This is a genomic window from Amycolatopsis sp. FBCC-B4732 (genome assembly GCF_023008405.1).
GTDB lineage: Bacteria > Actinomycetota > Actinomycetes > Mycobacteriales > Pseudonocardiaceae > Amycolatopsis > Amycolatopsis pretoriensis_A.
In genome coordinates, this window is sequence record NZ_CP095376.1 from 5137280 (window position 1) to 5364017 (window position 226738).

Annotated in this window: 221 protein-coding genes and 2 pseudogenes (2 of these 223 cut by a window edge); 76 read left to right on the forward strand and 147 right to left on the reverse strand. The window is 72.3% G+C overall.

The window, feature by feature from the left end; genetic code table 11:
• From MUY14_RS21945 to MUY14_RS21965, 5 genes are all read right to left on the reverse strand, one after another.
• Window positions 1-96: the start of a helix-turn-helix domain-containing protein gene (locus tag MUY14_RS21945; RefSeq protein WP_003071237.1), read on the reverse strand. 114 nt of this gene lie to the left of the window's left edge; the window shows 96 of its 210 coding nt (coding positions 1-96); it begins with the start codon at window positions 94-96; its stop codon lies beyond the left edge, outside the window.
• 177 nt (window positions 97-273) lie between these two features.
• Window positions 274-1902, reverse strand: coding sequence for an ABC-F family ATP-binding cassette domain-containing protein (locus MUY14_RS21950; protein ID WP_247011426.1), 1629 nt, complete (start codon window positions 1900-1902; stop codon window positions 274-276).
• 135 nt (window positions 1903-2037) lie between these two features.
• The gene (locus tag MUY14_RS21955; RefSeq protein WP_247011428.1) at window positions 2038-2685 is read right to left on the reverse strand and encodes an acVLRF1 family peptidyl-tRNA hydrolase; all 648 of its coding nucleotides are present in this window, start codon (window positions 2683-2685) and stop codon (window positions 2038-2040) included.
• 58 nt (window positions 2686-2743) lie between these two features.
• Window positions 2744-5614, reverse strand: a complete 2871-nt coding sequence (locus MUY14_RS21960) for a S8 family serine peptidase (RefSeq protein WP_247011431.1) — start codon at window positions 5612-5614, stop codon at window positions 2744-2746.
• Window positions 5615-6288: 674 nt separating this feature from the next.
• On the reverse strand, window positions 6289-7851 hold the full coding sequence (locus tag MUY14_RS21965; RefSeq protein WP_247011432.1) for a deoxyguanosinetriphosphate triphosphohydrolase family protein: 1563 nt from the start codon (window positions 7849-7851) through the stop codon (window positions 6289-6291).
• A 62-nt stretch (window positions 7852-7913) separates the two neighbouring features.
• Here MUY14_RS21965 and MUY14_RS21970 point away from each other — a divergent pair, with 62 nt between their 5' ends.
• Window positions 7914-8261, forward strand: coding sequence for a PASTA domain-containing protein (locus tag MUY14_RS21970; RefSeq protein ID WP_247011433.1), 348 nt, complete (start codon window positions 7914-7916; stop codon window positions 8259-8261).
• On the opposite strand, the gene MUY14_RS21975 is transcribed toward MUY14_RS21970, so the two are convergent.
• Both MUY14_RS21975 and MUY14_RS21980 read right to left on the reverse strand, forming a co-directional pair.
• Complete coding sequence (locus MUY14_RS21975; protein ID WP_247011435.1) at window positions 8258-8893, reverse strand: SRPBCC family protein; 636 nt, start codon at window positions 8891-8893, stop codon at window positions 8258-8260. The two genes, MUY14_RS21970 and MUY14_RS21975, sit on opposite strands and share 4 nt — an antisense overlap.
• Window positions 8890-9240: a helix-turn-helix transcriptional regulator gene (locus MUY14_RS21980; RefSeq protein ID WP_247011437.1), complete on the reverse strand. Its 351-nt coding sequence runs from the start codon at window positions 9238-9240 to the stop codon at window positions 8890-8892. The genes MUY14_RS21975 and MUY14_RS21980 overlap by 4 nt, the downstream gene beginning before the upstream one ends.
• A 145-nt stretch (window positions 9241-9385) precedes the next feature.
• On the opposite strand from MUY14_RS21980, the gene MUY14_RS21985 reads away from it, so the two are divergent.
• Complete coding sequence (locus MUY14_RS21985) at window positions 9386-11056, forward strand: GGDEF domain-containing protein (protein ID WP_247011439.1); 1671 nt, start codon at window positions 9386-9388, stop codon at window positions 11054-11056.
• Window positions 11057-11080: 24 nt separating this feature from the next.
• Here MUY14_RS21985 and MUY14_RS21990 read toward each other — a convergent pair whose 3' ends face one another.
• Both MUY14_RS21990 and MUY14_RS21995 read right to left on the reverse strand, forming a co-directional pair.
• A complete protein-coding gene (locus MUY14_RS21990) occupies window positions 11081-11518 on the reverse strand; it encodes a DinB family protein (protein ID WP_247011441.1) in 438 nt (145 codons plus the stop codon).
• Window positions 11518-12105, reverse strand: coding sequence for a bifunctional 2-polyprenyl-6-hydroxyphenol methylase/3-demethylubiquinol 3-O-methyltransferase UbiG (locus MUY14_RS21995; protein WP_247011443.1), 588 nt, complete (start codon window positions 12103-12105; stop codon window positions 11518-11520). The genes MUY14_RS21990 and MUY14_RS21995 overlap by 1 nt, the downstream gene beginning before the upstream one ends.
• Window positions 12106-12196: 91 nt before the next feature.
• On the opposite strand from MUY14_RS21995, the gene MUY14_RS22000 reads away from it, so the two are divergent.
• Complete coding sequence (locus MUY14_RS22000) at window positions 12197-12781, forward strand: helix-turn-helix domain-containing protein (RefSeq protein WP_247011445.1); 585 nt, start codon at window positions 12197-12199, stop codon at window positions 12779-12781.
• On the opposite strand, the gene MUY14_RS22005 is transcribed toward MUY14_RS22000, so the two are convergent.
• From MUY14_RS22005 to MUY14_RS22020, 4 genes are read right to left on the reverse strand one after another with little or no spacing between them, the layout of a single operon-like run.
• Entirely contained in the window at window positions 12772-13929 is a 1158-nt protein-coding gene (locus MUY14_RS22005; protein ID WP_247011446.1) for a sulfotransferase, read from the reverse strand. The two genes, MUY14_RS22000 and MUY14_RS22005, sit on opposite strands and share 10 nt — an antisense overlap.
• Before the next feature lie 8 nt (window positions 13930-13937).
• Complete coding sequence (locus MUY14_RS22010; protein WP_247011448.1) at window positions 13938-14726, reverse strand: SDR family oxidoreductase; 789 nt, start codon at window positions 14724-14726, stop codon at window positions 13938-13940.
• Entirely contained in the window at window positions 14723-15913 is a 1191-nt protein-coding gene (locus MUY14_RS22015; RefSeq protein ID WP_247011450.1) for a hypothetical protein, read from the reverse strand. The genes MUY14_RS22010 and MUY14_RS22015 overlap by 4 nt, the downstream gene beginning before the upstream one ends.
• Window positions 15910-16389: a nuclear transport factor 2 family protein gene (locus MUY14_RS22020; protein ID WP_247011453.1), complete on the reverse strand. Its 480-nt coding sequence runs from the start codon at window positions 16387-16389 to the stop codon at window positions 15910-15912. Before MUY14_RS22020 ends, MUY14_RS22015 begins: the two co-directional genes overlap by 4 nt.
• Before the next feature lie 39 nt (window positions 16390-16428).
• Between MUY14_RS22020 and cysD the strand changes: the two genes are divergently transcribed.
• Complete coding sequence (gene cysD / locus MUY14_RS22025) at window positions 16429-17361, forward strand: sulfate adenylyltransferase subunit CysD (protein ID WP_247011455.1); 933 nt, start codon at window positions 16429-16431, stop codon at window positions 17359-17361.
• Window positions 17361-19169, forward strand: a complete 1809-nt coding sequence (gene cysC, locus MUY14_RS22030; RefSeq protein ID WP_247011457.1) for an adenylyl-sulfate kinase — start codon at window positions 17361-17363, stop codon at window positions 19167-19169. Before cysD ends, cysC begins: the two co-directional genes overlap by 1 nt.
• On the opposite strand, the gene MUY14_RS22035 is transcribed toward cysC, so the two are convergent.
• From MUY14_RS22035 to MUY14_RS22045, 3 genes are read right to left on the reverse strand one after another with little or no spacing between them, the layout of a single operon-like run.
• On the reverse strand, window positions 19166-19870 hold the full coding sequence (locus MUY14_RS22035; RefSeq protein ID WP_247011459.1) for a methyltransferase domain-containing protein: 705 nt from the start codon (window positions 19868-19870) through the stop codon (window positions 19166-19168). The genes cysC and MUY14_RS22035 overlap by 4 nt on opposite strands.
• Before the next feature lie 4 nt (window positions 19871-19874).
• Window positions 19875-20519 carry a response regulator transcription factor gene (locus MUY14_RS22040; RefSeq protein WP_247011461.1) on the reverse strand — a complete coding sequence of 215 codons (645 nt, stop codon included), beginning with the start codon at window positions 20517-20519 and terminating at the stop codon, window positions 19875-19877.
• On the reverse strand, window positions 20516-21739 hold the full coding sequence (locus MUY14_RS22045; protein ID WP_247025198.1) for a sensor histidine kinase: 1224 nt from the start codon (window positions 21737-21739) through the stop codon (window positions 20516-20518). Before MUY14_RS22045 ends, MUY14_RS22040 begins: the two co-directional genes overlap by 4 nt.
• 146 nt (window positions 21740-21885) lie before the next feature.
• Here MUY14_RS22045 and MUY14_RS47350 point away from each other — a divergent pair.
• Window positions 21886-22044: pseudogene (locus MUY14_RS47350) on the forward strand (DUF2000 family protein); the annotation flags it as partial.
• Between the two features lie 9 nt (window positions 22045-22053).
• Here MUY14_RS47350 and MUY14_RS22050 read toward each other — a convergent pair.
• Window positions 22054-22587, reverse strand: a complete 534-nt coding sequence (locus tag MUY14_RS22050; RefSeq protein WP_247011463.1) for a snapalysin family zinc-dependent metalloprotease — start codon at window positions 22585-22587, stop codon at window positions 22054-22056.
• A 169-nt stretch (window positions 22588-22756) separates the two neighbouring features.
• Between MUY14_RS22050 and MUY14_RS22055 the strand changes: the two genes are divergently transcribed.
• A complete protein-coding gene (locus MUY14_RS22055; RefSeq protein ID WP_247011465.1) occupies window positions 22757-24679 on the forward strand; it encodes an AarF/ABC1/UbiB kinase family protein in 1923 nt (640 codons plus the stop codon).
• A 311-nt stretch (window positions 24680-24990) separates the two neighbouring features.
• On the opposite strand, the gene MUY14_RS22060 is transcribed toward MUY14_RS22055, so the two are convergent.
• Entirely contained in the window at window positions 24991-25323 is a 333-nt protein-coding gene (locus MUY14_RS22060) for a YnfA family protein (RefSeq protein ID WP_247011467.1), read from the reverse strand.
• A gap of 17 nt (window positions 25324-25340) precedes the next feature.
• Here MUY14_RS22060 and MUY14_RS22065 point away from each other — a divergent pair, with 17 nt between their 5' ends.
• Window positions 25341-26123 carry a DUF4184 family protein gene (locus tag MUY14_RS22065; RefSeq protein WP_247011469.1) on the forward strand — a complete coding sequence of 261 codons (783 nt, stop codon included), beginning with the start codon at window positions 25341-25343 and terminating at the stop codon, window positions 26121-26123.
• Here the strand turns inward: MUY14_RS22065 and MUY14_RS22070 are convergent.
• Genes MUY14_RS22070 through MUY14_RS22100 form a run of 7 tightly spaced genes read right to left on the reverse strand, consistent with a single transcriptional unit; the run spans window position 26113 to window position 32503 of the window.
• Entirely contained in the window at window positions 26113-26508 is a 396-nt protein-coding gene (locus tag MUY14_RS22070; RefSeq protein ID WP_191314206.1) for a metal-sulfur cluster assembly factor, read from the reverse strand. The two genes, MUY14_RS22065 and MUY14_RS22070, sit on opposite strands and share 11 nt — an antisense overlap.
• Window positions 26505-26954, reverse strand: coding sequence for a Fe-S cluster assembly sulfur transfer protein SufU (sufU, locus tag MUY14_RS22075; protein ID WP_247011471.1), 450 nt, complete (start codon window positions 26952-26954; stop codon window positions 26505-26507). Before sufU ends, MUY14_RS22070 begins: the two co-directional genes overlap by 4 nt.
• On the reverse strand, window positions 26951-28240 hold the full coding sequence (locus MUY14_RS22080) for a cysteine desulfurase (RefSeq protein ID WP_247011473.1): 1290 nt from the start codon (window positions 28238-28240) through the stop codon (window positions 26951-26953). The genes sufU and MUY14_RS22080 overlap by 4 nt, the downstream gene beginning before the upstream one ends.
• 40 nt (window positions 28241-28280) lie before the next feature.
• On the reverse strand, window positions 28281-29051 hold the full coding sequence (gene sufC / locus MUY14_RS22085) for a Fe-S cluster assembly ATPase SufC (protein ID WP_247011474.1): 771 nt from the start codon (window positions 29049-29051) through the stop codon (window positions 28281-28283).
• A 34-nt stretch (window positions 29052-29085) separates the two neighbouring features.
• Window positions 29086-30258, reverse strand: coding sequence for a Fe-S cluster assembly protein SufD (gene sufD / locus MUY14_RS22090; RefSeq protein WP_247011475.1), 1173 nt, complete (start codon window positions 30256-30258; stop codon window positions 29086-29088).
• A gap of 2 nt (window positions 30259-30260) precedes the next feature.
• Complete coding sequence (gene sufB / locus MUY14_RS22095; RefSeq protein ID WP_247011476.1) at window positions 30261-31709, reverse strand: Fe-S cluster assembly protein SufB; 1449 nt, start codon at window positions 31707-31709, stop codon at window positions 30261-30263.
• Entirely contained in the window at window positions 31706-32503 is a 798-nt protein-coding gene (locus MUY14_RS22100; protein WP_247025199.1) for a metalloregulator ArsR/SmtB family transcription factor, read from the reverse strand. The genes sufB and MUY14_RS22100 overlap by 4 nt, the downstream gene beginning before the upstream one ends.
• 138 nt (window positions 32504-32641) lie before the next feature.
• On the opposite strand from MUY14_RS22100, the gene mptB reads away from it, so the two are divergent.
• From mptB to MUY14_RS22130, 6 genes are all read left to right on the forward strand, one after another.
• On the forward strand, window positions 32642-34294 hold the full coding sequence (gene mptB / locus MUY14_RS22105) for a polyprenol phosphomannose-dependent alpha 1,6 mannosyltransferase MptB (RefSeq protein ID WP_247025200.1): 1653 nt from the start codon (window positions 32642-32644) through the stop codon (window positions 34292-34294).
• Window positions 34295-34300: 6 nt separating this feature from the next.
• Window positions 34301-35227 carry an ABC transporter ATP-binding protein gene (locus tag MUY14_RS22110; RefSeq protein WP_247011477.1) on the forward strand — a complete coding sequence of 309 codons (927 nt, stop codon included), beginning with the start codon at window positions 34301-34303 and terminating at the stop codon, window positions 35225-35227.
• Window positions 35224-36006 carry an ABC transporter permease gene (locus MUY14_RS22115; protein ID WP_247011478.1) on the forward strand — a complete coding sequence of 261 codons (783 nt, stop codon included), beginning with the start codon at window positions 35224-35226 and terminating at the stop codon, window positions 36004-36006. The genes MUY14_RS22110 and MUY14_RS22115 overlap by 4 nt, the downstream gene beginning before the upstream one ends.
• Window positions 36007-36097: 91 nt before the next feature.
• Window positions 36098-36292 (forward strand): hypothetical protein, encoded by a 195-nt coding sequence (locus MUY14_RS22120; protein WP_086856735.1) that lies wholly within the window; start codon window positions 36098-36100, stop codon window positions 36290-36292.
• An 83-nt stretch (window positions 36293-36375) separates the two neighbouring features.
• Window positions 36376-37341, forward strand: coding sequence for a heme A synthase (locus MUY14_RS22125; protein WP_247011480.1), 966 nt, complete (start codon window positions 36376-36378; stop codon window positions 37339-37341).
• Between the two features lie 64 nt (window positions 37342-37405).
• Window positions 37406-38323, forward strand: a complete 918-nt coding sequence (locus MUY14_RS22130; RefSeq protein ID WP_247011482.1) for an acyl-CoA desaturase — start codon at window positions 37406-37408, stop codon at window positions 38321-38323.
• 217 nt (window positions 38324-38540) lie between these two features.
• On the opposite strand, the gene MUY14_RS22135 is transcribed toward MUY14_RS22130, so the two are convergent.
• Window positions 38541-39674 (reverse strand): hypothetical protein, encoded by a 1134-nt coding sequence (locus MUY14_RS22135; protein ID WP_247011484.1) that lies wholly within the window; start codon window positions 39672-39674, stop codon window positions 38541-38543.
• Window positions 39675-39806: 132 nt separating this feature from the next.
• On the opposite strand from MUY14_RS22135, the gene MUY14_RS22140 reads away from it, so the two are divergent.
• Window positions 39807-39992, forward strand: a complete 186-nt coding sequence (locus MUY14_RS22140) for a hypothetical protein (RefSeq protein ID WP_247011486.1) — start codon at window positions 39807-39809, stop codon at window positions 39990-39992.
• Here MUY14_RS22140 and MUY14_RS22145 read toward each other — a convergent pair whose 3' ends face one another.
• Together MUY14_RS22145 and MUY14_RS22150 are read right to left on the reverse strand one after the other, a co-directional pair.
• Window positions 39993-40853 (reverse strand): RimK family alpha-L-glutamate ligase, encoded by an 861-nt coding sequence (locus MUY14_RS22145; RefSeq protein WP_247011488.1) that lies wholly within the window; start codon window positions 40851-40853, stop codon window positions 39993-39995. It lies immediately after the preceding gene.
• The gene (locus tag MUY14_RS22150; protein WP_396126585.1) at window positions 40850-41152 is read right to left on the reverse strand and encodes a hypothetical protein; all 303 of its coding nucleotides are present in this window, start codon (window positions 41150-41152) and stop codon (window positions 40850-40852) included. Before MUY14_RS22150 ends, MUY14_RS22145 begins: the two co-directional genes overlap by 4 nt.
• Before the next feature lie 91 nt (window positions 41153-41243).
• Between MUY14_RS22150 and MUY14_RS22155 the strand changes: the two genes are divergently transcribed.
• Entirely contained in the window at window positions 41244-42212 is a 969-nt protein-coding gene (locus tag MUY14_RS22155) for a quinone oxidoreductase (RefSeq protein WP_247011493.1), read from the forward strand.
• Between the two features lie 62 nt (window positions 42213-42274).
• On the opposite strand, the gene MUY14_RS22160 is transcribed toward MUY14_RS22155, so the two are convergent.
• From MUY14_RS22160 to MUY14_RS22175, 4 genes are read right to left on the reverse strand one after another with little or no spacing between them, the layout of a single operon-like run.
• Window positions 42275-42844: an FKBP-type peptidyl-prolyl cis-trans isomerase gene (locus tag MUY14_RS22160; protein ID WP_247011495.1), complete on the reverse strand. Its 570-nt coding sequence runs from the start codon at window positions 42842-42844 to the stop codon at window positions 42275-42277.
• A 10-nt stretch (window positions 42845-42854) separates the two neighbouring features.
• Window positions 42855-45092 carry an ATP-binding domain-containing protein gene (locus MUY14_RS22165; protein ID WP_247011497.1) on the reverse strand — a complete coding sequence of 746 codons (2238 nt, stop codon included), beginning with the start codon at window positions 45090-45092 and terminating at the stop codon, window positions 42855-42857.
• Between the two features lie 60 nt (window positions 45093-45152).
• Entirely contained in the window at window positions 45153-45740 is a 588-nt protein-coding gene (locus tag MUY14_RS22170; RefSeq protein ID WP_247011499.1) for a hypothetical protein, read from the reverse strand.
• Between the two features lie 17 nt (window positions 45741-45757).
• Window positions 45758-46738 carry a heme o synthase gene (locus tag MUY14_RS22175; RefSeq protein ID WP_247011501.1) on the reverse strand — a complete coding sequence of 327 codons (981 nt, stop codon included), beginning with the start codon at window positions 46736-46738 and terminating at the stop codon, window positions 45758-45760.
• Between the two features lie 283 nt (window positions 46739-47021).
• Between MUY14_RS22175 and tkt the strand changes: the two genes are divergently transcribed.
• From tkt to pgl, 6 genes are read left to right on the forward strand one after another with little or no spacing between them, the layout of a single operon-like run.
• A complete protein-coding gene (gene tkt / locus MUY14_RS22180) occupies window positions 47022-49124 on the forward strand; it encodes a transketolase (RefSeq protein ID WP_247011503.1) in 2103 nt (700 codons plus the stop codon).
• A 14-nt stretch (window positions 49125-49138) separates the two neighbouring features.
• Window positions 49139-50251: a transaldolase gene (gene tal / locus MUY14_RS22185; RefSeq protein WP_247011505.1), complete on the forward strand. Its 1113-nt coding sequence runs from the start codon at window positions 49139-49141 to the stop codon at window positions 50249-50251.
• An 8-nt stretch (window positions 50252-50259) separates the two neighbouring features.
• Entirely contained in the window at window positions 50260-51882 is a 1623-nt protein-coding gene (locus MUY14_RS22190) for a glucose-6-phosphate isomerase (protein WP_247011507.1), read from the forward strand.
• Window positions 51879-53402 carry a glucose-6-phosphate dehydrogenase gene (gene zwf / locus MUY14_RS22195; protein ID WP_247011509.1) on the forward strand — a complete coding sequence of 508 codons (1524 nt, stop codon included), beginning with the start codon at window positions 51879-51881 and terminating at the stop codon, window positions 53400-53402. Before MUY14_RS22190 ends, zwf begins: the two co-directional genes overlap by 4 nt.
• On the forward strand, window positions 53399-54394 hold the full coding sequence (opcA, locus tag MUY14_RS22200) for a glucose-6-phosphate dehydrogenase assembly protein OpcA (RefSeq protein WP_247011511.1): 996 nt from the start codon (window positions 53399-53401) through the stop codon (window positions 54392-54394). The genes zwf and opcA overlap by 4 nt, the downstream gene beginning before the upstream one ends.
• Window positions 54391-55170, forward strand: coding sequence for a 6-phosphogluconolactonase (pgl, locus tag MUY14_RS22205; protein ID WP_247011513.1), 780 nt, complete (start codon window positions 54391-54393; stop codon window positions 55168-55170). Before opcA ends, pgl begins: the two co-directional genes overlap by 4 nt.
• Window positions 55171-55468: 298 nt before the next feature.
• On the opposite strand, the gene MUY14_RS22210 is transcribed toward pgl, so the two are convergent.
• The gene (locus MUY14_RS22210) at window positions 55469-56047 is read right to left on the reverse strand and encodes a TetR/AcrR family transcriptional regulator (RefSeq protein ID WP_247011515.1); all 579 of its coding nucleotides are present in this window, start codon (window positions 56045-56047) and stop codon (window positions 55469-55471) included.
• Between the two features lie 125 nt (window positions 56048-56172).
• Between MUY14_RS22210 and MUY14_RS22215 the strand changes: the two genes are divergently transcribed.
• On the forward strand, window positions 56173-57243 hold the full coding sequence (locus MUY14_RS22215) for an NAD(P)/FAD-dependent oxidoreductase (protein WP_247011517.1): 1071 nt from the start codon (window positions 56173-56175) through the stop codon (window positions 57241-57243).
• 291 nt (window positions 57244-57534) lie between these two features.
• Window positions 57535-58734: a sensor histidine kinase gene (locus MUY14_RS22220; RefSeq protein ID WP_247011520.1), complete on the forward strand. Its 1200-nt coding sequence runs from the start codon at window positions 57535-57537 to the stop codon at window positions 58732-58734.
• Between the two features lie 183 nt (window positions 58735-58917).
• Here MUY14_RS22220 and MUY14_RS22225 read toward each other — a convergent pair whose 3' ends face one another.
• From MUY14_RS22225 to MUY14_RS22250, 6 genes are all read right to left on the reverse strand, one after another.
• A complete protein-coding gene (locus MUY14_RS22225; protein ID WP_247011523.1) occupies window positions 58918-59262 on the reverse strand; it encodes an RNA polymerase-binding protein RbpA in 345 nt (114 codons plus the stop codon).
• 107 nt (window positions 59263-59369) lie between these two features.
• A complete protein-coding gene (gene secG / locus MUY14_RS22230) occupies window positions 59370-59600 on the reverse strand; it encodes a preprotein translocase subunit SecG (RefSeq protein WP_003071471.1) in 231 nt (76 codons plus the stop codon).
• Between the two features lie 127 nt (window positions 59601-59727).
• Window positions 59728-60513, reverse strand: a complete 786-nt coding sequence (gene tpiA, locus MUY14_RS22235; protein WP_247011525.1) for a triose-phosphate isomerase — start codon at window positions 60511-60513, stop codon at window positions 59728-59730.
• Window positions 60513-61727 (reverse strand): phosphoglycerate kinase, encoded by a 1215-nt coding sequence (locus tag MUY14_RS22240; protein ID WP_247011527.1) that lies wholly within the window; start codon window positions 61725-61727, stop codon window positions 60513-60515. The genes tpiA and MUY14_RS22240 overlap by 1 nt, the downstream gene beginning before the upstream one ends.
• 5 nt (window positions 61728-61732) lie before the next feature.
• Window positions 61733-62734 carry a type I glyceraldehyde-3-phosphate dehydrogenase gene (gap, locus tag MUY14_RS22245; RefSeq protein WP_247011529.1) on the reverse strand — a complete coding sequence of 334 codons (1002 nt, stop codon included), beginning with the start codon at window positions 62732-62734 and terminating at the stop codon, window positions 61733-61735.
• 1272 nt (window positions 62735-64006) lie between these two features.
• Entirely contained in the window at window positions 64007-65185 is a 1179-nt protein-coding gene (locus tag MUY14_RS22250; RefSeq protein WP_247011531.1) for a winged helix DNA-binding domain-containing protein, read from the reverse strand.
• Window positions 65186-65257: 72 nt separating this feature from the next.
• Here MUY14_RS22250 and MUY14_RS22255 point away from each other — a divergent pair, with 72 nt between their 5' ends.
• Entirely contained in the window at window positions 65258-65902 is a 645-nt protein-coding gene (locus MUY14_RS22255) for a LysE family translocator (protein ID WP_247011533.1), read from the forward strand.
• On the opposite strand, the gene MUY14_RS22260 is transcribed toward MUY14_RS22255, so the two are convergent.
• From MUY14_RS22260 to MUY14_RS22280, 5 genes are read right to left on the reverse strand one after another with little or no spacing between them, the layout of a single operon-like run.
• Window positions 65883-66209, reverse strand: coding sequence for a helix-turn-helix transcriptional regulator (locus MUY14_RS22260; RefSeq protein WP_247011535.1), 327 nt, complete (start codon window positions 66207-66209; stop codon window positions 65883-65885). The genes MUY14_RS22255 and MUY14_RS22260 overlap by 20 nt on opposite strands.
• Entirely contained in the window at window positions 66206-66997 is a 792-nt protein-coding gene (locus MUY14_RS22265) for a TIGR03620 family F420-dependent LLM class oxidoreductase (protein ID WP_247011537.1), read from the reverse strand. Before MUY14_RS22265 ends, MUY14_RS22260 begins: the two co-directional genes overlap by 4 nt.
• 37 nt (window positions 66998-67034) lie before the next feature.
• Window positions 67035-71495, reverse strand: a complete 4461-nt coding sequence (locus tag MUY14_RS22270; protein WP_247011538.1) for a hypothetical protein — start codon at window positions 71493-71495, stop codon at window positions 67035-67037.
• Window positions 71496-71505: 10 nt separating this feature from the next.
• Complete coding sequence (locus MUY14_RS22275; protein WP_247011539.1) at window positions 71506-72306, reverse strand: hypothetical protein; 801 nt, start codon at window positions 72304-72306, stop codon at window positions 71506-71508.
• Window positions 72306-73757, reverse strand: a complete 1452-nt coding sequence (locus tag MUY14_RS22280; RefSeq protein ID WP_247025201.1) for a hypothetical protein — start codon at window positions 73755-73757, stop codon at window positions 72306-72308. Before MUY14_RS22280 ends, MUY14_RS22275 begins: the two co-directional genes overlap by 1 nt.
• 85 nt (window positions 73758-73842) lie before the next feature.
• Between MUY14_RS22280 and MUY14_RS22285 the strand changes: the two genes are divergently transcribed.
• From MUY14_RS22285 to MUY14_RS22295, 3 genes are all read left to right on the forward strand, one after another.
• Window positions 73843-74280, forward strand: a complete 438-nt coding sequence (locus tag MUY14_RS22285) for a PPOX class F420-dependent oxidoreductase (RefSeq protein WP_247011540.1) — start codon at window positions 73843-73845, stop codon at window positions 74278-74280.
• Between the two features lie 38 nt (window positions 74281-74318).
• Window positions 74319-75137, forward strand: coding sequence for a coproporphyrinogen III oxidase (locus MUY14_RS22290; RefSeq protein ID WP_247011543.1), 819 nt, complete (start codon window positions 74319-74321; stop codon window positions 75135-75137).
• Between the two features lie 280 nt (window positions 75138-75417).
• Window positions 75418-77982, forward strand: a complete 2565-nt coding sequence (locus MUY14_RS22295; protein ID WP_247011545.1) for a PQQ-dependent sugar dehydrogenase — start codon at window positions 75418-75420, stop codon at window positions 77980-77982.
• Between the two features lie 48 nt (window positions 77983-78030).
• On the opposite strand, the gene MUY14_RS22300 is transcribed toward MUY14_RS22295, so the two are convergent.
• Both MUY14_RS22300 and MUY14_RS22305 read right to left on the reverse strand, forming a co-directional pair.
• Window positions 78031-78399, reverse strand: a complete 369-nt coding sequence (locus MUY14_RS22300; protein WP_247011547.1) for a hypothetical protein — start codon at window positions 78397-78399, stop codon at window positions 78031-78033.
• Between the two features lie 340 nt (window positions 78400-78739).
• On the reverse strand, window positions 78740-79348 hold the full coding sequence (locus tag MUY14_RS22305) for a TetR/AcrR family transcriptional regulator (RefSeq protein ID WP_247011548.1): 609 nt from the start codon (window positions 79346-79348) through the stop codon (window positions 78740-78742).
• Window positions 79349-79418: 70 nt separating this feature from the next.
• Here MUY14_RS22305 and MUY14_RS22310 point away from each other — a divergent pair, with 70 nt between their 5' ends.
• The gene (locus MUY14_RS22310) at window positions 79419-80279 is read left to right on the forward strand and encodes a sterol desaturase family protein (RefSeq protein WP_247011549.1); all 861 of its coding nucleotides are present in this window, start codon (window positions 79419-79421) and stop codon (window positions 80277-80279) included.
• 3 nt (window positions 80280-80282) lie between these two features.
• Here MUY14_RS22310 and MUY14_RS22315 read toward each other — a convergent pair whose 3' ends face one another.
• Window positions 80283-81257 (reverse strand): glucosyl-3-phosphoglycerate synthase, encoded by a 975-nt coding sequence (locus tag MUY14_RS22315; protein WP_247011550.1) that lies wholly within the window; start codon window positions 81255-81257, stop codon window positions 80283-80285.
• Window positions 81258-81394: 137 nt separating this feature from the next.
• Here MUY14_RS22315 and MUY14_RS22320 point away from each other — a divergent pair, with 137 nt between their 5' ends.
• Window positions 81395-81913 (forward strand): hypothetical protein, encoded by a 519-nt coding sequence (locus MUY14_RS22320; protein ID WP_247011551.1) that lies wholly within the window; start codon window positions 81395-81397, stop codon window positions 81911-81913.
• A 70-nt stretch (window positions 81914-81983) separates the two neighbouring features.
• Here the strand turns inward: MUY14_RS22320 and whiA are convergent, their stop codons facing one another.
• Genes whiA through uvrC form a run of 4 tightly spaced genes read right to left on the reverse strand, consistent with a single transcriptional unit; the run spans window position 81984 to window position 86825 of the window.
• Window positions 81984-82976 carry a DNA-binding protein WhiA gene (gene whiA, locus MUY14_RS22325; RefSeq protein WP_247011552.1) on the reverse strand — a complete coding sequence of 331 codons (993 nt, stop codon included), beginning with the start codon at window positions 82974-82976 and terminating at the stop codon, window positions 81984-81986.
• On the reverse strand, window positions 82976-83968 hold the full coding sequence (yvcK, locus tag MUY14_RS22330) for a uridine diphosphate-N-acetylglucosamine-binding protein YvcK (RefSeq protein ID WP_247025202.1): 993 nt from the start codon (window positions 83966-83968) through the stop codon (window positions 82976-82978). Before yvcK ends, whiA begins: the two co-directional genes overlap by 1 nt.
• A 1-nt stretch (window position 83969) precedes the next feature.
• A complete protein-coding gene (gene rapZ / locus MUY14_RS22335; RefSeq protein WP_003101350.1) occupies window positions 83970-84827 on the reverse strand; it encodes an RNase adapter RapZ in 858 nt (285 codons plus the stop codon).
• A 42-nt stretch (window positions 84828-84869) separates the two neighbouring features.
• On the reverse strand, window positions 84870-86825 hold the full coding sequence (gene uvrC, locus MUY14_RS22340; protein ID WP_247011553.1) for an excinuclease ABC subunit UvrC: 1956 nt from the start codon (window positions 86823-86825) through the stop codon (window positions 84870-84872).
• 215 nt (window positions 86826-87040) lie between these two features.
• On the opposite strand from uvrC, the gene MUY14_RS22345 reads away from it, so the two are divergent.
• The 3 genes from MUY14_RS22345 (at window position 87041) to MUY14_RS22355 (ending at window position 89291) form a co-directional block, all read left to right on the forward strand.
• A complete protein-coding gene (locus tag MUY14_RS22345; RefSeq protein WP_247011554.1) occupies window positions 87041-87763 on the forward strand; it encodes a trypsin-like serine protease in 723 nt (240 codons plus the stop codon).
• 67 nt (window positions 87764-87830) lie between these two features.
• Complete coding sequence (locus MUY14_RS22350; RefSeq protein WP_247011557.1) at window positions 87831-88607, forward strand: exodeoxyribonuclease III; 777 nt, start codon at window positions 87831-87833, stop codon at window positions 88605-88607.
• A 42-nt stretch (window positions 88608-88649) separates the two neighbouring features.
• A complete protein-coding gene (locus MUY14_RS22355) occupies window positions 88650-89291 on the forward strand; it encodes a SecDF P1 head subdomain-containing protein (protein WP_247011559.1) in 642 nt (213 codons plus the stop codon).
• Here MUY14_RS22355 and MUY14_RS22360 read toward each other — a convergent pair.
• The 5 genes from MUY14_RS22360 to rpe form a co-directional block, all read right to left on the reverse strand.
• Window positions 89288-89731: a PH domain-containing protein gene (locus MUY14_RS22360; protein WP_247011561.1), complete on the reverse strand. Its 444-nt coding sequence runs from the start codon at window positions 89729-89731 to the stop codon at window positions 89288-89290. The genes MUY14_RS22355 and MUY14_RS22360 overlap by 4 nt on opposite strands.
• Window positions 89728-90234 (reverse strand): 6,7-dimethyl-8-ribityllumazine synthase, encoded by a 507-nt coding sequence (gene ribH / locus MUY14_RS22365; protein ID WP_247011563.1) that lies wholly within the window; start codon window positions 90232-90234, stop codon window positions 89728-89730. Before ribH ends, MUY14_RS22360 begins: the two co-directional genes overlap by 4 nt.
• Window positions 90231-91559, reverse strand: coding sequence for a bifunctional 3,4-dihydroxy-2-butanone-4-phosphate synthase/GTP cyclohydrolase II (locus tag MUY14_RS22370; RefSeq protein WP_247011565.1), 1329 nt, complete (start codon window positions 91557-91559; stop codon window positions 90231-90233). The genes ribH and MUY14_RS22370 overlap by 4 nt, the downstream gene beginning before the upstream one ends.
• Window positions 91556-92188 (reverse strand): riboflavin synthase, encoded by a 633-nt coding sequence (locus MUY14_RS22375; protein WP_247011567.1) that lies wholly within the window; start codon window positions 92186-92188, stop codon window positions 91556-91558. Before MUY14_RS22375 ends, MUY14_RS22370 begins: the two co-directional genes overlap by 4 nt.
• Window positions 92189-92268: 80 nt before the next feature.
• Window positions 92269-92940, reverse strand: a complete 672-nt coding sequence (gene rpe / locus MUY14_RS22380; RefSeq protein WP_247025203.1) for a ribulose-phosphate 3-epimerase — start codon at window positions 92938-92940, stop codon at window positions 92269-92271.
• Window positions 92941-93062: 122 nt separating this feature from the next.
• On the opposite strand from rpe, the gene MUY14_RS22385 reads away from it, so the two are divergent.
• From MUY14_RS22385 to MUY14_RS22405, 5 genes and pseudogenes are all read left to right on the forward strand, one after another.
• Entirely contained in the window at window positions 93063-94025 is a 963-nt protein-coding gene (locus tag MUY14_RS22385; RefSeq protein ID WP_247011569.1) for a histidine kinase, read from the forward strand.
• The gene (locus tag MUY14_RS22390) at window positions 93986-94261 is read left to right on the forward strand and encodes an ATP-binding protein (protein ID WP_247011571.1); all 276 of its coding nucleotides are present in this window, start codon (window positions 93986-93988) and stop codon (window positions 94259-94261) included. Before MUY14_RS22385 ends, MUY14_RS22390 begins: the two co-directional genes overlap by 40 nt.
• A pseudogene (locus MUY14_RS22395) lies at window positions 94258-94778 on the forward strand (response regulator transcription factor). The gene MUY14_RS22390 and the pseudogene MUY14_RS22395 overlap by 4 nt, the downstream one beginning before the upstream one ends.
• Before the next feature lie 157 nt (window positions 94779-94935).
• Window positions 94936-96330: an alkaline phosphatase gene (gene phoA, locus MUY14_RS22400; protein ID WP_247011573.1), complete on the forward strand. Its 1395-nt coding sequence runs from the start codon at window positions 94936-94938 to the stop codon at window positions 96328-96330.
• Between the two features lie 104 nt (window positions 96331-96434).
• Window positions 96435-97559, forward strand: a complete 1125-nt coding sequence (locus tag MUY14_RS22405; protein WP_247011574.1) for a serine hydrolase — start codon at window positions 96435-96437, stop codon at window positions 97557-97559.
• Between the two features lie 153 nt (window positions 97560-97712).
• On the opposite strand, the gene MUY14_RS22410 is transcribed toward MUY14_RS22405, so the two are convergent.
• From MUY14_RS22410 to ggt, 4 genes are all read right to left on the reverse strand, one after another.
• The gene (locus tag MUY14_RS22410; RefSeq protein ID WP_247011575.1) at window positions 97713-98210 is read right to left on the reverse strand and encodes a flavoprotein; all 498 of its coding nucleotides are present in this window, start codon (window positions 98208-98210) and stop codon (window positions 97713-97715) included.
• On the reverse strand, window positions 98207-99631 hold the full coding sequence (locus MUY14_RS22415; RefSeq protein WP_247011577.1) for an RsmB/NOP family class I SAM-dependent RNA methyltransferase: 1425 nt from the start codon (window positions 99629-99631) through the stop codon (window positions 98207-98209). Before MUY14_RS22415 ends, MUY14_RS22410 begins: the two co-directional genes overlap by 4 nt.
• Entirely contained in the window at window positions 99628-100554 is a 927-nt protein-coding gene (fmt, locus tag MUY14_RS22420) for a methionyl-tRNA formyltransferase (protein WP_247011580.1), read from the reverse strand. The genes MUY14_RS22415 and fmt overlap by 4 nt, the downstream gene beginning before the upstream one ends.
• A gap of 90 nt (window positions 100555-100644) precedes the next feature.
• A complete protein-coding gene (gene ggt, locus MUY14_RS22425; RefSeq protein WP_247011582.1) occupies window positions 100645-102444 on the reverse strand; it encodes a gamma-glutamyltransferase in 1800 nt (599 codons plus the stop codon).
• Window positions 102445-102648: 204 nt separating this feature from the next.
• On the opposite strand from ggt, the gene MUY14_RS22430 reads away from it, so the two are divergent.
• Both MUY14_RS22430 and MUY14_RS22435 read left to right on the forward strand, forming a co-directional pair.
• Entirely contained in the window at window positions 102649-103464 is an 816-nt protein-coding gene (locus MUY14_RS22430; RefSeq protein WP_247011584.1) for a lysozyme, read from the forward strand.
• Between the two features lie 78 nt (window positions 103465-103542).
• Entirely contained in the window at window positions 103543-104880 is a 1338-nt protein-coding gene (locus tag MUY14_RS22435; protein ID WP_247011587.1) for a hypothetical protein, read from the forward strand.
• 47 nt (window positions 104881-104927) lie between these two features.
• Here the strand turns inward: MUY14_RS22435 and MUY14_RS22440 are convergent, their stop codons facing one another.
• The 5 genes from MUY14_RS22440 to MUY14_RS22460 all read right to left on the reverse strand — a co-directional run bounded on the left by MUY14_RS22440 (window position 104928) and on the right by MUY14_RS22460 (window position 111082).
• Window positions 104928-106316: a trehalose-6-phosphate synthase gene (locus MUY14_RS22440; protein WP_247011589.1), complete on the reverse strand. Its 1389-nt coding sequence runs from the start codon at window positions 106314-106316 to the stop codon at window positions 104928-104930.
• A complete protein-coding gene (locus MUY14_RS22445; protein WP_247011591.1) occupies window positions 106313-107548 on the reverse strand; it encodes an MFS transporter in 1236 nt (411 codons plus the stop codon). The genes MUY14_RS22440 and MUY14_RS22445 overlap by 4 nt, the downstream gene beginning before the upstream one ends.
• 710 nt (window positions 107549-108258) lie before the next feature.
• Window positions 108259-109029: a HisA/HisF-related TIM barrel protein gene (locus MUY14_RS22450; protein ID WP_247011594.1), complete on the reverse strand. Its 771-nt coding sequence runs from the start codon at window positions 109027-109029 to the stop codon at window positions 108259-108261.
• On the reverse strand, window positions 109026-110474 hold the full coding sequence (locus tag MUY14_RS22455) for a DHA2 family efflux MFS transporter permease subunit (protein WP_247011596.1): 1449 nt from the start codon (window positions 110472-110474) through the stop codon (window positions 109026-109028). Before MUY14_RS22455 ends, MUY14_RS22450 begins: the two co-directional genes overlap by 4 nt.
• A complete protein-coding gene (locus MUY14_RS22460) occupies window positions 110471-111082 on the reverse strand; it encodes an NADPH-dependent FMN reductase (RefSeq protein WP_247011598.1) in 612 nt (203 codons plus the stop codon). The genes MUY14_RS22455 and MUY14_RS22460 overlap by 4 nt, the downstream gene beginning before the upstream one ends.
• 102 nt (window positions 111083-111184) lie before the next feature.
• Between MUY14_RS22460 and MUY14_RS22465 the strand changes: the two genes are divergently transcribed.
• A complete protein-coding gene (locus MUY14_RS22465) occupies window positions 111185-111829 on the forward strand; it encodes a TetR family transcriptional regulator (RefSeq protein ID WP_247011600.1) in 645 nt (214 codons plus the stop codon).
• Between the two features lie 3 nt (window positions 111830-111832).
• Here MUY14_RS22465 and MUY14_RS22470 read toward each other — a convergent pair whose 3' ends face one another.
• The 22 genes from MUY14_RS22470 to MUY14_RS22580 all read right to left on the reverse strand — a co-directional run bounded on the left by MUY14_RS22470 (window position 111833) and on the right by MUY14_RS22580 (window position 133951).
• Window positions 111833-113152, reverse strand: a complete 1320-nt coding sequence (locus MUY14_RS22470; RefSeq protein ID WP_247011602.1) for an NDP-hexose 2,3-dehydratase family protein — start codon at window positions 113150-113152, stop codon at window positions 111833-111835.
• 11 nt (window positions 113153-113163) lie between these two features.
• The gene (gene rfbA / locus MUY14_RS22475) at window positions 113164-114051 is read right to left on the reverse strand and encodes a glucose-1-phosphate thymidylyltransferase RfbA (protein WP_247011604.1); all 888 of its coding nucleotides are present in this window, start codon (window positions 114049-114051) and stop codon (window positions 113164-113166) included.
• Window positions 114048-115361: a lipopolysaccharide biosynthesis protein RfbH gene (gene rfbH, locus MUY14_RS22480; protein ID WP_247011605.1), complete on the reverse strand. Its 1314-nt coding sequence runs from the start codon at window positions 115359-115361 to the stop codon at window positions 114048-114050. The genes rfbA and rfbH overlap by 4 nt, the downstream gene beginning before the upstream one ends.
• A 9-nt stretch (window positions 115362-115370) precedes the next feature.
• A complete protein-coding gene (gene rfbB, locus MUY14_RS22485; RefSeq protein ID WP_247011606.1) occupies window positions 115371-116351 on the reverse strand; it encodes a dTDP-glucose 4,6-dehydratase in 981 nt (326 codons plus the stop codon).
• On the reverse strand, window positions 116351-117331 hold the full coding sequence (locus MUY14_RS22490; RefSeq protein ID WP_247011607.1) for a Gfo/Idh/MocA family protein: 981 nt from the start codon (window positions 117329-117331) through the stop codon (window positions 116351-116353). Before MUY14_RS22490 ends, rfbB begins: the two co-directional genes overlap by 1 nt.
• Window positions 117328-118611: a nucleotide disphospho-sugar-binding domain-containing protein gene (locus tag MUY14_RS22495; RefSeq protein WP_247011608.1), complete on the reverse strand. Its 1284-nt coding sequence runs from the start codon at window positions 118609-118611 to the stop codon at window positions 117328-117330. The genes MUY14_RS22490 and MUY14_RS22495 overlap by 4 nt, the downstream gene beginning before the upstream one ends.
• Entirely contained in the window at window positions 118608-119369 is a 762-nt protein-coding gene (locus tag MUY14_RS22500) for a methyltransferase domain-containing protein (RefSeq protein WP_247011609.1), read from the reverse strand. The genes MUY14_RS22495 and MUY14_RS22500 overlap by 4 nt, the downstream gene beginning before the upstream one ends.
• A complete protein-coding gene (locus tag MUY14_RS22505) occupies window positions 119366-119587 on the reverse strand; it encodes a ferredoxin (protein ID WP_247011610.1) in 222 nt (73 codons plus the stop codon). Before MUY14_RS22505 ends, MUY14_RS22500 begins: the two co-directional genes overlap by 4 nt.
• Window positions 119584-120804 carry a cytochrome P450 gene (locus tag MUY14_RS22510; RefSeq protein WP_247011611.1) on the reverse strand — a complete coding sequence of 407 codons (1221 nt, stop codon included), beginning with the start codon at window positions 120802-120804 and terminating at the stop codon, window positions 119584-119586. Before MUY14_RS22510 ends, MUY14_RS22505 begins: the two co-directional genes overlap by 4 nt.
• Before the next feature lies 1 nt (window position 120805).
• The gene (locus tag MUY14_RS22515; RefSeq protein ID WP_247011613.1) at window positions 120806-121453 is read right to left on the reverse strand and encodes a putative quinol monooxygenase; all 648 of its coding nucleotides are present in this window, start codon (window positions 121451-121453) and stop codon (window positions 120806-120808) included.
• The gene (locus tag MUY14_RS22520; protein ID WP_247011615.1) at window positions 121450-122328 is read right to left on the reverse strand and encodes an SDR family oxidoreductase; all 879 of its coding nucleotides are present in this window, start codon (window positions 122326-122328) and stop codon (window positions 121450-121452) included. The genes MUY14_RS22515 and MUY14_RS22520 overlap by 4 nt, the downstream gene beginning before the upstream one ends.
• A gap of 35 nt (window positions 122329-122363) precedes the next feature.
• On the reverse strand, window positions 122364-123464 hold the full coding sequence (locus tag MUY14_RS22525) for a carboxyl transferase domain-containing protein (protein WP_247011616.1): 1101 nt from the start codon (window positions 123462-123464) through the stop codon (window positions 122364-122366).
• Entirely contained in the window at window positions 123461-124654 is a 1194-nt protein-coding gene (locus MUY14_RS22530) for an MFS transporter (protein ID WP_247011617.1), read from the reverse strand. Before MUY14_RS22530 ends, MUY14_RS22525 begins: the two co-directional genes overlap by 4 nt.
• 5 nt (window positions 124655-124659) lie before the next feature.
• Window positions 124660-126618 (reverse strand): SDR family oxidoreductase, encoded by a 1959-nt coding sequence (locus MUY14_RS47140; RefSeq protein ID WP_315863231.1) that lies wholly within the window; start codon window positions 126616-126618, stop codon window positions 124660-124662.
• The gene (locus MUY14_RS22545) at window positions 126615-127544 is read right to left on the reverse strand and encodes an aromatase/cyclase (protein WP_247011618.1); all 930 of its coding nucleotides are present in this window, start codon (window positions 127542-127544) and stop codon (window positions 126615-126617) included. Before MUY14_RS22545 ends, MUY14_RS47140 begins: the two co-directional genes overlap by 4 nt.
• Before the next feature lie 27 nt (window positions 127545-127571).
• Entirely contained in the window at window positions 127572-128357 is a 786-nt protein-coding gene (locus MUY14_RS22550) for an SDR family NAD(P)-dependent oxidoreductase (protein WP_247011619.1), read from the reverse strand.
• A 31-nt stretch (window positions 128358-128388) separates the two neighbouring features.
• Window positions 128389-128649 (reverse strand): acyl carrier protein, encoded by a 261-nt coding sequence (locus MUY14_RS22555; RefSeq protein WP_247011620.1) that lies wholly within the window; start codon window positions 128647-128649, stop codon window positions 128389-128391.
• A 2-nt stretch (window positions 128650-128651) separates the two neighbouring features.
• Window positions 128652-129923 (reverse strand): ketosynthase chain-length factor, encoded by a 1272-nt coding sequence (locus MUY14_RS22560; RefSeq protein WP_396126586.1) that lies wholly within the window; start codon window positions 129921-129923, stop codon window positions 128652-128654.
• Window positions 129920-131188 carry a beta-ketoacyl synthase gene (locus tag MUY14_RS22565; protein ID WP_247011621.1) on the reverse strand — a complete coding sequence of 423 codons (1269 nt, stop codon included), beginning with the start codon at window positions 131186-131188 and terminating at the stop codon, window positions 129920-129922. Before MUY14_RS22565 ends, MUY14_RS22560 begins: the two co-directional genes overlap by 4 nt.
• Entirely contained in the window at window positions 131185-131511 is a 327-nt protein-coding gene (locus MUY14_RS22570; protein ID WP_247011622.1) for a TcmI family type II polyketide cyclase, read from the reverse strand. Before MUY14_RS22570 ends, MUY14_RS22565 begins: the two co-directional genes overlap by 4 nt.
• 24 nt (window positions 131512-131535) lie before the next feature.
• Window positions 131536-132999, reverse strand: coding sequence for an FAD-dependent monooxygenase (locus MUY14_RS22575; protein WP_247011624.1), 1464 nt, complete (start codon window positions 132997-132999; stop codon window positions 131536-131538).
• A gap of 274 nt (window positions 133000-133273) precedes the next feature.
• Complete coding sequence (locus MUY14_RS22580) at window positions 133274-133951, reverse strand: response regulator transcription factor (RefSeq protein WP_247011626.1); 678 nt, start codon at window positions 133949-133951, stop codon at window positions 133274-133276.
• Between the two features lie 200 nt (window positions 133952-134151).
• Here MUY14_RS22580 and MUY14_RS22585 point away from each other — a divergent pair, with 200 nt between their 5' ends.
• Window positions 134152-134370: a hypothetical protein gene (locus tag MUY14_RS22585; protein WP_247011628.1), complete on the forward strand. Its 219-nt coding sequence runs from the start codon at window positions 134152-134154 to the stop codon at window positions 134368-134370.
• 232 nt (window positions 134371-134602) lie between these two features.
• Here the strand turns inward: MUY14_RS22585 and MUY14_RS22590 are convergent, their stop codons facing one another.
• From MUY14_RS22590 to pyrR, 15 genes are all read right to left on the reverse strand, one after another.
• Window positions 134603-136699 (reverse strand): primosomal protein N', encoded by a 2097-nt coding sequence (locus tag MUY14_RS22590; protein ID WP_247011629.1) that lies wholly within the window; start codon window positions 136697-136699, stop codon window positions 134603-134605.
• 104 nt (window positions 136700-136803) lie between these two features.
• On the reverse strand, window positions 136804-138006 hold the full coding sequence (gene metK, locus MUY14_RS22595) for a methionine adenosyltransferase (protein WP_247025206.1): 1203 nt from the start codon (window positions 138004-138006) through the stop codon (window positions 136804-136806).
• Window positions 138007-138099: 93 nt separating this feature from the next.
• Window positions 138100-139320: a bifunctional phosphopantothenoylcysteine decarboxylase/phosphopantothenate--cysteine ligase CoaBC gene (coaBC, locus tag MUY14_RS22600; protein WP_247011631.1), complete on the reverse strand. Its 1221-nt coding sequence runs from the start codon at window positions 139318-139320 to the stop codon at window positions 138100-138102.
• On the reverse strand, window positions 139313-139582 hold the full coding sequence (rpoZ, locus tag MUY14_RS22605) for a DNA-directed RNA polymerase subunit omega (RefSeq protein ID WP_072480291.1): 270 nt from the start codon (window positions 139580-139582) through the stop codon (window positions 139313-139315). Before rpoZ ends, coaBC begins: the two co-directional genes overlap by 8 nt.
• Window positions 139579-140232, reverse strand: coding sequence for a guanylate kinase (gmk, locus tag MUY14_RS22610; RefSeq protein WP_247011633.1), 654 nt, complete (start codon window positions 140230-140232; stop codon window positions 139579-139581). The genes rpoZ and gmk overlap by 4 nt, the downstream gene beginning before the upstream one ends.
• The gene (mihF, locus tag MUY14_RS22615; protein WP_013224622.1) at window positions 140229-140546 is read right to left on the reverse strand and encodes an integration host factor, actinobacterial type; all 318 of its coding nucleotides are present in this window, start codon (window positions 140544-140546) and stop codon (window positions 140229-140231) included. The genes gmk and mihF overlap by 4 nt, the downstream gene beginning before the upstream one ends.
• A 107-nt stretch (window positions 140547-140653) precedes the next feature.
• Window positions 140654-141502: an orotidine-5'-phosphate decarboxylase gene (gene pyrF / locus MUY14_RS22620; protein ID WP_247011635.1), complete on the reverse strand. Its 849-nt coding sequence runs from the start codon at window positions 141500-141502 to the stop codon at window positions 140654-140656.
• Window positions 141499-144813 carry a carbamoyl-phosphate synthase large subunit gene (gene carB / locus MUY14_RS22625; protein ID WP_247011637.1) on the reverse strand — a complete coding sequence of 1105 codons (3315 nt, stop codon included), beginning with the start codon at window positions 144811-144813 and terminating at the stop codon, window positions 141499-141501. Before carB ends, pyrF begins: the two co-directional genes overlap by 4 nt.
• Complete coding sequence (locus MUY14_RS22630; protein WP_247011639.1) at window positions 144813-145424, reverse strand: DUF4276 family protein; 612 nt, start codon at window positions 145422-145424, stop codon at window positions 144813-144815. Before MUY14_RS22630 ends, carB begins: the two co-directional genes overlap by 1 nt.
• Window positions 145421-146578: an AAA family ATPase gene (locus tag MUY14_RS22635; protein WP_247011641.1), complete on the reverse strand. Its 1158-nt coding sequence runs from the start codon at window positions 146576-146578 to the stop codon at window positions 145421-145423. Before MUY14_RS22635 ends, MUY14_RS22630 begins: the two co-directional genes overlap by 4 nt.
• Complete coding sequence (gene carA, locus MUY14_RS22640; RefSeq protein ID WP_247011644.1) at window positions 146575-147696, reverse strand: glutamine-hydrolyzing carbamoyl-phosphate synthase small subunit; 1122 nt, start codon at window positions 147694-147696, stop codon at window positions 146575-146577. The genes MUY14_RS22635 and carA overlap by 4 nt, the downstream gene beginning before the upstream one ends.
• Entirely contained in the window at window positions 147693-148187 is a 495-nt protein-coding gene (locus tag MUY14_RS22645) for a transporter (RefSeq protein WP_247011646.1), read from the reverse strand. The genes carA and MUY14_RS22645 overlap by 4 nt, the downstream gene beginning before the upstream one ends.
• A complete protein-coding gene (locus MUY14_RS22650) occupies window positions 148187-149473 on the reverse strand; it encodes a dihydroorotase (RefSeq protein ID WP_247011648.1) in 1287 nt (428 codons plus the stop codon). Before MUY14_RS22650 ends, MUY14_RS22645 begins: the two co-directional genes overlap by 1 nt.
• Complete coding sequence (locus tag MUY14_RS22655; protein ID WP_086671159.1) at window positions 149470-150402, reverse strand: aspartate carbamoyltransferase catalytic subunit; 933 nt, start codon at window positions 150400-150402, stop codon at window positions 149470-149472. The genes MUY14_RS22650 and MUY14_RS22655 overlap by 4 nt, the downstream gene beginning before the upstream one ends.
• A complete protein-coding gene (gene pyrR / locus MUY14_RS22660) occupies window positions 150399-151001 on the reverse strand; it encodes a bifunctional pyr operon transcriptional regulator/uracil phosphoribosyltransferase PyrR (RefSeq protein ID WP_247011650.1) in 603 nt (200 codons plus the stop codon). The genes MUY14_RS22655 and pyrR overlap by 4 nt, the downstream gene beginning before the upstream one ends.
• Window positions 151002-151250: 249 nt before the next feature.
• Between pyrR and MUY14_RS22665 the strand changes: the two genes are divergently transcribed.
• On the forward strand, window positions 151251-151739 hold the full coding sequence (locus tag MUY14_RS22665; protein ID WP_003096372.1) for a transcriptional regulator: 489 nt from the start codon (window positions 151251-151253) through the stop codon (window positions 151737-151739).
• Window positions 151740-151831: 92 nt separating this feature from the next.
• On the opposite strand, the gene nusB is transcribed toward MUY14_RS22665, so the two are convergent.
• From nusB to MUY14_RS22680, 3 genes are read right to left on the reverse strand one after another with little or no spacing between them, the layout of a single operon-like run.
• Complete coding sequence (nusB, locus tag MUY14_RS22670; protein WP_247011652.1) at window positions 151832-152287, reverse strand: transcription antitermination factor NusB; 456 nt, start codon at window positions 152285-152287, stop codon at window positions 151832-151834.
• Window positions 152287-152850: an elongation factor P gene (gene efp, locus MUY14_RS22675; RefSeq protein ID WP_155542394.1), complete on the reverse strand. Its 564-nt coding sequence runs from the start codon at window positions 152848-152850 to the stop codon at window positions 152287-152289. The genes nusB and efp overlap by 1 nt, the downstream gene beginning before the upstream one ends.
• Before the next feature lie 40 nt (window positions 152851-152890).
• Window positions 152891-153979, reverse strand: coding sequence for a Xaa-Pro peptidase family protein (locus MUY14_RS22680; protein WP_247011654.1), 1089 nt, complete (start codon window positions 153977-153979; stop codon window positions 152891-152893).
• A 93-nt stretch (window positions 153980-154072) separates the two neighbouring features.
• Here MUY14_RS22680 and MUY14_RS22685 point away from each other — a divergent pair, with 93 nt between their 5' ends.
• The gene (locus tag MUY14_RS22685; RefSeq protein ID WP_247025207.1) at window positions 154073-154465 is read left to right on the forward strand and encodes a B-4DMT family transporter; all 393 of its coding nucleotides are present in this window, start codon (window positions 154073-154075) and stop codon (window positions 154463-154465) included.
• Here MUY14_RS22685 and MUY14_RS22690 read toward each other — a convergent pair.
• The 10 genes from MUY14_RS22690 to MUY14_RS22735 all read right to left on the reverse strand — a co-directional run bounded on the left by MUY14_RS22690 (window position 154462) and on the right by MUY14_RS22735 (window position 163441).
• Window positions 154462-155931 carry a beta-xylosidase gene (locus MUY14_RS22690; protein WP_247011656.1) on the reverse strand — a complete coding sequence of 490 codons (1470 nt, stop codon included), beginning with the start codon at window positions 155929-155931 and terminating at the stop codon, window positions 154462-154464. The two genes, MUY14_RS22685 and MUY14_RS22690, sit on opposite strands and share 4 nt — an antisense overlap.
• 424 nt (window positions 155932-156355) lie before the next feature.
• Window positions 156356-157270, reverse strand: a complete 915-nt coding sequence (locus MUY14_RS22695; RefSeq protein WP_247011658.1) for a GNAT family N-acetyltransferase — start codon at window positions 157268-157270, stop codon at window positions 156356-156358.
• Entirely contained in the window at window positions 157267-157698 is a 432-nt protein-coding gene (gene aroQ / locus MUY14_RS22700) for a type II 3-dehydroquinate dehydratase (RefSeq protein ID WP_247011660.1), read from the reverse strand. The genes MUY14_RS22695 and aroQ overlap by 4 nt, the downstream gene beginning before the upstream one ends.
• Window positions 157695-158804: a 3-dehydroquinate synthase gene (aroB, locus tag MUY14_RS22705; protein ID WP_247011661.1), complete on the reverse strand. Its 1110-nt coding sequence runs from the start codon at window positions 158802-158804 to the stop codon at window positions 157695-157697. The genes aroQ and aroB overlap by 4 nt, the downstream gene beginning before the upstream one ends.
• 8 nt (window positions 158805-158812) lie before the next feature.
• The gene (locus tag MUY14_RS22710; RefSeq protein WP_247011663.1) at window positions 158813-159334 is read right to left on the reverse strand and encodes a shikimate kinase; all 522 of its coding nucleotides are present in this window, start codon (window positions 159332-159334) and stop codon (window positions 158813-158815) included.
• Window positions 159331-160518, reverse strand: coding sequence for a chorismate synthase (gene aroC / locus MUY14_RS22715; protein WP_247011665.1), 1188 nt, complete (start codon window positions 160516-160518; stop codon window positions 159331-159333). Before aroC ends, MUY14_RS22710 begins: the two co-directional genes overlap by 4 nt.
• Before the next feature lie 48 nt (window positions 160519-160566).
• Entirely contained in the window at window positions 160567-161181 is a 615-nt protein-coding gene (locus tag MUY14_RS22720; RefSeq protein ID WP_247011667.1) for a prepilin peptidase, read from the reverse strand.
• 735 nt (window positions 161182-161916) lie between these two features.
• A complete protein-coding gene (locus tag MUY14_RS22725; RefSeq protein WP_247011669.1) occupies window positions 161917-162558 on the reverse strand; it encodes a zf-HC2 domain-containing protein in 642 nt (213 codons plus the stop codon).
• The gene (locus tag MUY14_RS22730; protein WP_281506174.1) at window positions 162555-163067 is read right to left on the reverse strand and encodes a sigma-70 family RNA polymerase sigma factor; all 513 of its coding nucleotides are present in this window, start codon (window positions 163065-163067) and stop codon (window positions 162555-162557) included. The genes MUY14_RS22725 and MUY14_RS22730 overlap by 4 nt, the downstream gene beginning before the upstream one ends.
• A 5-nt stretch (window positions 163068-163072) precedes the next feature.
• Window positions 163073-163441 carry a hypothetical protein gene (locus MUY14_RS22735; RefSeq protein ID WP_247011670.1) on the reverse strand — a complete coding sequence of 123 codons (369 nt, stop codon included), beginning with the start codon at window positions 163439-163441 and terminating at the stop codon, window positions 163073-163075.
• A gap of 105 nt (window positions 163442-163546) precedes the next feature.
• On the opposite strand from MUY14_RS22735, the gene MUY14_RS22740 reads away from it, so the two are divergent.
• Window positions 163547-163981, forward strand: a complete 435-nt coding sequence (locus MUY14_RS22740) for a ubiquinol-cytochrome c reductase iron-sulfur subunit (protein WP_247011671.1) — start codon at window positions 163547-163549, stop codon at window positions 163979-163981.
• Between the two features lie 72 nt (window positions 163982-164053).
• Here MUY14_RS22740 and MUY14_RS22745 read toward each other — a convergent pair whose 3' ends face one another.
• Window positions 164054-164509, reverse strand: coding sequence for a PTS glucose transporter subunit IIA (locus tag MUY14_RS22745; RefSeq protein WP_160702981.1), 456 nt, complete (start codon window positions 164507-164509; stop codon window positions 164054-164056).
• Entirely contained in the window at window positions 164506-164745 is a 240-nt protein-coding gene (locus MUY14_RS22750; protein ID WP_247011672.1) for a glucose PTS transporter subunit EIIB, read from the reverse strand. Before MUY14_RS22750 ends, MUY14_RS22745 begins: the two co-directional genes overlap by 4 nt.
• A gap of 244 nt (window positions 164746-164989) precedes the next feature.
• On the opposite strand from MUY14_RS22750, the gene MUY14_RS22755 reads away from it, so the two are divergent.
• The 5 genes from MUY14_RS22755 to MUY14_RS22775 all read left to right on the forward strand — a co-directional run bounded on the left by MUY14_RS22755 (window position 164990) and on the right by MUY14_RS22775 (window position 169683).
• The gene (locus tag MUY14_RS22755; RefSeq protein ID WP_247011673.1) at window positions 164990-165778 is read left to right on the forward strand and encodes a GntR family transcriptional regulator; all 789 of its coding nucleotides are present in this window, start codon (window positions 164990-164992) and stop codon (window positions 165776-165778) included.
• Window positions 165775-167010 carry a PTS transporter subunit EIIC gene (locus MUY14_RS22760; protein WP_247011674.1) on the forward strand — a complete coding sequence of 412 codons (1236 nt, stop codon included), beginning with the start codon at window positions 165775-165777 and terminating at the stop codon, window positions 167008-167010. The genes MUY14_RS22755 and MUY14_RS22760 overlap by 4 nt, the downstream gene beginning before the upstream one ends.
• Before the next feature lie 39 nt (window positions 167011-167049).
• Window positions 167050-167316: an HPr family phosphocarrier protein gene (locus tag MUY14_RS22765; RefSeq protein ID WP_013224593.1), complete on the forward strand. Its 267-nt coding sequence runs from the start codon at window positions 167050-167052 to the stop codon at window positions 167314-167316.
• A 76-nt stretch (window positions 167317-167392) separates the two neighbouring features.
• Window positions 167393-168208, forward strand: a complete 816-nt coding sequence (locus MUY14_RS22770; protein WP_247011675.1) for a serine hydrolase — start codon at window positions 167393-167395, stop codon at window positions 168206-168208.
• Window positions 168205-169683, forward strand: coding sequence for an alpha/beta hydrolase (locus MUY14_RS22775; protein ID WP_247011676.1), 1479 nt, complete (start codon window positions 168205-168207; stop codon window positions 169681-169683). Before MUY14_RS22770 ends, MUY14_RS22775 begins: the two co-directional genes overlap by 4 nt.
• A 306-nt stretch (window positions 169684-169989) precedes the next feature.
• Here the strand turns inward: MUY14_RS22775 and MUY14_RS22780 are convergent, their stop codons facing one another.
• A complete protein-coding gene (locus MUY14_RS22780) occupies window positions 169990-170922 on the reverse strand; it encodes a D-2-hydroxyacid dehydrogenase family protein (protein WP_247011677.1) in 933 nt (310 codons plus the stop codon).
• A 183-nt stretch (window positions 170923-171105) separates the two neighbouring features.
• On the opposite strand from MUY14_RS22780, the gene MUY14_RS22785 reads away from it, so the two are divergent.
• The 3 genes from MUY14_RS22785 (at window position 171106) to MUY14_RS22795 (ending at window position 174939) form a co-directional block, all read left to right on the forward strand.
• Window positions 171106-171510, forward strand: a complete 405-nt coding sequence (locus MUY14_RS22785; protein ID WP_247011678.1) for a hypothetical protein — start codon at window positions 171106-171108, stop codon at window positions 171508-171510.
• A gap of 25 nt (window positions 171511-171535) precedes the next feature.
• Window positions 171536-172195: a TetR/AcrR family transcriptional regulator gene (locus MUY14_RS22790; RefSeq protein ID WP_247011679.1), complete on the forward strand. Its 660-nt coding sequence runs from the start codon at window positions 171536-171538 to the stop codon at window positions 172193-172195.
• A gap of 62 nt (window positions 172196-172257) precedes the next feature.
• Entirely contained in the window at window positions 172258-174939 is a 2682-nt protein-coding gene (locus MUY14_RS22795) for an NACHT domain-containing NTPase (RefSeq protein WP_247011680.1), read from the forward strand.
• Here MUY14_RS22795 and MUY14_RS22800 read toward each other — a convergent pair.
• The 7 genes from MUY14_RS22800 to MUY14_RS22830 all read right to left on the reverse strand — a co-directional run bounded on the left by MUY14_RS22800 (window position 174884) and on the right by MUY14_RS22830 (window position 183357).
• Window positions 174884-176170, reverse strand: coding sequence for a GrpB family protein (locus MUY14_RS22800; RefSeq protein ID WP_247011681.1), 1287 nt, complete (start codon window positions 176168-176170; stop codon window positions 174884-174886). The two genes, MUY14_RS22795 and MUY14_RS22800, sit on opposite strands and share 56 nt — an antisense overlap.
• 42 nt (window positions 176171-176212) lie before the next feature.
• Window positions 176213-177067 (reverse strand): shikimate dehydrogenase, encoded by an 855-nt coding sequence (locus tag MUY14_RS22805; RefSeq protein ID WP_247011683.1) that lies wholly within the window; start codon window positions 177065-177067, stop codon window positions 176213-176215.
• Window positions 177057-179444, reverse strand: a complete 2388-nt coding sequence (gene mltG / locus MUY14_RS22810) for an endolytic transglycosylase MltG (protein WP_247011685.1) — start codon at window positions 179442-179444, stop codon at window positions 177057-177059. The genes MUY14_RS22805 and mltG overlap by 11 nt, the downstream gene beginning before the upstream one ends.
• Window positions 179441-179869 (reverse strand): Holliday junction resolvase RuvX, encoded by a 429-nt coding sequence (ruvX, locus tag MUY14_RS22815; protein ID WP_315863291.1) that lies wholly within the window; start codon window positions 179867-179869, stop codon window positions 179441-179443. The genes mltG and ruvX overlap by 4 nt, the downstream gene beginning before the upstream one ends.
• Window positions 179870-179933: 64 nt before the next feature.
• Window positions 179934-182594 carry an alanine--tRNA ligase gene (gene alaS, locus MUY14_RS22820; RefSeq protein ID WP_247011687.1) on the reverse strand — a complete coding sequence of 887 codons (2661 nt, stop codon included), beginning with the start codon at window positions 182592-182594 and terminating at the stop codon, window positions 179934-179936.
• Between the two features lie 74 nt (window positions 182595-182668).
• The gene (locus MUY14_RS22825; RefSeq protein ID WP_247011688.1) at window positions 182669-182974 is read right to left on the reverse strand and encodes a hypothetical protein; all 306 of its coding nucleotides are present in this window, start codon (window positions 182972-182974) and stop codon (window positions 182669-182671) included.
• On the reverse strand, window positions 182971-183357 hold the full coding sequence (locus MUY14_RS22830) for a DUF948 domain-containing protein (protein ID WP_247011689.1): 387 nt from the start codon (window positions 183355-183357) through the stop codon (window positions 182971-182973). Before MUY14_RS22830 ends, MUY14_RS22825 begins: the two co-directional genes overlap by 4 nt.
• Before the next feature lie 129 nt (window positions 183358-183486).
• On the opposite strand from MUY14_RS22830, the gene MUY14_RS22835 reads away from it, so the two are divergent.
• Window positions 183487-184251, forward strand: coding sequence for a hypothetical protein (locus MUY14_RS22835; RefSeq protein WP_247011690.1), 765 nt, complete (start codon window positions 183487-183489; stop codon window positions 184249-184251).
• A gap of 40 nt (window positions 184252-184291) precedes the next feature.
• Here MUY14_RS22835 and MUY14_RS22840 read toward each other — a convergent pair whose 3' ends face one another.
• From MUY14_RS22840 to MUY14_RS22850, 3 genes are all read right to left on the reverse strand, one after another.
• On the reverse strand, window positions 184292-185137 hold the full coding sequence (locus MUY14_RS22840; RefSeq protein ID WP_247011691.1) for an NAD(P)-dependent oxidoreductase: 846 nt from the start codon (window positions 185135-185137) through the stop codon (window positions 184292-184294).
• A 26-nt stretch (window positions 185138-185163) separates the two neighbouring features.
• A complete protein-coding gene (locus MUY14_RS22845) occupies window positions 185164-185541 on the reverse strand; it encodes a VOC family protein (protein WP_247011692.1) in 378 nt (125 codons plus the stop codon).
• 129 nt (window positions 185542-185670) lie between these two features.
• Window positions 185671-187047 carry a replication-associated recombination protein A gene (locus MUY14_RS22850; protein ID WP_247011693.1) on the reverse strand — a complete coding sequence of 459 codons (1377 nt, stop codon included), beginning with the start codon at window positions 187045-187047 and terminating at the stop codon, window positions 185671-185673.
• Window positions 187048-187188: 141 nt separating this feature from the next.
• Here MUY14_RS22850 and MUY14_RS22855 point away from each other — a divergent pair, with 141 nt between their 5' ends.
• From MUY14_RS22855 to MUY14_RS22865, 3 genes are all read left to right on the forward strand, one after another.
• The gene (locus MUY14_RS22855) at window positions 187189-187923 is read left to right on the forward strand and encodes a TetR/AcrR family transcriptional regulator (protein ID WP_247011694.1); all 735 of its coding nucleotides are present in this window, start codon (window positions 187189-187191) and stop codon (window positions 187921-187923) included.
• The gene (locus tag MUY14_RS22860; RefSeq protein WP_247011696.1) at window positions 187920-189131 is read left to right on the forward strand and encodes a cytochrome P450; all 1212 of its coding nucleotides are present in this window, start codon (window positions 187920-187922) and stop codon (window positions 189129-189131) included. The genes MUY14_RS22855 and MUY14_RS22860 overlap by 4 nt, the downstream gene beginning before the upstream one ends.
• Before the next feature lie 63 nt (window positions 189132-189194).
• Window positions 189195-189923 carry a metallophosphoesterase gene (locus MUY14_RS22865; protein WP_247011697.1) on the forward strand — a complete coding sequence of 243 codons (729 nt, stop codon included), beginning with the start codon at window positions 189195-189197 and terminating at the stop codon, window positions 189921-189923.
• On the opposite strand, the gene MUY14_RS22870 is transcribed toward MUY14_RS22865, so the two are convergent.
• The 7 genes from MUY14_RS22870 to sthA form a co-directional block, all read right to left on the reverse strand.
• Window positions 189895-190749 carry an SGNH/GDSL hydrolase family protein gene (locus tag MUY14_RS22870; RefSeq protein WP_247025210.1) on the reverse strand — a complete coding sequence of 285 codons (855 nt, stop codon included), beginning with the start codon at window positions 190747-190749 and terminating at the stop codon, window positions 189895-189897. The genes MUY14_RS22865 and MUY14_RS22870 overlap by 29 nt on opposite strands.
• A gap of 143 nt (window positions 190750-190892) precedes the next feature.
• Complete coding sequence (locus MUY14_RS22875) at window positions 190893-192077, reverse strand: phosphotransferase (protein WP_247011698.1); 1185 nt, start codon at window positions 192075-192077, stop codon at window positions 190893-190895.
• Window positions 192078-192156: 79 nt separating this feature from the next.
• The gene (locus MUY14_RS22880) at window positions 192157-193104 is read right to left on the reverse strand and encodes a DUF389 domain-containing protein (protein WP_247011699.1); all 948 of its coding nucleotides are present in this window, start codon (window positions 193102-193104) and stop codon (window positions 192157-192159) included.
• Window positions 193104-194879, reverse strand: a complete 1776-nt coding sequence (aspS, locus tag MUY14_RS22885; protein ID WP_247011700.1) for an aspartate--tRNA ligase — start codon at window positions 194877-194879, stop codon at window positions 193104-193106. The genes MUY14_RS22880 and aspS overlap by 1 nt, the downstream gene beginning before the upstream one ends.
• 120 nt (window positions 194880-194999) lie before the next feature.
• On the reverse strand, window positions 195000-195602 hold the full coding sequence (gene merB / locus MUY14_RS22890) for an organomercurial lyase (RefSeq protein ID WP_247011701.1): 603 nt from the start codon (window positions 195600-195602) through the stop codon (window positions 195000-195002).
• Between the two features lie 166 nt (window positions 195603-195768).
• On the reverse strand, window positions 195769-197664 hold the full coding sequence (locus MUY14_RS22895) for an intein-containing Rv2578c family radical SAM protein (RefSeq protein ID WP_247011703.1): 1896 nt from the start codon (window positions 197662-197664) through the stop codon (window positions 195769-195771).
• A gap of 316 nt (window positions 197665-197980) precedes the next feature.
• Entirely contained in the window at window positions 197981-199429 is a 1449-nt protein-coding gene (gene sthA, locus MUY14_RS22900; protein WP_247025211.1) for a Si-specific NAD(P)(+) transhydrogenase, read from the reverse strand.
• Window positions 199430-199773: 344 nt separating this feature from the next.
• On the opposite strand from sthA, the gene MUY14_RS22905 reads away from it, so the two are divergent.
• The gene (locus MUY14_RS22905) at window positions 199774-200262 is read left to right on the forward strand and encodes a hypothetical protein (RefSeq protein ID WP_247011704.1); all 489 of its coding nucleotides are present in this window, start codon (window positions 199774-199776) and stop codon (window positions 200260-200262) included.
• A gap of 250 nt (window positions 200263-200512) precedes the next feature.
• Here MUY14_RS22905 and MUY14_RS22910 read toward each other — a convergent pair whose 3' ends face one another.
• Genes MUY14_RS22910 through MUY14_RS22925 form a run of 4 tightly spaced genes read right to left on the reverse strand, consistent with a single transcriptional unit; the run spans window position 200513 to window position 206551 of the window.
• On the reverse strand, window positions 200513-201817 hold the full coding sequence (locus MUY14_RS22910; protein ID WP_247025212.1) for a glutamine synthetase: 1305 nt from the start codon (window positions 201815-201817) through the stop codon (window positions 200513-200515).
• Complete coding sequence (locus tag MUY14_RS22915) at window positions 201814-203544, reverse strand: IucA/IucC family siderophore biosynthesis protein (RefSeq protein WP_247011705.1); 1731 nt, start codon at window positions 203542-203544, stop codon at window positions 201814-201816. Before MUY14_RS22915 ends, MUY14_RS22910 begins: the two co-directional genes overlap by 4 nt.
• Entirely contained in the window at window positions 203541-204818 is a 1278-nt protein-coding gene (locus tag MUY14_RS22920) for a lysine N(6)-hydroxylase/L-ornithine N(5)-oxygenase family protein (protein ID WP_247011706.1), read from the reverse strand. Before MUY14_RS22920 ends, MUY14_RS22915 begins: the two co-directional genes overlap by 4 nt.
• Window positions 204815-206551: an aminotransferase class V-fold PLP-dependent enzyme gene (locus MUY14_RS22925; protein ID WP_247011707.1), complete on the reverse strand. Its 1737-nt coding sequence runs from the start codon at window positions 206549-206551 to the stop codon at window positions 204815-204817. The genes MUY14_RS22920 and MUY14_RS22925 overlap by 4 nt, the downstream gene beginning before the upstream one ends.
• A gap of 143 nt (window positions 206552-206694) precedes the next feature.
• Between MUY14_RS22925 and MUY14_RS22930 the strand changes: the two genes are divergently transcribed.
• The 3 genes from MUY14_RS22930 to crcB are packed head-to-tail and all read left to right on the forward strand — an operon-like array spanning window position 206695 to window position 207805.
• Window positions 206695-207102, forward strand: coding sequence for a CrcB family protein (locus MUY14_RS22930; protein WP_247011708.1), 408 nt, complete (start codon window positions 206695-206697; stop codon window positions 207100-207102).
• Window positions 207102-207434 (forward strand): DUF190 domain-containing protein, encoded by a 333-nt coding sequence (locus MUY14_RS22935; protein WP_247011709.1) that lies wholly within the window; start codon window positions 207102-207104, stop codon window positions 207432-207434. Before MUY14_RS22930 ends, MUY14_RS22935 begins: the two co-directional genes overlap by 1 nt.
• Window positions 207431-207805 (forward strand): fluoride efflux transporter CrcB, encoded by a 375-nt coding sequence (crcB, locus tag MUY14_RS22940; protein WP_247011710.1) that lies wholly within the window; start codon window positions 207431-207433, stop codon window positions 207803-207805. The genes MUY14_RS22935 and crcB overlap by 4 nt, the downstream gene beginning before the upstream one ends.
• Before the next feature lie 42 nt (window positions 207806-207847).
• On the opposite strand, the gene MUY14_RS22945 is transcribed toward crcB, so the two are convergent.
• Genes MUY14_RS22945 through MUY14_RS22955 form a run of 3 tightly spaced genes read right to left on the reverse strand, consistent with a single transcriptional unit; the run spans window position 207848 to window position 211772 of the window.
• The gene (locus tag MUY14_RS22945) at window positions 207848-208798 is read right to left on the reverse strand and encodes an LLM class F420-dependent oxidoreductase (protein WP_247011712.1); all 951 of its coding nucleotides are present in this window, start codon (window positions 208796-208798) and stop codon (window positions 207848-207850) included.
• Window positions 208795-210900 carry an alpha/beta fold hydrolase gene (locus tag MUY14_RS22950; protein WP_247011714.1) on the reverse strand — a complete coding sequence of 702 codons (2106 nt, stop codon included), beginning with the start codon at window positions 210898-210900 and terminating at the stop codon, window positions 208795-208797. Before MUY14_RS22950 ends, MUY14_RS22945 begins: the two co-directional genes overlap by 4 nt.
• 20 nt (window positions 210901-210920) lie before the next feature.
• Entirely contained in the window at window positions 210921-211772 is an 852-nt protein-coding gene (locus MUY14_RS22955) for a PPK2 family polyphosphate kinase (RefSeq protein WP_247011716.1), read from the reverse strand.
• 161 nt (window positions 211773-211933) lie between these two features.
• Here MUY14_RS22955 and rocD point away from each other — a divergent pair, with 161 nt between their 5' ends.
• Window positions 211934-213166, forward strand: a complete 1233-nt coding sequence (gene rocD, locus MUY14_RS22960; RefSeq protein WP_247011718.1) for an ornithine--oxo-acid transaminase — start codon at window positions 211934-211936, stop codon at window positions 213164-213166.
• Window positions 213167-213247: 81 nt separating this feature from the next.
• Window positions 213248-214606, forward strand: a complete 1359-nt coding sequence (locus tag MUY14_RS22965; protein ID WP_247011720.1) for a DUF2252 domain-containing protein — start codon at window positions 213248-213250, stop codon at window positions 214604-214606.
• Here MUY14_RS22965 and MUY14_RS22970 read toward each other — a convergent pair.
• Window positions 214595-215473: an FAD-dependent oxidoreductase gene (locus tag MUY14_RS22970; RefSeq protein ID WP_247011722.1), complete on the reverse strand. Its 879-nt coding sequence runs from the start codon at window positions 215471-215473 to the stop codon at window positions 214595-214597. The two genes, MUY14_RS22965 and MUY14_RS22970, sit on opposite strands and share 12 nt — an antisense overlap.
• 148 nt (window positions 215474-215621) lie before the next feature.
• Here MUY14_RS22970 and MUY14_RS22975 point away from each other — a divergent pair, with 148 nt between their 5' ends.
• A complete protein-coding gene (locus tag MUY14_RS22975) occupies window positions 215622-216173 on the forward strand; it encodes a phosphatase PAP2 family protein (protein ID WP_396126864.1) in 552 nt (183 codons plus the stop codon).
• On the opposite strand, the gene zapE is transcribed toward MUY14_RS22975, so the two are convergent.
• On the reverse strand, window positions 216127-217146 hold the full coding sequence (zapE, locus tag MUY14_RS22980; RefSeq protein WP_247011724.1) for a cell division protein ZapE: 1020 nt from the start codon (window positions 217144-217146) through the stop codon (window positions 216127-216129). The two genes, MUY14_RS22975 and zapE, sit on opposite strands and share 47 nt — an antisense overlap.
• A gap of 89 nt (window positions 217147-217235) precedes the next feature.
• Between zapE and MUY14_RS22985 the strand changes: the two genes are divergently transcribed.
• From MUY14_RS22985 to MUY14_RS23035, 11 genes are all read left to right on the forward strand, one after another.
• A complete protein-coding gene (locus tag MUY14_RS22985) occupies window positions 217236-217973 on the forward strand; it encodes a pyrimidine reductase family protein (protein ID WP_247011725.1) in 738 nt (245 codons plus the stop codon).
• Window positions 217970-218518: an RNA polymerase sigma factor gene (locus MUY14_RS22990; protein ID WP_247011726.1), complete on the forward strand. Its 549-nt coding sequence runs from the start codon at window positions 217970-217972 to the stop codon at window positions 218516-218518. Before MUY14_RS22985 ends, MUY14_RS22990 begins: the two co-directional genes overlap by 4 nt.
• Window positions 218518-218931 carry an Asp23/Gls24 family envelope stress response protein gene (locus tag MUY14_RS22995; protein ID WP_247011727.1) on the forward strand — a complete coding sequence of 138 codons (414 nt, stop codon included), beginning with the start codon at window positions 218518-218520 and terminating at the stop codon, window positions 218929-218931. Before MUY14_RS22990 ends, MUY14_RS22995 begins: the two co-directional genes overlap by 1 nt.
• A gap of 90 nt (window positions 218932-219021) precedes the next feature.
• On the forward strand, window positions 219022-219459 hold the full coding sequence (locus tag MUY14_RS23000) for an Asp23/Gls24 family envelope stress response protein (protein ID WP_125315829.1): 438 nt from the start codon (window positions 219022-219024) through the stop codon (window positions 219457-219459).
• Window positions 219456-219689: a hypothetical protein gene (locus MUY14_RS23005; RefSeq protein WP_247011729.1), complete on the forward strand. Its 234-nt coding sequence runs from the start codon at window positions 219456-219458 to the stop codon at window positions 219687-219689. The genes MUY14_RS23000 and MUY14_RS23005 overlap by 4 nt, the downstream gene beginning before the upstream one ends.
• 49 nt (window positions 219690-219738) lie before the next feature.
• Window positions 219739-219915 carry a hypothetical protein gene (locus MUY14_RS23010; RefSeq protein ID WP_247011731.1) on the forward strand — a complete coding sequence of 59 codons (177 nt, stop codon included), beginning with the start codon at window positions 219739-219741 and terminating at the stop codon, window positions 219913-219915.
• Window positions 219912-220262, forward strand: coding sequence for an Asp23/Gls24 family envelope stress response protein (locus MUY14_RS23015; protein ID WP_247011733.1), 351 nt, complete (start codon window positions 219912-219914; stop codon window positions 220260-220262). The genes MUY14_RS23010 and MUY14_RS23015 overlap by 4 nt, the downstream gene beginning before the upstream one ends.
• Before the next feature lie 2 nt (window positions 220263-220264).
• On the forward strand, window positions 220265-220801 hold the full coding sequence (locus MUY14_RS23020; protein ID WP_247011735.1) for a DUF6286 domain-containing protein: 537 nt from the start codon (window positions 220265-220267) through the stop codon (window positions 220799-220801).
• Window positions 220798-221397: an alkaline shock response membrane anchor protein AmaP gene (locus MUY14_RS23025; RefSeq protein WP_247011736.1), complete on the forward strand. Its 600-nt coding sequence runs from the start codon at window positions 220798-220800 to the stop codon at window positions 221395-221397. Before MUY14_RS23020 ends, MUY14_RS23025 begins: the two co-directional genes overlap by 4 nt.
• Before the next feature lie 26 nt (window positions 221398-221423).
• Window positions 221424-222503 (forward strand): ATP-dependent DNA ligase, encoded by a 1080-nt coding sequence (locus MUY14_RS23030; RefSeq protein ID WP_247011737.1) that lies wholly within the window; start codon window positions 221424-221426, stop codon window positions 222501-222503.
• Window positions 222504-222577: 74 nt separating this feature from the next.
• A complete protein-coding gene (locus MUY14_RS23035; protein WP_247025213.1) occupies window positions 222578-224125 on the forward strand; it encodes an alpha/beta hydrolase in 1548 nt (515 codons plus the stop codon).
• 81 nt (window positions 224126-224206) lie between these two features.
• Here the strand turns inward: MUY14_RS23035 and MUY14_RS23040 are convergent, their stop codons facing one another.
• From MUY14_RS23040 to MUY14_RS23050, 3 genes are all read right to left on the reverse strand, one after another.
• Window positions 224207-225355 (reverse strand): RNA polymerase sigma factor, encoded by a 1149-nt coding sequence (locus MUY14_RS23040; protein WP_247025214.1) that lies wholly within the window; start codon window positions 225353-225355, stop codon window positions 224207-224209.
• An 8-nt stretch (window positions 225356-225363) separates the two neighbouring features.
• The gene (locus MUY14_RS23045) at window positions 225364-225771 is read right to left on the reverse strand and encodes a YciI family protein (RefSeq protein ID WP_247011738.1); all 408 of its coding nucleotides are present in this window, start codon (window positions 225769-225771) and stop codon (window positions 225364-225366) included.
• Window positions 225772-226177: 406 nt separating this feature from the next.
• Window positions 226178-226420 (reverse strand): DUF2630 family protein, encoded by a 243-nt coding sequence (locus MUY14_RS23050; RefSeq protein ID WP_247011739.1) that lies wholly within the window; start codon window positions 226418-226420, stop codon window positions 226178-226180.
• An 85-nt stretch (window positions 226421-226505) separates the two neighbouring features.
• Here MUY14_RS23050 and MUY14_RS23055 point away from each other — a divergent pair, with 85 nt between their 5' ends.
• Window positions 226506-226738: the 5' portion of a co-chaperone YbbN gene (locus MUY14_RS23055; RefSeq protein ID WP_093951826.1), read on the forward strand. It continues 139 nt past the right edge of the window; 233 of the gene's 372 nt are visible here — the first part of the coding sequence; it begins with the start codon at window positions 226506-226508; its stop codon lies off the right edge, out of view.

The following is a 226738-nucleotide window of genomic DNA, read 5'->3' on the forward strand; positions in this document are numbered from 1 at the left end:
GATGCTCGAGCCCTTCTCGTATTTCTTCTTCAGGTCAGCGGCCAGCTTGTCGCGCGTGTTGCCGGTGATCCGCGCGCCTTTCTTGAGATCAGCCACGTCGATCGCCTTCCCGCCGAGAGTGTTCTGGGCCACATATCGGCCCCTGCCGGGGCAATGATCGAACACTGAGCGCCGGATTGCCAGACGACAGCCGTAAAACGACCGAAATTGCGATCACATTGGGCCATTCCAGTGCCTCACCGGGAGTGATCTTGCACCCGAATGGACGCACCCTCAGGCGAGCTGGACAAGTTCCAGGTAGTCGGCCGACCAGTGGTCCTCGGTCCCGTCGGGCAGCAGGATGACCCGCTCCGGCTCCAGCGCCTCGACCGCGCCCGGGTCGTGGGTCACCAGGACGACGGCGCCGGAGAAGCTGCGCAAGGCGTCCAGGACCTGCGCGCGGCTGGCCGGGTCGAGGTTGTTCGTCGGCTCGTCGAGCAGCAAGACGTTGGCAGCGCTGGAGACCAGGCCGGCCAGCGCGAGCCGGGTCTTCTCGCCGCCGGAAAGCGTGCCGGCGGGCTGGTCGAGTTGTTCGCCGGTGAAGAGGAACGAACCCAGCAGGTTCCGCAACTCCTGCGCTCCGGTGTCCGGAGAGAGATGTCGGATGTTTTCCCACACCGACGCATCATGATCAAGAGTTTCGTGTTCCTGTGCGTAATAGCCCAAACGCATTCCGTGACCCGGCAGGATCTCGCCGGTGTCCGGGGTTTCCATTCCGCCGAGCAGCCGGAGCAAAGTGGTCTTTCCCGCACCGTTCAGGCCGAGCACGACCACCTTCGAACCGCGGTCGATCGCGAGGTCGACACCGGTGAAGATTTCCAGTGAGCCGTACGACTTCGACAGGCCCTCGGCGGTCAGCGGCGTGCGGCCGCAGGGCGCCGGGTCCGGGAACTTGATCCGGGCGACCTTGTCGGCCACCCGGGTCTCGTCGAGCGAGGACAGCATCTGCTCGGCGCGGCGCGCCATGTTCTTGGCCGCCACGGCCTTCGTCGCTTTCGCGCCGAGCTTCGCGGCCTGCTGCTGCAGCGCCGACGCCTTCTTCTCGGCGTTGGCGCGCTCGCGGCGGCGGCGCTTCTCGTCGGTGGCGCGCGCGTCGAGGTAGCGCTGCCAGCCCATGTTGTACAGGTCGAGCTCGGCGCGGGTGGCGTCGAGGAACCAGACCTTGTTGACGACGTCGCCGAGCAGCTCGACGTCGTGGCTGATCACGACCAGGCCGCCGTCGTGCTGCTTGAGGAAGCCGCGCAGCCAGTTGATGGAGTCGGCGTCGAGGTGGTTGGTCGGCTCGTCGAGCAGCAGGATCGTCTCGGACTTGCCACCCGCGCCCGCTTCGGCCGCGGCGAACAGGATCCGGGCCAGCTCGACGCGGCGGCGCTGACCACCGGAGAGCGTCTGCAGGGTCTGCGCGAGGATCCGGTCGGCGAGCCCGAGGTTCGAGCAGATCCGCGCGGCTTCGCTCTCCGCCGCGTACCCGCCGAGGGACGCGAAGCGCTCTTCGAGCCGGGCGTAGCGGTTGATGGCCTTGTCGCGCGCGGCTTCGTCGACGAGCTCGGCCATGGAGGCCTGTGCCTTCTCCATGTCGCGCATCAGCTTGTCGAGGCCGCGCGCGGAGAGCACGCGGTCCTTCGCGGTGACCGAAAGATCACCTTCGCGCGGGTCCTGCGGCAGGTAGCCGAGCTCGCCGCTGCGGCGGACCTCGCCCGCGTGCGGCTCGCCCTCGCCGGCGAGGACCTTCAGCGAGGTGGTCTTGCCCGCGCCGTTGCGGCCGACGAGGCCGATGCGGTCGCCGGACTGGATGCGGACGGTGACGCCGTTGAGCAGGATGCGCGAACCCGCGCGCAGCTCAAGGCCGGTGGCCGTGATCAAGGGAACTCCCGTGGACGGGGGTGAACGGAGGACAGCGACAGGCGGCCACTCGGGCCGCGGCGTCACTCCAGCTGGATATCCACGGAGACCAGTGTACGGGGCGGGGCCCGCGGGTTTTTCCGGACGTGTGCGGTCTCACCCGTCGCGGAGCGTGACCTGCACCGACGTCGCGCGCACGGCCGCCTCTTGGAGAACGGCGAAGCTCGGCTCGCCGACCTCCAGCACGCGGGGCTCCGCGCGGGCGAACAGCGGCGCCAGCCGGCGGTCCGCGCGGAGTTGGTCGAGGGCGCGGCGGTCGCCGCCGAGCACCACGGCGTCCACTTCGGACAACCGCGGCACGAGCACCTCGAAGGCGTCCTTCGCCGCGTCCTGGAGCGCGTGGCGCGCCTGTCCCGCGCGACGCCGGGCGAAGCGCTGCTGGGACCAGCCGCCCGCGGCCGAGCGGCCCTGCACGAGGTGCCGGTCGGTGCGCGAGACCTCGATCCGCCCGGCCCGCGCGATCCCGGCGCTGTGGCTGCCGAGCCGCACGAGCAGCAGCGCGATCCGCCGCGGCAGGAGCACGTGCGCGAGCAGCGCGTCGAGGGAGGGTTCGTCGAGCGGTCCGAAAGGGACGGTCGCGGTGGCGGTGGACCCGTCGGCCGCGGTCACCCGGACCTCGTCCGGCCCGGCCGCGGTGGCGGCGATCCCGCCGTGCCGTTCCGCGAACCGCGCGAAGAAGCCCTCGAGCCGCCCGGCCGGTACCTCGACCGCGCGGCCGCCGCCCGCGACTTCCTGGGGTTTCACGGGGAAAACGGTACGGGGCCGCCGCGAACTTCGCGACGGCCCCGCATCGGGAAACTGCTTACAGCGGGTGCACCGGGCCGTTGTTCGTCACGCCCCGCACGTTCGACGGCGCGCCGGCCGCCGGGGGCTGCACGAACCCGTTGATGTGCAGCGCGACCGAGCGGATGAAGCCGGCGTCGCCGCCCGCCGCGTCCACCACGCCGAACGTCCACGTGCCGTCCGCGGCCGCGCCGGTCAGGCCGCCGGTCAGGGACTGCGTCGGCCGCCAGGTGCCGGTGAACGGCGCGTTCGCCGAGGTCACCGTGCTGAACGCGGCCGCCGCGTTGTCGGCGAAGACGACCTTGCACAGGTTCTTGCCCGAGCTGCCGTTGCGCTGGAACACCGTCGCCTTCGCACCCGAGGGCGCGGTCAGCGTGCCGACCAGGTCACCGACGTAGGAGTGGTTCAGCCCCACCGTCGTCGAGGCCGGGTCGGTGCTGCACGTGGTGCCGTCCACGGAGAACGTCACCTTGGACGCGCGGCCGACCCCGGTGACCGGGATGGTCACCGACGCGCCGACCGGGCTGTTGTCCGGGATCGCCACCGGCGCGCCGGTGTAGGCGAAGTCCTGCGCGACCGGCGACGGGGTGCCGACCGGGAGCGAGAACGTCTGCGTCGTCGGCGAGTGCGCGCCGGCGAAGGTGACGCGGGCGTTCAGCACCACCGGCACGCCGAGCTGCTGGCTCGCCGGGACGGTGATGGTGAAGTCGTTGACGCCGGTCTGTCCCGGGCTGATGGTGCCGTAGGACTTGGACCGCGGCGCGATCGTGACACCCGGGGTCGGGCTGGTGAGCACGACGCTGGTGGACACCGCGGTGCCGTCACCGTCGTTGGTCACCGGCAGCGTCACCTTGGCGGTGTCGCCCGGGTCGAGCGCCGAGCCGCCGTCGGCCGGGGTGACCGTCGGCTGCTTGGCCACCGCGAGCGGCTGCGGGCTGGCGCCGGTGTAGGCCAGCACCTTGTCCGCGAGGATGACGCCGGACCCGGTGAAGTTGTCGCGGCCCGGGGTTTCGATGTCGATCGCGGTGTTGATCAGCGCTTCGCGGACCTCGGACGGGGGCAGCCCGGGGTTGCCGGACAGCACGAGCGAGGCGATGGCGGCCGCGTGCGGTGCGGCGGCCGAAGTGCCGAAGAACGGGTTGAAGCCGGTCACGCTGGTGGTGACGCCGTCGGCCGCGGTGATCTCCGGCTTGTTCCGGACCTCGCCGCCGGTCGAAGACACGTTGCCCGGGGTGATGGGCGTGCCGTCGGCTTCGTAGAACACGCGGCGCGGGCCGTCGGAGGTGAACCGCTCGGCCTTGGTGGCGCCGCTGAACGCGCCCGGGTACGGGCCGGCCGGGTTGGCCGGGTCACCGGGCTCCAGGAGCCGGCCGAACGCCTTGGCCGCCGGGGCCGCCGCGACGCTGAAGGCGTCCCGAGCGGCCGAGTGGCCGACCGTCACGCCCGGGGTGTTGAAGGCCTTGAGGCCGTCCGCCGAGTCGGAGAACCGGCCGCGCAGCGCGGACAGCGACAGGTAGCGGTTCGCCCCGGAGAACTTCACGACGGCCAGGCGCAGCCCGGTGCCGCCGAAGGCCGGCGTCTGCAGGATCTCGAACGGGTCCTGGGTGCCGTCCTGGACGTTCTGGCTGAAGCTGACCACGGCACCCGCGGAGTTGAGCAGGTAGAGGTCGTAGTCGTTGGCCGAGTGCCCGATCGGGTCGGACCAGTGCAGCGTCACCGGGACGCCCGCCGAAGAGGCGTCCGAGATCGGCTCGAAGATCTGGTTGCCCGCCGCGCCGGCGAAGTTGTGCGCGGTGCCGGCGAACTTGCCGACCGACTTGCCCGAGTCGACGAAGTCGCCTTCCCAGTGCCCGGCGGTGCCGCTGGCGACGTTGCCCTCGTTGCCGGCCGAGGAGAAGTACAGCGCGCCGTCGGCGGTCACGTCGTTCACGGCCTGGGCGATGATCCAGTCCTGGAACGGCGATTCCTTGAAGTAGATGACGTCGTCGACGATGACGTCGCAGTGCGACTCGAAGCGCAGCTTGCGGATGTTGTCCGCGAAGCTGGCGTCGGAGTTGAACGCGGAGGCGAAGCCCAGCTTCGCGTTGGGCGCGAGGTCGTGGATGATCTCGAGCATCGCGGTGCCCTCGTCGCCGTCGCCCTCCTGGCCGGCGATGACGTCGACGTCGGGCGGCAGTTCGCCCTTGGCCACCGAAGCGGCCAGGGAGTCGACGCCGTCGGACAGGGCGCACGCCTTGACGCCGACGCCGGTGACGCCGAACTGCTGGCGCGCGATGTCGGCGTTGTGCGCGCGGTCGCCCTCGCTGGTGAGGGTCGCGGCCGCGGCGGCGCTGCGCTGGGACTTGGCGCTGACGGCCTTCTGCAGCTCGCCGGCGATGCGGTCGGCCTTCTGCTGCTTGGTTTCCGCCTTGCCGGGGGTGGTCGCGGGGGTGGCCAGCTCGCGGGCGGTCATCGCCCCGTCGGCCTGCTCGACGCGCTGGACGTCGCCGCGGGCGGCGATCTCGCTGACCTTCGCCACCGGGACTTCGGCCCGGACGCTGCCGTAGCGGTCGGACACCGCGCGGATGCCCGCGCCGGCCTTGGTGAGCCCGGCGATCAGGTCCGGCGAGACCTTGCTCGCGCGGACGTCGACCAAGACGGTCCCGGCCGCGGAGACGCCGGACTGGAGCGCGTTCAGCTGCTTGGTGACGCCCTTTTCGGCGACGAGCAGCTTGCTGTCCACTTTGGACTCGACGGCGGTGCGGCCCGCCTTGACCGCCTGCAGCGCGGCGATCTGCTGCTGGGCGGTCTCGGTGAAGGCGTCCGGTGTGGACGCGGCGGCGGCCCCCGCCGCGGGTGGGGAAACCAAGCCGAGCGCGGCGAGCAGGGCCGCGGCTCCGGCGGTGAGCACAGTGGATCTCGATCTGTTGGAACGGGTACGACGCACGGGCGCCCTCCGAATCTCCAGGCGCGTGCCCCGACTCACGCTGACCGACCGCCGGTGATCACCGGCAGGATCAAGCTAAGTACGGTGTGTACTACGTAAGAACCCGCCGTTCGAGTGACAAAGGACGGGTAATTTCCGGAACCGGCCGGATGTCGTAGGCCGTTCAGCGCAACGGTGAACTTCCCACCGGACAAGGGCGGGACATCGACCCCACCGCAAGGGGCGACCACCGGCTGGGACGTCCACAATCACCACCGCCGGCGCGTGCACCCGCGCGGCCGGCGGGGGAAAGCCGTTACCGCGCTCAGCGCACGAACGAGTCCTGCCGCCACGGCACGCCGGTGCGCCGCCGGCCACCGCTCACCCTTACCTCGCGAGCGAACAGCCGTCCGGCACCGCGGCGACCCGCCCGGCACGCACCGCGGGCGCGGGCAGCAGGCGGCCCGCTGCAGACAGCCCGTCTCCGCGCGCTCAGAGCACGAACGAGTCCTGCCGCCACGGCACGCCGGTGCGCCACCGGCCACCGCTCACCCTTACCTCGCGAGCGAACAGCCGTCCGGCACCGCGGCGACCCGCCCGGCACGCACCGCGGGCGCGGGCAGCAGGCGGCCCGCTGCAGACAGCCCGTCTCCGCGCGCTCAGAGCACGAACGAATCCGACCACGGTTGCGAAGCCCGCCCCGACAGCGCGTCCAAAAGGGTCACCGCCTGCTTGTCCGTCAGCGAAGCCACGAAGTCCACCACCGCACGGCCCCGCGCCAGCCCCCGCACCGCGTCCGCGCCGGTCACCGGCTCGCCCGTCGCGCCGACCAGCAGCTCCGGCGCCGTCCGCGCCAGGCCGTCGTACTCGGCTCGAGCCAGCTCGACCAGGTCGTGCAGGCGGCGCGGGAGGCGCGACACCTCGTCGCGGTCGAGCAGCCACGCGTCGAGCGCGTCGACCAGGCTCGTCACCAGCCCGGCCTGGCCGCGCTGGTGCAGCGCCAGGTCGGGGCGCAGCAGCACGAACCGGCGGTGCACGAACTTGAGCACCTGGACCTCGTGCCACTGGGCGGGCCGCAGCGAGACGTGCCCGGTGCGGGTGGACGGCGACGCGAGCACGACCACGCCGTCGACCAGCCGGGCCGTCCAGTTCGCCGAGAACGCCGCCGTCGCCTGCTCGGCCTCGATCGAGCCGTCGAACTCCCCGGCCAAGAGCCCGTCGACCAGCTCCGCGCGCACCCGCGCGACGGCCGCGGCGAACGCGTCGTCGTCGACGATCCACGCGTCCTTGGCCTGCATGCGGCGGCGCAGCCGTTCCAGCGAGCGGCCCGGGCGGCGCAGGTCCGCGTGCAGCGCCTCGTCGTCCAGCGCCGCCAGTTCGGCCGCGTGCTCGAGCCACTCCCCCAGCTCCGCGGCGACCGGCGCGTGCTGCAGCACCCCGATGCGGTGGAAGTCCTGGAGGTCGTGGATGGCGTAGGCGATGTCGTCGGCGGTGTCCATCACGGACGCCTCGACGGTCTGCTGCCAGCCTTCGACGCGGCCCGCGAACGCCGCGCGCGCGTGCTCGAAGTCGTCGAGTTCGGTGGCGTAGGCGGAGAACTTGGCCGCGCCGGTGCCCGGCAGGTCGCCGGGCTCGCCGGCCCCGCGCGGCGGCACGGCCATCGCGGACGGGTGCGGCGCGGGGTGGTGCAGCCGCAGCCACGGGTACTTGAGGACGGCGGCGCGCACCGCCGTGGTCAGGTCGAGCCCGACCGCCGACGGCCCGCGCACGTCGGTCGTGGTGATGATCCGGAACGTCTGCGCGTTGCCTTCGAAGCCGTCGGCGAGGCCGAAGCGGTGCCGGGCGATCCGGTCGAGCGTCTGCTCGCCGAGGTGCCCGAACGGCGGGTGCCCGAGGTCGTGGGCGAGCGCGGCGGCCTCGGCGACGTCGGGGTCGCAGCCCCCCAGCTTGTCGGCGAGGCCGGCGTCGGGCCCGGCGGTGATGCGCTCGGCGATGGCGCGGGCGACCTGCGCGACCTTCAGGCTGTGCGTGAGCCGGTTGTGCAGCAGCCCGGCCCCGCCGGCGCTGACCACCTGCGTCACCCCGCCGAGGCGCGCGAAGAACGGCGACGCGGCGATCCGGTCGCGGTCGATCCGGAACGGGCTGGTCGCCAGGTCGGTGAACCCGCCGGCGCCGGCCGCGGGGTCGCGCCGGGCCGTCCGCGGGTCGGTCTCCTGATCCATGCGCCCGACCCTATCCGGCGATTCACCTGAACGGCGGGCAGGCGCGTGGGTACCCCGGTGGCATGTCCCGACGGATGGTCACGGCACTCGCGGTCCTCGCCTTCACCCCGGCCGCCTGCGGCGTCACACCCGGCGCACCCGGCCCGCCGACGGTCGTCAAGACCGCGACCTCGGCGCCCGCGCCGCTGGTCAAGGTCCCGGACGTCTCCGGGATGAACCACCAGGACGCCCAGGACGCGATGCAGCGCGCCGGGCTCTACAACCTGCGCGAGGTCGACGGCTCCGGGCAGGGCCGGATGCTGGTGATCGACCGCAACTGGGTGCAGACCGGCCAGGACCCCGCGCCCGGCACCGAGGTCCGGGCGGACGCGGTGATCACCCTGACCGCGGTGAAGTACACCGACCGCTAGGCCTCCGGCGGGGTCGTGTACGCCTTCAGCGTGCGGTCGGCGGCCGCGCGTGCCTTCGCCGGGTCCGCGCCCGCCGCGACGTCCGCCTCGTACCAGGCCTCGTTCGACGCCGTCATGAAGCGGATGCCCTCGGGCGACATCATCCAGGCCATCGCCGCTTCCGGGTCGACCGCCGAACCGCGGTTGGCCAGGTGCAGGACCAGGCCGACCAGCGCGCCGTCCCAGCCGATGCCGACGGCGCCCGGGCCGAACTCGTCCCAGCGCTCGTCGACGTGGGCGACGTGCTCCAGCTCGAACCGCGTGCCCTCGCCCTCCGCGGTCAGCCGTACCTCGATCCAGCTCACCTGGCCACCGAACTCCCAGGTGGCCGCGAAGCTCTTCGGCGGGTCGCAGCGCTGGACCGTGCCGCCCGCGTTGCCCTCCAGCTGGTAGCTGCCGCCGACCTTCAGCTCGCCCTTCACCGGCAGGAACCAGCGCGGGATGCGCTCGGGGTTCGTGCAGGCGTCCCACAGGTCGTCGACGTCGGTGTCGTAGACCTGGCTGATCGTGAGCACCCGGGCCTGCTTCCCCTCGAGCACCCGGTCGCCGAGGGTCCGGCGCACGGCGCTGATCTGGTGGCTGACTTCGATCACGGGGAGTCTCCTTGTTCGGTGAGGCGCCGGGCGCGCTTGCCGCGGGCGATTTCGGTGGCCAGTGCGTCCAGGGGCGGTGTCCAGTACCGGCGGAACCGGTCGAGCCAGACGTCGACGTCGCGCAGCGGCGCGTGCCCGACCGCGTAGAGCCGCTTCGTCCCGTCCTGGCGGACGACCGCGAAGCCGCTCTCCCGCAGGACCTTCAGGTGCTGCGACACGGCGGGTTGCGAGATGCCGAACTCGGCCCGGATCACCTCGGTGACCGCGCCGGCCGCCCGCTCGCCGTCGGCCAGCAGCTCGAGGATCCGGCGGCGGACCGGGTCGCCGAGGACGTCGAACGCGTGCACCCGGCCAAGCTACAAGCTCGTACTTATATAAGTCAAGGCTGAACTAGTGGCGGTTGTCACGCGCAGTTGCTCCGATGTGGGTAACGCCGGTGAACATCAGACGACATCCGTTTCGCTCGCGCGGCCCAGCCGCGAGGATCGGATCGTGAAGTCGCCACGCGCGGTCCGCTTCGCCTTCCAGCCGCTGTACAGCCTCCAGACCGGGGGTGTCGTGGCGCACGAAGCGCTGGCCAGGCCCGGCCACGGAACGGTCCCCGACCTCCTCGCGCAGGCCCGTCGCGAAGGCCGGCTCGCCGAAGCCGACCTCGGGCTCGCCATCGCCGCCGTCCGCCAGGATGCCGAAGAGCCGACCTCGCTCCCCCTGCACCTGAACCTCTCCGCCCGCACGCTGGCCGCGCCCGCGGCGATGTTCGACGACCTGCTGGCCGAGCTCGGCGACGCCGGCCGCCGCACCCGGGACGTCGTGCTCGAGATCGGGCCGCCGTTCGCGGCGGTGCCCGGCGAGCGCGCGCTGTCCGGGATGCGGGCGCTGACCGAGCTGGGCTTCCGGCTCGCCCTCGACGGGCTCGGCCGCGGTGACCTGCCGCTGGGCCTGCTCGTCGACGCGCCGGTCGACGTCGTCAAGCTCGACCGCACGGTGCTGCGCGGCCTGCCGGACGACCCGGCCGCGGTCGCCGTCGTCGAGGCGCTGCTGCACTTCACGAACCGCACCGGCACGCGGCTGGTCGCGACCGGGCTGGAGACCGACGCCCAGCTCGAGGCCGTCCGCGGGCTCGGCGTCCGGATCGCGCAGGGCAACCTGCTGGCCCCGCCCACGGCGGAAGGCCCGGCCCCGGCCCTGCTGACGCGGCCGCGCGCGGCCGTCGCACCGGGTCCGGCGAAGTGCGTCGGCGACTTCCTGCGCCCGGCGACGACGTTGCCGGAGTCCGCGACGTGCGACCAGGTCCGCGAGGTGCTTGCGGCGGCCGACGCGCCTTCGGGCGTGGTCGGGGTGGACGAGCTGAACCGGCCGCGCTGGTCGGTCGACCGGACGCGGTTCCTGGTCGCCGTGACCGGCCCGTACGGGCACGCGCTGCACGCGAAGCGCCCGGCGGCCCGGCTCGCCGACACCCCGCACACGATCGAGGCCCGCGCCGGCGCGATGGAGTTCCTCGAGCTGGTCACCGACGCCGACTGGGGCCGCACCGGCGACGACGTCGTCGTGGTCGACGAGGTCGGCCGCTGCCTCGGCGTCGTGCTGGTGACCGAGGTGGTGCGCGGGGTGGCCGAGGCGAAGGTCGAGGCCGCGGCGGCGTTGAACCCGCTGACCCGGCTGCCGGGCAGCGACACGGTCGCCCGCGACGTCACCCGCCGCATCACCATCGGCGAGCCGTTCGTGGCGGCGTGGCTCGACATCGACAGCTTCAAGGCGGTCAACGACACAGCGGGGTTCGCCGCGGGCGACAACCTGATCCGCGAGCTGGGCCGCGCCCTCACCGACCTGAGCGGCGGCCTGCGCCGCATGCGGGTGAGCCACGTCGGCGGCGACGACTTCCTGGTGGTCTGCGACGTCGACGAGATCGCCACGGTGGCCGGCGCCCTGCTGGACCGCCACTGGTCGGCCGACGGCCTCCCGGTGACGGTGTCGCTGGCGACGCTGGTCTGCGCGAGCGACGCGATCCGTTCGTACCAGGAGGTTTCGCGGCTGCTGGCGCCGTTGAAGAAGCGCGCGAAGGCGGTCCCCGGGTCGAGCTGGGTCCTCGGCCGCCCGGGCGCGGAGCGCGTCGAAGTTTTGCGCGGCATCGGCACCCGCGGCTTGCAGGCCGCCGCGGGTTGACACCCACCGGCGAACCTTCGCGGGTCAACGGCCCGTCGCGCCGTCGATCAGCTCGCGCAGGATGTCCATGTGGCCGGCGTGGCGGCCGGTCTCCTCGATCAGGTGGGTCAGCGTCCACCGCAGGCCCGCCACGTCGCCGGCCGGCACCGCCGCGTCCACCCTCGCCGCCGTCTCTCGGTACGCGCCGACGATGTCCTCCACGCTTTCGCCCGGCTTGGCGTGGAAGGTCGCCGCCCAGCGAGTGGTCCGCTCGCCCAGGACCCAATGGCGCTCGACGTGCGTCAGGTGCTTCACCAGCCCGAGCAGGTTCGTCCCGGACGGCACCCCCGGCGTCCGCACCGCGGGCTCCGCGACGCCGTCGACCTTCGCGATCACCGCGGCACGCAGGTAACCGAGGAAGCCCAGCAGCACCTCCCGCTCCCCCGGGCCGGTCCGCGGCGGGCCGGCGTCCCGGCGCGCCATCAGGCGGCCCGCCGGACGACCAGCACGTGGTCGGTCACCGTCGCCGTCTGCCCGCCCGGGCCGGTCGCCACCCGCCGCGGCGCGTCCGCGCGCTCGGCCCGCCAGCCGGCGTCCAGCTCCAGCTCGGCGAACACCGCGTCCGGCGTGGGGAAATCGCCCTCGGTGTTCCACGACCAGGGTGCGGCCGACCCGTGGTCGACGACCACCAGCCGGCCGCCGGGACGCAGTGCGTGCGCCGCGGTGCGCAGGACCCGGGCCCGCGGCAGCTCGAACGGCGTGTGGAAGTACTGCGCGGACACCAGGTCGAACTCCCCCGCCGGGAACTCCTCCGCCAGGTCCACGCGGACCGCGGACACCCGCAGGCCACGCGCGTTCTCCGCCAGGCGGGCCACGGCGTTGGCCGAGATGTCGGCCGCGGTGACCCGCCAGCCGCGCGCGGCCAGCCAAAGCGCGTCACCGCCGGCGCCGCAGCCCAGGTCCAGCGCCGTGCCCGGCGGCAGTTCGGCGGCGATCTCGGCGAGCAGGGGGTTCACCCGGGTGGTGCGGGGCTCGCGGTAGTGGTCGTCCCAGAAGCGGACGGCGTCCATGACTCTCCTTCGTGCGGGGTAACGGCGTTCACCGTGCCCCGTGGGCCCTCGGCGGCGCACGAAAACTTGCCGGACCGGCAAGACTGGGGGCATGAGCGACGAGATCGACACCGTCCTGGACGCGGTCGGGCCGCGGTTGCGCGCGCTGCGGCGGCAGCGCGGCGGCACCCTGGCCGGGGTCTCGGCCGAGACCGGGATCTCGGAAAGCACCCTGTCGCGGCTGGAAAGCGGGCTGCGGCGGCCGAATCTGGAACTGCTGCTGCCGCTGTCACGCGCCTACGACGTCCCGCTCGACGACCTCGTCGGCGCCCCGCGCACCGGCGACCCGCGCGTCCACCTGCACCCGGTGCACCGGTACGGCATGACGTTCGTGCCGCTCACCCGCCGCCCCGGCGGCGTGCACGCGTACAAGATGCTGATCCCCGCGACTGGCGAGCCCGCCGAGCCGACGCCGCAGACGCACAGTGGCTACGAGTGGCTCTACGTCCTCAACGGGACGCTGCGGCTGGTCGTCGGCGACCGCGACCTCGACCTGCCGCCGGGCGAGGCCGCGGAGTTCGACACGACCGCGCCGCACTGGCTGGGCTCCGCCGACGGCCGTGCGGTCGAGCTGCTGATCCTGTTCGGCCTGCAGGGCGAGCGCGTGCACGTCCGGCCGCGCGACGATCAGCCGTGAGCCGCCCGGTAGCCCGCGAACCGTTCGTCGACTTCCTCGGGCGTCAAGCCGAAGTCCGCGAGGCTGTACCGGTGCACGGGCTTCCGTTCCCCCGTCCGGCTTTGCCCGTGCACCGCGGTCATGGCCGCCCGCGCCTCGCCGGTGAGATCGAGTCCGAAGTGGTCGTACACAGTGGACACCGTGCCGATCGGGTCGGCGACGAAGTCTTCGTAGGCCACGTCGCAGAACTGCGCCGGGTCGTAGCGCCCTCGGGCCAGCAGGAAGTCGTCGGCGCCGCGGGCCCACAGGTCGAGCTGGCCGCGGCCGATCACCTCGCCGCGGAACTTCGCCGACCAGCCGTCCGCGGCCTTTTCGGCGAGGCTGCACATCGAGCCCATGATCGTCCGCGGCGCCCGGTGCGTCTGGATCACCAGCGCGTCCGGGTAGTTCGCCATCAGCGCGTCCAGCGCGAACAGGTGGCTCGGGTTCTTGAGTACCCAGCGCTTGCCCGCGTCCGGCAGCCCGATCAGCTGCAGGTTGCGCCGGTGCCGGGCGTAGGCGTCCGTCCAGTCCTCTTTGGCCAGCCAGCGCGAGTAGCGCGGGAGGTGCGCGAGGCACTCGAACGAAACCGAGCGCATCGACTGGCGCAGCAGCTGCCAGCACTCCTCCACCTGGTCGGCGGACATGTGGTGCACGCCCATGAACTCCGGGTGCTCGACGTGGTGGCGTTCGTACCCGGCCTGGATCCCTTGGAAGATCGGGTTTTCCGCCCACGTCTCCCGCGGCGGCCGCGGCTGCGGGACCTCCGCGAGCCACACCTCGAGACCCTGGTGCGCGGGGTCCTCGACGAGCAGCCGGTGCAGCGCGGTGGTGCCGGTGCGGGGCAGGCCGGTGACGAAGATCGGCCGTTCGACGCGGACGTCCGCGTAATCCGGGTTCTGCTTCCAGGACGCCTCGCTCAGCAGCCGCGCCACGAGCGCGCCGCGCAGCATCGCCCGGTGCACCTTGTTGCCGAACGGCGTGAGGTCCTCGTCGGCCTCGTACGACTCCAGCAGCACGCGCAGGCCCTCGAGGTATTCGCCGGTGCCGAAGTCGTCGAGCCCGGTGAGCTTCGAGGCCGATGCGTGCAGGTCTTCGACGGTGCCGACGTCTTCGCGGCCGGGGAGCATCGAACCTCCTAGTGGTGGTACTCGCCGCCGTTGACGTCGAGGCACTGCCCGGTGATCGCGCGCGCCATCGGCGAGGCGAGGAACACGACGGCGTCGGCGATCTCGTCGGGCTCGGGCAGCTTGCGCAGGTCTATCGTGGACGCGGTTTCGGCGTAGACCTCTTCGGGCGTGATCCCGCGTTCCTTGGCCAGGTAAGTGAAGTACCACTTGAGGTTCGGCGCCCAGATATAGCCGGGCGCGACGGTGTTGACGCGGACGCCGTCCGGGCCGACCTCGCTGGCGAGGCTCTGTGACAGCGACAGCAGCGCGGACTTCGCCATCTTGTACGCGCCGAACGTGCGCCGGGAATGCCGCAGCACGGCCGAATTGATCATCACCAGCGAGCCCTTGCTCTCCTTGAGCGCGGGCAGGAACAGCCGGGTCAGCCGGAGCACCGAGATCGCCGCGGTTTCGAAGCCCTTCCGGACGGCGTCGAGGTCCACAGTGGCCAGATCGGTCAGCGGCGGGACAGCGAAGGCGTTGTGCACCACCGCGTCGACGCGGCCGAACGCCTCCAGTGCCTCGTTGGCGAGGTTCTCGGCGGAGCCGGCGTCGTCGATGTCGGTCCGGATCGCGACGGCGCGGCGCCCGAGGTCGGTGACCTCCTTGGCGACCTCGGTGAGCCGCGACTCGGTGCGCGCGGCGAGCACGACGTCCGCGCCCGCCGCCGCGCTCCGCACGGCGATCGACCGGCCGAGTCCCGGGCCGATGCCCGAGACCACGACGACCTTGCCCTGCAACAGATCCGCCACGCTCACCCCAGCATCCGGGCGGCGACGGCGTCCTGCCGCGCCGCGATCCGCGCCGTCCACTCGGCCGGCGTCACGCGTGCTTCCTCGTGGTAGGGCAGCCGGTCCGGCAGCTCGTCCACCTTGACCACCTCGACCACCGGGCCGTCGGCCGCGCCGAGGTCCCGGTCGAGCCGCTGCCAGCGGATCTGGACGTACCCGCGGTCGTGCCCGGTGCGCTCCAGCCAGTTCGCCAGCCCCGGGTCGCGCTCGCTGATCACGAACCGGATCTTGCCGTCGGGGTCGACGCGCGCCTGGTCGGCGGTGAGGCTCGTCTGGTGGTTGATGTAGTCGAGCGAGACGTACCAGAGGCTGCCGAGCTGGATGCCCTGGTAGGGCGCGTCCGCGCAGCGCGGCACGGTGACGATCAGCGCCTCTTCGTCGCCGAGCTCGTAGTGGCCGGCGGAGGAGAACTGCGTGGTCAGGCCGCCGGGGGTCGACCGCGGCTCGGTCATCGTGTTGACCGGCAGGTCGTCGTAGAACCACTTCGGGAAGGCGAGGAACGTCTTGAGCCGGCTCAGCAGCATCTTGCCGGTGACGCCGTAGCGCTTGGCCAACGCCGTCCGGTCGGGCACCGGTGGCGCCTGCCCGGCGGTGTCGACGCACCGGATCCGGATCTCGCCGCGCCGCTCGGTCGCCCAGTCGCTGTGGACCTCGCGGACCACGAGCATCGAGGAGCCCTTGCCGAGGGTGAAGTAGTTCGGGCCCGGGTTCTCGCGGGCCGGGCCGAAGCGCAGTTCGAACCGGCCGTCTTCGCCGATTTCGATGGCGCGGTCGTCGAACGCGGTCAGGCTGTCGGGCACCACGACGGGCGAGTAATCGCCGTTGAGGACCTGGAAGCTCAGGTCGGCGGTCGTCCCGCGGACGCCGGTGACCAGGTACTCGCGGTCGTCGCGGATGTTCGCGTTGAAGTAGAGGGTGTCCGGGTTGTCCAGGCCCATCTTCGTGTACGGCCCGGTGGACGCGGTGAAGTACGGGAAGTCGCGCTGGTAGGCCCAGGCCATCTGCACCGACGCTCGGATGCTGCCGGCGAGGTAGTCGTAACCCTCGAGGAGGTCCTGCTCGGTCTTCACGTGCGGCGCTCCGGCGATCAGCTTCTCGGCCTCGGCGATGGCGTCGGCGAACGGCCGGGTCAACGAGAACTCGTTCTCGATCATGCCGGCACGGCCCAGCGGTTCGCGAGCAGCCGGAAGCCCGGGGTGTCCGCCCAGGAGAGCATCGACTCGTACGTCCGGACGTAGCCGATGTGCGTCATGCGCCAGGCGCCGTCGGCTTCGCGGCGGTAGGTGTCCTCGTAGAACGCGGCACCTTCGATGATCACCTTGTGCTCGGGCACGATGACCTTGTCGGTGAACGACCACCGCCCGGTCGCGGTGTCGCCGTCGACTTCGATCTCGGGCTGACCTGCGTGGTGCACGGTGATGATGCCGTTGCCGAGGCTCTCGGTGAGGAACGCGACGATGGCGTCGCGCCCTTCGAAGTGCTTCCCGTCCTCGCCGGTCGCGCGGGTCCCGTAGTCGGCCGTGGCGTCGGCGGTGAAGGTGTCGGCCACCTCGTCCCACTGCTTCAGGTCGACCGCGCGGAGGTAGCGGTACTTCAGCCGGCGGATCTCTTCGAGTACGACCAGGTCCATCGTCCCAGGGTCCCGCACCGCTTGACCGATGACAAGAACATGTTCTACTTTTTTCCGGTGTCCGTGACCTCGTACGAGCTCTCGCACCTGGCCGCGCTCGAAGCGGAGGCAGTGCACGTCTTCCGCGAGGTCGCGGCGACCTTCGAGCGCCCGGTCCTGCTGTTCTCCGGCGGCAAGGACTCCGTGGTGATGCTCCACGCCGCCGCCAAGGCGTTCTGGCCGGCGCCACTCCCCTTCCCGGTGCTGCACGTCGACACCGGCCACAACTTCGACGAGGTGCTGCGCTTCCGCGACGAGACCGTCGCCGCGCTGAACCTGCGCCTCGAGGTCGCGAGCGTGCAGGACGACATCGACGCCGGCCGCGTCGTCGAGGAGACCGGCCCGGGCACCAGCCGCAACCGGCTGCAGACCGTGACGCTCCTGCGCGCGATCCGCGAGGGCGGGTTCGACGCCGTGTTCGGCGGGGCCCGCCGCGACGAGGAGAAGGCCCGCGCGAAGGAACGCGTGTTCAGCTTCCGCGACGAGCACGGCCAGTGGGACCCGCGGGCGCAGCGCCCGGAGCTGTGGAACCTCTACAACGGGCGGCACCGCCGCGGTGAGCACATCCGCGTCTTCCCGCTGTCGAACTGGACCGAGCTCGACATCTGGCAGTACGTCCGGGACGAACGGATCGCGCTGCCGCCGCTGTACTACGCGCACCAGCGTTCCGTGGTGCAGCGCGACGGCATGCTGCTGGCGGCCACCCGGTTCCTGTCCCTGGTGGACGGCGAGACGCCGTACGAGGCGACCGTGCGCTTCCGGACCGTCGGCGACGCCACCTGCACGGGCTGCGTCGAATCGTCGGCGTCGACACCGTCCGAAGTGGTCGCCGAGGTGGCCGCCACCCGCGTCACCGAGCGCGGCGCGACGCGGGCGGACGACCGGATTTCCGAGGCAGGCATGGAAGACCGCAAGCGGGAGGGCTACTTCTGATGCAGCTGCTGAGGATCGCCACGGCGGGCAGCGTGGACGACGGGAAGTCCACGCTGATCGGCAGGCTGCTGTTCGACTCGAAGGCGATCTTCACCGATCAGCTCGCCGCCGTCGAACGCGCCAGCCGTGAACGCGGCGAGGACTACCCGGACCTCGCGCTGCTCACCGACGGCCTGCGCGCCGAGCGCGAGCAGGGCATCACGATCGACGTCGCGCACCGCTACTTCGCCACGCCCAAGCGGAAGTTCATCATCGCCGACACCCCGGGGCACCTGCAGTACACGCGGAACATGGTGACCGGCGCGTCGACGGCGGACCTGGCGCTGGTCCTGGTGGACGCGCGCAAGGGCGTGCTGGAGCAGTCGCGGCGGCACGCGTTCCTCGCCTCGCTGCTCGGGATCGGGCACCTCGTGGTGTGCGTGAACAAGATGGACCTCGTCGGGTGGTCGGCGGCGCGCTTCGAGGAGATCCGCGAGGAGTTCCGGCGGTTCGCGATGAAGCTCGACGTCGCCGACCTGACGTTCGTGCCGGTTTCGGCGCTGCACGGCGACAACGTCGTCCACCGCAGCGCGAGCATGCCCTGGTACGAGGGGACTTCGCTGCTGCACCAGCTCGAAGAGGTGCACGTCGCCTCCGACCGCAACCTGATCGACGCCCGGTTCCCGGTGCAGTACGTCATCCGCCGGCCGGACTTCCGCGGCTACGCGGGCACCATCGCGGGCGGGGTGTTCAAGCCGGGCGACGAGGTGGTGGCGCTGCCGTCGGGGTTCACCTCCCGCGTCCGCGCGGTGTGGGGCCCCGGCGGGACCCCGCTCGCGGAAGCCTTCACCGGCCAGGCGGTGACGGTCGAGCTGGCCGACGACCTGGACCTAGGGCGCGGCGCGATGCTCTGCCGCCCGGGCAACCGCGCGGAGACCGCGCGCGAGGTCGACGCGCTGGTGTGCTGGTTCTCCTCGCGGTCGTCGCTGACGCCGGGCGCCACGTTCGCGGTGCGGCACACGACGTCCGAGACGCGGGGCACGGTGGAGAAGCTGGAGTACCGCCTCGACGTGACGACGCTGCACCGCGACTCCGCGGAATCGTTGTCCTTGAACGACATCGGCCGCATCCGGCTGCGCACGCGGGCGCCGCTGCTGTTCGACCCGTACCGCCGCAACCGCGCCACGGGCGGGTTCCTGCTGGTCGACGAGCACACCGGCGACACGGTCGCGGGGGGCATGATCACCGGCGCCCCGGCGTCCCCGGTCGTCTGGCACACCGCGGCGGTCCGCCGCGAGGACCGCCCGACCCGCGGCGCGACGGTGTGGCTCACCGGCCTTTCGGCATCGGGCAAGTCGTCGGTGGCGGTGGAGCTCGAACGCCGGCTGGTCGCGGCCGGCCGCCCGGCGTACCTCCTCGACGGCGACAACCTGCGCCACGGACTGAACGCGGGCCTCGGTTTCAGCCCGGAGGACCGCGCGGAGAACGTCCGGCGGGTGGCCGAGGTGGCCCGCCTGTTCGCGGACGCGGGCGTGGTGGCGATCGCGTCCCTGATCAGCCCTTATGCGTCGGACCGGGCTCGCGCGCGGGAGGTGCACGCGGACCTGCCGTTCGTGGAGGTCTTCGTGGACACGCCCCTGGAGGTGTGCGAGGCACGCGACCCGAAGGGGATGTACGCGAAGGCGCGTGCCGGGGAGATCAAGGGGTTCACCGGCGTCGACGCGCCGTACGAGCGGCCGTCCTCGCCGGACCTGATCCTCCACCCGGCCGACGGCGACCCGGCGACCATGGCCGCCGCCGTCCAGGCCCTCCTCGACGACCTCGGCTAACCGGCTTCGAGCACGAAGAACAGGAAGCTCGGGAAGGTGTCGAGGATCGGGAAGTCGTCCGGGAACAGCTCGCGGGCCGCCGCCGTGGGCCGGGGTTCGTGGACGACGGCGATCCGGAACCCCGCCGCGGTGAACGCGTCGGTCATCGCGTGCAGCGGCTTGTTCCAGAAGGTCATCCGGGCGACCTGTCCGTGCATCGGGAATTCGTCGGTCCAGGTGTAGTGCGCGAAGTAGTCGGGCCGGGGGCCTTCCTGGCGGTGCGTGAGGTTGACCATGAGCGGGTGGTTGACCGAGGCGATCAGCCGGCCACCGGGTTTGAGCACCCGGCGCAGCTCCCCGAGCGGTGGCGCCCAATCGCGCAGGTAGTGCAGCACGAGCGAGGCGGTGACGAGGTCGAACTCCCCGTCGGGGAAGGGCAGCGGCTCGGCGAGATCGGCGACGCGCAGATCGGCGTCTTCACCGAGCCGCTTCCGCGCCAGGTCGACCATGCCACCGCTCTGGTCGAACCCGGACACCTTGGCACCCCGGTCCCGCAACGCGGCGAAGAGCGGACCGGACCCGCACCCGGCGTCGAGCACGCGCTGTCCGGCCACGTCCCCGGCGAGCGCGATGGCCGCGGGCCGTTCGTAGTGGGCGTTCATCAGGCTGGACTCGTTCTCGGCCGCGTAGGCCTCGGCGAAGCTGTCGTAATCGGCAGTCATCCGTTCATCCTGCCGGAAGCACGAACCCCGAGTCGTAGGCCCGGATCACGGCCTGGGTCCGGTCGCGGGCGCCCAGCTTCGCCAGTACGTTGCCCACGTGGGTCTTCACCGTCTGAACACCCAGGTACAGCTCGCCCGCGATCTCCACATTGGACAGTCCGAGGGCCATCAGGCGCAGGACTTCGCGTTCCCGATCGGTCAGGTTGACGCTCGCCAGCCCGTCGCCGGCCGGGGCGTGGCCGGCCGCCAGGCGGCGGATCGCCGCCGGGAACAGCAGGGACTCCCCCGCCGCCACGGTCCGGATCGCCGTCACGATCTCCTCCGGCCGGGCCCGCTTGAGCAGGAACCCGCTGGCGCCGGCGCGCAAGGCGTCGTAGACGTAGTCGTCGTTCTCGAAGGTGGTCACCACGACCACCTTCGGCGGGTCCACAGTGGACATCAGGTGCGTGGTGGCGGCGATCCCGTCGACGGCGGGCATCCGCACGTCCATCAGCACGACGTCCGGCCGCAACCGCGCCACGAGCCCGGGCACCTCGGCCCCGTCGGTGGCCTCGCCGACCACGGAGAGGCCGTCCTCGCTGTCGACGATCGCCCGCAACCCGGCCCGGATCAGCGGCTCGTCGTCGACCAGCAGCACCCCGACGCTCACCGCCCGCTCCCCCACGGCACCCGCACCACGACCTCCCACCGCTCGTCCACCCGTCCCGCCGACAGCTCGCCGCCCAGCACCGCCGCCCGCTCGGCCATCCCCCGCAGTCCCCGGCCCCCGCCGGCGCGGCCGACGGAAACCGACAGCGGGTTCGCCACCCGCGCCACCAGCTCGTGCGCCGCGATCTCGACGGCCACCGCCACCGGGACCCTACCGGCGTGCCGCACCGCGTTCGTCAGGCATTCCTGCAGGATCCGGTACACCTCCCGCGACACGACCGCCGGCACCGCGGCCGGCTCGCCGGTGATCTCGGCCGTGACCGGGGTGCCCGCCAGCCGGGTCGTCTCCAGCAACGCCGGCAGCTCGGTCAATGTCGGCTGCGGCGCCCGCCCCGCCGCCTCCTCGCGCAGCAGGCCGAGCACGTGGTCGAGGTCCTCGAGCGCCGTCCGGGCGGAGTCCTCGATCGCGCCCAGCGCCCGCTCGGTGAAGTCCGGGTCGGTGCGCAGCGTCCGCCGGGCCGCGCCCGCCTGCAGCGTGACGACGCTCAGCGCGTGCCCCACCGAATCGTGCAGCTCCCTGGCCAGGCGATTGCGCTCGGCGAGCTGCTCGGTCCGCCGTTCCAGCCGGGCGATGCGGTCGGCGGCGCTCATCCCGAGCAGCGCCGTCGCGGCCCGGCGCAGCAGGCCGCCGATCGCCCAGACCGCGTACACCAGCAGCACCCCGCCGAGCACGAACACGGCGGGCAGCCACGCCGACGCCCAGCCCACCGGCACCGTCAGCTCGCCGTCGCTGGTTTCGACGAGCTGACCGGTGAACACCGCGCTGACCGAAAGCCCGATCGCGACCGGCGCGAGCAGGCTGAAGAGGCTGACGACGAACCCGGCGACGACGTGCAGCACGAACATCCCCGCGGCCTGCCGCTTGCCGCGCCGGGTGTGCGGTTTCGCGGGGGCGTCCGGCACCGGGTCGTCCAGCAGCTCGCGGACCGCGGTGGATTCGAGCACGTGCACCGCGGGCAGGAACGCCGTGCCGGCCAGGACGAGCAGCGTGAGCCCGCCGCCGAGCACGGTGGCCCGCTCGATCGTGGTGACGAACGGCAGCACCGACGGCACGGCGATCGCGGAGAACAGCAGGTAGGGCACGCTGATCGCGCCACCGAGCACGAGGTACACCCAGCGGCGGTAGGTCGCCTTGCCCGTCAGGGGGCGGAGTACGCGCACCGGCCGATCTTCGCAGCCGGCCGCGGCGCGCGCCTCCCCCTCGCGATGGAGCAGTTCGTCGTTGTCGGCGGCCGCGATGTGCAGCAAGTCGTTCTCGACCTGACGGTGGCACTGCACGCGGCGAACGCCGCCGGCGTCCTCTGTCGGTGACCTGGGGTCACCGCGTCGACGGCCTGGCCGGGGCCGACATCGAGGACGCCGACGGCGTCGCCCACCCGGGAATCATCGCGACGCCGCTGCCGATCCTGACGGCACCGCGCGCGCAGGTCGCCGCCCTCGTGCGGGCCGCGCTCCCTTCCCCTGGTGCGCTGACCTCAGCGCACCGTCACGCGGGTCCCCGTGCGGGCGGCCGCGAAGCCGTTCACCCACAGGGACTGGACCTTCGCCGTCTCGGTCGCGTCCGGCTTGGCGTTCTTGCACGCCGTGCCCGGGCCGTGGCCGGACATCAGCTCGGTGCACGGGCCGCTGTAGTGGTCGGGCAGGCCGAGGTTGTGGCCGAGCTCGTGCGCGGCGATCCGGGTCGGGTCGTAGCCCTCGGCGACCTGGCTCGTGTCGAGGTAGATGTCGCCGCGGCCGTGGCCGTTCGTGTTGGTGTACGAGCCGCCGCTGTGGATCTCGTGGAACTTGATCGTCGCGCTCGTGGTGCGCTTGACCAGCTTCACGTCGGTGACGGCGGCGTTCCAGTTCGCCGCGCCCTGGTCGATCTGGGCGAGGTAGTCCGGCGCGCCCGACGAGCTGTAGTAGAGCGTCGTGACTGCGGCCGCCGAAGCGGGCGCGGCCGCGAGCCCCAAGGCCAGCGGGGCCGCCAGGGCCAGCGCCGCGATCCGGCCGATCACGCGTGCTTCCATCGTGTCTCCTTCGTCCGATTCAGAGAACACTTGACCGTCGTTCGAGCGATCAGGTTAGAAGTCCACCGACCGGGCGGGCCACGGCCGAAAGTAGTTCCCTCGCGGGAGGGAGCCGGGTCCCGCCGCCGCGTGAGCCGTCCGGGCCCGCCGCCGTGGTCTGCTCTCCGGCGTGGACATCCTGGTGGGCCTGCTGACCCTTCCCCTGTACGCGCTGGTGCTGTGGCCGCTCGTCGTGGCGTCGCGGCGGGTGCTCGGCGTCCGGATCGGCGCCGTGCGGGCGTTGTGCGGTGCCGCGTTCGGCTGGCTCGTCGCGGGCGGGATCGCGCAGGCGTTCCCGGTTTCCCTGCTGCGCAACGGCGGCGCGGCGCTCGGGCTGGTGATCCCGTTGGCGGGCAGCGCTTTCCTCGCGACGCTGATCTTCCTCCTCGTCGCCGAGGTGGCCCTGCCGGACGGGCTCCGGGTGCGCGCGCTGGGCGCCAAGCTCACGCGCGCCCGCCGGTACTCGCAGATCAGCCGGATCGCCGTCAAGCACGGCCTCGGCCGCTACCTCGCGGGCCGGCGCGACCCCGATCTCGCGCCGGGACGGCACGCCAAGCTCGCCCGGTCCCTGCGCCGGGCACTGGAAGAGGGCGGCGTGACGTTCGTGAAGCTCGGCCAGCTGCTCTCGACCCGCGCGGACCTGCTGCCACCGGCGTTCGTCGACGAGCTCGCGAAGCTGCAGGACCGGGTCGCACCCGCTCGCGCCGAAGCGGTGTGGGCCCTGCTGGCCGCCGAACTCGGGGGCTCGCCCGACGACGTCTTCGCCGAGTTCGACCCCGAACCCCTGGCGGCGGCGTCGGTCGCGCAGGTCTACCGGGCGAAGCTGCGCGGCGGCGCGGACGTCGTCGTGAAGGTCCAGCGCCCCGGGGTGCGGGAGCAGGCCGAACGCGACATCGACATCGTCCGGCGCGTCGCCGCGGCCCTCGAGGAACGCGCGGACTGGGCACGCTCGCTCGGCGTCGCCGAACTGGCCGAGGGGTTCGCCGCGGCGCTGGCCGAGGAACTCGACTTCACCATCGAAGCCCGCAACATCGCCGCCGTGGCCGCCACTTCCGGCTCGGACGTCGTGCTGCCGACCGTCCACAAAGCACTGTCCACCGAGCGCGTCCTCGTCATGTCCCGGCTGACCGGCCGTCCGGTGGAGACGGCACCGCCGGCGGACCGCAAGCGGCTCGCGCGGTCGTTGCTGCGCTGCCTGCTGGACCAGGTGATGATCGGCGGCGTCTTCCACGCCGACCCGCACCCGGGCAACCTCATGCTCCTGCCCGACGGCCGCCTCGGCCTGCTCGACTTCGGCTCGGTCGGCCGCCTCGACGCGAGCCTGCGCGGCGGCCTCCAGAACCTGGTGCTCGCCCTCGACCGTGGCGACCCCGCGGCCCTGCGCGACGGGCTGCTGGAGATCGTCGACCGCACCGACGACATCGACGAACAGCGCCTCGAACGCGCGCTCGGCGCCCTGGTCGCCCGCCACTTCGGCCCCGGCCGCTCCCCGGGCCTCGACCTCTTCACCGGCCTGTTCCGGGTGGTCGCGGACTTCCGGCTGAGCGTGCCCCCGCCGGTGGCCGCGGTGTTCCGCGCACTGGCGACGGTGGAGGGCACGCTCGCCGCCCTCGACCCCGCGTTCGACGTGGTGGCGGAGTCCCGCGCGTTCGCCGTCGAGCAGGTCGGCGCCGGCTTGCGCCCGGAGTCCCTGCGCCGCACGGCGGTCAACGAAGTCATGGCCCTGCTCCCGGTGCTGCGCCGCCTCCCCCGCCGCATCGACCGCATCGGCGCGGCCCTGGAGGAGGGCAGGCTGTCGGTCAACATCCGCCTGTTTTCGGACGAGCGCGACCGCGACGTGGTGACGGGCCTGGTCCACGAGGTTCTGCTGGCCTTCGTGGGCGCGGCAACGGGCTTGATGGCGGTGTTCCTGCTGGCCGGCAACGGCGGGCCGAGGATCCTGCCGGACCTGACGCTGCACCAGGTGTTCGGCTACAACCTGCTGGTGATCAGCGCGTTGGTGGGGTTGAGGTTGCTGTTCGTGGTCTTCCGGCGCTCCGGACGGCGGTCATGATGCCTTCCAACGCCACCGTCAGAGACTCCGGAAAGACCGCGCGCACGCAGGCGAAACACCTGTTCAGCTCTGGGAAGTAACGATCGAATCGGCCTCGGTTTCCGTACCTGCGACTGTAGCGATGAGGTCTCCAAGAACTCACGCTTGGCGCGAGCTTGCACCAGCAGCCGGTCTTTACGAACCCCTAGAGACGGCTTGGCAAAGTATTCGATCAGCAAGGCGACGAGCGCCGACGTCACAGCACTGATCAATGCGGTGTACACAGAGATTTCTATCACGGCCGCCGATCATCATCGAGTCGGCGTAAGTTGTCACGCCGTCCGCGGCGCGTACATGATCACCGCGACCCCCGCCAGGCACAGCAGTGCGCCGATGACGTCGTAGCGGTCCGGCCGGTAGCCGTCCGCCAGTACTCCCCACGTCAGTGAGCCCGCCACGAACACGCCGCCGTACGCGGCGAGGATGCGGCCGAAGTGGGCGTCCGGCTGGAGCGTCGCCACGAAGCCGTACACGCCCAACGCCACGATTCCGCCGCCGATCCACAGCCAGCCGCGGTTTTCGCGGACGCCCTGCCAGATCAGCCACGCGCCGCCGATTTCGCAGATCGCCGCGGCGAGGAACAGGAGGATCGAGCGCAGGAGCACCCCGGGATACTAGCCGCGTGCCGTTCACGTTGAGTCATCCCGCCGCTGTGCTGCCGCTGGCGAGACGGCCGCTGGTGGCCTCCGCGCTCGTGGCCGGGTCGGTCGCGCCCGACGTCTTCTGGTTCGTGCCGCGGCTGCCCGGGATCGGGCTGACGAAGACCCACGAGTTCGCCTCGGTCCTCTGGCTCGACCCGCTCCTCGCCCTGGTGGTCCTGGCCGTCTTCCACGGCTTCCTGAAGCGGCCTCTGCTCGCGCTGGCTCCACGATCGCTGGCCGAACGGGTGCCCCGGCACTTCAGCTGGAAGCGGCCGGGGTGGATCGCCCTCTCCCTGGTGCTCGGCGCCGCCACGCACGTCGGGTGGGACGCCTTCACCCACGAAAGCGGCGGTTTCCCGTTCCTCCGGATCCCGCTGGTCACCGGGGTCGACGTCGGCCGGCTGATCCAGCTGGTCAGCACGATCGCGGGTGCCGGGGTGCTCGCCTGGTGGCTGCGGAACTGGTACCGCACCGCGCCCACCACACCGGCACCGAACGCCTCCCGCCACCGCAAGCCCGTGCTCGCGTTCCTGGCCGCCGGCGCGCTGGCCGGCGTCGCCGCCGAAGTCCTGCCGTTCCTCGCCCACCACGACCCGATGACCGGTGCGGGCGTCGCCGGCAACGCGACCTACCTCGCGGTCACCGGCGCCGGCAGCGGGTTCCTGATCGCGCTCGGACTCCACGCCGCCTGGTATAGGGCGTTATACACAAAGCGGGCCACCCCGGAGGGTGACCCGCTCGGTGAACCGGAACTCAGACGGTGAAGCCGAGGGCGCGCAGCTGCTCGCGGCCGTCCTCGGTGATCTTCTCCGGGCCCCACGGCGGCATCCAGACCCAGTTGATGCGGAAGTCCTTGACCAGCCCACCGGACGTCAGCGCGGCCGACGTCTGGTCCTCGATCACGTCGGTCAGCGGGCAGGCCGCGGACGTCAGCGTCATGTCGATCGTCGCCGTGTTGTCCGGCTCGACGCGGATGTCGTACACCAGGCCGAGGTCGACGACGTTGATGCCGAGCTCCGGGTCGACGACGTCGCGCATGGCTTCCTCGACGTCCTCGAGCTTGGCGAGGTCGAGGTCCTGCGTCGCGGTGGTCTCGGCGTCGAGGTCGGCGGCGGTGCGCCCCTCACGAGTGGCGGTCTCTTCGGTCATGCTTTATCAACTCCACTGGTGGTCCGGGCGACGGCGTCCTTGAAAGCCATCCAGCCGAGGAGGGCGCACTTGACGCGGGCCGGGTACTTCGCGACACCCGCGAAGGCGACCCCGTCCTCCAGCACGTCCTCGTCCGGCTCGATCTTTCCCTTGCCCTGCATCAGTTCGACGAAGGCGTCCATGGTGGTGAACGCCTCCTCAAGCGTGTGGCCGACGACGAGATCCGTCAAGACCGACGTCGAGGCCTGGCTGATCGAGCAGCCCTGGCCGTCGTAGGAGACGTCGGCGACCTTCCCGTCGTCGAGCTTCACCCGCAGCGTCACCTCGTCGCCGCAGGTCGGGTTGACCTGGAACGACTCGGCGTCGAACGGGTCGCGCAGACCGCGCCCGTGCGGGTTCTTGTAGTGGTCCAGGATGATCTCCTGGTACATGCTCTCCAGGTTCACTGCGCCACCCCGAAGAACTTCTGCGCCTCGCGGACCCCCGCGACCAAGGCGTCGACCTCGGAGAGCGTGTTGTAGAGATAGAACGACGCGCGCACGGTCGCCTGGGCGCCGCACGCCCGGTGCAGCGGCCACGCGCAGTGGTGGCCGACGCGCACGGCGATGCCGAGGCTGTCCAGCACCTGGCCGGCGTCGTGCGGGTGCACGCCGTCGATCACGAACGACACCGTGGCGCCGCGGTCCTTGGAGTCGGTCGGCCCGATGATCCGGACCCCCGGGATCGCGCCGATGCCTTCCAGGGCCGCCGCGGCGAGCTCGTGCTCGTGGGCCGCGATGCGGTCCATGCCGATGGCCGAGAGGTAGTCGACGGCCGCGCCGAGGCCGATGGCCTGCGACGTCATCGGGACGCCCGCCTCGAACCGCTGCGGCGGCGGCGCGAAGGTGGAGCCCTCCATGCGGACCATCTCGATCATCGACCCGCCGGTCAGGAACGGCGGCATGGCCGACAGCAGCTCGGTGCGCCCGTAGAGGACACCGATGCCGGACGGGCCGAGCATCTTGTGGCCCGAGAACACGGCGAAGTCGACACCCAGCGCGTGGAAGTCGACCGGGAAGTGCGGCACCGACTGGCAGGCGTCCAGCACGGTGAACGCGCCGACGGCCTTGGCCTTCTCGACCAGCAGCGAGACCGGGTTGACCGTGCCGAGCACATTGGACTGGTGCGCGAACGCGACCACCTTGGTGCGCTCGGTGATCAGTTCGTCCACATCGGACAGGTCGAGGCGGCCGTCCGCGGTCACCTTGAACCACTTCAGCGTCGCCCCGGTGCGCTGGCACAACTGCTGCCACGGCACGAGGTTCGCGTGGTGCTCCATCTCGGTGATGACGATCTCGTCGCCCGGCCCGACCACGAAACGCGAAGCTTCGGGACCGGCCGTGGCGGCGTTGCTCATCGAGTACGCGACGAGGTTGATGCCCTCGGTCGCGTTCTTGGTGAACACCAGTTCTTCGGGGTCGGCACCGACGAACTCGGCGATCTTCGCCCGCGCGGACTCGTAGGCGTCCGTCGCTTCTTCGGACAGCTGGTGGGCGCCGCGGTGGACGGCGGCGTTCGACGTGAAGACGTAGTCGCGCTCCGCGTCGAACACCTGCGTCGGGCGTTGCGACGTCGCTCCGGAGTCCAGGTACACCAAGGGTTTCCCGTCGCGAACCGTGCGCGACAGGATGGGGAAGTCGGCCCTCAGGGCCGCCACGTCGAGTGGCACAGAGCTGGCCGAGGTGGTGGTCATCGGGCCGACTCCTCTCATTCTCGGTGTGTACTGGCGAAAGTCAGAGCGCGGCGGGCTCGGGCTTGCCGACGTACTTGACGTAGCCGTGCTCCTCCAGCTCGTCCGCCAGCTCCTTGCCGCCCGACTCGACGATCTTGCCGCCGGCGAAGACGTGCACGAAGTCCGGCGTGATGTGCCGCAGGATCCGGGTGTAGTGCGTGATCAGCATGACGCCGACCTCGCTCGACGCCTTGTAGTTGTTCACGCCCTCGGACACGACGCGCAGGGCGTCGACGTCGAGGCCGGAGTCGGTCTCGTCGAGGATGGCGAACTTCGGCTTGAGCAGCGCCAGCTGCAGGATCTCGTGGCGCTTCTTCTCGCCGCCGGAGAAGCCCTCGTTGACCGAGCGCTCGGCGAACTCCTGCGAGATCTCGAGCTTGCCCATCTCCTCCTTGACCTCCTTGACCCAGTGGCGCAGCTTGGGGGCCTCGCCACGGACCGCGGTGGCCGCGGTGCGGAGGAAGTTGGACATCGAGACGCCGGGCACCTCGACCGGGTACTGCATCGCGAGGAACAGGCCCGCGCGGGCGCGCTCGTCGACGCTCATCTCGAGGACGTTCTCGCCGTCGAGCAGCACCTCGCCGGAGGTCACCTGGTACTTCGGGTGGCCGGCGATCGCGTAGGACAGGGTGGACTTGCCGGAGCCGTTGGGGCCCATGATCGCGTGCGTCTCGCCCGACTTGATGGTCAGGTTGACGCCCTTGAGGATCTCCTTGGCGCCCTCGTCGGTCGTGACCGAGGCGTGGAGGTCCTTGATTTCCAGGGTAGCCATGTCTTTTCTTTCCTGAAGTCTGTGGTGGACGGCGTCAGGCGCCAACGGCTTCGAGCTCGGCCTCGATCGCGGCTTCGAGGCGCTCGCGCACCTCGGGGACGTCGATCTTCACCAGGATCTCGTGGAAGAACCCGCGCACGACCAGCCGCCGCGCGGCCTCTTCGCCGATCCCGCGCGACTGGAGGTAGAACAACTGCTCGTCGTCGAACCTTCCCGTCGCGCTCGCGTGGCCGGCGCCTTCGATCTCGCCGGTCTCGATCTCGAGGTTCGGCACCGAGTCCGCGCGCGCGCCGGGCGTGAGCACCAGGTTGCGGTTGAGCTCGTAGGTGTCGGTGGCCTCGGCCGCGGCGCGGATCAGGACGTCGCCGATCCAGACCGTGTGCGCGTCGTCGCCCTGCAGCGCGCCCTTGTACATCACGCGCGACTTGCAGTTCGGGACCGCGTGGTCGACGAACAGCCGGTGCTCCTGGTGCTGGCCCTTGTCCGCGAAGTAGACGCCGAGCATCTCGACGTCGCCGCCCTTGTCCGCGAAGGTCGCGGTCGGCGAGATCCGGACGAGGTCGCCGCCCAGCGTGATCACGGTGTGCCGCAGCGCGGCGTCGCGGCCCAGCTTCAGGTGCTGCTCGGAGACGTGCACCGCGTCGTCGGCCCAGTCCTGGACGCTGACCACGGTGACCTTGGCGCCGTCGCCGATGACGAACTCGACGTTGTCGGCGTAGGTGCCGGAGCCGACGTGGTCGAGCACGATCACGGCTTCGGCGAACGCCTCGGCGCGGACCTGCAGGTGCCCGTAGGCGACCTGGCCTTCGCCCGGGCCGTGGATCCGCAGCACCGACGGCTTCGACGCCTTCGTCTCCTTGGGCACCGTGACGACGGTGGCCTTGGTGAACGTCGAGTACGCCTGCGCGGCGATCCGGTCGCTCGGGACGCCGGCCTCGCCGAGGCGCGAGTCGTCGCGGCCGACCGACTCGATCTTCAGCTCGTCCGCCGCGTCGGCGTCCAGGGTGATCTCGCCCGTGGGCTGCGCGCTGCCGTCGTGCAGGCCGCGGAGGCGCTTCATCGGCGTGAAGCGCCAGTTCTCCTCACGGCCGCGCGGGACCTCGAAGGCCTCGACGTCGTAGGAGGTGAAGCGCTCCGCGCGGGAGGCGGCCGGAATGACCGCCCCCTCGCGAAGAGCCTCGGAAACGTTGTTCTCGGTAACCGACATGACTAGCCGACGGACCCTTCCATCTGGAGCTCGATCAGGCGGTTCAGCTCGAGCGCGTACTCCATCGGCAGCTCACGGGCGATCGGCTCCACGAAGCCGCGCACGATCATCGCCATCGCCTCGGCCTCGTCGAGACCGCGCGACATCAGGTAGAACAGCTGGTCCTCGCTGACCTTGGACACCGTGGCCTCGTGGCCCATCGACACCTCGTCGTTGCGGATGTCCACGTACGGGTACGTGTCCGACCGCGAGATGGTGTCGACGAGCAGCGCGTCGCAGACCACGCTGGAGCGCGAGTGGTGCGCCCGCTTCGCCACGCGGACCAGGCCGCGGTACGACGTCCGGCCGCCGCCGCGCGCCACCGACTTCGACACGATCGTCGAGGAGGTGTGCGGCGCGAGGTGCTCCATCTTGGCGCCCGCGTCCTGGTGCTGACCCTCGCCCGCGAACGCGACCGAGAGGACCTCACCCTTGGCGTGCTCGCCCATGAGGAAGACCGACGGGTACTTCATCGTCACCTTGGAACCGATGTTGCCGTCGATCCATTCCATGGTCGCGCCCGCTTCGCACTTGGCGCGCTTGGTGACCAGGTTGTAGACGTTGTTCGACCAGTTCTGGATGGTCGTGTAGCGGCAGCGGGCGCCCTTCTTGACGATGATCTCCACGACCGCCGAGTGCAGCGAGTCGGACTGGTAGATCGGCGCCGTGCACCCCTCGACGTAGTGCACGTAGGCGTCTTCGTCGACGATGATCAGGGTGCGCTCGAACTGGCCCATGTTCTCGGTGTTGATCCGGAAGTAGGCCTGCAGCGGGATGTCCACGTGCACGCCCTTCGGCACGTAGATGAACGAGCCGCCGGACCAGACCGCCGTGTTCAGCGCGGAGAACTTGTTGTCGCCGGCCGGGATGACCGAGCCGAAGTACTCCTCGAACAGCTCCGGCTGCTCCCGGAGCGCCGTGTCGGTGTCCAGGAAGAGGACGCCCTGGGCCTCGAGGTCCTCGCGGATCGAGTGGTAGACGACCTCGGACTCGTACTGCGCCGCGACACCGGCGACGAGGCGCTGCTTCTCCGCCTCGGGGATGCCGAGCTTGTCGTAGGTGTTCTTGATGTCCTCGGGAAGGTCTTCCCAGCTCGCAGCCTGCTTCTCGCTGGAGCGGACGAAGTACTTGATGTTGTCGAAGTCGATCCCGGAGAGGTCGGCCCCCCAGTTGGGCATGGGCTTCTTTTCGAAGAGCTTGAGCGCCTTCAGTCGCGCTTCGCGCATCCACTCCGGCTCGGACTTCTTCCCGGAGATGTCGGTGACGACATCTTCGTTAAGCCCGCGACGGGCGCTGGCGCCCGCCTCGTCGGAGTCGGCCCAGCCGAACGCGTACTTGCCAAGGGACTCGATGGTCTCTTCCTGGCTCAGTGGCGCGGTGGTGGGAGTGCGCTGCTCGGCAGCGGCAGTCATGCGGGTTTCCCTCCATTCGGGATCCGTGCTTCGCGCCCAGTGGGCACCGTGCTTCCCGGCTCGGGATGGGCCGGGTTACCCGTCGTGACGGGCACGTGTGTGGTGCACGCGGAGTCACCGCGTGCGATGGTCGCCAGCCGCTGGACGTGGGTGCCCAGCAGCCGCGCGAACGCCTCGGTCTCGGCCTCGCACAGCTGCGGGAACTCCGCGGCGACGTGGGCGACCGGACAGTGGTGCTGGCAAAGCTGCGCTCCGACGTTGTGGCTGGTGCCGGAGACGTTCTGACCGGGTGCCGGAGCACCCACCTGACGGGTCGACGCAGCGTAGCCCTCCCTGCTCAACGCGGTGGCCAAGGCCTCCGCGCGCGCCGCCGGATCACTCGAACCGGTGATCGCCGGGCGGTGCGGGCCGACCAGCTTCTCGACGCGCTGTTCGGCGAAGGCGCGTACGGCGTCTTCGCCGGCGTGCTCGGCGAGGAAGCGGATGGCGGAGACGGCGAGGTCGTCGTAGGCGTGGCCGAACCGGGCGCGGCCGGGCTCGGTGAGCAGGAACAGCTTCGCCGGACGGCCCCGGCCCCGGGGTCCGCGGCGCGGCGCGTCCCGGGTCTCGGCTTCGCCGTCGGCGAGCAGCGCGTCCAGGTGGCGGCGGACCGCCGCCGGGCTGATCCCGAGCTGCTCGGCGACCACGACCGCGGTCATGGGACCCTGTTCCAGCAGCAGCCGGGCGACCTCTTGCCGGGTCTTGCCCTCGGCGCTGACCTGCGACGGGACGTGCGGGAGCGTGGCGCGGGGCATGTCGCCGCCCGCCTGGTCACCCGCCTCCGTCTTTTTCACAACACAAGTGTGTCTTATTTCCCCGCGGTCGGCAAAGGCGGGGTGTCCGGCAGTGACCCGACTCACTCCGGGGCGGACCGATACCCTGCACCCGTGGCAGTGGGTGAGCAGGACCAGCAGGCGGCGGTGATCGCGACCGAAAGCACGCACCCGGTGACGCTTTCGCCCGTCCGCCCCCTCGAACCGCTGCCCCTCGAGGCCGACGAGCGGCGCGGGCTGAACGTCGTGCGCCGGTTCGGCACGGTCGGGTCGCTCTTCCTCGCGCTCGGCTCGCTCGGCGCCGGTGCCGCCCCGGTGATCAACCCGGTGCAGGAGATCCCGGTGCTGCGGCTGTTCACCCGGATCCCGACGGTGTCGCTGGCCATCGCCATCTCCGGGATGGGCATCCTGGTGCTCAGCTGGCTGATGCTCGGCCGCTTCGCCCGGCCCGACCGCGCGCGGCTCGCGTCGCAGGGCCAGCTCTCCCGCACCATCGCGCTGTGGGTGCTGCCGCTGCTGGTGATCCCGCCGCTGTTCTCCCGCGACGTCTACAGCTACCTCGCGCAGAGCGAGATCGTGCACCGCGGCATGGACCCGTACGTGCTGGGTCCGGCGCAGGCCCTCGGCGTCGCCGACCCGTACACCGCGGGCGTGTCGAACATGTGGCGCGAGACGCCGGCGCCGTACGGGCCGCTGGTGCTGCGCCTCGGCGGCTGGCTGGCGCCCTTGGCGGGCAACAGCATCGCGGTCGGCGTGCTGCTGCAGCGCGTGCTCGCGCTGGCCGGTGTGGTCCTCATCGTCTGGGCGCTGCCGCGGCTGGCGCGCCGCTTCGGCGTGCAGCCCGCGACCGCGCTGTGGCTCGGCGCGCTGAACCCGCTGCTGATCTTCCACTTCGTCGCCGGCGCCCACAACGACGCGCTCGCCGTCGGCCTGATGCTCGCCGGGCTGGAGGTGGGCATCCGGAAGCTGCCGATCCGGGTGAAGGGCGACACACCCCCGCCACTGGCGCGAGGCGAACTGCTCTACATCGGGCTCGGCGTGGCCATCATCACGCTCGGGGTGGCGGTGAAGCTGCCCGCGGTGTTCGCGTTGCCGTTCTTCGCCGTGATGGTGGCGCGGCGCTGGCACGGCCGGCTCAAGGACCTGTTCCTGGCGGGCGCGCCGATGGCGGCGTGGTTCGGCGTCGTGCTGGTCGCCGTCTGCTTCGGCACCGGGCTCGGCTTCGGCTGGTTCGGGGCGACGTTCAACACCCCCGGCCTGGTCCGCTCCTGGATCTCCCCCACCGCGGAGCTGGCCAACCTGTCCGGCGTCCTGGGCATCGCGCTCGGGCTCGGCAACCACACCGACGGCCTGGTGCCGATCCTCGGCGCCCTGGGCTACCTCGTCGCCGTGGCCATCACCTTCAAGTTCCTGTGGGACAGCTTCAAGTGGCGCTACCGGCCGATCATCGGGCTGGGCGTGTCGCTGGGCGCGGTGATGATCCTGCAGATCAACCTGCAGCCCTGGTACGTGCTGTGGGCGGTGATCCCGCTGGCCGCCGCGGCCGGGACGTCCCGCTTCCGGGTGGCCGCGACGGTGCTGTCGGCGGCCCTGCCGTTCCTGCTCCCGCCGACCGGCAGCACGTTCGACGGCCGCCCGTACGTGCTGCCGTTCGCCTACGTCGCGGCGATCGTCGTCTGCGGCGGCGGGATGCTGATCGTCCGGCGGCTGGCGCCCGTGCTGCTGTCCAGGCCGTCCCCGCGGCTGCCCGCGCGGGCCGACGCCGTATCGTGACCCGACGTGAGTGCCCCCGCCGTCGAGATCACCGGGCTGGTCAAAAGCTACGGCTCCACCCGCGCGGTCGACGGTCTCGACCTGCGGATGGAGCGCGGCAGCCTGCTCGCCCTGCTCGGCCCGAACGGGGCCGGCAAGACCACCACCGTCGAGCTCTGCGAAGGCTTCCTCAAGCCTGACGCGGGCACTGTCCGGGTGCTGGGGCTCGACCCGGTCCGCGAATCGGCGGCCCTGCGCCCCCGCGTCGGGATCATGCCCCAGGGCGGCGGCGCGTACCCCGGCGTCCGCGCCGACGAGATGCTGCGGCTGGTGGCGTCCTGCGCGGCCTCGCCGCTGGACCCGGCCTGGCTCCTGGAGACCCTCGGGCTGACGTCGGTGCGCCGGACGCCGTTCAAGCGCCTCTCCGGCGGCCAGCAGCAGCGGCTGTCACTGGCGTGCGCGCTGATCGGCCGCCCCGAGCTGGTGTTCCTCGACGAGCCGACGGCGGGCATGGACCCCCAGGCCCGCCGCCTGGTGTGGGACCTGCTGGCGGCCCTGCGCCGCGACGGCGTCTCGGTGCTGCTGACCACGCACCTGATGGAGGAGGCGGAGGCGCTGGCCGACACGGTGGTGATCGTCGACCACGGCAAGGTCGTCGTCTCGGGAGCGCCCCAGTCGTTGACGATGGACGAGACGGGCGCGGCGGGCCTGCGCTTCAAGGCCCGCACCCGCCTCGACACGGAGCTGCTGGCGGCGGCGCTGCCGGAGGGTTACGCGGTCCGCGAGTCGGCTCCGGGCACGTACGTGGTGGCCGGTTCGATCGACCCGCAGGTGGTCTCGACGGTCACGGCGTGGTGCGCTCAGCAGGGCGTGCTGCCCGACGACCTGCAGGTGGGCAGGCGGACGCTCGAAGAGGTCTTCCTGGAGCTGACCGGACGGGAGCTGCGGGCATGACTTTCGCCCCGGGAACCTTCACCCCCGCGCCGGGCCGCGGGTCGCTGGGCCGGATGCTGCGCACGCACGCGCGGGTCGAAGCCAGTCTGACCCTGCGCCACGGCGAGCAGGTGCTGCTGACGCTGCTCATCCCGCTGGCGCTGCTGATCGGGTTGTCGCTGCTGGACATCCTGCCCGCGTCGTCGCTGGGTTCGACGTCCAAAGTGGACTGGATCACGCCCAGGATCCTGGCGCTGGCGGTGATGTCGTCGGCGTTCACGGGCCAGGCGATCGCTCTCGGCTTCGACCGGCGCTACGGAGTGCTGAAGCGGCTTTCGGCGACGGCGTTGCCCCGGTGGCTGCTGGTGGCCGGGCGCCTCGCGGCCGCTCTTCTGGTGGTGGCGCTGCAGTCGGTGATCATCGGCGTGGTGGCGGCTTTCCTGGGGTGGGCGCCGTCGTTGTCGGGCCTGTTCTCGGCGGTGCTGCTGCTGGTGCTGGGGACGTTGGCGTTCGGGGCCCTCGGGGTTCTGCTGGGCGGCGCTTTGCGGGCGGAAGCCGTGCTGGCGCTGGCGAACGTGGTGTGGTTCGTGCTCCTGCTGGCGGGCGGCATCCTGCTGGCGCCTTCTTCGCTGCCTTCGGGGCTGGCTTTCGTCGTCCAGCTGCTGCCGTCGGGGGCGCTGGCGGAGGGCATGCGGGCCGCGCTGGTCGACGGGGCGTTCGCACCCGGCCCGATGGCGGTGCTGGCCGTGTGGGCGGTGCTTGCGGGCGGGCTGGCTTCGCGGACGACGAAACTCACCTGAGTCCCGGGGCGCGGGTAGAACTGACGTCACGAATCTGCCGCCGCCGCGCCAAGGTCATCCGGATACATCCGGTACCGAGGGGGCACTTCACATGGTTTCGAAAACCCGCGTCTTCCTGATCCTGCTCCTCCTGCTCGTGGTGGCGATCGGCGTGCTCGTCCTCCTTCTCAAGCTGGACGCGGGCGCCTTCTGGATCAAGACCGCGCCGATCGCCGTCCTCGGGTTCGGCGCCGTCTTCGCGCAATCGATGGGCTTCTTCCAGAAGAAGGCCAAGAAGACCGAGTGACCTTGGTCCCTTGTGGCCACGCCGCCGTTCTGGGCGCCGGGACCTGCCGAAAGCCGCGTTTTCGCGCGCTCTACCATCGATGGGTGCCGTTCACCAGCCTCGTCGCCCGCTTGCCGTTTCCGTCCGCCGCCGTGCAGCGGGCCGTCGGGATCGCCGCGGTCCTCGCGCAGGCGCTGATCGGCGTCACCGGCTCCATCGTGCGCGTCACCGGGTCCGGGCTCGGCTGCCCGACCTGGCCGCAGTGCGTCGCCGGCAGCCTCGTGCCGAAGCACGACTCCGGCATCGACGCGCTCAACCAGTGGATCGAGTTCGGCAACCGGCTGCTCACCGGCGTCGTCATCGCCGTGGCCGCGGTCGCCGTCATCACCGCGTGGCGCGTGCAGATCGACCACCCGGGCCGCAAGCGCCTGGTGAAGCTGGCCTGGACGATGCCCGGCGGCGTCGTGCTGCAGGCCGTCGTCGGCGGCCTCACCGTGCTCGCGAAGCTGGAGTGGTGGACGGTCGCGATCCACTTCCTCGCCACGACCCCGCTCGTCTGGCTCGCCGTCCTGCTGCTGCGCGCGTTCCGCGAAGGCGACGAACCCGCGCGGTCGCTGGTCCCCGCGTCCGGCCGGGGCATCCTGGTCGCGCTGGCCGTCGTGATGTGGCTGGTCCTCGCGGCGGGCACCACGGTCACCGGCGCCGGCCCGCACAGCGGCGACATCAACACCCACCGCCTCGACGCCCCGGTGGAGGCGCTCGCTCAGGTCCACGGCGGGCTCCTGGTGCTCTACCTGCTGCTGCTCGCGGTGTTCGGCCTCCAGCTGATGCGCGTCGGCGCGCCGAAGAGCCTGTGGCAGCGCTACACGGCGGTCTGGGTGGTCGCGCTGGCGCAGGGCGGCCTCGGCTCGCTGCAGTACGCGCTGGGCGTGCCGGAGGCGATGGTGTCGTTCCACGTCCTCGGCGCGATGGCGGTCATCATCGCGACGGCGACCCTGTGGACCGGCAGCCGCGACCGCGGCCCGGCGGTCTCGCTGGCACCGGCCCCGCGCGAACTCGCGGCCGCCTGACGGCAACGCGGGCTTAACTCGGCATCGGCGTGCCCGTTCACGGCCGTGGGTTACTGTTCGCGCCATGACCTCGCGCGCCGCCCCCAAGCCGCTGATCTCCCATCGCCGCGGCACGGGCGAGATGATCGTGCTCAAGTCGTTCCTGCTGGTGCCCTTCGCGGCGCTGCTCATCGCGGTCCCGCTGGTCTGGGGCTGGGGCATGACCTGGGTCGACCTGATCCTCGCGGCGGTGTTCTACGTCTTCGCGACGCTGGGCGTGACGGTCGGCTACCACCGCTACTTCACGCACGGCGCGTTCAAGGCCTCGCGGCCCCTGCGGGTGGCGCTGGCCATCGCGGGCAGCATGGCGGTCCAGGGTTCGGTGATCTTCTGGGTGGCCAGCCACCGCCGCCACCACGCGTTCGCCGACCGCGAGGGCGACCCGCACTCCCCCTGGCTGTTCGGCACATCGCCGTCGGCGCTGCTGCGCGGCTTCTGGCACGCGCACATGGGCTGGATGTTCGGCCGCGAGGTGACCAACGCGGACCGCTTCGCCCCGGACCTGGTGGCGGACAACGATCTTCGCTGGGTGAACCGCTACTTCTGGCTGTGGATCACGCTGAGCCTGGCGTTGCCGGCGGTGCTCGGCGGGCTGATCACGTGGTCGTGGTGGGGTTTCGTGACGGCGTTCTTCTGGGCGGGTTTGGTGCGCATCGCGTTCCTGCACCACGTTTCGTGGTCGGTCAACTCGGTGTGCCACCTGATCGGCGAGCGCCCGTTCGCGAGCCGCGACAAGGCGGCGAACTTCTGGCCGCTGGCGGTGCTGTCGATGGGCGAGTCCTGGCACAACTCGCACCACGCGGACCCGACCTGCGCGCGGCACGGGGTGCTGCGGGGGCAGGTGGATATCTCGGCGCGGGTGATCCGGACGTTCGAGCAACTGGGCTGGGCGACGGATGTGCGCTGGCCGCGAGCGGATCGGCTGGCCGCCAAGCGAGCCTGAGTTCACCCACGGTAACCTTCTCTCGCGGACAGTGATCCGCGCATCGAACAAGTACACAGAGGAGAGCGCGTGGTGCACGACCACGCCGGTGGCGGCGGCGAAGGCGGCGGCAACACCGGCAACTGATCTGGCCCGGTGCCAGCTCTCCTCGGCAGGGAAAGCCTTTTCGAAGATCGAGCGAAGCCACACATTGGCGCGAGTTGTGGCTTCGTTCCGATCACCCTTGCGGCCACCTGAAGGCGATCCCGTACTCCTCCCGCGGCTGACATCCCCCGGCGAACGTGTGCTGCACGAACCCGTCGCCGACGTCGAGCAAGCGGGGATCACCCGCTGCCGGCCGCCGCAGTCTCTCCACCTCGAGCTGCTCCGCGAACCACCAGCACGCTTGCGGCAAGCAGGTTTCGTCGAAGTTCACCCGGATCGTCAGCCCGCCCGGCGCCACCCCGTGGTGATCGACCTTGACGCTGATCCAGCTGCGTTCCTCGTCGAGTTTCCCGTCCACCGCCTCGGAAACGAACCCGTAGGGCTCGTCGAGCCGCAGCTTCCGCCGGAAGCGCAGCCGGGCCAGCACGGGGTCGCCCGGGTCCTCGCCGGGCACCGCGATCAGGCGGCAGTTCCACAGGGCTTTCACGGGCAGCTCGGCGAGGTTCCCGGTCCACCCCGTCTCCGCGTGGACGTCGTAGCCGTCGACACCGTCCTTCCGCGCGACGACGACCCGCTCGGTGATGCGGCGCAGCGCGGTCCGCCGGTGCATCAGGACGGTGACGAGCATCCGGTCCACGAACACCGGCTGCGCGCCCTCCGACGGAGCGCGGAACCCCTCCGGGCTCCGGTCGCCGGGCACTGTCCCCGCCGCGGCCGATCGCCCGATCTCCACGTACGGCAGCCAGTCCGCGCCTTCGAGGTGTCCGAGCCGGCCCGCGACGGCGACGGCGAGCATCTCGAGCGCACCGGCCCAGGCTTTGTTCATCGGGGTGTTCGACAGCGGTTTCCGGGCCCCGAAAAGGCCACGCACTTCGGCCAGCTGGCCGAACCGTTCACCGAGTGTCGACGCCCAGCCGCCGTCCGGAACCGGCGGGAGCCGAAATGCCGCCAGCAGGACGAAATGCTCCCGCGGTTCCACCACCGAGCCCAGCTTGCCGATTTCGTCGACGACGAGGCCCCAGAGCGCGCACGCGCGCGATTCCGGCGTGGCCGACGGCAGTGAAGCGGTCGGGCCGACGAGACAGCCGAGTGCGGTCGCGGAACCGCTCGACGACGATTCGGCCGCCCGTTGGAGCGCCCCGAGCAGGTCTTCGTCCCGGCGCCGGGCCAGCGATCCCAGCGCGGCCTTTTCGGGAAGGTCCGGCAAAGATCGACAATCCGCAGAAAATTCCGGCAAGCAGAAACACCTCCGCACCACCAAAGATCATTTCCGATCGCAGCCCCCGAGCGGCACCCTGAAATCGAGGCGTACTAGTACACCATAGAGAGGGGTAGTACAGTGGGCAATGGTGAGCACGGCAAGCCTGCAGCCGGCCAAGACGATTCCCACGGCCTGCCGAAATTGATCAAAGCCGGGCTGACCGGAATCGGCGGGCTCTACGTCGTCACCGGCTCGATTGCCGTGACGACGATCGGGGCGGTCGTCGCCCTGGTGCTCGCCGCCGTGCAGCGAGCCGCCAGGTGACTACGCCAGCTGCTGCCGCACCGCCGATGCGAAGCGCATCGGCGCGGCCGGGTCGGTCTGGCGGAAGCCCAATGACGGCTCCGTCAGCTCCAGCTCCAGCAGCAGCGGCATCCCGTCCGCCCCGTTCACCAGGTCCACCCGGGCGTACAGCAGCTCCGCGCGCAGGATCCCCAGCAACGCCGAAGCCGCGTCGAGGACGTCCTCGGCCAGGGCCACCGCTTCCGCCGGCGGTGAAGCCGGAGCCAGCTCCTCCGAGAGGTACAACCCCGAAGCGTCCAATGTGGACCCCAGCATCGCACCCTTCGAGAAGGCGTGCGAGTAGATGCCGCCCAGGTACACCAAGGCCAGTTCGCCCGAAGTGTCCACACTGGACTGATAAGGCTGGATCAGCGCCGTGTGCCCCTCGGAGTGCAGCGAAGCCACGTGTGACGAGGCGTCGGCACCGCCGGCGAACCGGGCCGCGCCGCGTGAACCCGCTCCCACCGAAGGCTTCACCACGAAGTCCGACGCGGGGAACCGGGCCGGGTCACCGGGCTGGACCAGCGCGGTGGGCACCACCGCCAAGCCCGCGTCGAGCAGCTCCGCCAGGTACGACTTGTCCGTGTTCCAGCGGACCACGTCCGCGGAATTGAGCAGGGCCGGGACCGACTCGCACCAGGCGAGGAACTCCGGGCGCCGGGACGCGTAGTCCCAGGGCGCGCGCAGGATCACCGCGTCCGCCGAGGAAAAGTCGAACGACGAGTCCCACGGGGCCCAGGCCACCGAAAAGCCCAGCGCCGACAAAGCGGGCACCACGGCGTCGTCGTCGCCGTCACCCGTGGGGAGCTCCGAGCAGCTGACCAGGACCGCGGTGGGGCTCACCGGCCCGCCATCTTGCGGCGGTGGGCCGGGCCGATCTTCGTCTGGTTGACCGTCTCCGCGTCCCACGTCGCCGGCGAGAGGTCCTCGACGGCCTCGACCAGCGCCTCACCCGTCGCCACCGAGGGGACCACGACGTCGCCGAGGGCACCGTCGGCGCCGACCAGCACGACACGGGCGCCCGCCCGGCCGATGTTCTCCACCACCGCGCGGGACGGCTTGCCGTGCGCCTTCACGAACTTGCGCGCCGCGGCCAGCTGCGCGCTGGTCGGCGAAACGACTGTCTCAGATGATTCGGACACGTCCCGAACCATAACCAACCCGGCGCCGGAACGCGGAACAGCGTGGCGTCGGCCATAGTTGCACCGGGAGAACCCGACCCGAGGAGGACCCATGCCCACCGCAGTGCAGGTGACGAAGACCGGCGGCCCGGAAGTGCTCGAAGCGGCCGAAGTGGACGTCCGGGCCCCGCAGGCCGGCGAGCTGCTGGTCGACGTCGCCGCGGCCGGGGTGAACTACATCGACACCTACCAGCGCCAGGGCATCTACCCGATGGAGCTGCCGTTCGTCCTCGGGCTCGAGGGCGCCGGCACGGTCGTGGAGGCGGGCGCCGACACCGGCTTCGCGGCCGGTGACCGCGTCGCGTGGCAGGGCTCGATCGGCAGCTACGCGGCCCGCAAGATCGTGCCGGCTTCGGTGGCCGTGCGGGTGCCCGAGGGCGTCTCCCTCGAGACCGCCGCCGCGACGATGCTGCAGGGCATCACCGCGCACTACCTGGTCGCCTCGACCTTCGAGGTCAAGGCGGGCCACGACGTGCTGGTGCACGCGGCCGCCGGCGGCGTCGGGCTGCTCCTGGTCCAGCTGGCGAAGGCGCGCGGCGCCCGCGTCATCGGCACGGTGTCGACCGAGGAGAAGGGGAAGCTCGCCCGGGAGGCCGGCGCCGACGAGGTGATCCGCTACGACCGCGACGACTTCGCCAAGCTCACCCGCGAGCTGACCGGCGGCGACGGTGTCGACGTCGTCTACGACGGCGTGGGCAAGGACACCGTCGACGGCAGCCTCGCCAGCCTCAAGGTCCGCGGCCTGCTCGCGCTGTTCGGCGCCTCGAGCGGCCCGGTCCCGCCGCTCGACCCGCAGCGCCTCAACTCCGGCGGCTCGCTGTACCTGACCCGCCCGACGTCGGTGCACTACACGCGCACGCGCGAGGAGCTCGACTGGCGCTCGAAGGAGCTGTTCGACGCCATCCAGGCGGGCGACCTGACCATCCGCATCGGCGGGAAGTACCCCCTGGCCGACGCGCGCAAGGCCCACGAAGACCTCCAGGGCCGCCGCACCACCGGCAAGCTCCTGCTCATCCCCTGACCGTACCTTTCACGTGAAAGTGCCGCCCCGAGGTGGGCACTTTCACGTGAAAGTGCAGCCGGTCAGCCCTGGGTGCCGGGCACCGTGACGGCGTCGGTGACGAACACCAGCGTCTCGTTCGGCTTGATGCCCCGGCCGCCCTCGCCGTACGCGAGGTCCGGCGGGATGATCAGGAGGCGGCGGCCGCCCTGCTTGATGCCCGCCAGGCCCTGATCCCAGCCCGGGATGACCTCGCCCGCGCCCAGGTTCAGGTCGAACGTCTCGCCGCGGTCGTAGGAGTTGTCCAGCACCTTCTTGTCCGACCACGTCACCAGCAGGTAGTTCATCTTCAGCTGCTGGCCCGTCTTGGCCGGGTTGCCGGTGCCCTCGGACAGGTCCTTCGTGATCAGCTTCTTCGGCGGGTCACAGTCGGCCGGGATGGTGATTTCGGGCTTCTCGCCGAACTTCCCCGTCGTCTTGATGTCGTCCGCCGTGCACTCGCGGCCCTTGCTCTGGGTCGCCGGGGCGGCGGCGTCCGACGTCGGCGCCGCGGTGGGGGGCGCCGAGGCCGGCTCGGTCTTGGCGTCCTGGCCGCATGCGGCCAGCGACAGCGCCGCCGCGGCGACGACCACGATCTTCCCGATCTTCTGCATGCGAGGCACCCTAGCCAAGCACGGAGAGTGCCGGTACCTCGTCACCGGTCCGGACCACGCCGAGCCGCCGGGTCGCACGCGTCAGGGCCACGTACAGGTCGTTGAGCCCGCGCGGCGAGCCCGCGACGACCTCGTCCGGCGCCACCAGCACCACCGAGTCGAACTCCAGGCCCTTGGACCGCTCGACCGTCAGCACGCTCAGCCGTTCGTCCGACGCCCCGAGCAGCGCCGAAACCGCGTCGAGCCGGGCCGCGGGCACCAGCACCGCCACCGTCCCGCCGTCCACTTCGGACAGTTCGCGGGCCACCAGCTCCGGCAACGCCGACTCCAGCGACGCCGGGCGCTCCGACCACGGCGCGACCCCGGTCTCCCGCACCGAAGACGGCGCCGACAACGACGGGTCGACCTCGCGCAGCACCCGCGCGGCCACCGCCATGATCTCCGCGGGCGTGCGGTAGTTCACGGTCAGCTCCTCCAGCCGCCACCGGTCCGCGACGTACGGCGAGAGCACCTCGCCCCACGACCGCGCCCCGCCCGCCGCGCCGGTCTGGGCGACGTCGCCGACCAGCGTCATCGAGCGGTTGGGCGAGCGGCGCATGAGCAGCCGCCAGTCCATCGCCGAGAGCTCCTGGGCCTCGTCGACGATCACGTGCCCGAACGTCCAGGTCCGGTCCTGCGCCGCCCGCTGGGCCGCGGTCAGCTCGCTGCGCGCGACCTGGCGCTCGGCGAACAGCTCGGCGTCGAGGACGTCGGAGACGCGCAGCAGCTCCTCGTCGATGATCTCCTCGTCCTGTTCGAGGATGTCGAGCACGCCCTCGGCGTACGCGCGGTCCTCGCGCTCACGGCGTTTGCGCTCGACGCGGGCCTCGGTGTCGTCGACGCCGATCAGCTCGGCCAGCTCGTCGAGCAGGGGCACGTCGGCCGGGGTCCAGCGCGCGTCGCGCCCGCTCTCCAGCAGGGCGCGCTCCTCGGGCGACAGCAGCTTCCGGACCGCGCTCGAGAGCCGTTCGCGGTCGGCGAACAGGTCGTCGAGCACCCCTTCCGGGGTCAGCACCGGCCACAGCGAGTCCAACGCCGCCGCGACGTTCTCGTCCGCCGCCAGCTCGGCCCGGATGTCGGCCACGTCCTGCCCGTCGAGGAGGTCGTCCCCCAGCTTCCGCGCGGCCTGGCGGGTCAGCGCGTCGAGGACGTCGGAGACGAACAGGCGCCGCGCCGGGTTGTGCGGGCGCCGCGAGCGGCGGGCGCGGGTCCGGGCGTCGGTGCACGTCTTGCGGTCCAGCCGCAGCACGTCGTGCTCGTACTCGATCTCCAGCACCGGCTCGGGCACGCGCTGGCGGTCCCGGACGGCGTTGGCGAGCACGTCGGCCAGCACCAGCCGGCCCTTGACCTCGGCGGCTTCGCGGGATTCGACGCCGTCGGCGTCCAGGCCCGGGTAGAGCTGCCCGATGGTGGCCAGCAGCACGCCGGTCTCGCCGAGCGAGGGCAGCACCTGGCCGATGTAGCGCAGGAACGTGCTGTTCGGCCCGACGACCAGCACGCCGCGGGTCGTGAGCTGCTGGCGGTGCGTGTAGAGGAGGTAGGCCGCGCGGTGCAGGGCGACGGCGGTCTTGCCGGTGCCCGGCCCGCCCTGCACGACCATGACGCCGCCCAGCGGGGCGCGGATGATCCGGTCCTGCTCGGCCTGGATGGTCGCGACGATGTCGCTCATCTCACCCGTGCGCCGCTGCTCCAGCGCCGCCAGCAGCGCCGCCTCGCCGGCCAGCCCGAGGTCCTGGCCCTGGTCGGCGGCGGTGAGGTCGAGGACCTCGTCGTCGAAGCCGGTGACCTTGCGGGTCAGCGACCGCAGGTGCCGCCGCCGGCGCACCCCTTCGGGTGACGCCGCGGTGGCGAGGTAGAACGGCCGCGCGACCGGCGCCCGCCAGTCGACGAGCAGCGGCTTGTAGTCGTCGTCTTCGTCGAACAGCCCGAGCCGGCCGATGTAGGTGGTTTCCTCGGCGCTGTCGGGGACGAAGTCGAGCCGGCCGAAGGCCAGCCCCTGTTCGACGGAGCCGAGCTGGGCCAGCCGGTCGGTGTACAGCGTCGTGGCGACGTCGCGCTCGGTGCGGGCCTGCGGGGTCCCGCCGGTCTGGCGCAGCGTCTCGTCGAGGCGGCGCTGGGCTTCGACGCGTTCGGCGTCGAGCTTCGCGTAAAGGGTGGTGACGTACGCCTGCTCGCGGGCGAGCTCGGCGGAGAAGTCGTCCGAAGACAAAGATCCTGCTTTCGCCTCAAGGAAAAGAGCCGGTCAAGTCTAACGACCCCGGCTCCGCGATCATTCCGGCCCGAGGCCGCAGCGGGGGAAGACCTCGCTGCCGGGCGCGAGCACGGCCGGCAGCACCTTCTCCCCCGGCGCGCACGACACGCTCGCGGCGGGCAGCTCCCCGCTCTCCACGATCCGGCCGGTCCCGGTGCGGCGCAGCACGACGGCGCCGCGGCTGGTCAGCGCACGGCAGTTCGACGACGTGTACCGGACCCCGCCCGGGACCGGGGTGGCGGTGACCGGGGTGTAGCCGCCGAGCGACTCCGGGGCCAGCCAGACGACCGGGCCGAACGTCACCGGCCCGGCGCCCGCGACAGCGGTGCGCTGCCCGGGCGCGAGCAGCGGGACCTCGGCGCGCGTCGAGCCGGCCGCCACCGGGATCCGGTACGCGAACTGGGTACTGGTGTTTTCGACCACGGTGCCGGCGCCCTGCTCGGCCACGCGGAGGCCGCCGCCACCGGGAGCGGCGCCGGGCGCTCCCGGGATCGCGGTGATCCGGGACGGGATGGCGCAGGCGGTGCCGAGCAGCTGGTTCGTGTCGAGCGGCACCTTGCCCCGGCCGAGCAGGACCAGCAGGCCCAGGACGACGACCGCGGCCACCGCGATCCCGGCCCGTCTCAGAACGGCAGGCCGAGGGTGGGCAGGCCGATCGCCGAGTCGACGGCCAGCGCGACGAACACGATCATCAGGTACGTGTTCGAGCGGTGGAACAGCGCCATCGGCTTGGTCTCTTCACCACGCCGCACCGCCGCCTGCAGGCTGTGCGCGTAGAAGAGGAACCAGCCGCCGGCGAGGATCGCGAAGGTGCCGTACAGCCACGAAGTCACCGGGAGCAGCAGCAGCGTCCACGCCACCATCACCCACGAGTAGATGACGATCTGGCGGGCGACGTGCTGGGCGGTGGCGACCACCGGCAGCATCGGGACGCCGGCGCGCTCGTAGTCGTCGCGGTACTTCATGCCCAGCGCCCAGGTGTGCGGCGGCGTCCAGAAGAAGATGACGCCGAACATCACGAACGCCGGCCACTGCACGGTGCCGGTGACCGCGGCCCAGCCGATGACGACCGGCATGCAGCCCGCCGCACCGCCCCAGACCACGTTCTGCGACGTGCGCCGCTTCAGGCCGAGCGTGTAGACGAAGATGTAGAAGAGGATCGTCGCGACCGCGAGGATCGCCGACAGCAGGTTGACCGTGAGGTAGAGCACCACGGCCGACGCGACGCCCATGACCAGGCCGAAGACCAGCGCGCCCCGGCGGGGCACCGAGTCCTTGACCAGCGGACGGCGCTTCGTGCGGTTCATCACCTTGTCGATGTCCGCGTCGATCACGCAGTTGAGCGCGTTCGCGCTGCCCGCGGCCATCGTCCCGCCGACCAGCGTGGCCAGCACCAGCCACGGCGAGGGGATCTGACGGCCGGCGAGGAACATCGCCGGGATGGTGGTCACCAGAAGGAGCTCGATGACCCGCGGCTTCGCCAGCGCGGCGTAGGCGCCGACGACCCGGCGGATGCTTCGCCGGTCACCGTGCGGTCGCTCACCGGTCGGGTGCACGGCGCTGGTGTCTTCACTGCGTCCGTGCGCAGCGTTCACCAACGACATTTCACTCCCTGCGTCAGGTTCGGGCGGGTCCGTGCCGAAGGCCGTGGTGGAACGCCGGTCTGAACCCTCGACCGATGTTAGACGTGGTGAATCCCGTGGGTGATCGCGGGTCCTCGACGGGCCTAAGCACTAGGCTGACCGCGACGGGCCGCGATTGCCCCTGCGCAGGGTCGCGAGCAGGAATATCGTCCCTTCGGGATCGATTGAGATAGATGACCCCGCGCACGGGTAACCGGAACGAGGAAGACCAGCCGCAACCATCATGACCGGGAGTTGGAGTTCAGTGTCCGAAACTGCCCCTACCAGCGAGAACAACCCACTCCTCCGGCGTAACGTCCCCGCCGACTGGACCGACACCGACACCCGCGCCGTGGACACCGTCCGGGTGCTCGCCGCGGACGCGGTCGAGAACTGTGGCAGTGGCCACCCCGGCACCGCGATGAGCCTGGCGCCGCTGGCCTACACGCTCTTCCAGCGCACGCTGCGTCACGACCCGAACGACCAGAACTGGCCGGGCCGCGACCGGTTCGTGCTTTCGGCGGGCCACTCGAGCCTGACCCTCTACATCCAGCTGTTCCTCGCCGGCTACGGCCTCGAGCTCGAGGACCTCAAGCAGCTGCGCAAGTGGGGCTCCAAGACCCCGGGGCACCCGGAGTACCGGCACACCGACGGCGTCGAGACCACCACCGGGCCGCTCGGCCAGGGCCTGGCCAACGCCGTGGGCATGGCGATGGCCGCCCGCCGCGAGCGCGGCCTGCTGGACCCGGACGCCGCGCCCGGCGAGAGCATCTTCGACCACTACATCTACGCCATCGCGTCCGACGGTGACATCGAAGAGGGCGTCACCTCCGAGGCCTCGTCCATCGCGGGCCGCCAGGAGCTGGGCAACCTCATCGTCTTCTGGGACGACAACAAGATCTCGATCGAGGACGACACCAACATCGCGCTGTCCGAGGACACCGTCGCGCGCTACGAGGCCTACGGGTGGCACACCCAGGTCGTCGAGGGCGGCGAGGACGTCGTGGCGATCGAGGAGGCCATCAAGGCCGCCAAGGCCGAGACCGGCCGCCCGTCGTTCATCGCGCTGCGGACCGTCATCGGCTACCCGGCCCCGAAGAAGATGGGCACCGGCAAGGCGCACGGCGCCGCGCTGGGCGCCGAAGAGGTCGCCGCGGTCAAGGAGATCCTCGGCTTCGACCCGGAGCAGTCCTTCCAGGTCGACGACGACGTGCTCAAGCACACCCGCCAGGCGCTCGAGCGCGGCAAGACCGCGCACGCCGAGTGGACGCAGAAGTTCGAGGCGTGGGGCCAGGCCAACCCGGAGCGCAAGAAGCTGGCGGACCGCATGTCCACCCGCACGCTGCCCGAGGGCTTCGCCGACAACCTGCCGAAGTGGGAGCCGGACGCCAAGGGCATCGCGACCCGCAAGGCCTCCGGTGAGGTGCTCAACGCCCTCGCCGACCCGCTGCCGGAGCTGTGGGGCGGCTCGGCCGACCTGGCCGAGAGCAACAACACCACGATGAAGGGCGCCGACTCGTTCGGTCCCGAGAAGGCCGCCACCGACATGTGGCAGGCCAACCCGTACGGCCGGACGCTGCACTTCGGCATCCGCGAGCACGCCATGGGCTCGATCCTCAACGGGATCGCGCTGCACGGCGGCACCCGCCCGTACGGCGCGACGTTCCTCATCTTCTCCGACTACATGCGCCCGCCGGTCCGGCTGGCCGCGCTGATGAAGGCGCCGGTCACCTACGTCTGGACGCACGACTCGATCGGCCTCGGCGAAGACGGGCCGACGCACCAGCCGATCGAGCAGCTCTCCGCGCTGCGCGCGATCCCGGGCCTCAACGTCGTCCGCCCGGCGGACGCCAACGAGACCGCGTACGCGTGGAAGGCCGTGCTGGAGGACGTCCACCACCCGTCCGGCCTGGCGCTCACCCGCCAGAACGTGCCGGTGCTCGAAGGCACCAGCGCCGAGGGCGTCGCCAAGGGCGGGTACGTCCTGGCCGACTCCGACGGCACCCCGGACGTGGTGCTCATCGCCACCGGCTCCGAGGTCCAGCTCGCCGTCGAGGCGAAGAAGACCCTCGAGGCCGACGGCGTCAAGGCGCGCGTCGTCTCGATGCCGTGCGTCGAGTGGTTCGACGCGCAGGACGCGGCCTACCGCGAATCCGTCATCCCGGCCGGTGTGAAGGCCCGCGTGTCCGTCGAGGCGGGCATCGCCCAGTCGTGGCACCGCTTCACCGGTGACGCCGGGGTGAACGTTTCGATCGAGCACTTCGGCGCCTCCGCCGATGCCGCCACACTGTTCCGTGAGTTCGGTTTCACCACGGAGGCAGTCGTCGACGCGGCCCGCCGCTCGATCGCCAACACCAAGAATTCCTGAAGGGGATGACAGTAATGAGCAACGACAAGCTCGCGCAGCTGTCCGAGGCCGGTGTATCGATCTGGCTCGACGACCTCTCGCGTGAACGCCTCAACACCGGCAACCTCGCGGACCTGATCCGCGACAAGCACGTCGTCGGCGTCACGACCAACCCGACGATCTTCGCCAACGCGATGTCGAAGGGTGACGCCTACGACGAGCGCACGAAGGAGCTCGCCGCCCAGGGCGCCGACGTCGAGGCGACCATCCGGGACCTGACGACGACCGACGTGCGCAACGCCGCCGACCTGTTCCGCGACGTCTACACCGCCACGAACGGCGTCGACGGCCGCGTTTCGATCGAGGTCGACCCGCGCCTGGCCAAGGACACCGACAAGACGGTGGCCGAGGCGAAGGACCTGTGGAAGACCGTCGACCGGCCGAACGTGCTGATCAAGATCCCGGCCACCGAAGAGGGCCTGCCGGCGATCACCGCGACGCTGGCCGAGGGCATCAGCGTCAACGTCACGCTGATCTTCTCCGTCGAGCGCTACAAGAAGGTCATCGAGGCCTACTTCGCCGGTCTCGAGCAGGCGAAGGCCAACGGCCACGACCTGCGCGGCATCCACTCGGTCGCGTCGTTCTTCGTCTCCCGCGTGGACACCGAGATCGACAAGCGCCTGGACGCCATCGGCACCGACGAGGCCAAGGCCCTGCGCGGCAAGGCGGCCGTCGCCAACGCGCGGCTTGCCTACGCGGCCTTCGAGGAGCTCTTCGCGACCGACCGCTGGAAGGCCCTCGCGGCCGACGGCGCCCACGCGCAGCGCCCGCTGTGGGCCTCGACCGGCGTGAAGAACCCGGACTACTCGCCGACGCTCTACGTCGACGACCTGGTCGTCAAGGACACCGTCAACACCATGCCGGAGAAGACCCTTGACGCGGTCGCGGAGCATGCTGACCTCAAGGGCGACCGGGTCACCGGGCACGGCAAGGACGCGCAGCAGGTCTTCGACCAGCTCGAGGCCGTCGGCATCGACATCACCGACGTCTTCCTGGTGCTGGAGAACGAGGGCGTCGAGAAGTTCGAGAAGTCGTGGACCGAGCTTCTGGACACCGTGAACGGGCAGCTCGAGAAGGCGAAGGGCTGAAGCACGACATGACGACAGGTGAGAAGACCGGCGTCGAGATCGTGGACGCCGCACTGGCGGAGCGCGCCGCCCCGCTGGCCGACCGGCTGGTCGCCGACCAGGCCGCGTCGAAGCTGGCGGCGAAGGACGCGACGCTCTGGGGGCCGGAGGCCGAACCCGAGGCGTCGATCCGGCTGTCGTGGACGACGCTGCACAAGTCGTCGCGGCCGCTGATCGGCGAGATCGAGGCGCTGCGGACCGAGCTGCGCAGTGAGGGCGTCGACCGCGTCGTGCTGGCCGGCATGGGCGGCTCGTCGCTCGCGCCCGAAGTGATCACCGCGACCGACGGCGTCCCGCTGACCGTCCTCGACACGACCGACCCGGGCCAGGTCGCCGACGCGCTCGCCGGCGACCTCGACCGCACGGTCATCGTGGTGTCGTCGAAGTCGGGCGGCACCGTCGAGACCGACAGCCACCGGCGGATCTTCGCGAAGGCGTTCGCCGACGCGGGGATCGACGCGGCGCGGCGGATCGTGGTCGTCACCGACCCGGGCTCGCCGTTCCAGGAACTGTCCGAAAAGGAGGGCTACCGCAAGGTCTTCCTCGCCGACCCGCACGTCGGCGGCCGCTACTCGGCGCTGACCGCGTTCGGGCTCGTCCCGGCCGGCCTGGCCGGCGCGGACGTCGCCCGGCTGCTCGACCAGGCCGCTTCGGTGGCCGAAGAGCTCGCCGCGGACTCGGCCGACAACCCGGCGGTCAAGCTGGCCGCCGCCTGGGCCGCCGCGCACGAGGCCGGCGCCGAGAAGGTCGTGCTGGCCGACTCCGGCTCCGGCATCAAGGGCTTCCCGGACTGGGCCGAGCAGCTGATCGCGGAGTCCACCGGCAAGCAGGGCACCGGGCTGCTGCCCGTCGCGGTCGAAAGCCCGGCGGCGCCCGGCTTCGACGACGCGAAGGCCGACGCCACGGCGGTCGCGGTCGGGAGCCCGCAGGGGGCGGCGAAGATCGCCGTCACCGGCTCGCTCGGCGCGCAGTTCCTGCTGTGGGAGTTCGCCACGGCGCTGGCCGGCCGGCTGCTCGGGATCAACCCGTTCGACCAGCCCGACGTCGAAACCGCGAAGAAGGCGGCCCGTGCGCTGCTGGACGACCCGGAGAAGCTGAAGGGCGGCGAAACGGCGTCCACTGTGGACGGACCGGTCGAGATCTTCGGCAGCGACGGGGTTTCCACCGAAGGCAGCCTCACCGACGTGCTGCGCGCGTTCTTCGCTTCGGCGCCGGACGCGGGCTACCTCGCCGTGCAGGCCTACCTCGACCGCCTCGACGACGCCTCGACCGAGCTGCTGCGCGGCGAGATCGCCAAGGCCACCGGGAAGCAGACGACGTTCGGCTGGGGACCGCGGTTCCTGCACTCCACCGGGCAGTACCACAAGGGCGGGCACCAGAACGGCGTGTTCCTGCAGCTCACCGGCGTCGTCGAGCAGGACCTCGACGTGCCGGACCGGCCCTACACGCTGGGTCAGCTGCAGCACGCGCAGGCACTGGGCGACGGGCAGGTGCTCGCCGAGCACGGCCGCCCGGTGCTGCGCCTGCACCTGACCGACCGGGCCGCCGGGCTCGCGGCGGTCGTCCGCGCGGTACAGGAGGTCGGCGCATGACCTGGAGCAATCCCCTTCGCGATGAGCGGGACAAGCGGCTCCCGCGCATCGCCGGGCCGTCCAGCCTGGTGATCTTCGGGGTCACCGGCGACCTGGCCCGCAAGAAGCTGATGCCCGCCATCTACGACCTGGCCAACCGCGGGCTGCTGCCCGCCGGCTTCTCGCTCGTCGGGTTCGCCCGGCGCGACTGGGAGCACCAGGACTTCGGCGAGCTCGTGCACGACTCGGTCAAGGAGCACGCGCGGACGCCGTTCAAGGAGTCGGTGTGGAACCGGCTCGCCGAAGGCATCCGGTTCGTGCAGGGCACCTTCGACGACGACGACGCCTTCGACCGGCTCGCGCAGACGGTCAAGGACCTCGACAAGGAACGCGGCACGGGCGGCAACACCGCGTTCTACCTGTCGATCCCGCCCGGCGCCTTCCCGGTGGTGACCAAGCAGCTGGCCCGCTCCGGGCTGGCGAACGCCGACGAGAAGACGTGGCGGCGCGTGGTCATCGAGAAGCCCTTCGGGCACGACCTGAAGAGCGCCGAAGAGCTGAACGCGATCGTCAACGACGTCTTCCCCGAGGAGTCGGTGTTCCGCATCGACCACTACCTCGGCAAGGAGACGGTGCAGAACATCCTGGCGCTGCGCTTCGCCAACCAGCTGTTCGAGCCGATCTGGAACGCCAACTACGTCGACCACGTGCAGATCACCATGGCCGAGGACATCGGCCTCGGCGGCCGCGCGGGGTACTACGACGGCATCGGCGCCGCCCGGGACGTCATCCAGAACCACCTGCTGCAGCTGCTGGCCTTCACCGCGATGGAGGAGCCGCTGTCGTTCGACCCGCGGGCCCTGCGCGCGGAGAAGATCAAGGTGCTCTCGGGCACCAAGCCGCTGGGGCCGCTGAACAAGACCACCGCGCGCGGCCAGTACGCGGGCGGCTGGCAGGGTGGCACGAAGGTGCCCGGCCTGCTGCAGGAAGAGGGCTTCGCGAAGGACTCGAAGACCGAGACCTACGCCGCGGTGACCCTCGAGGTGCAGAGCCGCCGCTGGGCCGGGGTGCCGTTCTACCTGCGCACCGGCAAGCGGCTCGGCCGCCGCGTCACCGAGATCGCCGTGGTGTTCAAGCGGGCGCCGCACCTGCCGTTCGACTCGACGTCGACCGAGGAGCTGGGGCAGAACGCCCTGGTCATCCGGGTCCAGCCGGACGAGGGCATCACGCTGCGGTTCGGCTCGAAGGTGCCGGGGACCACGATGGAGGTCCGCGACGTCACGATGGACTTCGGTTACGGGCACGCGTTCACCGAGTCCTCCCCCGAGGCCTACGAGCGCCTGATCCTCGACGTCCTGCTGGGCGAGCCGTCGCTGTTCCCGGTGAACGAAGAGGTCGAGCTGTCCTGGAAGATCCTGGACCCGATCCTCGAGCACTGGGCCAAGGAAGGGTCGCCGGAGCAGTACCCGCCGGGTACCTGGGGCCCGCCGTCCGCCGACGAAATGCTGGAGCGCACCGGCCGGAAATGGAGGCGCCCGTGATCATCGACCTGCCGTCCACCACGACTTCGGCGTTGAACAAGAAGCTGGTGGAGATCCGCGAACAGGGCGGGCAAGTCGCGCTCGGGCGGGTGCTGACGCTGGTCATCGTGGCCGACGACGACGCCAGGCTCGAAGAGGCCATCGAGGCGGCCAACGGCGCGAGCCGCGAACACCCGTCGCGGGTGATCGTGGTGGCCAAGGGCGCCCGCACGGCGGCTCCGCGCATCGACGGCCAGATCCGCGTCGGCGGCGACGCCGGCGCGAGCGAGGTCATCGTGCTGCGGCTCTACGGGCCGCTGGCCGCGCAGGGCCAGAGCGCGGTGGTGCCGCTGCTGCTGCCGGACGCGCCGATCGTCTGCTGGTGGCCGGGTGCCGGCCCGAAGGACCCGGCGAACGACCCGCTGGGCCAGCTGGCGCAGCGCCGGATCACCGACTCCGCCGCGGAGAAGAGCCCGGTCCGGGCCCTGCTGACGCGCGCCAAGGCGTACACCGCGGGCGACACCGATCTGGCGTGGACCAGGCTGACCCGCTGGCGGGCGCAGCTGGTGTCGGCGCTGGACCTGCCGCCGTTCGAGAAGATCACCGGCGCGACGGTGACCGGCGAGGCCGACTCGCCGTCCACCGAGCTGCTCGCCGGCTGGCTGGCGGAGTACCTGAAGGCGCCGGTGAAGCGGGTGAAGAGCGCGGGTGCCGCCGGGATCATCTCGGTGACGCTGGACCGCCGGTCCGGCCCGGTGGAGCTGCACCGCCCGGACGGCCGCGTCGGCACGCTGACCCAGCCCGGCCAGCCGACCCGCCGCATCGCGCTGCAGCGCCGCAACAACCAGGACTGCCTGATCGAGGAGCTCCGCCGGCTCGACCCGGACGAGATCTACGAGGCCGCCCTGCACGGCCTCGGCAAGATCGCGCCGGGCACGAACGGCAAGACGGGGGCCCCGCCGAAGGCCGACGTCACCTCGCCCGCCGCCGCGGCGGCCGGTGCCAAGAAATGAGCAAGACGGAAGTAGTCGTCTACGCGAACCAGGACATCCTGGCGGCCGCCGCGGCCGCCAGGCTGGTCACGCGGCTGGTCGACGTCCAGGCGGCCAAGGGCACGGCGTCGCTCGTGCTGACCGGCGGCGGCACGGGCATCGCGGTGCTCTCGGAGCTGCAGGCTTCCTCGGCCCGCGACGCGATCGACTGGTCCCGCCTGGACATCTACTGGGGCGACGAGCGGTTCGTCCCGGCGGATTCGGACGAGCGGAACGAGAAGCAGGCCCGCGAGGCCCTGCTGGACCACGTCCCGCTGGACCCGAAGCGCGTCCACGCGATCGCCCCGTCGGACGGCGAGTTCGGCGACGACCCGGACGCGGCGGCGGCGTCCTACGCGTCGGTGCTGGCGGACAACGCGGGCCCGGAGGACCACGGCGACGTCCCGACGTTCGACATCATGCTCCTGGGCCTCGGCGGCGAGGGCCACACGGCATCGGTGTTCCCGGAGTCGCCGGCGGTGTACGAGACCGAGCGTTCGGTGGTGGCGGTGCGTAACTGCCCGAAGCCGCCGCCCACGCGGGTTTCGCTGACCCTGCCGGCCATCCGCCGGGCCCGCGACGTGTGGCTGCTGACGGCGGGCGAGGCGAAGGCGGACGCGGTGGCGTTGGCGCTGTCGGGGGCCGGCGAGGTCCAGCTGCCGGTGGCGGGGGCCCGAGGGCACCGGCGCACACTGTGGCTGCTGGACCGCGCCGCGGCGGGCAAGCTGACGAAGGTCTACCAACCGCCCACGGCTTAGCTTCCGGTGGTTCGTGAAGGCCGCCTTGGGGAACTTCGAGTTCCTCAAGGCGGCCTTCACCGTTTTCGGCGCACGGAACCCAGGCCGCGGCGGTCGGCGCCTGCTCGGCGGCGGTCCGAGCCGTCCGATCCGGCCCTCGGCCGCGACCACACAAGACTCGGCCACCGCACGCGGCTGAGCCAGCCACCCGAGACGGCCGCGCCCGACCAAGCCTTGCGCGGGCGTCGCCGAACCAGTGCCCAACGGTCCGGAGCCGCCAGGAAGACCGCGGCCGACTTCGCGTTCCTCAAGGTGGCCTTCACCGTTTTCCGGGCTCTTCCGTGGGCCAGCCGCGCGCCAGGCAGCCGAAGATCTCCTCCGCCGCCGCGCGCGGGTCCTCGTGGGCCGTGATCAAGTCGCGGGACGCCAGTGCGAACCTCGCCAGCGCCGCCGCCCGTACGTCGCCCGGTGGGGCGCCCGACTCCTGCGCGATCGCCCGTGCCAGTGCCGTCTCGTGGCGCATCCACATGCGCCTGCCGTACTCGCGCAGGGCCGGGGTGCTCTCGATCAGGCGCAGGAACTCCTCGTCCGGGCCGCCGTCGGAGACGTCGCGGAGGATGTGCGCGTGCAGGGCTTCCACGATCGGGCTGCCCGGCGGGCGGTCGTGGACCGCGGCGACCAGGGCCGCCTCGATGTCGTCGTCCTGGTCGAACAGCAGGGCTTCCTTGCTGGGGAAGTACTTGAACAACGTCGTCACCGAGACGTCGGCGGCGTCCGCCACCTCCTTCACCCCGACCTCGTCGTAGCCGCGTTCGAGGAACAGCTTCAGCGCGGCGTCGGCCAGGGCCTGCCGCGTCTGCGCCTTCTTGCGCTCGCGGCGCCCGATCACTTCGGTCATGCACCCCAGCCTACGTGATGGTGAACTCACTTCAAAAGTTGAGTCGTTGCACTTTTTGAGTCACTGTGCTTTTCTGGGTTCAGGCCACCGGATCAGCCGGGGCCCCGAACTCCCAGGGGGAAGTCATGAACTCCATCGCGATCGTCGGCGCCGGCCTCGGCGGCCTGGCCTGTGCCCGCGTCCTGCAGCAGCACGGCGTCGACGTCACCGTCTTCGAACAAGAAGCCTCCGCCGAGGCCCGCCCCCAGGGCGGCACGCTCGACATGCACGGCGACACCGGCCAGGTCGCCCTCCGCACCGCCGGCCTGTACGACCGGTTCCGCGAACTGGCCCGGCCCGAGGGCCAGCAGATGCGCGCCCTCGACCCGTACACCGCCGAAGTCGTCATCGACGAAACCCCCGACGACGACTTCCGCCCCGAAATCGACCGCGGCCAGCTCCGCGGCATCCTCCTGGACTCGCTCGCGCCGGGCACCGTCCGGTGGGGGCGGGCGATCACCGGCGTCGCCGGCGCCCGGCTGACCTTCGCCGACGGCGAGACCCGCGACTTCGACCTCGTCGTCGGCGCGGACGGTGCCTGGTCCCGCGTCCGCCGGACCCTCACCGGCGTCCGGCCGGTGTACAGCGGGGTCACGTTCGTCGAGTTCGACCACGGCGGCGCCTCGGACCTCGCGGCCATGGCCGGCCAGGGCACCATGATGACCAAGGCCGGCGGGCGCGCCCTCTTCGCGCAGCGCACGAGCAACGGCGACGTCCGCTGCTACGCCGTGTTCTACGCCCCCGAGGACTGGCACACCGGCCTCGACTTCGCCGACACCGCCGCGGTGCGCACGCACCTGCTCGAGCGCTACGCCGGCTGGCACCCCGGCGTGCTGCGGTTCCTCTCCGACGCCGACGGCGGGTTCACCCACCGGCCGCTGCACGTCCTGCCGGTCCCCCACGCGTGGACCCACACGCCGGGCCTCACCCTGCTCGGCGACGCGGCCCACCTGATGCCGCCACTGGGGGTCGGCGCGAACCTCGCGCTCCTCGACGGCACCGAGCTCGCCACCGCGCTGGCGACGGCGCCGAGCGTCGACGAGGCGGTCATGGCGTACGAGGCCGGGATGCTGCCGCGGTCGATCGAAACCGCGAAGGCGTGCGCGAGCGGCCTCGACGACCTGCTCAGCGACGACCTCCACTCGATGGCCGCCTGAAGAACTACCGCCGGACGCCCACACGTGGGTAACATGATTCCCACGATGTGGTCGTCCGGATGCACACAGGGAAGCAGAGCTCCCACTCTGAGTAGCACCCTACCGCGACTATCCCCCATTTGGATCAAGCCGTTGCGAAATCCGGACGCCGGAGCACCGACGGCGGGTGAAACTTACCGTCTTCGTACGTGACCTCGTTAGCATCCGCACATTTGTCCGTTGCTGCGCGTCCCGATCGGGCCCTGAGCACCTCTCACCATCAAGTCCACAAGACGAATGGGGTCGCCAGCGATGAGTACAGAGGGACTCTCGATTCCAGGCATCTCGATCGCGAGCTCGGGGCCGTCGGCCGCCGAGCGGGTGCGGAAGCGGGGGCTGAGCGTGTTCGGCTCGGTCCCCCGGCCCGCCGTGGTCACGTTCGCCATCGAGGCGGCCGCGGTCATCCTGGCGGTGCTCGACGTCTGGCTGGTGATCCCCGAGAAGGCCCAGCCCTATTCGATCTGGCTCTCCGGCGCGGCCTGCCTCGCGGTGGTGTTCCGGCGGAAGTTCCCGTTCCTCGCCGTGCTCGTCGCCGTCCCCGGCTTCCTGGCCGGGTGGGCGCAGCTGGCATCGATGATCACGCTCGGCATGCTCGCCACCCGCCGCCAGCTGCACTGGCAGGTCTGGGTCGGCGCCGCGCTGGTGTGGATCTGCCGGTTCGTGCAGTGGCCGCTGGAGGACTTCGCCGAGCTCAGCTGGCGCGAGCACATCCTCGACGGCATCTACGGCGTGCTCGTCGCGGGCATGCCGATCGCGATCGGCCTCCTCATCGGGGCGCGGGCCGAGGTCGCGAACAAGCTCGCCGAGCTGGCCACGAGCCGCGACCGTGAGCGCCGCTTCCACGCCGACGCCGTCCGCGCCGAAGAGCGCGCCCGGCTGGCCCGGGAGATGCACGACGTCGTGTCCCACCAGATCACGCTGATCGCGATGCAGGCCGGCGCGCTGCAGGCCCAGACCACCGACGACCGGGCGCAGGAGACCGCGCAGGTCATCCGGACGCTGTCGAAGCGGACGCTGGAGGAGCTGCGGTCCCTGCTGAGCGTGCTGCGCGCGGGCGCCGACGACGACGGCCCGCGTCCGGGGATCAACGACCTCGACCGGCTGATCCGGACGTCGGAGGTCCCGGTGCACCTGTCCGTGGAGCACCTGCCGGAAGCCCTGCCGAACCAGGTCTCGGCGGCGGCCTACCGGACCGTCCAGGAGTGCTTGACGAACGTCCACAAGCACGCCCCGGGCGCGACGGCGACCATCCGCATCCAAGGTGAGCACGGCGCGCTCAAGATCGAGGTCCGCAACGAGCGGGCGAGCCGCCCCGGCGAATCACTCCCCTCGGGCGGCCACGGCCTGACCGGGCTCGCCGAGCGGGCCCGCCTGCTGGGCGGGAGCTTCGAGACGTCGAAGTCGAAGGACGGCGGCTTCCGGGTGCGGGCCCGGTACCCGCTGGACCGCTGACACCGCGCTGAGCAGCCCCCGATTTCCAGGCTATCCCTGGGGGGCCGGCAGTTCCGGTCGCGTACGAATCGGCGCCCGGAACTGTCGGATCTCCCCGGTAGCGTGGAAATCGGGGGCTGCTCAGGTGCGGGCGCGCGAAAAACCACCCCGAGGAGTCCCGGGGTGGTCTTGAGCCCGAACCGCTTAGAGGATTTCCCGGCGCTTGCGCAGACGCTCGAGCGCCTCCGCCAGGATGGCCTCGCCGTCGGAGTCGCTGCGGCGCTCCTTGACGTAGGCCAGGTGCGTCTTGTAGGGCTCGGTCCGTGGGGCGGCCGGTGGGTTCTTTTCGTCCTGCCCGCCCGGAAGCCCGCAGCGCGGGCAGTCCCACTCGTCCGGGATCTCCGCGTCGAGCGCGAACGACGGCCGGGCCTCGTGGCCGTTGGCGCACCAATAACCTACCCGGCGCCGTGGCGCCGATTCACCCCGTTCCGATTCGCCCGTAGGACCGGCACCCACCCTGGTGCCCCGAATCGCGTTACCGCCAACCATGAATCCTCACACCTAGGAATCGGCGGCGCGCCCCCCTATAGGCACGCCGAATCGCGCGTTCCGCCGTCGGATCCGGTCGCGATCGCGGCGGCGAGACGCCGGACGCGTCACACCTTGAGCAGCAGACCCAAGCCCACGATGCTGATCAGCCAGACCGCGCCCAGCAGCAGGGTGATCCGGTCGAGGTTCTTCTCGGCCACGCTCGACCCGGCCAGGCTCGACTGCATCCCGCCGCCGAACAGCGACGACAGGCCACCGCCCCGGCCGCGGTGCAGCAGCACGGCGACCACCAGCAGGACGCTGGAGACGATCAACAGGATTTGCAGGAACAGCTTCATGTCATCCTCTGGGCTCTAGGAGAATGCAGGGGTACGGCATGGTCGTTTCCGACCTCCACCGTACCCCTGGACTCGTCCACTGCTGTGTGACGGACCGGATACACAGGTTACCCGGTCGTGGCCTCGATCAGGGCAGCGGCCCGCCCGCGGCGAGTGCGCAGAGTTTCGTGAACTCCTCACCGTCGAGGCTCGCTCCGCCGACCAGGGCACCGTCGATGTTCTCGCAGCCCACCAGCTCGCTGATGTTGCCCGACTTCACCGATCCCCCGTAGAGCACCCGGACGGACGAAGCGACGTCGTCGCCGTACTTCTCCTGGAGGGTCCCCCGGATGGCTTTGCAGACCTCTTCGGCGTCGGCCGACGACGCGACCTTGCCGGTGCCGATCGCCCAGACCGGCTCGTACGCGACGACCACGCCGGAGACCTGCTCGGCCTTGAGGCCCTTCAGGCCCTCGATCAGCTGCGTCGTGGTGTGGTGGATGTGCTCGCCGGCCTCGCGGACCTCGAGCTTCTCCCCGATGCAGAGGATCGGCGTGATGCCGTGCTTGAGCGCGGCCTTGACCTTCTTGTTGACCAGCTCGTCGGTCTCGGCGTGGTATTCGCGCCGCTCCGAGTGCCCGACCGCGACGAACTTGCAGCCCAGCTTCGCCAGCATCAGGCCCGAGATGTCACCGGTGTAGGCGCCCGCGTCCTGCGGCGCGATGTCCTGCGCGCCGTAGGTCAGCGAGAGCTTGTCGCCGTCGACCAGGGTCTGCACGCTGCGGATGTCGGTGAACGGCGGCAGCACCGCCACGTCGACCTTCGCGTAGTACTTCTCCGGCAGCGCGAAGGCGATCTTCTGGACGAGCGCGATCGCCTCGAGGTGGTTCTGGTTCATCTTCCAGTTGCCGGCGATGAACGGCTTGCGTGCCACTAGTTCTTCTCCTCCAGGGCCACGACGCCCGGCAGTTCCTTGCCCTCGAGGTACTCCAGCGAGGCACCGCCGCCGGTGGAGATGTGCGAGAAGCCGTCTTCGGGCAGGCCCAGCTGCCGCACCGCGGCGGCCGAGTCGCCGCCGCCGACCACGGTGAACGCGTCGCTCTTCACGAGGGCTTCCGCGACGGCGCGGGTGCCGCCCGAGAACGCCTCGAACTCGAACACGCCCATCGGGCCGTTCCAGAACACGGTCTTGGCGTCGGCCAGCTTGCCGGCGAACAGCTCCCGGCTCGCCGGGCCGATGTCCAGGCCCTGGCGGTCGGCCGGGATGGCGGTGGCCGCGACGACCTCGTGCTCGGCGTCGGCCGAGAACTCCGTCGCGGCGAGCACGTCGACCGGCAGGACCAGTTCGACGCCGCGCTTCTCGGCCTCGGCGAGGAAGCCCTTCACCTGGTCGAGCTGGTCGGCCTGCAGCAGCGACTGGCCGACCTCGTGGCCCTGGGCCTTGAGGAAGGTGTACGCCATGCCGCCGCCGATGAGCAGCCGGTCGACCTTGGTCAGCAGGTTCGCGATGACGCCGAGCTTGTCGGACACCTTCGCGCCGCCGAGCACGACCACGTAGGGCCGCTGCACGTCGTCGGTCAGCTTCTTCAGCACGTCCAGCTCGGCCAGCACGAGGCCGCCCGCGTACGCCGGGAGCACCGAGGCGACCTCGTAGACCGAGGCCTGCTTGCGGTGCACGACGCCGAAGCCGTCGGAGACGAACGCGCCGCCGGGCACCAGCGCGCCCAGCTCGGCGGCCAGCTCGGAGCGGTCCACGGCGTCCTTGCTGGTCTCGCGCGCGTCGAAGCGCACGTTCTCCAGCAGGACGACGCCGCCGTCGGCCAAGCCGCCGGTCAGCGCCTTCGCGGACTCGCCGACCAGGTCACCGGCCAGTGCGACCTCGGCGCCGAGCAGCTCGGAAAGCCGCTGGGCGACGGGCGCGAGGGTGTACTTCGCGTCCGGCTCGCCCTTGGGGCGGCCGAGGTGCGCGGTGACGACGACCTTCGCGCCCGCGTCGGCGAGCTTCTTGATCGTCGGCAGCGCGGCGCGGACCCGGCCGTCGTCGGTGATACGGGACCCGTCGAGCGGGACGTTCAGGTCGGACCGCACGAGTACGTACCGGCCCTGAACGCCCTCACCCAGCAGGTCGTCGAGGTTCTTGACGGTCATCCGGCTCAGAGCTTCGAGCCGACGAGCTTGATCAGGTCCGCGAGGCGGTTGGAGTAGCCCCACTCGTTGTCGTACCAGCCGACGACCTTGACCTGGTTGCCGATGACCTTGGTCAGCGGCGAGTCGTAGATGCAGGACGCCGGGTCGGTGACGATGTCCGAGGACACGATCGGGTCGACCGAGTAGCGCAGGATGCCGGCGAGGGGGCCCTCGGCGGCGGCCTTGTAGGCGGCGTTGATCTCCTCGACGGTGGCGGCCTTCTTCAGGGTCACCGTGAGGTCGGTCGCCGAGCCTGTCGGCACCGGGACGCGCAGCGCGTAGCCGTCCAGCTTGCCGAGCAGCTCCGGCAGCACGAGGCCGATCGCCTTGGCGGCACCGGTCGAGGCCGGGACGACGTTCAGGGCGGCGGCGCGGGCGCGGCGGAGGTCCTTGTGCGGGCCGTCCTGCAGGTTCTGGTCCTGCGTGTACGCGTGGATCGTGGTCATCAGGCCCTGCTCGATGCCGAAGGCGTCGTTGAGGACCTTGGCCAGCGGGCCGAGGCAGTTGGTGGTGCACGAGGCGTTGGAGATGATGTTCTGCGAGCCGTCGTACTTCTCGTCGTTGACGCCGAGGACGACGGTCAGGTCCTCGCCCTTGGCGGGCGCGGAGATGATGACCTTCTTGGCACCACCGGCGATGTGCGCCTTGGCGGCGTCGGCGTTGGTGAAGAAGCCGGTCGACTCGACGACGACGTCCACGCCCAGGTCGCCCCAGGGCAGGTTGGCCGGGTCGCGCTCGGCGAGGGCCTTGATGGTCTTGCCGTCCACGACGATGCCCTCGTCGCTGACGCTGACCTCACCCGGGAACCGGCCCAGGATGGAGTCGTACTTCAGCAGGTGGGCCATGGTGGCGACGTCGCCGAGGTCGTTGAAGGCGACGACCTCGATGTCGTGGCCGCTGGCCTGCACGGCGCGGAAGAAGTTGCGGCCGATGCGGCCGAAGCCGTTGACACCTACGCGAACGGTCACTGCTGCCACTCCTCTGAGGATCGGCCGGGAGTCCCGGCCGTGACTTGCGGGCTCGCGGCAACCCTAGCGTGCGGGCATGCGCGTCCCTGACTGCCCTGACGAGACTTCCACCACTTGGCGAACGGGTCAAGAATCGATTAAGAAGGCTGGTGATTTTGCTGGACTCCGGCGGGGCGGACCACGGCGGACCGGTGAGGGTGGGCGGTCCGGGGCGCGGGACCGGTTCCGGCTGGGAGTGCGGGGTACAGCTCCGGTCGGGCGGGGGTTGCCGATGGGGTGATTTTGGGGGCTGTAACGATTCAGCTCGTGGTGGGTCGCGAGGGGTGTTTCGAGCCGGGTGAGGCGGGCTCGACGGGGTGTGTGAGGTCGGCGGCTCGACCGATCCAGCGACGGCTACCGGGCCGGGTGCACCCGGCTGGGCGGCTTTCGCCGCGAGGGGTGACACCCGCTTGTCTCCGTGAGGGGTGGCATTCGCGGCGGTTGGCCAAGCGCCCGCGGTGCTGAGGGCGGGGCCCCGGCAGATTGCGCGGCAGCCCACCAGAGCTCATGGGCGGGTAGCCGATGGCGAGGCACCCCGGGGCAGCACCGCGGAGGGCGGGCTCGGCCGACTGCGAGGCAACTCACGGCTGGGCACCACGGATGGCGGGGTCGGCGAGCGCCGGCACCAGCCCCAACGGCCGCTCGGCGTGGTGGCTAGCAGGAGCCGACCAGGCCGCGAGCGCGGGCACCGACCCCAGCGCGCGCACGGGGTGGCGGGCCCCGGGTGGCGAGCGCGGACACCAGCCCCAACGGGCGCACGGCATGGTGGCCAGCAGAGGCCAACCAAGCCGGAAGCGCAGACACCAACCCCAGCGGGCGCACGAAGTGATGGCGGGCCCCGGGTGGCGAGCGCGGACACCAGCCCCAACGACCGCTCGGCATGGTGGCCAGCAGAAGCCAACCAAGCCGGAAGCGCAGACACCAACCCCAACAGCCGCTCGGCGTGGTGGCCAGCAGGAGCCGACCAATCCGGAAGCGCAGACACCAGCCCAAACGGCCGCACGAGGTGGCGGCAACCGGAGCCGATCAAGTCGCGAGCGCGGGCACCAACCCCAACGGCCGCTCCGCGTGGTTGTCAGCAGGAGCCGACCGCAAGCGCAGGCACCAGCCCAACAGCCGCAAAAGGCGCCGAAGCAGAAGCCGACCAGACCGCAAGCGCAGACACCAGCCCCAGCGGGCGCAACGGGGTGGTGGCGGGCCCCAGGTGGCGAGAGCGGGCGCGAGCCCGCCGCGCTATGCCGATAGCTCCCGTTCCAGCGGTGTCCGGAACCGGGGCACCGTCCGGACCTCGCCGAACCATCCCTCACAGCGCGCCGCCTCCGCCTTGACCGCCGCCGTCACTTCCGTTCCCACGTCCTCCAGCAACCGGTACGCGATCTCCCCCGACGGGCGCTGGGCCCATCCGCCCACGACCCGGCCCGAGGACCAGATCGTCGGGCCGATGTTGCCGCTGCGGTCGAACAGTGCCGCTCGGTGCGGGCCCAGGAACCAGTCCCGGTCCTGCCAGCCCATCGGCGTCGGGTCCAGGGCCGGCAAGAACGCCACCCACGGTGGCGGCGAAGGCACCGGCTCCAGGTCGTCCGGCAGCGCGATCCCCGTGACTCCCTCGAGGTCCACCTCCACCGGCGACAACCCGGCCAGTGCCTTCTTCGTCTGCCCCGCCGTCCAGCCCGTCCACCACCTCAGGTCGGTGATCGGGGCCGGGCCGTACGCCTGCAGCCAGCGGCGGGCCAGCTCGGTGCGCGCCTCCTCCGCGTCCCACGCGCGCAGCCCGGGCGCCCAGGAATCCATCGGGTGCCAGACGTACTGCGTGCTGATCCAGCTCCCCCGCGGCCGCCCGCGCACGATGCGGCCGGCCGCTGCCAGGAGGAACAACACGCGGCTCGTCACGTTGCCGATCGCTTCGTACGGCTTGCCCGCCGCCATCAGCAGCTGCTGGCGCAGCCGGGGCTCGTCCTCGCTCAGCTGCTGCGCCGTCGCCGAGCCACGCGCGCGCAGTGCCTCCTCCACCGAAGCCTCGACCGAAGCCAGCCACTTCCCCGGCTCCGGCACGTTTTCCGGGTGGCCCTGCTGCCCGAGGTGCTGCTCCAACAATTTCCGCTGCTTGACCTCGATGTCCGCGGTGCACGCGGCCTGCACGAGCGCCGCCGCCTCGAGATCCGTCACGAACACCGTGCGGCGCATGCCGAGCAGCCGCAGCAGCGTCCGGTCGGTGTACAACGCTTGCTCCACCAGGGAAATCGCCGGGGACGCGAGCCGCGCGCACGCCGACAGGTGGACGGTCGCCGGGTCGGTCGCGTGCAGGGCGACGATCCCCGTCACCGCCTCCGCCACCGTGGGGGCGGGCGTGGCGAGGTGGTGGCGGGTCCCCAGGCGGGCCCGGCGCTGTTCGGTGCTGATCTTCGGAGGCACCCGCTCTTCCTACCAGCGCGCACCGACAAAAACGTCTGGTCACCCCCACGACCAGGGGGATAGCCTCGCGCCATGGTCTCCGGTCCGCACTTGGCGGCGTTCGCCGCGCTGACGTTCCTCATGGTCGTGGTCCCCGGGCCGAGCGTGCTGTTCACCATCAGCCGCGCGCTCACCGTCGGGCGCCGCGACGCGCTGCTGACCGTCCTGGGCAATTCCGTGGGCGTGTACACGCAGGTCGTGGCCGTCGCCTTCGGGCTCGGCGCGCTCGTGACGACGTCGGCGGCGGTCTTCACCGGGATCAAGATCGCCGGTGCGGTCTACCTCGTCTACCTGGGGATCCAGGCCGTCCGGCACCGCCGGAAGCTGTCCGACGCGATGGCCGCGAAGGTGCGCGCCACCCCCGGGCGCGTCCTCACCGTCCTGCGCGACGGCTTCGTCGTCGGCTTCGCAAACCCGAAGTCGATCGTGTTCCTGGCGGCGCTGCTCCCCCAGTTCGTCGACCCCGCGGCCGGGTCCGTGCCCGCGCAGATGCTGGTCCTCGGGCTCTGCCTGCCGGCGATCGCGCTGGCCACCGACAGCGCGTGGGCGCTGGTCGCCGGCACCGCGCGCGCCTGGTTCGCCCGCTCGCCGCGGCGGCTGGAGGCCGTCGGCGGCACCGGCGGCCTCGTCATGATCGGCCTCGGCACCGGGCTGGCGTTCACCGGCCGGGGTGACTGAGCACCAGGTCCAGCAACCCCGGGAAAGCCGCGTCGAATTCGGGACGCCGCAAGCGGTTCAGCCGCCGCGGCCCGTCGTCGCGCTGCTCGATCAGGCCCGCCGCGCGCAGCACCGCGAAGTGGTGGCTGCGGGTCGCCTTCGCCACCGGCAGGTCGAACGTGCCGCACGCCTTCGTCCAGTCCGGCACGGCCGCCAGCTCGCGCAGGATGCTGCGGCGCACCGGATCGGCGACCGCGGCCAGCGCCTCCTGCAGCGAAACCTCCGCCGGGGGCGCGTGCGAGAGCCCCCGGGCCCGGGCCGTGCTCACCGGATCGCCTCCGCCAGGCCCGGCCACCACTCCCGCGGCAGGCCGTCGAGCGGGACGACGACCTGGTCCGCCCCCGCGGCCCGGAACTCCCGCAGCCGCGCCACCACGGCGTCGAAGTCGCCCCACACGGTGACGCCGTCGACCAGCCGGTCCGACAGCTCCGAGATATCGGTGTCGGAGAACCCCATCCGCCGGAGGTTGGCCGCGTAGCCCGGCATCCCGGCCAGGAACTTCAGCGACCCGCCCCGGACGGTCTCGCGGACGGCGGCGACGTCGGTCTCCGCCACCACGTTCAGCAGCACCGACAGCTGCGGGCCCGCGCCGAGGATCTCCCGCGCCGAAGCGACGTAGTCCGTCGTCACCAGGTACGGGTACGCGCCCGAAGCGCGGTCTCGCGCCAGGCCGAGCATCCGCGGCCCGAGCGCCGAAAGGATCCGCGCGGACGGCGGCACGACGTCCTCGATCTCGTCGAGGTAGTCGTTCAGCGCCGCCAGCGGACGCGCCCCGTGCGCCCCGCCGAGGCCGACGACGAACCGGCCGGCGGGCAGGTCCGCGTACGCCGAGGCCACCGCGGCGGCCGGGACGCGGTCGACCGACAGGATCCCGCTCGCCACCTGGACCCGCGAAGTCCCGCGGACGACCTCGGCGATGCGCGGCAGGTTGTTGCCCTGCCCGCCGGCCAGCCACAGCGTGGCGTAGCCCAGTTCCTCCAGCTCGGCCGCGGTCGCCACGGCGGCGTCGGTGTCCAGTGCGGTGTGGGTGGCCCCCAGCGGCCCCAGCTTCGTCATGCGCGGGGGAACCACGGGGCGCCGCGGGATGTTCCCGTCACGCGCTCTGTTCGTCGTCGGCGGAATCCTCGGCGGCCTCGGCCGGCCGCGTGAACATCCGCGTCGCCGAGAGCCGCGCGACGCCGTCCGGGTCGCCCAGGTCGTCCAGGGAAGTCCGGACCGTCGAGTCCACCGACAGGTACTTCCGGCCCGCGCGCAGGTCGGCGTCGTTGCGCAGCCGCACGATCAGCGGGAACTCCGACAGCGCGCCCGCGTCGAACAGGCCCGTCGTGTAGATCAGCTGGACGCCCAGCGCTTCGGCCACCGCCCGCTGCAGCTCCAGGAGGTACCCGGCGGACGCGCGGCCGATCGGGTTGTCCAGGAACAGCACGCCCGAGTGGCGGTTGCGGGCCTTGCCGCGGTTGTTCGCGCGCAACGCCGCCAGGGTGCAGTACAGAATGATCGCCGCGGTCAGCTGCTGGCCGCCGGAGAAGACGTCTCGGATCTCCGAGACGCGCTGGCGTTCGGTCCGCAGCACCGAGTCCGGCTTGAGCATGTCGACGCGGAAGCCCTTGGGCGCCGCGGCCCGGACCCCGCGCAGCACCAGCGAAAGCCCGTCGCGCTTGACGTCGCGGCCGTCCGCGGTCTTGCCGACGGCGGCCTCGTCGACGACCTCGCCGAGCTTCTCGGTGAGCGCGTTGTCCTCCAGTTCGGTGAACCGGATGCGCAGGAACTCCTGCCCGGACCAGTCGCCGAGGCCGTCGGGCAGCCGCGAGACGCGCTGGGCCGAGCGCAACGTCCGGAGCGCGCCGTCGACCATGCCCTGCATGCGCGTGATGATGCCGCCGCGGTGCCGGTCGATCTGCGCGAGGTCGTCGGTGAGCGACCGCAGCCGCGGCCGCAGCGCCTCGGCCCACTCGGCCGCGTGCGCCGGGAGCTGGTCGCGCTTGACCGAGATGACCTGCTGGCGCACCGGCGTGCTCAGCTTCTCGAACCGCTTCTCGGTCGCGTACTGCGCGAGCTGGTCGGCGGCCGCGCGCACCCGCCGGTCGCCCGCGTCGGCGGCTTCCTGCGCGTCGGTGAACGTGGCGTTCAGCCGGGTGTGCTGGGCGCGCGCGGTCTCGACGTCGCCGTCGTAGGCGGCCGCGTCGGTGTCGGTGACCAGGTGCGCCATCGACTCCGCGAGCAGCGAGAAGCCGGACGCCGAGTTCTTCGCCGATTCCAGCGTCGCTTCCGCCGCGGCCCGGCGTTCCTGCAGCTCCTCCCACTTGCGGGCCGCCGCGGACGCCTCCAGCCCGGCCGCGTCGATCAGCTCCAGGCCGTGCTCGATGTCGCGGGGCTTCTCCCCCGTGGCGCCGGTCTGCGCCGGCAGCGAGTCCAGCTCCGCGCGCCGCGTCGAGACGAGCCCGATCGCTTCGGTGCGCTCGTCCTCGCACCCGTCGACGACGCGGCGGGCGCGTGCCAAGGCGGCCGCGCGGGCCGAGGCGTCGGAGCCGTCGGGCGTCTCCAGCAGTTCCGCCGCGCGTGCCCGGACGGCCGCGTCGAGCGACTCGACCGCCGAGCCCGCGGCCGCTTCCGCGGATTCGGCCTGCTCCAGCTCGGCCCGCAGGTCGCTGCCGACCTCGACCTTCGCGTACGACTCGGACGCCGACAGGTAGGTCCGGCGCAGCGCGTCGACCGGCTCGGACGGCACCGGGCCGTCCGCCGCTTCGGCCGCGCCCGGTACTTCGGCCAGCTCCGCCCGCGCGGTGGTCGCGGTGCGGCGGTGCCCGTCGGCGGTGCGCTGCTCCTCCCCCGCCTGCTCGCGCAGCCGCGCGGCCTTGCCCGCCGCGTCGGAGGCCTGGAGGTCGGCGCGCTCGGCGATCTCGGTCGCGCGCTCGACGTCTTCGGTCCACTCCGCGATGCGTGCGCTGCGGGCGCCCAGCTCGCCCAGCCGCCGGGCCCGTTCCTCCGCCTCGGCCGCGGCCGCCCGCCGCTCGGGGACGCGTTCCCGCAGCGACGCCGCTTTTTCGCTCAGCCGCGCGAATTCCGCGTCGGCCTGCTCCAGCGCGGTGCGCGCGGTCTCCCGAGCGGACCGGGCCGCCTGCGCCTGCTCGGCCAGCGTCGCGACGGCGCCGGGCGGGTAGTCCTCGCGCCAGGTGGTGAGCTTCCAGGTCAGCGCGCCGTCCGCGGACAGCTTGGCGGACAGCGCTTCCAGCCGCCGCTGCCGTTCGGTGTGCCGGCGCGCCACGGCTTCGCGCTCGGCATCGGCGGCTTCTTCGTCGTACATCGCGGGGTTCGGCGGCACGAGGAACTCGACGCCGGGCGCGACGGGCGCGTCGGCTTGCAACGCGTCCGTGGTGCCGACGGCGATCGTCGCGGACGGCAGCAGCCGCCGCTTCGTGAGCACCTCGCGAGCGCGGTCCACGTGCGCGGCGTCGTTGAGCAGGACACCCGAAACCAGCTGCGGCAGGGTCTCCAGCACCTCGGCGCGGCGCCCGGCGTCCAGTTTGGACAGGTAGCGCCAGCCGGACCACGCCGTGATCCCCGCTTCTTCCAAGGCGTCGAGGGCGGCCTGGACGTCTTCCGGCGGCGGCAGCAGCCCGCCCGACCCCAGCGCGGACAGCGCGCGCTCGTCGGCGGACTCCTCCATCCGCAGCGCGGTCTGCTCCTTCTCGACGGCCGCGCTCGCCTCGCGCAGCCGCTCCAGCAGCACCGGCAGGTCGCTTTCGAGGGCGACGTCGTCCGCGCCGAGCAGCTCGACCAGGCGGCCCTCGGCAGCCAGAGCGTCCGTGCGGCGGTGCGCCCGGTCGAGGTCCTCGGTGGCCCGCTCGAAGCGGTCCTGGGTGGTGCCCGCGAGCTGGTGGGCCTCGTTGACGGCCCGTTGCGCCGCCTGGAGGTCGGCCGCGACGCGGTCGAGTTCCTGTTCGCGCCGGGTCAGCTCCGCAGTGGCCTGCTCGGCCGCCGAACGAGCGGTCCGGGAAGCCTCGGCGACGTCGGCGCCCGAGGGCAGCAGCCCGGCGCGGACGGCGTTCTGGACCTCTTCGCGCAGCTCCGTGATCCGCGTGGTCAGCCCGCGTGCCTCGGCCCGGCGGGCGGCCGCGAGGTTGGCGGCTTCGTCGCGTTCGGTCTGGGCCTTCTCGGCTTCGGCGCGCAACGCGCCCGCGTGCGCCTCGGCCTTGTCCGCCTGGCGCTGGGCGTCCTGCGCCAGCGCGTGCAAGCCGCGCGCGAGCGCCGAAGCGGCGTCGTTGCGCGCCCGCAGCGCCGGGCGCGCCTTCTCTTCCCGGTTGCCGACGAGCTCGCGCAGGTCCTTCGCCTTGCGGGCCGCGTTCAGCTGGTTGAGCACGGTCGCGGTCTCGCGCCAGGCCTCCGCCTCGGTCTTCGCCGCGGCCAGCTCGGCGTCGGCGCGCTTGCGGACCTCCTGGGCCTCGTCCAGGCGCAGCACGGCGACCAGGCGGCGCAGTTCCGTGACAGCCGCGGCGAGCCGCCGGTGGTCGCCCTCGGCGAGCTTCTCCGCGGACTTGACCTCGGTGACGTGGTCCTCGAGCCCGGACAGCCGCGCGTTCTCGAGTTCGTTGCGCGCGACGACGCGCCCGGCCAGCTCGGCCATGGCCGCCTTCGCCGAAGCGGCGATCTTCCGCGACTCCGCGGCGACGCCCTCTTCGGCGGCCAGCGGGCCCAGCAGCTCCAGCGCGCCCGCGACGAAATCGCGCTCGGACAGCAGATCCCCGCGTTGCGCCAGGTTGTGCGAGTAGGTGGCGACGACCTCGGCGAGGTCCTTCGGCTCGTCCTCGGAAACGACCGCGCGCAACAGGAACTCGACGAACGCGTCGTCGGTGCCGAAGGCGAACGCGTCCGCCGCTTCGCCTTCGCCGGCGTTCATCGCGCGCTGGTAGCGGAACAGCTCGGTGTCGAGGCCGAGGCCGTCCAGGCGGCCGGTCCACTCGTGGTGGCGGCGGGTCCAGGACAGTTCCAGCTCGGGCTCGGCCAGCTGCGCGGCGGTGAGCTTGTCGTGGAAGCCGGACATGGTGAGCAGCCGGCCCTCCTGCGTCATCGGCAGGGAATCGAGCCCCAGCGCCGGCGTCGGGCGGAAGCAGTACCAGGAGTCGACGAGGTTCTCGGAGTCGGCGGACACGACGTGCCCGCGCCATTCGGAGACCTTGCCGGTGATGATCCGGTGCCCGCTCTCGACGTGCAGCCACTCCAGCACGACGTGCGAAACGTCCTTGGCGGCGACGAACTTCTCGAGCACCTTCGTGCTCGTGGTGCCGACGACCTGGCGGCGCCCGGGCAGCATCACCGAGAAGATCAGCTTGATGAGGACGGACTTGCCGCCGCCGTTCTCCAGGAACAGCACGCTCGCCGGCGACGGGCGGCGCAGCTCGGCCGGCCCGGTCGCGTGGATGCCCGCGCTGAACAGCGCGTCCTGCTGCGGCGCGGTGATCTTGGCGCCGACGCCGCTGAAGTCGAGCACGACGTCCTGGTAGCGGGCACCCGCCGGGCCCACCGAATGCAGGCGGACCCGCGAAAGCTCGTACATCGATTCCCCTCTACAGCGTGTCCGAAGACGCCGCGCGCAGCGTGCCCCCGGAGTTCGCGACCGCGACGACGTCGAGCGCGAGCAAGTCGTCGAAGGCGGCGTCCGCGGCGAGCTCGCGGACCTGGATCTGGTAGCGCGGCGTGGTCCGGTAGGTGCCGCCCTGCTCGTCGCTCACCGGGACCAGGAAGCCCTGGTCGGCGAGGAAGCGCAGGGCGCGGCTGACCATGCCGCGGGTGGTGTCGGCGGCCAGGCGCCCGTCCTTGGTGGCGGCCGCGGCCGGGCGGCGGGCGTAGGCGCGCCACGCCTGTTCCAGCTCGGGCGCGTCGGCCAGCGGGTCGTTGTTGGCCTCGGCCGCCGCGGCGCGTTCGTCGAGCATGCGGGCGGCTTCGCGGACCATCGCGTCGACCTGCTCGACGCTCACGCGGCCGATGTAGGTGTCGTTGGCGAGGTCGTCGGGACGCGGGTAGCCCAGCGCCGCGGTGGCGAGGTGGATCAGGCCGTGCAGCACCTTCTCGGTCTCGCGGCGCTCGCGGATCTTGGCCTGGCGGGCGTAGGAGTCCATCTTGATCTCGAAGACGGACTCGTCGGTGGCCGCGAGGACCGCGCCCGCCTGCTGGTTGACCTCCAGCACCATCAGGCCGAGCCCGGCGGCGACGGCGTGGGTGAGCGCCTTGAACGCGTTGTCCTCGCCGTAGCGCCGCACGAGGTCGCCGTAGACGACGTCACGCGCGGGCAGCTGCTTCGGCCGCATGCCGAAGGCGACCAGCCGGGCCGCGGCTTCGGCGTCCACGCTGCTGTGGGACAGCGCCATTACGCGACTTCCTCTTCTTCGTCGGCCCGCTCTACGGCGGCGGTGGACAGGAGCAGGTCGGCGCCGCCGAAGTCCGGGTCGTCGAGCAGGGTGCCGTCGTCGATGGCGAGCAGCACCGTGCGGTCCCCCTGGCGGCGGGCCGCGCCGACCCCGGGACTGTATGCGTGCACGGCGCGCAGCGCGACCAGGGCGGCGAGCCCGGGCTGGCGGCGACGGCGGGCCTCTTCGAGCAGCCCGGACAGCCGGCGCGGCACTTCGGGCAGGTCGAGGAGCTCGTCGGCGGCGCGCCAGACGTCGTCGCCGAACTTGTCGGTGAGGTCGGCGGGCATGAGCTCGGGCTCGGGGACCTCGCCGATCAGCTGATCGCGCTCGGGCGCGGGCCGCAGCAGCAGCGAGACCAGCGACGACAGCGACGGCACGACCGGCGGGGTGATCCCGGCGACAGCGTGGAAGAAGTGCTCGGCGGGCGCGACGGCGTCGGCCAGCGGCAGGCCGAGGGTGGGCACCAGGAGCTGGCCGAAGAGGTCGAGGGTGGCGCGCTGCGGCGGGCCGGAGAACTGCTGGCGGTCCTGTTCGGCGCGGAACACCGCGCCCGCGTCGGCGAGGCGGGACTGCAGGCGCGTGTGCCGGCGGATGCAGTCGCCGACGATGTCGACGAGCTCGGCGGCGCGGCGCTTGCGGTCGAGGTCCTCGGTCTCGTCGCGGGCGGTGGTGATGTTCTTGAGGATGGCGTTCTCGGCGCGGAACCGGGCTTCGATGTGGCTCAGCGCGCTGTCGAGCAGCTCCGGGACCTCGCGCTCCCAGTCGACCGACCGGACGTCGCGGCGGGTCGCGTCGAGCTTCGAGCGCAGGGTCTCGCCGTACTGGACGGTCCGGTAGCGGGCCTGCTCGGCGGCCAGCTTCGCGTCGGCCAGCCGGCCGCGGTTGATGAGGTTCTCGAGCTTGACCTCGGCGGCGATCTGCGCGGACTCGACGTCGGTGTCGAGGGCGCCGACGAGGACGTTGATGGCCTCGTCGGTGGCGCGCAGGTAGACCTCGCCGTCGCGGGCGGCCAGCTCGACGAGCAGCTTGAAGTCGAACTGGCGGCGCTGGTAGCCGCCCGGGCCCATCGAGCCGTAGACGCGCCGGAAGCCGCGCTCGGTGGTGCCGACGTTGATCAGGTTGTCGAGCACCCACTTGGCCACCCGGACGTGCTCCTCGGGCATCCGCGACGGCGCCTGCTGCGCGATGAAGGGCAGCAGCCGGTCGATGACCTCGTCGTGGCCGGCGCCGGTGTCGAAGTCCATCGCGATGGTGACCTGGTCGATCGTGTGCAGCGCGATCTCCGCCATCTGGTAGATCGTGGCGTCGGCCCAGTCGAGCTTCGCCTTGCGCGCGTCCAGGTCGTGCAGCGGCGCGGTGCAGGCCAGCGCTTTGAGCCGACGGGTCAGCCCCTCGTCGGCCAGTCCCATCGCCGCCCGGTCGTCGTCTCGCACAGCAGGCCAGGCTAGTCGGCCACCCTCTGCGCACGCGCGGGTGACAGGTTAACGTCCCCCCATGCGTGAGATGAGCCGTTCAGAGTGGTGGCAGTTCGCTTCCGAGGGGACCCGCACCGGCATGCTCGGCCTGGTCCGTGCCAGTGGCGCCCCGATCGTGACGCCGATCTGGTTCTTGCTGAACGAGGGCCCCGACGGCGACGAGCTGATCTTCACCACCGGCACCGAGACGCTGAAAGGCAAGGCCATCGCCCGCGACGGGCGGATTTCCCTCGCCGTCGACGACCAGAAGCCGCCGTATTCGTACGTCCAGATCACCGCCGAGGCGCGGCTCACCCACGACTTCGACGACATGCTGACGTGGGCGACGAAGCTGGGTGCCCGGTACATGGGCGCCGAGCGCGCGCAGGAGTACGGCAAGCGCAACGCCGTGCCCGAAGAATCCCTCGTCCGGGCGAAGATCACCAAGGTGATCGCGCGGGCCGAGATCGCCGGTTGAACGCCGTTCGCTGGTAATCTGCTCCCGGGGGTGGGGGCATGCCTTCAGGGGACAGACGCGACGCCGTCAGGGCGATGGTGCGGGCCGGGCAGCGGGAGCTGGTCGCCGAGCTCGAACGCCTGGACGGCGGTGCGCGCTTCGGCCGGTCGGACGGGGCGCGGCTGCTGGAGAACGGCGCGGTGTTCGAGCGGGCCTGCGTCGTCGCGGCCGACCGCGGCGAGACCCTCGGGCTGACCGTCGTGCTCCACCCGCGCAACCCGTACGTCCCGGCGTTCCACGCGCGGTTCCGGTACTGCGAGTACGCGGGCTCGTGGTGGTTCGGCGGCGCGGTCGACCTCATGCCCTGCTACGGCTTCGCCGAGGACGCGGCGCACTTCCACCGGACGCTCAAGAACTACTGCGACACGCTCGACCCGGCGTTCCACGCGCAGGCGAAACGCACCTGCGACGACCTCTTCCGGCTGCCCCACCACGACGAGCCCCGCGGGATCGGCGGCATCGCGTTCGACCACCTGCGGCCCCCAGGCCCGGACGGCTGGCGCCGCGCGGCCGCGTTCACCGCGGCGGGCATCGCCACCCTCGTCCCGGCCTACCTCCCGATCGTGCGGCGCCGCAAGGACCGCCCGCACGGCGACCGCGAACGCCAGTGGCAGCTGCACCGCCGCGGCCGCTACGTGGAGTTCGCCCTGATCCACGACGCGACGGCGGCGGACGCCGAGGCCGTCCTGATGGCGCTGCCCCCGCTGGCGCGGTGGGAGACGGGCTGCACGCCGGAACCGGGCAGCGCGGAGGCGGAGCTGGCGGCGTTCCTGGTGCCGCGGGACTGGGCGGCCGAGACCACGGTCGCCGCGAGCTGACCCGGCCCGGACGTCATGAACGACTCTTTCATGACGCCGGCCGCGGTGAACGACTCTTTCATGACGTCCGGTCCCGATGCGGGGGAAAGCGCCCCGGTGAGCGGGAAACCCTTGTTCACCAAGGGTGAGCGCCCGCGTCGAGTATTGACACGGCCCGCTCGGAGGGTGTGAGATCTGTCCCCATAGATAGGAAACTTTCCTAACTATTTACCGCCGGTGGTCCGCCGAACCACTCCGCCCCGGTCACCCCCTGTCCCCCGACCCACGCAGGAGGCTCCCAGTGGCACCCCGTCCCCCGTGGCGCGTGGTACTGGCCGGTACCGCAGCCGCGGCGCTCGGCCTCACCGCGCTCAGCCCGGTAAGCGCTTTCGCCGCGGACACCGGCTACGAGTCCGAATCCGCCGTGATCTCCCAGGGCGCCGTCGAGTCGAACCACGCCGGGTACTCCGGCACCGGGTTCGTCAACTTCGACAACGTCGTCGGCAGCTACGTCGAATACTCCGTGAACGCCGCCCAGGCGGGCACGCACACCCTGACCTTCCGCTACGCCAACGGAACCGCCGACAACCGGCCGGTGAAGCTCACCGTCGACGGCGGCGACAAGGGCACCGTCGACTTCCCCGGCACCGGCGCGTGGACGACGTGGCAGACCGTCACCGCGAACGTGCAGCTGACCGCCGGCGTCAACAAGATCCGCACCACCGCGACCACCGCCAACGGCGGCCCGAACGCGGACAAGCTCACCGACACCTTCGTCGCGCCGGCCGACGGCGAACCGCCGGCGCCGCCGTCGAACCTCAAGGCGAGCGACATCCTCCCCACCGCCGCGACGTTCTCCTGGACCGCCGCGACCGACAACGTCGGCGTCGTGCGCTACGAGATCAACCGCGGTGGCAACATCCTCAAGACCGTCGACGGGAACACGACGTCGGCGACGGTGACCAACCTGACCCCGAACACCGCCTACGACATCTCGGTCGGCGCGTTCGACGCGGCGGGCAACCCATCGCAGCAGAGCAACGTGGTCACCTTCACCACGCCGCCGAGCGACGACACCACCCCGCCGACCGTGCCGGGCAACCTGCGCTCCACCGGCGTCACCGCGAACAGCGTTTCCCTGGCGTGGAACGCTTCCACCGACAACGGCGGCACGGTCGCCGGGTACGACGTCTTCCAGGGCGCCACGAAGGTCGCGACCACGACGTCGCTCGGCACGACCGTGACGAACCTGAACCCGAGCACCTCCTACACCTTCACGGTCAAGGCGCGCGACCCCGACGGCAACAGCTCCGCGGCGAGCAACGCGGTCACCGCCAAGACGTCCGCTCCGGGCGGCGCAGGGGGCATCCCGGAGTACGACAAGGACATCGCGAAGGTCGACCTCGGCTGGTCGGTGGGCTTCCTGCCGAACGGCAACGCGCTGGTGACCGAGCGGGACCGCTTCGAGCTCCTGCTGGTGACGCCGTCCGGCCAGAAGACCACGCTGGGCAAGGTGCCGGGCGCGGTCGGCACCAACGGCGAAGGCGGCCTGCTCGGCCTGGCGGTCTCGCCGAACTGGGCGAGCGACCACGCGATCTACCTGTACCACACGGCATCCGGGGACAACCGGATCGTCAAGATGACCTACGACGGCACCACGCTGTCCTCGACGTCGACGCCGGTGCTGACCGGGATCGCGAAGAACCGCTACCACAACGGCGGCCGGATCAAGTTCGGCCCGGACGGCAAGCTGTACGCCACCGTCGGCGACGCGAAGAACAGCGACAACGCGCAGAACAAGAGCTCGCTCAACGGGAAGATCCTCCGGCTGAACCCGGACGGCTCGGCACCGAGCGACAACCCGTTCTACGCCACCGGCGGCAACGCCCGGTACGTCTGGAGCTACGGCCACCGCAACCCGCAGGGCCTGGCCTGGGACTCCCGCGGCCAGCTGTGGGCGGCGGAGTTCGGTGAAAGCAGCCAGGACGAGCTCAACCTGATCCAGAAGGGCGGCAACTTCGGCTGGCCGAGCTGCGAAGGCACGCAGGGCAGTTGCGGCGGCTTCATCGCCCCGAAGAAGACGTGGCCGACTTCGCAGGCCGGGCCGAGCGGGCTGGAGATCGTCAACGACTGGATCTACATCGCCGGCGTCACCGGTGAGCAGATGTTCGCGACGCAGATCAACGCGGCGGGCACGGGCATCGGCACGGTGTCCACGCTGTTCTCCGGCCGCTGGGGCCGCCTCCGCTCGGTCACGAAGACCCCGGACGGCGGGCTGTGGCTGACCTCGACGAACAACGACAAGAACGGCGGCACGCCGTCGGTGCTGGACAACGTCATCGTGCGGCTGAAGTTCCCGGGCGGCACCACTCCGGGCGCCTTCAAGCTGACGAGCTCCGCGTTCGCCGACAACGCCACCATCCCGGACAAGTACACCTGCGCCGGGGACGGCACGGCGGGCCAGGACCCGTCGCCGCCGCTGACGTGGGGTGCCGCCGAGGGCGCCAAGGGCTACGCGGTCGTCTTCGCCGACACCGCGAACAGCGGGAACAAGCTGCACTGGGCGATCTGGGACGTGCCGGCGTCGGCCCGGTCGCTGCCGGAGGGGCTCGGGGCGGGCTACACCGTCCCGGACCAGGGTGGCGCGAAGCAGAAGGCGATGGGCAGCGGCGCGAACGCGCAGAAGTACTTCGGCCCCTGCCCGGGCGGCTCCAGCCACCCGTACGCGTTCACGCTCTACGCCCTGAACACCGCGACGGTCCCGGGACTGACGTCGTCCTCGACGATGGCCCAGATCGAGACGGCGATCAAGGGCGCGTCGACGGCGAACGTGGCGCTGCGCGGCAAGTCCAGCGCGGCCGCCTAGAGGCCGCGGCAGGGGTGACCGGAGCGGCGCCGGTCACCCCTGCCGCGCTCACCCCTGTTCGGCGAGGCTGCGCAGGTGGGCGTCGACGTCGAAGCCGTGTTCCTCGAGCCGCCGCCGGGCGAGCAGGAGCTCGTCCGAGGTGAAGAGCTCCGAATATTCGGCGCGGAGCATGGTCGCCTCGGAGCTGCGGCCGAGCTGGTTCTTCTCCCAGAGCACGGTGAACCCGCCGGCGGTGCCGGCGCCGCGCAGCAGCAGGCGGGCCGCTTCGACGCCGCCGTGCTCGATCACCATCCGCTCGAACTGGGCGGGCCGGTAGCCGTAGTCCTTGGCCAGGACCCGGCAGCCGTCGAGCAGGTCCTCGGTGAACCGCGCGGCGAGGCGGGGATCGGCCGGGACGGGAGTGGCGGGTTCGGGCATCGGGCACCTCTCGACGGGACGGCTTCCCTGATTAATCGCGAACAGCACCCGTTTCGCTACGCCGTTCGGGAAGGCAATCTGGAAACACCACTCTCCGTGGCGAGAATAACGGACAAAAGGCGTAAACGGGAACTGTCGGTGTCCCCCGCCATGATGACCGGCACGCGAACCGTGGTCCACGGCGAGGTTTCCGTCCACTATGGACAGATCTACGTCCACAGCGCCTGTGCGGTGCCGCCGTGGCGGGAACGTTGTTCCTGCTCACCGGGCTGCACACCGCGAGGCCGGGTTCACCGCCGAGGTGCACGAGAGCGAGCCGCCGGTCCCGCTCCGAACCGGGTCACCAGCCGAACAAACCGCCCATGATGCGGGCGCAGCGCACCGTCATCGCCGCCGCGTCCTCGTCCGGGCGATCGATCCACCAGCTGATCAGGGAGTCGACCACGCCGGTCCAGACCTGGGCGATCGCTTCGATGTCCGCCGGGTCGGCCAGGCCGCGTGAGGTCATCAGCTCGGTCGCGCCCACGAGCGCGAAGGCGTCCAGGCGGCGCCGGTAGTCCGCCGCCGCGGTGGCGATGTCGCCCGTCGCCGGGACCGTCGCGTCGCGCAGCAGGCGCCACGCGTAGCGGTCGTGGTCGAACGTCGTGAAGATCGCGGCCAGCACCTTCAGCGGCATCTTCTCGGGCTCGCCGCCGCCCGCCATGGTCGTCGCGACGCCCTCGGTGAGCCGGTCGCCGGCGCGATGCAGGCAGGCGAGGTAGAGGCCGTCCTTCGAGCCGAAGTACTGGTACAGCAACGGCTTCGTGACCCCGACGCGGCGCGCGATCTCGACCATCGACGCGCCCGCGTACCCGGCCCGGCCGAACTCCTCCGTGCCGGCCACGACGAGCTGGGCCTCGCGCTCTTCGCGCGGCATGCCCTTGGTCCCGACCGCCCTTGACTCCGTCACGCCCGAGAGCCTACCGTGCGTAAAGTGACCCTTGGGTAAGTTACCGCATGGTCAGCTACTAGGAGGCGACGTGGCCGAGTTCCTGGCGCACCTGCGCGACCCCGTGCTGTTCGCGACCCCGGTGTTCCTGCTGTTCGTGGCGATCGAGGTCGTCGCGGTGCACGTGCTCGGGCACGACGACAACGTGGTCGGCTACAGCGTCGCCGACACCCGCACGAGCATGCTGATGGGCACCGTCGCGGTCGGCGTCAACGCGCTGTTCCGGCTCGTGATGCTCTTCGTCTTCGCGGCGCTCTTCGAGCTGGCGCCGGTGCGGCTGGACCCGCGCGACTGGTGGACGTGGGTGCTCATGCTGCTCGGCCAGGAACTGGTCTTCTACGCCTACCACCGCGCCAGCCACCGCGTGCGGCTGCTGTGGGCCGGGCACCAGGTGCACCACTCCAGCGAGCACTACAACTTCTCGACGGCGCTGCGCCAGAAGTGGACCCCGTACTTCCAGCTGCCGTTCTGGTCGGTGCTGGCGCTGTGCGGGATCCCGCCGTGGATGATCCTGACCGGCCTCTCGATCGACCTCGTCTACCAGTTCTTCGTGCACACCGAGAAGGTCGGCAAGCTGCCGCGCTGGTTCGAGTACGTCTTCAACACGCCGTCGCACCACCGCGTCCACCACGGCAGCGACGCCGAATACCTCGACGCCAACTACGGCGGCATCCTGATCATCTGGGATCGGCTCTTCGGCAGCTTCGTGCCCGAAGGGAAGCGGCCGACGTACGGGCTGACGACGAACATCGGCACGTACCACCTGTTCAAGGTCGGCTTCCACGAGTACGGCTCGATCCTGCGCGACCTGCGCGCCGCCCGGACCTGGCGCGAGCGCGCGGGGTACGTGTTCGGGCCGCCCGGGTGGCAGCCCGCCCACGTACCCGGCTGAGGCCTACGCCGTGTGCCGCAGCGCGAGGCTGTTCAGCGGCGGCCGCTGCGGCGAGGTCACGTCGGTCAGGACGAGTTCGCGCTCGACCCCGCTGTCCGACGAGCCCCGCTGGAACTGGGCGAGGATCGCCGCGGGCGGGACCGCGGTGACCAGGCGGTCGTAGCGCTGCAAGCGGTCGAACAGCGTCTGCATGATCTGCCCGGACATCCGGCCCAGCGCCTGCGTGCTCTGGTGCCGGTGGACGCGGTGGCCGAGGTCGACCTGGGCGAGCGCGTCGAGGCCACGCAGCTCCAGCAGGTCGATGAGGTGCCCGATCTCGACGCCGTAGTTCACGACGAACGGGATGCTCTCCAGCACCTCGCGGCGGCCGGCGTACTCGCCCGCGAGGGGCTGCACGAAGCCGGCCAGCTCCGGCCAGAACATGTTGAGCAGCGGCCGCGCGACGAGCTCGGTGACGCGGCCGCCGCCGTCGGCTTCGGCACCGAGCGGGCGGTGGTAGAAGCCCTTGACGTAGGCGACCGACGGGTCGGTGAGCAGCGGGCCGAGCAAACCGGTGACGTAGTCGGTCGTGAAGTCGTGCAGGTCGCCGTCGACGAAGACGACGAGGTCGCCGGTGGTCGCCGCGACCCCCTTCCAGAGCGCCTCGCCCTTGCCCGGCAGGCCGCCGAGCCCGGGGAAGACGGCGTCCTGCGCGACGACGTCGGCCCCCGCGGCGGCGGCGACTTCGGCGGTGGCGTCGGTCGAATGGCTGTCGACGACGAGGATCTCGTCGACCAGCGTGCCCGCGAGCTCGGCGCGGATGGCGCCGACGATCGCGCCGACGGTGGCTTCTTCGTTCCGCGCCGGGATGACGACGGAGACGGTGGTGCCGCGTTTCGCCGCGACCAGCTCCGCGAACGTCCGGTCCCCGGCCTTGCTGCTGCGGCGGTCGAGCCAGGTGCCGACCTCAGGCGACACCTGCAGGCGTGCGTTGCGCATGCTTTCCCCTTCCCTCGGTCGCTTCCGAGGTTCGGGGCGCCGCGTTTCGGGCACCGCTCCCCGGCGCTACCGCGGTGTTACGAGATCGCGGTTCTCGTTAACCGCGTACGCTGCCGCCGTTCGCAAAGGGGAGGACCATGACCGAAGAATCCATCGGGCACGACCCGGAACGGCGCTACCGGCTCGACGCGCTCATGGGGATCGTCCAGGCGGAACTGGCCGCGGCCGGGTTGCCGGTCGGTCCCGGCGAGCGCCCGGTCGGCGTGGCCGGCGCCCTGGTGTCGGTCGACGTGCCGGACCTGCGCGGCGTGCTGGTCGGCTGGCGGCCGCACACCGTGCTCGTGGACCTGGGCCGGCAGTCCTGGGGCGACGACCCGAACCGCGAAGGCACCGAAGTCGCCGCGTTCTCGCGGCTGTTCCACGAGATCGACACGGCGATGAGCGAGGCGATGCGGAAGATCCTGACCGCGGCCGGCCTCGAGGTCGGCAGCAGCGACAACGACTACGCGCCCGGCGAACTGCTGGTGACCCGCCGCCTGACCCCGTCGGTCTGGCAGGCCCGCCGCGACGCGCAGAACAGCGCCCGCCACGAGTCGATGCGGCAGGCCTGGAACGCACGGCACGAGGCCGACCGCCACCCCACCGACGACAGCTGACCCGCGTCCCGATGTGGCGTTGGTTGCGTCCAGCGCACCCAACGCCACATCGGGGCGCTCGAAGCCCGGGTCAGGCGTCTTCTTCTTCGAGCATCTCCGGGGTGACCGCGGACTCGGTGTCCGGGATGCTCAGGTCCTTCGCCCGCTTGTCCGCCATCGCCAGCAGGCGGCGGATGCGGCCGGCGACCGCGTCCTTCGTCATCTGCGGCTCCGACAGCTGGCCCAGCTCCTCCAGCGACGCCTGCCGGTTCGACAGGCGCAGCCGGCCCGCCGCCAGCAGGTGGTCCGGGGCCGTCTCGCCGAGGATCTCCAGCGCGCGCTCCACGCGGGCCGCCGCCGCCACGGCCGCGCGGGCCGAACGGCGCAGGTTCGCGTCGTCGAAGTTGGCCAGGCGGTTCGCCGTCGCGCGGACCTCGCGGCGCATCCGCCGCTCTTCCCACTGCAGGACGCTCGTGTGCGCGCCCAGGCGGGTCAGCAGCGCGCCGATCGCGTCGCCGTCGCGGACGACCACCCGGTCCGCGCCTCGGACCTCGCGCGACTTCGCCTGGATGCCCATCCGGCGCGCCGCGCCCACCAGGGCCAGCGCCGCCTCCGGACCCGGGCACGTCACCTCGAGCGAGGACGAGCGGCCCGGTTCGGTCAGCGAACCGTGCGCGAGGAACGCGCCCCGCCACGCCGCTTCCGCGTCCGCCACTCCCCCGGACACCACGGCCGCGGGCAGCCCGCGCACCGGGCGGCCCCGCTGGTCGATCAGCCCGGTCTGGCGAGCCAGTCCCTCGCCGTCCTTCACCACGCGCACGACGTACCGCGTGCCCTTGCGCAGCCCCCCGCTGGCGGTGATCACGTGGACGTCCGAATGGTGCCCGTACAGCTCGTGGATCTCCTTGCGCAGCCGTCGCGCCACCGAACCGGTGTCCAGCTCCGCCTCCACGACCACCCGGCCGGCCACGATGTGCAGCCCGCCGGCGAAGCGAAGCAGCGACGCGACCTCCGCCCGGCGCGGCCCGATCTTCGTGATCTCCAGCCGGCTCAGTTCGTCCTTCACCGCGGCGGTCATCGCCATTACTGCCCCTCCCTGCCTTTCGCTCCTCCCCCGTGCTCCCCGCCCCTGCCGAGACCGAGAGCCTCCCGCATGCACCGCGCGAGCGCATCAGGATCATGCCGTCCCGCCACTTCCGGGTCGGCCACCGCCCCCAGGTGGGCCCGCGCGCCCAGCCGGGTCGCCGCGCGCCGGAGATTCGCCGGGTCGGGCACGGAATCGCGGTCCGCGATCACCGCGTCGACCCGCAGCAGGGGCGCGTGCTCGGAGAGTACGTCCAGGTGCCGCTCGGGAGAGAATCCCGCGGTTTCCCCCGGCTGGGGGACAAGGTTGAGGACGATCGCCTTCGTGGCGGTCGTGCGCACCAGCGCGTCGTGCAGTCCCGGCACGAGCAGGTGCGGTAGAACGCTCGTGAACCACGAGCCCGGCCCGAGGAAGACGACGTCGGCGGCGAGCACCGCTTCGACCGCTTCCTCGCACGCCACCGGCGGCCGCGCGGAGGTGCCCGGGGTGCGCAGGCTGACCCGCCGCACCTGCCCCGGGGTCGAAGCCACCGCGACCTGGCCGCGGATCCGGCGCAGCGCCGACGGGTCTTCGCTGTCGAGGCCGCTGACCTCGCCCTCGATCTCCAGCGGCTCGGGCGACATCGGCAGCACCCGGCCCGAGACGCCCATCAGGCGCCGGGCTTCGTCGAGCGCGGCGACCGGGTCGCCGAGCACCTCGAACAGCCCGGCGAGCAGCAGGTTCCCCACCGCGTGCCCGGCCAGTGCGCCGTCGCCGCCGAAGCGGTGCTGGAAGACCTCCGCCCACAGCGTGCCGCCGTCCTCCGCGGCGAAGGCCGCGAAGGCCTGCCGGAGGTCGCCCGGCGGCAGCAGCCCGAGTTCGCGCCGCAGCCGGCCGGACGATCCGCCGTCGTCGGCCACGGTCACGATCGCGGTGACGTCGGGGGTCACCCGGCGCACCGCGGACAGCGTGGCGTGCAGCCCGTGGCCGCCCCCGAGGGCGACCGCGCGCACGTTATTCACGACCAAGGTCGCGGTGCACCACCTTCACGGCCATTCCGTCCTCTTTGGACAGACGCTGGGCGAGCTCCACGGACAGCGCCACGCTGCGGTGCTTGCCGCCGGTGCAGCCGACGGCGAGCGTCAGGTACCGCTTGCCCTCGCGCTTGTAGCCGGCGCCGATCAGCCGCAGCAGCTGGTGGTAGCGGTCGAGGAACTCCTCGGCGCCCTCCTGCGAGAGGACGTAGTTGCGGACCTCGCCGTCGAGGCCCGTGTGCTCGCGCAGCTCCGGGATCCAGAACGGGTTCGGCAGGAACCGGACGTCCATCACCAGATCGGCGTCCATCGGCAGGCCGTACTTGTAGCCGAAGGACAGCACGGTGACCCGAGTCTGGGTGCTCGCTTCCGAGCCGAACGCGTCCTCGATCTTGGCGCGCAGGTCGTGCACCGACAGCGACGACGTGTCGAGCACCAGGTCGGCTTCCTCGCGCAGCGGCTCCAGCAGCGTCCGCTCCGCCGTGATGCCGTCGGCGAGCCGGCCGTCACCCTGCATCGGGTGGCCGCGGCGGACGGCCTCGAACCGCCGCACCAGCACGGCGTCGGTCGCCTCCAGGAACAGCACGCGCGGCTTGTAGCCCCGGGCGTCCAGGTCCTTGATGACCGAGGCGAGGTCGTCGGTGAACGCGCGCGAGCGCACGTCCATGACGACGGCCACCTTCGTGATCGCGCCGCGCGCCTGCGCGCCCAGCTCGACCATGGTGGCGATCAGTTCCGGGGGCAGGTTGTCGACGACGAACCAGCCCAGGTCCTCCAGGCACTTGGCCGCGGTGCTGCGGCCCGCCCCGGACAACCCGGACACGACCGCGACCTCCATGCCGGACCCGCGGATCTCCTCTTGCGCACTCACTGTGTTTCCCTACTCCCCTGCTTTCGTGCCGTTGCTCGCGCCGGACTCCCCGGCCAGCGCGGCGACCACGGCCTCCGCGGTGCGCCTGCCGAAGCCGGGCACCGCCTCGATCTCTTCGATCCTGGCCTGCTTGAGCTTCTTCACCGAGCCGAAGTGCTTGATCAGCGCGGTCCGGCGAGCCTGCCCCAACCCCGGCACACTGTCCAATTCGGACGTCTGCAGGCGCTTGGAGCGCTTCTCGCGGTGGTAGGCGATGGCGAACCGGTGGGCCTCGTCGCGCAGCCGCTGCAGCAGGTACAGCCCCTCCGACGTGCGCGGCAGGATCACCGGGTCCGGGTCCGCCGGCAGCCACACCTCTTCGAGCCGCTTCGCCAGCCCCACCACGGCGATGTCGGTGATCCCCAGCTCGGCCAGCACGTCGGCGGCCGCGGTCGCCTGCGGGCCCGCGCCGTCGACGACCAGCAGGTTCGGCGGGTAGGCGAACTTCTTCGGCCGCCCGGTCTCCGGGTCGAGGCCGGGCTTGCTCGTCTCCTCCGCCGTTTCCTTGAGGTAGCGGGAGAAGCGGCGGCGCACGACCTCGGCGATCGAAGCGACGTCACCCTCTTCGGCCGCCTCGCGCAGCGCGAAGCGGCGGTACTCGGACTTGCGCGCCAGCCCGTCCTCGAACACGACCAGCGACGCCACGACGTCGCTGCCCTGGATGTGGCTGATGTCGATGCATTCGATGCGCAACGGCGCGGTGTCCAGCGCCAGGAACTCCTGCAGCTCGGTCAACGCCGCCGAGCGGGCCGTCAGGTCGCCCGCGCGGCGCAGCTTGTGCTGGGTGAACGCCTCCCCCGCGTTGCGCTGCACGGTCTCCGCCAGCGCCTTCTTGTCGCCGCGCTGAGGCACCCGCAGCTGGACCCGCGAGCCGCGCAGCCCGCTCAGCCACTCCGCGACCGCCTCGGCGTCCGCGGGCAGCTCCGGGACCAGCACCTCGCGCGGGACCACCGGGCCGGCGTCGACGTCGTCGCGGGCGTCCAGCTCGGCTTCGTCGCCGTAGAACTGGGTGAGGAAGTGATCGACCAGCGCCGGGACGTCCATCTCCTCGGCCTTGTCGATCACCCAGCCGCGCTGGCCGCGGACCCGGCCGCCGCGCACGTGGAAGACCTGGACCGCGGCTTCGAGGTCGTCGTGGGCGAACGCGACGACGTCGGCGTCCGTGCCGTCGCCGAGCACCACGGCCTGCTTCTCCATGGCCCGGCGCAGCGCGCCCAGGTCGTCGCGCAGGCGCGCGGCGCGCTCGAACTCGAGCTCCTCCGACGCGGCGGCCATCTCGGTTTCGAGCCGCTTGATCATGACGTCGGTCTTGCCTGCCAGGAAGTCGCAGAAGTCCTCGACGATGTCGCGGTGCTCGACGGCCGAGACGCGCCCGACGCACGGCGCCGAGCACTTGTCGATGTAGCCGAGCAGGCACGGGCGGCCGATCTGGCCGTGGCGCCGGAACACCCCGGCCGAGCAGGTGCGGGCCGGGAACACGCGCAGCAGCAAGTCGAGCGTCTCGCGGATGGCCCACGCGTGCGCGTACGGGCCGAAGTACCGGACGCCCTTCTTGCGCGCACCGCGGTAGACGTGCAGGCGGGGGAACTCCTCGCTCAGCGTCACCGCGAGCATCGGGTAGCTCTTGTCGTCGCGGTAGCGGACGTTGAACCGGGGGTCGAACTCCTTGATCCAGTTGTACTCGAGCTGGAGCGCCTCGACCTCGGTGGTGACCACGGTCCACTCGACGCTCGCGGCCGTGGTGACCATCTGGCGCGTGCGCGGGTGCAGGCCGGAGAGGTCGGCGAAGTAGGAGTTCAGCCTGCTGCGGAGGCTTTTCGCCTTGCCGACGTAGATGACCCGCCTGGTCGCGTCGCGGAATTTGTACACGCCAGGGGCATCCGGGATGCTCCCCGGCGAGGGACGGTAGGTGGTCGGGTCAGCCACGGGTCAAGACTATGGGGCGGCACCGACAGTTTCCGCACGCCCCCGGTCGTCGTGAGTGTTCGGGGCGGTCAGAACCGCCCTGAACACCCAGGAGGACCCGCACCGCCGGAAGTAGGGTGATCGCCGGCTTCCGACTTTGGGAGGTGTCCCCCCGGGTGACGCGGTGGTTACTTTCCGACCAGCCTGTTCCGGGCTCTTCCGAAAGGATCACCACCGTGAGCTCTCTCCGTGTTCTGGGCGCCGCTTCGGCGGCCGCCGTCGCGCTGACCCTCGCGGGTGGCGCCGTCGCCACCGCCGGCGTCCAGCCGAACATCGTCGGCGGCACGACCGCCCCCACCGTCTCGTGGGGCGCCCAGGTCTACGTCAACACCCCGGGCCGCGACTTCGAGGGCTTCAACTGCTCCGGCACGGTCATCGCCGCGCGCTGGGTGATGACCGCCGTGCACTGCCTCGACCAGGACGGCTCGGGCATGCACGTCAAGGTCGGCAGCAACACGCTGTTCTCGGGCACGCAGATCGCCGTCGACGGGAAGTACGAGTCCCCGAACGGCGACATCGCGCTGCTGCACCTGGCGTCGGCGACGAGCGCGGCGCCGATCAAGCTGGGCGGCGCGGACCCGTCCACGGGCAGCACCAACCAGCTCTACGGCTGGGGCCGCACCACCCCGACCGGCCCGCCGGCCTCGGCCCTCAAGACGGCGAACGTCCAGGTGACCGGCCGTTCGACGGACGCCTACGGCGGCCGCGCGATCCAGAGCGTCGGCATCAACGGCTCGGCGTGGAAGGGCGACTCGGGCGGCCCCGAGGTGTCGGGCGGCGTGCAGGTCGGCGTCGCGTCGACGGTCCAGAACCAGAGCGGCACCAACACGCGCGGCACGAACAACTACGCCAGCGTGGCTTCGAGCCGCTCCTGGATCCGGACGACCGCGGGCGTGTGAGTTCGGCGGGGCGGCGCGGTCTCGCGCCGCCCCGGTTTCGTCGGTGGCGTGTGGGATGCTCGCGGGCATGCGGATCGCCACGTGGAACGTGAACTCCATCGTCCCCCGCCTGCCGCGCGTGCTGGAGTTCCTGGAGCGGACGGCACCGGACGTGCTGTGCCTGCAAGAACTGAAGAACACGACGGAGAAGTTCCCCGCCGCCGAGGTCGAGGCGCTGGGGTACGAGGTCGCCGCGTACGGGCTGGGGCGCTGGAACGGCGTCGGGATCGTGTCGCGCGTGGGGTTGTCGGACGTCGTGCGCGGGCTGCCCGGTGAGCCTTCGTTCGACGGGGCCACGGAGGCGCGGGCCGTGGGCGCCACGTGCGGTGGGGTGCGGGTGTGGTCGGTGTACGTGCCCAACGGACGGGAGCCGGACAACCCGCACTACGCGTACAAGCTGGAGTGGCTGGAGGCGTTGCGGTCTCTCGTTTCTTCGGAGCTTTCTTCCGAGCCCTTCGCGGTTCTGGGTGATTTCAATGTCGCGCCGACGGATGCGGACGTGTGGGACATCGCGGTGTTCGCCGAGTCGACGCACGTGACACCGCCGGAGCGCGAGGCCCTGGCGCGGCTGCGGAAGCTGGGGTTGTCGGATGTGTTCCCGCGGCCGTTGAAGTACGACCACCCGTTCACGTACTGGGACTACCGGGCGGGGAACTTCCCGAACAACAAGGGCATGCGGATCGACCTGGTGTACGGGAACGCGGCGTTCACCGACGCGGTGACGGATTCCTACGTGGACCGGGACATGCGGAAGGGGAAGGGGCCGTCCGACCACGCGCCGATCGTGGTGGACCTGGACCTCTGAGCCGGGCGTAACAGGCGAGGCCGCGCCGCCGACTTGGGGCTCATGCGCTTCGCGGTTTTCCTTTCGGCCTTCGCTCTGCTGACCTCGGCCGGGTGCGGCGCCGTTATCGCCGGCCAGGCCGTGCCCGCCCCGGCGGCGCCGTCATCGGCCGCGCCGGTCAGCGGTCCGAAGCCGGCGGGGTTCCGCAAGGTCGTGGCCTACGCTTCGCGGATCGGCGGCACAGGAACCGCCGCGCCGCTCTCGCAGGCGGACCGGCAAAGCTGGGACGCGGCCCAGCAGACCGCCGCCGTGCAGGCGATCGACTGCACGCCCGGCAGGCCCGACCCGCTGGCGGGCCACGACGATCGTTCCCTGCCGCTGGTCACCTGCGGGCAGACCGACGACACGGCCTACGTCCTCGAGCCCGAGTTCCTCCCCGGGAGCGAAGTGGCCGACGCGACGGCCGGCTACGACCAGCAGCGCGGGCAATGGGTCGTGACCCTCACGTTCAAGGCGGCGGGCACGAAGACCTGGGCCGACTTCACGAGCAAGAACCTCAACCAGCAGGTCGCGTTCGTCTTGGACAGCCAGGTGCTGTCGGCGCCGAACATCCAGGTCGCGATCCTCGACGGCACCACCCAGATCACCGGCAATTTCACCGAGCAGCGCGCTCGCGAACTGGCCCGTCAGATCAGGGGCGGCTAGCCGCCCGTCGCCGCGCGGTGCAGCTTCCGCAACGCTCGGACCGCTTCCACCGCACGGTCACGATCGACCGCCTGCACCGCCATCACCGCGTGGTACTCGTCGTCCGGCAGCTCCAACCGCGCCCACGACGCACCATCCGGGAAGCTCACCGACAGCACCTCGCTCCACGCGAACCGCCGGGTCATCACCACGTTGCGGACCTCGATGCCCTCCTCGTCCGCGCGGACCCTCGCGATCGCGAACAGCATCACCCCGCACGCCAGCAGGATGCCGATGCCGATCATCGCCGCCTGGTCGGAGCGCTGGAAGTGGACGCCCGTGTCGCCGTTGCGCAGCAGCACCGCCACCACCACGAACACCGCCAGCAGGGCCGCCGCCAGCACGCTGCACATGATCAGCGCGCGCCGCGGGCGGATCACCAGGAGAGTCTTCACGGTCACACGAAACCCCGCTCGGTCCACGGCTGGCGCAGGCTCTTCAGCACGTGCGCCGTGTCCAAGGCGGCCACCGTCGCCTCGTAGCCCTTGTCCTCCTTGGCGCCCGGCCGGCCCGAGCGGTCCACCGCCTGCTCGTGCGTGTCGCACGTCAGGACGCCGTTGCCGACCGCCGTGCTCTCGTCCAGGGCCACGCGGGTCAGGCCCGCCGTCACCGCGTCGCACACGTACTCGAAGTGGGGGGTGCCGCCGCGGATGACCACGCCCAGTGCGACCACCGCGTCGTGGTTGCGGGCCAGTGCCTGCGCCACCACCGGGAGCTCGACCGCGCCCGCGACGTGGACCACCGTCGGATCCTCCTCCAGCTCCGCCTCGCGCGCCGCGAACAGGGCGCGCTCCAGCAGGACGTCGGTGATGTCCGCGTTCCAGCGGGTCGCCACGATGCCGAGCCTGAGGGACTTGCAGCCGGTCAGGTCCGGCGAAACGTCGGGACGGCCGTCGCCGCTCACTGTGGTCCTCCATCCGCGTGCTCGGTGCCCGCGCCGACCTGGTCGTAGTGCTCCAGCTGGGCCAGGTCGTGCCCCATCCGGTCGCGCTTGGTCCGCAGGTAGCGCAGGTTCTCCGGGTTCGGCGAGATCGGCAGCGGCACGCGCCCGGTGACGCGCAGGCCGTACCCCTCGAGGCCGATCCGCTTGGCCGGGTTGTTCGACAGCAGCCGCATCGTGCGGACGCCGAGGTCGCACAGGATCTGCGCGCCGGTGCCGTAGTCGCGGGCGTCGGCCGGGACGCCGAGGGCGAGGTTCGCGTCCACCGTGTCCGCGCCGTCGTCCTGCAGCTGGTAGGCCTGCAGCTTGTGCAGCAGCCCGATGCCGCGGCCCTCGTGGCCGCGGATGTAGAGCACGACGCCGCGGCCTTCGGCGGCCACCGCTTCCAGTGCCGCTTCCAGCTGCGGGCCGCAGTCGCAGCGCAGCGAGCCGAAGACGTCGCCGGTGAGGCACTCGGAGTGCACGCGCACCAGGATGTCCTGGCCGTCGCCGATCTCGCCGTAGACGAACGCGACGTGCTCGATGCCGTCCAGGAGCGAGTCGTAGCCGACCGCGCGGAACGTGCCCGCGGACAGCGGGATGCGCGCCTCGGCGACGCGCTCGACCTGCTTCTCGGTGCGACGGCGGTAAGCGATCAGGTCGGCGATCGTGATGATCGCCAGGTCGTGGTCGGCCGCGAACACCTCGAGCTCGTCGCGGCGCGCCATGTCGCCTTCGTCCTTCTGCGACACGATCTCGCAGAGGACGCCCGCCGGCGCGAGCCCGGCCAGCCGGGCCAGGTCGACCGACGCCTCGGTGTGCCCGGGGCGGCGAAGCACGCCGCCTTCCTTGGCGCGCAGCGGGACGACGTGGCCGGGGCGGCGGAAGTCCTTCGCCGTCGACGCCGGGTCGGCCAGCAGGCGGATCGTGTGCGCGCGGTCGGCGGCCGAGATGCCGGTGGTGATGCCGTCGGCGGCGTCGACCGTGACGCTGTACGCGGTGCCCCGCGCGTCCTGGTTGGTGTGGTACATCGGCGGCAGGTCCAGCCGGTCCGCTTCGGACTCGGTCAGCGCCACGCAGACGTACCCCGAGGTGTAGCGGACCATGAAGGCCAGCAGCTCCGGCGTCGCCTTTTCGGCGGCGAAGATGAGGTCGCCCTCGTTTTCGCGGTCTTCGTCGTCGACCACGACGACCGCGCGGCCCGCCGCGATGTCCGAGATGGCCCGCTCGATGGCGTCGGCGTCGAACACCGCGCCGGTGCCGCACGGGGTCCAGCCCGCCTCGGGCTCTGCCGCACTCGTCTCACTCATGACCGCTGCTCCTCCGTGCCGCCGTCCCGATTGTGCACCTGGTCGCGGATGTGCGCCTCGGCCAGCTTCTCCACGTACTTCGCGACCACGTCGACTTCGAGGTTGACCAGGTCGCCCGCTTCGCGCCCGCCGAGCGTGGTCGCCTCGAGGGTGGTCGGGATCAGGGCCACCGCGAACTGGTCGGCGCTGATCGCCGCGACCGTCAGCGAGATGCCGTCGACCGCGATCGAACCCTTCTCGACCACGTACCGGGACAGGTGCCCCGGCAGCGCGAACGTCGTGACGCCGTTGCCGTCGCGGCCCAGGAAGACCCCGGTCCCGTCGACGTGGCCCTGCATGATGTGCCCGCCGAGCCGCCCGCCCGCCGGGGTAGCGCGCTCCAGGTTGACCCGGTCACCGACCGCGACCTTGGCCAGGCTCGAGCGCTGCAGCGTCTCGTTGACGACGTCGACGGTGAACTCGCCGTCCCCCACCTCGACGACGGTCAGGCAGACGCCGCTGACCGCGATGGAGTCGCCGTGCGCGGCGTCGCTGGTCACCAGCGGGCCGCGGACCCGCAGCCGCGCCGCGTTGGTCAGCTGCTCGACCGAGGTGACCTCGCCGATCTCCTCGACAATGCCGGTGAACACGTCCTGCCTCCTTGTGCGCCGCTGCTCCCCATCCAACACCCGCCGCGGCCCGGTGGCTTCTCCGGTGCCGCCCGGGTGGGTCAGCCCGCCCGGCCCCGGGCCGCCTGCTCGCGCAGCGCGGCGACCGCTTTGCCCGGGTCGCCGGCGCCGTAGACGGCGGACCCGGCGACGAAGCAGTCGACGCCCGCCTCCGCGGCCTGCTCGATCGTGTCCGCGTTGATGCCGCCGTCGATCTCGACGACCAGCTTCAGGTGCCCGGTGTCGACCAGCCGCCGCGCGGTGCGGACCTTCTCCAGGACGTCGGCGATGAACGACTGCCCGCCGAAGCCCGGCTCGACCGACATCACGAGCAGCGTGTCGTAGTGCTTGAGCGCGTCGAGCCACGGTTCGAGCGCGGTGCCCGGCTTGAGCGACAGGCCGGCCTTCGCCCCGGCGGCGCGCAGGTTCTTCGCGAGCGCGATCGGGTCCTTCGCGGCTTCGGCGTGCACGGTGACGTTGTAGGCGCCGGCCTCGGCGTAGCCGATCGCCCAGCGGTCCGGGTCCTCGATCATCAGGTGGCAGTCGATCGGCACGTCGGTGCTCTTCAGCAGCGCCTTGACGACGGGGAGGCCGAGGGTCAGGTTGGGCACGAAGTGCGCGTCCATCACGTCGACGTGGACCCAGTCGGCACGGGTCTCCCCGCCGCTCGCGACGGCGGCGATCTCCTCGCCGAGCCGGGCGAAGTCCGCGGACAGGATGCTGGGTGCGATCAGGGGTCGGTCTGCCACGTCCCGAGTGTAGGAGGCCGCTGCTAACGGTCGCTAACCGGTTGTGACCAGGATCTGGCTCCGCGGAGGGAGGTGTGCGCCACTCCGGCCGCCCTGGGCTCGCCGCCATGTCCGATTTCTCGAGGTCCCTGCTGCGTCCCGGCGGCTACCGCAGCCTCCCGTACGCCGTGCTGGGCGCGGCGCTGACCGTCCCGGTGGCGCCCTTCGCCGTGCCGTGGGCCCTGCTGAGCCCGGCGGGACGGCCGCGCGTCCTGCTCGCGCTCGTCTCGCTCGCGGTCCTGCTGGGTCTGCTGGGGCTGCTGAGACCGGTGCGGCGCTTCGGCATCGCCGCGGCGAACGGGCTGCTGGGCACGTCGCTGCCGTCGCCGGGCCGGGCGCGGCCCGCCTGGCCGGACCGCCTGCGGTCCGGGGCGTGGCTGGTCCTGCACGCCGGGTTCGGCGGCCTCCTCGTGGTCGTCGACTGCCTCCTCCTCTTCGGTGTCTTCTCCGTCGCGATGTGGTTGCGCGGCGACCAGGACGAGTTCTCGTTCTTCGGCGCGAAGGCCGTCGCCGGGGCCTGGACACTACCCGCCTCGCTGGTCATGCCGGCGGCCGCGCTGCTGGTCACCGCGGCGGCCACGCGTGCTTTCCGGGCCGGTGCCACGGCGCTGCTGGGCCCCTCCGCGGCCGAACGCGCGGCGCTGGCCGAACGCCGCGCGGCCGTGCTCGCCCAGCGCAACCGGCTGGCCCGCGAGCTGCACGACTCGATCGGGCACACGCTCACGACGTCGACGATCCAGGCGGCCGCCGCGGCCGGGCTGGCCGAGACCGGCCCGGCGCAGGCGCGGGGCGCACTCGGCACGATCGAAGAAGCCTCCCGCAGCGCGCTGGAGGACCTCGACCACGTGCTGGGCCTGCTCCGCGACGAGCCCGCGGCGAAGGAGCCGCAGCGCACGCTGGCCGAGGTCGACGTCCTCGCCGTGCGCGCCCGCGAAGCCGGGCTCGACGTCCGGCCGGCGGTCGCCGGGCGGTCACCGCGCTGCCGGCCGCGGTGTCGCGGGAGGGCTACCGGATCGTCCAGGAGGGCCTGACGAACGCCCTGCGCCACGCCGGTCCGGGCGCGGTCGACGTCCGGGTCGAGGCCGGGCCGGAGCAGCTCGCCATCGCCGTGGTGAACGCGCTGGCCGTCGATCGGCCGCGGACCGGGCGGCACGGGCTGACCGGTCCGGCCGAGTGCGTCGAAGCCCTGCGCGGCGAGCTGGCCGCGGGCCCGGACGGCGAGCGGTGGCGGCTGCGCGCGACCATCCCGCTGCGGGCCGGCGCATGACGCCGACGGTGCTGCTCGCCGACAGCGCTGCTGGAGCAGCGGGCCTGCCCGTCGTCGGCGAAGCGGCCGACGGCGCCGAAGTGCTGCCCGCGGTGCGCCGGAGCCGCCCGGACGTCGTGCTGATGGACGTCCGGATGCCCGGCACCGACGGCATCGAAGCCACCCGGCAGGTGCTCGCCGCGCTCGACGACCCGCTGCTGGCCGGGGCCAGCGGGTTCCTGCTGAAGCGGGCGCGCAGGGAGGAGATCGCGCACGCCGTCGGTGACCGTCGCCGCCGGGCGGGAAGCACGCGCGGGCGGCGAAAACGCTCACCCGGCGCGAAGCCGAGGTGCTCCGGCTGATCGCCGGCGGACTGTCCAACCAGGACATCGCGGCGGCGCTGGTGATCAGCCTGGAGACGGTGAAGACCCACGTGGGCAACATCTTCGGCAAGCTCGGCGCCGGCAACCGCAGCCAAGCGGTGGTCATAGCGTACGAATCGGGCGTCGTGCGGCCGGGACACCTCGCCGGTCAATAACCGACGTGCTCCCGGTCACCCGCGGGAAGTCAGGAGTTCGGCCAGCGGACACCCGGGCGTCACTCCCAGTCCCTGCGCACCACACATGCAGAAGGACTAATAGCACGTGTCCGGAATCCGGGCGCTTACCTCCCGAAGTCCCCCAATGAGGAGAAACATGGCTTCGCTGTTCGCCGGCCGCCGCCGGTGGCTGGTCGCGGGCGCACTCGGCGCCGCGCTGGTCGCCGCCGCCCCCGTCGCCCTGGCCACCAACGGCTCCGACAACGCCGACGCGCGCTCATCCGCCGGCACCGGTGACCGCACGAACGACGTCCGTTCGGCGATCCAGGGCGGGCACGCCCGCAACGTGATCCTGTTCATCGGCGACGGCATGGGTCAGTCGGAGATCACCGCCGCCCGCAACTACGAGCGCGGCGCCGCCGGCCGGCTCGCGATGGACGAGCTGCCGCTCACCGGCGACTACACGACGTACGCCGTGGAGCAGAACAACCCGGCCAAGCCGAACTACGTGACCGACTCGGCCGCGTCCGGCACCGGCTGGGCCACCGGCACCAAGACCTACAACGGCGCGATCTCCGTCGACGCGTACGGCAACGACGTCCCGACGATCCTCGAGATCGCCAAGCGCAACGGCCTGCGCACCGGCGACGTCACCACCGCCGAGGTCCAGGACGCGACCCCGGCCGTGCTCGGCTCGCACGTCGTCAACCGCGACTGCAAGGGCCCGGTCGAGACGACCGCGAAGTGCGCGAAGAACGCCAAGGAGAACGGCGGCCTCGGCTCGATCTCCGAGCAGCTGGTGCAGACCCGCCCCGACGTCCTGCTGGGCGGCGGCGCGAAGTACTTCAACCAGCCGGTGACGGCGGGCAAGTTCAAGGGCAAGACCGTGCTGGAGCAGGCCAAGGCGGCCGGCTACAACGTCGTGAACACCGCGGCCGACCTGGCGAAGGCGCCGAAGGGCAAGCCGGTCCTCGGCCTGTTCGCCGAGGGCAACATGCCGGTCAACTGGACCGGCCCGGCGGCCGTCCACGGCGGCACCGCGCCGACCCGCTGCGCCACGAACGCGAACCTGCCCAAGACCCAGCCGAAGCTGGCCGACCAGACCCGCAAGGCGCTCGAGCTGCTCGACGACCGCCGTGCGGACAAGGGCTTCTTCCTCCAGGTCGAGGGCGCGAGCATCGACAAGCAGGACCACGCGGCCGACCCGTGCGGCCAGATCGGCGAGACGGTCGACTTCGACGCGGCGATCGCGGCGGGTACGGCGTTCGCCCGCAGCCACCCCGACACCCTGGTGCTGGTGACCGCCGACCACGGCCACAGCAGCCAGATCGTCGAGCCGACGGCCACCCCGGGCCTGACCGCGACGCTCGTCACCAACGAGGGCGCGAACATGACGCTGGCCTACGGCACCGCGGAGACCGGCGGCTCGCAGTCGCACACCGGTACCCAGGTGCGCATCGCGGGTCTCGGCCCGCAGGCGGCCAACATCGTCGGGCTGACCAACCAGACCGACCTCTTCGGGACCCTGAAGCGGGCCCTGAAGCTGCGCTGAGCGTGGTGGGGCAGGCCCCCGGTCCGTTCCGGCGGCCTGCCCCATGCCCCCTGGCGTCCCGGCTCCCTAGCGTGGGGAACACCGAGACACCAGGGGGTTTTCTCATGCGGAAGTCTTTGCGGATCATCACGGCCGGCACGCTCGCCGCCCTGCTCGCGGCCACGACGGCGGCACCGGCGCTGGCGGCCGGGTCACCGGTGGCCGGGTCACCGGTGACCGGCTCGCCGGTGCAGGCGAGCCTGGACGTCCTGACCGGCCAGGACGGCGTCCCGGGCGCGGCGGCGGTGGTCCAGGACGGCGCCCGGACGCGGGTCACGCGCAGCGGCGCCGGCGACGTCACCACCGGGAAACTGTTCCCGCGCAACGGTTCCTTCCGCGCGGGCAGCGTCACGAAGACGTTCGTGGCGACGGTCGTGCTGCAGCTCGTGGGCGAGGGCCGGGTGAAGCTGGACGCGCCGGTTTCGCAGTACCTGCCCGGGTTGCTGCCGGACCACCGGATCACCGTGCGGCAGCTGCTGCAGCACACGAGCGGGCTCTACAACTACACCGACGACCTCGACCTGGCGGACCCGGAGGCGTTGCGCCACCGCGGCGCCGAGCCGGCCGAGCTGGTGGCGATGGCCCTGAAGCACCCGGCGCTGTTCCCGCCGGGCACCGGGTGGTCGTACTCGAACACGAACTACATCGTGGCGGGGATGCTCGTCGAGCGCGTCACGGGGCAGCCGCTGGACACCTCGATCGCGCACCGCATCACCCGGCCGCTCGGCTTGCGCGACACGTACCTGCCCCGCCGCGGCGACGAAAAGCTGCCGTCCCCGCACGCGGTCGGGTACGCCCCGATCGGCGGGAAGCTGGTGGACTTCAGCGACTTCGACGCGACGATCGCGGGCGCGGCGGGCGGCTTGGTGAGTACCCCGGCCGACCTGGACCGGTTCTACGGCGCTTTGCTGGGCGGGCGGTTGCTGCGCCCGGCCGAGCTGACGGAGATGCGCCGCACGGTCCCCGCCGAGCTGGGGGTCCCGGGCGCGCGGTACGGGCTGGGGCTGGGGAGCATTCCGGTGTCGTGCGGGCAGTTCTGGGGGCACGAAGGCGGGATCATCGGCTTCACGAACCTGGCGGGCGTCGGTCCGGGCGGACGCCGGGCAACGGTGGTGCTGAACGAGAACCCGACCCCGGCGGAGACGAGCGGCCACCTCCTGGCGGCGATGGACGCGGCGGTGTGCTCGTAGGCCGGAGGGCCGGAGGGCCGGAACTGTCGGTGGTGACCGGTAGCGTGGAAATGGGGGCGCAGCCGCGGCTGCACTCCCGTGTCCAGCACCGGCGCGGCGAGAACCCGGCCTCCGCCCAGCTCGGCGCCGCCTCGCCGGGAGCCGACGCAGCGCTCAGGGCAGCAGGTCGAGCGCCTCGGTCCACGAGCGCCGGGGATCCAACCGGTGCAGCGTTACCCCGGCTTCCGACAGGGTGTCGAGGTGGCGCTGCCACGCCGGGTGGTGGACCCGGGTCTGCTGGATCTGGTACGCCACCACGATCGTGATCCCCGGCGCGCCCAGCACGTCGCCCAGCACCGTCAGGGCCTGGTTGTCCGCGATGCCCAGCGCCAGCTTCGCCACCGAGTTGGCCGACGCCGGGGCGAACAGGAACACCTCCGGGTCCGGGTGCGGCCGCGGCTCGCCCGGGAGGCGGGAGACGCTGCGGACCGGCAGGTCGGAGCACGCCGCGACCTCGTCGAGTGCGCCCGCGGACTCCAGCCAGCTCATCGCGGTCGGCGTCAACGTGATTGCCGTCCGCCAGCCGCGCTCCGCGGCGGGGCGGGCCAGCTCGGCGGCGAACCGGACGTCCAGTCCGCCGCACGAGCCAGCCACCAGGCCGAGGGTTCTCACGGCTTGCGCAGCACGCCGCAGAACATCGCGTCCGTGCCGTGGCGGTGCGGCCACAGCTGGACGTACGGGCCGTCGCCGAGCTCCGGGACGCCCGGGAACAACCCGCGCGCGTCCAGCACCTCGGCCTTCAGCCGGCGCGCGGTCTCCGTCAGCACGCCTTCGGTCTCGGCGAGGTGCGGCGAGCAGACGACGTACGTCAGCGCGCCGCCGGGCCGCAGCAGGGCGTAGGCCGCGTTGATCAGCTCGCCCTGCAGCTTCGTCAGGTCGGCGACGTCGGACGGCTGACGCCGCCAGCGTGCTTCCGGCCGCCGCCGCAGGGCGCCGAGGCCGCTGCACGGCGCGTCGACGAGGATCCGGTCGTAGCCCGGCTCGAGGCCGCTCTCGCGACCGTCGGCGACGTGCACCTTCACCGGCAGCCCGGTCGTGGCCTTCTCGACGAGCTTCGCGCGGTGCGGCGCGATCTCGACGGCGTCCACGGTGGCCCCGCTCAGCGCCGCCAGCGCGCCGAGCAGCGCGGCCTTGCCGCCGGGGCCCGCGCACAGGTCGAGCCAGCGCTCGTCGGTGCCTTCGACCGGCACCTTCGTCGCGGCGATCGCACAGAGCTGGCTGCCCTCGTCCTGGACCGCCGCGAGCCGCTCGCGGACCGGCTCCATGCCGGCCGGGTCGCCGGCGCCCGCGGGCAGGTGGACGCCGTAGGGCGAGTACGGCGCCGGGTCGCCGCCGGTGATCGCGGCCAGCTCGTCGGCGCTGATCTCGCCGGGACGGGCGACGAGGTGCACCTCGGGCCGCGCGTCGTCGGCTTCGAGCGCGGCCTTGAGGCCGGCGCCCTTGTCGCCCAGCGCTTCGGCGAACGAGCGGGCGATCCAGCGCGGGTGCGCGGTCCGCAGCGCGTAGGCCCCGATCGGGTCGGCCGCGTCGTCCGGCGCGAGCTCGTCGAGCCACGCCGCTTCGTCCTTTTCGGACACCTTGCGCATGACGGCGTTCGCGAAACCCGTTGCCCACGAACCCCCTTCCGCGCGCACGAGGTCCACAGTGGACGTCACGGCGGCGTGCTCGGGGATGCGCGTGCGCAACAGCTGGTAGACGCCGAGGCGCAGCGCGTCGAGCACCGCGGGGTCGGTCTGCGAGAGCGGCCGCTCCGCGCACGACTCGATGACGGCGTCGAGCAGCCCCTGGGCGCGCGAAGCGCCGTACGCGAGTTCGGTGGCCAGCGCCGCGTCGCGGCCGGTGATCCGCCGCTCGCGCAGCAGGTCCGGCAGGACGAGGTTGGCGTAGGCGTCCTTGGTCCGCACGGCCGCGAGGACGTCGAACGCGGCCTGCCGGGCCGGGTCCACCGACGGCGGGCGGCGCGGGCCTTCCTTGCGCGGCGCCGGGCGGCCCCGCTGCGGCCGTGACGGACGTCGTTCCCTATTGTCGTTCACCGGAGGCGCTCTCCCTGGTCGATCCTCGTACCGCGCGCCCAGTCGGTGGCCGCCATCCGTTTCTTGCCGGGTGCCTGGACGTCGCCGAGCCGCAGCGGCTTCGTCGCCGTCCCGACCAGCACCCGTTTGCGCTCGACGACGATCTCGCCCGGCGGCGGGCCGGGCTCGTCGAGCACCGTGACCGGGCCGAGCTTGAAGCGCTCGCCGCGGAACTCCGCCCACGCGCCCGGGTCCGGCGTGACCGACCGGATCTGCCGGTCGACCGCCGAGGCCGGGTCGGCGAAGGACACGCGCGCGTCCTCGACCGTCACCTTCGGCGCGTAGCTGAGGCCCTCGGCGGGCTGCTCGCGCGCGACCAGGCTGCCGTCGGCGAGACCGTCCATGGTGGACAGCAGCAGCTTCGCCCCGGACTCCGCGAGCCGCCCGAGCAGGCCGCCCGCCGTGTCGGTGGCGCCGATGGCCTCGGTGACGACGCCGTAGACCGGGCCCGCGTCCAGCTCCTTGACGATCCGGAACGTCGAGGCCCCGGTGATCTCGTCGCCGGCCCGGATCGCGGCCTGGACCGGCGCGGCGCCGCGCCACGCGGGCAGCAGCGAGAAGTGCAGGTTCACCCAGCCGAGCCGCGGGATGTCGAGGGCGGCCTGTGGCAGCAACGCCCCGTAGGCGACGACCGGGCAGGCGTCCGGCGCGAGCTCGGTGAGCCGCGCGAGGAAGGCGGGATCACCGGCGCGGGCGGGCGTGAGGACCTCGATGCCGTGCTCGTCGGCGAGCGCGCCGACGGGCGACCGCACGACCCGGCGGCCGCGGCCGGCCTGCGCATCGGGACGGGTGACGACCGCGACGACCTCGTGCCGCCCGGAGTCGAGCAGCGCGCGCAGCGCGGGGACCGCCGGTTCGGGAGTGCCGGCGAAGACGAGCTTCATCGGCCCACCCCCGGCGGGAGCGGGGTTTCAGGTGGCTGGAACATCGGGGCCGAGTCTAGAAGGCCCCGATGTTCCCGGCGCGCTCGCGCCCTACCAGTGCGCGGGCCACACCACCTGTGCCGCGCCGATGCCGCGCCGGACCGGTTCCGCCGCGGCCAGCCAGCGGCCGTCGCGCAGGTGCTCCACTCCCGTGGCCGCGCCGATCTCCGCCGGGGCCGTCGAGAAGCCCTGGCCGCGAGCCCGCAGCTCCGCCGTCTCGGGCTGGTCCAGGAACGCCTGCTCGACCTGGGCGGCCGCCGAGTTGCGCTGCGATGCCCGCGGGGCCGCGATCGCGTCCTCCAGGGACAACCCCCGGTCCAGGCGGCCGAGGATCACCTGCAGGACCGTCGTGATGATCGACGCGCCACCCGGGGAGCCCGTCGCGAAGAGCGGGCGGCCGTGGTCGAGGACGATCGTCGGGGCCATCGACGAGCGCGGGCGCTTGCCCGGGCCCGGCAGGTTCGGGTCGGGGACGCCCGGCGTCACCGGCGTGAACGAGAAGTCGGTCAGCTCGTTGTTGAGCAGGAACCCCCGGCCCGGCACGACGATGCCGCTGCCGCCCTCCTGCTCGATCGTCAGCGTGTACGCGACGACGTTGCCCCACTTGTCGGCGACCGTCAGGTGGGTGGTGTTCTCGCCCTCGTACGGCGTCGGCGCGGCGGCGGCACCCGCGGCGCACGGTGCCGGGTGGCGCGGGTCGGCCGGGGCGACCGGGCTGGTGGCCGCCTTGTCCTTCGAGATCAGGCAGGCCCGCGTGTCGGCGAAACGCTGGCTGAGCAGTTCGCGCGCCGGGACGTCGACGAACGCCGGGTCGCCGATCCAGCGGTTGCGGTCGGCGAAGGCGAACCGGGTCGACTCCAGGAAGTACTGCAGGTAGTCGGCCTTGCTCGCGTGCTTCAGGTCGAAGTTCTCGAGGATGTTGAGCGCCTCGGCGACGGTCAGCCCGCCGGACGACGGCGCCGGCATACCGTAGACGTCGAGTCCGTGGTAGCCGGTCTGCGTCGGGCGGCGCTCGATCGCTTCGTAGGCGGCCAGGTCGCCGGTGGTGAGCTTGCCGGGCCGGACGTTCAGCGTCGAGGCCGGGTCGACCGGCGGCTTCTGCACGGTCTTCGCGATGTCCGCGCCGATCGGGCCGCGGTACAGCGCGCCGACGCCCTGGCGTTCGAGCTGCGCGTACGTCGCCGCGAGGTCGGGGTTGCGGAAGACCGTCCCGGGGGCCGGCGGGGCGCCGTCCGGCAGGTACAGCGAGCGCGTCGACGGGAACGCCGAGAACCGCGCCGCGTTGTTCGCGATCTGCGTCTGGAACGTCGAGTCGACGACGAAGCCGTTCCGCGCGAGGTTCTCGGCGGGCTTCAGCGACCTCGCCAGCGAGCGCGTCCCCCACTTGCGCAGCGCCTCGGACCAGGTCGCCGGCGTGCCCGGCACCCCGACGCTGAGCCCGCTGGTGACGGCGTCGTTGAACGGCAGCGGCTGACCGTTCTCGACGAACAGGTTCGCGTCCGCGGTCTTCGGCGCCGTCTCGCGGCCGTCCAAAGTGTGCACGCGGTGCGTCTTGGCGTCGTAGTAGACGAAGAAGCCGCCCCCGCCGACGCCGGCGGAGAAGGGGTCGGTGACCCCGAGCGCGGCGGCGACCGCGACGGCCGCGTCGACGGCGTTGCCGCCGTCGCGCAGGACCTGGGTGCCGATCGCGGTGGCGTCGGCGTCGATGCTGGCCACGGCCCCGCCGAAGCCGACGGCGACCGGCGACTTGGGGGTGGGCGTGGCCGCGGTGGCGGGCCCGCTCGCGACGGTGGTGACGAGCGCGGCGGCAGCGGCGATGACGAGGGTTCGGCGGCATCTGAGCGCGGGCATGCGGGCGAGTCTGCCCCCTGGTTCCCCTGCCTACAAGACGCCAACGGGGCCGATACACCCGTTTCGTCAGCTTTTCACACAGTTCAGGGGTTCCGGAAATTAAATCACATGGAGCAGTGACGTTGCCGTCCTCGCTGTAACAGAATCGTGCGGCGCGGCCTGCACACCGCGCACAGCGAGGGCAACCGGAAGGAACAACTCACCATGACTGCACCACGACGGTGGCGCCGCCTGCTCGGCGCCGCACTCGCGGTCTCGACCTCCCTGCTGGTCGCGACCGCCCCCGGCGCCGAGGCTTCGCCGCCGCTCCCCCAGCAAGACGCCACCGGCAACCACGAGATGGGCGCGGCGATCCGGGCCCACGACGGGGTCGCCCCGGCCGGCCTGGCCCCGGCGTCGGTGGACGCGAGCGTCCCCGGCATCGATGTAAGCGCTTACCAGGGGAACGTCAACTGGGCGTCGTACTGGAGCGCGGGCAAGAAGTTCGCCTACGTCAAGGCGACCGAGGGCACCGGCTACACGAACGCGTACTTCAGCCAGCAGTACACGGGTTCCTACAACGTCGGCATGATCCGCGGCGCGTACCACTACGGCCGCCCGGACACCTCGGGCGGCGCAGCGCAGGCCGACTACTTCGTCGCCCACGGCGGCGGCTGGTCGAAGGACGGCAAGACGCTTCCCGGCACGCTCGACATCGAGTGGGGCCCGAACAACGCCTGCTACGGCAAGACCCCCGCGCAGATGGTCGCGTGGATCAAGGCGTTCAGCGACGAGTACCACGCGAAGACGACCCGCTGGCCGGTGATCTACACGGCGACGAGCTGGTGGAGCCAGTGCACCGGCAACACCGGCGACTTCAGCTCGACGAACCCGCTGTGGGTGGCTCGGTACGCCTCTTCGGCGGGCACGCTGCCGTACAACTGGGGCTTTTACACGTTCTGGCAGTACAGCTCCTCGCCGATCGACCAGGACAGCTTCAGCGCGGACATCTCGCGCCTGAAGGTGCTGGCGACCGGCTGATCCCGACTTACCGGGGTTACGCGGGTGGCGCGGTCGCGGAAGACTCGGCCGCGTCACCCACGCCGTGGAGGGAACCCCGTGCGCCTGACCGCCCTGCTCCCCCTGCTCGCCGCCGTCCCGCTCTTCGCGTTCCCGGCCGTCGCCACGGCCGCGCCCGGCTGCTTCGACGCCGGTGTTCCGCTGACCGTCGAGGAACAGCGGCTGACCGCTTCCCTGCCCGCGGGTGGTCCCGCCGCCGGACCCGAACTCGTCCGGCTGGCGGGGTTCGACCCGCTCGTCGCCGAGGTGAAGCACGACCTCTGCGCGGCGCGCACCCCGCGCCGGGCCGAGCGCCTGGTCACGCAGGCGGGCGACCGGCTGTGGCGGACGGCCGTCGACCGGGCGCAGGGCCGCCGCCCGGATCTCGGGACGCTCGACCGCTTCGACGACCGGCCGCTGTACTGGGCGCGGCTGCAGCTCAGCAGCGCGATCCGGCAGTGGAAGCCGTTCCCTTCGCAGCGGGATTCGCTGCTTTCGGCGTTCGACCGGGGTTCGCGGGGCCTCGACGATGTCCGCTTCCCGCCCGGGAAGACACGGCGAGTCATGGTGAGCGGCTTCGACCCGTTCCAGCTGGACGGCGCCGGGATCACCATCTCGAACCCGGCCGGCGCGTCGGCGCTGCAGCTCGACGGCCGCGTCCTCGACACCCCTTCGGGCCCGGCCGTGGTCCAGGCCGTGAGCTTCCCGGTGGTGTGGGGCTACTTCGACCAGGGCATCGTGGAAGCGGCGTACGGAACGGCGTTGCGCGACCGCGCGCGGCGCCCGGACGTGGTCCTGACGATCAGCCAGGGCCGCCCGGGCCGCTTCGACGTCGAACGCTGGGCGGGCGCCTGGCGCGGCGGCTTCCCGGACAACAACAACGCTTCGGTGACAGGTGGCGTCCCGCCGGCCGCGGGCTGGCCGCAACCGGACGTCCAGTTCATCGAGACGACGCTGCCGTACTCGCGGATGCTCGCGGTGCCGGGTGCGTACCCGGTGAACTTCAACCAGGCGTTCTGCGTGTGGCCGGACTCTTCCCACCCGGGTGAAGGGACGCCGGTGTGCCGCTCGGACGCCCCGGCCCCCGGCGAAATCGCGGCTTCGGGCGGCGGCGGGAACTACCTGAGCAATGAATCGATGTTCCGGGCGAACCGGGTCCGGCTGGGACTGGGCCTGACGTCGGTGGCGGGCGGGCACCTGCACACGCCGGTACTGGGCCAGCCGACGGGCTTGACGGACCCTGATTTCGAGGCCCGTCGCCAAGCGATCGCGGCGCAGGTGATCGCGTTGACGACAGCGGCGGCGGGCGGTCCGGACGCGAAAATCCGGCCGCAGCCGGCAGTGGAATCCCCGCGAGCGGCGCTGGAATCCTTGCCGGGCACGGTGTTGAGCCGCTGAGCACGATCCCGGAGGCCGGGAACGCGCCGCGTTCCCGGCCTCCCCGGTCAGAGCCCGAAAACCCCCTTCACCCAGCCGGCCACGGTCTCCTCGCGCAGGGCCGCGCGGCGCTCGCTGCGCAGTGATGACCCCGGCCGGGTCAGGGCCGCCTCCATTGCTTCGGCGGTCGCCGTCAGGTCGAACGGGTCGATCCCGACGGCGAAGCGGCCGAGGCCCTCGATCACGCCGGCGTTCTCCGACAGCAGCAGCGTCGCGTCGTCCGGCAGCAGGTACGCGGCTTCCTTGGCGAAGAGATTGAGGCCGTCGTAGGTCGAGTTGACCACTGCCGCGTCGCTCATGCTCAGGCCGGCCAGGACGCAGTGGCGGGAGTCGTCGTCCGCGGCCGGGCGGATCAGCGAAACCGCCTCCCGGCCGCCGGTCGCGAACCGGGTGTTGATCCGGTGCACGATCTCCTCCGTCTCCTCCGCGTGGGCGCGGTGGCGGCCGGCGGCGCGGCTCGGTGTCGTCACGACCGCGGCGAACCAGCACTCCGCCGCCAGCTCCGGACGGCGTTCGAGCAGCAGCTCGTAGGCGCGGAACCCGCGGGGCAGGTTCTTCCACAGGTCCAGCCGGTCGGCGCGCAGCATGATCCGGCGCCCGTGCGACCACCGTGCCAGCCGGGTGCGCCACCGCTTCATCGCGGCTTCGCCGGTCATGCGGTCGATCGTGGCGGTGTCGAGGGGGAACGGCGTCGCGACGAGCTCCGTCCGGTGCCCGCCGAGGTGCACGCTCCGCCCGTCGACGACGGCGCCCGGCACGTACCGGGCGCAGCAGCGCAGGAACGCGTCGGCCCACCGGGTCGCGTGGAAGCCCACGACGTCGCAGCGCAGCAGGCTGGTCAGGAGCCGGACGCGGATGCGGCGCGGGATGAGCGCGAAGTAGTCCGGCTCGCACCAGGGCGTGCCGAGGAAGTAGGTGAGCTTGCCGCGGACGGGCTGCTCCGCGGTGAAGAACTCCGGGACCAGCATCAGGTGCGGGTCGTTCAGCAGGACGAGGGTGTCCTCGCCGCCCGCGGCCAGCTCGGCGAGCCGCTTGGCGTAGGTGCGGTTGACCTCCTCGTAGCCGGCCCAGGCGGCCCACAGGGCGTCGTCGAACACCGGCTGGGCCGAGGTGTCGTGCATGTAGTGCAGCAGGCCGAGCAGGAGCCGGATGGAGATTTCGTCGTAGTGCTTGCGCCGCAGGTCTTCCCCCGGCTCGATCGGGTGCAGGAAGACGTCCTCGCCGATCCGCACGGTGTCCGGCGCGTCCGGCCGGTCGGGCGGCGCGGTGAAGATCCAGTGCCCGCCGTGCTGTTCGAGCAGCGCGACGAGCATCGGTGCGAGACCGCCGGGCGAGCGGGGCGCGAGCACCCCGCCGTCCCAGCGCGGGCAACTGTTGCTGCAGGTCAGAATCCTCATGAAGGTCGCCTCCTGGCGCGCGTGCAGGTGAGGGCCAGACCGGCGGCGGCGAAGACGCCGAGCCCCGCGGCCAGGCCGCGGTAACCGCCGATCGCCGAGACGACGCCGGCCAGGGGTGCGGCCACCACGGCCGCCAGCCCCATCGCCGCCTCGCCGATTCCTTCGAGGTGGGTGCGCAGTCCGGGGGACGCGGTCGCGCCGAGCAGGGCGCTGCCGCCGACCACGCCGCCGTTCCAGCCCAGTCCGACGAGGACGAGGTGGAGCGTCATCACCACGGGGTCGTGCTCGCCGGCCATGGCGCCGAGCACGCCGGCACCGAACAGGAACACGCCGCCGGCCGCGATGAGGTACACCGGGCCGAACCGGTCGGCGAGCGCGCCGGTGACCGCGGACGGGCCGAACATGCACACGACGTGCAGCGCGACCACGAGCCCGACGGCGGTCAGGCCGTCACCGCCCGCGCTCAGGTGGACCGGCGCCACGGTCATGACGCCGACCATGGCGAAGTTCGTCAGCGCGAGCGCGGAGATCGCCGGCCACGCGCGGGACGAGCGCAGGGCCCGCAGGACACCCCCGGTCTCGGCGCCTTCCGGACGTCCGCCGGAGAGACCGGCGCGGGACAGCGCGGCGAACGCGAGGGCCGCGGCCCCGAAGGCCACGATGGCCACCAGGTACGCGCCGGACTCGCGGACGAGGCCGGCGTGCGCGGCCAGCACCGCGCCGGGGCCCAGCAGGACCGGGCTGACGACGGCGCCGACGGCGGTCGCGGACAGCACCCGCCCCAGGGCGCGGCCGCGGCGGTCCGGGGGAACCACCGCGGCCGCTGCGTACCGTGCCAGGAAGACCGCCGCGTTGGCGGCACCCAGCAGGACGCTCCCGAGGAGAACGAGGGGGAAGCTGCCGCTCGCGCCGGCCGGCACGACCAGCGCGGCGCCGGCCGCGCCGACGGCGAACCCGGCCGCCAACCCGGGACCGCGGCGGCCCTGGGAAGCCAGCCGCGAGATCAGGATGGCGGCGCCGGCCTGGCCGGCGAGGTTCATCGCGACCGGAAGCCCGGCCGCCGCGGCCGACCCGGTCATCGCGGTGGCCAGCAACGGACCGGCCGTGCCGCCCGCCGCGAGCCCGGTACTGCCGACCGCGGTGGCGAGCGCCACCAGGGCCGGGACCGCGGCGGTGCCCCGCGGTGGTGGCGGGACCGGCCGGTGCGGCTGCACCGGAACTTCCGACGACAAAGCTTCCCCCTCGTTTCCCCGAACCGCCACGCCAACCCGCGGCGGCGATTTCCGGCTGCCACACGGTGAAGTGCGGCAGCGAGTTCGTGGTAGCGGACCGGGTGGCCCGGCACCAAGCGCGGCTTCAGCCGCCGCGCCGGTCGTAGCGCCGCCACGCCAACCCGCGGCGGCGATTTCCGGCTGCCACACGGTGAAGTGCGGCAGCGAGTTCGTGGTAGCGGACCGGGTGGCCCGGCACCAAGCGCGGCTTCAGCCGCCGCGCCGGTCGTAGCGCCGCCACGCCAACCCGCGGCGGCGATTTCCGGCTGCCACACGGTGAAGTGCGGCAGCGAGTTCGTGGTAGCGGACCGGGTGGCCCGGCACCAAGCGCGGCTTCAGCCGCCGCGCCGGTCGTAGCGCCGCCACGCCAACCCGCGGCGGCGATTTCCGGCTGCCACACGGTGAAGTGCGGCAGCGAGTTCGTGGTGGCGGACCGGGTGGCCCGGCACCAGGTGTGGCAACGACTTGCGGTCCTGCCGGGACTTGCGAACCGCACGCGGGCGGCACCGGCGACCACACCCGAAGCGCGGCAACGACTCGCGACCCCGGCCGGAACTTGCGAACCGACGGGCGTCACCCGCCGCGCCGGAGCGTGGCGGCGATTTCCGCCGGCTGCCTCGGGTTGGTGCAGCACCGGCAGCCGCGGCAGGGCCGGCGCAAGCCGCGCCGGGTCAGACCGCCGCTGCTACCTCCGGCATCGGGCCGGACTCGTACGACAGCAGCCCCGCCAACGCGGCCTGGCGCATCGCCGCCGCCATCAGCAGCGGGGACTCCGCGCGGACCAAAGCCGTGTTCACCAGCGTTGCCGACGCTCCCAGCTCCATCGCCTCGGCGACGTGCCGTGCGCTGCCGATCCCGCCCTCGACGACCACCGGGATGCCGATCTGCTCGATCAGCTCCCGGATCGCCGCCGGGTTCGCGATCCCGCGGCCCGAAGCGACCGGGGACGCCATCACGCGCAGTGCCGCGCAGCCCGCCTCCTCCAGGGCGCGGGCGGTGGCCAGGTCCGGCAGGATGAACGGCAGCAGTTCCATCCCCTCGGCCCGCAGTTCGCGGGCCGCCTCGACGGTGCCCGCGTTGTCCGGCGTGTTGTCGTCGCCGCGCACGTCGAGCTTCAGGATCTCGATGCCCAGCGAATCGCGCAGGATTCTGGCGCTGCGCAACGCACTTTCCTTGGTGCGGGCGAACGACGTCGTGCCGATCCACGTGAAGTCGTCGAGCGGCAGCTCGTCGGCCAGGTCCATCAGCAACAGGCTCGAACGGCGGTTGTCCGGGTCCACGGTGGTGATGAAGACGTCCGCGCCCGCCGCGTTGAGGACGTCTCGGACGAGCGGGACCGAGTCGTACTGCTCGATCCCCACGAGGATCCTCGAGCGGAACTCGCGGGCGCCGATCTTCAGCCACGGTTCGTCGGCGACGACGCCGATGTGCGGAATGGTCACTGTTCGTCCGTCCTTTCCAGCGGTTCACGGGTGGTGCGGGCGCGGTGGAGGGTGATGCGGAGCCATTGCGAACACATCAACGCGAGCACGGCCGAGCCGGTCAGCCACCAGAACACCCCGCGGAACGCGTGCTCTTCGCCTGCCTCGAGACCGTTGGCGATGGTGACCGTGTACAGCGAGCCGCCGAGGGCGCCGCCGATGCGCTGGACGATGTTCACCTGCGTGGTGGCGTCGGGGAGCTGGTCCGGGTGCACCGTCTGGTAGGCCGCGATCCCGGGCGGGACCGCGGTCGCCGCGACCGACGCGCCGAGCAGCACCAGCAGGACCTCGATGAGCACCGGGTCGGCGTTCGCGTCGGCGCCGACGAAGAGGAACGCGATCGTCGTCGCGAGCGCGGCCACGCTGCCCCACGTCGCGACCAGGCCGCCGCCGTAGCGGTCGGTCAGCCGGCCGGTGAGCGGCAGCGCGACCGCCGTGCCGATGCCGAGCGCGAGCATCCGCAGGCCGGTGCCGATCACGCCGTCGTGGTGCAGGATTTCGAAGTACAGCGGGAAAACCAGGGCCGCGCCGAACATCAGGGCGCCGCTGAACACGGCCGCGCCGCTGGCCGCGACGTACACCGGGCGCCGGTAGAGCCCGAGGTCCATCAGCGGGTTCGCCCGGCGCCGGGTGCGCAGGACGAACACCGTCAGGCCCGCGACGCCGAGCACGAGCGGCGCGAGCACCGGCCAGGCGGCCATCGTGCCCGCCGAACTCCACGCCGTCAGCGCGTACACCAGCAGCGGGAGCCCGCCGCCGATCCACACGAAACCCCACCAGTCGAGCGGGGCCGCGCCGCCGCGTTCGCCGCGGGGGACGTAGCGGAGGCCGAGCAGCAGGCCGATCGCGCCGATGGGCAGGTTGATCAGGAACAGCCACTCCCACGACAGCGCGTGCAGCACCAGGCCGCCGACCACCGGGCCGAGCGTCGGGGCCAGCGCCGCGGCGATGCCGAGCGTCGACATCACCCGGCCCAGCCGCGCGGCGCCGACCGCCTGGCCGATGATCGTCTGGCCCGCCGGGACCATCAGGCCCGCGGCCAGGCCCTGGACGACGCGCAGGGCGATGAGCCAGCCGACGTCGGGCGCGGCCGCGCACAGCCCGGAGGCGAGGGTGAAGGCCACCAGGGCCATCAGCCAGAGCCGCCCCGGGCCGAGCCGGCGGCCCAGCCAGCCGCACAGCGGCAGCGAAACGGCGAGCGCGACGATGTAGGCGGTCGCGACCCACTGCACCTCGGCGAGCCCGGCGTGCAGGTCGGCGCCGATGGTGTCCAGGCCGATGTTGGTCAGCGAAGCGTCGAGCCCGGACGCGAACGCCCCGAACACGATGACCAGCGCGAGCCGCCAGACCGGCCAGCCGATGCGGTCACCCGTGGCCGGCGCGGCGGGCGCGTCCGCGCGGGTCACGCCGGCACCTCTCCCGCCGCCGCCCGGCCCGCGCGCAGCGGGGCCAGCGCCGTCGACCAGGCCACGACCTCGTCGATCATCCGGGTGAGCGTCGGCTCCTGGTGGTCGCCGGGCGCGAACTCGCCCGGCTGCGTCATGTCGGTGATCTTGAAGTCGGCGAAGAGCGACAACGCCACGCACGAGCGCACGTCCGCGAGCTTGACCTCGGACACCGCGGCCCGCAGGTGCTCGACGGCGCGGATGCCGCCGTGCAGGCCGTAGCTGACGAACCCGGCCGCCTTGTCGCCCCACTCGGCGAAGAGGTAGTCGATCGCGTTCTTCAGCGCGGCCGGGTACGAGTGGTTGTACTCGGGGGTGACGAAGACGAAACCGTCGAACCCGTCGATGACGCGCGCCCAGCGCCGCGTGTGCTCGTTCGCGTAGTCGCCGATCGCCGCCGGTACCGGCTCGTCGAGCAGCGGCAGGTCGAAGTCGGCCAGGTCGACGATTTCGAAGCTGACGTCGCCCGAGCCGGCGTGCCGTTCGGCGACCTCGAGCACCCAGGCGGCGACCAGGGCCGCGCGGCGGCGCGGCCGGGTGCTGCCGGTGATGACGGCGATCCGGGTCATGGTGACTCCTTCTGCTGCGGATACTCGGGAGGCTTCGCCAAGTACAGTACACGTTGTACTTTACCGATGCAACGGGCGTTGTACATCGGTTAGGATCAGCGCATGAACAGCACCGAAGCGGCGGCGCGCCGCCCCCAGCGCTCCAGCGACAAGCGCCGCGCGATCCTCGACGGCGCCCGGGTCACCTTCGCCCGCGAGGGCTACAGCCGGGCGAGCATCGACGCGATCGCCGCCGCGGCGGACGTCTCCACGCGCACCTTGTACAACCACTTCGGCGACAAGGCGCGGCTGTTCCAGGAGGTCATCCAGACCAGCGCGACCGAGGTCGCCGAGGCCCAGCTCGCCCTGCTCGAGAGCCACTTCGGCGCCGTCACCGACGTCGAGGCGGCGCTCACCGCGTTCGCCGTCGCCTGGGCCCGGCCGAACCCGGAGTTCGCCGACCACTTCGCGCTCGTGCAGCAGATCCGGGCCGAGGCCGGGCACCTCCCGCCCGCGGTGCTGGCGGCCTGGCAGCAGGCCGGCCCGCACCGCGTCCAGGCGGAGCTCGCGGCGCGGCTGCGGCAGCTGGCCGAGCGCGGCCTGCTGCGCGTGGAGGACCCCGAGCGCGCCGCGTTCCACCTGTCGCTGCTCGCGGCGGCGGAGGTGGACAGCCGCAGCTACCACGGCGCGATCCCCGTCCCCGCCGCCGAAATCGCCGAGCTCGCCACCGCGGGCGTCCGGGTGTTCCTGCACGGCTACCTCCCCTGACCCTCAGGCGGCGACGCGCGGGCGCGCGCCGTCCAGGACGGGGCCGGCGGCCAGGTTCAGGCACGCGAGCAGGCACCGGGCGCCGACGTTGACGTAGCTGCCGTGGCCGACGAACCCGGCGAGCTCGGCCGGGGTCATCCAGCAGAAGTCGTCGGGGACGTCGAGGTCGGCGCCCGGCTCGGTTTCGACGACGAGGTACCGGTTCTCCGCGTGGTGGAACCGGCCGCCCTCCTCCGAGTGGACGACGTCGAGCAGCCGCGCGGACGCCGGGGCCGCGAGCACCTCGTCGAGGAACCGCGGGCGGCCCCCGGCCGGGTAGTTGGCCGGGATGCAGTGGACCGTCGGCGCCATCTCGACGACGTCGTGCGTCCCCGCCTCCGTGCGGGCCTGGACCAGCACCTCGAGCCGGCCGGCCACCCGCCGGCCGAGGAACGCGACGACCCCGCGCCCGTGCGGCGCGATCATCGGCTGCGACCAGCTCTTCACCTCGCGGTGCCCGGCCGTGACGTCGACCCCGATCACCGAGAAGTGCCGTCCGTCGCGGTGGCGGATCTCGTGCGGCCCCCGCTCCCAGTCCGGCAGCGCGGCCAGCGGCGTGCGCGTCCGGCTCAGCCGGTACCGCGCCTTGACCTCGGTGAACCAGCTGACGAGTTCGGCCGTGCGGGCCGGGCCCGGCGCCGCCCCGGCGGCGAACGACAGCCCGGACAGCACCGTCCGGGCGTCCATGTTCACCACGTTGTCGGCCAGCAGCAGCTCGCCCAGCTGCGCCAGGGTCAGCCAGCAGAACCCGGGCCGCACGGGCACGTCCTCGGTCACCTCGATGATCATGTTGCGGTTGCGCTTGCTCAGGAACCACGAGCCCTGCTCGGACTGCAGCGAGTCGAAGACCACCCGGCCGCGGCGCGGACTGCGGAAGTGCTCGAGGTAGGGCACCGGGCTGCCCTGGTGCACGCGCGTGTAGTTGCTCTTGGTGGCCTGGACGGTCGGCGAGAGCTGGACGCCGTTGACGTTGCCCGGCTCAACTTTGGCCTGCATGAGGTAGTGCGGCTCCCCGCCGATCTCGCGGGTGAGGATGCCGAGGATGCCGATCTCGGGCTGCACGATGATCGGCTGGGTCCACGCCTCGACGTCGCGGTGGTCGGTGCCGATCGCCAGCCCCTCCACGGTGAAGAACCGCCCGCTGCGGTGGGCGAGGTCGCCGGTGACGGGATCGACCGCCCAGCCGGGCATCCGGTCGAGCCGGGTGCGGGTGACGGTGAAGTCCTGGGCCCGGTCGCGCTCGGCGAGCCAGTCCAGGCACTGCCCGATGTCGTGGAACAACACGATTTCCCTCCCTACGCGAGCGCCGGGGCGCCGGCCGCTTCGGCGATCTGCATGACGTACCGCCCGTAGTCCGAGCCCGACATCGCCGCGCCGAGCCGGTGGCACGCGGCCGCGTCGATGAACCCCATGCGCAGCGCGATCTCCTCGATGCAGGCGATCCGCACGCCCTGGCGGTTTTCGATGATCTGCACGTACTTCGCCGCCTCGGCCATCGCGTCCGGGGTTCCGGTGTCCAGCCAGGCGTACCCGCGGCCCAGGTCGACCAGCGTCGCGCGCCCGCGGTCGAGGTAGGCCCGGTTGACGTCGGTGATCTCCAGCTCGCCCCGCGCCGACGGCCGCTGCCGCGCGGCGATCGAGACGACTTCGCTGTCGTAGAGGTACAACCCGGTGATCGCCCGGTTCGACCGCGGCCGCGCCGGCTTCTCCTCCAGCGACACCAGCCGCCCGGTCTCGTCGGCCTCCCCGACGCCGTAGCGCTCGGGGTCGGCGACCGGGTAGCCGAACAGCGTGCAGCCGTCGAGGTTCTTGATCGCGTCGGCCAGGATCGTCGGGAACCGCGGGCCGTGGAAGATGTTGTCCCCGAGGATGAGCGCCACCGGCTCGTCCCCGATGTGCGCGGCGCCGAGCCGGAACGCGTCCGCGATCCCGCGCGGCCGGTCCTGCTCCGCGTAGGAGATGGTCATCCCCAGCGCGCTCCCGTCGCCGAACAGCCGCTCGTAGGCGGGCCGGTCGGCCGGGGTGGTGATGAGCAGGATGTCGTGGATCCCGGCGAGCTGGAGCACCGAAAACGGGTAGTAGATCATCGGCTTGTCGTAGACCTGCAGCAGCTGCTTGGACGTCGCCTGCGTGACCGGGCCGAGCCGCGAGCCGGTCCCGCCGGCCAGGATGACGCCCTTCACCGCTTCGCCGCCCGTCCGCCGACGAAGTCCTTCACCGACGACGAGACGTAGTCGATCATCTCGTCGGTCAGCCCCGGGTACACCCCGACCCAGAACGTGTTCTCGGTGACGACGTCGCTGTTGGTCAGCTCGCCCGAAACCCGGTAGCGCTGCCCCTGGTAGGCGGGGTGGCGGGTGAGGTTGCCCGCGAACAGCCGCCGGGTCCCGATCTTGCGTTCTTCCAGGAACGACACCAGTTCCGCGCGGGTGAAGGGCGCGTCGGCCGTGACGGTCAGCGCGAACCCGAACCAGCTCGGGTCGCTGCGTGGGGTCGCTTCCGGGAGCAGCAGGTGCGGCAGCCCGTCGACGGCGTCGCGCAGGCGCCGCCAGTTCCGCCGCCGCGCCGCGCAGAACTCGTCGAGCTTCGCCAGCTGCGAAAGCCCCAGCGCGGCTTGCAGGTCCGTCGTCTTCAGGTTGTAGCCGACGTGGGAAAAGATGTACTTGTGGTCGTAGCCGGCCGGCAGGTCGCCCAGCCGGTAGCCGAACCGCTTGAGGCACTTGTTGCTCTCCCCCGGCTCGCACCAGCAGTCCCGGCCCCAGTCGCGCAGGGACTCCACGATCCGGGCCAGGCCCAGGTCCGCGGTGAGCACGCAGCCGCCTTCGCCCATGGTGAGGTGGTGGGCCGGGTAGAAGCTGACGGTGGTGAGGTCGCCGAAGGTCCCGGTGAGCCGCCCGTCGTAGGTCGAGCCGACGGCGTCGCAGTTGTCCTCGACGAGGAACAGGCCCTTCTCTTCGGCCAGCCGGGCGATTTCCGTGGCCTCGAACGGGTTCCCGAGCGCGTGCGCGACCATGATCGCCCGGGTGCGGCCGGACACCGCGGCCGCGACCCGCTCGGCCGTCGTGTTGTAGGTGCCCAGCTCGATGTCGACGAACACCGGCACCAGGCCGTTCTGCAGGATCGGGTTCACCGTCGTCGGGAACCCGGCGGCGACGGTGATCACCTCGTCGCCGGGGCGCAGCCGCCGCTCGCCGAGCTGCGGCGAGGTGAGCGCGGACAGCGCGAGCAGGTTGGCCGACGAGCCGGAGTTGGTCAGGTGCGCCTTGCGGCGGCCGAGTTTGCGGGCGAAGCGCGATTCGAACGTCCTCGACGCCCCGCCGGCGGCGATCTTCAGGTCGAGCGCGGCCGCGGCCAGCGCGACGCGGTCGTCGGCGTCCAGCACCGCGCCGGAAGGCCAGATTTCGGTTTCCCCGGGCACGAATCCGCGTCCGGTATCGGCTTCGGCGTGGTAGGCCCGGACTTCGTCGAGTATCGAGTTCCTGCGGTCGGTCATGCGTCCTCCTCACAGCGCGGCGGCGCGGCTCGCGGAAGCGGCCCACCAGCCGGGGTTTTCGCGGTACCAGGCGACAGTGGCGGCCAGCCCGGCGTCGAACGGGACGCGCGGGGCCCAGCCCAGCTCGGTGCGGATGCGGCTGTCGTCCAGCGCGTAGCGCCGGTCGTGCCCCTTGCGGTCGGGCACGCGGCGCACCAGCCGCTCGCCGGCCCCGCAGAGTTCGAGCAGCCGCCGGGTGAGCTCCAGGTTGCTCAGCCCGGTCCCGCCGCCCACGTGGTACACCGCGCCGGCGCGGCCGCCGGTGAGCACGGCGTGCACGGCACGGCAGTGGTCGTCGACGTGCAGCCATTCGCGCACGTTGCGCCCGTCGCCGTAGAGCGGCACGGGCCGGTCCCGCAGCAGGTTGGTGACGAACAGCGGGATGACCTTCTCGGGGTGCTGGCGGGGCCCGTAGTTGTTGCAGCACCGCGTGATCGAGACGTCGAGACCGTGGGTGCGCCAGTACGCGCGCGCCACCAGGTCCGACGCCGCCTTGGACGCCGCGTACGGCGAGTTCGGCAGCAGCGGCGAGTCCTCGGTCCAGGCGCCGTCGTCGATGGAGCCGTACACCTCGTCGGTGGACACGTGCACCACCCGGGCCACGCGGGCGTCGGCGCACGCCTGCAGCACCGCGCCGGTGCCCTCCACGTTGGTGCGCAGGAAGTCGCCCGCCGCGGCCAGCGATCTGTCCACATGCGACTCCGCGGCGAAGTGCGCCACCAGGTCGTGCCCGGGCACGAGCGCGGCCAGCAGCGCGGTGTCCCGGACGTCGCCCTCGGCGAACTCCAGCCGCGGGTGCGCGGCCGGGAGGTTGTCGCGGCGGCCGGCGTAGCCGAGGTTGTCGAGCACGGTGACCCGCGCGCCGTCCGTGCCCGGGTAGGCACCGGCGAGCAGGCCGCGGACGTAGGCGGAGCCGATGAACCCGGCTCCCCCGGTGACCAGGATCCGCATCACCCCACCGCCCCGCACACCCGCGCGGCCGCCGCGACCTCGTCGAACAACGCGGCCAGCCGCAGCACGTTCCGCCCTTCCAGCTCGCCGGGGACGCCGGTCCGCACCGACCGGGCGAACTCGGCCAGCACGTTGCCGAACTGGTCGTCGGCGGGCAGCGTCCGCCGGTCGATCCGGTCCTGGGTCTCGATCCGCAGCACCGGCCGGTGCCCGGCGGGCGGCGTGTAGGCCCACTCCACGACGATCCGCCCGGTCTCGCCCCAGAGTTCGTAGCTCGCCCGGTAGGCGTGCTCCATGCCCCACGTCAGGTGGGCGGTGCGCCCGGCCGGGTCGGTGAGCAGCGCGGCGCCCGAGAGGTCGACGCCGTGTTCGGCGCTGTGCCGCACGACCGCGCCGGCGACCGAAAGCTCGTCGCCCAGCAGCATCAACGCCGTCCGCAGCGGGTAGCCGCCGATCTCCACGAGCGCGCCGCCGCCGGCCGCGGTGTAGCGCATGTCGTCCGCGGGCTTGGGCGGGAAGGCGAATTCCGCGGTGAGGCCGCGGACTTCCCCGATCGCGCCCGCGGCCACCAGCTCCCGCACCACGGCGTGCTGGGCGTGCCGGGCGAACATGAAGTTCTCGACCAGCGAGAGCCCGCGCTCTTCGGCGAGCCGGACCAGGCGCAGGCTCGCCGGCAGGGTCCCGGTCAGCGGCTTTTCGCACAGCACGTGCAAACCGGCCCGCAGCGCGCGCTCGACCCACTCCGCGTGCAGGGCCGCCGGGAGCGGGACGTAGACGGCGTCGAGGTCGTCGCGGGCGAGCAGCTGTTCGTACCCCTCGACCGCTTCCCCGCCGAACTCCGCGGTGACGCTCTTCGCCTTCGTCTCGTCCCGGCTCGCGACGGCCACCAGCTCGACGTCGCTGCGGCGCGCGACCGCCGGCAGCATCCGGCGCCGGACGATCGACGCGCAGCCGAGCACGCCGAGCCGGACCGGCGTCACCGGGTCACCCCGCGGTGCTCGGCGGTCAGCCGTTCCAGCACGGGAACGACTTCGGTGGGCGCGGGCACGGCCAGCGCGTCCCGGTGCAGTCCGGCCGCACCGGCGGCGAACGACGGCTCGGTCATGATCCGGGTGAGCTGCTTGCGCACGACGTCCGCGGCGAACGGCTCGTCGTCGACGACCAGGCCGGCCCCGCTCGTTTCGACGAGCCGGGCGATGTCGTCGTAGTAGACGCTGCGTTCCTTCCAGACCAGCTGCGGCACCCGGTGCGCGACGGCGGCCGCGAACGTCCCGCCCCCGCCGTGGTGGATGATCGCCGCGCAGGTCGGCAGCAGCAGGTTCAGCGGCAGGTAGTCGACGACGCGGACGTGGTCCGGCACGTGCCCGACGGACGCCAGCTGCGCCTCGTTCAGCGTCGCCACGACCTCGACGTCCAGCCCGCTGGTGACCTCGAAGAGCTCTTCGGCCGCGACTTTGCTGGTACCGCCGGGGAAGAAGCTCCGGATGCCCGCCCCCAGCGACACCGCCACCCGCGGGCGCCCGCCCGGGTCGTCCAGCCAGTCCGGCACGGTCATCGTGCCGGTGTAGGGCACCGGCCGCAGCGGGACGTACCGCAGCTCCGGCGCCGGCGTGCGCAACCGCACGCCGGGATAGGCGTCGAGGGTGAACTGGCCCAGCAGGAGGTCTTCGCCGAACTCGACACCGAAGCGCTCCAGCATCGGGCGCATGTGCGCGAGCATCGGGTCGGCCGGGGCGCCGGGGCGGGCGGTGACGCGGTTGAGCACGGCGCGCAGCCACGCGACGTCGTCCACCGACCACAGCACCCGGGCGTGCGCGGCGCCGGAGACCCGCGCCGCGATCGCGGCGGGGAACGAGATCGAGTCCCAGACGATCAGGTCCGGCCGCCACCGCAGGGCGAACGCGACCAGGTCGTCGGCGAGCAGGTTCCCGCGCGCCCCCGGCGGTTCCGGGTCGTAGTAGCGGCGGAACCCGCGCAGCACCATCTTCGACGGCGGCCGCCCGGGCGCGCGGTCGCGGCCCTCGTCGCCGATCAGCTCCAGCACCCGCTCGTACAGCGCGTCGCTCTCGTGCGCGTTGGCCTTGGGGAAGTCCCACTCCCCCGCCGCGACCGCGGTCAGGCCGAGCGCGCGCACGGCGCCGGTCATCTCCGGGTGGGTCGCCACCCGGACCTCGTGGCCGGCGCCCTGCAGCGCACCCGCCAGCGGCACCAGCGGGTTGAGGTGCGCGAACGCCGAAGGAGCGCAGAAGAGGACCTTCATCGCCGCCCCCGCACCGAAAACAGCAGCGTGGTGACGTCGCGGACCTCGGGCCGGTCGAGCGTCGCCACGAACTCGGCGACGTCTTCGGCGGAGACCAGGCCGTTTTCCACCAGGGGCGCGCCCTGCAGGTTCATCCGCGCCCGCATCAGCTCGTTCTCCTCCTCACCCTGCCCCGGCCCGAGCGGCCGGACGGTCTGCTCCACGGCTTCGAAGCCGGTGCGCGCGAGCAGCGACGGCAGCCGGCGGGCGAGCCGCCAGTCCAGGCCCGCGCCCGCGGCGGCCTTCGCGTAGCCCTCGACGACCCGGCGGCCCAGCGGGGTCGCGCAGTCGTCGCTCGGCATGAAGTAGAAGTCCTCGGCGACGAGGTACCCGCCCGGCGCGAGCCAGCGGTGCACGCGGTCGAGCACCGCCTCCGGGTCCGGCAGGTACGACAGCACCGCCCGGGCCAGCACGAGGTCGAACGAGCCGTCCGGGAAGTCGGCTTCGGCCAGATCGGCCTGCTGCACGGTCAGGTTGTCCGCCGCGGCGCCGGCCAGGGCAGTGGTGTCGCGGTCGAGCGCGAGCACCGAGCCCCGCGGGACCTGCCCGGCCAGCCAGCGCGACATCGACCCGAGGCCGGCCCCGAGGTCGAGGCAGCGCCAGTCCGGGCGGATGCCGAGCCCGGTGATCATCCCGCGGGTCCCCGGGTCGTAGTTGCGTTCCCACAGCCTGCCGATCACCTGCTCGGTGTCGGCGGCCTGCTCGGTCTCCTGGGTCATCGGGCGCTCCCTTCGTCGGTCCCGTGCACCGTGATCGCGCCGGTGGGGCAGCACCGGGCGACGTCCTCCAGCAGTTGCGCGTCCCACGCCCCGGCCGCTGAGGGCCGGAAGACGGCGAACCCGTCGTCACCGACCCGGAACAGCCCGGGCGCCATCACCTCGCACGACCCGGACCCGCAGCACAGGGCCCGGTCGACGCGGACGGCGGGGCCGCTCATCGCGCCGCGTCCACCGGGAGCGCGGTCAGCCGCCGCATCGCCCAGTTCTCGATGTAGCGCACGTCCGCGCGCCCGGTCGCGAGCCGCAGCCCGGGGAACCGGCGGAACAGCGCCGTCACCGACAGCCCGATCTCCAGCCGGGCGAGCGCGGCACCGAGGCAGTTGTGCAGGCCGTGCCCGAAACCGACGTGCCGGGGCCCGGTCCGGGCCAGGTCGAGCCGTCCGGGGTCGGGGAACCGCCGCGGGTCGCGGTTCGCCGCGAGCAGCCCGGCGATCACCGGCGAGCCGGCGGGCAGCCGGGTGCCGGCGAAGTCGACGTCTTCGGTGGTCACCCGGAACAGGGCGGTGGTAAGCGCGCCTTCGTAGCGCAGCAGTTCTTCCACCGCGGCCGTGGTGTCCGCGCCGCCGGTCAGCGCGGCCCGCTGGTCCGGGTGGTCCAGCAGGGCGAGCACGGCGTTGCCGAGGAACGCGCGGACGGTGTCGCTGCCCGCCATGATCATCGCCGCCACCATCGCGACCAGCTCGCGCTCGTCGAGGCGGTCGCCGTCTTCGGACGCCTCGACCAGCGCGGACGTCAGGTCGTCGGCCGGCGTGCGGCGCTTCTCGGCGACGAGTTCCTCGGCGTACTCGCAGATCCGCGCGAACCCGGCGGGCACCCGGTCCATCAGCGCCGGGTCCGACGGGAACGCCTGGGTCAGCGCGTCCACCAGGTCGCGGTGGCGCTCGATCCGCAGGCCGAGGATGGCGCCGAGCATCTCCGAGGAGACGACGCCGGCGAAGTCGTCCATGACGTCGAACGTGCCGAGCGCGGCGCAGCGGTCCAAGGTCCGGTCCACCAGCCCGGTGAGCTCGTCCCGCCATCGCTCGACGCGGCGGGTGGTGAACGCGCTCATCGCGAGCCGGCGCAGCCGCGTGTGCGCGGGCGGGTCCACCACGGTGACCGCGCGTTCGAGGACGCTGCCCGCGCCGCTGACCAGGCCGGCTTCGCGGAACTCGGAATTGCCCCAGGTGCCGCCCTCGGAGGAGAAGCGCGGGTCGGCGAGCAGGGCGCGCACGTCGTCGTAGCGCGTGACCAGCCACATGCGCACGTCCCCGACCGGGAAGCGGAACTCGTGCACGGGGTCGTGCTCGCGCAGCCGGGCGAGCGTCGGGTACGGGTCCTGGTAGTAGCCGGCGGTGAACAGCCCGGCCGGGGGTGCTTCGGCGGGGGTGGTCATTTCAGCTCCTTTCCACGGCGATCACCTCGGCGACGACCGAGCAGCGCACGATGACGGGCTCGGCCGCTTCGAGCCGGGCGATCCCCGGCTGGCCCGCGGCGTTGCGCGGATCCGCCATGTAGGCATCGAACGCGGCGACATCGGTCCACTGTGGATAGTTGACGAACGTGGTGTGGTCGGGGCCGATCGCGGCGTCCGCGGAGATGAACCCCGGGAACTCCCGCTTCCAGTCCCCGCTGCGCTCCAGCAGCTCGGTGAGCGCGAGGGCGCTGCGGCGGCCGCCGACGTGCCGGACGGCCAGCACGACGACCCCGGGCGCGGCACCGGCGTCCGGGCCTTCGATGCGGGCGACGAGCTCGCCGCCGTAGCAGCGCGGGGCGCGCACGCCGGCCCGGCCGGCCACCCCGCGCAGCCGCTGGGCGAAGGGCCCGTCGCGGAAGGCCGTGTGGTCGGCGGCGCCGCGCCAGCCGTGGCGGAGCACCACGGTCCGCCCGTCGACGCCGAGGTGCAGCCGCGCCGACCGGAACCCGGCCGCGTCGCGCAGGCTCAGCATTTCGTCGTCGAGCTGCGCGGAGAGGAGCCGCGCGGCCGCGGCGTCCGCCGCCGACAGCACCCAGAACCCGGCGAACCCCTCGTCGCCGGTCGTCACGCCGCACCGCGCCGGAAGCGGTCCGCGTGCTCTTCGGCCCAGTCGCGGAACGTCCGGGCGGGCCTGCCGAGCACCTCGGCGACGGTGTCCGTGCGCGTCTCCGGCGCCTCGACCAGGGTCGCGAAGTACTCGAGCGCGCCGTCGGCGTAGGCGGGCGGCCAGCCGGCCCCGACCATCGCCTGCCGCGCGGCGTCGTGGGCGACCTCGGCCCACGCGAGCTCGCGCCCGGCCGCCGCCCCGATGATCCGCAGCTGTTCGGCCTGCGAGAGCGGCTCGGGCCCGGTCACGACGTAGCGGCGGTTCTCGTGGCCGTCCTCGGTGAGCGCGCGGACCCCGACGGCGGCCAGGTCGGCTTCGTGGACCGGCGTCCGGACGGCGCCGCCGTAGGGGAACCGCACGACGTCGCCGCCCCCGAGCTGGCCGGCCCAGCCGAGCGCGTTGCAGGCGAACCCGGTGGTCTGCAGGAAGGTCCACGTCAGCCCGGCCTTCTCGATCTGCTGCTCGAGGTAGGCGTGGCAGTTGTTGTCCACCGGCTCCAGTCCGATGTGGACACCGATCGAGGAGACGAAGACGACCCGCGCGGTGTACCGGCTGATCACCTCCAGCACGGCGGGTGCGGTAGCGACGTCGAGGGTGAAGAACGGCCACATGAGGAACACGCCGGTGACGCCGTCGAGGGCGGGCACCAGGCTTTCGGGGTCCGCCAGGTCGCCTTCGAAGACCTCGGTGCCGGCGGGGATCCGGGCCACGGCCGGGTCACCGGGCGGCACCAGCGCGCGGGCCGCCACCCCGGCTTCGAGGAGCTGGGCCAGCGCGTGCGGCCCGACGTTGCCGGTGGGCCCGACGACCAGGACGGTCTGGGGTTTCACGGACACGGCTTTTCCTTTCCCTGAAGGGGTTTCCGGGGGCTTCACCGCGGTACTGCCCGCGCGCGCAGCACCGCGAGCCACCGCACCAGCACCCGCCGGGTCTGGGCGGGCTGGATCACTTCGTCGGCCGCCGGGCGCGGTCCGTCGTGCCGCCAGGCCAGGCAGACGTCGGCGCCGAGCGGGCGGGAGTCCAGCGTCAGGCCGGTGCCGGCTTCCGCCGGTCGCAGCAGCAGCGAGATGCGGGGCGTGGTCGCCGCGCAGTACGCCGCCAGCAGCGCCGGGTGCGGCCGGACCGGCGGCACGTCCGCGACCGTGACGAGGGGGATGCCGAAGGTGTCGCAGAACCCGACGAACCGGGCCGCGTCGCCGGCGCCCGCCGCGCGGTCGCACGCCGCCACCAGGCCGACCGCGTGGCCGCCGATCCGGGCCAGCGCGCACCGGGTGCCCGGCCCGGTCCCGACGGTCACGCAGTCGCCGTCGTCCACGACCTCCGCGATGAGGTCGCCGACGTCGAGGGCGGACCGGTGGCGCACCAGGCGTTCCGGCGGGTCTTCGGACGGCTCGGTGCGGGGCGGTTCGTTCCGGTTGGGCGGCAGCAGGGTCAGCAGCCGCCGGACGTCCTCCAGGCACGTCGGCTCGTCGTCGTGCACGAACTGCGCCGTGGCCGGGGCCGCGGCGCCGCGGACGGCGAAGACGAAGTCGGCCAGTGCCGCGCCGTAGGATGTGCCGCCCGGGCAGGGGCCGAGCAGGACGGTGATCTGCGGGACGGTGCCCGCCAGCGCGGCCGCCCGGCGCAGCGTGCCACCGTAGCCGTCCGGCGCGGCGACGTCCTCCCGCACCCCGGCGCAGTCGTCGAGCGCCACGACGGGGGTGCCTTCGGCCAGCGCGGTGTCCAGCAGCCGCTGGATCCCCGCGGCGGACGCCTCCCCCAGCGCGCCGCCGGCGAAGCGCAGGTCGTGCGCCCACAGGTGCACCGGGCGGCCCTCGACTTCGCCGCGCCCGGTGAGCACGCCGTCGCCGCGGTCGAACTCGGTGAACGAGCCCGGGTCCAGCAGCAGGGAGATCCGTTCCCGGGCCGTGAGCAGGCACCGGTCGTGCCGGCGCGCCGGTGCGCCGGGGTGGTCGAGCGTGTTCAGGCTCATCTGCTTCCTCCTCGAGACTCCGCGGACGCGCGCCGCCACCCGGCTAGCGCGACGGCCGCGCCCGCGCCCCCCACCGCCGTGACGACCGTCCACACCGGACCGTCCAGGCCGGCCACCGCCACGCCCGCGAGCACCACGGCCACCGCGCCGAACTGCACGCAGCTCTGGTAGACGGGGACCGCCCTGGCCCGGGCCGCGGCCGGCAGCGCGGCCACCGCCTGGACGTTGAGCGCGCCGAAGGCGAAGACGAACCCGAGACCGGCGAGCACCAGCGTCGGTGCCAGCCGCGGGTAGCCGTCCCCCGGCAGCGGCAGCAGCTGCCAGGCGTAGCCCGCCGCGGCCGCCACCGCCCCGGCGGCGATCAGCCGGGCGGTGCCGATCGCCGCGACCAGCCGCGCGGTGACCGGCGAGGTCAGCGCGACCGGCAGGCACGCGGGCAGGCAGCCGGCGGCGGCGGCGAGCGGGCTCCAGCCGCGTTCGTGCAGCGCGTAGGTCGTGACCAGCAGGGTCGTCAGGTAGGTGCCGTTGAGCGCCGCCGCGCCGAACGCCGACCGCGCGAACGGGCCGTTGCGCGCCAGTCCCCGCGGGAACGCCGCGACCGGCGCCCGCGGCCCGTCCGGGGGCACCACCGCGGCGGCGAGCCCGGCGAGGACCAGCGCGACCGGCGCCGGGAACAGCAGCACCCACCGCAGTCCGGCGCCGGCGAGCGCACCCGACACCAGCAGGCCCGTGGTGAAGCCCGCCGCGCCGAACGCCGCGTACAGCGCCACCGCCCGCCGCTGCCGGTCGCCCTCGGGGACCGCGGCGGTGAGCACGGCCAGCCCGCCGGGCGCGGTGAGCGCGGCGCACGCGCCCTTGACCAGCCGGGCCGCCACGAGCACCGCGAAGTCCCCGGTCACGCCGGCGACCACGGACGCGGCCGCGAAGGCGAGCAACGCCGCCAGGTAGACCCGCCGCGTGCCGAACCGGGCCGCGAGCCACGGGCCCGCGGGCAGCACCGCACCGAACCCGGCGGCGAACGCGGTCAGCAGCCACTGCGCCTGCCCCGGCCCGGCGCCGAACGCCCCGGCCAGCGCCGGGAGCACGGGCACGAGCACCGACACCTCGAGCGCGTCGAGCAGCATCGTCCCGGCGAGCACGAAGACCAGCGGCCGCGGGGCCGCGCGGACCGGACCTGCCGTCTGCGCCACGGTCCTCAGCCGCCCAGCAGGGTACCGCCGCTGGCGTCCACGTAGGACCCGGTGATCCAGCGGGCGCCGGGGCCGGCGAGGAACTCGACGACCGCGGCGACGTCGTCGGTCTCCCCGACCCGGCCGAACGCCGAGAGCGATGCCATCTGCGCGACGACTTCGGCGTTGCGGAAGACCGGCGAGCCGTTGTCGGTGATGCCCGGCCCGACGCTGTTCACGGTGATCCCGCGCGGGCCGAGGTGCTTGGCGAAGTGCAGGGTGAGCTGGTCGACCGCGCCCTTGGTCATCGCGTACGCGACCTCCTGCGGATTCGCGAACCGGGTCAGGCCCGAGGAGATGTTCACGATCCGGCCGCCGTCGGGCAGGTTCGGCAGGGCGCGCTGGACGAGGAAGAACGGCGCCTTGGCGTTGACCGCGTAGAGCCGGTCGAACTGCTCGGGCGTGATGTCCTCCGGGGCCACCCCGCCCATCACGCCGGCGTTGTTGACCAGGATGTCGAGGTCGGTGCTCCCGGTGCGCTCCTTGAGCCCGAGTTCGAGGGCGAGGAACAGCTCGTGGACGCCGCCGGGTGCGGCCAGGTCGGCGCGCACCGCGAACGCCCGTCCGCCGTCGCCCTCGATGGTGGCCACGACCTCGGCGGCCGCGTCCTCGTTTTCCGCGTAGTGCACGGCGACGAGCGCGCCGGCGCGGGCGAGCCGCTCGGCGGTCGCGCGGCCGATGCCGCGGCTCGACCCGGTGACCAGCGCGGTCTTTCCGCTCAGCTGAGCCATTTCCGTCCTCCTGGGGGTGGTGGGGCCGGCGCCGGGGCGCGCGGCCGGGCGTGGGGTGTCGAGCGAGCTGATCGCCGCGGCGAGGTGCCGGCGCACCGGGCCGAGGTCGAGCAGCTCCCCGACCACTTCGCGCAGCGCCTCGACCTCCGGGCCGCCGAGCAGCAGGTTCGCCTGGGCTTCGATGCCGGCGAGCGCGCGCCGCCCGACCGCGTGCCGGACGTCGTGGTAACCCGCCAGCAGCGCCTCGTCGGGCCCGCCGGTGAACTGGGCCGCCAGCCGCGGGGCGAGCTCCGCGGCGTCCTGGAGGCCGAGGTTGATCGCCTGGCCGCCGACCGGGAGCTGCGCGTGGGCCGCGTCGCCGGCCAGCACGATCCGGCCCGCGCGGTACCGCTCCGCCTGCCGCCGGACGTCCCCGAAGGCGTTGACCCACACGGCTTCGCCGTGCGAGACGTCCTCGCCGGTGACGCCGCGCCACACCTCGGCGAACTCGGCGAACCCGGGCTCCCCCGGCGAAGTGCGCGGGGCGCGGCCGTATTCGTGGACCATGAGCCGGGTCGTCCCGTCCGGCCCGCGTGAGGCGATCGCGAGCCCGGCGGGGCGCCGTTCGAAGCGCCGGTCCGGTACGTCGATCCCGCGGACGTCGGCCCGCAGCAGCTCCCGATTCGCGTCGTGGCCCGGGAAGCCGATGCCGGCCAGCCGGCGCACGGTGCTGTCCTCGCCGTCGCAGCCGGCGACGAAGGCGGCCCGCCACCGGGCCGGGCCGGCCGGTCCGGTCGCGGTCACCTCGACGTGGGTCCCGTGCTCGGTCAGCGCGGTGACCCGGTGCCCGCGGCGCAGGTCCGCGCCGCGCGCCACTGCCCGCCGGGCGAGCACGGCTTCGACCTCGGTCTGCGGCGCTTTCCACTGCCCCGCGTAGGGGTGTGCCGGATCGGCCTCGGTCAGGTCGAGCCCGAGCCCGCCGAAGTGACCGGCCCCGCCGCGCGGCGGCGGGCCGAGCTCGTCGAGCAGCCCGCGTTCGGCGAACAGCTCCATCGTGCGGGCGTGCAGCGTCGACGCGCGGGACTCGGTGTGCGGCGCGGTCCGCTGCTCCAGCACGGTCACGGCGACGCCGGCGGCGCTGAGGTCGTGCGCCAGCAGCAAACCGGCCGGGCCGGCGCCGACGACGAGCACGTCGGCGGCCTCGAGGCGGGTCACGGCCGCGCTTCCGCGTGGTCCTTCGCGAAGCCGAGCGTCGCCCGGCTGTTGGTGCTCAGCGCGGTCCGGACGAACTCGCGGGCCTCGGCGACCCCGGCGCCGGCCCCGAGCACCTTCGCGATGTTCGCGGTGTTGAGCACGACGGTGTGCTCCGACGACGCCGTCGTGCCGCCGCCGGGCTCCTCGGCGAAGTCCCAGCGGCCGGTGTGCAGCGTCATCAGCGCGGGCAGCGTGGTCTGCTTGTAGACGATCCGGTGGTGCGGGAAGCACACCCGGACCGACTCGGTGGTGTGCACCGAACCGTCCTTCGCGCGGGTGTCCATCCGCAGCACCTGCAGGCCGGGGCTCGGCTCGCGCAGGTCGACCGAAGAGACGTGCGGCAGCCGCTCGGCCCACAGCGCGGCCTGGTCGACGAAGTCGTACACGTCCTTGGCCGGGGCGTCGATCCGGACGGTGTCGGTGAACGAGAACGTCAGCTCGGGGTTGGTCACCAGTTCGACGTTGTGCTTGAGCGCGGCCAGTTCCGACCGGCTGTTCGTGTCGACCGCCCGGTCGATCCACGCCAGGCCGCCCGGGTCGTCGCCGACCGCGCGGTAGGCGTGCAGGAGCCGCACCTTCGCCGTGGCCGCCGACACCGGTTCGACGATCCACGTGCCGCTCATCTCGGCGACGGGCGGCGTGGAAACCTCCTGGTGGAAGGAAATCCGCCGGGCCGCCGGGTCGAGTTCGCGGCGCGAGGTCCAGTTCTTGGGCTCGCCGTTGGCGGTCGCCCAGATCCGGATCCGCTCGGTGCCTTCGCCCCGCTCGACGTGGTCGACGAAGACCGTCGGCGGGAAGATCCGCGGCCAGTTCGCCACTTCCGCGACGAGCCGGTAGACCTCGTCCGCCGGCGCGTCGACGAGGATGTCGTGTTCCGCTTCGCGCATGGTCGTCCTCCAGTCCTGCTCGCCGGATCAGAAGTTGCCGAGCCCGCCGCAGACGTTGAGCGCCTGCGCGGTGATCGAGCCCGCGGTGTCGGTCACCAGGTAGCCGACGAGGCCCGCGACCTCGTCCGGCGTCGAGTAGCGGCCGAGCGGGATCTTGGCCTGGAACTTCTTCAGCACCTCGTCCTCGGACGTCCCGTACGCGGCCGCGTAACCCTGCCGGACCCGTTCGGCCATCGGGGTTTCGACGTAGCCGGGGCAGACCGCGTTGACGGTGATGCCGGCCGGGGCCAGCTCGTTGCCGAGCGCCTTGGTGAACCCGACGACCCCGTGCTTGGACGCCGAGTACGGCGCGCCCAGCACGACCCCTTGTTTTCCCGCGGTGGAAGCGATGTTGACGATCCGGCCGTGGCCGGCCGCCACCATGCCGCCGGTGGTGAGGACCTCGCGGGTCACCCGGAACACGCTGGTGAGGTTGGTTTCGATGACGTCGAGCCACAGCTCGTCGGCGATCTCCGCGGTGACACCGCCGCCCGGGCGGCCGGCGTTGTTGACGAGCACGCCGACCGGGCCGTACCGGTCGACGGCGGCGCGCACGAACGCGGTCACGTCCTCGCCGGACCGCACGTCGCACGCGGCCCCGTCGGCTTCGAAGCCGGCGTCGCGCAGCTCCTTCACGGTGGTGGCGACGTTCTCGGCGGTGCGTGCGCCGAGGAAAACGCGCAGGCCCCGGCGGGCCAGCAGCTTGCTCACGGCGAGCCCGATCCCGCTCGTGGCGCCGGTGACGACCGCGGTGCGGCCTTCCTGGTCGGTCATTCCTGCTCCCGTCGTCGTGGGGGTGGCCGGGTCAGGCGCGGACCCGGGCCAGGTGCTCGTTCACCAGCTCGACCAGCGCCCGCGGCGTCGTGGCCTCCGCCAGTGCGGATTCGTCGAGGGTCAGGCCGTACTCGCGCTCGATCCGGCCGGCGGTTTCCAGCAGCGCCAGCGAGTCGTAGCCCAGTTCGGCGAACTCGACGCCGGCGGGATCGCCGGCCGGTTCTTCGGTCTCCCCCGAGCCCTCGCGCAGGATCCGCATCAGGTCGTCGAGGGTGAATCCCGTGTCGGACATGCCTAGCCTTTCTTTCCACTGTGGACGGTGCGGACGAGCATCGCCGAGTTGAACCCGTTGCCCCGGGCGAGGACCAGCGCCGACCGCAGCGGGCGCGGGCGGGCCTCGGTGACCAGATCGAGTTCGAGCCCGGCGGCCGGGCGGACCCCGGTGGCCGGCGGGAGGACGCCGTGGCGCAGGGAAAGCAGCGCCGTGGCGAGGTCGAGCGCGGCCGCCCCGGAGCAGAGCCGCCCGGTCAGCGTCTTCGGCGCGGTCACCGGGACGCCGTGCGGGCCGAACACCGCGCGGATCGCCGCCGCCTCGGCGCGGTCGAGCGCGGGAACGGCGGCCGCGTCGGCGAACACGACGTCGACCTCGGCCGCGGTGGTGCCGGCGTCGGCCAGCGCGAGCTCGATCGCCCGCCGCAGCCCGGGTTCCCCGCCGCTGCCGGGCGGCGGGTCGAAGGTCGCCGCGTGCCCGGCGATCTCGCCGTAGACCTCGGCTCCGCGGGCCTCGGCGGCCGCGAGCGGCTCCAGGATCAGCAGCGCCCCGCCCTCGCCGGGTACGTGCCCGGCCGCCGCGGTGTCGAAGGGCAGGTAGGCCCGCCGCGGGTCGTCGCTCGTGCTCAGCGTCCCCGCGGCCAGCTGCGCCGCCCAGCCCCACGGGCAGATCGACGCGTCCATCCCGCCGGAGACCACCAGGCCGGTGCCCTTGCGGATCTGGCGGCGGGCCTGCGCGACGGCGTCGAGGCCGCCCGCCTGGTCGCTCACCACCACGCCGCTGGGCCCGCGCATCCCGTGCCGGATGGAGATCTGCCCGCTGTTGACGGCGTAGAACCACGCGAACGACTGGTAGGCGCTGACGTACTTGCCACCGCGGGACCACAGGTTGCGCAGTTCGTTCTGCCCGAACTCGAAGCCGCCGGACGAGCTCGCGGTGACCACGCCCATGCTGAACGACGGCAGCTCGTCCGGGTTCACGCCGGCGTCGGCCAGCGCCTCGTCGGCGGCCACCAGCGCGAGCTGGGTCATCAGGTCGGTCTGCGGCAGCAGCCGGCCCGGCAGGTGCGCGGCCGGGTCGAACCCGGTGACCTGCCCGGCCAGCCGCGCCGGGTAGCGGGCGGGGTCGAAGCGGGTGATCCGGCGGATCGCGGACTCGCCGGCGCGGGTGGCGCTCCAGTGCCGTCCCGCGCCCAGCCCGGTCGGGGCCGTGACGCCGATCCCGGTCACCACGACCGGCCCGGTGCCCGCGTGCTCCGCCGCGCCCGGCGCCGGCCGCGCCTCGACCGCGGTCACGCCGCCGCCCCGGGCCGGGTCAGCACGATCGCGCTCTGGAAGCCGCCGAAGCCGCTGCCGACGGAGAGCACGGTGTCGGTCCGGTGCTCGCGCGCGGTCACCGGGACGTAGTCGAGGTCGCACTCGGGGTCGGCGATGTGCAGGTTCGCCGTCGGCGGCACGACGTTCTCGCGCATCGCCAGCACCGAGGCGGCGACCTCGATCGAGCCGATCGCGCCGAGCGAGTGGCCGACCATCGACTTCACGGAGCTGATCGGGACCCGGTGCGCGTGCTCCCCCAGGCTCAGCTTGAACGCGGCCGTTTCGTGCCGGTCGTTCTGGCGGGTGCCCGAGCCGTGCGCGTTGACGTAGTCGACGGCGTCGGGGGCCAGCCGGGCTTCGCCGAGCGCCACCCGGATCGCTTCGGCCATTTCGCGGCCGTCCGGGCGCAGGCCGGTCATGTGGTAGGCGTTGCACCGCGAAGCGAACCCGGCCACCTCGGCGTACACCTGGGCGCCGCGGCGGCGAGCGCTTTCCAGCTCCTCCAGCACGAACATCGCGGAGCCCTCACCGAGCACGAACCCGTTGCGGGTGCCGTCGAACGGCCGTGAGGCGTGCTCCGGGTCGTCGTTGCGCGGGGTGGTCGCCTTGATCGCGTCGAAGCAGGCGACCGTGATCGGGCTGATCGGCGCGTCGGTGGCGCCGGCCAGCACGACGTCGGCGCTGCCTTCGCGGATCAGCTCGGTCGCGTGGCCGACGGCGTCGAGCCCGGACGTGCAGCCGGTGGACACCACCGAGACCGGGCCGCCCGCCCCGACCGTCCAGGCCACTTCCGCGGCGAAGGAGCTGGGGACGAAGTAGTTGTACAGGTGCGGTACGGCGTACTCGTGGTCGACGAGCTCCAGCCGGCCGCCGTCGGACACGGTCCGGTACTCCTGGTCCAGCCCGGTGGTCGCGCCGACCGCGCTGCCGACCGTCACGCCGACCCGGTGCGGGGGCAGGCCGGCGAACTCCAGCCCGCTGTCGGCCGCCGCTTCCCGCGCGGTGACCACCGCGAGCTGCGCCGCGCGGTCCATCCGCCGGATCTCCTGCGGGCCCAGCCCGAGCAGCTCCGCGTCGAAGTCGATCTCCGCGGCCACCTGGGACCGGAACGGCGACGGGTCGAAGAAGCTGATCCGCCGCGTCGCGGTCCGCCCTTCGGAGAGCAGGCTCCAGAAGTCCTTGGCGCCGACGCCGCCGGGTGCGGTGACCCCGACGCCGGTGACGACCACCCGCCGGGCCGTCACTCGGCGCTCCAGCGGTAGAAGCACTCCGCCATGGCGTCCTTGGGCGAGCGCCAGGTGTCCGGGTCGTAGGCGGCGATGTGCGGCTTGAGGTCCTCGCTGATCCGGACGAACCGGGGATCGCCCTTCGCCGTCTCGATCCGTTCGCCGCCGTCCTCGGCGTCGAAGTCCTGCAGGTGGAAGTAGAGCCCCCGGTAGCTGAACAGCTGGCGCCGCCGGGTCCCCATCCGGTGGGGCATCTCGCCGGCGTCGAACTCGCCGAACAGCTCGGCGACCGCCTGGTCCGCGTCCGGGCGCATGCGGGCCACGATCAGGGTGCTGTGCATCGTGCGTCTCCCTTCTCCGGTTCTCTAGCGGGGCGCCGGCCCGAACCAGCGCTCGAGCGCCATCGGCAGGTCGGCGTGCGTGCCCGGGGCCGCCCAGGCCACGTGGCCGTCCGGGCGGACCAGGACCGCGGTGGTGGCGCCGGGGACCCGCCCGGCGGCCGGGCGGGCGGTGACGACGTCGATCCGGCCGGCCCAAGGCGCCGCGCGGTCGCGCAACGCCGCGCTGCCGGCGAAGTCGAGCAGCAGGCCGCGCGCGGGGCGCAGCAGCTCCGCCGTGGACGAGGGGCGGCCGCCGCGGTCGAGCTCCAGCCGCGGCAGCCGGCGCCCGAGCCACGGGTGGCTCCCCCCGCCGACGTCGTAGGCGATCTCCAGGCCGCTGACCATCGCGGCGAGGTGCCTGGCGACGTCGGGGTAGCCGGTCAGCTCGGCGAGGACGTCGCGCAGCGGCTGCATTTCCGCGCCGTTGAGGAACAGCAGGCCCTGGGCCCGGGTGTTCATCAGCAGCCGGACGCCGACCGGGTGCCGTTCGCCGTGGTAGGTGTCCAGCAGGTCCGCTCGCGCGGTGCCGCGCACGACCGCGGCCAGTTTCCAGCCGAGGTTCACCGCGTCCTGGATGCCGGCGTTCATGCCCTGCCCGCCCGCGGGGAGGTGGACGTGCGCGGCGTCGCCGGCGAGCAGGACGCGGCCGCGCCGGTATTCGGTGACCTGCCGGGTCGCGTCGCCGAAGGCGCTGAGCCAGACCGGTTCGGCGGCCGAGATGTCGATGCCGGTGATGCGCTTCCACGCGTCGGCGACCTCGTGGAACGGCGGCGGCCCGGTGCGCCGCCGCGGTGGCGCGTCCCGTTCGCAGACGATGATCCGGGTGACGCCGCCGGGCAGCGGCCCGACCATCACCATCCCGCCCGGCAGGCTTTCCCCGATCATGCGGGGTTCCAGCTCGACGCCGCGCAGGTCGGCGAGGAACATCTCGCGCGTCGCGGCGGTGCCGGGGAAGTCGAAGCCGACGGCCTTCCGCACGGCGCTGCGGCCGCCGTCGCAGCCCACGAGCCAGCCGGCCCGCAGGACGTGCTCGCCGGCCGGGCCGCGCACGGTGACCGCCACGCCGTCGCCGTCGTCGCGGACGCCGGTCAGCTCGTGCCCGCGCCGGATGTCGGCGCCGAGCTCGCCGGCCCACGCCTCCAGCACCGCTTCGGTCGCCGACTGCGGGATGGTCTTCGCCGCCTGGTGCGCGCCGTCCAGCAGCCCGAAGTCGACCGGGATGCCACCGAAGTGCCCCTGGTCGCTGGTCTGGACCTCACCGAAGCGGCGGAGCAGGCCGCGCTGGTCGAAGACCTCCATGGTCCGCGCGGTGAAGCCGAGCCCGCGTGATTCCCCGGTGCGCGCGGGCAGCCGTTCGAGCACGACCACGCCGATCCCGGCCAGGCGCAGCTCGCCGGCCAGCATGAGACCGGCGGGGCCGGCCCCGGCGATGACGACAGGCACGTCCATGTCTCCTCCTCGGGTCGAGCGCGGGAAAATCGAATGTGCGAAAAGGACACCGGAAAGATTTCCATTTCGCGGATCCGGCCATTGGCGGCTGCATTCGAAGTATCGGCGCGCACGACCCGGACAGTCAAGAACGCGACTGACAGGAGAACTACAAGAAAAAGTCAACTCGGACAGCGGAACGGCAATTCACCGGCAACACGGGAGAAATCGGTGCGTAACGCAGGAAAAGGCCATCGCGGACGAGCCGCGACGGCCTTCGGGCGGGAATGCGCTTTCAGTTTCCGGTGAAGCAGAACCCCACACCGTGAACGGTGCGGATCCACTGGTTCGAGCCCAGCTTCCGGCGCAGCACGCTGACGTGCGTGTCGATCGTGCGGCTGACCTTCGTGTCGGCCGTGTGCGTCATCGGGTCACCCCAGATCTCGGCCATCAGCCGCCGCCGGGAGAACACCACGCCCGGCTCGCTGGCCAGGCGGTACAGCAGGTCGAACTCCTTGCGCGTCATTTCGATGGACGCGCCGCCGAGGCGCACCCGCCGCGTGGTCGCGTCGATCCGCAGCGGGCCGCGCACGACCAGCGACCCGTCCGAACCGGCCCGGCCGCGCACTCTTCTGGTGACCGCTTCGATGCGCGCCATCAGTTCCCAGAAACCGCACGGTTTGTCCAGGCAATCGTCGGCTCCGGCCCGGAGCCCGAGCACCCGGTCGGCTTCGGTCCCGCGTTCGGTGAACGCGATGATCGGCGCGTCCCTGGCATTTCTGATCCGGCGGCACACCTCGAATCCGTCGATGTCCGCAATGCCCAGATCGAGCAGGATCAGATCGGCATCCCAATGTTTTTCGAGCGCTTCGGCCCCGCTCGAGACCCCGGTGGCCTCGTGCCCGGAGCGGCGCAGTCCGTCGACCAGGACGGCCGCACCTTTTTCGTCGTCTTCCACCACCAGCACGTGCATGACCAACCCCCCGCAGAAAGGCCGTGGAACCACTCGACCCGGCCGGCATCCGCCGTCCCCAGTCCGCCGGTCGTGGCACCCCGATGTGCACACCCGGCGCCCGAACGTGCACGCACCGCACGCGCAACGCTCGTTGTACCTACTCAGCCTAACAGGCGGACATCTGCTGTCAAGTCGAAGGAAATCCCATCGAACCGACAGTGAAATCCGTTGCGCGCCAAGGATTTCGTCAGCCCGGCGCGCAAATCATGCGCGATCCGAATTTCGATCACCCGACCCCGCGTGACCCGGCCCGGCCGGTCGAAGCAATCGTTTTCCAGCACTGCCACCCCAAGATCGCCGACGATCCCGACCCTACCGAGACCTTCGACGCGTCAAACCGCCGATCAGGTGACGTCGGCACCATCACATTCCACTGAGGACAGTGGAGTCAATTGTCCACAATGGACGCAGAGGTCCCCGCGGTACGGCGCCGATTCCCAGCCTGCGCGGCCCAGCCGCGGTTGTCGCCACCGCGATGCGGCCCAGCCGCGATCGTCGCCATCCACGCGCGGCCTCGGCCGCGCGGCACCGATTCCGCGCGGCAGCCGCGGGCCGGCCCGCGCCGGCGCACATTCGTGGCCCGCGCGGGATCCGCCGCGGTCGTGTCCGTCAGATGAGATCGAGGGGGTCCAGCTGGATGCGGATCGGTTCCGTCGCCTTCCGGGCGTCGCGCCGGGCCGCCGCGGCGTGGATCGAGGCCGCGAGCGCCTTTCCCTCGCTGCGGGACACCCGGACCAGCGCCCGTTCCCGCTCCACGTTGCCTTCTTCGTCCACCTCGCCCAGCGGGACCGGGCCCAGCACTTCGCCCGACTCCGGCAGCGGGAGGTCGGCCAGCAGACCGGCCACCGCGTCCGGGGTCCCCTCCACGCTCGCCATCCGCATCGACGGCGGGAAGCCCAGCTCGCGGCGTTCGGCCAGCTCCTGGCCCGCGTGCCAGGCCGGGTCCCAGCGGACCAGCGCCTGGACCACCGGTAAGCCCGCCTCGGCGCCCACGACCACGCGGCCGCCCTCGGCCGACGGGCGGACCAGTGCGGCCGCGGCCATCCAGCGGCGCAGGGTTTCCTCCCCCGCACGCAGGTCCTGGCGGCCGAGGAGGGCCCAGCCGTCGAGCAGCAGCGCCGCGCCGTAGCCGCCTTCGGCCACCGGTTCCGCTCCCGGCGTGCAGACCACCAAGGCCGGCTTGCCCGGGACCGAGGCCAGCACCTCCGCCGCGCCCGAGGTGCGGACCGGGATGCCCGGGAACGCGCGGCCGAGTTCCTCCGCCGTCCGCTTGGCGCCGACGATCACCGCCCGCAGCCGGACCGAACCGCACGCCGGGCAGCGGAACGCCGTTTCCGGGACGCCGCACCAGCGGCACGCCGGCGGCTTCGGCTGCCCGTCGATCGAGCCACCCGGCAGCGACAGGGGGCCCGCGCAGCGGCGGCAGTGCGCGGGCGTGCGGCAGTTCCCGCAGGCCAGGCCGGGGACGTATCCGCGGCGCGGTACCTGGACCAGCGTCGGGTGGCCCGCCGCGAACGCCTGGCGCGCGGCCTCGAACGCCACCGCCGGCAGGCGCGCGACCCGGGCGGCCTCGTCGCGGGCGACGTCGAAGTCCTCGCCGACCGGCGTGACGCGCGGGGCGGCCGACCGCAGCGTCGCGCGGTCGGCCAGGACCGGCTGCGCCCAGCCGGACTCGACCAGGAGCTGGGCCTCGGCCGTGCGGGCGAAGCCGCCGACCAGCAGGGACGACTTCGTCGTGTGCGCGCGGTCCATCAGCACGTCTCGCACGTGCGGGTACGGCGCGTGCTGGTCGAGGTGCAGGTCGTCGCCGTCGTCCCAGACGACGAACAGGCCGGGGTCGTGGACCGGCGCGAACATCGCCGCGCGCGTGCCGACCACCACCCGCACCGAGCCGCGCAGCACCGCCAGCCAGCGCCGGTAGCGCTCGGCGGGCCCGAGCCCGGCGATCAGCGCCACGACGGCGGCTTCGCCCAGCAGTGCGGCGCACGCGTCGTGCACGCGGGTCAGGTCGCGGTGGTCCGGCACCACCAGCACCGCGCCGCGGCCCCGCGCGGCCACGGAACCGGCGGCTTCGGCCAGCCGCCGCGGCCAGTCCTCGCCCGGCAGGGCCTGCCAGACGGCGTTCGCGGGCTTGCCCTCGGCGAGGGCCTCCAGGAACGCCGGGCCGCGCTGGTAGCGCGCCCAGGCTTCGGTGTCCGGCGCTTCCGGCGGCGCCGCGGGCGCGAGCGGCGGCTCGCCCTCGGCCTTCGCGTGGCGGGGCGGGATCGCGAGCCGCAGGACGTCCGACAGCGTGCCGCCGTAGCGGTCGGCCACCGCCCGGCACAGCGCGTGCAACGACGGCGGCAGCACCGGCTCGGGCGAGGTGACGCGGTCGAGGAAGGCCAGCTTCCGTTCGTACTCGCTGGACTCGCCGCGTTCGATCAGGTAGCCGTCGACCAGCTGGCCGGCGAACCGGACGCGCACCCGGCAGCCCGGCACGGCCGTCTCGTGCAGCTTCTCCGGCACGAGGTAGTCGAAGGTGCGGTCCAGGTGCGCCAGCGGGATGTCGACGACGATCCGCGCGACCGGCTTCTCCGGTGCGGGCTGCTGCGCGCCTTTGGCCTTCGCGCCCGGCTTCGGCGGTTTCCGGGCGCGCGAGGGCGCCGCCTTCGGCGAAGACGGCTTCTCCGGGAGCTCCCAGAGAGCGGCGGGCTCGGAACTACTCACCCCGAGATCTCTACCAGACCCCTCCGACAGGCCCGACCCCGAACGCCGCGAAGGGCACCCTCGTGGCCGTCAAGACCTCGAGGGTGCCCTTCACGGCAACCGGATCAGGCGCCCGCGGCGGCCTTCAGCGCCTCGGCGCGGGCCGTGCTCTCCCAGGGGAGGCCCAGCTCGGGACGGCCGAAGTGGCCGTACGCCGCGGTCGGGGCGTAGATCGGGCGCAGCAGGTCGAGGTCGCGGATGATCGCCGCCGGCCGGAGGTCGAAGACCTCGGTGATGGCCTGCTGGATCTTCGACGGGTCGACCGTCTCGGTCCCGAACGTCTCGACGAACAGGCCGACCGGGGCCGCCTTGCCGATCGCGTACGCGACCTGGACCTCGGTGCGCGACGCCAGCCCGGCGGCGACGACGTTCTTGGCCACCCAGCGCATCGCGTACGCGGCGGAGCGGTCGACCTTGGACGGGTCCTTGCCGGAGAACGCGCCACCACCGTGGCGGGCCATGCCGCCGTAGGTGTCGACGATGATCTTGCGGCCGGTCAGGCCGGCGTCGCCCATCGGGCCGCCGATGACGAACCGGCCGGTCGGGTTGACCAGCAGGCGCGCGCTCGCCGTGTCGATGCCCAGGCCTTCGAGCTCGGGGCCGACCACGTGCTCCTTGACGTCGACGCTGAGCATCCGCTCGAGGTCGATGCCGTCGGCGTGCTGCGAGGACACGACGACCGTGTCGAGGCGGACCGGCTGGTCACCGGCGTACTCGATGGTCACCTGGGTCTTGCCGTCCGGGCGCAGGTACGGCAGCACGCCGTCCTTGCGGACCGCGGTCAGGCGCTTGGAGAGGCGGTGGGCCAGCGCGATCGGCAGCGGCATCAGCTCGGGGGTGTCCGAGCAGGCGTAGCCGAACATCAGGCCCTGGTCGCCGGCGCCCTGGCGGTTGATCTCGTCCTCGTCGGACTCGACCCGCGACTCGTACGCGGTGTCGACGCCCTGGGCGATGTCGGGCGACTGCGAGCCGATCGCGACGTTGACGCCGCAGGAGTTGCCGTCGAACCCCTTGGCGGAGGAGTCGTAGCCGATCTTCAGGATGACGTCGCGGACGATCGTGGGGATGTCGGCGTAGGCCTCGGTCGTCACCTCGCCGGCCACGTGCACCTGGCCGGTGGTGATCAGGGTCTCGACCGCGACGCGGCTGCGCGGGTCCTTCGACAGGAGACCGTCGAGGATCGAGTCGCTGATGGCGTCGCAAATCTTGTCGGGGTGCCCTTCGGTCACCGACTCCGAGGTGAACAATCTGCTGCTAGACGCGGTCACGGTGGCCGTCACTTCCTCACCTAGACGTCGGATGCCCGGAAAGTTAGGCACCCCTTACCAGTGCAAGCGTACTGACTATCGCTCTAGGGACGGTCAACGCTTCATGAAGCTCACAACAGCGTCCCACACCATGGACGCCAGTTCCGCTTTCTGCACGAGAGGTAGGGGTTTTTCAGTGGAATCTGCCCCTAGGAGCCAGCCCGAGTTGTCCTCGGTGCCGAACGCCTTGCCGTCGCCGACCGCGTTGACGACCAGCAGGTCGGCGCCCTTGCGCTTGAGCTTCGCACGGGCGTGGTCGAGGACGCTGCCGTGCTCGTCGCCGGTTTCCGCGGCGAACCCGACGACGACCTGGCCGGGACGCCGGTTCTGCACCAGTTCGGCCAGGATGTCCGCGTTGCGGTCCAGGGTGATGACCGGGTCCGGCTGGTCGTCGGACTTCTTGATCTTGACGTCGGCCCGGTTCGCCGGCCGGAAGTCGGCGACCGCGGCGGCCATCACGACGACGTCCGCGGAGTGGGACGCGGCGTGCACCGCCTGCCGCAGCTCCTCGGCGGTCGACACGTGCTGCACGGTCGCGCCCGCCGGGTCCGGCAGCGCGACGGTGTGCGCGGTGACCAGGGTGACGTCGGCGCCGCGCTGGGCGGCGACGCGGGCCAGCGCGTAGCCCTGCTTGCCCGACGAGCGGTTGCCCAGGTAGCGGACCGGGTCGAGCGGCTCGCGCGTGCCGCCCGCGGACACCACGACGCGGACCCCTTCGAGGTCGCGCGGGAGGGCGTCGGGGCGGGCCAGCAGCAGCTTGGCGAGGTCGACGATCTCGGCCGGGTTCGCCAGCCGGCCCTTGCCGGTGTCGACGCCGGTCAGCCGGCCCGCGTCGGGCTCGGTGACGATCGTGCCGCGCGAGCGCAGCAGGGCGACGTTGGCGCGGGTCGCGGGGTGCTCCCACATCTCCGTGTGCATCGCCGGGAAGAAGGCGACCGGGCACCGGGCGGTGAGCAGGGTGTTCGTCAGCAGGTCGTCCGCGAGGCCGTGCGCGGCCTTGGCGAGCAGGTTCGCCGTGGCCGGGACGACCAGGACGAGGTCGGCTTCCTTGCCGACGCGGACGTGCTGCACCTCGGGGACCTCGGTGAACACGCCGGTGTGCACCGGGTGCCCCGAGAGGGCCTCGAAGGTCGCCGCGCCGACGAAGTTCAGCGCGGCTTCGGTGGGGACCACGCGGACGTCGTGACCGGATTCGGTCAGCCCGCGCAGCACCTCACAGGCCTTGTAGGCGGCGATGCCGCCGCCCACGCCCAGGACGACGCGGGGTTTACTCACCCTCGGTGTGCTCGAGCAGGCCGCCGTGGATCTCGCGCAGCGCGATCGAGAGCGGCTTCTCGCGCGGGCCCGGCTCGACGAGCGGGCCGACGTACTCGAGGAGACCCTCGCCCAGCTGGGCGTAGTAGTCGTTGATCTGGCGGGCGCGCTTGGCCGAGTAGATCACCAGCGCGTACTTCGAGCTGACCTTTTCGAGCAGGTCGTCGATCGGGGGGTTGGTGATGCCCTCGAGCTCTTCGGTCAAGGCTACCTGGCTGGTCACGCGTGGTGCTCCGCATCTTCGGAAGACTGATCGGTTATCAAGTTTAGCAAGTGCTCCGCGGCCTCCCGCACGTCGGCGTTGACAACGCGGTGGTCGAACTCCCCCGCGGCCGCCAGTTCGCGCTCCGCTTCGGCCAGCCGGGCCTGCACGGCGGCCTCGTTTTCGGTGCCGCGCCCGGTGAGCCTGCCGACCAGTTCTTCCCAGGACGGCGGCATCAGCATCACCAGCCGGGCCTCCGGCATCGCCGCGCGGACCTGCCGGGCGCCCTGAAGCTCGATCTCCAGGATCGCCGGGCGGCCCTCGGCGAGGGCCTTCTCGACCGGTTCGCGGGGGGTGCCGTAGCAGTTGCCGGTGAACTCGGCCCACTCCAGGAGCCTGCCTTCGGCGACCATCGCGTCGAACTCGGCGCGGTCGACGAAGTGGTAGTGCGCGCCCTCGACTTCGCCGGGGCGGGGCTTGCGCGTGGTCACCGAGACGCTGAAGTAGAGATCGGGCTCCAGCTTCCGCAGCTCGCCCACCACGCTCGACTTCCCGACCCCCGAAGGCCCCGATACGACGGTGAGCCGGTGCCGGGGGAGGTCCCCCGTCACCGGCTCACTGCCGCGGTCGGCGCCCCGGTTCACCGGGTAGTCACGACCGGCGCCGTTCACTCGCCGCTGAACTCGGCCAGCAGCGCCTTGCGCTGCCGGTCGCCGAGGCCGCGGAGACGACGGCTGGGGGCGATCTCCAGTCGTTCCATGGTCTGCTGTGCGCGGACCTTGCCGACGCCCGGGAGGGCCTCGAGCAGAGCCGAAACCTTCATCTTGCCGAGGACTTCGTTCTCCTCGGCCTGCTTCAGCACGTCGACCAGAGTGGTACCGCCCCGCTTCAGCCGCTCCTTCAGCTCAGCACGGATCTTGCGAGCGGCGGCGGCCTTCTCCAGCGCCGCAGCGCGCTGTTCCTCTGTCAGCTGGGGAAGTGCCACGTTTTCCTCCGGTAGTTCTCAAATCTGGGTGGGTGACGCGACGGTACCCACCCGTGAGCACCGGCCACAATGCGGGGGTGCCTGGTGGGACCCGGTTCCTGGCCCTGCTATTGGCCGTTTTCCTGCGGGTCGGCCAGCACTTCGGCGACCCGTTCGACCGCTTGGCGCAAAGCCTGTTGCTCCGGACCGTGCTTCAGGATGTCGCGGGACGACGCGGGCAGCACACCCGGCAGCGACGGGCCGAAAAGGGCCTTCAAATCGGCCGCAGTGGCTCCCTGGGCCCCGAAACCGGGTGCCAGCACCGGACCGTTCAGCCGCGAGAGATCGAGTTCCCCCGGCGAAACGGTGGCTCCGACGACCACGCCGACATCGCCGAGCGGTTCCGCTCCGTCGTTGAGCGCCGCCGCGGAGTCGACGATCGCCTGCGCCACCGTGCGCCCGTCCGGCAGCTTCGCGTTCTGCACCGAAGCCGCTTCGGGGTTCGAAGTTCGCGCAAGCACGAAGATGCCGCGCCCCGCCGAGACCGCCGTGGCGGCGCACTGCTCCAGCGAGCCGAACCCGAGGTACGGCGAAACGGTGATGGCGTCGGCCGCGATCGCGGCGCCGTCGGCGACGTATGCCGCGGTGTACGCCGCCATCGTGGAGCCGATGTCGCCGCGCTTGACGTCCAAGAGCACCAGCGCGCCCGCGTCCCGGGCGGTTTCCACCACCCGTTCCAGTACGCTGACACCCGCGGCCCCGAAACTTTCGAAGAACGCCGACTGCGGCTTCACGATCGCCGTGCGGGCCGCCAGGACCTCCGTGGCGGACAGCGCGAACCGTTCCAGGCCCGAAGCGTCCACCGGGAGCCCCCAGGCCTCGAGGAGGCCCGGGTGGGGGTCGATGCCGGCGCACAGCGGGCCGCGGGCCGCGACGGCCTTGGCCAGCCGCGCCCCGAACCGCTCCCCCGCCGTCACGACTTCGCCTTCAGCGCCGCCTGCAGCTCCTGCAGCGACTTGACCCCGATGTCGCCCCGGATCAGCGCCTCGATGCCGTGCACGGCCGCCGCGGCGCCCTGCACGGTCGTCACGCACGGGATGTCGCGCGACACCGCGGCGGTGCGGATTTCGTAGCCGTCGACGCGCGGACCGCTGTTGCCGTACGGGGTGTTGATCACCATGTCGACTTCGCCCGCGAGGATGACGTCCACGATGTTCGGCTCGGCTTCGGTCGAGCCCTCGTAGTGCTTGCGCACTACGGTGCACGCGACCCCGTTGCGCCGCAGCACTTCCGCGGTGCCGGACGTGGCGAGGATCTCGAAACCGAGGTCCGCCAGCCGCTTCACCGGGAACACCAGCGAGCGCTTGTCGCGGTTGGCGACCGAGACGAACACGCGCCCGGACGTCGGCAGCGAGCCGTACGCGCCGCTCTGCGACTTGGCGAACGCCTTGCCGAAGGAGACGTCGACGCCCATCACCTCGCCGGTGGATTTCATCTCCGGGCCCAGCAAGGAATCCACGCCGTGGCCCTCGGGGGTGCGGAAGCGGTGGAAGGGCAGGACCGCTTCCTTGACCGCGACCGGCGAGTCGGCGGGCATCTGCCCGCCGTCGCCCTCGGCCGGCAGGACCCCGCTGCGGCGCAGGTCCTTGATCGTCGAGCCGGTCATGACGAGCGCGGCCGCCTTCGCCAGCGGCACCGCCGTCGCCTTGGACACGAACGGCACCGTCCGCGACGCGCGCGGGTTGGCCTCCAGGACGTACAGGACGTCGTCCTTGAGCGCGTACTGGACGTTCAGGAGCCCGCGGACGCCGACGCCCCGCGCGATCGCCTCGGTGGAGCGGCGGACGGCCTGCAGGTCGGTGTGCCCGAGCGTGATCGGCGGCAGCGCGCACGAAGAGTCACCGGAGTGGATCCCGGCTTCCTCGATGTGCTCCATGACGCCGCCGAGGTAGAGCTCCTCGCCGTCGAACAGCGCGTCGACGTCGATTTCGATGGCGTCGTCGAGGAAGCGGTCGACGAGCACCGGGTGCTCCGGGGTGATCTCCGTGGCGCGGCCGATGTAGCCGGCCAGGGTCTCCTCGTCGTAGACGATTTCCATGCCGCGCCCGCCGAGGACGTACGACGGCCGGACGAGCACCGGGTAGCCGATCTCGTCGGCGATCCGCTTGGCGCCCTCGAAGGACGTCGCCGTGCCGTAGCGCGGCGCGGGCAGGCCGGCGTCGGTGAGCACCTCGCCGAACGCGCCGCGGTCCTCGGCCAGGTGGATGGCCTCGGGCGGCGTCCCGACCACCGGGACACCGGCGTCGGCGAGCTTCTTGGCCAGCCCCAGCGGGGTCTGCCCGCCGAGCTGGACGATGACGCCGGCGACCGTGCCGGACGCCTGCTCGGCGTGCACGACCTCGAGGACGTCCTCGAAGGACAGCGGCTCGAAGTACAGCCGGTCCGAGGTGTCGTAGTCGGTGGACACGGTTTCCGGGTTGCAGTTGACCATGACGGCCTCGAACCCGGCTTCCCGCAACGCGATCGCCGCGTGCACGCAGGAGTAGTCGAACTCGATGCCCTGGCCGATCCGGTTCGGGCCCGAGCCGAGGATGAGCACCTTCGGCTTGTCGCTCTGCACGGCCACTTCGGACGGTGCGTCGGGGTCGGACTCGTAGGCCGAGTAGTGGTACGGCGTCTTGGCGGCGAACTCGGCCGCGCAGGTGTCGACGGTCTTGAAGACCGGCCGCACGCCGAGGCGGTGCCGCAGCGCGCGGACACCGTCCTCGCCGGCCAGTTCCGGCCGCAGCGCGGCGATCTGGCGGTCCGACAGCCCGGTGCGCTTGGCGCGGCGCAGCAGGTCGCCGTCGAGGACGGGTGCGTCGCGCACCTCGGCGCCGACCTCGCCGATGAGGGCGATCTGGTCGACGAACCACGGGTCGATGCCGCTCGCTTCGTGCACCTGCTGGACGCTGGCGCCCAGCCGCAGCGCGCGTTCCACTTCGTACAGCCGGCCTTCGTGCGGCGTGCGCAGAGAGTCCAAAGTGGACTCCACGGTGGCACCTTCGGGGTCGGGCAGCGTCCAGAAGCCGGTCGCCTTGGTCTCGATCGACCGCATCGCCTTGCCGAGCGCCTCGGGGAAGCTGCGCCCGAACGACATCGCCTCGCCGACGCTCTTCATCGTCGTGGTCAGCGTCGGGTCCGCGCCCGGGAACTTCTCGAAGGCGAACCGCGGGATCTTCACGACGACGTAGTCCAAAGTGGGCTCGAACGCCGCCGGCGTCTCGCCGGTGATGTCGTTCTGGATCTCGTCGAGGGTGTAGCCGATGGCGAGCTTCGCGGCGATCTTGGCGATCGGGAAGCCGGTGGCTTTACTCGCGAGGGCGCTGCTTCGCGACACCCGCGGGTTCATCTCGATGACGACCATCCGGCCGTCTTCGGGGTTGATCGCGAACTGGATGTTGCAGCCACCGGTGTCGACGCCGACCTCGCGCAGCACGGCGATGCCGACGTCGCGCATCACCTGGTACTCGCGGTCGGTGAGCGTCATGGTCGGCGCCACGGTGACCGAGTCGCCGGTGTGCACGCCCATCGCGTCGACGTTTTCGATCGAGCAGACGACCACGACGTTGTCGTGCTTGTCGCGCATCAGCTCGAGCTCGTACTCCTTCCAGCCGAGCACGCTCTCCTCGATGAGCACCTCGGTGACCGGGGATTCGGTGAGCCCGGTGGAGGCGAGCCGCTCGAGGTCTTCGGGCGTGTGCGCCATGCCGGACCCGAGCCCGCCCATGGTGAACGACGGCCGGATGACGACCGGCAGGCCGAGTTCCTTGACGGTGTCCCGGACCTCGGCCATGTCGTGGCAGACCCGGCTGCGCGGGACCTCGGCGCCGATGGTGCGCACGATGTCCTTGAACTTCTGCCGGTCCTCACCACGCTGGATGGCGTCGATGTCGGCCCCGATCAGCTCGACGCCGTACTTGTCGAGCACCCCGCGCTCGTGCAGCGCGACGGCGCAGTTGAGCGCGGTCTGCCCCCCGAGGGTGGCGAGGATCGCGTCGGGCCGTTCGGCGGCGATGACCTTCTCGACGAAGTCCGGCGTCACCGGCTCGATGTAGGTCGCGTCGGCGAACTCGGGGTCGGTCATGATGGTGGCCGGGTTCGAGTTCACCAGGGAAACGCGCAAGCCTTCGCTGCGCAGCACCCGGCAGGCCTGGGTCCCGGAGTAGTCGAACTCCGCGGCCTGCCCGATCACGATCGGCCCGGAGCCGATCACCAGCACGTGCTGGATGTCCGTCCTCTTCGGCATCAGTTTCCTTCTTTCACCAGGCGCCGCAGACCGTCGCGGAAGACCTGGAAGCTTTTGGATCGGTTGTTCTCGATGTCCATGTGGGGCGCGATCTCGCTCGCCGCCCGGACCTTCTGGAGGCCCTTCCGGTGGTAGCCGTGCTTCTGCAGCACGCGCTCCAGTCCTTCCCAAGTACCGCCGGGAACGTTCTCCGGATCACGGAACTTGGTCTGGCTCCCCAAGCTCGGAGGCACCTTGGGGTAGGCCGCGTGCAGCGCGGGCACGTCGCCGAGGAACCAAGCCTCAAGCTCTTCGATCACGATGCGGAACAACGTCGCTTCGGCGGGCAGTCCGGCTTCGCGCGCGATCTCGACCAGACGACTCTTGAGTCCGGCGCAGTCATCGTCGTCCCGGTCGAGCAGAACGACGATCCGCAAGCCTGTCTCGGCCCAGTAGTACGTGTAGTCCCGGAGCCGGACGGGCAGCTTGCGCAGCAGATCGGTCTTGCCGTTGAAGGGAACGATCCGGAAGCCCACGCCGGGAACGATCTTCGGGAGGAGCGTCTTCAACGCCTCTTCCGCGGACGGTTCCTCGACGAGCACATCGAGGCGGCAGGGAGCGAGCACGGTCACGGGCGCTCCCCGAGCGGGTCACCGAACCGGAAGTACCCCTCGGTCCACAGGTCGCCGAGCGCCCCTCCGGATTCGACCATGCGGACGACCGGCGCTTCCTCGGAAGCCCGCTTGGTTTCGGCGTAGCCGTCGCGGCTCCGGGCGAACGTCCAGACCTCGTCCGGTCGCAGAGCGTCGACGAAGCGGGGCGCGTGGGTCGCGACGATCACCTGGTCGGCTCGTGCGCCGCGGGCGTCCTCGGCGAGCGGGTAGTGGAGCCGCGGGTGGACCTGGTTCTCCGGTTCTTCGAGCAGGAGAACCGATGTGTCCGTGCGCAACGCCACCAGGTAGCCAAGCAGGAGCAGCGTGCCGTCGGAGATGTTCTCCGGGGCGACGAGGTCTTCCTTGCCCTGTTCGCGCAGGCGGACGATCCAGTCTCCGTTGCCCTGCCGCAGGGGCTCGATGTCATCGAAACCCGGGACGTATTTCTGCAGCGAAGCGCGGATGTCTTCCCATTCTCGCGGGAGCTCCTCACGGATACGCCGGACAACGGCTCCTACGTTCCGGCCATCCGGCTCGAGCCGAGTCGTTTTGTCACCCTTCGCACCTTTGCGCATCGCGTCAAGGTTCAGGTCCGAAAGGCGGATTTCGGTGATGAACCGGTTGAACTTGCCGACTCCGGGGTTGGAGACCAGCTGGCTCATCACACTCACTCCGAGACCGTCAGGGCTGGACAGCTCGAAGTTCTCCCACCCACCAGAACGCGCGACTTTCCCTTTGCCTCGCTGGAGGTGCAACACATCGGAGTGAGCCTCGGCACCGTCGGGTTGCCAAGTCAGGTTCTCCTCGGCCACCACCGGCCGGTCGTCATCGTGCTCGATGACGAGCCGGTACGCACCCACCGCACCTTCGATGCGGCAGGTCACCTCGATCTCGACCGGCCCGGCCGCGCCGTGGGTGACGATGTCGGCGGCACCTCCGCGCTCGTTCCACGCCGGACGCAGCCCGATCCGGAACGACTCGGAGAGGAAGTCCAGCGCGTGGAACACGGTGGACTTGCCACTCCCGTTCGGCCCGAGCAGCGCCGTCACCGGCGTCAGACCGTTCAGCTCGACGTCCCGGAGCACCCGGTAGTTCCGGATCCGGAGCCGCTCGATGCCGGTCGTGAGGGTCACGACCGCTTCTCCATGAGCGAAACGAAATCGTCGAACAGGGGGGCCGCGTCGTGCGGGCCGGCCGCGGCTTCGGGGTGGTACTGGACCGAGAACGCCGGGACGTCGAACGCCCGCAGGCCCTCGACCGCGCCGTCGTTCGCGCAGTAGTGGCTGACCTGGGCCGCGCCGAAGGGTGACTCGAAGCGCTGCCCCGGCTCGCCTTCGAGGGCGAAGCCGTGGTTCTGCGCCGTGATCGCCACGGACTTCGTGGCGACGTCGATCACCGGGATGTTGATGCCGCGGTGGCCGTAGCGCATCTTGTACGTCCCGAGGCCGAGGGCGCGGCCGAGGACCTGGTTGCCGAAGCAGATGCCGAACAGCGGGATCTCGCGGCCCAGGACCTGCTTGGTCAGCTCGGTGGCGTGCGTCGTCGTGGCCGGGTCGCCCGGGCCGTTGGACAGGAACACGCCGTCCGGCTCGATCGCCAGCAGCTCGTCCAAAGTCGACGTCGAAGGCAGCACGTGCACCTCGATGCCGCGCTTGACCATCTGCCGCGGGGTGTTGGACTTGATGCCCAGGTCCAGCGCGACCACGCGGAAGCGAACATCTCCGGACGGCGAGACCACGTACGGCTTCGGCGTGGTGACCTGGCCGGCCAGGTCGGCGCCCGCCATCTTCGGGCCGGCGAGCACCGAAGCGACCATCTCGTCGACCGTGCCCAGCGCGTCGCCGGAGAAGACCCCGGCGCGCATCGCGCCGGCCTCGCGCAGGTGGCGCGTCAGCGACCGCGTGTCCACCTCGGCTATGCCGACCACGCCCTGACGGACCAGTTCCTCGTCCAGCGTGCGCTTCGAGCGCCAGTTGGACGGCGTGCGGGCCGGGTCGCGCACGACGTAGCCGTTGACCCAGATCTTCGAGGACTCGTCGTCCTCGTCGTTCCAGCCGGTGTTGCCGATCTGCGGCGCGGTCTGCACCACGATCTGCCCGTGGTAGGACGGGTCGGTCAGCGTCTCCTGGTAGCCGGTCATGCCGGTGCAGAACACCGCCTCGCCGAGGGTCCGCCCCCGCGCGCCGTAGGCAGCGCCGCGGAACACCCGGCCGTCTTCGAGCACCAGTGCGGCCTGAGCGCGCGCGTTCACTGGGCACCTCCCTTGATCTTGAGCTGTTCGATCCACTGTGGATAGTCGTCGAGGTCGTCGCCGCGGAAGCCGGTGTCGACCTCGGTTTCGCCGGCCCGCCAGGTGAGGACGAGCAGCGCGTCCGTGCCCATCACCTTCCCGGCGATCTTCGCGTCGCGCCGGACCCCGGTGACCGCGTCGCGCGGGATCCAGAAGTCGGGCGCGCCGCCGCGTTCGACCGCGACGCCGCCGTCGTGCAGCCGCAGGACCGCGCCGGTGCGCAGGCCCGCGCCGCGGGTGACGACCCGGTTCTGCCACTCCCCCGCGAACGTCGTGGCGACGTAGACGCCGGTGGACTCCAGCAGGACGTCACCCGGCTCCTCGGGAATGGCGGGGAACGGCGGCACCTGCACGCTCTGCGCGCGCGCCTTGCGCCGCCAGCCCACGTACATGCCCCACAGGCAGAGCAGGAAGAAGGCGGCGATCGCCAGCACCAGCCAAAGGCGTTCCATCAGCAGACCTTCCCGTCCCGCGCCGTCAGCCGCCCGCGCAGCAGCGTCGCGGTCACCACACCGGGGAGCCGCATTCCCTCGTACGGGGTGTTGGCGGCGATGCTGGCCAGCTCCGCGCCCCGGACCGTCCACTCCGCGTCCGGGTCGACCAGCGTCAGGTTCGCCGGCTCGCCGACCTCGATCGGGCGGCCCTGGCCGGCCAGGTTCCCGATCTCGGCGGGCCGCTCGCTCATCACGCGGGCGACGCCGCGCCAGTCGAGCAGGCCGGTGCGGACCATGGTCTCGGCCACGATGGACAGTGCGGTCTGCAGCCCGAGCATGCCCGGCCGGGCCGCGCTCCACTCGGTGTCCTTGTCCTGCACGGCGTGCGGCGCGTGGTCGGTGGCGACGCAGTCGATGGTCCCGTCGGCCAGCGCGGCCCGCAGCCGCGCGGTGTCTGATTGGGTGCGCAGCGGCGGGTTCACCTTGTTGACCGGGTCGTAGGTGGCCAGGCGCTCGTCGGTCAGCAGCAGGTGGTGCGGCGTGACCTCGGCGGACACCTTCGTGCCGCGGTCCTTCGCCCAGCGCAGCACGTCCGCGGTGCCCGAAGTGGACACGTGGCAGACGTGCAGCCGCGCGTTCGCGTGCCGCGCCAGGAGGCAGTCCCGGGCCACGATGGACTCTTCCGCCGCGGCGGGCCAGCCGGTGTAGCCGAGCCGGGCCGCACGCTCGCCTTCGTGCGCCTGGGCGCCGACGGTCAGCCGCGGCTCTTCGGCGTGCTGCGCGATGACGACGTCCAGCGCGGTCGAGTACTCCAGCGCCCGGCGCATGAGCAGCGGGTCGGCGACGCAGAGGCCGTCGTCGGAGAACACCTTCACCCGCGCCTGCGAGTTCGCCATCGTGCCCAGCTCGGCGAGCTTCTCGCCCTTGAGCCCGACGGTGACCGCGCCGACCGGGTGGACGTCGACCAGGCCGACCTCCTGCCCGCGCCGCCACACGTGGTCGACGATCACGGCGTTGTCGGCGACCGGGTCGGTGTTGGCCATGGCGAACACGGCGGTGTAGCCGCCGAGCGCCGCCGCGGCCGAGCCGGTCTCGATCGTCTCGGTGTCTTCGCGGCCCGGTTCGCGCAGGTGGGTGTGCAGGTCGACGAAGCCGGGGAGCAGCACCTGGCCGTCCGCTTCGATGATTTCGGCGTCTTCGGGGACGTCGACGGCGCCGATCGCGGTGATCACGCCGTCCTCGATCAGGACGTCGACCGGGTCACCCTCCCCGTAGGGGCGGGCGCCCTTGATCAGGGTGCTCACGCGGCGGCTCCTTCACTGGCCAGCAGGTGGTAGAGGACCGCCATGCGCACGTGGACGCCGTTGCGGACCTGTTCGGTGATGGCCGAGGCCGGGGAGTCGGCGACCGCGCTCGCGATCTCCATCCCGCGCAGCATCGGGCCGGGGTGCAGCACGACCGCGTGCTCCGGCAGCAGCTTCTGCCGCTTTTCCGAGAGGCCGTAGGCGATCGAATACTCGCGGGCGCTCGGGAAGAACCCGCCGTGCATGCGTTCCGCTTGGACCCGCAGCATCATCACCGCGTCGACCGCGGGCAGCTCGGCGTCCAGGTCGTGCGAAACGGTCACCGGAAGGCTTTCCACGCCGTAAGGCAACAATGTCGGCGGCGCGACGAGCACCACCTCCGCGCCGAGCGCGGAGAGCAGGTGGATGTTCGAGCGGGCGACGCGGCTGTGCAGGACGTCCCCGACGATCGCGATCCGGCGGTCCTTCAGCGAACCCAAGCGCTCCCGCAGGGTCGCCGCGTCGAGCAGCGCCTGCGTCGGGTGCTCGTGAGTGCCGTCACCGGCGTTCACCACCGACGTGCCGGGCTCGGCCAGCCACTCCGAGAGCCGCTGGGCGGCGCCGCTGGCGGGGTGCCGGACGATCACGCAGTCGGCGCCCGCGGCGGCCAGCGTCAACGCCGTGTCCCGCAGGGATTCGCCCTTGTTGACCGACGAGCTGGACGCGGAGACGTTGATCACGTCGGCGCTCATCCACTTCCCGGCGATCTCGAACGAGACCCGCGTGCGCGTCGAGTTTTCGTAGAACAGGGTGATCACCGTGCGGCCGCGCAGCGTCGGCAGCTTCTTGACCTCGCGGCCGAGCAGCGTGTGCTTCAGCTCGTCGGCGGTGTCGAGCACGGCGGTGGCCAGCGCCGGGTCCAGCCCGTCGGTGGCGAGCAGGTGCTTCAAGACTCTTCTCCCGGTGCTTCCGCCGCGGCGCGGAGCAGCACCGCGTCGCGGCCGTCGATCTCGGCCAGCAGGACGGACACGCCCTCGGTGCGCGCGGTCGGCACGTTCTTGCCCACGTAGTCGGCGCGGATCGGCAGCTCGCGGTGACCACGGTCGACCAGCACGGCCAGCTGCACCGCGCGGGGGCGGCCGTGATCACGGAGGGCATCGAGCGCGGCACGGATGGTGCGGCCGGAGAAGAGGACGTCGTCGACCAGGATCACCACCCGGTCGTCGATGCCGTCGGCGGGCAGCTGCGTCTGTTCGAGCGCGCGCGGCGGGCGGCGGCGGAGGTCGTCCCGGTAGAGGGTGACGTCGAGGGCGCCGGTCGGCGGACGGACCCCGGAGAACTCGCCGATCTTGTCGGCCAGCCGGACGGCGAGCGGGCTGCCGCGGGACGGGATCCCGAGCAACACGGGCGGGGTAGTGCTCTCCGCACCGTTCGCGGTCTTTTCGATGACCTGATGGGCCATTCGGGCGATCGTGCGCGCGACATCGCCGGCCGTCAGGAGCTCGCGCTCCCCGGCCGAACCAGCCGCGCCACGCGGACGTGACGACACTTCGGACTCCTTCCCCGCCTCACCGGACGGGTCCTTAAAGGACGTCTGTTCCCCTGCTGGTCGGGGCTTTCGCACCGACAGTAGCAGGCACTTTGCTCAGTCTTCCGGGTGGTGTGGCGTGATTCGCGGCAAGCTTCTGCTTGACCTGGTGACAACAATGCGTAACCATTACTCTGAGTATTCGACTCAGCGAGTCCCCTGGACCGGTCACCTCGACCGGTCGGGGGGTGAAGAACGGAGAACGACCAGATGGGCGATTACGCCAAGGCGCTCGGGGCCAAGCTCCGCGGGATCCGCCAGCAGCAGGGCCTGTCCCTGCACGGGGTCGAGCAGAAGTCCGGTGGGCGCTGGAAGGCCGTCGTCGTCGGCTCGTACGAGCGTGGCGACCGTGCCGTCACCGTGCAGAAGCTGGCCGAGCTGGCCGACTTCTACGGTGTGCCGGTGGTCGAGCTGCTGCCCGAGGGCCGGGTCCCCTCCGGTGCCGAGCCCGCCACCAAGATCGTGATCAACCTCGAACGCCTGCAGCAGCTGCCGGCCGAAAAGGTGGGCCCGCTGGCCCGCTACGCGGCGACGATCCAGAGCCAGCGCGGCGACTACAACGGCAAGGTGCTTTCGATCCGCACCGAGGACCTGCGGTCCCTGGCGATCATCTACGACATGACCCCGGGCGAGCTCACCGAGCAGCTCATCGACTGGGGTGTCCTCCCCCCGGAGGCGCGCCCGTCCAAGGAAGACTGATCGCAGGTGTTGCTGTGCCGACGCAGTGAGCGTTCCCCGGTGGGGCACCGGAGACGCTCACTGACTCGTCGGGGGGCTCGCAGCAGCAGGATCTAGAGAACGGCGCGCAGGCGGTCGGCGATGGTGCCGATCCGGCCCAGCACGCCGTTGACGAACCGCGGCGAGTCGTCCGTGGAGAGTTCCTTCGCCAGGCCGACGGCCTCGTCGATCGCGACCGGGTCCGGCACGTCCTCGGCCCAGAGCAGCTCGTAGACACCGACCCGCAGCACCGCGAGGTCGACCTTCGGCATCCGCTCCAGGGTCCAGCCCTGCGCGTGCTCGGCCAGCAGCTCGTCGATCGCCGCCCGGCGGGCGGTGACCCCCTCGACCAGGTCGATCGTGTAGTCCCCGATCGGGTCGACCTCGGTCGCTCCGACGCGGTCGGCCAGCAGCGTCACCGCGTCGGCGTCCCGCTGTGAGGCCTCGTACAGCATTTCCACCGCGCGACGGCGCGCCTGCCTGCGGCTGATCGCGCCGCCGCGGTTCGGGTGGGGTTTCGAAGTCGGCATCAGCTGGAGACGCGGCCCAGGTAACGGCCGTCACGCGTGTCGACCTTGATCTTCTCGCCGGTCGACAGGAACAGCGGGACCTGGATCTCCGCGCCGGTCTCCAGCGTCGCCGGCTTGGTGCCGCCGGTCGAGCGGTCGCCCTGCAGGCCCGGGTCGGTGTGCTGGATGACGATCTCGACCGAGGTCGGGAGCTCGACGTAGAGCGCCTCGTTCTCGTGCACCGCGACCTGGACCTCGGTGTTCTCGAGCATGTAGTTGGCGTTGTCGCCGACGACCGCCGCGAGCACGGTGATCTGGTCGTAGGTGTCGCCGTCCATGAACACGAAGTCCTGGCCGTCCTTGTACAGGTAGGTCATGTTCCGGCGGTCCACCGTGGCCGTCTCGACCTTCGTGCCCGCGTTGAACGTCTTGTCGACCACCTTGCCGGTGAGCACGTGCTTGAGCGTCGTGCGCACGAAGGCGCCGCCCTTGCCCGGCTTGACGTGCTGGAACGCGGTGACGGTCCACAGCTGGCCCTCGAGGTTGAGGACGAGCCCGTTCTTCAGGTCGTTGGTCGTGGCCACGAGCTTGCAGTCTCCTGTGTCTTCGGGTTCGGGGCCGCTGTCAGACGACCACGAGGTTCTTGGTGCTCAGGGTGAGGAGTTCGGGCTCCCCAGCCCGCACGACGAGCGTGTCCTCGATGCGCACGCCACCGCGCCCCGCGAGGTAGACGCCGGGCTCGACGGTGACCGCCATACCGGCGGACAGTGTACCGACGCCCGTCGCGGCGAAGCTCGGTGCCTCGTGGATCTGCAGGCCGACGCCGTGCCCGAGGCCGTGCGCGAAGTGCTCGCCGTGCCCCGCGTCCGCGATCACCCGGCGCGCGGCGGCGTCCACTTCGGACACTTCGGCGCCCGGCACGACGGCGTCGACACCGGCCGCCTGCGCCGCGTGGACGAGGTCGTAGACCTCCCGCTGCCAGTCCGCGGGCTCGCCGAGGACGAACGTGCGGGTCATGTCGGAGTGGTAGCCGTCGACGGTGGCGCCGAAGTCCAGCTTGACGAAGTCACCACGCTCGAGCTCGGCGTGCGTCGGCTGGTGGTGCGGGATGGCCGAGTGCGCGCCGGCGGCGACGATGGAGGCGAAGCTGAGCGCCTCCGAGCCGTGCTCCAGCATCCGGTTCTCCAGGTCACGGGCGATTTCCAGCTCGGTCCGCCCGGGCCGGAGGCCACCCGCCGCGACCAGGTCGGCCAGCGCCCGGTCGGCGGCGGCGCACGCCTGGCGCAGCGCCTCGATCTCGGCTTCGTCCTTGACCACGCGCAGCTGCTCGACCAGGCCGGGCGTCCGCTGGAGCTCGACGCGCTGCCGGAGCGCCTCGTACTGCTCGACGCTGACGTGCTGGCTCTCGAACCCGACCAGCGAGTAGGTCTTGGGGTCCTTCGCCGCCTTCGCGACGAGGGCGGCGGCACTGGCCCGGTCGACGACGGTTTCGAGGTCGGGCACCTCCCCGGCGGCCTGCGTGGTGTAGCGCCCGTCGGTGCAGAAGAGGGTCCGCGCGTCCCCGCCCGCGTGCACCAGCACGGCGGCGTTCGACCCGGTGAACCCGGTCAGGTAGCGGATGTTCAGCAGATCGGTGACCAGCAGGGCGTCCACACCGGCTCCGGTCAGGAGCCCGCGCAGCGCCGCGCGACGTCGTTCATGGGTATCCGGCACGCGTCCCACCCTAGTTGCCCGGCCGTCAGGTGACTGGCCAGTAGGCCGCCTACACTCCGCAAGATGAGCGCCTGGGTGATTCGCGGACTCGGGATGGCGGTGCTGCACGGCGCGGCCATCACCCTCCTCGCCAAGTACGCCGTCTACCACCCGACGGACCAGACGCTGGTGGTCTCCCTGGCCCTGGCGGTCCTGGTCGGCGCGGCGGCGCTGTGGAGCGCTCTGGACGCATGGCGGGGCCTCCCCGACCGCGGCCGGGTGTGGTTCATCGCGGCACTGGTCACGGGCCCGGTGGCGGGAATTCTGTACGTGATCGGCCGGGCGGTCTTCGTCGACCAGACGGGGGTGTCGGAACTCGGCGGCGCGTTGACCGGCGGGGCGGCGTTTTCGGCGTTGCTGGTGCTGATCCCGGCCGGCCTGGGGCTGTTCGTCGGCGGCCGGATCGGGCGTTCCCAGCCCCCGTCCGAGGACGGCGTGGGCTCCTAGCCCACCAGCGAGCGGCCCTTCGGGTAGCCGTCCCACTCGGCGGCGGTGATTGCGCGCGCGGCCGAGCCGTTGTTGCCGACGATGCCGCCGTCCGGGACCCGCCAGCGCTTCTTGTCGTCGAGCACGAACGCGAAGCCCTTGCCCGGCGCCTGCACCGCCTCCGCGCCCGAGCGCAGCCGCGCGGCAAGGGGAAGCGCCGTCACCGCCGCGGGCGCCTTGTCCAGGACCTCACCGGCCAGCGCCACCGCCACGGCGCGGCGGTCCACCCGGACCCGCACCCCCGCGCGGACCAGGTCCATCGTCCGCTCCGGCGACGGCATCGTGACGCCGTCGAAGGTCGCCGCCGTCCGGCCGGGGTTGCCGCACGCCTGGCTGCCCAGCAGGTCGAGCCCGAAGTGGCGCAGGTCGGTCGGGGCACCGCCGTTGGTGGTCGCGCGGACGACGTCGAACGGCACCCGCTCGCACGGGTCGGCCGACGACAGCGGCGCGTGCCCGTCCGCCCGGCGCACCAGCCCTGGCCCTTCCTTCCACGGCCCGGGGATCAGCACCGGCCGGAAGGGGTTCTCGGTGAAGTCCGGCGTCCAGAACGTGAGGGTCGTGCCGCCGTCGGTCTCGTGCGCGACGACGAACGCGTCCAGCGCGCCCACCCACATCAGGTCCGCGCTGAACCCGTCGACGATCGACCGCCCGCGCGGCGCCGCCGTCGACGTCACCGGCACGAACCCGCCGACGTCCAGCGCCTGCACCCCGGACCCGAACGCCGGATCGGCCGAGCGCAGCACGAACTGCCCGGCCCCGTTCCACCCCGCCGCGCGGCCGGTGGTGTCGGTGAACATCAGGTAGAACCAGCCGTCGAGGTAGACGACGGACGGCTGGCCGGCCCCGTAGACGTTCGCGCGGTGCACGTCGTGCGACGGCCCGAGGATCGGCTTCCCGCCCGCGGCGCGCGTCCAATGCACGCCGTCGGGGCTGGTCGCGAGGCCGATGGCGTTGCCGAGCGCGTGCTCGCCCGCCGCGCCGGTGTAGTACAGGTAGTAGGTCGAGCCGACGCGCAGCACGGACGGGTCACAGGTGTGCATGCCGTCGAACTGCCCGGGCGCCCCGGAGAAGACGGCCGCGGGGATCCCGCCACCCGGTCCGGTGAACGGCCCGTCCATGGATTGCGCCTGCGCGTAGAGGATGTCGTCGCCCGCGGGCCCGGCCCCGCCGTACTGGCTGCACCACCACATCCGCGTCTGCCCCCGATCGAGCATCACGGTGGGCCCGTAGTTGTAGACGGCATCCGCGCCCCCGGCGGCGATCACACCCCCGCTTTGCCGCGGTTCCCCGGAAGCGAGCGCGACATCGGCGGGCCGCGGCGCGCTCCGGCCACCCGCGATGGCGGGCTGCTCCCCGGCGGCCTGCGGCTGGGCGTAACCCTCGGTGCAGCCCGCGACCAGCAGCCCGGCCAGCACACTGGCGAGCAAGGCACGAGCGGGTCGCCGACCCCCACGACGAAACGGGCGCACGACATCGGAGTGTAGCGAGAGTGACCCCGTACGGGTGAGGACGCTCCCGCTCGACGGTCCCCCGATCGCGAAGGGCTGGGGCCCGGAAGAGGCTGGGGTGATCGAGATCCGGCTACCGGGCGTCACCCTCGACGGTGGTCGGTGGCGCTGCCAGCCGCTTCGGGACCTGGGGTCTCGCGAACGCGGCAGCGAGGGACCCGCCCGCCGGCACCCCGGCGACGAGCACGCGCGGCTCGAGCCCCGAGCGATCTCGCGCGGGCGAAAGCCCGGCTGGTAGCGGCCGGCTGAAGCCCCTGCGGTGCGGCCGACTCAGCACTCCGCCAGGCATTTCCCGGGCTGCGGGCCATCGCGTGCGGGCGTCCCGCGGATAGCCGCCGCCCGGTTACTCCTCCGGTGGGGAGCCTTCCGACGCGACCAGCTCCACCTCGAAGCCGGACTCGTTCTCGAGGTAGGCCGCGTAGTGGGCGGGGCCGCCCGCGTGGGGGTAGCGGTCCGCGAACAGCGGGCGCCAGCCGTGGTCGGGTGCGCGGGTTGTCAGCGCGTCGACCTCGGTGCGGGTGGCCACGTGGAGCGCCAGGTGGTTCAGGCCCGGCCGGGTGCGTTCGTGGTTCGTCGCGCTCAGCGCCGGTGAGGCCTCCACCACCAGGTACGTCCCGCCGAGGCGCCAGCTGACGCCCGCGGGCCAGCGCTGGAACTCCCGCCAGCCCAGCTCGCCCAGCAGCCAGCCCCAGCTTCGCTCCGCTTCGGCGAGGTCCGGGACCCACAGCTCGACGTGGTGCGGCCGTCCGTGGGCGGTGGGCAGGGTGACCAGGACCCGGTGGAGGTCGCCGTAGTGGATGCCGGAGCCGACGTCCAGGAAGCCCAGGCGCGCGGCCACCTTGCGGCTCGCCGCGTTGTGTTCGTGCACCAGGGCCCAGATCGCCGGGAGGCCGAGCACGCCCAGGCCGTGGTCGAGCACCGCCTGGGCGGCCTCCGTCGCCAGGCCCTGACCGGCGTGGGCGCTCGCCACGTAGTAGCCCAGTTCGGGCACCCCGCCGGGCAGCTCACTCGACGGGCGCAGGTGCGCGACGCCGATCACCTCGCCGTCGCGCTCGATCGCCCAGTGGCCCTGGCCGGCCGGGCCGCGGTAGGTCAGGCGGCGGTCGACCATCGCGCTCGCCGACGCCGGGTCCGAGAAGTCCGCCGCGAAGAAGCGGCTCATCTCCGGGTCGGAGAAGACCTTCACGACGGCTTCGCGGTCGGCCTCGACCAGCTGCCGCAGCGTCAGCCGCGACGTGGTCAACGTCGGCAGCGTCATCCCGGGTGGGCGGCGAGCCAGCGCAGGGCGAGCGGGTAGCCGTCGACGCCGAGGCCCGCGATCACCGCGGTCGCGATGTCCGAAAGCACGCTGTGGTGCCGGAACGCCTCCCGCTTGTGCACGTTCGAGATGTGCAGCTCGATCAGCGGGGCGGACAGCTGCGCGGCGGCGTCGCGCACCGCGATCGAGTAGTGCGTCCACGCGCCCGCGTTGAGCACCACCGGATGACCGCCGTCCGCGGCTTCGTGCAGCCAGCCGACCATTTCGCCTTCGTGGTCGGTCTGGCGGACCTCGACCTCGATCCCCAGTTCCTCGCCGGTCGCGACGCACAGCGCGGCGAGGTCGTCGTGGGTGGTCGAGCCGTAGACCGACGGCTCGCGCTTGCCGAGCCGGCCCAGGTTGGGGCCGTTGAACACGAACGCCTTCACAGGAGGATGCTCCCGCCGCTCTTCGGAGCGTCCGCCGCGATCGCCGAGTACGCGGCCGCCAGCAGCGACGGGTCCGGGCCCTCGAGCCGGCCGGGCTTGGCGAGGTCGTCGAGGACTACGAACCGCAGCACCCCGGACCGGGTTTTCTTGTCGCCCTTCATGGTTTCCAACAGCTGCGGCAGCGCGTCGGCGTCGTACGTCGTCGGCAGGCCGATCAGCTTGAGCACCGACGCGTGGCGCTCGGCCGTCGCGTCGTCGAGGCGCCCGGCCAGGCGCGCCAGCTCGGCGGCGAACACCAGCCCGACGCTCACCGCGGCCCCGTGGCGCCACCGGTACCGCTCGCGACGCTCGATGGCGTGGCCGAGGGTGTGGCCGTAGTTGAGGATCTCCCGCAGGTCGGACTCGCGCAGGTCCGCCGCGACGACGTCGGCCTTCACCTGGATCGAGCGGCGGACCAGCTCGGCCAGCACGTCGCCGCTCGCGTCGAGCGCCGCGGCCGGGTCGGCCTCGATCAGCTCGAGGATCCGCGGGTCGGCGATGAAGCCGGTCTTCACGACCTCGGCCATGCCGGCGACGAGCTCGTTCGGCGGCAGCGTCTCCAGCGTCGCGAGGTCGACGAACACCGCGCTCGGCTCGTGGAACACCCCGACCAGGTTCTTGCCGGCCTCGGTGTTGATGCCGGTCTTGCCGCCGACCGCCGCGTCGACCATGCCCAGCAGCGTGGTCGGCACGTTGATCAGCCGGACGCCGCGCATCCACGTGCCCGCGACGAACCCGGCGAGGTCGGTGACGGCACCGCCGCCGAGCCCGACCACGACCCCGCGGCGGTCCAGCCCGATCCGGCCGAGCACCTCCCAGCAGAAGCTCGCGACGGTCAGCGCCTTGCCGTCCTCGGCGTCCGGGATCTCGACGCGGTGCGCGTCCAGGCCCGCCGCGATCAGCTCCTCGCGGATCGCCTCGGCCGTGGTCGTCAGCGTGGGCGGGTGGATCAGCGCGATCTTCGAGGCGTCGGCCAGCTGCGCGGTCAGGTCGCCGAGCAGGCCGCGGCCGACCACGACGTCGTACGGGTGGGCGGTGGCGACGGGGATGCGCACCGGATCGGACACGGGGTGACTCACTCCTTGGCTTCGGCGGGGGCGAGCCGCGCGGCGAGGTCCGCGACGATCTCGGCCGGGGTCCGCTCGTCGGTGACGACCTCGACGGTGGCGACCTCGCGGTACACGGGCACGCGCTCGTCGAGCAGTTTCTTGAACGTGGCGCGGGGGTTCACCCCCGCCAGCAGCGGCCGCGCGTTCGAGAGGCCGGTGCGCTGCACACCCGCGGCGAGGCCGACGTTGAGGAACACGACGGTGTGCTCCGCCAGCCGGCCCCGGGTGCCGGGCGTCAGCGGCGCGCCGCCGCCGAGGGAGAGCACGCCTTCGTGCTCCGCCAGCGCCGTCGCGACCGCTTCTTCTTCCAGCGCGCGGAAAGCGGGTTCGCCGTCCTCCGCGAAGATGTCGGAGATGCTGCGCCCGGTGCGCGCGACGATGTCGTCGTCGCAGTCGCGGAACGGCACGCCGAGCGCGGCCGCCAGCAGCGGGCCGACCGTGCTCTTGCCCGAGCCGGGCGGCCCGACGATCACCGCGCGCGGGCTCACCAGCGCTCCTCGAGGGCCTTCAGGTACGCCTCGGCGTTGCGCTTGCCCTCGACCAGCGAATCGCCGCCGAACTTCTCCAGCGCGGCGTCGGCGAGGACGAGCGCCACCACGGACTCCAGCACGACGCCGGCCCGCGGTACGGCGCAGACGTCGGACCGCTGGTGGATCGCGACCGCGGGCTCGCCCGTCTTGACGTCCACTGTGGACAGTGCTTTGGGGACGGTCGAGATCGGCTTCATCGCGACGCGCACCCGAAGCGGCTCGCCGTTGGTGATGCCGCCTTCGAGGCCGCCCGCGCGGTTGGACCGGCGGGTGACGCCGACCGGACCGGTGCCGCGGTCGATCTCGTCGTGCGCCTGGCTGCCCCAGCGGCGCGCGGTCGTGAAGCCGTCGCCGACCTCGACGCCCTTCATCGCCTGGACGCCCATGAGCGCGCCGGCCAGCCGCGCGTCGAGCCGCCGGTCCCAGTGGACGTGGGAGCCGAGGCCCGGCGGGAGGCCGTAGGCGAGGACCTCGATCACGCCGCCGACGGTGTCGCCCGCCTTCCGCACGGCGTCGACCTCGGCGACCATCGCGTCGGTGCCCGCCTGGCTGAACGCGCGGACCGGGCTCTCGTCGATGGCGGCCAGGTCGGCCGCGACCGGCAGCGGGCCCTCGGGCGCGTCCGCGCCGCCGATCGAGACGACGTGGCTGAGGATCTCGACCCCGAGCAGCTGCTTCAGGTAGTTGCGCGCGACGGTGCCGAGCGCGGTCCGCGACGCCGTCTCGCGCGCGCTCGCCCGCTCCAGGACGGGACGGGCCTCGTCGAAGCCGTACTTCTGCATGCCGGGCAGGTCCGCGTGGCCCGGGCGGGGCCGGGTGAGCGGTTCGTTGCGCGCGAGGCCTTCGAGCACCTGCGGGTCGACCGGGTCGGCCGCCATGACCTGCTCCCACTTGGGCCACTCGGCGTTCTCGATCTGCACCGCGACCGGGCCGCCCTGGGTGAGGCCGTGGCGCACGCCGCCGAGGAACTCGATGTGGTCGGTCTCGAAGCCCATCCGCGGGCTGCGGCCGAAGCCGAGACGGCGCCGGGCGAGCTGCTCGGTGACGTCGGCGGTGGTGACGGCGACGCCGGCGGGCATCCCTTCGAGCACGGCGGCCAGCGCGGGTCCGTGCGATTCACCTGCGGTGATCCAGCGCAACATGGGCTCAATCCTGTCACGGGCGCGGGGCGGGCCGGGACGTGCCTCCGGTCATGGCGCCCCCGGGAAGACGGCGCACAGCCAGGTGGCCGCGAGCAGGGCGGGACCGTGCGGGACGCGGGCCCGTTTCCGCGCGGCGGCGACGGCCAGGCTGAGCAGTGCGGCCAGCACCGCGGCGACCGGGAGGGCGGCCCAGCCCACCGCGCCCAGCACCGCGCCGAGGCTGCCGGAGAGCTTGACGTCCCCGACGCCGAGGGTGCTCGTCCGGTGGGCCAGCGCGTGGGCCGCGCCGAAGAAGACGGCGCCGACGGCCGCACGGAGGGCGAGAGACGGGCCACCGCCGCCGAGGGCCGCGGCTCCGATGGCCGCGCCGAGGAGGGGGTAGGCGGGGAGGGTCAGTGCGTCGGGCAGGCGGAGGTGGCGCAGGTCGGCGAGGGCCAGCGGGACGGCGACGGCGGTGAGGGCGAGGGGTACGGGCAGCCACCAGGCCGGCCAGGCACCGGTGAGCCAGCGGGCGGTGGCCGCGGTGGCGGTGAGGGCGGTCAGGAGGGTGGCGAGGGCGAGCGGGATGGGGGCGTCGGCGCGGTCGAGGGCTCGTTTGGCGAGGGGCGCGGTGGCCGCTCCGGTGGCGGCCGCGGCGGTGAGGGTGAGGATCGTCGGGGGCATGGGTCCAGCGTGCTGCAGTGGGGTTGAGCTGGGCAAATGCCGAGCGTCGCGAAAGGACCGTTCGTGCCGCCGGGGGCCGGTTATCACTCCTGTGGGCGACGGCGAAGGGGCCCGAAGCGCGGCTCGGGAACCCCTGCGAGCGGTCCGGCAGAGCGGGCGAACCGCGGCCGGACTCGAGGTGGGCGAGGCCGAAGGGGCGGGCTCGGACGGCTGGGCATGAAGCGGCACGGCTCGGAGCGTGCGGGATCGAAGCCGGGCGGCGCTGAAACGGCGGGGCTGGAAGCGCGCGGCTCAGGCGGGCGGGCTCGACGCGACGGGCACCGAAGCCGCTCGGGCGGAAGCGGGCGCTTGAAGCATCCGGGACCGAAGTGGGCGGGGCTGAAGCAGCCCGGGCAGAAGCGAGCGGGATCGAAGTGAGCGGCACCGAGGTAGGCGGGGCCGAATCAGCCCGAGCAGAAGCGAGCGGGATCGAAGTGAGCGGCACCGAGGTAGGCGGGGCCGAATCAGCCCGAGCAGAAGCAAGCGGGATCGAAGTGAGCGGCACCGAGGTAGGCGGGGCCGAATCAGCCCGAGCAGAAGCAAGCGGGATCGAGGTAAGCGGCACCAGGTGGGCGGGGCCGAAGCCGCCACGACTGAAGCGGGCGGGATCGCGGCAGGCGGGACCGAGGCTGGCGCGGGGCCGCAACGAGCGGGTGGCTTGCCCGGGTCCCCCTGCGACCCGGGCGAACCACCCCGTCACAACGTCAGCCGCAGCAGCGCACGCCCGCTCCCCCCTCGCACCTCCAACGCCGCCAAATCCGACCGCTGCAACGCCGTCCCGATCACGATGCGGGCCGTGTTGTCCGGGACCGCCTTCCACGTCGCCAGCTGGGTCTCCGTGCCCGTCCGGGAGATCGCCACCAGCACGTAGTCGCCACCACTGCGACCGCCCGTGTAGCTGCACGACATGTCGACCTGCGTGCCCCACTCGAAGGCGTCCAGGCGGGCGTCCGCGCGGACCGGGAACTGGCCCAGCGCCGTCATCGCGATCGACGGCGGGGGCGAAGCCGCCGGCCACGACGCCACCACCGCCAGTGCCACGCACGCCGACACCGCCAGCGCGGCCGACACCGACGTCACCGCGAGGCGGATGCGGCGGCCGCGGCGGACGCGGGCGAGGATCGCGGGCAGCAGGTCGGGCGGTGGCGGGCCGGGTTCGGGCAGGACCGCCGGGGTGTCGACGCGGGCCAGCAGGCCCGGGAGCCCCGCCATGTCGCGGACCGAAGCCGCGCAGTGGTCGCACGTGCGCAGGTGCTCCTCGAAGCGCCGGCGGTCCTCGGGGGACAGCGCCCCCAGCACGTAGGCGGCGTCGAACGCCGCGAACGGGTCTTCGCTCACTGGGTCACCCCCCTCTCCTCGAGCACCAGCCGCAACGCGCGCAACGCGTAGTGCGTGCGGGACTTCACCGTTCCCTCGGCGACGCCCAGGCGCAGCGCCGCGTCCGCTACGGAATAGCCCTGGAAGTAACACAGGACCAGGACCTCGCGGTGCCGCTCGGACAGCTCGGCGAGCGCCTCCGCGACCAGCCAGCCCTGGACCGCGCGGTCCGTCCCGTCGGCGACGGCGAGCTCGGGTGGCTCGTCCGTCACCACCTCCGACCGGGACGACGCCGAGCGCCAGCCGTCGATCGCGATGCGCCGCGCCACCGTGAACAGCCACGCGCGGGCCGACCCCTGGGACTGGTCCAGCACCGCCGTCGAGCGCCAGGCGCGCAGCAGCGTCTCCTGGACGACGTCTTCGGCGCGGATCCGGTCGCCGGAGGTCAGGTGGAGCGCGTAGGACCACAACGCGGCCGCGTGTTCCTCGTGCAGCGCGCGCATCAGCGCCTCTTCGGCGACTTCCCCCACGGAACTCAGGCCGCGACTCGGCGCCGGTCCTTCACGAACAGCAGCGCCAAGCCGCCCACGATGCAGATCGCCTCCGTGATGACGCCCCAGTACTCGGGCTGGCTGTTGAACTGGTCGTGGTTGCCGGCGAAGCCGACGGTCGCGGCCAGCACGTACGCGCCCAGCGTCAGCACGCCGAACCCGAGCGCGCCCAGGGCCGGCAGCCAGTGCCGCCAGGCCAGCACCGCGATCGCGAGGACCAGGCCGCCGATCGCGTCCAGCAGGAACAGCGGGCCGACGATGCCCGGGTAGTCCTCGGTCCACAAGAAGTAGTGCACGCCCGCCGAGCCCAGCAACGCGGCCGCCACGACGATGCGCAGAACCCATCCCACCATGATCGTTCCTCCACTCCACACCCACTCGGCTACATACACGGAACAGGGGCCGATCCGGTTCACCGCGGATTGAACCGATGCGGTGTCGATCTCGTTGGTAAGGGCATGACTGCCGAACTGCACTCCCGCCGCACCGTCCTGACCACCGGTGCCGCCGTCGCCGGTGCCGCCGTCGGCGCCGTCGCGCTCACCGCCTGCTCCTCGGACGACGCCAAGTCCGGCACCGCGCAGGCGCCGATCGCCGCCGGAACACCACTGGTCGCGCTCGCCGACGTCCCCGTCGGGGAGGCGAAGGCGGCCAAGGCCCCGGACGGCTCCGACGTCATCGTGGCCCGGCCGTCCGAGTCGGCCGCCGCCGCGTTCAGCGCGATCTGCACGCACCAGGGCTGCACCGTCGCCCCCAAGGGCGCCGACCTGATCTGCCCCTGCCACGGCTCCGTCTTCAACGCGCTGACCGGGGAAGTCAAGCAGGGACCGGCGAACAAGCCGCTGCCGAGCGTGCCGGTCAAGGTGGAGAACGGGAAGGTCGTCACCGGCTGACGGGCCGGGGACGCCGAAGGGCCCTTGCGGACGAGCACCGTCCACAAGGGCCCTTCGCGTGACAGAAAGTCCTCAGGCGTCCCAGGCGAACAGCTTTTCGCCCGCCGCGACGTCGCGCTCGGCGTCCAAAGCGGACAGCACGTCCGCCGACGCGTCCAGCGCGACCACCGGGACGATCGCCGAGTAGCCCGCCGCGGTCACCGCTTCCGGGTCCCAGCTGACGACCGGCTGGCCGGCCCGCACCTGCTCGCCCTTGACGACGTGCAGCGTGAAGCCCTCGCCCTTCTCCTTGACCGTGTCGATGCCCAGGTGCACCAGCACGGCCTTGCCGTCCTCGGTCGCGATGACGTAGGCGTGCGGGTGCAGCGTGGCGACCGTGCCGTCGACCGGCGCCACCGCGTCCGACCGCCCGCCCGAGGGCTGCACGGCGATGCCCGGGCCCACCATGGCCTGCGCGAACACCGGGTCCGGGACCTCGGTGATCGGCACCACGCGCCCGGCGACCGGGCTGAGGACCTCGAGGCTCACAGCAGGTCCTCGATGTCGCTGGCGATCGTGTCCGCCTCCGGCCCGACGATCACCTGCAGGGCCGAGGACCCCATCTTGACGACGCCCATCGCGCCGGCCTTCTTCAGCGCCGCTTCGTCGACGAGGCTCATGTCCTCGACCTCGCAGCGCAGCCGCGTGATGCACCCCTCGACCTCGGTGAGATTGCCCGCGCCGCCGAGTGCCGCGAGGATCTTTTCGGGCCTGTCATCCGCCATCGCGGTCTCCTTGATCACTGTTTGTTCCCAACCTGACGCGAACCGCGTGTCCACCTGTACTACGCCGTTCGTCGGCATGCACCCCGCCGCGGGCCACGAACGGATAACGGTGGGTTGACACCCGTCCGCGCGGCGGAGCATCCTGCCCCATCAGATCATTGGTCTAGACCGGAACGTACCAATGTTCCGGGCCGGACGCGAGCACCGGTCCCCCGGTGACACGAGAACGAGGAGGGTGACGCCGATGAGCGCGGCCGCGCACGTCCCGCCACCCGACCGGGTCGTCAACGGGCCCACGCCCAAGCACGCCCAGCTGCGGGAAATCCTCCGCCGCACGGTGGAGCGGGAGCTCCCGCCGGGTGCGCCGATCCCGTCGGAACGCGAGCTGGCCCAGCGCTACGGCGTGTCGCGGCTCACGGTCAGATCGGCGATCGGCAAGCTGGTCGAAGAGGGTCTGCTCGCCCGGGTCCGCGGCAAGGGCACCTTCACCGCGGCCCGGCGGATGGAACTGCAGCTCTACCTCATGTCGTTCACCGACGACATGAGGCGGCGGGGGCTGACCCCGACGACCGAGGTGGTCTCGGCCGCCACCGAGGTCCCGCCCACCGCCTCGGCCCACGCCCTCGGCCTGGCCGAGGGCACTCCCGCGCACCACCTGGTGCGCTTGCGCCACGCCGACGGCGTTCCCCTGGCCGTCGAGCGGGGCTGGTACCACGCGGGCCGGGCTCCCGGCCTGCTCGAGCTCGACCTGACCCAGTCGCTCTACGCGCAGCTGGCCGAGACGTACGACGTGCGTCCCGACCAGGCGTGGCAGACGGTCTGGGCCGAAGGAGCGGATCGCGAAACGGCCCGGCTGCTCGGCATGCGCGCCGGCAGCCCGCTGCTCGTGTTCCGCAGGGTCTCCAGCGCGAACGGCGACCCGATCGAAGACATCACTTCCTGGTACCGGGGAGATCACTACCAGGTGACCATGCAGTTGGACCGGAACACCCCGGAACCCGGTCAACCACCCCACTATGGAGGATCCAGATGAGCTCCACCACCGCGGAGGGGGCGAAGAAGAGCGGCAGCGGTCTCGCCGGTCTTCAGCGCTTCGGCCGTAGCCTCATGCTCCCCATCGCCGTGCTCCCGGCGGCGGGCATCCTGCTGCGGTTCGGGCAGGACGACATGCTCGGCAAGGACGGCCTCGGCTGGAACAAGGTCGCCTCGGTGCTGGGCGCCGCGGGCGGCACGCTGTTCAACTGGCTGCCGCTGCTGTTCGCGGTCGGCATCGCGGTCGGCTTCGCCAAGAAGGGCGACGGCTCGACCGCCGTCGCGGCCGTCGTCGGCTTCTTCGTCTTCAGCTCCGTCGTCCAGGTCTTCGCCCCGCTGAGCGACCTGCCCGGCTACAAGGCGGGCGCGACCGAGCTGGCGCCGATCAAGTGGCCGTACTCGGTGCTCGCGGGTGTCGTGGTCGGCATCGTCGCGGCGCTGCTGTGGCAGAAGTACCACCGCATCAAGCTGCCCGCCTACCTGGCGTTCTTCGGCGGCCGCCGGTTCGTCCCGATCATCACCGCGGTGGTCATGGTGATCCTCGGCGTGGTCTTCGGCCTCGTCTTCCACTGGGTCGACCAGGGCATCCAGGCCGCCGGTGACGCGGTCACCGCCTCCCCGATCGTCGGTGGCGGCATCTACGGCGCGCTGAACCGCCTGCTCATCCCGGTCGGTCTGCACCAGCTGCTGAACGTCCCCGTCTGGTTCATCTTCGACGGCGGTGACATCAACAACTTCGTCGCCGGCAAGATGTCGGCCGGTGCGTTCACCACGGGCTTCTTCCCGATCTTCATGTTCGCGCTGCCCGCGGCCGCGCTCGCCATCTGGCAGACGGCCCGCCCGGCGCAGAAGAAGGTCGTCGGCGGTGTGATGATCGCCGGCGCGCTGACCTCGTTCCTGACCGGTGTGACCGAGCCGATCGAGTTCTCGTTCATGTTCGTCGCGTGGCCGCTGTACCTGTTCCACGCGATCATGACCGGCACCTCGCTGGCGATCTGCAACGCGCTGGGCATCCACCAGAGCTTCAACTTCTCGGCCGGCGCGATCGACTACCTGCTCAACTTCGGCGCCCCGGCGGCGCAGAAGCCGTGGCTGCTCATCCCGATCGGCCTCGTCTACGCGGTGATCTACTACTTCGTGTTCCGGTTCGCGATCATCAAGTTCAACCTGCGCACCCCGGGCCGCGAAGACGACTCGATCGAGGCCGACCTCGACCGCACCGCCGCCGCGTAACATCCGTATCGACGTAGTACCCCGTTAGAGAGGACGAACATGCCGGAGAAACGCGTCGCCGTGGCGAGCAAGGTGGGTCTGCACGCCAGGCCGGCCGCGCTGGTGGCGAAGGCGGCCGCGGCGCAACCCGTCGCGGTGCAGATCGCCAAGGCCGGCGGGAGCCCGGTGGCCGCCGGCAGCGTGCTCAACCTCATGACGCTCGCCGCCGGGTACGGCGACGAGGTCGTCATCAGCGCCGAGGGCGAAGGCGCCGAGGAGGCCGTGGAAGCGGTCGCCCAGCTCGTCGCCACCGACCTCGACGCCTGAGGCAGCGAAACCCGCGAAGGCCCCCGCACCGGTCCCCGACACCGGTGCGGGGGCCTTCGTTTCGTAGGGTGGGCGTATGGAGAGCCTGCGCCTGATCGACGAGTGGCCGGTGGACAACGCCGCGACGGCCGTGGTGTCCGCCGACGGGGCCGTGCCGGGCCGCCACGGCGACACCGCGCGGAAGTTCCCGCTGGCCTCGGTCAGCAAGCCGCTGACCGCCTACGCCGCGCTGATCGCGATCGAAGAGGGCGTCGTCGAGCTCGACACCCCGGCCGGGCCGGAGGGCTCGACCGTGCGGCACCTGCTCGCCCACACCTCCGGGCTCGCGTTCGACGCGCACAAGGCAATGGCCGAGCCGGGCACGCGGCGGCTCTACTCCAACGCCGGGTTCGAGCAGCTGGCCGACGCGCTCGCCGAGCACTCCGGCATCCCCTTCGCCCAGTACCAGGCCGAAGCGCTGTTCGCCCCGCTCGGGATGACTTCGACCACCTTGACGGGTTCGCCCGCGTCGGGCGCCGTGTCCACAGTGGACGACCTGGTCGCCTTCGCCGCCGAGTTGCAGGCGCCCGAGCTGCTCGACCCCGCGACCGTCGCCGAGGCCACGAACGTCGTCTTCCCCGGCCTGTCCGGCGTGCTGCCCGGCTTCGGGCACCAGAAGCCGAACGACTGGGGCCTCGGCTTCGAGATCCGCGACCACAAGAGCCCGCACTGGACCGGCGCGAACAGCTCGCCGCGCACCTTCGGGCACTTCGGTCAGTCGGGCACGTTCCTCTGGGTCGACCCGGCCGTGGGCGCGGCCTGCGTCGCACTCACCGACCGCGCGTTCGGCCCGTGGGCGGCCGAGGTCTGGCCGCGCTACACCGACGCCGTGCTGGCGGAATTGGGCGCGTGAAGCGGGTCCTCCTCGCGGCCGTCCTGCTGGTGGCCGCCTGCAGCGCGCCCCAGGCCGCGCCGGTGCCCGCTCCCGCGCCTTCGCCGCAAACCGCTCCGCCGGCGCTGGGCACGAACGGCGCCGCCGTACCCGCGCTGCACTGGACGCCGTGCCACGGGCCGTTCCAGTGCGCGGGCGCGGCCGTGCCGCTGAGCTACCGCGAGCCGAAGGGCGCCTCGATCACGCTCTCGGTGATCCGCCTGCCGGCGAGCGACCCCGGACGGCGGCTCGGCTCGCTGTTCTTCAACTTCGGCGGCCCGGGCGCCGACGGCGTCGGCGAGCTGACGCGGTTCGCTGCCCGCTACCCCGACGAGCTGCGCGCCCGGTTCGACCTGGTCAGCTTCGACCCGCGCGGGATCGGCGGCTCGTCGCCGGTCAGCTGCCCCGGCGCCGACCACCTGCCGCCCGCCGGGTCGCCGCTGCGGCAGCCGGACGCGTTCTTCGCGGCGAGCGCGGCGACCGGCCGGGCCTGCGCCGCCTCGGGTGCCCTGCTGAGCCATTTGTCGACCGCGAACGTGGCGCGGGACCTGGAGCTGCTGCGCCAGGCCGTGGGCGACCCCGCGCTGAACTTCTACGGCTACTCCTACGGCACGTACCTGGGCGGGACATACGCGAACCTGTTCCCGGACAAGGTGCGCGCGATGACCCTCGACGGCACGCTCGACCTCGTCGCGAACGCCACCGGGAAACCGGGCCAGGAGCAGCAGCCGGTGGACGTCCGAGCCGACGTCGCCGGGGCTCAGCAGCGGGAGCTGGACCAGTTCTTCGCGGTGTGCGCCGCCGCCGGGCCCCGCTGCGCGTTCTCCGCGGGCGACCCGAAGCAGCGGTTCGCCGGGATCTTCGCCCGCGCGTCCCGCGGTCAGGGCGTCGGCTCGCTGATGCGGACGGTCGACAGCGCGCTCTACCAGTCGGGCCGGTGGAAGCGGCTGGCCCAGACCCTTTCCGCGATGCCGTCGGACCCGGGGCCCGCCGCGCCGGTGCTGGACCCGTACGTGCCGACGCACTCCGCCGGGTTCCTGGCCGTCCAGTGCGTCGACAGCGACAACCCTTCTTCGGTCGCCGGCTACACCGCGCTGGCCGCTCGCGAGAGTGCGCGTCAGCCGTACTTCGGGCTGGGGTCGGTGTTTTCGATGGCGCAGTGCGTCGGCTGGCCGGCCCACGACGCCGATCGGTACACCGGGCCGTGGAACCGGGCGCGGAAGAACCTCGTGCTGGTGCTGAACAACCGGTTCGACCCGGCGACGCCGCTGCACAACGCGGAAGCGACGGCGGCGGAGCTGGGTGACGGGCGGGTGCTCGTCGTCGAGGGCTACGGCCACACGTCCCTCGACGCGCCCAGCGCGTGCGCCTCGGCGGCGGTCGTGCGGTACCTAACCGAGTTGAGCGCGCCCGCCGCCGGGACCACCTGCGCTCCGGACGCGGTCCCGTTCTCGTGAGCCGCTGACCGGAGTCCGGTCAGCGGCCCGGGCCGAGGCCGGCCCCGGCCACCACCGTCACGGCCGCGCCCGCGCCGGCCTTCGCGGAAGGGCAGTGGCCCGCGACGACCTCGTGAGCGGGAAACAGTGTTCCAACCCTGTTTCTCACTCACGACCCGGGCGCACGCGTCGTTCAGCCGAACGGACCCGCCGACAGGGTCTTTGGACCCTGCCGGGGGCGCCGCGCGGGTGGTGTCATGGTTCTCGTGCGGGCCCGCCGCCGGGCCGGTGCGGGGACCTCGGGCCCCGGCGGGCCGCACGCCAAAGCTACTCCATCAGCCGGATCGGTTCCCCCGCCTGGTAAGCCGCGATGTCCTCGACCGCGTCGCCGTAGAAGATCTCGTAGGTCTCGCGCGCGACGAAGCCGAGGTGCGGCGTCAGGACGGCGTTGTCGAGCGTCCTCAGTGGATGGTCGGCCGGGAACGGCTCGACGTCGTAGACGTCCAGCGCCGCGACCCGGATCTCGTTGCGCCGCAACGCGTCCACGAGCGCGTCCTCGTCGATGATCGGGCCGCGCGAAGTGTTCACCAGCATCGCGCTCGGCTTCATCGCGGCGAGCTCGGGCGCGCCGACGAGACCGCGGGTGCGGTCGCTGAGCACCAGGTGGATCGACAACACGTCCGACCGCGCGAACAGCTCCTCTTTCGACACCGCCGTGACGCCGTGCGGCTCCGCCTTCTCCGGCGTCAGGTTCTGGCTCCAGGCGATGGTCTCCATCCCGAACGCCTGCCCGATCTTCGCCGCACCGGCGCCGAGCCTGCCGAGGCCGAGCAGGCCGAGCGTCTTGCCGTGCAGCATGGTGCCGACGGTCGTCTGCCAGCCACCCTCCCGCATGGACCGGAACTCCCGCGGCAGGTTCCGCGCCGCGGCGAGGATCAGCGCCCAGGTGTGCTCGGCGGTCGGCTCCCCCAGGTAGCCGGTCTTGGACACGACGACGCCGTTGCGCCGCGCGGCCGGGACGTCGATGGCCGCGTTGCGCGGGCCGGTGCTGACCAGCAGCTTCAGGTCCGGCAGCCGGTCCAGGACCTCGGCCGGGAACCGGGTGCGCTCACGCATCGCGACGATCGCTTCGAAGCCCTGCAGCTGCCCCACGACGTCGGTGAGGGGCTCGGTGAAGACCGTGATGTCGGCCTTCAGCGAGTCCCAGTCACCGAAGGTCAGGGCGACGTCCTGGTAGTCGTCGAGGATCGCGATGCGCATGACCTCACCGTAGTGGGACGACGACGTCCCCGCGGACCAAGCGGTGATCGGCGGCGTCGTGCACCCCGGGCCGGCCAGGTTGCCCGGGGTGACGTCGCCGGAGTCGGCGTGACCCGGCTCTCTTGAACACGTTCAAAAAGCGCGCTACCGTCTTCCTGAACACGTTCAAAACTTGGAGGAACCATGGACCCCGTCGTCCTCGCATACGCGCTCTACCTGCTGATCAGCATCCCGCTGACCGTCCTCGTGGCCCGGACGCTGAGCAAGCACGGCCGCACCTTCCTGGCCGAGGTCTTCGCCGACAGCCCGGGCCTCGCCACCGCCGTCAACCAGCTGCTGGTCGTCGGCTTCTACCTGATCAGCCTCGGGTTCGTGACGCTGTTCCTGACCAGCCGGGCGACCGTGCTCAGCGCGCGCGAGGTGTTCGAGCTGCTCTCGGTGAAGGTCGGCGTGGTCGCGCTGATCCTCGGGGTGATGCACCTGACGAACGTGCTGATCTTCAACGGCATCCGCCGCCGCCACCTGGCCCCGAAGCCCCTGCCGGCGCCTCTCCCCTATCCGGGGATGCCGCCCTTCCCGCAGCACTGACGGAACCGGCGCTAACGTGCAGCCCGTGGCCAAGAGCGAGGAAACGCGGTCCCTGATCGTCACGACCGCGATGCGGCTGTTCACCGAGAACGGCTACGACCGCACGACGATGCGCGCGATCGCCGCCGAAGCGGGCGTCTCGGTCGGCAACGCGTACTACTACTTCTCCTCGAAGGAACAGCTGATCCAGGGCTTCTACGACGAGATCGCCCGGCAGCACCTCGAGACGGCCCGCCCCCTGCTGGCCGGCGAGCAGGCGTTCGCGGCGCGCCTGCGGGCGGTGCTGCTGTGCTGGCTCGACATCGCGGAGCCCTACCACCGCTTCGGCACGCAGTTCTTCGTCAACGCGGCCGACCCCGAGTCGCCGCTGAGCCCGTTCAGCGACGACTCGTCGGCCGCGAGGGAGGCGTCGATCGGCCTGATGCGCGAGGTCATCGACGGCTCGGACGTGAAGCTGGACCCGGAACTGCGGGCGCAGCTGCCGGAGTTGCTGTGGCTGTACCAGATGGGCGTGGTGCTGTTCTGGGTCCACGACCGGTCGGCGGGGACGAAGCGGAGCCGGATGCTGGTGGAGCGGAGTGTGCCGCTGCTGGCGCGGGTGGCGGCACTGTCGCGGCTGCGGATCTTCCGGCCGGTGAGCCGGGAGATCGTGGACCTGATCCAGGACCTCGCCAAGCGGGAGTAACACTCCGCGGCCGGTGCGCGACCCTTTTCACGGCCTGTACGCCTGTGGAGAGGTGACTCCTGGTGCCGCTGAGTCTCACCCAGATCGTCAGCATCGCGTCGGGTCTCCTGGTCGCGGTCACCGGTTTTTTGTACCAGCGACGCAAGTACCTCGAGTCGGTGACGCGTGACCTCGGGCTGGAAGCGTTTCCGCAGTACATCATCCGCGGAATCGGTTCACGGCTGGTACGCCGGCTCCGGCCGGCGGTCGCAGCCCGGCTCAGCCTGAGAGATTTCGCGCTGAACCGGCTGGCGGCGAGTTCGAACACGTTGCTGGTGCCCGCCGCAGTCCCGGTGAAGCTCGTGCTGGATGACATGTTCGTCCCACTGACCGCCACCGCTTCCGACCGAACCAGGATTTCGGCCGACGAGATCATCGAAGGCGACTATCCCCGAACCTTGCTCATCGGCGACCCCGGCTCAGGAAAATCGACGCTGGTGAAACGGATCTACCGGGACATCTGCCGGGCCGCGATCGCCGGTTCCGCGGTCGGGCCGACGCGTATCCCGGTCCTCGTGGAGCTGAAGAACCTCGCCGCGGCGGACTCGACCGGCAGCCTCGTCGAGTTTGTCGAACGTCAGGTGACCTCGATCAACGCCTACGCGGGCAAGGACCTCTTCGACTCCTTCCTCGGCACAGGCCGGGTTACCGTCCTTCTCGACGGCTTGGACGAAGTGAACACCAGCGACTTCTCGGCCGTCTCGAACGAAATCGTGAAACTCTGCGACCACCTGGCGAAGAAACACCCCGCCAACCAGGTCGTCCTGACCACTCGGCGCCAGCTCTACGTCAACCTCTCCCCCGACTTCGCCGACATGTTCGACGCACACCTGACCCTGGAACCGTTCACCGCGGACGACATGTACGAATTCTTGAGCAAGTGGCCGTACCGCAGCGACCCGGATCGGCACCTCCCGCGCATCTTCGGCAACTTGGCATCCCAGCCCAATATCCGCAGCATGTGCGAGACACCACTCATCCTGGCGATGTACGTGGCGACCGACCAGATGGCAGGCGGCGAAGGGCTCCCCGAAACCCGGCCGGACTTCTACCGATCGGTGGTCGACGAACTGCTCGTCCGACGCGGAAGCCGGCAGCGCGGGCTGACCACGGGCCTGAACGTCCTGCGCCGGACGCGACAACAACTCCTCGGCCGAATCGCCTTGGAGCACCTGCTCGACGGCAGCCAATCACGGAACGCTTTGGACTGGGACAAGGCGGTGGCGATCGTCCGGGACGAGGAGGGACTCTCGGAAAGCGAAGCCGGACAACGACTCAGGGAGCTCTCGCGGGACACCGGCCTGTTCACCGAGGAACGCAAGGAGGAGAGCATTCGGTTTGTGCATCTGACGTTTTGCGAGTTCCTCGCTGCGGGCGCGGTGGACCGCGGCGACGACGAGGCCTGGCGATGCATCAGTTCGGCGATCGAAGGCGACACCGACGAAGCCCTCAGGTTCGCGGAACGACTGGCCGAGGTGATCGTTTTTTCCGTCGCGCTGCAGAAGAACGACCGCGTACGCCGGGAGCGACTGCTGTGGACCACGCTCGTCGGCGGCGTCGAACTCGGCCTGCGCACCATCGTCGACTGCCAGCCCTACGAAGACGCAGTCGTGATGCTGGAACTGGCGGACATCGCGAACTCACTCAGCCGGGCGACGGAGCGAGACGAGACCTGGTTCCCCCTGTTTCGCCTCGTCGCCATCGCCCTCCGAGACCGCGAACTTGCCGAACGCTCGATCACCGGACTCAGGCCCAGCCACCTCAAGCCGTTTTTCCTCGCCGCAACCACAGGTGCACAGGACGGTTTCGACGCGCTCTTCGTTTCCTACATGCGGCTCGACCCGGCCGCGGCGCTGGAACTCGCCCGGTCGACCGGCATTGAGATCGCCGACGACCGACCCGAACTGCTGATCAAGGTCCTGGATGAGCCCGCCGTGCTCGCCCAGGCCATCGCCCAGTTTCAGGCGAGCGAAGAAAACGCACGGAGATGGGGCCGAATCTTGGCACTGGGGATGTTCTACCACCAGAGCGTGTACACCCGGCTGAACTCGACTCCTCCCCTCAGCCCACCCCCCAGCTGGCTGCTGCCGCGAGCAGGTCGGCGCACCTGCTGGTACCACGACTACCGGTTTCGAAATTCGATCATCGGCGTGGTACTCGAGGCAGGTTGCCGATGGCACGGATCGTCCACGACACTCAATTTCGCCGACAGCCTCGCCATTCGCAAATCGCGCACCGTCTCGCGACTCCGCTTCGCGTTTTCACTCCTCGTCTTGACCACACTTGTGAGCACATGGTGCGTTGCCTACACAGGTTCCGTCATCATACATTTCGAACCAGAAGCGGCCGCGATGACAGCTACGGTGTTTTCGCTTGCTTTTACCACCTCTTCGGTCGCCGCCTATCGTCGGAGCTTCGACCCCAAAGACGGTGCGGCGTACGCTGTCCACAAGATAAAAGGTGAGCCCAGAGTCCAGGAACTACTGGAACTGATAATCGCGAACCCCCGGATGCGCACGTACGACATGATCAAACGTGTACGCCGGAATACGCGCGAAGCACAGGACGTCTCCAATGGCTTCCTCGACAGAGTTCGAGCCTCCGCACCGACGGTCATGATCCTGAACCCGAACAGCCGGTTCACCGCGTTCAACCTGCTGTTCGAGCGTCTGGTGGAACTGGAAGTCGATCCAGAGCGGGACTGACCGCCCGGAAGTACAGGAACCGGGGTTTCGTGCGCAGGTTCGCCGCCCACTTCGGGTCGGCTTCCTCCGCCTCCGCGGCCGGCATCGGCTCCTCCAGCCGGTCCACCTCGAAACCCGCCTCACGGACCGCGGTGAACGTCCAGCTCAACGGGCGCCGGTAGAAGCGCACCACCTGTCCGGCCGGGAACTCGTCCTCCAGCAGTTCCAGCTCGAAGTAGTTCTCCCGCTCGAACCAGCGCCAGTCCTCACCGGGGTGGTGCACCGAAAACACCAGCGCCCCGCCGGGCTTCAAGATCCGCCGGAACTCGGCCAGCATCGCCGCCCAATCCTTCACGTAGTGCAGCACCAGCGAAGCCGTGATCACGTCGAAGGAACCGGACTCGAGAGCAAGCGGCTCAGTTACGTCGGCGACTTCGAACCGCGCCACCGAACCGAACTTCCGCTGGGCGACCGAAACCATCCCCGCGCTCGCGTCCACCCCCAAGACGTCCGCGCCCCGCGCGGCCAGCAACGCGCTCAAGTGCCCGGCCGCGCAGCCGACGTCCAGTACCCGCCGGCCTGAGACGTCGCCGGCCAGGTCCACGATCGCGGGCCGGTCGTACCACGCGTTCGTCACCGACTTCTCCGCGTGCGTCGCGTAGGACTCGCTGAACGCGTCGTACTGCGCCGCGCGAGCCCGGCTGATGATCTCCTCCACCACCTCGGTCTTCGCGTCCGCGTAGTGGCCGATGTACTTCCACGTCCGAGCGGCCAGTTCCCGCTTGGTCGCCGCGTACAGCTCGAGCTCGGACGGGTGCGAACGCAGGCGGTCGCGGAACAAGCGGTACCGCGGTGTCTGGCCGTTGCCCGGCGAGTACACGTGCAGGTTGACGTTCGTGTCCGGGCCCTTGAAGCACCGGTGCTTCTCCCAGTCCGGCTCGCGGATCACCAGCCGGTAGCCCGCCCCCTCCAGGGCCGGGACGTACGTCTCCTCGTCGGCGGAATCCGGGACCTCCAGGAGGATGTCGATGATCGGCTTCGCGCACAGGCCGGGTACCGACGTCGAGCCGACGTGCTCCAGCACGAGCACCCGCTCCCCCAGCACTCCCCTGATCCGCGCGGCTTCGCGCTCGAACAGCGCCGGCCACCGCGGGTCGTAGTCGACCAGCGTGACCGTGGAGTTGAGTTCCGGTGGTTCGCCGACCCACGCGGCGTTGATCTCGGCCTCGCTCTGTGCTTCCCGGCTGCTCATCCCGTGCAGACCCCTTCTTTCGGGCAGTCCACCAGAATAGCGTCAGCCGATCGGCAACGGCAGCAGATTTCCGGTCGCTTCGCGCAGCGCGTCCCGCATCGCCGCGCGGGGGGCCGGCCGGCCGGTGAAGTGCTCGGCCTGGCCGAACGCCTGGTGCAGCAGCATGTCCAGCCCCGTCGCGAGGCGGCCGCCGCGGGCGGCCACCGCTTCGGCCAGCGGGGTCGGCCACGGGTGGTAGATGACGTCGAGGACGTGCGCGATCGCCGCCAGCTCCGCCACGTGCGGGGCCACCGCGGCCGGCGGGACCGTGTTCACCAGGACCGCCGACGACGCCAGCGCGGCGAAGTCGGTTTCGGACCAGCGGAGGACGTCGACGTCGAGGGAAGCCCGCTTCGCCGCGTCGAGGGTTTCCGTCGCCCGGGCCGGTTCGCGCACCACCAGGCGGACCTGCCGGATGCCGAGCGCCGCGAGGCCGACCACCGCCGCCGCCGCGGTGCCGCCCGCGCCGAGGACGACCGCCGTGTCCGCCGGGGACGGCTCGTAGCCGCCCGCCGCGCGCAGGGCGCCCGTGACGCCGTCGACGTCCGTGCAGTCCGCGAGCCAGCCGCGGGCCGTGCGGACCAGGGTGTTGGCCGCGCCGACGGCGGCCGCGCGCGGGGTCACCCCGGCCGCGTGGTCCAGGGCCGCGCGCTTGCCCGGCATCGTCACCGACAGCCCCGCCCACTCCGGGCCGAGACCGTCGACCAACGCCGGGAGCTCGTCGGCGCCGGTCTCGATGCGCTCGTACGTCCAGCCGGTCAGGCCGAGCGCGGCGAACGCGGCGCCGTGCAGCACCGGGGACAGCGAGTGCGCCACCGGTTTCCCGAGGACCGCTGCCTTGCGGGGCTCAGATGACACCGCGTTCCTCGGCCAGGGCGCGGTTCTTGTTGTGCTCGTCGTTGGTGACCGCGAAGCAGGACAGGCCGTTCTTCTCGCACTTGACGAAGTAGACCCAGTCCCCGGCCGGCGGGTGCACCGCGGCCTGGATCGCGTCCGCGCTCGGCACCGAGATCGGCGTCGGCGTCAGCCCGGCGTTCTTGTACGTGTTGTACGCGCCGGACTTCACGCGGTCGCCCTCGTTGGTCAGCAGCGTCGGGCGGTCCAGCACGTAGTTGACCGTGGAGTCCATCTGCAGCCGCATGTTGATCGCCAGCCGGTTGTAGATCACCCGCGACAGCTTGCCGAAGTCGGCCTTCACCGCCTCGCGCTCGATGATCGACGCGATGATCAGCGTCTGGTACGGCGTCACGCCCGGCCCGGTCGACTGCGGGCTCAGCCCGGCGTTCTGGATCGCCTCGGTCGAGCTCTTCACCAGCTGACCGAGGATCTCCTGCGCGTTCGCCCCCGGCTTGACGTCGTAGAGCCCCGGGGCGATCAGGCCTTCCAGCCTGCGGTCCTTGCGGTCGGCCTTGTTCGCCGGCTCGATCGCCCAGTCCGGCACGCCGAGCGTCTTCAGGTCCGCCGCGTCGACGGCCTTGCGGAAGTCGTCGGCGGACACGCAGGTGCTCTTGCCGTCCAGCTGCGCGCACGACGCCTTCGCCAGCAGGCTGTACACGCCCGGCGTGACCTTGCCGTCGGGCTGGGTGATGTCGTCGAACTGCGTGTACGGCCGGACTTCCAGCTGGCCGACGCGCGAGGTCGGCGCGGTGATCCGGTCGACCGCGCTCGCCCCGGACATGTGCGTCTTCATCACGTAGAAGCCGTGCTGGATCCGGGCGAGCTTCGGGTTGTCCTCACCCGCCTTCACGAACGCCTTGCTGCTGGCGACGATGCCCGCCGTGGTGAGCTTCGCGCCGATCGCCGACGTCGAGTCGCCGTCGTCGACCTGGAACAGCACGTCGCCGTCGCCGGCGCCGTCGAAGTCCTCGTAGCCGAAGAACTTGGTGAAGCCGTAGTAGGCGCCGCCGGCGAGCAGCGCGATCACCGCGATCGCGGCGACCCAGCCCAGGAAGCGCTTGCCCTTCTTCTTGCGCGGCTTGGCCGGCTCGTCCTCGTAGTCGTCGTACTCCTCGTCGTACTCGGACTCGTCGTAGTCCTCGTACTCGTCGTACTCCGCGTATTCGTCGCCCTCGGCGAAGAACTCTTCGGGCTCTTCGGCGGCCGGCTCGGCCGGGGGCTGCGCGGGGATGATGTCGGTCGGCGGGTCGTCGCGCACCGGCGGGGGCGGCGGACGGCGGCGCCGCGGCGGCTCGGCCCCGGCTTCGGGCACGCCGACAGAGCGGTCACCCGGCTGGCGGGGCCGCCGCGGGGGTTCGCGGCGGGGGTCGAACTCGGCTTCGGGGTCGAGGGCCGCCTGGCGGCGGCGCGACTCGGTTTCGGGCTCGGCGGCCCGGCGGCGGCGTGGCTGCGACACCTCGGCTTCGGCCGGGTCGGGCACCGGACCGCGGCGCGGGGCCGCCCCGGCCTCGGGTTCACCACGACGGCGGCGCCGCGGCGGCTCGGCGTCGGGCACCCCGCGCAGCCGCGCGACCTCGGCGCCCTCGTCGACCGGGCCACCGCGCAGGCGGGCGGCCTGCGCTTCGGCGGCTTCTTCGAGGTCGAGCATCGCCTGGTGACGGCGGGCAGCGTCGGCTTCGGCCAGCTCTTCCGGGCTGGGCCGGCGACGGCGCGCCGGTTCGTCGTCCGCTTCCGGGTCGAGCATCGCCTGGCGGCGGCGGGCGACCTCGGCTTCGGCCAGCTCCTCCGGGCTCGGCCGGCGACGACGAGGCTGCGACACCTCGGCCGGCTCTTCGGGGGCCGGCCGGCGGCGGCGTGGCTGCGACACCTCGGCTTCGGCCGGCTCCTCGGGGCCCGGACGGCGACGCCGCAGGGGCACCTCGTCCTCCGGCGCCGGAGGACGGCCCGGGGCACGGCGCCGGGGCTCCTCGCCGGGTTCGGGGGCCGCGCGACGGCGGCGTGGGGGCGGGCCGTCGGCGCCCGCGTCGAGGCCGTGGCGGGAGCGGGCGGGGCCGGCGCGCTCGGCGTCACGGGGGTCGTAGTCGGCTTCGGCCGGGGGCAGCTGCGCCGGGGGCTCCAGGCGGCGGCGACGGCCGGCCGGCGGGGCGTCCTGGCCGCGGCGGGACGGCTGGGGCAGGTCGTACTCGCCGCTGTGCCGCGAAGCCTGCGGCAGCTCGTGGTACCCGCTCGCGCGCGGGTCTTCGCGGCGAGGTGCGGGACGGGACGGCGGCGGGGTGGCCGGTCCCGGTTCGCGCAGTCGCCTGCGTCCGCGGGGCAGCTCGGGGTGCTGCTCGTTCATCGGTCTCCCTCCCGGGCGCGGTGCGCAGCGGCGGCGTCGATCCAGGCCTGCAGGATCTCGACGGCGGCGGCCTGGTCGACCACCGCACGCTGCTTGCGGCCTTTGACCCCGCGCTGGGAGAGGATGCGGGATGCGGTGACCGTGGTCAGCCGCTCGTCGCCCAGCCGGACCGGCACGGGCGCTATCCGCCCGGCCAGGCGTTCAGAATACGCGATCGCCAGCTCGGCCGCCGGACCCTGCCGGTTGGCGAGCGTCCGCGGCAACCCCACGATCACCTCGACCACCTCGTGCTCGGTGACGAGGGCGGCCAGCTGGTCCAGATCACTGTCGTCGGTCGCATCGCGGGAGAGGGTAACCAATGGCGAAGCGAGCACGGGGGCCGGATCGCTCAGCGCCACCCCGACCCGGACGGATCCGACATCCACTCCGAGCCGACGGCCGCGCCCCGGATCGTCCTTACCCGGCCGATCCGGGCCGCGGTTTCCGCGGTTAACCAATGCCGGCAATCGCCGAGCGGAGGGCGGTGACCGCCTCGGCCGCGCCGGCCGGGTTCGTGCCACCGCCCTGGGCCATGTCGGGCTTGCCGCCGCCCCGGCCGCCGATCTTCCCGGCGAACGACGGGACGAGCTTGCCCGCGGCGATGCCCTTGTCCTGGGCCGCCTTGGTCGTCGCGACGACGAAGCTCAGCTTCTCGCCGGCCGGCGAGAACAGCGCCACCACGCCGGGCCGCGAGCCGAGCCGGCCGCGGATGTCGGAGGCGAGCGCGCGCAGGCCGTTGCCGTCGACGTCGGGGACGACCTCGGCGACGACCGTGACGCCGCCGATCTCCTGCGCCTTGTCCACCAGCGCGCCCGCCGAGCCCAGCACCTGCTGGGTCTTGAGCTGCGCGATCTCCTTCTCGGCGTTCTTCAGCCGGGTCAGGACGTCGTCGATGCGGCCCGGCAGCTGGTCCGAGGGCACCTTGAAGGTGTTGGCCAGCTGCGAGACCAGCAGCTGCTCCTTGCGGACGTACTTGAGCGCGTCCGTTCCGACCAGCGCCTCGACGCGGTGCACGCCCGAGCCGATGGAGGCGTCGGAGACCAGCTTGACCAGGCCGAGCTGGCCGATCCGGTCGACGTGCGTGCCACCGCAGAGCTCGCGGGAGTACTCGCCCATGTCGACCACGCGGACGTCGTTGCCGTACTTCTCGCCGAACAACGCGACCGCGCCCAGCTCGAGCGCCTTGTCCTTGGTCGTGGTGAAGCTGTTCACCTCGACGTTGGTCTGCAGGTAGTCGTTGACCTCCTGCTCGACCTCGGTCAGCACATCCGCCGAGACCGAGCCCGGGGTGGTGAAGTCGAACCGCATGCGGCCCGGCGAGTTCAGCGAGCCCGCCTGCGCCGCGCGCTTGCCGTACGCGCCGCGGACGGCCGCGTGCACCAGGTGCGTCGCGGAGTGCGAGCGCTCGATGGACAGGCGGCGGTGCGCGTCGACCGAGCCGGTGACCTTGGAGTCCAGGCCGACCTCGCCGTCGACCACCTCGACGCGGTGCACGAAGAGGCCGGGGACGATCTTCTGGACGTCCAGGACCTTCAGCTCGACGCCGTCGCCCAGCAGCACGCCGGTGTCGGCGACCTGGCCACCGCTCTCGGCGTAGAACGGCGTGCGGTCGAGGACCAGCTCCGCCTTCTTGCCCGCGGCGACGCTGCGGACCGGCTGCCCGTCTTCGAGCAGCGCCACGACCTTCGCCTCGGCCTGCAGGTCGGTGTAGCCGAGGAACTCGGTCTCGCCGTGCTGCTCCAGGACCTTCCGGTACTCCGAGAGGTCGCCGTGGCCGGTCTTGCGGGCCGCCGCGTCCGCCTTCGCGCGGGTGCGCTGCTCGTTCATGAGCGTGCGGAAGCCGTCCTCGTCGACGGTCAGGCCCTGCTCGGCCGCCATCTCGAGGGTCAGGTCGATCGGGAAGCCGTAGGTGTCGTGCAGCTGGAACGCCTTGTCGCCGGCGAGCACGTCGCCGCCGCCGCGCTTGGTCTCCTCGGCCGCCATGTCGAAGATGCGCGAGCCGCTGGTCAGGGTCGAGAGGAAGGCCTCCTCCTCGATCCGGACGACCTCGTTGATCCGGTCGAAGCCGCTGACGAGCTCCGGGTAGGTCGGGCCCATGGTGTCGCGCACGACGCTCGCGAACGACTGCAGCACCGGCTCGTGCACGCCCAGCAGGCGCGAAGACCGGATGATGCGGCGCAGGAGGCGGCGCAGCACGTAGCCGCGGCCGTCGTTGCCCGGGGTGACACCGTCGCCGATCAGCAGCACGCCGGTGCGGGCGTGGTCGGCGATGACGCGGAAGCGGACGTCGTCGGCGTGGTTCGAGCCGTAGCGGCGGCCGGAGAACTCCTCCGCGCGGCCGATGACCGGACGCACGAGGTCGGTCTCGTAGACGTTCTCGACGCCCTGCAGGATCGTCGCGACGCGCTCGACGCCCATGCCGGTGTCGATGTTCTTCTTCGGCAGCTCGCCGATCGGCTTGTGCCCGAGCTTGGGGCTCAGCTCGCCGCGGACGTCCTGCATGAAGACGAGGTTCCAGATCTCGATGTAGCGGTCCTCGTCCGCGACCGGGCCGCCCTCGCGGCCGTACGCCGGGCCGCGGTCGTAGTAGATCTCGGAGCACGGGCCGCCGGGACCGGGCACGCCCATGTCCCAGTAGTTGTCCTTGCCGTCGCGCGACTGGATCCGCTCGCCGGGCAGGCCGGTGAGCTTGCGCCACAGGCCCGCGGCCTCGGAGTCGTCCTCGTAGACCGTCGCCCAGATGCGGTCCGGGTCGAGGCCGTAGCCGCCTTCGCTCTGGGGCTTGGTGATCAGCTCCCAGGCGTTCTCGATGGCGCCTTCCTTGAAGTAGTCGCCGAAGGAGAAGTTGCCTGCCATCTGGAAGAACGTGTTGTGCCGGGTGGTCTTGCCGACCTCGTCGATGTCCGGCGTGCGGACGCACTTCTGCACGGAGGTCGCGCGCGGGTACGGCGGCGGCGCCTCACCGAGGAAGTACGGCTTGAACTGCACCATGCCGGCGTTGACGAACAGCAGGTTCGGGTCGTCGAGGATCAGCGGCGCGCTGGGCACGCGCGTGTGGCCCTTGCTCTCGAAATGGCGCAGGAAGCGATCGGTGATTTCGTGTGTGTCCACGGGTCAGGTCCTTGTGCTGGTGGTGCAGAACGGGGTCGGACGGCGGCGGCGGAAGGGTTCCGGGCAGGCCCGGATCAGCCCTCCGCCCGGCGAGCTCGCCGGACCGGGCGCCGCGCGGCGGCGGCGTGCCGTCCTTCGGCGCGGGGTGCCGAGACACCCGAGCGCTCCTCGACCATGTCGTGCAACTCCTGCTCCCGCTCGTTCATGCCCGCGCGCACTTCGGCGCCGAACGAACCCACGGCGCCGGCCAGCTCGCGCACGGCCTCGCCCAGGTTCGATGCTAGCCCCGCCGGGGTGGCCTGACGAGCGGTTTCGGCGGCCTTGCGGGACAGCGCGACGCCGGCGACCACGCCGACGCCGAGCCAGAACAGCCGCCTCATTTGCCGGCCTTCTTCGCGGCCTTCAGCGCGTTCTTCTTCTTGCGCGCGCGGATCGCCTTGCTCAGGCCGTAGGACAGCGCCGCGGTCTTGACCAGCGGGCCGCCCAGCGTCGCGGTGAACACCGACGTCAGCGCGGAGACGTTGCCGGTGACGGCCTGCGCGTTCGACGTGATGCCGTCGACCCGCTCCAGCTGCGTGTTCACGTGCGTGATCGTCTGGTTCGCGCCGATCAGCAGCGGGTCGGTGTTGCTGTTGGTGCGCTCGATCGCTTCCGTGGCCGCGTCCAGCGTCTTGCCGAGCTTGATCAGCGGGATCGCCAGCAGGACGACCAGCACCACGAATGCTCCTGCGGCGATCAACGCGGCGATCTGCCCTGCCGACACGGGCCCTCCTCGGTTCACGGTTCTCGGGTGCTGGTGAGGTTACCGCCTGGCCGGGTCCCCGACCGTGTCACCCCGCCGGGCCCGGAAAACGCCTCGCGCCGGGCCGCCGCGGGGCGGTACACCTGGGCGGTGGCCCACGACGACGGACCAGGCAGGCGGGTGCTCGCCGGACCGGGCGGCGAGGCGGCCGACGTGCTCGCCGCGTTGCCCGGCGCCGACCTGACCACGGTCCAGCTGGAGGTGGCGCGCCGCCGCGCGGCCCGGCTGAGCGGACCGGACGTGCTGCGCCGGCACCGGGCCGACCGGTTCGTGGCGCCGAGCCCGCTGCCGGCCGGGCCGCTGCGGCGGGTGGAGGACACCCTGCTGGCGGCCGCGTCCGGGTTCGACCCGGTCACGCTCTCGCCGCTGACCCCGCTCGGGACGCACTCGGCGGTGACCGGCCTGGCGCAGCACCGGGTCGTGCCGACCGGCCGCGGCACCGAGGTCGCCGCGGACCCCACGACGGGACTGGCCCTGGAAGCGGCCGTCCGGCGCACCGGTCCCGATCCGGTCCGCCTGGCGGCGGTACAGCGGGTGGTACGCGCCCAGCAAGCCGGCGCGGGGCTGTTCTCGCTCTTCTCGCTGTTCGGCGCGGTGACGGCGGGCCGGGACACCGGCAACCTCGGCTTCGAGCGGGAGCACGCCGCCGAGCACGCCCGGCTGCCGGCCGCGGGGTGCCGGGCGCTGGGTGCCTCGGAGGTCTCGCTCGGCGTCACGGTGCTGGACCCGCGGTTCGGAGGCCTGCTCGACGACGCCGGGGTGCCGGTCCACCCGTTCCCGGACCGCGAAGGCGGCCCGGGCGGGTACTACGAAGGCCTCTGCTTCAAGGTGTACGCAACGCGAAGGAGCGGCTGATGACGAGCGGCCTGGGTGTGGACCGCCTGGCGACGCTCCTCTAACGCTCCTTCAGCACCGCGCGGTAGAGGGCCGCCATGTCCTCGTCGCCGTGGCCCGCTTCGACGGCCGCCTCCAGGTGCGCGAGGACCGCCCTCGCGCCCGCCATGTCGACGTCGTCGCCCGCGGCCGCCACCACCAGGCGCGCGTCCTTCGCCGCCAGCCCGGCCGGGAACGACGCCGGGTAGTCGCCCGCCAGCATCGCGCCGCCCTTGACGTGCGCGTAGCCGACGTCGAGTCCGCCGCCCGAGATCGTCTCCAGGAACAGCGCGGGGTCGAGGCCCAGCGCCTTGGCCAGGCCGAGGCTCTCCGCAGTCGCGTTGGTGAGCGCCAGCACCCAGGCGTTCATCACCAGCTTCAGCCGGCTGCCCCCGCCCGCCGGCCCGAGCCACTGGGTCTTGATCCCGACCGCGTCGAACACCGGGGTGGCCTTCGGCCGGGCTTCCTCGGGACCGGACGCCAGGACCTGCAGCTGCGCCTGCTCGGCGGGCCGGCGGGTGCCGAGCACGGGGGCGTCGACGAACACGACGCCGGCCTTTTCCGCGGCCGCGGCCAGGCGGTCGGTCCAGTCGAGGCCGACCGTGCTCATCTGCAGCCACAACGTCCCCGAGGCGGGCGAAGCGGCTTCGAACGCTTCGGCCACGGCGGGTCCGTCGGCGAGCATCGTGACGAGGATGTCCGCGCCCTCGGCCGCTTCCGCCGCCGAACCGGCGACGGTGGCGACGTCGGCGAGGGGTTCGGCCTTGGCCCGGGTCCGGTTCCAGACCCGGACGTCCAAGCCCGCCTTCGCGATGTTGGCCGCCATCGGCGCGCCCATGATTCCGGTTCCGAGAAACGCGACGCTCATGCCCTCATCGTGCCCGGAAAGCGCGCTCAGTAATCGCCCAGCAGGCAGAACGGGTGGCCGGCCGGGTCGGCGTAGACGCGCCAGCCGCGGCCGCCGAGGTCCGGGTCGAGGAGGCGGCCGCCGTGCTGCAGCACGCGGCGGTGGGACTCGCGGAAGTCGTCGACCTCGAAGTCGAGGTGGAACTGCTGCGGGAAGCCCGGGTCCGGCCAGCGCGGCGGCCGGTAGTCGAAGGACCGCTGGAAGCCCAGGACCAGCCCGTCGAGGTGCAGGGTCGCGAAGTCTTCGTCGACCCGCCACCGCGGATCGGGCCGGTCCACCTCGCCGCCGGCCAGAGCCTGGTAGAAGCGGGCGAGCACGACCGGCTCCGGGCAATCCAGGACGATGCACTGCAGCGTCGCGGGCACGGGTTCGCCTCCTGCGGTCACCGGGACCCGGATCCGGCTCCCGTCGAGGCGCGAAGCTTACGAAACCCGATGATCTTGGACGCCCCGGCCCGTCCGGTGATCAACCACCCGGGTTTTGTTCCGCCGCGGTCACTTTTCCCCGCGGATCGTCCGGCGCAGCTTCGGGACGCGCTCGGCGAGCGTCCGCTCCGCGCCGCGCTGGGTGGGCTCGTAGTAGTCGCGGCCCACCAGCTCGTCCGGCGGGTACTGCTGCGCCAGCACGCCCTCCGGGACGCCGTGCGGGTAGCGGTACCCCTGCGCGTTGCCGAGCTTCTTGGCGCCCGCGTAGTGGCCGTCGCGCAGGTGCGGCGGGACGGTGCCGGCGAGACCCGCGCGGACGTCGGCCAGCGCGGCGTCGATGCCCGTGATGACCGCGTTCGACTTGGGCGCGGTGGCCAGGTGGATCGTCGCCTGGGCCAGCGCGAGCCGGCCTTCCGGCATGCCGATGAACTGGACCGCGTGCGAGGCCGCGACCGCCGCCTGCAGGGCCGTCGGGTCGGCCATCCCGATGTCCTCGCTGGCGTGCACGACCAGCCGCCGGGCGAGGAACCGCGGGTCCTCCCCCGCCTCGATCATCCGGGCCAGGTAGTGCAGCGCGGCGTCGACGTCGGACCCGCGGATGGACTTGATGAACGCACTGATCACATCGTAGTGCTGGTCGCCGTCGCGGTCGTAGCGCACCGCCGCCTTGTCCACTGTGGACTCGACGATGGCGAGGTCGATCACCTTCGCCTCGGTGGCCGAGGCCGCGTCCGCCGCCGCTTCGAGCGCGGTCAGCGCGCGCCGCGCGTCCCCGCCCGCGAGCCGGACGAGGTGGGCGCGCGCGTCCTCGCTCAGCGTCAGCTCACCGCCGAGGCCGCGCTCGTCGGCCAGCGCGCGCTCCAGCAGCTGCGTGATGTCCTCGTCGGTCAGCGGGCGCAGCTGCAGCACCAGCGACCGCGACAGCAGCGGCGAGACGACCGAGAACGACGGGTTTTCGGTGGTCGCCGCGACCAGCAGCACGGTGCGGTCCTCGACCGCACCGAGCAGCGCGTCCTGCTGGGTCTTGGAGAAGCGGTGCACCTCGTCGATGAACAGCACGGTGTTTTCGGTGTTGTACTGGCGCCGCCGCCGGGCCTCCTCGATGACCCCGCGGACCTCCTTGACCCCGGCCGACAGCGCGGACATCGCGACGAACCGGCGGCCGGTGGCGATCGAGACGAGGTTGGCCAGGGTGGTCTTGCCGGTGCCGGGCGGGCCGTAGAGCAGCACGGACGCCGGGGCGGCCCCTTCGACCAGGCGCCGCAGCGGGGCGCCTTCGCGCAGCAGGTGCTGCTGGCCGACGACCTCGTCGAGCGAGCGCGGCCGCATCCGGACGGCCAGGGGCGAGCTCGCCGGGTCCGCCTGGGGTTCGCCCGCGTTCGACCCCGTCGGCGCCGGCGGGGGCGCCACATCGGCGTTCACGGTGAAGAGCTCGTCCTGTGCCACACCGATGACGTTAACCGACGGCACCGACAGGACCGCTTGCCGTGGCACCGGCGGCCGCGCTACCGTCGTGCTGACCGGTTGACCGAAAGTGCGATTCTGGTCAACAGGTCAAACGTTCAACGAATCCGCAGGTGGAACCGCATGAGTCATCCGAACCGCGAGCGCGCCGACCGCATCCTGGACGCGGCGGGCGAGCTGCTGCTGCGCATGGGCTACCGCAAGGTGGCGATCGACGACATCGCGCGCGCGGTCGGCATCGGCAAGGGCACCGTCTACCTGCACTGGCGAAACAAGGAACTGCTGTTCCAAGCGCTGATGATGCGCGAGTCGGCCGACTTGACCGACGAGATACTGGAGTCGATCAAGGCCGACCCGGCGATGATCCTGCCGCACCGGATGATCTCGTCGTCGTTCCTCGTCACGCACCGCCGTCCGCTGGTGATGGCGATGCTGCGCGGCAACGCCGAGATGTTCGGTTCGCTCGGCGACCTCGCCCTGCGCAAGCAGCAGGACGAGCTGCGCGGGCAGTTCGAGGACGCGATGCTCCGGCGCGGGCTGATCCGCGCGGACGTCCCGAACGTCAGCTACGCGCTGAACGCCGCGACGCTCGGCTTCTACCTCGGCGACACGCTGTCCGACGAGTTCGAGGGGATCGCCCTCGAGGAGAAGGCGGCCGTCCTCGCGCACATCGTCCGCACCGCGTTCGAACCGGCGGGGGAACCCGATCCCCGGGCGGTCGCGGACGTGGCGGCGGAACTGGGTTCGGCGCTCGAGGCGCTCGTTTCGGGCTACCGGAAAGGGATCTACGCACACGATCCCGCCAAGGCCCCCGGTGCGATCCCGGGGCCGCACAGGGGAAAGAAGGGGCGGACATGACCACCACACTCGCCGACACCTGGGGACTCCACGAATCCCAGTTCTGGCTGCGGGGGAAGCAGCCGGAGGCCCGGGTGCAGCACGCGCCCGAGCTCGGCTTCTGGAACGTCTACGGGCACCCGGAGGCCGAAGAGGTGCTCCGCGACCCGGCGACGTACTCCTCGGACACCACCCGGCTGGTGCCGCAGGAAATGATGAAGGACGCCGACCTGAAGGAAATGTCGGCGGGCAACCTGCTGCAGCTGGACCCGCCGCTGCACAACAAGATGCGCAAGCTCGTCAGCCGCGCGTTCACGCCGAAGGTCGTCGCCGACCTGGAACCGCGCATCGCCGCGGTGACCCACGAAATGCTCGACGCGGCCGGCGGCGACGGACGGCTCGAACTCGTCGAAGACCTGGCCTACCCGTTGCCGGTGATCGTGATCGCGGAGCTGCTGGGGGTCCCCGCGAGCGACCGGTACCTGTTCAAGGGCTGGGTAGACAAGCTGTTCGACTCCTCGGAACAGTTCTCGCTGAAGGAGCAGACCAAGTCCCAGGAGGAGTCGGTCCAGAAGTCCCTGGAGGGCCAGAAAGCGCTTGCCGAGTACCTCGCCTCGCACGTCGACGAGCGGCGCGAGCAGCCGCGGGACGACCTGCTGACGAAGCTCGTCGAGGCCGAGGTCGACGGGGAACGGCTGACGCGCAACGAAGTCGTCAACTTCGCGAACGTCCTGCTGCTGGCCGGGCACATCACCACCACGATGCTGCTCGGCAACGCGGTGCTGTGCCTGGACACGCACCCGGAGTGGGACCGGCGCGTCCGGGCGGACCGGGCGCTGCTGCCGTCGACGATCGAGGAGTCGCTGCGCTACCTCTCGCCGTTCGCGGCGGTGGCCCGCACCGCGACCCGCGAGGTCCAGCTGGGCGGGGTGACCGTGCCGCCGGACCAGATGCTGCTGGTGTGGGTGGCGGCCGCCAACCGGGACGAGCGGGTGTTCACCGACCCGGACGCGTTCAACCCGCTGCGCGACCCGAACCCGCACCTGGCGTTCGGCCGCGGGATCCACTTCTGCATCGGCGCGCCGCTGGCCCGGCTCGAGGGCCGCGTGGCGCTGAACATCCTGTTCGACCGCTACCCGGCGCTGCGCACGATCCCGGGTGAGCCGCCGAAGTTCCAGGTCAACCCGAACATGACCGGGGTGCGCGAGCTGCCCCTCTCGGTCGGGTAGCGCCGGTTGCGCCCTGGGCGAAAACCCTCGCCCGGGGCGCTGCCGTGCGGCGATGGTGGACCGATGACGGTGGCGGTGTTGTCCGACGTCCACGGGGTGCTGCCCGCGCTGGAGGCCGTCCTGGCCGAGCCGGACGTCGTGGCGGCGGACCGGATCGTGCTGCTCGGCGACGCGCTCGCCGGGCCGATGCCGGTGGAGACCCTGTCGCGCCTGGAATCGCTCGGCCCGCGGGCGGTGTGGGTGCGCGGCAACGCCGACCGCGAGCTGGCGGCGTCCGCGCGCGGAGCCGGCGACTTCGTCCCGGACCCGATCTTCCCGTGGGCGGCGAAGCAGCTGCGTCCCGGCGATCTGCCGTTCCTGGACGCCCTTCCCCTGACGGTGACGCTGGACGGCGTCCTGTTCTGCCACGCGACCCCGCGCGACGACGCGGAAATCGTGCTCGTCGACAGCCCGCTCGAACGCTGGGCGGAGGTCCTCGACGGCGTCACGGCCCGCACGGTGGTCTGCGGCCACACACACATGCCGTTCGTGCGGCTGGCCGACCGGCGGCTGATCGTCAACCCGGGCAGCGTCGGAATGCCCTACGGGGCAAGGGGTGCGCACTGGGCGCTGCTCGGCGATGGCGTCGAGCTGCGGCGCACGGAGTACGACGTCGAAGCGGCGTGCCGGTTCCTCGCGGAGCACTGCGCGTACCCGGCCATCGAGGAGTGGGCGGACTTCTTCGTCCGCGATCCGGCTTCGGACGCGGAAGCGCTGCGGGTGTTCAGCGGGCGCGGAACGAGTTCCACATGATGACCGCGGCGTAGGGCAGGAACTCGCGGCCGCGGCGCCAGAGCCACGGGATCCCCTTGAGCACCAGCCACCCCACGTGCCCCGCAGCGCTGGGTTCGACGCCGCCGCTGCAGGTGAGGCTCACCGGTTCCGGCACGGCGAACCCGGCCCCGGCGAGCAGGCCGGTGAAGCCTTCGGCGAGCATGCGGTGACCGAGCTCGGACGGGTGCAGGCGATCGACGCTCCACGACTCGAGCTCGTAGGCGCCGGGAAGCCGGTCGAGGTCGAGGCAGGGCACGCCTTCCCGGGCGACGACCTCGTCGATGGCCGCGTTCAGCTCGGCGACGCGGGCGCTGAGGGCGCGCTTGAGCGACGGCGGGAGGCGGAAGACCTTGCTGTGGTCGTGGAACCGGACGGGCACGACGGTCGTCCCGGCTTCGCGGAGCCGGTGGATCACCTCGGTGAGGTGACCGGCGATGCGGGCGGCGTCGAAGTCCGGCCGAAGGGTGTCGTTCATCCCGGCGACGAGCAGGGCGACATCCGGCCGGTGCGCGAGGGCGGCGGGCACCTGCTCGGTGAGCACGCACCGCATCCGCGCCCCGGTGAAGGAGGGATTCAGGTACCCCTCGGGCCCCACTCCCAGCGCGGCGGCGACCAGCGGGCCGACCCCGCGCCACCCACCCCGCCGGGGCAGCGGATCCCCGAGCCCGACAGCGGTGGAATCCCCGAGCACGACGAGCCGCCGCGCGTGCTTGGGCTCGGATTGCGGCTCCGGTACGGCGGCGAGCACGGGCCGGGAGGGTTCGGGAGTGACTTCGACACTCAGCACGGTCACGCCCCCGACCATCGGCCACGGAGGCTCACGGCCGGTGAGGACGAGGTAACGCGACTTCGACACCGGGCCTAATTCTTGACGCTCACCTCACGGGCGCCGGAAATGTCCCGTTCGCCGACGGAAGAGACCAGCGCCCCATGTTGGGGCGCTCGAGGTCAGCGGAACGCCGGGTAGAACGCCAGGTCGGCGTGCGGACCCAACCGGGCCGCCAGTGCCGCCGCCACCCGGGCCGCGAACTCCGACACCGCCGTCATCCGCACGTACCCCGCGTGCTTGGCCAGGTCCCGCCACCAGGTCACGAAAGCCGCCTCACGGCTCACCGGAGCCGCGTGCCGGGACAGATCCAGCGACGCCAGCTCCTCCCCCGTGATCAGCCACACCCGCAGCAGCTCGCTGGTCGTGAGGTGCTCGGCCAGCGCGTCGTCATCGGCGAACGCCGGCCAGACGCCCACCACTTCAGCGCGCCAAGCCGCGATCATCGCCTCGCTCATGCCCGCCGGGAGGGCCAGCGCGTCCGGCCAGCTCGCGAACGGCAGCCTCAGGTGCGCCGCGTCCACCAGGGCCGAGCGGACGCAGCCGTACTCGAAGTCCAGGAAGCGGACGCCCTCGCCCGTCACCAGGTTGTTGTCCGGGCTGAGCTCGACCGGGCTGAACGCGCGGAAGCCCGCCGAACGGGACTGCTCCAAGGCCGCCGTCACCTGGGCGTGGACCTCGGCCGGGACCGGGATGCCCAAGCGCTCCTGGATCAGGGACGGCACGGCCGCGCACAGCTCGTCGACCGCGCCCTCGTCGCCCTTCGCCGGGGCGCCCAGGCGGCGCAGCAAAGCGTTGAAGTCCGCTTCGCGGCCCGCGGTGCTCGCGTGCAGCCGCCCCAGCGACCGGGCCCAGGACAGCAGCGCGCGCTCGGCCGCGCGGGAATCACGCGCGTAGAGCTTGTCCTCGAGCGTCGGCGTGCCGCCGAGGTCCTCCAGGACCAGCGCGCGGTCGCGGCCGTCGTGGGCCAGCAGCTCCGGGCACATCCGCTCGTCCGGGGCCAGCGCCGTGAACAGCTGGTAGCTGACCGCCTCCTGGGCGAACGGGTCGGCGCCCGGGCCCGGCGGATCCGGGTAGTGCTTGACCACGACCGTGCGCGGCAACGCGAACGAAGACGACACCACCCTGGCGCGGACCACCGTCGCCGGTCCGCTCCCCGCGAGGTCCTCGGGGGCGACCAGGGTGATCGCGCTGCCGAACCGGCGCGAAAGAACAGACTCGCCCGCCGCGACCGCCGCGGCGACGGCGAGCTGCTCGGCTCCTGCCCCGACCCCAGCGTCGCCGGAGGAGGAGGTGTCGACTGTCATTGTCACCGACCCTACTCGTGACTGAGCAACCATGACTACTGACATCCGGACAAGAAGACGCATCCCACCCGGATACGGGTCACCCGCGTGAAAGCGGACGCATCCCCACCGGTGAACGTTGCCCATTCCGGCGCACGATCAACACAATGGCCGCTGCTGCAACGATTCCGAGAAGGTTGACGAGCAGCTGACCCACCGATTGGACGCATCGGCCCCACTCCCCCGCCACGGCCGCCACCATCGCGTAACCGGCGGCGGGCACGGTGGTCACGGAGATGAACACGCCCACCAGCGCGGCCGACTTCGCCGACGTCATGGCGAGCATCCCCGCCGCGCCCGCGAGCATCGCGACGACCAGGGACGGCACCCCGACGGAGAAGACGAAATCGACCTCGTTGTGCTGCTTGAGCTCGAACGCCTGCGCCCCGAAGACGTCGGTCACCTTCACCAGCAGCGCCCCGCCCAGCGTGACGACCATGGCGAGCGGGAAGCCGACCCCCAGCGCCGCGCCGGCCAGCCGGACGAGGTCCCACCGCCGCAGCACCAGGCCCACCGCCAGAGCGGCGAGCGGCCCGAACTCCGGGCCGACGACCATCGCGCCGACGATCGTCACCGCGGAGTCGGTGAGGACCCCGACCGCGGCGAGCAGGCAGGCGATGGTGAGGAACGCCAGGAACGTCACGTTGAGCCGCGACTCTTCACCCGTGCGGCCGAGCAGCTCCTGCCACACGACGGCGTCCGCGCCCTCGCCCGGCGCGGCCTCCTCCGCTTCGTCGGCGGCGTCGGACAGCGCGGTGTCGAGCGCTTCGAGCGTGATGCCGCCGGAGTGGTCGAGGCCGAGCCCGCACAGCGCCTCGACGATCTCGTCGGCCGCCTCGCGCGCGATGTCGGCCTCGACCAGGTCACCCGCCGGCTCCACGGCGGCACCGCGGTGCACGATCAGGTGCGCGGTGCCGGCGTGCGCCCGCAGGACGTCGAGCGCCTCGGCGGTCTGGTCCGGCGGGCACACGGCCCTCAGGTGCAGCACTAGCTCTGCGGGGCGGGGGCCGGCTTCGCGTCGATGCCGGCCTCCTTGCGCTGCTGCGCCGTGATCGGCGCCGGCGCCGCGGTCAGCGGGTCGTACCCGCCGCCGGTCTTCGGGAACGCGATCACGTCACGCAGCGAGTCGGCCTTGGCCAGCAGCATGACGATGCGGTCCCAGCCGAACGCGATGCCGCCGTGCGGCGGCGGGCCGAAGGCGAAGGCGTCGAGCAGGAAGCCGAACTTCTCCTGGGCCTCCTCCTCGCCGAGGCCCATCAGGCTGAAGACGCGCTTCTGGACGTCGCCGCGGTGGATACGGATCGAGCCGCCGCCGATTTCGTTGCCGTTGCAGACGATGTCGTAGGCGTAGGCCAGCGCGTTGCCCGGGTCCTGCTCGAACTTGTCGATCCACTCCGGGGTCGGCGAGGTGAAGGCGTGGTGCACGGCGGTCCACTTGCCGGAGCCGACGGCGACGTCGTCGCCGATGTCCTCGACCGGCGCGAACAGCGGCGCGTCGACGACCCACACGAACGACCAGGCGTCTTCGTCGATCAGGCCGAGGCGCTTGCCGATCTCGTCGCGCGCGGCGCCGAGCAGCGGCTGCGTCGACGCGGCCTTGCCGGCGGCGAAGAAGATGCAGTCGCCGGCCTGGGCGCCCGCGGCCGCGGCGACGTTCTCGCGCTCGGTCTCGGACAGGTTCTTCGCGACCGGGCCGCCGAGCGTGCCGTCTTCGTTGACGAGGATGTACGCGAGGCCGCGCGCGCCGCGCTGCTTCGCCCACTCCTGCCACGCGTCGAGCTGGCGACGCGGCTGGTCGGCGCCGCCCGCCATCACGACCGCGCCGACGTACGGGGCCTGGAACACGCGGAACGGCGTGTCGGCGAAGAACTCCGTCATGTCGGTGATCTCGAGGTCGAAGCGCAGGTCCGGCTTGTCCGAGCCGTACTTGGCCATCGCCTCGTGGTAGGTGATGCGCGGGATCGGCCGCGGGATCTCGTGCCCGATCAGCTTCCACAGCGCGGAGACGATGTCCTCGCCGAGCGCGATGACGTCGTCCTGCTCGACGAAGCTCATCTCGATGTCGAGCTGGGTGAACTCGGGCTGCCGGTCGGCGCGGAAGTCTTCGTCGCGGTAGCAGCGGGCGATCTGGTAGTACCGCTCCATGCCGCCGACCATGAGCAGCTGCTTGAACAGCTGCGGCGACTGCGGCAGGGCGTACCAGGAGCCGGGCTTGAGCCGGGCGGGCACCAGGAAGTCGCGCGCGCCTTCCGGCGTCGAGCGGGTCATCGTCGGGGTCTCGATCTCGACGAAGTCCTGGGCGTGCAGCACCTCGCGCGCGGCGCGGCTGACCTCGCTGCGCAGGCGCATGGCCGCGGCCGGGCCGCTGCGGCGCAGGTCGAGGTAGCGGTGCTTGAGGCGGATCTCCTCGCCGACGTCGACGCGGTCGTCGATCGGGAACGGCAGCGGCGCGGCTTCGGACAGCACCTCGAGCCCGGTCGCGAGGACCTCGATCTCGCCGGTGGGGATCTCGGCGTTCGCGTTGCCCTCGGGGCGCTTCGCGACCTCGCCGACGATCTTGACGCAGAACTCGGAGCGCAGCGCGTGCGCGCGCTCGGCCATCTCGCCTTCGCGGAAGACGACCTGGGCGACGCCGCTGGCATCGCGGAGGTCGATGAAGATGACGCCGCCGTGATCGCGCCGCCGGGCCACCCATCCGGTGAGGGTGACGGTCTGTCCGGCCTGTCCGGCACGCAGGGTGCCGGCTTGGTGGGTGCGGAGCACTGCGACTGCTCTCCTTCGAGATGGGCGTTCAGCGGCGGTTGTCGCCGCTCAAAGGCTAACGAACAGCCCAGCCTACGACGTCGGCAGGCTCGCCTGCGGCGGTGGGCAGCGGTGCCCGCGTCAGAGCACGAACCGGGGCCGGGCCTCCAGCGCCGCGACCAGGCGGTGCGCCTGGGCCAGGTAGGCCGCCACCTGGTAGATCCGGCCGCCCGGGTGCCCCACCAGCCAGCTCGCCGCGGCCGACGCCGAGGCGAAGAACGGCTGGCCCGCGCAGGCCACCGCGTCGACGTGCGCCAGGCCGAAGCCGAGGTCGACGGCCGCCACCACCGCGGTCGGCGGGTCGGCCTGGAGGATCCCGTGCGCCACCAGGTCGATCCGGATGTGGGTGCCGGTGACCGGGCAGACCGCGGCCGCGTGCACGCGCTCGCCGGTGGCGATGGCCAGCAGGAACATGTCGACCGAGCCGTCCGGGCCGGCGCCGAGGGTGCCTTCGGCGGGCGCCAGCCGGTGGTGCGCGCCGCGCGGGGCCGGGCCGGTCGAGACGAGGTCGCGGTGCAGCGTGAAGCCGATCAGCTCGACCAGCCGCCGGGCTTCGGCGGGGGTGACGCCGACGATCGCGGCCAGGCGGTCGACGCCCACCGGGTGCCGGCCGGCCCGGGTCAGCTTCAGCGCGGCCCAGGCGAGCCGGGCGGCCGCGACGCGATCGGTCTGCGAGGTCGTCACCGTCCGCTCCTTCCCGGGTCCATCCCTTCGACGTTAGGCGCCGGTGACGCGGGACGACAACGACACGATCGGACATTTTCCCGCAAGCCCAGGACAGCGCCGCGCACCGGGGCGAGGATTACGTCGAACGGCCCAGCGCGTCACCCGGATGGTCCACAATGGACCGTCAGAGCAGGCGCAGCTGTCCGGTGGGCGCGGGGGGTTCCGCGGCGGACGCCGGCTCGGGGTCGCGCGGGTCGTACCCGGTCTTCGGCGCCAGCCCGTGCCGCCGCAGCAACGGCGCGACGCGCTCCGCGAGCCGCTCCCGGTAGGCCTTCTGCACGTAGCTGCCCCGCGCGTACAGCTCCCGGTACCGCGGGACCAGCGCCGGGTACGAGCCGGCCAGCCAGCGGCCGAACCACTCGCGGGCGCCGGGGCGCAGGTGCAGCGGGAAGACCGTCACGCTCGACGCGCCGACGTCGGCGAGCTGCGCGAACAGCGCGTCGAGGGCCTCGGCGGAGTCGGTCAGCCACGGCAGCACCGGCGCCACCAGCACCGAGCACTCCAGCCCGGCGTCGCGGGCCTTGCGGACCAGCTCGAGCCGCGCCCGCGGGCTCGGCGTCCCGGGTTCGAGGCGGTGCTGGAGCTCGCCGTCGAGCAGCGCGATCGACACCGCGAGCCCGACCGGCACGTCGGCGGCGACGTCCTGCAGCAGCGGCAGGTCGCGCGCCAGCACCGTGCCCTTCGTGAGCACCGACAGCGGCGTGCCGGAGCGCGCCAGCGCCGTGATGATGCCCGGCATCAGCCGGTAGCGGCCCTCCGCGCGCTGGTAGGGGTCGGTGTTGGTGCCCATGGCGACGTGCTCGCGCCGCCACGACGGCTTCTTCAGCTGCGCGGTGAGCACCTGCGGTGCGTTGACCTTGACGACCACCTGGGTGTCGAAGTCGCGGCCGGCGTCGAAGTCGAGGTAGGTGTGGGTGTTCCGGGCGAAGCAGTTGTGGGACACCATGCCGTCGGCGATGAAGTCGCCGGTGCCGGTGGTGATGTCGAACAGCGGCAGCTGCAGGCCCAGCGGCTCGATCGCCTCGACGCGGCGGCGGCTCGCGCCGATCACCGCGCCGTCCAGCGACCGCTTCCAGGTCACCGCCGGGTTGCTCACGTGCAGGAACCGCAGGACTTCGCCGGCGCCGCCGAGCAGCCGGACCTCCTGGCGGGTCGGGAACTTCGGCACCTCGTCGACCTGGCGGGCGAAGCCGAACCGGGCGAGCGCGGCGGCGACGGCGTCGGTGATCTCCGGTTCGTCGTGCGCGAAGGTGAGGATGCCGCGGCCGTAGCCGCCCGCGATGTCGAAGACGCCGGCGAGGAACCCGCGCTGCCAGTGCGCGTCCGGCTCCGACGGCACCTTCAGGAAGCCGACGGACGCCCCGAAGTCGGGCAGGTACGCGAGCGCGCGGGCGGCGGCGTCCGGTTCCGCGGCGAACCCGCCGGAGCGCAGCATCCCGCAGAGGTAGCCGGCGCGGTACCCGAGCGTCTCGTCCGGCGTCGGCTCGAACCGCCCGACCCCGATCAGCTCGGTCCCGGGCTCGAGGTGCGGCCGCTGGGCGGCCCCGAACTTGCTGCCGGTGACGTGCTTCCAGCCCTTGTTCGTCAGGAACCGGTGATCGCCGCCGGCGACGAGCCGCGTGCCGTCCTCGAGGGTCACCCGGTACGCGGCGCGCAGGGTGGTCCAGTGCGCCTCCACGCGGGTCGGCACCAGCCGCCGGGCCGCGCCGTGGCCGCGGGTGCCGTAGATGGCGTCCCCGACCTTCAGCTCCGACAGGGCCTTGGTGCGGCCGTCCGCCAGGAGGATCTCGGTGCCGCCTTCGAGGCAGTACGTGCAGGCGTGGGAGCAGCCGCGGTAGGGGTTCACGGTCCAGCCGAAGGGCACCCCGGAGCCGGCGGGCACCTTGTTCAGCACCGAGCGCGCGTGCACCTCGTGAAAGGTGACGCCGTCGAATTCCGGTGACCGCACGGAACGCACCAGGCCCTCCAGCCCGGGCAGTGCCGGCTCACCCTCCCCTGCTCGCTGCCGATCCCATCGCACGCCGCCAGTCGAACATACGTTCTAGTCGAGTGTCAAACGGGTTCGCGGCAGGTGGATCGGGTGGTGCTGGTGTGGTTCTTGAGGCTGTCCGCCGGGGCCTGGGACGGGATGCGGAGCGGCACTCTCATGACACGCCGGCCGCGGGGGTCGCCGGCACGAGCGGCTTCCGGCCCGGAGCGTCACGAAGGGTCCTTTCGCGACGCCCGCGGCCGGGGCGGACGGCTCCGCCAAGGTCGCGGCCCACCACGTCATGAAAGGGTCGTTCATGTCGTCTGACGAGATGAACGACCCGTTCATGACATGCGCGACCCGCCGGTCAGGACGAGAAGCGGTCCAAGGCGCGGATCTTGTTCGTCGCGTCCAGCGCCGCCACCTTGTACGCCTCCGACAGCGTCGGGTAGTTGAACACCGCGTCCACCAGGTAGTCGACCGTGCCGCCGCAGCCCATCACCGCCTGTCCGATGTGGACCAGGTCGGTCGCGCCCGTGCCGAACACGTGCACGCCCAGCAGCTTGCGGTCCGTCGTGGACACCAGCAGCTTGAGCATCCCGTAGCTGTCGCCGGTGATCTGGCCGCGCGCCAGCTCGCGGTAGCGCGCGATGCCGACCTCGTAGGGCACCGACGACGACGTCAGCTGCGCCTCCGTCGAGCCGACGTAGGAGATCTCCGGGATGGTGTAGATGCCGATCGGCTGCAGCGCGCCCAGGCCGTTCGCCGGTTCGCCGAACGCGTGGTAGGCCGCCAGCCTGCCCTGGTCCATCGACGTCGCCGCCAGCGCCGGGAAGCCGATCACGTCGCCGACCGCGTAGATGTGCGGGACCTCGGTGCGGTAGTTCTCGTCGACCACCAGCCGGCCGCGCGCGTCCGCGCTCAGGCCCGCCGCCTCCAGGTTGAGGTCGCCGGTCATGCCCTGGCGGCCCGCGGAGTACATGACACCGTCGGCCGGGATGCGCTTGCCGCTGACCAGGGTCGTGATCGTGGCGTCGTCGGACACCGCGACGTCGGCGACCTTCTCGCCGAAGCGGAACGTGACGCCGAGGTCGCGCAGCTGGAACTTGAGGGACTCGACGATCTCCGGGTCGCAGAAGTCGAGCATCTGGTCGCGCTGCTCGACCACCGTCACCCGCGAGCCGAGCGCGGCGAACATCGACGCGTACTCGATGCCGATCACGCCGGCGCCGACCACCACGAGCGACGACGGGATCTGCTCGAGCCGCAGGATCTCGTCGGAGTCCAGGACGCGGGCGGCGTCGAAGTCGACGTGGCCGGGCCGCGCGGGACGGGTGCCGGTGGCGATCACGACGTGGTCGCCGCTCAGCGTCCGGCGGTCGCCCGGGTGCTTGCTCTCGACGACCACGGTGTGCGCGTCGGCGAACGAGCCGAGGCCGGGGATGAGGTCGACGTGGTTGCGCATCAGCTGCGCGCGCACGACCTGGACCTCGCGCCCGACGACGTGCTGGGTGCGCGCGAGCAGGTCGGCGATGGTGATGTCCTGCTTGACGCGGTAGCTCGCGCCGTAGAGCTCGCGCTGGTTCATCCCGGTCAGGTAGAGCACCGCTTCGCGCAGCGTCTTGGACGGGATCGTGCCGGTGTTGACGCACACCCCGCCGACCATGTCGTGCCGGTCCACGACCGCCACCCGCTTGCCCAGCTTCGCCGCGGCGATGGCGGCCTTCTGACCGCCGGGGCCCGAACCGATGACGATGAGGTCGTACTCGTGCTCGCTCACGACGTCGAGCCTGCGCACCCGGACGCCCCCGCGCAACCCCTCGCCGGTGAAGATCTGCGCACGACCGGGCCGCCGGGCGGCCACCGGACCAACGCCCTCACAGCCTTACCTCCGCCTCGAATTCTGCTTCCCTTGGCGCGCGGCTGGTCAGCCAGCCCCGTCACCTTGACATCCCACACGCCGTTTGGCGTTTACGGGTGACCGTTCATCGTTACCGCATGGAGTTGATCTTTCAAACGTGTAAGCCTTCTTCCAATGGATTCAAATCGCCGCCGAACCAGGAAGCATTATGACGTTCGCGACGACCCGCACATCGATACGAGGTAATGATGGAGCTGAGATTTCCGAACCTGGAAGACGACCCGCGTACACGCATCTTCATGCTCGAGGAACTCGACCTCGACCTATCACGCAACGAGGTCTACCGGAGCCGACGCCTGACCGAGGTCGGATGGCAAGCGTGGCCGGACATGCTCCGCGATGCCCTGGAACTTCACGAACCCAAATGGCTGGAACTGCAGAGCAAACAGCCTGGATACTGGATATCGCACGAGACGTACCGAAGGAGCGGCAAGGAGCACCTCAAGGCGGTGCCGTTCGACGCAGCACAGACGCTCGCAGAAAGCCAATTCATGCGGTACTACCTGCGCGCGGTCAGCCGTCGAGCCATGGACGACCACCGCCAGCTGGAGGTAGTCCGGCTCAAGCAGGTTCAGCAGTCGCGATCGGTGTCAGCACATCTGCTCGGATCTCCGGTCGCTCCGGCGCAGTTGCTCGACAGCCTGCGGCAAAATCAAGGGATCGACCCCTTCCTCCACATCCCTCCGGGGCCGAATTCCGGCCTCGGGGTCATTATCCTGCCAAACTGAGCTTGCCAACCGCGTACCGCAACCCGCGGCCACGTCGACGGACTGACATGGCCGGATGCTGCGAGTTCTCTACCGGGCAAGCGGGTGATCGCCCGGCGAGAAGTCCGATGCCGCACCGACGCGGCCAGTCGTACTCATGGCTCACTTGTCGGGCACGCTGGCCTTGCGGGCCCCGGCGCCTCGGGCGACCCCCGTTACTAGTAACGACTGTGTCGGCATGACATGCCGTCGAGCCTGCCCGAAGCCACCCTCAGCCGCGCAGGGTGCCGCGGCGCCGCTGCCAGTCCGTGACCGCGTCCAGGCCGGACTCGATCTCCTCGGTCAGCAGCGCCGTCAGCTGGGCCGCGACGTCCTCGCCCAGCAGCTCCCCCACCCGGTCCATCGACGACAGCGCTTCCCAGGGCGAGCCCGCCAGCGAGCCCGTCGTGACGCCCGGCTCGGGCGGCGTCAGCCCCTCCTCCAGCCCGAACCGCCCGGCCGCGAGCAGCGCCGCGAGCACCAGGTGCGGCTGGGCGTCCGCGCCGGCGAAGCGGAACTCCAGGCGGGGGTCCGACGGTGGCCCGGCGACGCGCACCGACGCCGTCCGGTCGTCGTGGCCCCAGCGGATCTCGCGCGGGGAGAACGGTGCCGTGCGCAGCCGCACGTAGCTGTTCCACGTCGGCGCCCACACCGCCGTCAGCGCCCGCGCGTCGCGCAGCACGCCCGCCAGGAAGCCGCCCAGCAGGTCCGGCGGCGAACCATCCACAGTGGACAGCGACAGGTGCACGTGCCCCGAGTTACCCTGCCCCGGCGCGGGTGCGGCCAGGTAGGACGCTTCCACCGAGTGGCGCGCGGCGACCCGGCGCACGATCAGCTGCTGCAGCAGCACGTCGTCGCACGCCGCCAGCGCGTCGCGGTGGCGCAGCACGACTTCGTACTGCCCGGGGTGGCACTCCGCACGCGCGGACTCGACACCCAGGCCGGCTTCGTCCAATGCGGACCGGAGGTCGGCCAGCAGCGGCGCCAGGCGTTCGGTGCCGCCGAGCGCGTAGTCGGTGCCGTGCGCGGTGAGCGGCCCGGCGGCGTCGGCGAACACGACCTCGTGCTCGATGCCTGCCGACGGCACCAGCCCGAGCCCCTCCAGCGCCGCGAGCTGCCCGCGCAGCACCTCGCGCGGGGCGAGCTCCGCGAGCTGGCCGGACGGCCACTCGGCGTCGCACACCACCGCCCACGTCCGCTCGCCCCACGGGATCGCCGTCGCCGGGTCCGGGCGCATCCGCAGGTCGCCGAAGCCTTCGAGGTAGCCGCCCAGCACGCCGGACGCCGGGAGCGGCTCCCGGTCCGGCGACCACGCGAAGACGTAGCTGCAGACGCCGTAGCCGTCGTCGAGGACCGAGGCGGCGAACGGCGCGGCCAGCTCGACCGCGGCGAAGCGGGCGTGCGGGTCGGGCACCAGCAGGAGCAGGCGCGCGCCGTCCTCGGCGAGCACCCCGCGCAGCACGGCCTTCCCCGCGGCCGCCGCGGCCTGGCGCCCGGCCAGTGACCGGGGGCCGGCCGGCCGCGCGAACGGCGTCACCACGCGCCGCCGGGGTCCGCGGCGTGCAGCGGGTTCGGCACCCGGCCCCACCGGACGTCGAACTCGTCGTCGCGCTCCACCTTGTCGAACCCCTGGCCGGCGAGGTGCTCCCGGTTGAGCGTCACGCGCTCGACGTCCGGCGCGAACAGCCGGCACGCGTCGAACCGCGCGGCCACGTCCGGGTTTTCGGCGCGGTAGCGGCCCACGACCTCGCGCACGAGCGCCCAGAACCGGGCCCGGGGCAGGCCGGTCTCGTCGAGCAGGACCTCGGCCCAGAACCGGAACTGGCCGGAGAACACCGAGCTGAACAGCGACTGCGCGAGCAGGTGCGCGGGCCACCGCAGCATGTCCGCGTTCGCCTCGGGCGGGAGCGACTCGTAGCTCCCGACCGGCTCGTCGAGCAGGTCGACGCCCTGGGCGAAGTCCTTGATCAGCACCCGCTGGGGGAAGCCGGCGGCGTCGACGACCAGGACCAGGTTCTGGCCGTGCGGGCAGAACCCGACGCCGTGGCGCAGCAGCCACTGCAGCAACGGCGTGAGCAGCAGGTCGAACAGCCGGGCCAGCCACGCCTCGGGATCGGCGCTCGCGATGAGGTGCGCAAGCATCGAAACGCCGTCGGGACCGCGGTACGGCAAGGCGGCGAACGAGATCGCGCGCTCCCCGTCCGCGAGCCGGATCGGCTCGCGCCACAGCGCGCCCAGCGTCTCGTGGAAGCGGTACGGCAGCTCCTCCAGGTGCCCGAACAGCGGGTGCGTCACCGACACGCTCGCGACTTCGCCGAGCAGCCCGAACCGGTACCGCTCGCTCAGCAGCGGGTCGGCCGCGCTGATCCGGCGCAGCCACGACGTCACCGACGGCCCGGCGAGCGTCGCCGCCGAGGCGAGCCCGCGGTAGACCAGCGTGTTGCGCACCGAGACCGCGGTCTTGACGTCGTGGCGGCCCGGCGTGGTCACGTTGCCCAGCGTCCGGACCGTCTGGTGCGCGCGGTAGGCGTCGGCGCTCTCCCCGAGGTCGACCACGACGCCGGTGGCGAGCTCGGCGGCGTAGAGCGTGCCGAGGATTTCGTCGGCCTGCCAGGGGTGCACCGGCACCCAGACGTAGTCCCCGGGCACCTTCCGGGCGAATTCCGCCCGCAGCGCCCCGAGTTCGGCGTCCAGGAGCGCGTCCCGGCTCAGCTCGTCGACGCAGCGGAACTCGGCGTGGTCCGGGTGGACGGCGAACCAGCGCAGCCGGACGTCGGCGCCCGCTTCCGGCGCGTACCGGGCGCGGTCGCGCGCGGAGAACCCGACGCGGCCCTTGTTCAGCACCAGCCGCGGGTGGCCGGTGAGGTGCCCGTCGGCGACGTCGTAGTCCATCGTGGACAGTGCGGCCGCGGTCGGGGCGCGCCGCAGCCGGGCGGCTTCGTTGGCAACGGTCGAAGTCAGCTCGGCCAGCACGTCGGCCAGCCGCAACCCGCTCAGCCCCAGCACTTCCCGGGCGTCCACGACGAGGGTGCGCGGGTCGGTGACCGGCTCGCCGGAGCGGCGCGCGCTGCCCGGTTCGACCGTCCAGGCGTCGAACGCGCCCCGCCGCGCCCGGAACGTGTACGCGGCACCGGGCAGCTCGAGCCGGTAGGAATCGCCGTCCCGGACGGGCTCCAGCAGGTGCTCGTAGGAGAGCTCCCCGAGCATCTTGTGCGCGATCAGGGCGCCGGCCGCGCGCCAGGTGGCCGCCTCGTCGAGGGTCACTTGTCCTCCAGGCCGAACGTGGTGAAGGCGGTGCGGTCGGGCAGTGCGTGCACGGTCTCGCCGCACACGGCGTTGAGGATCACGGCCGCCCGCCAGGCGCCGAGCCCGAGGTCGGGCGCGCCGGGGCCGTGGGTGTGCCGTTCCGCGTTCTGGACGTAGAGCGCGCCCGGCACGTCCAGGCCGACGCGGTAGCCGGCGTCCACGACCAGGCGGCCCCGGCCGTCGCGGTGGACGGCGTCACCGAGCCCGGCCAGCAGCGGGCCGGTCGGGGCCTCCGCGTACCCGGTGGCCGCGACGACGGCGCGGGTGCGCAGGGTGCCCACGCGGCCCTGCTGCGCGTGCGTGACGCGGAGTTCGATCCGTCCCTCCACTGTGGACGAGGAGACGACTTCCACGCCGGGGGTCAGCACCGCTCCCGGCGGGCCGGCGATGCTGCGGCGGTAGAGCTCGTCGTGGATCGCGGCGATCGTCTCGGCGTCGATCCCCTTGTACAGCTGCCACTGCGCCGGCAGCAGCCGGTCGCGGACGGATTCGGTGAGGCCGTGGAAGTACGCGGTGTAGTCCGGCGTGAACTGTTCGAGGCCGAGCTTCGAGTACTCCATCGGCGCGAACGCGGGGGTCCGCGCGAGCCAGCGCAGTCCGTCCACAGTGGATTTCGAGCGCAGCAGGTCGAGGAACACCTCGGCCCCCGACTGCCCGGACCCGACGACCGTGACGCTGTCGGCGGCGAGCAGCTTTTCCCGGTGCGGCAGGTAATCCGCGGAGTGCAGCGCGAGGACGTCCGGATCGGCGACGAGGCCGCGCAGCGGCTCCGGCACCGAGGGAACCGAGCCGACGCCGAGCACGACGTGGTCCGCGAGCACCGGTTCGGCCCCGGCGACGGTGAGTTCGAAGGCGTCGCCGTCCCAGCGGATGCCGGTGACCTCGTGCCCGAACCGGCACGACGGCAGCCGGGCCGCGGCCCACCGGCCGTAGTCGTCGTATTCGGCGCGCGGCGGGTGGAAGCGCTCGGCGAAGTAGAACGGGAGCAGCCGGCCGCGGTCGCGCAGGTAGTTGAGGAAGGAGAACGGGCTGGTCGGGTCGACCAGCGTGACCAGGTCGGCGAGGAACGGCACCTGCAGCGTCGCGCCCTCGACCAGCAGGCCGGGGTGCCAGCGGAACTCCGGGCGGGCGTCGAAGAACACCGCGTCCAGGCCGTCGACGCCGTCGGCCAGCGCCGCGAGCGAGAGGTTGAACGGTCCGATCCCGACGCCCGCGAGGTGGTGGCGCCTCACGAAGCGACCGGGCTTTCCCGGCCGGCGACGAGTTCGGCACCCGCGGTCGCGGCGATCCGGTCGAGCAGCGGCCGGTAGTCGGCGGCGGTGGCGTGCGGGTGCAGCAGCGTGAGCTTGAGCCACAACCGGCCGGCGCCACCGGGCCCGGTCGGCAGCGTGGCGCGGCCGATGACGGCGGTGCCGGCCTCGAGGAGTGCCCGGCGGACGCGCGCGACGAGTTCGTCCCCGCCGTCGGTGTCCGCGACGACCGGCCGCAGAACCACGGTGGACAGTTCCGGCCGGCCCCAGAGCCGCAGCCCGGGGTGCCGTTCGACGTTCGCCGCGACCTCGGCGGCGGTGGCGCAGCAGCGCTCGACGAGCGCGCCGAGCCCGTCGGTCCCGAGCGCGCGCACGGTGACCGCCATCCGGAAGGCATCCGGCCGCCGCGACGTCCGGATCGACCGGCCGAGCAGGTCCGGCAGCCCGGCTTCGGTGTCGTCGTCGGCGTTGAGGTACTCGGCCCGCACGGTCAGCGCGGCGAGATCGGCGGCTTCCCGGGCGGCGAACAACCCGGCGGCGACCGGCTGCCAGCCGAACTTGTGCAGGTCGAGGGCCACGGAGTCGGCGAGTTCGAGCCCGGCGAGCTTGGCCTTGAGGGCTTCACTGCACAGAGCGGTGCCCCCGTAGGCGGCATCGACGTGCAGGCGCGCTCCCGCACGGCGGCAGATTTCGGCGATTTCGGGGAGCGGGTCGAGGGTGCCGGTGTTGGTGGTCCCGGCGGTGGCGACGACGACGGTGTGCGGCGTGACGACCTCGGCGAGGGCGGCGGGCAGCATGCGGTCGCCTTCGCAGGGCACGACGATCGGGGCGGGCAGGCCGAGCAGCCAGGCGGCGCGGGCGACGCTGTGGTGGGCGTTGGCGCCGCAGATGGCTTGGACGATGCCGGTTTCGCGGGCGAGGAGCAGGCCGAGGAGGTTGGATTCGGTGCCGCCGGTGGTGACGACGGCGTCGGGGTTTTCCTGGTCGGGGTAACACAATCGGGCGATCCCGGCGGTGAATTCGCGCTCGAGTTCGCTGGCGACGGGAGCCTGGTCCCAGGAGTCCATGGAGGGGTTGAGCGCACTGGCGACGACATCGGCGGCAACGGAGACGGCGAGCGGCGGGCAGTGGAGGTGAGCGGCACAGGCGGGATCGGCGGGGTCCGCGGACCCGGCGGCGAGGAGCCGGCTGAGCTCTTCGAGGGCGGCTTCGGCTCCGACGCCGCGGCGAGGGAGGGTGCCGGTGGCGGGGGCGGGCTCGAGGGTGGTTCGCGGTGCGCCGGCGAGTTCGAGGGCGGTGGCTGCGGCCTGGTCGCGAGCCGCCGCTGGGCCGCCCAGCTCCGCTGAGCCAGGGCCGGCCGCCGATCCCCGGGCCGCTGCGGGGCCTCCCAGCAACCCCGCCGAGCCATCCCCGACCGCCGGTCCCCGAGCCGCTGCGGGGTCGCCGAGCAACCCCGCCGAGCCATCCCCGACCGCCGATCCGCGGGCCGCTGCCGGGTCGTCGAGCGGTTCCGCGCCACCGGGGGCGGCCGCCGCGGGGGTTCCGGGCTCGCCGTGCTCGGCCATCAGGGCTGCGGCCACCGCTGCCGGGCCGCCGGCCGGGATGGGGCCGCCGCGTTCCGCTGCGCCCGCTGCCATGCCGCGTAGTGCTGCCGGGATCAGCTCGGCGAGCCGGTCCGCGCCGTCGTGGCCACCGGCCAGCACGTCTGCTCGCATGTACCCGCCCTTCCTTAGGGTTGCCTTGCCTACGCTGAGCAACAGTACGGCGACCGACGGCTGCCTGTCACCCGGCCCCGTCCAGCATGCTCGACCGGGTGGCGGGGACGCGTCGGCCATCGGGAGTAGGTTCGGCCGCGGAGGTGATCACCGTGCCCGCGACCCGGTGGGACGTCCTGCTCGCCATCGGCGCCGGCGGCGCGCTGGGCAGCATCGCCCGCTACGGGCTGTCCGTCGCCATCCCGCACGCCCGCGGCGAGTTCGCCGTCGCGACGCTGCTCACCAACGCGCTCGGCTGCCTGCTCATCGGCGTCCTGATGGCCTTCCTCACGACCACCGCGCGCCCCCACCACCTGCTCCGCCCGTTCCTCGGCGTCGGCATCCTGGGTGGCTTCACGACGTTCTCCACGTTCGTGACCGACACCCTCGACGCGGCCACGACCGGGCGGATACTGGCTTCGCTGCTGTACGCGGCGGCGTCGCTGGTGCTGTGCCTGGCGGCGGTGGCCGCCGGACTGACGGCGACCCGCGCGATCCGGAAGGGACGCTGATGGAAGGACCGGCCACCCGCCTCACGATCTACCTCGGCGAAGCCGACCACTGGCACCACAAGCCGCTATACCACGAGATCGTCCGCCGAGCCCGCGCCGCCGGTCTCGCGGGCGCTTCGGTGCTTCGCGGCGTCGAGGGCTACGGCGCTTCGTCGCTGATCCACACGACGCGGATCCTGTCGCTGTCGGAGGACCTGCCGGTGGTCATCGTGATCATCGACGCCGAGGAGAAGCTCCGCGCGTTCCTGCCGCAGCTGGACGAGCTCGTCGGCGAGGGACTGGTGACCCTCGACCGGGTCGAGGTGGTCCGCCACGCGGGGCGGACGGAGTGACGCTGCTCCTGGTGGCCCTCGGCGGCGCGGCCGGCTCGATCCTGCGCTACCTGACCGACCGCCGGGTGCAGGCGTGGCGGGACTCGCCCTTCCCGTTCGGCACCCTGACGGTGAACATCGCCGGCTCGTTCATCCTGGGCTTCCTCAGCGGCTGGCTCCTGCACGGCGCGGAGCCGTCGTCGATCCGCGCCCTGGTCGCGGTCGGCTTCTGCGGCGGCCTGACGACATTCTCGACGTTCGGCTACGAGACGGTCCGGCTGTTCCTGGAGAAGACCCGGCTGTACGCGGTGCTCAACGTGGCGGTGACGGTGGTCGCGGGCCTGGCCGCCGGAGCCGCCGGGCTGCTGCTGGCCACCGCGGTGTGGTCGTGAGTGGGAAACCGGGTTCCAACCCTGTTTCCCACTCACGACTGGTCAGCGCGGCGCCAGGCCCCGCACCTGCTCGAACGGGTCACCGCCGGTCGGCAGGAGCGCGATGATCGGGGTCGTCAGCCCGTTGTCCACATAGGACTTGACCTGCTCCCGGCACGACTCCACGCTCCCGTGGATCACCAGCTCGTCCACCACCGAATCCGGGATCACCCGGTTCGCCTTCTGCCGGTCGCCGGCCGCCCACGCTTCGTGCATCGGGGCCAGTGCCTCGCCGCGGCCGAGCCAGTCGTGGAAGGCCGCGTAGACCGGGACCGTCAGGTAGCTCGAGATCAGCATGCGGCCCAGGCCGCGCGCGGCTTCCGCGTCCTCCGTCGGGCAGACGAAGATGCGGGCCGCCAGCTCCGCGTCCGGCCCGATGACCGAGCGCACGCGAGGCACGTCCGACGCCGCCAGCCAGTTGGTGATCGCGCCATCCGCCTCGCGCGCGGCCAGGCGGAGCATGCCGGGGCGCAGGGCCGCCAGCATGATCGACGGTGGCGGGTCGGCCGGGCGCTCCAGCCGGAACTTCGAGACGGCGAACGTGTCGTACTTTTCGCTCACCTTCTCCCCCGCCAGCGCCGAACGCAGGAAGCGCAACGTGTCCCGCGAGCGCGCGAACGGCTCCTCGAACGGGGCGGCGTTCCAGTTCGAGACGATCACCGGGGACGACGCGCCGATGCCGAGGACGAACCGGCCGGGCGCCAGCTCCGCGACCGTCGCCGCCTGCATCGCCAGCAGGCCGGGGCCGCGGGTGTACACCGGCACGATCGCCGTGCCCAGGCGCAGCTGGGGCGCCCACTGCGAGGCCAGCACGAGCGGCGTGAAGGCGTCCGTGCCCGCCGTCTCCGCCGTCCACGCGTCGGTGTAACCCAGGTCCGGCAGCTGCTCGACCAGCTCGCGGTGCGCGGCGAGCGGCACCCCGGTCAGCGGAATCGTGAGGCCCCAGCGGCTCATGCGTTCTCCTTGTCGACGGCGACGGCGGAAAGCTCGCGCAGCAGCCAGTCCACCTGCGTGCGCATCAGGTTCTCCGCGACCTCTTCGGCCTGCGGCGTCATGTGGGTCGCGCCCGCCAGCGGCAGGAAGACGTGCGGGCGCCCCTTCGCCAGCAACGCCGACGACAGCCGCAGCGCGTGGGCGACGAACACGTTGTCGTCGGCCAGCCCGTGCACGATGAGCAGCGCGCGGCTCAGCTCGGCGGCGCTCTCGATCAGCGAGTTGTGTGCGTAGCTCTCCGGATCGTCCTGCGGTGTCCCGAGGTACCGCTCGGTGTAGTGCGTGTCGTACAGCGACCAGTCGGTGACCGGCGCGCCCGCGACCGCCGCGTGGAACACGTCCGGGCGCCGCAGCACCGCCAGCGCCGACAGGTACCCGCCGTAGGACCAGCCGCGGATGGCCACGCGCTCGAGGTCCAGCTCCGGGAACCGCGCGGCCGCCGCCTGCACGGCGTCCACCTGGTCGGCCAGGGTGACGTCGGCGAGGCGCCCGTGGATCTCGCGCTCCCACACCGCGCCGCGCCCGGGCGTGCCGCGGCCGTCCGCGACGAGCACCGCGAAGCCCTGGTCGGCCAGCCACTGCGAGGTCAGGAACGCGTTGCGGCTCTGCAGGACGCGCTGGGCGTGCGGGCCGCCGTACGGGTCGAGCAGCACCGGCAACTTGCCTTCGCTCGGCTCGTAGCCGCGCGGCAGCAGCAGCGCCGCACGCAGGCCGCGCTCGCCCAGCGTCAGCCAGGTCAGGTTCGGCACGATCTCCGGGTCCACAGTGGACACAGAGATCGACGCCACCGGCGAGCCGTCGCGCAGCACCGAAACGCGCGGCCCGCTGTACTCCAGGCTCCACGACGAAAGCACGGTGACCGCGGCGTTCCCGGCCCCGTGGTGCACGCCGTCCACAGTGGACAGGCGACGCACCGACGAACCTTCCGTCCGGAAGACGTGGATCTGCGTCGGGTCGTCCTCGGAGGCGCTGAAGAGAATCTCCTCGCCGACGTCGAGCACCGCCCGCAGCTGCAGCCCGGCCGGGGTGACGGCCTCGCCGCCGACGAACAGCCGGTGGTCGCCGTCGACCATGCCCTCGGTGACCAGGCGCCCGTCGGGCGTCCACGCCGGGACGCCGCCGACGATGTCGATCCAGTGCTGGTCGGTCGCGGTGTGCACGACCGACGTCGAGCCGTCGGCGACGTCGAGGGCGAGCACGTCCATCCGCTTCTGGTCGCGCGGCTGGACGGCCAGCAGCGGCGCGCCGCCGGCCGACCAGTGCACCGAGGCCAGGTACTCCCACTCCCCCGGCTCGACGTCGACACGGGAGCCGTCCAGGCCGAGCACCGCCAGCGAAACGAGCGCGTTCGTGGTGCCCGCCGCCGGGTAGGCGACGACGGTGGCGGGGTTCTGCGGGTTGGCCGGGTCGGCGATGGTCCAGCGCGGCACCGGGCCGCGGTCCGAACGCTCGGCCAGGACACTGCGGCCGTCCGGGGCCCACCAGTAGCCGCGGGTGCGGTCCATCTCCTCGGCCGCGATGAACTCCGCGAGGCCCCAGGTGATGTCCTCGCCGTCCTCCTCGACGAGCACGCGGTCGTCGCCGGTGGCCAGCTCCAGCACGTGCAGCCGCCGGTCCTGGACGTAGGCGACGTGCGTGCCGGCCGGGCTGGGCCGCGGGTCGATGACCGAACCGTCGACCCGCAGCGTCACCTCGCCGGACGCGAGGTCCAGCGTGTAGAGCTTGCCCGAGAGCGAGAACACCGCGACCGTGAAGCCCGCGTCGACGCCGTAGTGCACGACGCCGCCGCCGGTCTCGCGGGCCCGCTCCCGACGCGCGCGCTCCTCAGCGGGCAACTCCTCTTCGCCGGGCAGCAGCTCGGCGGCGTCGACCAGCTTGGTCTCGGCGCCGGTGGCCAGGTCGGCCGACCAGAGGCTGTGCCGGGGGTCGGTGCCCGACTCCGCGCGCAGGAACAGCACGCGGGAGCCGTCCGGGGCGACCCGGAACTCCTTCGGCGCGCCGAGGGTGAAGCGCTGGGTACGGGCCTGTTTGCGGAGGAACGGGAGGTCGTCGACATCGGTCACGTCCGCACTCTTTCAGACGATCACTCCGGTACGCCAACGCCCTTCAGCTTGGCCAGCTCTTCCGCGACGTCGAAGCCCGGCTCCGGGTACACCGGCTTCAGCTCGCCGAGGGTCTCGATGAGCAGCTCGGCGACCGCCCAGTTCCGGTACCACTTGTGGTCGGCGGGCACGACGTACCAGGGCGCGTGGCCGGTCGACGTCTTCTTGAAGATGTCGGCGTAGGCCTGCTGGTAGGCCGGCCAGTGCGAGCGGGCTTCGAGGTCGCCCGGGTTGTACTTCCAGTGCTTCTCGGGCGTCTCCAGCCGGGCCTTCAGCCGCTTGAGCTGCTCCTGCGGCGAAATGTGCAGGAACACCTTGACGACGGTGGTGCCCGCGTCCGCCAGCTCCTTCTCGAACTCGTTGATCTCGGCGTAGCGGCGGCGGCGCTCGGCCGAGGTCAGCAGCCCGGTCACGCGCGGGACCAGGATGTCCTCGTAGTGCGAGCGGTCGAACACGCCGATCTGGCCCGCCACCGGCAGCTGCTTGCGGATGCGCCACAGGTAGTGGTGGCGCCGCTCGGCGGGCGTCGGGGCCTTGAACCCGGCGTAGCGGACGCCCATCGGGTTGACCAGGCCGAGCACGTGCGACACCGTGCCGCCTTTGCCGGAGGTGTCCATGCCCTGCAGCACGAGCAGGACGCTGCGGGTGCCGCCGCCGACCCCCTCGGCGTAGAGGGCCTCCTGCAGCGACGACAGCCGTTCGCCGGCGCTGTCGAGCTTGGCCAGTGCCTTGGGCTTCTTGCCGGGACCGACCGGGGCCGACCCGGGGTCCGGCAGCTCCGCGCCCACGCGCAGCGCGTCCCGGACCCGGCTACCTGCGTCGTTCTTCGCCATCCCGCGAAAGTACCTGCTCAGGCCGCGGCTTTCCTGGTGAAGGGTCCCGGCCCGCTTCCCGCAGCGTTTCGGGGGTCGACGCCCGGAAGTGCGCAACGAACAACGGGTGAAAGCAACGATTCCCGGCTGAATTCTGCGTGTCCTGCCTTTAACCTGAACGTATGACGACGTTCGCCGGCCGGGAGACCGCCGCCCCCTCCGCCGCGAGCTTCATCGAGCTCGACGAGCGGTGGAGCACGCACAACTACCACCCGCTGCCCGTCGTGATCGCCGAAGCCTCCGGTGCCTCGGTGACCGACGTCGAAGGCCATTCCTACCTCGACTTCCTCTCCGGGTACTCGGCCATGAACTTCGGCCACCGCCACCCGGACCTGGTCGCCGCCGCCGTCGAGCAGCTCGGCCGCGTCACGCTGACCTCACGCGCGTTCCACCACGACCAGCTGGGCCTCTTCTGCCGGGAGCTGGCCGAGCTCACGGGCACCGAGCTGGTGCTGCCGATGAACTCCGGCGCCGAGGCCGTCGAGTCCGCGGTGAAGATCGCCCGGAAGTGGGCCCACCGGATCAAGGGCGTACCCGACGGTACCGCCGAGATCATCGTCGCCGGCTCGAACTTCCACGGCCGGACCACCACGATCGTGTCGTTCTCGACCGACGAGACCGCGCGCGCCGACTTCGGCCCGTTCACGCCCGGCTTCGTCACCGTGAAGTACGGCGACGCCGCCGCGCTGCGCGACGCCATCACCCCGCGCACCGCCGCCGTGCTCCTGGAGCCGGTGCAGGGCGAGGCCGGCGTCGTGGTGCCCCCGGAGGGCTACTTCGCCGAGGTCCGCTCCGCCTGCGACGAGCACGGCGTGCTGCTGATCGCCGACGAGATCCAGTCCGGCCTGGCCCGCACCGGGACCGTGCTGGCGCTGGACCACGAAGGCGTCCGCGCCGACGTCTACACCCTCGGCAAGGCCCTCGGCGGCGGCATCCTGCCGGTGTCGGCGGTGGTCGGCCGCCGCGACGTGCTGGGCGTGCTGCAGCCGGGCGAGCACGGCTCGACGTTCGGCGGCAACCCGCTGGCCTGCGCGGTCGGCCGCGCGGTGATCCGCCTGCTGAGCACGGGCGAGTTCCAGCAGCGCTCCACCGAACTGGGCGCCCACCTGCACGCAAGGCTGACCGAGCTGATCGGGCACGGGCTGTCCGAGGTCCGCGGCCGCGGCCTGTGGGCGGGCATCGACATCGCCCCCGGCGGCCCGTCCGGCCGGGCGGCTTCGCAGGCGCTGTCGGCGCGGGGCGTGCTGTGCAAGGAGACGCACGAGCGCACGCTGCGCGTCGCACCGCCGCTGGTGATCACGCGTGCGGAACTGGACCGGGGCATCGACGCGATCGCCGAGGTCATCCGCCCCTGAACCACCCGGATGCCGCCGGCTGTGCCTCCCGCCCCGGCGGCATCCGGGAGCACAACGTCCCCTTCGGACGTTGTGCCCGGTATGGGATCAGGGGAATGGGTGGAGCGGCCGCTCGCCGGCACCGGCGGAGACACGCCCGCCGAGCTGTACGAGCAGGGAAAACGGCTCCGGGAGAAGACGCCGGCCGCGGCGCACGACCACGAGGCCGCGGGCGCGGACCGGCCGACGCCGGAGCAGTACTTCGAGGCGAGCAACGCCGGGCGGCTGCCGGAGCTGGCCGAACTGCGGCGGGAACGCATGCGCGCGTCGCCGTTCACGTTCTTCCGCGGCGCCGCCGGGCTGATGGGCGCCGACCTCGCCGGCACGCCGTCGGCCGGGCTCACCGCGCAGCTCTGCGGCGACGCGCACGCGGCGAACTTCGGGCTCTACGGCACGCCCGAGGGCAAGATCGTGATGGACATCAACGACTTCGACGAGACCGTGCCGGGCCCGTGGGAGTGGGACCTCAAGCGGCTCGCGGCGAGCCTGGTGCTCGCCGGCCGCGAGGGCGGCATCGGTGAGTCCGGCTGCCGCGAAGCCGCCGAAGACGCCGTGAAGTCGTACCGCCGCACCATCCGCGCGCTGGCCGACCTGCCGTTCCTGCGGTCGTGGAACGCCCTGCCGGACTCCTCGGTGCTGTCGAAGGCCCGCGCGGACGAGCTGATCGACGACTTCGCCGACGCCGCCGAGAAGGCCCGCAAGAACACCAGCGCGAAGGTCGCGGCGAAGTGGACCGAGCGCGTCGACGACCACCGGACCGGCCTGTCCCGGCACCGGTTCGTCGAGGACCCGCCGGTGCTGACGCACGTCGACGAGCGGACCGCCGAAGCCGTCGCCGCCGGCCTGGTGTCCTATGTGGACACCCTGCGCGAGTCGCGGCGGACGCTGATCACGCGCTACCGGCTCGCCGACGTCGCCTTCCGGGTGGTCGGCACGGGCAGCGTCGGGCTGCGCAGCTACGTCGCCCTGCTGCACGGCAACGACGAGGAAGACCTGGTGCTGCAGGTGAAGCAGGCGCAACGGCCGGCCCTGGCGCCGTACCTCGGCCTGCCCGCGGCGGAGCACGAAGGACAGCGGATCGTCGACGGCGCCCGGCTCGTCCAGGCCGAAACCGACATCCTGCTCGGCTGGACGACCATCGACGGCGAGCCGTTCATCGTCCGGCAGTTCCGCAACCTCAAGGGCGACATCGACCCGGCGGAGCTGGAAAAGGACCACCTCGACGACTACGGCCGCCTGGCCGGGGCGCTGCTGGCCCGCGCGCACACGCGGTCGCTGCACCCGAAGCTCCTGGCGGGCTACTTCGCCGACGATTCCGAGCTCGACGAGGCGCTGGGCGCGTACGCGGTCCGTTATGCCGACCGGACCGAAGCCGACCACGCGGAGTTCTCAGGAGCCTGAGACGAGTCCGGCGACGTCGGCCGCGCAGCCCCAGGCGAGGGTGATGCCCGCGCCGCCGTGGCCGTAGCAGTGCACGACGTCGCCGGTCCGCTCCAGCCGCACCTCGCGCCGGAACGGGCGCAGCCCGACCAGCGACCGCAGCACCCGCGCGCCGGCGAGCCGCGGTTCCAGCTCGCGGGCGCGGCGCACGATGTCGGCCGTCACGCCCGGGTTGGGTTCGGTGTCGCCGCGGCCCGGTTCTTCGGTGCCGCCGCAGACGACGTGGGTGCCGTGCGGGATGACGTAGGTCGCGCCCGGGCCGGACTCGTCGACCGCGAACCCCGGCAGGCCCGGGTCGGCCAGGTGCACGACCTGGCCGCCGACGGGGACCATCGAGTCGTCCCCGGCCAGCCGGCCCGCGCCGAGCCCGGCCGCGTTGACGACCGGGCCGAGGCCGTCGAGCGAGGTCAGCGGCCGGTACTCGATGGCTACGCCCAGCGCGTTCACCCGGTTCAGGAGCCAGTCCAGGTAGACCGGGGTGTCGACGAGCGCGGTGGTGAAGTCCAGCCGGTCGCCGTCGCGGACGGGGTCGGTCATCGCGGTCAGCCACCACGGGTCCGGGGCGCCCGGCGCCAGCAGGACGCGGCCGCGGCGGAACCGCACGCCGGGCGCGTCCTGTCCGCGCAGCACGGCGAGAGTCGCGGCGGTCCAGCGCACGATCCGCGGATCGGGACGGCGCACGGGCGGGTAGAGCACCCCGCCGGCGACGGCGGAGGTCGTCTCCCCCGGCGGAGCGGCGGCGGCGAGGACGACGTCGTGGCCGGCTTCGGCCAGCCGGTGGGCACAGCTCAGCCCGATGATCCCGGCCCCGGCGACGGTCACCCGCATCCCGGCATCGTGACGCACGGACGCGGCGGGCCGCACCGAGGGGGCCGGACCACCCTCGCGCGGGTGAGGCCGATCGATCCCACCCGCCACGCTCGCCGGCCCACCCCGCGGGGCCGCGACTACCCTCGCGCGGGTGAGGACGATCCGGGTGGCGGCCGCGGTCTGCGGTCTGCTCGCACTGCTGCTGGGCCTGCCCTTCGCCGGCGGGACCGCCCCCGGCACCGTCGACCGGGCCGCCGCCGCAGCCGTCGCGCACCTCGGTCCCGGCGTCGTCGGGGCCCTCGTGCTCCCGACCGAGCCCTACGTCGTCCTCGCGCTCGGCGTGCTCGCCGTCGTCCTCTGCCTCCGCGCCGGACAACGCCGGGAAGCCGCGCTGGCGCTCGCGATCCCCGTCCTGGCCATCCTGCTCACGGGCTGGCTGCTGAAACCCCTCTACGACCGCTGGAAGAACGACACCCTCGTCTACCCGAGCGGGCACACCGTGAGCCTCGTGGCCGTCCTGACCGTGCTCGTCCTCGTCACGCGCAAGGCCGTCGTGGTCGTGCTTTCCGCGCTCGCGCTCCTCGCGGCCACCGCCGGGCTCGTCGGGATGGGGTACCACTACCTGACCGACGTCGTGGGCGGGACGCTCTTCGCCGTCTCCGTCGTGCTGTTCAGCTGGCCTGCGCCGCGTCGCGTGCCAGTGCCGTCAGGCGGCTGACCGCGCGCAGGTACTTCTTGCGGTAGCCGCCGTTCACCATTTCCTCGGTGAACAGCGACGGCAGCGGCTCGCCCGAGACCACCACCGGGATCGCGCGGTCGTAGAGCCGGTCGGCGAAGGCCACCAGCCGCAGCGCCACGTTCTGGTCCGGGGCCGGGTGGACGCCGCGCAGGTGCACGCGGGTGACGCCGTCCAGCAGCCGCCCGTACCGCGACGGGTGCAGCGACCCCAGGTGCTCGCACAGCGCGTCGAAATCGTCCACAGTGGACCCTTCTTGCGCGGCGGCCGACTCCTCCAGCGCCTCGGCCGAAACCGGGGGCGGCGCGTCCGGCAGGCCGCGGTGGCGGTAGTCCGGGCCGTCGACGCGGACCACGCCGAACCGGGCCGAGAGCGTCTGGATCTCGCGCAGGAAGTCTTCGGCGGCGAACCGGCCCTCGCCGAGCTTCTCCGGCAGCGTGTTCGACGTCGCCGCGACGAACACGCCGGCGTCCATCAGCTCCTGCAGCAGCCGCGTGACCAGGGTCGTGTCGCCGGGGTCGTCGAGCTCGAACTCGTCGATGGCCAGGAGCCGGTGCGCCGACAGCCGCCGCACGGCTTCGGGGAAGCCCAGCGCGCCGACCAGGTGGGTCAGCTCCACGAACGTGCCGTACGCCTTGGGCGAGGGCACCGCGTGCCACGCCGAGGCCAGCAGGTGGGTCTTGCCGACGCCGAACCCGCCGTCGAGGTAGAGCCCCATCGGCCCGGCCGGTTCGGCCGGCCCGCCGAAGAGCTTGAAGCGCTTCTTCTCCTTGCGCGCCCCCACTTTCGCGGCGAACGCCGAGCACGACTCGACCGCGGCGGCCTGGCTCGGCTCGCCGGGGTTCGGGAGGTAGGTCTCGAACCGGACGGCGTCGAAGCGCGGCGGCGGCACCAGCGCGCCGATCAGCTCGTCGGCGGACAGCTCGGGACGGCGGCCGGTGAGGTGCGCGGGCATGGTCACGGAGCCTATCCGCCGCACTCACCCGTCCGGGCGCCCAGCCGCCCCGGTAGAGACGTGCTTCACGCCCGTGCTGGGATTGTCCCGTGCGTAGCGTGTGGCCCCTCTCGGCGGGCGAGCTGACCGGGGAAGACCTCGAAGAGATCTACGCCTACCCGGCGAACCTCGACCGGCCGTGGGTGCAGGTCAGCTTCGTCGCGTCCGCCGACGGCGCCGTCGAGGTCGACACGACGTCGGCCGGGCTGTCCCACGCCGCCGACCGGCGAATCTTTCTGCTCGGGCGCGACCTCGCCGACGTGATCCTGGTCGGCGCCGGCACCGCCCGCGCGGAGGACTACCGCGGCGTCGTCGCGGGACCGAAGCGCCTGGAGCGCCGTCGGCGCCTCGGGTTCGACGGCGTCCCGCCGATCGCCGTGGTGACCCGGACCGCGGACCTCGACCCCGCTTCCCGGCTGTTCACCGAGACCGTCGTTCCCCCGATCGTGGTCACCACGGAAACCGCGGACACCGCGGCGCTCGAAGCCGCCGGGGCGTCGGTGCTGCGGGCGGGCACCGCCGGCGTGGACCTGCCGCGCGCCCTCGACCTGCTGGCCGAGCGGGGCCTGCGCCGGATCGCATGCGAAGGCGGCCCGCGGCTGTTCGCGCAGCTCATCGCGGCCGACCGGATCGACCAGCTGTGCCTGACGGTTGCGCCGCTGCTCGTGGCCGGGACGGCGGACCGGATCGCCACCGGTCCCGGCAGCGTTCCCCGCCGGCTCGCGCTGGCGTCGATCCTGGTCGAGGACGGCTTCACGTTCCTGCGTTACCGCCGGGCCGCCGGGTGAGCGCCGACGCCGACCTGGCCACCCGGGCCGCGGCCGGGGACGAAGCCGCGTTCGGCGCGCTCGTGCGCGAGCACACGCCCCGGATGTACCGGGTCGCGCTGCGGATCACCGGCAGCGCCGCCGAGGCCGAGGACGTCGTGCAGGAGTCGTGGCTCGCCGCGTGGCGCGCGCTCGGCACGTTCCGGCACGAGTCCGCGGTGTCGACCTGGCTCTACCGCGTCGTCACCAACAGCGCGCTCGCCCTGCTGCGCCGCCGCAAGCCCACGATCTCGCTCGACGAACCGGCCGGACAGTCCACTGTGGACCTGGAACTGCTCGCGGTCCCCGGCCCCGAAGGCCGCGTCGTGCGCGCCGAGGAGGTCGACGCGGTGCTGCGGGCGATCGGCAGGCTCGAGGTGTCCCAGCGGGTGCCGCTCGTGCTGCGCGAGCTGGAAGGCCTGAGCTACGAAGAGGTCGCCGAAGTGCTCGACGTGAACGTCGGCGCCTTGCGTTCCCGGCTGCACCGGGCCAGGGTGGCGCTGCTCGCCGAGTTGAGGGAGCGGTGATGGCCGAGCAGACCGACCCCGAGCGCGACCCGCGCTGGGACGCCGTGCGCGCCGCCGCCCGGCGCCGCGTGCCGACCCCGCCCGGCCTGGTCGAGCGCGTGCTGCGGGCGGTCGCGCGCGGCGGGCGGACGGCCGTCGCGGTGCCCGGCGACGACGGTGGCCTGCGGATCACCGAACAGACCGTCGTCCGCCTGGCGGGGACCATCGCGGCCGGCCGGGCGCCCGCCGGGGTGCGCGTCTCCGCCGTGGCCGTCGAGGACGCCGTCGTGCAGGTGCTGGTGTCGGTCCGCTTCGGCGTCGTCGCCGACGAAGCCGCCGAAGCGCTGCGACGGGAGATCACCGCCGAGCTGTCCCGGCAGCTGGGCGTCGCGATCGCGGTGAACGTGCACGTCGTGGACGTCCACCCGGACTGAACATTCCCCCGATCGGGGGACCTTGCGTGAGGGATTCGCGCTCCCGGGCATCGTAAGGGCGAGAGACCGCCGCGAGAGGAGCCAGCACGCATGCACCCGGAACGGACCGAGAGCCCCGGCACGGTCACGCCGCTCAACGAGGAGGGTGCGGCCGGCCGCACCACGATCTCGTCGCTGGTCGTGCAGAAGGTGGCCGGGCTGGCCGCCCGCGAGGTCGCCGGCGTGCACGCGCTCGGCGGCGGCGGGGTGTCCCGCGCGATCGGCGCGCTGCGCGAGCGGATCCCCGGCTCCGGCACGGTGACCACGACCGGCGTGTCGGTCGAGGTCGGCGAGAAGCAGACCGCGATCGACCTCGACGTCGTCGTCGAGTACGGCGCCCGCATCACCGACGTCGCCCGCGCGGTGCGGCGCAACGTGATCACCGCGGTCGAGCAGATCACCGGGCTCGAGGTGATCGAGGTGAACATCGCCGTCAACGACATCCACCTGCCGGGCGACGAAGAGCCCGAGTCCACGCGGGTGGAGTGACCGCGCGCGGACCGGACGACCCGGAGGGCCGCGCGGCCTTCCGGGCCTTCGTGCGCACCCACCACCCGGACGTCGGCGGCGACCCGGCGGAGTTCGCGGCGGGCCTGGCCCGCTTCCGCGAGCCGGCGCCGGACTCCCGTTTCGACGCCCCGGTCGTCTTCGTGCCCCGCCGCCGCGGCCTCGCGGCGTTCTTCGCCCGCTTCCGCCGCCGCCCGCCCCGCGTGCGGTGACCGCCCCGCCGGGGCAAGCTTCCCCCCACCGCCCGTCCAAGGAGGACATGTGAACGCAACGAAGACCGGGCTCCTGGCCGGGCTGATCCTCGGCCTCGCCGCGACCCAGGGGTTCACCGCGTTCCTGGTGACACTGGCCGTCGGGATCATCGGCCTGGTCGCCGGCCGGGTCCTCGACGGCGAACTCGACCTCGGCGAACTGTTCGGCAAGGGCCGCGACAAGTGAACCGCGCCCTCGACGTGCCGCGCGAGCTCGCCGAACCGGCCGAGCGCGGCACCCTCACCATCGGCCACGCCGTGGTCCGCAAGGTCGCGCAGCACGCCGCCGACCAGGTGCCGGGCACCGCGCACGACGGCAAGAAGGGCGCGAAGGCCAAGGTCGGCGGCCTCGACAACGACGTCGACCTCGCGCTGGAGCTCGCCCTGCGCTACCCGGGCGCGGTCCGGGCGGTCGTCGGCGACGTGCGGGAGAAGGTCACCGAAGAGGTCGAGCTGATCACCGGCTACCACGTGCGGACGCTCGCCGTGACGGTGTCCGCGCTGCTGCCGGCCCCCGCGCCGCGGGTGCGGTAGCCGTGCGCCCGTTCGTCCGCATCCTCGCCCCCCTCCTCGGCCTGGCCTTCGCCGCCGCCGGGGCGGTGCTGGCGCTCGAAGTCGGCTGGCACTGGTGGCGCCCGGAAGCGGCGCCGCTGCTCGTGCCGTGGCCGCGCTGGCAAGCCGAACTCGGCGCGCTGGGCTGGGACGCCTACGCGGTCCGCGTCGGCGCCGGGGTGCTCGCCGCCGCGGGCCTGGTGCTCGTCTTCTGCGCGCTGGCCGCCGGCAGCCGTGCGGTGCGGCTCACCGACCCGGCCGAGGAAGTGAGCGTCTCGACGTCGCCGCGGTCGCTGGCCCGGCTGGTCGGGCTGACCGTGCGCGCGCAGGACAACGTCGCCGGCGCGTCCGTCACCGCGAGCGCCCGGCGGGTCCGCGTCCGGGCGAAGAGCACTCTGGAAACCGAGGGCGAGCTGCGGCCGCGGCTGCTGGCAACCGTGTCCGCCCTGCTCGACGAGGTCCCGCTGGCGCGGCGGCCGAAGGTGACCGTCGTCGTCGATTCGCCGAAGGACCACCGATGACCAAGTCCGTTGCCGCGAAGGCGCTTTCCCGGTCGTATGCGGGCGAACGCGTGCTGACGTTCCTCGTGGGGCTGCTCGCCCTGCTCGGCGGGGCGCTCGCGCTCGTCGTGGGGTTCGGCGTGCTCGGCGAGTACCGGGGCCGGCGGCCGCTGCTGGACCCGATGGCCGTCGAGTGGCTCGGGAGCCACGCGACCCCCGCGCGGATCGCCGCGATCGTGCTCGGCGTGCTGCTGTTCGTGCTCGGGCTGCGCTGGGCGCTGCGCTCGCTGCGCCCGGAACCGCGGCCGGACCTGGACCTCGACCGCACCGACGGCGCCGAGCTGGTGGTCACCGCGGCCGCGATCGCCGAGGCCGTGCAAGCCGACGCCGAACAGCTGGACGGCGTGAGCCGCGCCCGGGTCCGCGCGGTCGGCTCGCGCACCGCCCCCGCGTTGCGGATCACCCTGTGGCTGCACGAAGGCACCGATCTCAAGGGCGTCTGGGCCGGGTTGGACACGCAGGTGCTGGCCAGGGCCCGCGAATCGCTCGGCCTCGACGTCCTGCCCACCGCCGTCCGCCTGGAACTCGACACGACCGCGCCGAAACGCGTGCGCTGAGCCGGGCTTTTCCGCAGAATGCGGGCATGCCCCTACCGCTGCAGCCGCCGCTGAAGCCGATGCTCGCCAAGCCCGCGAAGGCCATCCCGGACTCCGGCGGCCTGCTGTTCGAGCCGAAGTGGGACGGGTTCCGCTGCCTCGTCTTCCGCGACGGCGACGAGCTGTACCTGCAGTCCCGCGCGGAAAAACCGCTCAACCGGTACTTCCCCGAAGCGGTGGCCCGGCTGCTGGAGGTGCTGCCGCCGCGGGTGGTGCTGGACGGCGAGCTCGTCGTCGCGCGGGACGGGCGGCTCAACTTCGACGCCCTCACCGAGCGGATCCACCCGGCCGAAAGCCGCATCACGCTCCTGGCGGCCGAGCAGCCCGCCGAGTTCGTCGCGTTCGACGTCCTCGCCCTCGGCGACGACCTCCTGCTCGACGAGCCGACGTCGGTGCGCCGCGACCGGCTCGTGGAGCTGGCGGGCGAGAAGTTCCCGCTCACCCCGGCGACCACCGACCCGGCCACCGCGCGGCACTGGTTCGAGCTCTTCGAGGGCGCCGGCCTCGACGGCGTCATCGGCAAGCCCCTGGACGAGCCGTACACGCCCGGCAAGCGCGTGCTGCTCAAGTACAAGCACGTGCGCACCGCGGACTGCGTGCTGGCCGGGCTGCGCTGGCACGTCGACGGCGGCCCCGGCGAACTGGTCGGCTCCTTCCTGCTCGGCCTGCACGACGAGGAGGGCGTGCTGCACCACGTCGGCACGGTCGGGTCGTTCCCGATGCCGCGGCGCCGTGAACTGGCCGAGGAGCTGGCGCCGTTGGTCACCGACGGCGAAGACCACCCGTGGGGCGGGCTCGCGAAGGGCGAGGGGCAGCGCATCCCGGGCGGGATCACGCGCTGGCGCGCCACCGAGCACGAGTGGGTGCCGCTGCGGCCCGAGCGCGTCGTCGAAGTCGCCTACGAGAACACCGAAGGCGGGATGCCCTCGCGGTTCCGGCACAACGCGCGGTTCAAGCGCTGGCGCCCGGACCGCGAAGCCGCGTCGTGCGACTACAGCCAGCTCGAGGAGCCGGCCCGGTACGACCTCGACGCCGTGTTCCGCGGCCAGGTCGTGCGGACCCGCTAACCCTCGTCCCACACCGGCCGTGCGAAGCTCGGCTGGCCCTGCCCTTGATCGTGCTCGACGTGAGGATCCCGCCCGTGCGCCGCCGCCGTTCCCGTGTCCTGGTCGCGCTGCTCGCCCTGGCCGCCGCCGCGGGGTGCGCCGCCGGGCCGTCGGTGCGCCCGGCGCTGGTCGAGAACGACGGGAAGACCACCGGCAGCACGCCGGCGGGGACGCCGTCGGTGCCGCTGCCGCCGCTGGCCGAACCGCAGTCGCCGACGGTGAAGTGGGCCGACTGCGACGACGACACCCGGCAGCGGATCGGCACCCCCGCGGTGCCGGACACCCTGCACTTCACGTGCGCGCGCGTCACCGCCCCGCTGGACGCCCCGGGCGAGCCCCGCCGGTCGCTGGTGCGGCTGCTGGCGCTGAAGGTGGGCAGCGGGCCGGTGCCGCTGGTCGTCGTCAACGACATCGACGGCGAACCGGGCACGGTCTACGCGGCGCGGCTGGCCGCGACGCTGCCGCCGGCGTTCCTGGAGAAGTTCTCGCTGGTCGGGGTGGATCGCCGCGGCACCGGGATGTCCGGCGCGGCCCAGTGCGTGCCGCCGGACATCCGCCACGACCTGATCGACGCCGACCCGGCCCAGGGCGGCCTGCAGGACGTGCTCGACGCGGCCCGCAAGGCGGGCCAGCAGTGCGCGATCGAGCTGGACGACTCCCAGACGGCGCTGGACAGCTGGCGCGCGGCGGGCGACCTCGACGAGGTGCGCAAGCAGCTGGGCATGGAGCGCCTGAACGCCCTCGGCCGCGGCGACGGCTCGAAGGTGCTGGCCGACTACGCGGTCCGCTTCCCCGGCCAGGTCGGCCGCGTGGTCCTCGACGGCGTCCCCGACCCGGGCGCGGACACCGCGGCCGTGCTCGACGCGGTCGCCGCCGGCGCCCAGTCCACATTGGACGCGTTCGGCACGGACTGCGCGACCCGCGGCTGCGCGCTGGGCGACCCGAAGGCGGCGCTGGCCGCGGTGACCGACCAGCTGCGCGCGAACCCCCCGCTGACCCCGGACGGCGTCGCGTTCGGCCCGGGCGTCGCGATGTTCGCGGTCTACTCGGGACTTTCGCAGCGCGCGCGCTGGCCGGAACTGGCGGACGCGCTGGTGGCGGCACGCGGCGGCAACACCGGCCCGCTGGCCGCGTTCGCGGCGCCGGTGCTGCACGACTCGCGCGCGCAGCCGTCGCGGATCGACGCGACGATCGCGACCCGCTGCAACGACAGCCAGACGCGGTTGTCGGCGGACCAGCTCGACCAGGTGGTGGCGGGGATGCGCGCGAAGTACCCGCAGTTCGGCGCGGTGGTCGCGCAGCAGCTGGCGTGGTGCGGTCCGTGGCCGGTGCGCACGGAGCCGTTGCCGGCCCCGGGAGCCCCGGGAGCCCCACCGATCCTGGTCGCGGCGACGGCGGCCGACCCGTCGACCCCGGGAGTGGGCAGCACGCGGGCGGCCGATCAGATGCCGTCGGCGGTGACGATCACCTGGCAGGGAGCGGGGCACGGCGCGGTGGGCGCTTCGCCGTGCGTGACCGACGCGGCGCGGGCCTTCCTGGTGGACGGGAAGATCCCGGCGAACGGAACCCTCTGCCCGGCCTGACGGCACGGGGTGAACCCGCGGCCGGCGAGGCAGCCCACCCGATGGAGGGCGCCGTCGCCGCAGGTCATTCCGGTCTGATGGTCAGGAGTCGCGGAGACCGGCGTTGAGCCGCGCCGCCTCGCGGGTCAAGTGCTCGACCTCCGCCACGTTCGCCGCTTTCCGGGCCGCCTCCACGTAGAGCTCCGCCGCCTTCGCCAGGTCGCCCTCGCGCTCGTGGAGGTACGCCGCCACCGCCGTGTACCGCGGCAGGTTCTCGTCCAGCTCGGCCAGCGCCGCCAGCCCGGCGCGCGGGCCGTCCGCCTCCCCCACCGCCACCGCGCGGTTGAGGCGCACCACCGGGCTCCCGGTCAGCTTCGCCAGCTCGTCGTACCACTCGACGATCTGCACCCAGTCGGTCTCCCCCGCGGTCGGCGCGTCGGCGTGCAGCGCCGCGATCGCCGCCTGGGCCTGGAACTCCCCGAGCCGATCCCGCGCCAGCGCGGCCTGCAGGATCGCCACCCCCTCGGCGATCAGCCCGGTGTCCCACAACGACCGGTCCTGCGCCGCCAGCGGCACCAGGTCACCGTCGGGCCCGAGGCGGCTGGCCCGCCGGGCGTGGTGCAGCAGCATCAACGCGAGCAGCCCCGCCACCTCCGGGTGGTCGATCGCCGCCGCCAGCCGCCGGGTGAGGCGGATCGCCTCCGCCGCCAGGTCGACGTCGCCCGAGTAGCCCTCGTTGAACACCAGGTACAGCACGCGCAGCACCGTCGCGACGTCGCCGGGCTCGTCGAACCGCACTCCCGAGACCGTCTTCTTGGCGCGGCTGATGCGCTGCCCCATCGTCGCCTCGGGCACCAGGTACGCCTGCGCGATCTGGCGCGTCGTCAGCCCGCCCACCGCGCGCAGCGTCAGCGCGACCGCGGACGACGGCGACAGCGACGGGTGCGCGCACAGGAAGTACAGCTGGAGCGTGTCGTCCTCGGCCGGCACGTCCCCGGGCGTCACCTCGGCTTCGACGACGTCCTCGCGGCGACGGCGGGCGGTCTCCGACCGGGTCTCGTCGAGGAACTTGCGCCAGGCCACCGTGACCAGCCAGCCCTTGGGGTCGCGCGGCGGGCCGTCCGCCCAGCCGCGGACGGCCTCGATCAGGGCTTCCTGGACGGCGTCCTCGGCCGCCGCGAAGGGAGCCCCGCGGCGGACGAGGACCGCCAGGACGGCCGGGGTCAGGCTGCGGAGCAGGACCTCGTCCACCGGGCCGGTCACTCCGTGATCGTGGGCAGCGGGGCCAGGCACGGGCGCAGCTCGAGCCACTCGTGGATCGGCTTCCCGCCCGCGCCCGGCGCCGCGGACAGCTCGCCGGCCAGCTCGAGCGCGCGCTCGTGGCTGTCGACGTCGATGATCATCCAGCCGGCGATCAGGTCCTTGGTCTCGGCGAACGGGCCGTCGGTGACCGGCGGGCGCCCTTCGCCGTCGAAGCGGACGAACGTCCCCTCGGGGGCGAGGCCCTGCTCGCTGACGAACTCGCCGGTCTCCCGGAGCTTGACCGCGAACTCGTCCATGTACCGGATGTGCGCGGTGATCTCTTCGGGCGTCCAGCGGTCCATCGGCACGTCGTTGACCGCCGCCGGGGCGCCGCGGTAGTGCTTGAGCAGCAGGTACTTGGCCATCGTGGTGCTCCCTCGGTGGTGGGCGACCGGCGGTCCCGGTCGCCTTCACCCCGGGGACGGAGCCGGTTCTCCGGTTTCGACATCGCCACCGAACTCTTTCGGGGGCCCGGGTGGCGAAGCCCCCGGCTCGGGGCGGAGCCCCGGGCGACACCGAACTCTTTCGGGGGCCCGGGTGGCGAAGCCCCCGGCTCGGGGCGGAGCCCCGGGCGACACCGAACTCTTTCGGGGGTCCGGGTGGCGAAGCCCCCGGCTCGGGGCGGAGCCCCGGGCGACACCGAACTCTTTCGGGGGTCCGGGTGGCGGAGCCCCCGGCTCGGGGCGGAGCCCCGGGCGACACCGAACTCTTTCGGGGGTCCGGGTGGCGGAGCCCTCGGCTCGGGGCGGAGCCCCGGGCGACACGGAAAAATTACTGGCGGTACGACTCGACCTCGGAGACCGGGCGGGCCGCGGCGTCGTCCGGGTTCTCGTGGAACTCGGTTTTCGCGCGGCGCTGCCGGAGCAGGTCCCAGCACTGGTCGAGCTGCTGCTCGACCGCGGTGAGGCGATCCTTGTCGCCGCCGCTCAGCCCCACGCCGACCGAGCGCGACCGGAGCTCGTGCTCCTCCGCGATCAGCTCGTCGATCCGGCCCAGGATTTCGCTGTCGGCCATGTCGTTCCTCCTCTTGCGGTTTGCTCGGGTGAGACGCTACCCCGGCCCCGGGAATTCCCGCCGCGCCCGGTTCGTTGACCTGGGCATGAGCACCGTTGAGCTGACTGCCGAGAACTTCGACCAGACGGTAAACGACAACGAGTTCGTCCTGATCGACTTCTGGGCGAGCTGGTGCGGCCCGTGTCGTCAGTTCGCGCCGGTCTACGAAAAGGCCTCCGAGAAGCACGACGACCTCGTGTTCGCGAGCGTCGACACCGAAGCGCAGCAGCAGCTCGCCGCCGCCTTCGACGTCCGCTCCATCCCGACGCTGGCCATCAT

Coding starts and splice junctions, on each gene's coding strand:
- MUY14_RS22155 (WP_247011493.1), top strand. CDS start 41,244: ATGCCCACCGCAGTGCAGGTGACGAAGACCGGCGGCCCGGAAGTGCTC.
- MUY14_RS22315 (WP_247011550.1), bottom strand. CDS start 81,257: ATGCGCAACGCACGCCTGCAGGTGTCGCCTGAGGTCGGCACCTGGCTC.
- MUY14_RS22970 (WP_247011722.1), bottom strand. CDS start 215,473: ATGCGGGTGACCGTCGCCGGGGCCGGGATCATCGGGCTGAGCTGTGCC.
- MUY14_RS22870 (WP_247025210.1), bottom strand. CDS start 190,749: ATGGTCGGGGGCGTGACCGTGCTGAGTGTCGAAGTCACTCCCGAACCC.
- MUY14_RS22265 (WP_247011537.1), bottom strand. CDS start 66,997: ATGACGAAGCTGGGGCCGCTGGGGGCCACCCACACCGCACTGGACACC.
- MUY14_RS22160 (WP_247011495.1), bottom strand. CDS start 42,844: ATGCAGAAGATCGGGAAGATCGTGGTCGTCGCCGCGGCGGCGCTGTCG.
- zapE (WP_247011724.1), bottom strand. CDS start 217,146: ATGCCCGCGCACCTCACCGGCCGCCGTCCCGAGCTGTCCGCCGACGAG.
- phoA (WP_247011573.1), top strand. CDS start 94,936: ATGGCTTCGCTGTTCGCCGGCCGCCGCCGGTGGCTGGTCGCGGGCGCA.
- MUY14_RS22860 (WP_247011696.1), top strand. CDS start 187,920: ATGACCACCACACTCGCCGACACCTGGGGACTCCACGAATCCCAGTTC.
- tal (WP_247011505.1), top strand. CDS start 49,139: ATGAGCAACGACAAGCTCGCGCAGCTGTCCGAGGCCGGTGTATCGATC.
- MUY14_RS21995 (WP_247011443.1), bottom strand. CDS start 12,105: ATGGACGCCGTCCGCTTCTGGGACGACCACTACCGCGAGCCCCGCACC.
- MUY14_RS22290 (WP_247011543.1), top strand. CDS start 74,319: ATGCCTTCAGGGGACAGACGCGACGCCGTCAGGGCGATGGTGCGGGCC.
- MUY14_RS22555 (WP_247011620.1), bottom strand. CDS start 128,649: ATGTCCGACACGGGATTCACCCTCGACGACCTGATGCGGATCCTGCGC.
- MUY14_RS22100 (WP_247025199.1), bottom strand. CDS start 32,503: ATGCCCCGCGCCACGCTCCCGCACGTCCCGTCGCAGGTCAGCGCCGAG.
- MUY14_RS22825 (WP_247011688.1), bottom strand. CDS start 182,974: ATGAGGCGGCTGTTCTGGCTCGGCGTCGGCGTGGTCGCCGGCGTCGCG.
- MUY14_RS22385 (WP_247011569.1), top strand. CDS start 93,063: ATGTCCGATTTCTCGAGGTCCCTGCTGCGTCCCGGCGGCTACCGCAGC.
- MUY14_RS22005 (WP_247011446.1), bottom strand. CDS start 13,929: ATGCTCCCCGGCCGCGAAGACGTCGGCACCGTCGAAGACCTGCACGCA.
- MUY14_RS22320 (WP_247011551.1), top strand. CDS start 81,395: ATGACCGAAGAATCCATCGGGCACGACCCGGAACGGCGCTACCGGCTC.
- MUY14_RS22495 (WP_247011608.1), bottom strand. CDS start 118,611: ATGAAGGTCCTCTTCTGCGCTCCTTCGGCGTTCGCGCACCTCAACCCG.
- MUY14_RS21965 (WP_247011432.1), bottom strand. CDS start 7,851: ATGGATCAGGAGACCGACCCGCGGACGGCCCGGCGCGACCCCGCGGCC.
- mltG (WP_247011685.1), bottom strand. CDS start 179,444: ATGAACGAGCAGCACCCCGAGCTGCCCCGCGGACGCAGGCGACTGCGC.
- MUY14_RS22695 (WP_247011658.1), bottom strand. CDS start 157,270: ATGACGCTGCCGACGTTGACCACGTCGCGGCTGACGCTGCGGCAGCTG.
- MUY14_RS22665 (WP_003096372.1), top strand. CDS start 151,251: ATGGGCGATTACGCCAAGGCGCTCGGGGCCAAGCTCCGCGGGATCCGC.
- aroC (WP_247011665.1), bottom strand. CDS start 160,518: ATGTTGCGCTGGATCACCGCAGGTGAATCGCACGGACCCGCGCTGGCC.
- MUY14_RS23030 (WP_247011737.1), top strand. CDS start 221,424: ATGCCCCTACCGCTGCAGCCGCCGCTGAAGCCGATGCTCGCCAAGCCC.
- secG (WP_003071471.1), bottom strand. CDS start 59,600: ATGAAGCTGTTCCTGCAAATCCTGTTGATCGTCTCCAGCGTCCTGCTG.
- zwf (WP_247011509.1), top strand. CDS start 51,879: ATGACCTGGAGCAATCCCCTTCGCGATGAGCGGGACAAGCGGCTCCCG.
- MUY14_RS23025 (WP_247011736.1), top strand. CDS start 220,798: ATGACCAAGTCCGTTGCCGCGAAGGCGCTTTCCCGGTCGTATGCGGGC.
- MUY14_RS22765 (WP_013224593.1), top strand. CDS start 167,050: ATGCCGGAGAAACGCGTCGCCGTGGCGAGCAAGGTGGGTCTGCACGCC.
- MUY14_RS22770 (WP_247011675.1), top strand. CDS start 167,393: ATGGAGAGCCTGCGCCTGATCGACGAGTGGCCGGTGGACAACGCCGCG.
- MUY14_RS22840 (WP_247011691.1), bottom strand. CDS start 185,137: ATGAGCGTCGCGTTTCTCGGAACCGGAATCATGGGCGCGCCGATGGCG.
- MUY14_RS22080 (WP_247011473.1), bottom strand. CDS start 28,240: ATGACCACCACCTCGGCCAGCTCTGTGCCACTCGACGTGGCGGCCCTG.
- MUY14_RS22035 (WP_247011459.1), bottom strand. CDS start 19,870: ATGACTGCCGATTACGACAGCTTCGCCGAGGCCTACGCGGCCGAGAAC.
- cysC (WP_247011457.1), top strand. CDS start 17,361: ATGCAGCTGCTGAGGATCGCCACGGCGGGCAGCGTGGACGACGGGAAG.
- rfbB (WP_247011606.1), bottom strand. CDS start 116,351: ATGCGGATCCTGGTCACCGGGGGAGCCGGGTTCATCGGCTCCGCCTAC.
- MUY14_RS22220 (WP_247011520.1), top strand. CDS start 57,535: ATGAGTACAGAGGGACTCTCGATTCCAGGCATCTCGATCGCGAGCTCG.
- MUY14_RS22720 (WP_247011667.1), bottom strand. CDS start 161,181: ATGCCCCCGACGATCCTCACCCTCACCGCCGCGGCCGCCACCGGAGCG.
- MUY14_RS22430 (WP_247011584.1), top strand. CDS start 102,649: ATGACTGCACCACGACGGTGGCGCCGCCTGCTCGGCGCCGCACTCGCG.
- cysD (WP_247011455.1), top strand. CDS start 16,429: ATGTTCTACTTTTTTCCGGTGTCCGTGACCTCGTACGAGCTCTCGCAC.
- MUY14_RS22115 (WP_247011478.1), top strand. CDS start 35,224: ATGACTTTCGCCCCGGGAACCTTCACCCCCGCGCCGGGCCGCGGGTCG.
- fmt (WP_247011580.1), bottom strand. CDS start 100,554: ATGAAGCTCGTCTTCGCCGGCACTCCCGAACCGGCGGTCCCCGCGCTG.
- rocD (WP_247011718.1), top strand. CDS start 211,934: ATGACGACGTTCGCCGGCCGGGAGACCGCCGCCCCCTCCGCCGCGAGC.
- MUY14_RS22905 (WP_247011704.1), top strand. CDS start 199,774: ATGCTCGAGGAACTCGACCTCGACCTATCACGCAACGAGGTCTACCGG.
- MUY14_RS22500 (WP_247011609.1), bottom strand. CDS start 119,369: ATGACCCAGGAGACCGAGCAGGCCGCCGACACCGAGCAGGTGATCGGC.
- MUY14_RS22465 (WP_247011600.1), top strand. CDS start 111,185: ATGAACAGCACCGAAGCGGCGGCGCGCCGCCCCCAGCGCTCCAGCGAC.
- MUY14_RS22175 (WP_247011501.1), bottom strand. CDS start 46,738: ATGTCGTTGGTGAACGCTGCGCACGGACGCAGTGAAGACACCAGCGCC.
- MUY14_RS22505 (WP_247011610.1), bottom strand. CDS start 119,587: ATGAGCGGCCCCGCCGTCCGCGTCGACCGGGCCCTGTGCTGCGGGTCC.
- MUY14_RS22510 (WP_247011611.1), bottom strand. CDS start 120,804: ATGACCACCCCCGCCGAAGCACCCCCGGCCGGGCTGTTCACCGCCGGC.
- MUY14_RS22785 (WP_247011678.1), top strand. CDS start 171,106: ATGGACCCCGTCGTCCTCGCATACGCGCTCTACCTGCTGATCAGCATC.
- MUY14_RS22740 (WP_247011671.1), top strand. CDS start 163,547: ATGACTGCCGAACTGCACTCCCGCCGCACCGTCCTGACCACCGGTGCC.
- MUY14_RS22875 (WP_247011698.1), bottom strand. CDS start 192,077: ATGACAGTCGACACCTCCTCCTCCGGCGACGCTGGGGTCGGGGCAGGA.
- MUY14_RS22575 (WP_247011624.1), bottom strand. CDS start 132,999: ATGGACGTGCCTGTCGTCATCGCCGGGGCCGGCCCCGCCGGTCTCATG.
- MUY14_RS22935 (WP_247011709.1), top strand. CDS start 207,102: ATGGAAGGACCGGCCACCCGCCTCACGATCTACCTCGGCGAAGCCGAC.
- MUY14_RS22215 (WP_247011517.1), top strand. CDS start 56,173: ATGAACTCCATCGCGATCGTCGGCGCCGGCCTCGGCGGCCTGGCCTGT.
- MUY14_RS22015 (WP_247011450.1), bottom strand. CDS start 15,913: ATGATCGAGAACGAGTTCTCGTTGACCCGGCCGTTCGCCGACGCCATC.
- MUY14_RS22685 (WP_247025207.1), top strand. CDS start 154,073: ATGGCGGTGCTGCACGGCGCGGCCATCACCCTCCTCGCCAAGTACGCC.
- MUY14_RS22965 (WP_247011720.1), top strand. CDS start 213,248: ATGGGATCAGGGGAATGGGTGGAGCGGCCGCTCGCCGGCACCGGCGGA.
- MUY14_RS22525 (WP_247011616.1), bottom strand. CDS start 123,464: ATGAGCCTGAACACGCTCGACCACCCCGGCGCACCGGCGCGCCGGCAC.
- MUY14_RS22255 (WP_247011533.1), top strand. CDS start 65,258: ATGGTCTCCGGTCCGCACTTGGCGGCGTTCGCCGCGCTGACGTTCCTC.
- MUY14_RS22550 (WP_247011619.1), bottom strand. CDS start 128,357: ATGACCGACCAGGAAGGCCGCACCGCGGTCGTCACCGGCGCCACGAGC.
- MUY14_RS22405 (WP_247011574.1), top strand. CDS start 96,435: ATGCGGAAGTCTTTGCGGATCATCACGGCCGGCACGCTCGCCGCCCTG.
- MUY14_RS22570 (WP_247011622.1), bottom strand. CDS start 131,511: ATGCACAGCACCCTGATCGTGGCCCGCATGCGCCCGGACGCGGACCAG.
- MUY14_RS22070 (WP_191314206.1), bottom strand. CDS start 26,508: ATGACCGAAGAGACCGCCACTCGTGAGGGGCGCACCGCCGCCGACCTC.
- sufD (WP_247011475.1), bottom strand. CDS start 30,258: ATGTCGGTTACCGAGAACAACGTTTCCGAGGCTCTTCGCGAGGGGGCG.
- pgl (WP_247011513.1), top strand. CDS start 54,391: ATGAGCAAGACGGAAGTAGTCGTCTACGCGAACCAGGACATCCTGGCG.
- MUY14_RS22645 (WP_247011646.1), bottom strand. CDS start 148,187: ATGGAACGCCTTTGGCTGGTGCTGGCGATCGCCGCCTTCTTCCTGCTC.
- MUY14_RS22355 (WP_247011559.1), top strand. CDS start 88,650: ATGCGCTTCGCGGTTTTCCTTTCGGCCTTCGCTCTGCTGACCTCGGCC.
- MUY14_RS22300 (WP_247011547.1), bottom strand. CDS start 78,399: ATGCCCGAACCCGCCACTCCCGTCCCGGCCGATCCCCGCCTCGCCGCG.
- MUY14_RS22995 (WP_247011727.1), top strand. CDS start 218,518: ATGGCCGAGCAGACCGACCCCGAGCGCGACCCGCGCTGGGACGCCGTG.
- MUY14_RS22580 (WP_247011626.1), bottom strand. CDS start 133,951: ATGCACGTGCTGGTGGTGGAAGACGACGAAAAAGGTGCGGCCGTCCTG.
- MUY14_RS22285 (WP_247011540.1), top strand. CDS start 73,843: ATGCGTGAGATGAGCCGTTCAGAGTGGTGGCAGTTCGCTTCCGAGGGG.
- MUY14_RS22800 (WP_247011681.1), bottom strand. CDS start 176,170: ATGAGCAGCCGGGAAGCACAGAGCGAGGCCGAGATCAACGCCGCGTGG.
- MUY14_RS23045 (WP_247011738.1), bottom strand. CDS start 225,771: ATGGCCAAGTACCTGCTGCTCAAGCACTACCGCGGCGCCCCGGCGGCG.
- ggt (WP_247011582.1), bottom strand. CDS start 102,444: ATGCCCGCGCTCAGATGCCGCCGAACCCTCGTCATCGCCGCTGCCGCC.
- MUY14_RS22275 (WP_247011539.1), bottom strand. CDS start 72,306: ATGGCGCTGTCCCACAGCAGCGTGGACGCCGAAGCCGCGGCCCGGCTG.
- MUY14_RS22050 (WP_247011463.1), bottom strand. CDS start 22,587: ATGGAAGCACGCGTGATCGGCCGGATCGCGGCGCTGGCCCTGGCGGCC.
- MUY14_RS22460 (WP_247011598.1), bottom strand. CDS start 111,082: ATGACCCGGATCGCCGTCATCACCGGCAGCACCCGGCCGCGCCGCCGC.
- MUY14_RS22735 (WP_247011670.1), bottom strand. CDS start 163,441: ATGGTGGGATGGGTTCTGCGCATCGTCGTGGCGGCCGCGTTGCTGGGC.
- MUY14_RS22280 (WP_247025201.1), bottom strand. CDS start 73,757: ATGGGACTGGCCGACGAGGGGCTGACCCGTCGGCTCAAAGCGCTGGCC.
- MUY14_RS23000 (WP_125315829.1), top strand. CDS start 219,022: ATGCACCCGGAACGGACCGAGAGCCCCGGCACGGTCACGCCGCTCAAC.
- sufB (WP_247011476.1), bottom strand. CDS start 31,709: ATGACTGCCGCTGCCGAGCAGCGCACTCCCACCACCGCGCCACTGAGC.
- MUY14_RS22760 (WP_247011674.1), top strand. CDS start 165,775: ATGAGCTCCACCACCGCGGAGGGGGCGAAGAAGAGCGGCAGCGGTCTC.
- MUY14_RS22270 (WP_247011538.1), bottom strand. CDS start 71,495: ATGTACGAGCTTTCGCGGGTCCGCCTGCATTCGGTGGGCCCGGCGGGT.
- MUY14_RS22855 (WP_247011694.1), top strand. CDS start 187,189: ATGAGTCATCCGAACCGCGAGCGCGCCGACCGCATCCTGGACGCGGCG.
- MUY14_RS22370 (WP_247011565.1), bottom strand. CDS start 91,559: ATGAGTGAGACGAGTGCGGCAGAGCCCGAGGCGGGCTGGACCCCGTGC.
- MUY14_RS22755 (WP_247011673.1), top strand. CDS start 164,990: ATGAGCGCGGCCGCGCACGTCCCGCCACCCGACCGGGTCGTCAACGGG.
- MUY14_RS22210 (WP_247011515.1), bottom strand. CDS start 56,047: ATGACCGAAGTGATCGGGCGCCGCGAGCGCAAGAAGGCGCAGACGCGG.
- MUY14_RS22780 (WP_247011677.1), bottom strand. CDS start 170,922: ATGCGCATCGCGATCCTCGACGACTACCAGGACGTCGCCCTGACCTTC.
- rfbH (WP_247011605.1), bottom strand. CDS start 115,361: ATGACCGACCGCAGGAACTCGATACTCGACGAAGTCCGGGCCTACCAC.
- MUY14_RS22440 (WP_247011589.1), bottom strand. CDS start 106,316: ATGAGGATTCTGACCTGCAGCAACAGTTGCCCGCGCTGGGACGGCGGG.
- MUY14_RS23050 (WP_247011739.1), bottom strand. CDS start 226,420: ATGGCCGACAGCGAAATCCTGGGCCGGATCGACGAGCTGATCGCGGAG.
- MUY14_RS22020 (WP_247011453.1), bottom strand. CDS start 16,389: ATGGACCTGGTCGTACTCGAAGAGATCCGCCGGCTGAAGTACCGCTAC.
- nusB (WP_247011652.1), bottom strand. CDS start 152,287: ATGCCGACTTCGAAACCCCACCCGAACCGCGGCGGCGCGATCAGCCGC.
- MUY14_RS22120 (WP_086856735.1), top strand. CDS start 36,098: ATGGTTTCGAAAACCCGCGTCTTCCTGATCCTGCTCCTCCTGCTCGTG.
- MUY14_RS22225 (WP_247011523.1), bottom strand. CDS start 59,262: ATGGTTGGCGGTAACGCGATTCGGGGCACCAGGGTGGGTGCCGGTCCT.
- MUY14_RS22545 (WP_247011618.1), bottom strand. CDS start 127,544: ATGCGCGAAGCGGAACACGACATCCTCGTCGACGCGCCGGCGGACGAG.
- MUY14_RS22000 (WP_247011445.1), top strand. CDS start 12,197: ATGAGCGACGAGATCGACACCGTCCTGGACGCGGTCGGGCCGCGGTTG.
- MUY14_RS21970 (WP_247011433.1), top strand. CDS start 7,914: ATGTCCCGACGGATGGTCACGGCACTCGCGGTCCTCGCCTTCACCCCG.
- MUY14_RS22240 (WP_247011527.1), bottom strand. CDS start 61,727: ATGACCGTCAAGAACCTCGACGACCTGCTGGGTGAGGGCGTTCAGGGC.
- carB (WP_247011637.1), bottom strand. CDS start 144,813: ATGCCGAAGAGGACGGACATCCAGCACGTGCTGGTGATCGGCTCCGGG.
- rapZ (WP_003101350.1), bottom strand. CDS start 84,827: ATGGAGGTCGCGGTCGTGTCCGGGTTGTCCGGGGCGGGCCGCAGCACC.
- sufC (WP_247011474.1), bottom strand. CDS start 29,051: ATGGCTACCCTGGAAATCAAGGACCTCCACGCCTCGGTCACGACCGAC.
- MUY14_RS22945 (WP_247011712.1), bottom strand. CDS start 208,798: ATGAGCCGCTGGGGCCTCACGATTCCGCTGACCGGGGTGCCGCTCGCC.
- MUY14_RS22955 (WP_247011716.1), bottom strand. CDS start 211,772: ATGGCGAAGAACGACGCAGGTAGCCGGGTCCGGGACGCGCTGCGCGTG.
- MUY14_RS22130 (WP_247011482.1), top strand. CDS start 37,406: ATGACCTCGCGCGCCGCCCCCAAGCCGCTGATCTCCCATCGCCGCGGC.
- MUY14_RS21990 (WP_247011441.1), bottom strand. CDS start 11,518: ATGGCGCGCCGGGACGCCGGCCCGCCGCGGACCGGCCCGGGGGAGCGG.
- MUY14_RS22750 (WP_247011672.1), bottom strand. CDS start 164,745: ATGGCGGATGACAGGCCCGAAAAGATCCTCGCGGCACTCGGCGGCGCG.
- whiA (WP_247011552.1), bottom strand. CDS start 82,976: ATGGCGATGACCGCCGCGGTGAAGGACGAACTGAGCCGGCTGGAGATC.
- MUY14_RS22925 (WP_247011707.1), bottom strand. CDS start 206,551: ATGCGAGCAGACGTGCTGGCCGGTGGCCACGACGGCGCGGACCGGCTC.
- MUY14_RS22350 (WP_247011557.1), top strand. CDS start 87,831: ATGCGGATCGCCACGTGGAACGTGAACTCCATCGTCCCCCGCCTGCCG.
- MUY14_RS22865 (WP_247011697.1), top strand. CDS start 189,195: ATGACGGTGGCGGTGTTGTCCGACGTCCACGGGGTGCTGCCCGCGCTG.
- MUY14_RS22190 (WP_247011507.1), top strand. CDS start 50,260: ATGACGACAGGTGAGAAGACCGGCGTCGAGATCGTGGACGCCGCACTG.